This is a genomic window from Brucella sp. NBRC 113783, from assembly GCF_040372265.1.
Classification (GTDB): domain Bacteria; phylum Pseudomonadota; class Alphaproteobacteria; order Rhizobiales; family Rhizobiaceae; genus Brucella; species Brucella teleogrylli.
Window position 1 is genome coordinate 1 of the sequence record NZ_BAABRX010000004.1, and the last position, 224,025, is coordinate 224,025.

Genomic DNA, 224,025 nt, shown 5'->3' on the forward strand with positions numbered 1-224,025 from the left:
CAGGCTACGCCTGACTGCGCTCCCGGGCCATTGAGGTCTGCACTTAATAACGCGGGGTGGAGCAGCCCGGTAGCTCGTCAGGCTCATAACCTGAAGGCCGCAGGTTCAAATCCTGCCCCCGCAACCACTGATAACGACACTCCCGTGAGATCACCTCCGGGAGTGTTTGTTTTTGTAGCCTTTCCAATGGCTTGACGCTCCGTCCAATTGAGGATCGTGCCCAGTTCGCCGTGCAGCGTTGCGTAAATCTCGCCGCGTTCCGGCCCCGGTGTGAGCGAAATCTTCTCGATCAGGCCGCGCAATGTCTCCGCCGCTTCCTGGCGCTCTTCCTTGCGATTGAGCGCCTTGGTCAGGGCGGAGACCTTCTTCGCATAGATCGCCGAGGCGCTCGGCAGAATGTCCGGCGTGTCCTCTGGCGCGTCGGCCAGCAAAGTGTTCAGTTCGGTCTTGCGCGCTTCCAGCGTGTCCATCTCTGCCTTCATGCTCTCGTGGAACATGCCGGCCTTGATTGCCTCGATGATGCCGCGGATCTGCTTCTCGATCTTCACCAATTCTGCTTTCCAGGCATCGCCGCTGGAGCGGCGTTCCCGGTTCAGCCGATTGGTTTCCTCGGCATAGGCGCGCATCGCCTCCTCGACGATCTCAGGCGCCATCATGCGGTCCTTCAGGCCGGAGAGCACGCGGGCTTCCAGACACTCACGCGGGATCGTGCGGCTGTTCGAACAGGCGCCCTTGCTAATGTGGTTCGAGCAGGCGAACCGATCAGCGCCGCGAAGCGAGTAGGGGCCTCCGCAGCAGCCGCAGAACACCAGGCCGGACAGGAGTGACTTCGGCCGACGTGTGCCGTTCAGGCGATTCTTTTTGTGGTGTTTGCGTACGGCTTCGGTGACGTTGGCAAACTTTTCGGCGATCTCGCCCTGTCGGACACGAACTGAATGCCAGAGTTCGTCATCGACAATACGCAGTTCCGGGACATCCTTGATGATCCAGTCCGATTCCGGATTCAGGCGCGAGACGCGCTTTCCGGTCGATGGATCCTTGATGTAACGAAGGCGGTTCCAGATGAGGCGGCCGATATAGAGTTCATTGTTGACCAGCCCCGTACCGCGCTTCACATGGCCACGGATCGTGGTGTCGCTCCAGAGCTTACCAGCCGGACCCGGGACACCTTCCTCGTTCAATGTGCGGGCGATGGTGCGGGGGCCGACGCCGGCGGCGAACTCGCGGAAGATGCGCCGGACAACATTCGCCTCCGCTTCGTTGATTTCCCGGTCGCCGCGAATGGGATCACCGCGCGCATCGAGCTGTTTGACGACATTGTAGCCAAAGCACAAACCGCCACCCGATTTGCCGTCCTCAACGCGGCCACGAATGCCCCGATGGGTTTTGGCGGCAAGGTCTTTCAGGAACAGCGCGTTCATCGTGCCCTTGAGGCCGACATGGAGCTCGCTGATCTCGCCCTCGGACAGCGTGACAATCGGAACGCCTGCGAATTTGAGATGCTTGTAAAAGGTGGCCACATCAGCCTGGTCACGACTGATGCGATCCAGAGCCTCTGCCAGTACGATGTCGAACTGGCCTGCCTGGGCGTCCTGCAGGAGTGCCTGAATGCCGGGGCGCAGGATCATACTCGCGCCGGAGATGCCAGCATCCTTGTAGGTTCCGACGATCTTCCACTTCTCGCGCTTCGCCTGTTCGCGGCAGATACGGAGCTGGTCCTCGATCGACGCTTCGCGCTGATTGTCGGAAGAATATCGGGCATAAAGCGCCACGCGGGTCATATCGGCAGTCCTTTCAGGCTCCGTGTCGGGGGAGGGATCTTAATGACGTTCGGGTTCGGTGGCGGCTTCAGCGGCCTTGCCGCTGCGCTGCGCGGCTGACAGTAGCTCGTCATATTGGGCGGCCGACATCAGTACAAACTCGCGCCGTCCATGTCGCGTGATCTCCACCGGCTCACGGTGAGACTCGTTCAGATACTGTCCGAACTTGCGCTGGAATTCGAGGGAAGTTGTGGTTGGCATCGCAGACTCCACGAGAATAGGTCTGCTTATATAATACGTATTACACGTATAAATGCAAGGAGATTTGCAGTCAGCTTCGCAGGTGGCGTTGAGCTTTGCGCTCCGCTGTCAGTTTACGCTCAAACTGCTCGCGGGCGATCTGGCGACCAATCAGGCGAGCAAGCGGCATCACGGCAGCGTCTTTGCGCGCAGGATCATTCCGGTCCGTTTCCGGTTCGGTCGAGGGCGTAACCTCGATATTGATCCTGTTCCGCTTGACCGCCATCGTCTCCAATATCCCATGCCCGGAAAGGGGCAGGGGCAATGGAACCGCGGAATTTCAGCGTAGGGAAGGTCTCGGGAAACGCTGTGCGGCGAATGGGATGCCTTGGCGTAGAAAAGGGATGGGTCGGTTGGTGGCGATGTACTCCACTATCGCTCTGTTAGTCGGTTCGGGGCATTATTTGTGCTAGTTCATCGGTGGGACTCGTCTTGTAAGCATCGCAAAGATGGAAAAGCTGCAGCCCGACCGACTTCCGCAGCGTCGCTAGCGCATCTCTAAACCGCAACCAACTGGGGTTTCGGCTGTCGCAACGTAGCGTCACTAAGTCGATTTCCTCGACTTGAACGAAGAACGTCAGGATCGTTTTCGTCAATGATTGGAGTACCTGATCCAGTTCGCCACCTCGGGGTAGCCCCCTTCGTAAATCAAGTAACCTGAACCGCAGACGGTCCAGCGATTGGCGAACCCGGTCGGGAAACTCTGCGTCAAACGACTCCCAGAGTGCGCGATGGTCCTCAAATTCTGAGACTATGTCCTTCGCAAGCTGGGGCGCCTGTTGCCGTGTCTGCAGAAGCACGAGGCTTTGCGCATAGCCTTTCGTGCGAACCTCCGCGATCAGCGCCTCATGGTCAAGTTTCCACTGACGGAGAAGTTCGGGCTTGTGAGGCGAAGCATCCTTATCAACGATGTCACCGCATTCCCTACAAAGCCACAAGCCGTTTGAGATGTGCTTGCGCTGTTCAGGAGTTTGGTTCTTATCGTAGCGCGGCCCGTTGCTTGCGGCGGCCCTTATGTGAGCGGCATGACCGGTTCTCAGGCTCTTCTCCTGATCCGAATGTGGCCCCGCAGTCAACTTCAGGCAGTCAGGATTCGAACAGAAGTGCGCAGCTCGTTCTGCAAGTGTTTGTTTGGTTCTGGGTGAGAACTCATCTCGCGCGCCCATAGTCTTCTCCTTCGGCCGCTCCGTGGCAGCTAGTTTTCTTTAGGACTCTCTCCACCGCTCTCCGCAGCGCATCAATGGTGTATCGGGCCAAGTTACCTTGAGCCGACTATTAACGCTCGTTATTGTCGTCTTCGTAGTCGGACCAATCGTCAGCGGGAGCATAGTATTCTGCTGCATCGTAGGTCTGAGTCTTCTTGTATCGATCGCTGAGCCCCACTGCGGCGAGTTTGGAGAGGCCAGCAATCTTGAGGCCGCAGGCTACGCATTCAAAATGCGTCGGGAGATACTCCTGTGTCTCGATGATTTCGTCGTCGTCGAGCTTCTGCGTTGGGGCCGAAACCGGCTCTCCCAGCACAAGTGCGGTCGACGCACATGACGGACAGTCGACTCTATGACCGCTTTGACGGGTGGCCCACACTGACGCCTGCGTTTGCAGCGTCGCGCGCTCGTGTTCTGGCTTGGCGTTCCAGACCTTCTTGTGCGCCTCAACGTCCCCCCTCACGGCTTTCGCACTCTCATCTGCAGCTGCATCGATCAGCTTCCTAGCAACCTCCGCTTCGTCTTCGCCAAGAAGCTCATCGAGTGGGATGCCCATTGACGTCAGAAGGATTTGGCAAGTCTGATAGAATCTTGGTTGCCAGGTCGATCCCCTAATTCCCTCGAATGCGAGTTCGCCAGTATGAAGCTCGGCATTGCGCTTGCCGGTATGCACGACACCGAAGCTCTCATGCTCCTTGGTGAACTCCGGCAGTATCCCTGAAAGGCGTTTGAACACCTCGCTGATTGCGATGGATCTCGGCGAGAACCTCTCTTCGAACGGAGTGAAGCCAAGCGAAAAATAGAGATTCGACCCATTTTTATCGGCTTCTGCAAGCAGCGCGGGGCTTACATTTGCCAGAGCGGCGCGGGCAAGAAATTCTAGAGCGAGGCTCGACCAGAGGGCGTATTCCCATTTATCGCTGTCATATTCATCCATGTTCTGGATGTAGCGCACAGCCTTCGCGTAGAGTGCCTCCGGGTCGAAGGTTGCCGGCGTTGCGCCCGGCTTGATTGTCGTCTTCATTTTAGCCCTCCCAAATATACCCTCTCAATAGAACGATCCTCTCGTCCTGGCGGTATCGGCGAACGGGCATGCAGCATGCGCCAGTTGTCGATTATCAGGGTATCCCCCGGACGAATGAGGGCAATCGACAAAGGGTCACGTTTCGCAAGCCAATCACGAATCTGGGCGTCGGCGGTGTCGCCAACTTTGCTCGCTGGCCGAAGAAATATTTCATCCCATCGTAGGAGGTCGGTGCCATCTGACGTACGTTCGAGCAGGCGAAGAAGCACAAGGGCTCCATGGCGGGGCCGGCGTGGCTTGAAGACTGCGCGTGCGAGAGTGTGTCGAGAAACGGAGTTGACGAGCTCGCGGCCATCGATCAGCAATGTGGGAACGTCATCATATCCAATCAGGCATCGTAGGAGTAAGTAGCGCGGTGGTGTCCGCCAATGGGCAAGATCGGTATGAAACGGAAAACGGCCCAGACCAAAGTTCCCGCTATATGTATTCGGAGCCGATTCTTCGCGAGGAATTAAAGTTTGGACAAGACCGCCTTCCCAAGGCGTGAGTGGATCACCGAGTTCGTTAGCGACTTCGACGATGTCAGCATTAGGGCGATGCTGGGAGATTAGGGCGTAGCCGCTTTCGGTAATTTTTTGTCTCAGATCGAACCCCATCATTTCTCAGTCATTCAAGTTGCCTTCTGGGCTATCGGCAGGGCGCCGACTCGATATCGAGCGACGGCATGATGTAGATTGCCCCGCGATCCATGCTGTCGAGGAAATGCGTCTTGCTTGAAATCGCGGGCCACTCGTACGTTTGATCATGTGAGACAACGGGCTCTGGTTGTGACGATAGTCTCCATGTGCTTCTTGAAGTGGGCTCAGAATTGCTCTCATGTTACGACCGGATCAGGAGGCAGGGCTACGAGATTGTTCTCACCAAACAGCTCTGTGAGCTTTGCCATCGCTGCGGGACTAACGAGTTGCGTGAACAGCAAAGCTAGGCGCACCTTGGGGCGTGAACATGCAACATAGAACAAATTCCGATTGTTCTCGAAGAAATCCTGTTTGTCAGCAGGAGGCGCTGCATCCATCCATTCTAGGGTCTGTACAAAGTTGTATTTGTTCCAGCCACGTCCCACGATCACCATAACATTCTCGAACTCCGCGCCCTTCACGCCGTGCTTCGTAGCAAATGGCGTGTGCCCGTCGATGAAACGATCCAACGCTATCAATTCCGTATAGTGAACCGTCCGTAGCTTTCTAAGCTGTGTAATCCGGCGGGGTTCCCCTTCTACGGGTTCATCTCCGACCTCAGCGAGCTTCGCTTCGCGTTGTTCCACAGCGGCAGGCAGCCGCATGTGCGGCTGGGCGGCGATGAAGTCGATTATCTCGCCAATCGTTCCAGTCTGCCGCAACGCAATGAGGACGTTCATGCCATTGGTCCAGGCGATCTTGTCTTCATGACGACGGATGCGCGGCATGCCCGACCCGAACGCCTCGAACATTTCCCCATACCGGTTGGCCTCGAACGCAGCGCAGGCGGGTTCAAGCTGGTCCGCAAGAAACTTGATGTGAGGATCATCCTTCTTCAACCAAGGATCGTTGAACTGGCCATAGATGCTCCGAATGTTATCGTATCCTTGCTCCCGAGCAAGTATACTGTGGCTGAGCATCAGTATTTTTGTTTTCTCTACCGATAGATCCCAGCCCTCGGCTGCCAGCCGATCCTTCATATGCTGAAAGTAAGCACGAGCTGCCTCGGGACTGGTATCATCTTTCCAGTGGCCGCCTCCCTGTCCGGTTCGTCGCTGCCCCGGCCAGTTGTTTGTATGAAATACACGGGTCTCACCCTGTGCAGCGGGATCGCTAACCATCTGCGGCAAGTCTGGACGCATACGGTTGAGGACCTGCACAATCGGATCAACGGACCGGAAGTTCGCTTGCTTGTCTATAACCTCCAGTGCCTGGTGTTCCACCAGCCCACATCCCTCGCCGTAAATCTTCTGCCAGTGGTCTCCGAAAAGACCGATCAAGGGGCCTTCACCTCGATCAAGAAACCACTCTTTCAACGCATCAACGAAACCGGCATCCGTGTCCTGATATTCGTCGATAAGCAGAATGGGATATCGTGAAGTCAGAACCCGACGAAATTTGGGGCGACTCATCGCCTGAATCATCAGCGACAATACATCTTCATGGCGAAGTGACACCTGATCGTCTGTCACGCCGGGGTAGCCAAGTTCATAATGAATACGACGATGACCGACGCCGCCGGTTTCCGCAAGCCGCTCCTCCCATGTCGGCAACCCGGGAACCAGTTCACGCAGCGTAGGCTGAAAATCCTGAAGGACTGACCAGCAAAAACCGTGCACGGTTTCGGGTCTCACCGCAGGGTGCGCGTTCGTTCTGGCAATGATCTCGTCCTTGGCGACGTTGGTGTAGGTGATGCAGCCGATCTGTTGGCGCTGCCGCAGCAACGCGGAGCCTTGCTTTTCAATCAATCTGCGAAGTGCTCTCTCAAGAGAATAGGTTTTCCCAGCTCCGGCGCCCGCCTCTAGACGAAAGCTGCGTCCTTCATCCAGGCAAGCGAACATGCGTTCCAGAGCAATGCGACCAGCGGCATCTGCGGGGCTTTCTTGTCCCTCAGCCATGTTCGCCTCCCTGGATAGGGGCGATCTCGACCCCGGCAGCTTCGGCGAGGATTTCGACCGCTACGGCCACTGGGGGAGGCACAGGGGCCGGATTACCCTGTGCCAACCATCTCAAACCTTCAGAGATGTAACGGGGAACAATCCACTCGGTGTTTGTGATCGCGTATTGCAGAGCAAAGGCGGACTTTTTTTGTTCCGCAGCGAGTTCATACGCCGCCGTTGCAACATCTTCCTCTCCAAGCGCGAAAAGGCCAGGGTTCGCGATTATGAACGCATCTTCGAAGCTCCGCCCGCACGCTCCACCATCCTGCTCTGGAATCTGGTACGCGATGCGCCTGCCATTTGTAATCTTCTCGTCTGGTGTTTTGATGAGCAAGGCAGCCGGAGATATATCGGCACCATACAATGCCTTTAGACAACCGTTACTCGTGAATTGCCCTTGGGCGACAGGTACGGCCTCGCGCTTGTTGTTTGCATTGGGACGAACCGCATCTATGTCCGTAATAATCAATGTGCGGAGTTCGAGGAACGTCAGCAAATCGAAGAAGCGGTGAGCATAGGCTCCGCCTACTTCCATGACGGTGAGGTATTGACTGCCGAGCTGCGGTGCTCCAGGTGCCGCATTGTCCGTTTTTCGAATCATTGTCGGAAGGAGGAGGCGTTCCGACGTTCCCTCGATCAGGACGGCCTTATCGGCAAAGAACAGATCGCAACGGGTGAGAGTCAGATACTGATGTAGAAACTCCCGATCAGGCTCGGGCGCAGTTCCCATGCCCCGGCGAAGGTCTTTGATGATGGTCCGCCGGACGCCATTTTCGTCCGCTTTCGACAGGAAATAGCGCATGGATTCAAAGCGGGCCTCGTTAGCCATGTGCGGCGAATGCGTCGTAACGACAAACTGGACGGGCCAAGGGTGATTATCGTTCAATTGAGTGACGAAAGCATTCGTGATCTGATCAAGTTGCCGAATGAATACCTCCTGCATCTGGGGATGAAGGTGCGCTTCCGGCTCTTCGATGAATATTAGATGCACTCCAGCCGCCGTCGGTGTTGCCTGATACTCACGAAAGAAGCGCAAGAGTTGCAGCAGCATGAAGACGAGATTACGCACGCCGAGACCATTGTAGGTTTCTGGAAGTGTTATCCCGTTCTTCCCGACATAACGGACCTTGGTGTGATCGCTTAGCAACCTCTCAACGTCAAAGCTCGTCTCAGTGATGAGTCCTGGATCAGCCAGTCCGGGGTAGCCGAACAGTTCGAAGGTGGGCAGCAGCGATGTAAGCTTGACATTGAAGTCGCTGTGCAGATCGCTTTGAATGTCTTCGACAGCGCTTTTCAACTGTTCGGCGGTAGTCCGTTTTTCAGGGTCGGTCGGATCGCTTAGTGCCGACTGAAAAAGTATTTCTACGACTTTTCCGAGAACATCTCGTTCGCGTTTCGTGTCGTCACCCAATCCACGTTGCGCATTGATGAAGCCGCCTTGTATTATAGCAGTGAGCACTTTCGTTTCGAGCGGCTTCCTATTCGTGGGATCGTTGGGATCAATCGCTTCTAAAATCGATATGTAGGTGGCAGAAACCCGCGCTCCCAGAGCACGGAAAAGCGCACTTCTGGCATTCTCTGCATCTTCTTCTGGTGCAGGGAGATCGGCGAAGAGAAATGTAGTTGCGTCGGGTCGAGGGCCAAAAGTCAGGACAAGACGCCCATATGTACAATCTGGATTTAGGTCGATGATGCAGTCGCCCAAAGCTCCAAGGTCCGGCATGTCAACGTCGTACGAAACATCAATTGTTATACGAATGACGGGAAGTGTATCCAGTACGTCTGAAACCTCCGCTCCGGCGCTGAACGCCTCAAATGCGTTCCAGAACTTCTCGTGACAGCCGAGAGAAAAATCTTCGAGACGGAAGGTGAGAGTCTTTTCTGAGAGGAGTCGGCGGAAAAGCTCTGCAATCGATGTTTTGCCGCTATTGTTTCGTCCCACGATCAGCGTGGTTCTATCTTCGAACCCAATCTCGACGTCCTGCAGCAATCGGAAGTTTTCAATCTTCACATTGTGTAGCTTCAATTTTCACGCCCCCAAATATAATGCCATCGTCTAGTCGTTAGTTCTGTAATTATACATCGCGAGATGTCCGATTCGGATCGGCGCAACGAGTATTTTTGCATGGCCCTAACTGCTTATGAAGCCACGATTTTTCATTTCCTTTCTATTTCTCTCAAATATTGCGCGGGCCGCCTGCAGGATCATCACTAAACTACTCTCGTCAGAAGAATATCTGCCCGAGGAGGAACGCCGTTTTCCTTATAATGGATCATGGCATAAGTGATGATCTCCCAATCCTTTCTTTGTTGGACTTGAGCCAAATCGACTTGCCAGATTTCCACTCTGCGGTCTGTGGCGGTATAGTGCCATGTCGTTGGTGGCGTGTGCTTCCGTCCTGGATATAGAAGTATGACGCGGCTGGCGTTGTAGACCGCCCCATAGGACGCGAGTTGGTAAAGATCGGCTTGGCTCACATTTGGCGTAGAGCCGGGCTGTTTGCCGAGATCCTTCCATTTCGTATCAATGACCAGTGGACCTTCAGGCGTGTCAATGACGATGTCGGGGATTAGAGGGTAGGCGCCATGTTGCAACAGGGTGTGCTGTCGACGCTGAATCGACACTGATCCGGGCGGAAGAACCCGTTGCAGCCAGCGGGCAACATACCGTTCAAACAGCATGTTCATCGGAAAGAGCAACGAAATGCCCGTGCCGTGTCCGGAACTCGTGTTTTGCCACTCTGCTTCCATCAGCATGCGCGCAAGCATTTGGGCCTGACGAAACCGCTCATTCATCCGGTTCCAGACGATCCGCTCCCTCAGGGGGGCGGGGCTGGTGGGGATGTCGGCGAAGCGGGCTGTCAGATTAGCGATCCGGCGACGCAGAGGCTCGGAGCGCACAAAGGGGATGATGCGCAACAGGCTGGCCTTGAACAGCCGGTTGAGCGGCGTGTTTTCGGAAAACTCGTCAAACCGGCAATGCAGGCGGGAAGGATCAACCGAACGGCGAACGATCTGCTGCCGCACATCGAGCGCTCCCCGCAGCTTAGGCAAAATATCCTCCTCTGGCACATAGTCGCGCGTCAGACCGGATTTCGCTTGTTCTGCAAGGCGTGTGACAAACAGTTTGATAAAGACTTCGAGAAGGTCGCTCTCCTGTGCGCCCATTTGCGCGATCTGCCCTTCTGAAAGCGGTATGTCGAAGGCGACCGCAATCATCCGCACAAGGGTTGCTCGCAAGGCACCGTCCTCGTCGGTGAGCTTGGGCAGGATTTCCAAACTGATCCCCGGAACGGAAATAATGCCGCAAACCTGCTTGGTTTCCAGCTTCCGAAAGCCGCGCGCCAGTACGCCGTTCTCCGCCACGCCAAGCCTGCGGGCAGCCGTGATAGCGGCAAGATGCAGTTGCTCGGCTTGTCCTTCGCTGATTCCGTCGGGGCCAATGGGCAGAGAGGACCATTCCGGCAGAGAGTAATGGCTTTTCTGCTTGGGCATTATTCCCGTCCCAGAAGAGCCATGTAAGCTGCTTCAGGATATCCGCCTTCTTCCCGAAAAACATCGGAATAGCGATACCGATCCTCAGCAAATCCCTCAGCCCCCTTGGGAACCGGAATAGGGGATCGATTCAGGAAGCCGTCGCCGCCACCCAGAACAATGCGAACCCGTTCAATGTCGTCATGGAAATACTCACGCAGCAGCGGGATGACCTTGAACGCCATGACCCGATCGAGGTCGGCTTTCGTCTTGACGCCCATAAACCAGGCGTGGCCGATCTGGGCATCCTCTCCAAGAAAATAGACAAGGCGCAGATTGAGGTTGTCCAGAATGGCTGCAAGATCGAGCGCACTATCGTCGAGCTCGATGCCTGCGAGTTCTGCGGAATCGGGTGGCAGTTCCTCAAACACGAAACGCCGCCGCAGTGCTGTATCCAGCAGCGAGATGGATCTGTCGGCCGTGTTCATCGTGCCAAGGATGTACAGATTGGCCGGAAGAGAGAATGCGGTCTTGGAATAAGGAAGTGTGACGGTGATCGCCGCAGGCGCTCCCCGTCTCTTGTCTGCCTCCAGAAGCGTGATGAGTTCGCCCAGAACCTTCGAGATGTTGGCGCGATTGATCTCGTCAATGATGAGGACATGGTTGCCGGCCTGCTTCGAAGCCCGCTCTGCCATCACTTTCAGCACACCTGCTTCCGGTTCGAGCGTGAAGCCTGCGCCCGATGCCATCGGCTTGGGTCGCAGTCCCTCGACGAAATCTTCGTAGGTATAGCTTTGGTGGAAGGTGACGAAGCCGATGCGCCCGTCCTTGAACAGTTGCTCATAGGACGCGCGCACTGCACCCAGATCGGACGCCACCTGGCCTAGACATATCTCGACGGCGCGTTGTGCGGTGCTGAACGTCTTGCCCGTACCCGGAGGGCCATAGAAGATCGTATTCAGTTCAAAACCGGATGGAGCTGGGACGACGGCTTCTTCATCCAGTTTATCTGTCGAGTGCGCCTTCTTTTCTTTCGGCTTCTGCCAGACAGGCCTGAAGTCACCCTCGTAGAAATCGACGTGTGAACCATGCTTGGCTTCAAGGCTCTTGCGCAAAGTCAGAAGTGCGTCATCGAGCTTGGCTATGCTCATAGCACCGACATCGGCTGGGGTTGTGGCCCCGAAGCCAGCCAGAATATCCCGTTTATGCTGGCCGGCGCTGATGCGCTCGAAGCTGTCAGGAAAAAGCAGGAAGGGCAGGATATGACGCAATTGTCGATTCTCGCCGTTCACCTGTATCTCGAACCAACTGGCAAATGCGCCGCCGTCTCCGAGCAGGCGTCGACGTTCATCAACAGGCCGGGATTTGAGATCCTGCATGGCGGTAATCAACAGAACGAGCTCGCGCCATTTATTGTTGTTATATCCTTGGCCAGCCCGACCGACACCGTAAAGAACCTGTTCGGTCAGGGCCGCCACGTCTTGCGGCAAATCCTGGCCTGACCAGGACCAAACCTCGCGGACTTTCCGATCCTTGGTCGGGGGAGAGACATCGCGGCGCTGGAAGGCATAAAGTAGCCAGATCAGCTCGGCCATCAGGCAGTGCGCTTCAGCGGTTGCGTCAGACAGCTGGACTTTCAGCTTTTCGAAGAACTTGCCTTCGCCCTCATCGAGGTTCTGCACGTAGGTACGCTGCAACTCCGCAAAGTGTTCACCGGTCCAGAGTGAGCGTCCAGGTGAAAGCAGGGAACCATCGCCGATCAGGCAATCAGTGCGAAGACGATCCATCGTCTCGTAAAGGGGAGAAAGATCAGCATCTGGGTTATAACGGGCCACGAAAATTCCTCGGAAATACTTGGATAACCATTGCAGCATGCAATATTCGTCTTCCGACTGGCGCGAGTCGGGTCAGCCTGCATAAGAAAACAGCAAAGCTCTTTTTGTCCAGTATACAGAGGCATTTGGGGGAAAGCCTTCCCCCTGGCCGGCACTGGCGTTGCCGACGCACCCCCATCAGCGGGGAGACCCCGCAACACCCCCTTCAGAGTGAGAGTGCGGATGGGTTTTCCGTGACGGGTTGAGGGCTGGAAGAGAGGCTTCCGGCGCCCGTCGCGGAGATCATCCCGATGGCCAGACACGATCGCAGCGCCGCCGAAGGCGGCGCGCGCAGCAATCTTTACGACGACATCACCAACAAGATCATCGCCGAGCTGGAGCAAGGTCGGCTCCCTTGGGTCCAGCCATGGGGCGCGTCGCCGGATACCGCCCCGCTCGGCCTGCCGAGAAATGCTTCAACCGGCAGGACCTATTCCGACATCAATATTCTCATCCTCTGGGGCGCTGTCATCCAGCACGGCTTCCCCGGTCAGGCGTGGCTGACTTTCCGTCAGGCCCTTTCGCTTGGCGGCAATGTCAGAAAGGGCGAGCGTGGCACCACCGTTGTCTATGCCGACCGTTTCACTCCCGAGGACGAGAAACGCCGTGCCCACGAGACGGGTGAGGATGCGCATGCCATACCGTTCCTGAAGCGGTTCACGGTCTTCAATGCCGCACAATGCGACGGCCTGCCCGATGACATCACGGCAGTTGCGCCGCCACCGCCGCCGGGCCTGATCGAACCTCTGGTCGAGGCGCTGATCCGGGCCACCGGCATTGACTTCCGTATCGGTGGTAATCGCGCCTTCTATATGCCGTCCCTCGACTATGTGCAGGTGCCGCCTCCGCAAGCCTATTTCGAGCCGATCAACTGGCACCGGACGGCCCTGCACGAGCTGGATCACGCCAGCGGCCATCACAGCCGTCTCAACCGCGATCTGACCGGTTCGTTCGGCTCGAAGAAATACGCTTTCGAGGAGATGATTGCCGAACAGGCCGCAGCTTTCAGTTGCGCCGCGCTCGGGATCGTGCCGACCGTCCGCCATGCCGATTATATCGGGTCGTGGCTGGAGGTCATGCGCGAGGATTCCCGCGCCATTGTCCGCGCGGCCTCGCAGGCCAGCAAGGCGGCGGACTGGCTGCTGTCGCATCTGCCTGCCGAGGGCACCGGGGAGCCGGATGCGAGCGAAACCGACCGGAGGGCTGCGGCATGATCCTCCTGACCGGCGCACAGCGAGACCGCCTGCTGGCGAATGGTCGCCAGCGCGATCAGGATCACATCCCGGTCGTGAAGTTCTTCAATCCCCTCGGTGAAGGCGTCTGGCTCGCTACCGAACTGGATGAGGATGACGGCATCATGTTCGGTCTGGCGGATCTCGGCCATCCCGAACTGGGTTCGTGGAGCCTGAGCGAGATGCAGTCAGTTCGGCTGCCCTTCGGCATGGGCATCGAGCGCGATCTGCTGTTCACCGGGGATTTCCCAATCTCGGTCTGGGCCGAGGCCGCCCGTGAGACCGGCAGCATCCGCGCCGCCGAGCGTTTGCTCTACCGCGTCGGCGCGAGCTTTTCCCGTACATCCGCCGATACAGAAAACCGGAGTGCCTGATTTCCGGGTTTCAGGTTCTGCGGCTGGCGTCGCTCTCTTCAGAGGAAGAGGGCGGCGCTTCGCTTCGTGACGGGCTGATAGCCGGAGAGAGAGGCTCACCGGCGTCCGTCATGGAGTAACTGACATGGCCACTTCCGTTCAGAAGATCACCCTGTCGTCCTCGCGCGACATTCCATTCAACAAGTTGGTGCTCAGCCAGTCCAATGTCCGGCGCGTCAAGGCCGGGATCTCGGTCGAGGAACTGGCCGAGTCCATCGCCCGGCGCGGCCTGATCCAGTCTCTGCATGTCCGCCCGGTCGTGGATGCTGACGGCAAGGAAACCGGCATGTTCGAGGTGCCCGCCGGCGGTCGCCGCTTCCGGGCGCTGGAACTGCTGGTCAAGCAGAAGCGCCTCGCCAAGATCGCGCCGGTCCCCTGCGTCGTGTCGGAGGCCAGCGCCGATGTGCTGATCGACGAGGTTTCGCTCGCCGAGAACATCGAGCGCGCACCGCTGCATCCCCTCGACCAGTTCCGCGCCTTCCAGGCCATGCGCGAAAAGGGCATGACCGAGGAAGCCATCGCCGCCGCCTTCTTCGTGGATGCCAAAGTGGTGAAACAGCGCCTGCGTCTGGTTTCCGTTTCGCCGGCCCTGCTCGACGTCTATGCCGAGGACGGCATGACGCTGGAGCAGCTGATGGCCTTCAGCGTCAGCTCTGACCATGCCCGTCAGGAGCAGGTCTGGGAGGCAATCAAGGATGGCTGGCAGAAAGAACCCTACCACATCCGGCGCCTGCTGACCGAAACCACGGTCCGCGCCGCCGACAAGCGGGCGGTTTTTGTCGGCATTGCAGCCTATGAAGAGGCTGGCGGTTGCGTGCTGCGCGATCTCTTTCAGCAGGACGATGGTGGCTGGTTGCAAGATCCGGTGCTGCTCGACCGGCTCGTGGGCGAAAAGCTGAAAGCCGAGGTCGAAGCCATCGCTGCCGAGGGCTGGAAGTGGATCGAGGTCGCCATCACCTTTCCCTACGGTCACGATCATGGCCTTCGCCAGATTGTCGGCACCACGGTCGATCTGACCGAAGAGGAACGCGCCACCCGCGAAGCATTGCGCGACGAATATGACCGGCTTGAAGCCGAATATGGCGAGGCTGACGAACTGCCTGACGAGATCGACGCCCGCCTCGGTGAGATCGAACAGGCGCTGGAAACCTTCGATCGCCGTCCGATGACCTTCGAGCCGGATCAGATCGGCATGGCGGGTGTCTTCGTCAGCATCGACGCCGATGGCGAATTGCTGATCGAACGGGGCTATGTTCGCGCCGAGGATGAAACACCTGCGGAACCGGAGGCTGAGATCATTGACCCGGAAACCGGCGAGGTGATCCAGCGCGCCGAACCGGAGGTGAGCCGCATGCATGCGGTTATCACGTTGGGCGGCCAGGCGGTCGAAACAGAGGAGGAAGACGAGGCCGACACCATCAAGCCGCTGCCCGATCGCCTTGTCAGCGAACTGACTGCGCATCGCACGCTGGCGCTGCGGGATGCAGTCGCAGTGAACCCGCATGTCGCCATGACGGCACTGCTCCACCGCCTGGTCATGGATTGCTTCATGCCGCATTCTAGTCGCGGTTGCCTGGAAGCACAGGTCCGGGAGGTCCATCTGCCCGCACAGGCTGAAGATCTGCGCGATAGCGCGTCGGCCAAGGCCATTGCAGACCGGCACGAACGCTGGGGCGATCATGTCCCGGCAGACGATGCTGCCCTCTGGGATTGGCTGGCCGATCTGGACGATGGTTCGCGCATGGATCTGCTCGCCCATTGCGTCAGCTTCGGTGTCAACGCGCTCTATGAAAAACCCAACCCTTACAGCGGCTCGGGCGTCAGCCAGCATGGGCTGGACGTCCGCCTGTCGCAGGCTGACCGGCTGGCCCGTTCAACTGGCCTCGACATGGTGGCCGTGGGCTGGCGGCCGACGGTTGGCAATTATCTCGGCCGCGTGACCAAACCGCGTATCTTGGAAGCCGTGCGCGAAGGGGCCGGAGATCGGGCTGCCGATCTGATCGGACACCTCAAGAAGGGCGACATGGCCAAGGAGGCCGAACGCCTGCTGGCCGAGACCGGCTGGCTGCCCGAGCCGCTGCGCATGGTGGACGATGGTATCGAAGTCGATCCGGCATCGGGCGCTGCGGCGGAAGCCGACGATCTGCCCGATTTCCTCACCGGCGATGGCGAGGACGATCCGGCTGACGACGAGGAAGATCAGCATATGGTCGCTGCTGAATAGCACTCATGCGGGGCGGCTTCGGTCGCCCCGTTTATCACCCTCCGTTTCCGCAACTCGCCCGGTCCTCGTGATCGGGCTTTTCTTTGGAGAGCCGCCATGCCTGCCATGATCGACGTTGACGAAATCTTCGCCCAGGACCGTGAGAATCCTCCGGCTGAGCGCACGTTGCCCTGGGAGGAAAGCCGCGATGGCATCACCGTCGTCGTGGAACCGAAACCGCATTGGGCCGAAGATATGCGGGTGTTCCGTCTCGATGCCCGCGAGCATTGCCGCTACGCCGAATGGACTACCCATGGCGGCCGAGCGCGCTTCTATGGTCATATCGACACATCGGGCGACGATCTGATGATGAAAGCACGCGCGATGATCGTCCGCGAAATTGCCGATGGGCTTTGGGGCTGAAGACCCGATCGCAGGGTGCCGGGCCGTGAGGATGAGAGGTGTTCACCTCCCACAGTTCCAGCTCCAGCTTCACCATAACCCAGGTCATCCCTGCACATGGGCAAGCGGCAAACATCTCCGGCCTGAAGGGAACACGATCCTGATGCCAGCATGGTGGCAAGGCTGGCGTAGCAGAGCATCTGCGACGGGTATCCGGCATCCTGTCAGATGCGAAGCACCACCCCCGCTTCCATTCGCAAACCTTGGTCCGATCCGTCTCTTTGACATTCAACCCCAAAGGGGTCGGCTTACGCGCGCGTGCCGCCCTCGGGGATTCGGAAAAAGTCCGAACGCCCTCGGGTGATTGCAGATCCGGTCAGACACTTCGGGCGCCTGTCGCGCGGGGGATGGTCCCCCGCCTCCAAAGACAGGAGCCGGAACCCATGTCCTATGCAGATGCCACCGCCTTCGCCGCCAGCCTCGCCGCCACGCTGATGGTCTCGATCGTCGTGTTCCAGGCCGGAGACGGCACCCACGCCGCTTGCCCCGCCGCCGAGTTCGACGGCGACGACGACATGGTGAAGCTGGAGCTGGACCCGTGGGAGTAAGGCGCGAAAGCGCCTCATCCCCGACGGCCCGAGCGCGGAAAACCGCGTTTCGGGCCTTCATTGCCTTACGATGGTCCCCCATCGTTGGCAGCGGAACCGGGGACAAACCCCGGTCAGAGAGGAAGAGTGCGGGCCGTTCGGCCGTGACGGGTTGAGGGTCGGAGAGAGAGGCTTTCCGGCGCCCGTCATGGAGTAATCCCGATGGCCTTTGCCCGTTCCGAAACCTTCCGCTCCATCGGCCAGATTCTGGCTGCCGATGTTCTGCCCGCGCTTTATCGGTCGCAGAAGCTGCCGCTGTGCATCTCCTGCCTGGGCGTGGCCAGTTATGACGCCAGTGACGTGGCGAACAGCTTTGACCGCGTGATCCCGCTTGGGGAATGCCCGTCACCGGAAGAAGCCATCCAGTCCGCAGCCTTGCGCCTGTCGCGCGATGATATTTGCACGGGGCCGGACAGCTTCCCATATTTTCAGCCGCGCATCATGCTCATTCAGGACCGCGGTCAGCGCCTGGTCCTCGCTGGCGAAATCCGCGCCGGCATTATCCTCTGGCAACAGCCGGTCGCTTCCGATGCCGCGGCACGCAGGATCGTGACAGAGGCAAGCCGCCTGCGCGGCATGGCGTTTCGGACATCAGATTCCGGTGATGCGAGACAGCTGCGTTACCGCGCCGCTGCGCTGGAGGCCCGTCTGGTCGATCCCTTCTGGCGCGAAACCTCGGCCGATCTGCTCCGCCTGCCGCAGGCTGCCTGAGCTTCACCCATTTCCCTCCCCTTCGGCCCAGCCATACGCCGGGCCATGTCATGTCTGGAGACCGCCATGGCCGATTATTACACGCACTTTTCCTGCCTGCTTGACGTGGGCACCCCCGAAAACGCCGCCCGCGCGCTCGATCTCTACAACGCTCTGGCGGATGACAATGGCGCTGAGGATCCGCCCTCAGATGGCTTCCTGCTCTCCATCCAGCCAGAGCATGGCGGCACGCAGCTCTGGATGCGCGATGACATCACCGGCGATCCCGAGCATGTCGTCCAGTTTGTCAAACGCTGCGCAGCCGAATTTGGCCTCAGCGGATTATGGGGTTTCCAGTACGCAAACAGCTGCTCGAAACCGCGCATCGACGGATTTGGTGGCGGCGCGCATGTCCTCGATCTTGCCACCGGTGAAACGGTGGACTGGATCTACACCGATGGTTGGCTTTCCTCGGTTCTGGAAGGGAGAGATCCCTATGCCTGAGATCATCCAAACCACAGTTTATCGCCTGGGCGAATTGTCCGATGCGGCGAAGGACAAGGCCCGCGCCTGGTATCGTGAGGGCGGCTTCGACTATGACTGGTACGATGCCGTCTATGAAGATTTCCAGCGCATCGCGGAAATCCTCGGGCTGAACCTCAACACCCGCACCGTCCGGTTGATGGGCGGCGGTACACGGCAGGACCCCTGCATCTGGTTCCGGGGCTTCTGCTCGCAGGGCGACGGTGCGTGCTTCGAGACCTTCTATTCCTACCGGAAGCATGCGCCGCGCCTGATCCGGGAATACGCCCCGCAGGACACCGAACTGCACCGCATCGCCGACGCCCTTCAGGCGGTCCAGCGCCGCAACTTCTATCAGCTTCGTGCCGATGCCAGCCATCGCGGCCATTATTATCACGAATACTGCATGTCGATCTCGGTCGAGCGAAACAGCCCGATCTGGCAGGACATGACCGCCGATGCCGAGGAGACGATCATCGAGGCGCTGCGCGATTTGGCCCGCTGGCTCTACCGCCAGCTTGAACGCGAATATGATTTTCTGTCCTCGGACGAAGTGGTCGATGAAACGATCGCCGCCAATGAATACACCTTCACCGAAGCCGGTCGCCGCTTCGGATGATCCTGAGAAGACACTGACAAGCGCCCCGCCGTCCGGTCGAGGCGCTTTTTTCATGCTGCGGTTTGAGAGACAGAGGCTGGCCGGAAGGGGTCAGGTCCGGGCGGTCGAGAGAGCGCTGTCCGGGCTTGTCCTTCCCGCTCTCCTGAGGTTCCCGACATGAACATGGTTTTCCCCGTGACCGATCCGGTCACGCCGCTGGCGGCTGCGCCCGCAATTCTGGCTGCGGCCAATCTTCTGCTCCCCCATCTCGAACGCGGTGAGCGCGTCGATGCCGCCACCTTGCGCGGGGCGATGGAAACGGCCTTCGGTGCGTCCGACGCTACCGGCGTCTGGGATTGGAAGCTGGCCTATGAGGCGTGCGAAGTCGCCACCGTCCTTTTCCTGCGCAAATACGGAAAAGCGCTTTTCCGTAAAGCCGCTTCTCCGGCTGCACGGCTTTCCGTGCTGGCAAAGATCGTGGGGCTGTTACCCACACAGACCCGGCGTTCCGAGGAAAGCCAGAACTTCCAGCAGTTTTCGACGCCGATCCCCCTCGGCCTTGCCGCTCTGACAGCCGCCGCGATCACACCTGATGACAGGGTGCTGGAACCGTCCGCTGGCACCGGCCTTCTGGCGATCCTGGCGCAGACCATCGGCGGCTCGCTGATCCTCAACGAGCTGGCCGATACCCGCGCTGAACTGCTTGCCGAGCTCTTTCCGGCCTTTGCCGTCAACCGGTTCGACGCCGCCCAGATCGACGATCATCTGGCCCCGCATGCCGTACCGTCCGTGGTGCTGATGAACCCGCCATTTTCGGTCATGGCCAATGTCAGCGGGCGCGCCGCTGATGCGGCCTACCGCCATGTTGCCTCGGCACTGGCCCGCCTTGCTCCCCGCGGCCGGTTGGTGACGATCACCGGCGCAGGCTTTGGCCCCGAGGCTCCGGCATGGCGTGATGCCTTCATCCGCTTGCAGGCGCGTGGTCGTGTGGTGTTCACCGCCGCCGTCGATGGCGCGGTCTACGCAAAGCACGGCACCACGATCGACACGCGGCTGACCGTGATCGACAAACTGCCCGCCGTCGATCCGGCCAGTTTCCCGGCCTCACCGGGTATCGCGCCCGATGTTGCCACGCTGATCGGATGGATCGAGGCGCATGTCCCGCAGCGTTCGCCGGTATTATTGCCGAAGATCGCGGTGCCCGCTTCAACCGCCGCGCCGAAGACCGTGCGCGGCTATCTGGCCCGCGCGACAGCATCGCGGCCTGCCGCTGCTCCGGCCAACGATCCCGAGGGCGTCGAACTCGTCTATGAGACCGTGGACTGGACGCCACCGGAAGGTGCTCGCCTGTCCGATGCCATCTATGAGGAATATGCACTGCAATCGCTGCGCATTGCTGGCGCGCAGCCGCATCCGACCAAACTGGTGCAATCCGCCGCCATGGCCTCGGTCGCACCGCCGAAACCCTCCTACCGGCCCATGCTGCCCGCTGACATCTTAGCGCGTCTGTCGGACGCCCAGCTTGAAACGGTGATCTATGCCGGTGAAGCTCATGCCGATCATCTCGCCGGCGCATGGACCGTGGACGAGCATTTCGACAATGTGAGCGCCGCGCCCGAAGATGCTGCGGGATCGATCCGCTTTCGGCGGGGCTTCATGCTCGGTGATGGAACCGGCGCTGGCAAAGGCCGCCAGTCCGCGGCCATCATTCTCGACAACTGGCTGCGCGGTCGGCGCAAGGCGATCTGGATCTCCAAATCCGACAAGCTGATCGAGGACGCGCAGCGCGACTGGTCGGCGCTCGGCATGGAACGACTGCTTGTCACGCCTCTGTCACGCTTCCCTCAAGGTGCAAAGATCACGCTGTCGGAAGGCATCCTTTTTACCACCTATGCCACGCTACGTTCCGACGATCGGGGCGAGAAGGTTTCCCGCGTCAAACAGATCGTCGAATGGTTGGGGTCCGATTTCGATGGAGCCATTATCTTCGACGAGAGCCATTCCATGCAGAATGCCGGTGGCGGAAAAGGCGAACGCGGTGATGTCGCCGCTTCTCAGCAGGGACGTGCAGGCCTGCGGCTCCAGCACGCGCTGCCCGACGCCCGCGTGGTTTACGTCTCGGCGACCGGCGCCACTACCGTCCACAATCTCGCCTATGCGCAGCGCCTTGGCCTCTGGGGTGGTGAGGATTTTCCGTTCCAGACCCGCGCCGAGTTCGTCGAGGCGATCGAGGCCGGTGGAGTTGCGGCCATGGAAGTGTTGGCACGCGACCTGCGGTCTCTCGGCCTCTATACCGCGCGCTCGCTGTCCTATGATGGCGTCGAATATGAACTGATCGAGCATCAGCTCACGGATGAACAACGGCATATCTACGATTCATATGCTGCCGCCTTCGCGGTGATTCATGGGAACCTGGACGCGGCCATGGAGGCCGCCAACATCACCGGCAGCGAGGGAACGCTGAACCGGCAGGCGAAGTCCGCCGCCCGCTCGGCCTTTGAAAGCACCAAGCAGCGCTTCTTCGGCCATCTGCTGACCTCCATGAAAACCCCGACCCTGATCCGGTCCATCGAGGCCGATCTGGAAGCGAGCCACGCGGCCGTCATCCAGATCGTCTCGACTGGCGAAGCCCTGATGGAACGGCGGCTGTCCGAGATCCCGACCGAGGAGTGGAATGATATTTCCGTCGATGTGACGCCCAGGGAGTATGTCGGCTCGTATTTGCAGCATTCCTTCCCGGTGCAGCTCTATGAACCCTTCACCGACGGCGAGGGAAACCTCTCGTCACGCCCCGTCTTCCGCGACGGTCAGCCGGTGGAATGCCGCGAAGCCGTAGCTCGGCGCGACGAGATGCTGGAGCAGCTGGGTTCGCTTCCACCTGTCCCGGGTGCGCTCGACCAGATCGTGCAGCGCTTCGGCACGGATATGGTGGCGGAGGTTACAGGCCGGTCGCGGCGGATCGTGCGCAAGGGCAACGGGGCATCGGTCCGCCTTGCGGTCGAGAACCGAGCGCCTTCCGCCAACCTTGCCGAGACTTCGGCCTTCATGGATGACCAGAAGCGTATCCTGATCTTCTCGGATGCCGGTGGCACGGGACGCAGCTATCACGCCGAACTCTCGGCGAAAAACCAGCGACTGCGCGTGCATTACCTGCTGGAGCCGGGCTGGAAGGCTGATGCCGCCATTCAGGGGCTGGGCCGCACCAACCGGACCAATCAGGCGCAGCCACCGCTGTTCCGGCCAATCGCCACGGACGTCAAAGCCGAGAAGCGCTTCCTCTCAACCATCGCCCGCCGCCTCGACACGCTGGGCGCGATCACCCGCGGCCAGCGCCAGACCGGCGGTCAGGGCCTGTTCCGTCCCGAGGACAATCTGGAATCCGCCTATGCCCGCGATGCGTTGCGCCAGCTCTATCTGCTGATCGTGCGCGGCAAGGTCGAGGGATGTTCGCTCGAACGGTTTGAATCCGCCACCGGCCTGAAGCTGATGGACAGCAACGGTGTGAAGGACGACCTGCCGCCGATCACGACCTTCCTCAACCGCCTGCTGGCGCTGACCATCGAGTTGCAGGGCATCCTGTTCTCGGCCTTCGAGCAGCTTCTGCAGGCGCGTATCGACGGGGCGATTGCATCCGGCACCTATGACATGGGGCTGGAAACGCTGAAGGCCGAAAGCTTCATCGTCACAGACCGGCAGGTGATCCACACCCATCCGGGCACCGGCGCGGAAACCCGGCTCCTGACGCTCACCGAGCGCAAATGCAATCGGCCGGTCACGCTCGATGCCGCCTTGGCGGAACTGGATGATCCCCGCGCAAGATTGCTCATCAACGAGCGATCCGGTCGTGCCGCGGTGCAGATCCCGACCACCAGCGTCATGCTGGATGATGGCGAGATAGAACGGCGCGTGCGGTTGATCCGGCCCATGGAGGCGATGAACATTCCGGTGCGGACGATGGGTGAGACCCATTGGCTTGAGGCCGACCGTGCCGCCTTCACCGTGGCCTGGAAGGCGGAACTGGCCGAGGTGCCCGCGTTCACCGACAGCATCCTGCATATGGTGACGGGGTTGCTGCTGCCAATCTGGAAGCGTCTGCCGCAGGACTCCTCCCGCGTCTATCGGCTCCAGACCGACGAGGGCGAACGCATCATCGGTCGCCGTGTGTCGCCGGCCTGGGCGGCGAATGCCTCGACCAGTGGCGTTACCAGCAGCCTGACACCGGATGCCGCCTATGCCGCGCTGATCGAAGGCCGCACGATCCTGGATCTCGCCGAGGGGCTGCAACTGCGCCGCGTCCGTGTCATGGGCGCCAACCGGATCGAGCTGACCGGCTTTACTGACGCGATGCGCGACCGGCTGCGGGCCTATGGCCTCTTCAGCGAGATCATCTCGTGGAATCTGCGCTTCTTCGTGCCCATCGCTGCAACGGGACCGGAGATCATCGGCAAATTGCTTGACCGCTTCCCGGCCCTGCGCATCGGTGAGCGGGAGGCCGCATAATGGCGCGTCTCAACGCTTCCGAACTGGCGCAGCGTCTCGGCCGACAGGCCGAGGCGGTGTGCCGTCACTATCTGTCGAATGGTCGCAAACAGGGCAATTACTGGCAGGTTGGTGATGTCCGAAACACCGCTGGTCGCTCCATGTTCGTCCGGCTGCATGACAGCGTGAAAGGCATTGCCGGTAAATGGCAGGACTCGGCGACGGGTGAGTATGGCGATCTGCTGGACGTGATCCGGCACTCGCTCGGTCTGCTCGACTTCGCAGACGTTGCCGAAGAAGCCCGGCGCTTCCTCAACCTGCCGCATCCTGAACCGCAGCCGCCAGCCCGTCAGTCCCGAACGCCAGCACCATCGGGATCATCCGAGGCCGCACGTCGCCTCTGGCGCATGACGCAGCCGCTGATCGGCAGTACCGCAGAAGCGTATTTACGCGGACGCGGCATTATGGATTTACGCCGGACCGCAAATCTGCGCTTTCACCCCGACTGTTACTGGCGGCCTGAGGACGATGGGCCGACGCAAGTCTGGCCCGCCATGATCGCCGCCGTCACCGACCTTGATGGCAGGATTACCGGCGCACACCGCACATGGCTGGCCCCGGACGGTTCCGGCAAGGCGCCTGTCGATCCGCCGAGGAAGGCAATGGGCGACCTGCTCGGACATGCGGTTCGTTTCGGGTGCGTGAGGGACGTCATGGCAGCGGGGGAAGGCATCGAAACCATCCTGTCGCTGCGCCAGGCTCTGCGCAACATGCCGATGGTTTCCGCACTCTCGGCCGGACACCTCGCGGCCATCCTGTTCCCACCGCACCTGCGCAGGCTCTATATCGTCCGTGATAACGATCCGGCAGGTGATAGCGCCCGCGATAGCCTGGTGGACCGGGCGCACGAGGCCGGAATCGAGGCTATCACGCTCTCGCCCATGATGGGGGACTTCAACGAAGATCTCGCAACTTACGGGCTGAATGCCGTTCGGGCAAAGATCCGGGTGCAAATCGCTCCCGAGGACGTCAGCCGCTTCATGGCTTCAAGTGCATAGCCGGTACGGGGCCGTGATCGGGGCGTACCGATCCTGTCATGCGCACAGGCTGCATCCTGTCATCAGCAGAGGACCGCGCCTTGGCCTTCCGAGAGGGCGATCGGCCCACAAACGCTCCGGTCAGGCAATGGCGGCGCCCGACTGATTTCCGTCGGCGGGCAAGCCCGCCTTTACAGCGCGAAACAAATCAGCCGGGCTTTGCCATCAAGGCCCTCGCCAGAGGCTCGCGCTGCCAGACCGGAGCGCCCGTGGGCGTGTCTCGCCATGAAGGCCGCGACGGTCGCGGTCCAACTGACGGAAGCATCCCATGTACGCGCACGACGATTTCGAACCCGATCACAGCACGTCCCCGACCGGCCATGCCATCGAAGAACTCGAACTCTACGGCTACCGTCCCTCCGAAGACGAGGCCGATCCCCGAATTACACCCGAAGATCACGTCATCCAGGGCGCAGTCTCCGACATCTTCGACGCCCTGATTTCCACCATGGCCGACACCAGCCTCGATTTCGACCTCGACGAGATCCTCTGGTCCACCGTCAACACCTTTCACCGCGCTGTCGAGCGGATCGAGACCAAACTCGACGATAACGAGCAGGCACAGAAGCGCCTTCAGCGCGAACAGGATGGCAGCGAGGTCAAATCCGTCCAGCTCGAAACCCTGATCGGCGCGGGCCAAAGTCTGATCGAGCGCCGCGACAGCATGGAAACCTTCCGCGATACCGCCGCCGACATCTATCTGCGCACCACCGGTACGCCCTGGTCGCAACGCTCCGGCTCACGGGTCAACCATCGCCAGATGACCTCGGCCATGATCGACAGCCGCGACTTCATCGCCGCAAAACGTCGGGCCGACAACGAGGTACTACTGCCCGCCGGACCAAAGATTGCCTTCTCGGGCGGTGACACCACCGATCACCGGACGATCTGGTCCAAGCTCGATCAGGTCCATGCCAAGCACCCGGACATGGTGCTGATGCATGGCGGGTCGCCCAAGGGCGCGGAACGTATCGCGGCAACCTGGGCCAATAACCGCAAGGTCGCACAGGTCGCGTTCAAACCCGACTGGGCGAAACATGCCAAGGCAGCACCGTTCAAGCGCAACGACCAGATGCTCTCCACGATGCCGATCGGGGTCATCATCTTCCCCGGCACAGGTATTCAGGACAACCTGGCCGACAAGGCCCGCAAGATGGGCATCCCGGTCTATCGTTTCGGGACCGGCAGCGCGTGAGCGCTGCCGGTTCGGCATAATGCCATTGCGCACTACTGCAAGAGCGCCAGGTCCTCCCAGCGAATCCGGAGATAACGGCCTGAGCGCTTTGGCAATTGCTTGCGGCTGACCATTCGCCCGGAGACCTGGAACTCCGCATTTATTTTGACCACGAGCAACTTGTTGAAATGCCTCGATGTATCCACCATCACTACGTCCTTGGTCTTGAAAGGTGTGATGGTTTTGATTTCGACATGATCGTTTTCGAGCCTGCCGTCCGAACCCTGTGCGTAGGTCTTGTTCAACTTAATGCCGTAGGTGATGGCCCCGAACAATTCGCCGATGTCGCCATACACGGACAAATGCAGGCCAGTCTCCAGATGGTAGCTCTCAGCGAGTGAGATCAGGTCCTCAAAATACGGGATCATTGATCGGATGGCGTTAGGATACTTCGCTCCCCATTCCTTGTGGCGAAGCTGTTCGTCAATGTCTGACCAGCTTACCCATTCGCCGTCATCATAAAATGCCCGATCTGACCAATCGACTTCTGCCATAAACTTTAACCCGCATCCTTCCGCCCAACGATATGGTCATCGTAGAGGTGCAGCAGATACTGGTCCACCAGACGCATAAGCTTTCTCATTCAAACTGCTAGTTTTCGGACAGGCCTCGCCTCGAAAGCCATCTCATCTCGCCCGGTGAGAGAAACGCTGCTATTCTGTGGCTGCGCCGTGGTGGTGGTGGAAGGCGCAACCGTCCAACCTTTTGCACGGAGACACCACCATGATCGTTCTCGGAATCCTGGTTTCCATCGCAGCCATCGGCACCATATGCTGGCTGCTGTTCAATCTCGCCGTATTCGCTTTGCCGTTCTTTATTGGCCTGAATGCAGGCGCTTGGGCCTATGATACTGGGGCTGGCTGGCTCGGCGGCATCGTCGTTGGTCTTCTCGCCGCCGGTCTGACGCTGGCTGTTGGTCAGGGCCTGCTCATGCTGATCCGCCCGATCTGGGCGCGTCTGCTGATTGCTCTGGCCTTCGTCGCTCCGGCGGGAATGGCCGGGTTTTACGCCACGCTCGGTATTGTCAAGCACATGATGCCCTCGGAGACATGGCAACTCATCTTCTCGGTGATCGGAGCGGTTGCGGTGGGCGTGACGGCGTTCCTGCGCGTTGCGGGCATGGCGGCGACCGACCACGCGGACGGCGGCTTTGCACGAACCTGAACCGCAATGATCCGTTGATGGCGACCAGAAGCGGATGCGGATCGTCTTCCGTCTTCGTCAGGAAAATGGTGACAGACAGCGGCCAATCACCGGATCAACCTGGGGCACAGACGCGGCCCATAGGAGCGCAGGACGGTCGGCACCAGCGCGTGCAGACTGATGGGAACCCGCGGGTGGTGGCATGCCGGTGGAACAGGCCGGAAGCAAAGATGCGCATGATCTGAGACGCAGGGTGACAGGAAAGGCCGGTGTTGCCGGTCAGGTCATCCTGATGGAGCCTCAAGGTTGCCACATCTCCGTTCAGCCCCCGTGTCTCGACCGCTCAAAACGGCCTCTTCAATGGCCTGATCTGGCCGAAGAGCAGCGCGATGCGCTTCGACCGCTTTAGCGCAACAGCGTCGTCACAACTTTCTTCCCCTGACGGCAGAGCCGCCATTCCGCGCGGAACAAGAAAGTTCCTCCTGTGCTGTCTAGCCCCCGAGGGGGTGCGCCAGCGTTCGTCTCCGGCCGGTCGATCGCCATAGAGGCCGCAATGGTGCGGGCTCGGAAACGGAAAACGGAGACTTAAAATGGCAACCATCGGCACCTTCAAGAAGACCGGCTCGAACGACTTCACCGGCGAAATCGTCACCCTCAGCGTCCAGGCTAAGGGCGTGCGCATCATCCCCGACCTGCGCGCCACCGGCGAAAACGCACCCAGCCACCGGGTTTTAGTCGGCCGCGCTGAAATCGGCGCCGCCTGGTCCAAGCGCTCCAACGAGGGCCGCGACTATCTGAGCCTCAAGCTGGACGATCCGAGCTTCAACGCCCCGATCTACGCCAACCTCTTCGATGACGAAGAAGGCGACACCTTCTCCCTCATCTGGTCCCGCCCCAACGGTCGCCGCGGCGACTGAGGCGCGGCACAAAGGCCCCGACCACAATGTCGGGGCCTTTCTCATACCCGCAGGAAAGCCGTCACGCCCACCGCAACCGCTACACCCAGTTCTCCACGCGCACGCCGGGCATGCGGATGAACTCCTTCATATTGTTCGTCACCACGATCAGCCCCTCGCTGCGGGCGTGTGCGCCGATCTGCATGTCGTGCGGCCCGCAAGGCGTTCCCGCGCGTTCCAGTTCGGCGCGAACCTGCCCGTAATGGGCCGCTGCCTTGTCGCCGAAAGGCAGAACGTCCAGCCGCGCCACAAAATGTTCGATAGCGACCAGGTTCTCGCTGCGTCGTGCGGATTTTTCCGCGCCATAGTGCAGTTCGCCAAGCGTGATGCTCGATATGCAAAGCTGATCCGCCAGAGCGTTGAACTTCTCTCGCACGGCAGGCGGATAGGTCTTCATCACATAGATGCAGATATTGGTATCGAGCATGTAGGTGAGCATCAGAAGGATTCGCGCTCTTCTGCCGCTGGCTGCTCGCGCTCGGTCAGGAAGTCATCGCTGACACGAGGGCCGTTCAGGAACAGATCATCCCATCGTTTACCCAGCGGTACGATCACCCGGCTGCGGCCGATCTTCAGGATGTCTACCTGATGCACATCCTCGGGAAAGGCTACAGCCTTGGGCAGGCGCACGGCCTGACTGCGGTTGCTGGTGAACACGGTTGAACTGGTCATGGCGGCCTCCTGCTTTCGGGATATTCAACGGGGATATACCTAGCTCAGATGGCGTCAAAAATCAAGGTGTCGCCCTGCGGCCGCGCTCTCGGCTGCGCCGGAACCACGCAATCGCGCATTTCCGCCATTCGGCTTCGATCACTGACACGGGAATGTCGTCAGGGAGCCTCCTATGCGATGCGCAACATTGCTAACGAGATTCTTTAATGGATTGATCGGGTTAGGCGATCCACTTATCGCGTTACACACGCTACCGCAAAACCATTCAATACCGCAGCCTTTTCAAGTCGGACGTAGCCTTGTGCCGTCCGGCTTTGGGAGCACGCGCCATGCAGAGCATAGATTGGCGTACTCCGGCGGCCTATAAACGTATTAAAGACCTTCCGCCCGCCGGTTTCGCCTGGGAATATCTTCGTCGCAACGAAGACTATCGCCGTGACGTCGAGAGACTCACGCAGAGGAGAGAACCCGCGGGAGATGAGGTTGACGCCTTTGCTTCCCGCTGGGGGGTGCGATTTCGCACACGACCCCGACGCGCAGCCTGACGGCGCACCGCCTTTCTGGTCGCCGCATTTCAACCCGCAAGCCATTATTCTGTCTCCGGTCGAGCAGAACGACGCCGATGGCGGACGGCTTGTCGCTCTTGCACATCTCCATGGCCTGATCCTGCGCCGCGCGCCGGATGGCTGGCACGCAATCTGGCGTATCGATGGGATGGAGCATCAATTCTGGCTGCCGCAGGGCGCGATCGATGCGGCGGCTTTCTATGCTGCAATCCTGCCTATGGACGAGTTCATGGAATTACGCGCCGATGCGGCCCGCCGCCTCTGGCGGTGCCTGACAGGCCGCTCTCCGGGGCCGAGTATTCGCGTCATGCCAGCGCAGCTTCGGCAATGGCACCTTCTGTCGCTACGGGCGCTGGACGCACGGCTGTACGGTGAAAGCTATCGCGCCATTGCCGAAGTCCTGCTCGGCTTCCGTGGCAACAAGGAAGATTTCGAGACTGATCCGCGCAAGAACAAGGCACGTCGTCTTGTTGCCCACGGCATCAGGATGATGCGCGGGGGCTATCGGCTGCTTTTGCATTATCCGGTCAAGCCGATTCCACGATCAAAAGGCAAATGAGGCAATCTCAACGATTCCTGTTTGCCGCAGCCTGTTCCAGTAATTGCCTGTAACCTTCTCGCGACAGCCATTGAGCGCGTTCCAGATGGCTCTGCCAGCATCGCCGGGTGCGCATCTCATCTGATGCCGGATCGCGGTGCAGAACTATTCGCGCCACTTCCTTCCAGTCGGCTTCCTCGGACTTGGCGTCCAGAATACGCAGATAGGTCACAAAGTGCTGCTCATCATAGGCAGTGATGATATGGCCGGACGGGGCCAGATCATCCACATCGGGGTCAAGTTCGACGGGTGCTTTCACGGTCATTCCCCTTCTTTCAGAAGAGTTTCTGCGGTTCGCCCCCGCAATAAAACTCTCTGACTCCTGGTGATCGGGGAGTTAGTAACCGTGTTGAACGGCCCCATGGCCTTTAGCTGGAAAGCCTGTTGCATACGCCACAGGCTCCCCGACCATAGGGTCAAGGAGTGTGGTGCCGTCACGGCCGACACCAACCGTCAACAGGGGTTACTAAGCCCCGGAGCAGTGCGTCTGCTCCATCTGCATTCATAGCCGAACTGCGCGCGGATGTCTTGAGCGAATCCGCATCGGTCTCCCTGAGCTGCTGAAATCTCACGTCTTTTCGCGCTGACATAGCCCCCTTCGGGGGTGCCGTCTGCGTATGCACACAAATGCGGCACGCTACACGCCGCCGATCACTTCCCATGGTTCGCCATAGCGCGCCGCCGTCTCCGGCAGCCGCATCAACCTGACGAACCGGAGGTGATCTCATGGCCGAGCGCCGCAACACGGAAATGCCGCCACGCATGCTGCGCACTCAGGAAGCTGCACGTTTCCTCGGAATTTCTCTTCGCACGCTGGAAAAACACCGGACCTACGGGACTGGTCCGACCTATCGCAAAATCGGCGGCCGCGTCCTCTATACCGTCGAGGATCTTCAGTCCTGGGCCGACATCGGCACGCGCAAATCCACCAGTGACGAGGGCGCAGGCACGGTTTTTCCGGCGCGCCCCCTGACGCCAGAAGAGCGGAGCAAGCTCTGAATGCGGCGCGTCGATCACCCTGACGCCTTCCGGAGAGAAGGCGGTAGCGAGCGCAGCCACCTCGATCCTTTCGTGGTCGCAACCGGCGATGCCAGTCCGCGCGACCAGCGCGATCTGATGGAACGGCCTTTCTTCTCGCTGGCGAAGACGCCGCGCACGAAGCCCATCCTCTACAAGACCGCCGATGTCGAGGTGCAGGTGTTCGGGATGCCCGAACATGGAATGGCGACGATCTGGGATGCTGATGTGCTGATCTGGGCTGCAAGCCAGATCGTCGCCGCCGAAAACAGCGGCCTCAAGACATCCCGCTTCTTCCGCTTCACTCCATATCATCTGCTGCGCGCCATCGGGCGCGACACCGGAAACCGGCAATACATGCTGCTGAAGGCAGCGCTTGCCCGGCTGCAATCCACGGTCGTCGCCACGACGATCCGTAACGGCAAGCATTGGCGCCGCCGCCAGTTCTCCTGGATCAACGAATGGGAAGAGATGACCACGCGCGACGGTCGCGTCGAGGGCATGGAGTTTGTCCTGCCCGAGTGGTTCTACAACAGCGTCCTTGACCGTTCGCTGGTCCTGACCATCGACCCGGATTATTTCCGGCTGACCGGCGGTATCGAGCGCTGGCTCTACCGTGTCGCCCGTAAACATGCCGGACATCAGCCGCATGGCTGGCTGTTCGAGGTTGCGCACCTCCACCAGAAATCCGGCAGCATGGCCCGGCCATCGGACTTTGCGCTGGACCTGCGCCGCATTGCGGCCCGCCAGCCGCTGCCCGGATACCAGCTCAAGATCCTGCGCGAAGATCGCCGTGAACTACTGCGAATCCGCCCTGAAAATCCATCCACAGTGCCTGTGGATAAAATTGTGGATGCCGTCGGTACATCAGGCGCAAAGGGTATCGGTACATCAGGCGCAGCACTATCGGCACATCAGGCGCACGAACCACAGTTAAGTCTCTGGAATGAAAAGAAGAATCCGGCTGCTAACTTAGAATCTAACATAGAATCTAACTTTTCTTCTTTGATGCGCGCGCATGAAAGGCACGGTGCCAGTGCCACTTCCCGCCGACCAGGGCGGGGTAAGCCATGATCGTCGCGCTCCTCAATCAGAAAGGCGGCGTGGGCAAGACCACGCTGGCGCTGCATCTTGCCGGAGCCTGGGCTGTGCAAGGCAAGCGGGTCATCCTGATCGATGCCGATCCGCAAGGCTCCGCACTCGATTGGTCGGAGCGGCGCAGCCATGAAGGGCTGCCAAGGCTGTTCAGTGTCATCGGCCTGGCCCGCGATACGCTGCACCGGGAAGCGCCGGAGCTGGCGCGTGACGCCGATCATGTCGTCATCGATGGCCCGCCTCGTGTCGCCGGTCTGATGCGCTCTGCGCTGCTTGCAGCCGATCTGGTGCTGATCCCGGTGCAGCCATCGCCCTTCGACGGCTGGGCCTCGGCCGAGATGCTGGCGCTTCTGAACGAAGCCCGCATCTATCGCCCGGAGCTGTCCGCCCGTTTTCTGCTGAACCGATGCGGTGCGCGCACCGTCATCGCCCGCGAAACGGCAGAGACACTGGCCGAACATGATCCGCCCTTGCTGGCCACGACGGTCGGCCAGCGTGTCGCCTTCGCCGAAGCCGCACAGACCGGACGGCTGGTCTTGGAGACAGATGGCGGCGAACGGGCCGCACAGGAGGTCACAGCGCTGGCGGCCGAAATCAATGGCCTCGGTGTCGGGAGGATCGTGCCATGACACGTCCGCCCGTCAAATCCGGCTTCGCATCGCGTCCGGGCAATCCCGATAGCTGGGTCAGAGCCGCCGATGCGCCGGCAACCGGCAAGACGGCTACGGAGGCGTTCACCGCCCGCCTGACCATCGACATCGCGCCCGAACTGCGCGGGCGCATCAAGGTTGCCGCTTTCCGGCGTGGCGTCACCGTCGCCGTGATGCTGCGCGAGCTGCTGGTCCGCGAGTTTCCACCCATCGAAGGAGATCAGCCATGACCGGCAAAACCGTGCGCGCTGCGCATGAACATCCGCAGGCGGACGGGCCTGCACCGTTCACCACATTGGTCGAACTGACCTTCCAGAAGAAGAAGGTCGAGCGATGGATACGCTTCGGTCACAAGAGCTTTGAGCAGATCATCGACCGCCGCCGCAGTTTGATCGGTTTTGCGCCCGAAAGCATCTTCGCCTTCGTCCGCTGGGCCTCCAACGATTACGGCACCATCGTCTCGCGGCTCGACATCCTGCGCGCTGTCGGACGTGGCGAACCGTTCCAGACCGTGCCCTTCGTTCGTCCTGGCGGCGAGATCCTGCTGCGTATCGACGGCTGGCGACAAGTCCAGCGGGTGCTGGCCCTGATTGATGCCGTGGACGCGCTTGGCGTCGATCCGGCGGATGTTGCGCCGGACCATTGGCGGCACGTCCACAACCGTTTGAGTGCCGGTCAGGAACCCAACCCCTACACCCCCGAGCGCCATGCCGCGTGGATCAGCCGCCGGAGGATCGCACTATGAGCCGCCGTCATATCCTTGCCGTGTCCATGCTGGCCGTCGGCACGCTTGTCGCCACGGCTGTTGCCGATCTGCCAACCCGGCTGATCTGGAATGCGACTGCCAGCGCGCCCATCGGCTTCTACACAGTTGCTCCCGCCGATGCGCTCGAAGTTCCCGATCTGGTCGTCATCATGCCGCCTGAACCGCTGGAACGGTTCATGGTCGAACGCGGCTATATCGGACGTGGCGTGCCGCTGCTGAAGCGTGTCCTCGGCCTGCCGGGACAGCGCGTCTGCCGCCACGGTGCGACTATTGCCGTCGATAATGTCGAGATGGGGGACGCGCTGGAGCGCGACCGCATGGGCCGCGATCTGCCAGTCCGGCAGGGCTGCCGCATCATCGGCGACGGTGAACTCTTCCTCATGAATTGGGACATTGGGGACAGCCTCGACGGCCGTTACTTCGGACCTGTTCCCGCCAGTTCCATCATCGGCCGGGCGCTTCCGCTCTGGACCGATGAGGAAGGCGATGGCCGCTACGAATGGCGGGCGGTCACGCATTGAACTCACGCCAAATCCACCAACACAGGAGACATACCATGCCACAGATCGGTCAATTCGCGCGTGACGCATCCGGCTTCGCCGGTCAGCTCGTCACGCTCACCATGAAGCGCGATCTCGTCATCGTGCCCGCCGAACATTCCGATGCGGAGAATGCGCCGGACTATCGCGTCCATTTCATTGAACATGACGGGCCGGAGGTCGGTGCTGCATGGAAACGCACCGGCGAAAAGGCTGGCGAATATCTCTCGGTACTGCTTGACGATCCCGCCTTGCCGCAGCCGATCCGCGCCAACCTGTTCCGCGATGACGATGCAGGCTCGTCATGGTCGCTACACTGGAGCCGTCCAAAGCCCCGCGAAGATCGGGACTGAGATCATGCGATCCTGCGCCCTCCTTCTCTTCACGGCCCTGCTGTCGGCTGGCAGCGGCTCGATGCCGGCCATCGCGCAGATCACGCCGCAACCCGCGCCTGTCACCGTGCATACCCATGCTGCTTTCATTGCCGAGGCGTCACAGCGCTTCGGCATTCCAGAGCACTGGATTCGGGCCGTGCTGCGCGTGGAGAGTGCGGGCGATGTGCGCGCAATTTCCTCGGCGGGCGCGATGGGACTGATGCAGGTCATGCCCGATACCTGGGCGGGCCTGCGCCGCCGCCATGGTCTCGGGCGCGACCCTTACGATCCGCGCGATAACATCCTCGCAGGCACGGCGTATCTGCGCGAGATGTGGAACCGCTACGGCAATGTTGCGGCCATGCTTGCCGCCTACAATGCCGGTCCCGGTCGCTATGACGAGCATCTGGCGACGGGCCGCGTTTTGCCCGCAGAAACGCGCGCCTATGTCGCCGCGCTCGCGCCGCTTCTTGGGCATGCGACTGCGCCTGATGTGCCGACGATTGTGCCGCCGCCACCGCCGGATTGGCGCGAAGCTCCGCTCTTCGTTGCGCAATCCAGCGGCAATTCGGCGGCGGCCAATCAGCCGTCGAGCGATGTCCGCGCAACCGTTCCTCTGCGCGATTCCGTCGATCAGGAGCCGCAGGACGGCAGCATATTCGTGGCCCGTGCGAGCAATGGAGATGCGCTATGAGCATGGCGTCTCCACGCGCTTTCGGTCCGCTCCCGGTATGCAGTCAGGCAAGGGGTCACCTGGCTGAGTTCCCGGCTGGAAGGGCAAAAAGGGAAAGAAAGGCGGAGGGCAAGATAAAGCAAACCGGCACCATGCGGTGGCGGTTTCGGGGCAAGCCCTTGTCTGCACACTGTTTGGGGGCGGCGCTGGCGGCACCTTCATTTTCGAGCCCGCGTGCCGCGGTCGTTCACAATCCCTTGGATTTGCGGGGTTTTGACCGGCACTCTAGCCGGAAATCGAGCGGTTTTCCGCATTTGTGGCCGGTGGTCTGTCCATGACTGGCGACGACGAATTCCGCTTCAGGCCGAAACCCGGCCGCATCCGCGCCGACACGCCAAAGGTGGGCAAGGCCAAGAGCTTTCTCACGCAGGCGAAGAAGATCGCCCGCCAACATAGCAATGCTCCATCGCGTTCGGCGGCGTCATCGTTGCCGCGCTCTAGATCGGCAGCGACCGCCAAGGGCGGCAAGGCTTCGCGGACCAATGGCGGGCCGGGCCTGAAGCACGGACGCGGCGCGGCCTTCGTGCGCGCCCGCACCTTGTCGGGCGGCTGGAAGCACAGCACGCGTGGCCAGCGCCGTGTCATCGTCAAGACCCGCTACGTTCAGGGCGCCGGCAAGAACGGGAAATCCGCTGCGCATCTGCGCTACATCCAGCGCGACGGCACCTCGCGCGACGGCGAGCGCGGCCAGCTCTATTCCGCCACCGAGGATCGCGCCGATGGCGCTGCCTTCGTCGAGCGCGGCGCGGACGATCGCCACCAGTTCCGCTTCATCGTTTCGCCCGAGGACGGCGCGGACCTCTCCGACCTCACGGCCTATACCCGCGATCTCATGGCCCAGGTCGAAACCGATCTCGGCACGAAGCTCGATTGGGTCGCGGTCAATCACCACAACACCGGCCACCCGCATGTCCATCTCATCGTGCGCGGTAAGGATGATCTCGGCGAAAACCTCGTCATTAACGGTGACTATCTCGCCAACGGTATCCGCGAGCGGGCGAGCGATCTGGCGCTGCTCGAACTCGGTCCCGTCACCGAGATCGAGCAGAGCCGCAAGCTCTCGGCCGAAGTCGATCAGGACCGCTTCACCCGCATCGACCGCGCCATGACCGAGGAAGCCGAGGACCGCTTCCTCGACCTGCGCCGCCTCGCCAAGCTGGAAAAGATGGACTTCGCTGTCGAGCACGGCGACATCATCCGCAACATGCACAAAGCGCTGAAGGCCGATGGGCTGGAGCGCGACCCCATGACCTTCCAGATTCACGACGCAGCGCCCGAAGTCCCGATCGTCGGCCGTGTCGTCGACAAATATCTGACCGACGAGCTGGGCGAGAACCTGACCGTCGTGGTCGACGGCATCGACGGCCGCACGCACCATGTCGCCGGCATCGACCCGGCCCGTGTCGTCGACGCCCGGATCGGCAGCGTCATCGAGATCGGCCCGCCCGACACCGCGAGCCGTCCGTCCGACCGCACCATTGCGACGATCGCCGAAGGCGGCATCTATCGGCCGAGCCGGCATCTCGAACAGGCGAAGTTCGAGGGCCGCGTGCCGGGCGGTGACTATGACGGCTATGTCGATGCGCATGTGCGCCGGCTGGAGGCGCTGCGCCGCGCCGGGATCGCCGAGCGGATCGACGCCGACCAATGGCGCATCCCGCAAGACTATGAGGCCCGCGCCGCCGCCTATGACGCAGGCCGCAACCGGCAGGCCAATATCCGCATCCTCGCGACCGCGCGCCTCGAACAGCAGATCGGCGCGGACGGCGCGACCTGGCTCGACCGGCGGCTGGTCTCGGCCGAGACATCGGATCTCGCCCCGTCCGGCTTTGGTCAACAGGTGCGCAATGCGATGGACCGCCGCCGGGAGCATCACATCGCCCAGGGCGATGCCGTTCGCCAGCCGAATGGCGGCATCGCCTATCGGCGCAATCTGCTGGCCACGCTGCGCGAGCGCGAGGTCGCCCGTGTCGGTGGCGAGCTGGCCGCGACGAAGTGCTTGCCGTTCCGCGCCGCCGCCGATGGCGAGACCGTCTCCGGCAAGTTCACCGGGACGGTCCAGCTATCAAGCGGCAAGTTCGCGCTGGTCGAGCAGAGCCATGAGTTCACGATGGTCCCGTGGCGGCCGGTCATAGATCGCCAGCTCGGCCGCGAAGTCGCAGGCGTCGTGCAGGGTGGATCGGTGTCGTGGCAGTTGGGGCGGCAACGGGGATTGGGGATTTGACAAGGTGGATTGGCCGCGCCCTCGCTCGGACGGAGGGCGCGTGGCAGTTCGTCACGCGTTCAGGGAGAGTGGAATTGTCGCCCGTATCAGCAAAGCGACGAGGTCCGCCTGCCGATGCGTGTGGGTTTTCTGGAACAGGTTTTGCAGATGATAGGTGATGGTGGTCGGCTTCACGCCGAACTCCTCACCGATTTCCTCAAGCCGTTTGCCAGCCACCAAGGCAGCAGCGAGTCTTGCCTCAGCCGACGTGCATCCGAACAGCGAAGCCAACACCTCAGCAGAGATATCGGCCTGCCTGTCGGGGTCCACTACAAGCGCTACCGCATGGCGAGCGTTGCTGCCGGGAAGACCGAGTGACGAAATCTGCAAGACAAGAGGATGGCCTTCATGTCTTTCGACGGCAATCGTGTGGCTGTTTCCAACCTCTCGTAGAGCGGTCGCAAGAGCTGACTTCAAGGGCTGCGAGGATTTTGCGGTGCGGGCCACCAGTCCCGTCGCCGTCAGAGACAGGCCGTCGCCCTTTCCGATCAGGTGACGACCCGCTTCATTCGTCATGCGCACTTCGCCGGATTCTTCGATGATAAATATGCCAATCGAAAGGCGGTCCAGAGCCGCCGCAAGGGCGGCGAGAGTGATTTCACCGTCCTTGACCGCCTGCTCGATCAATCGCTGCTGTTCGAGCTGTAGATCAGCCAGAAGCGATCCGCGAACGCGATCGACTAAACGGAGCCGTGATTTGATCGTTGCGAGCAGGTCATCGAAGTCGACGGGTTTTACCAGATAGTCGTCCGCGCCGGCATTTTTGCCGTTCAATACCTCGGCTCTGTCAGCCAACGCCGTCAGAAAGACGAAGGGTACTTCGGCGAGGTCCGGACGATCAGCCCTGATTTGGGCCATCAATTCGTAACCGCCAAGCTCGGGCATGGTGATATCACACAAAATCAGGTCAGGACGCACCGCCTCAAGCTCAAGAAGGGCTTCCCGTCCGTTACCGGCTTCGACCACGCGATAGCCCGCCGAAACGAGCTCTTCGACAATATCGGAGCGAAGTTCGGCTTCATCTTCCACGCACAGGACAGTTCTTTGGCAACCGGATTCCGGATCCGGGGTGGGAAGTTGATCCGCGTTCATGCTGCTAGCACTTCCTCTCTGGGTATGGTGAGAACAAAGGTTGAGCCGCCGCCCTCTCGCTCGAAAGCATCCACGTCGCCACCATGCATGCGGGCAATGGTGCGTGCGACGTGCAGGCCAATGCCCGTCCCTTCAACGCCGACGGCCGTTTTTGCGCGAAAGAAGCGTTCAAACAGTTTGTCGCGCTCTTCCTCGGGAATACCGACGCCCCGGTCGCTGACCCGTATGCGTACCAACTGGTGATCCACCTCTGCCGAGACATCGATCGGGTGGGGCGGCGACGAATACTTGACGGCGTTGGAAAGCAGGTTGGCGACCACCTGGTCGATCAGGAGCGGATCGCACGAGGTCCATGCCGGCAATTGATCCAGTTCGACTCGGAAAATCCGGTTGGGCGATGTCTCCTTCTGACGCTCACAAGCTTCGACGATGAGTTTCGCGAGGTCGCAACGCCGAATATCGACATCGATCTGTCCGGCGTCCACCTTCGCGGCATTGAGCGTGCTCGATACAAGTCGGGTGAGCCGCAGCACCGCCGAGCGGATCTTGCCCGCGCGCTCATGGATTTCCTCTTCCGTCATTTGCCTGCCGCGGCGGATGATCCGCTGGGCGCTGGCATCGATGATCGACAAAGGGGTTCGGAATTGATGCGATACCATCGACACGAAGCCCTTGTAGAGCTCACGCAGGCCGGTTTCCCGTGCAAGGGATTCTTCGAGATCGCGCGTTCGTTCCGCAACGATGCTTTCGAGCTGGTCCCGGTGCTTGACGAGTTCGAGCTGGGCACCGAACGCGTCGGTCACGTCCCGAAAGAAAAGGATTCCGCCGACGATCTTGTCTTCCGATCTGATCGGATAGGAGAATTTCTCAATGTAGCGGCTGCTGTTGGGAACCGCATGTGCAGGCATGTGCAGGCTCTCGCCCGCGAGCGTCTGGCGCATCAGTTTCATGATCGTGTGATCGTCAGGAAACGAGTAGGCTTTCTGAATGGACTGGCCGACGATCTCTTTGCCGCCGGGAACGGGAAACATCGCGCTCATGGCGGAGTTCCAGTGTGTGCACCGAAGCTCCAGATCGAAGGCCGCCACTCCGTCTCCGCTGGACTCGAGCAGGAGTCGCGAGAAGTCGCGGTCGCGCCGGAGTTTGTTTTCAGCAAGGGCAACGGAACGCAGGCTTGCCACCAGACGCATGACGATAAATATCCCGAAGCCGAAAATCAGAACGACGGCGATGCTGGCTTCCAGAAGAATGCCCCTGTATTTCTCTCGCTGTCCTGCGACGGCGTTACGTTCGGCAATCATGATGTCGTTGGCCGCGCTTCTGAACATGGCGGCATCGCTCAAGAGGTTATCGAGAACCGATTGTGGAATAGCGGTTCTGGAAGGGGTTGCTGCCTTCAGCGCCTGTTCAAAAGCCTTCAGGTGGGCCGTTGCTGTCTCGATTGGCTCATTTCCCAGATTTCGGGCGATCACCTTTCCCAGCATCCCTTCGGAGAGAAGCGCAAGACGGCTGACGGCCATATCGAGATGAAGGTGAAGTTGCTCGACGTCCGTATCGGCTCGCTTGCCTCGGTTCCAGGCCTCGATGGCCAGTGCAAGCCGATGGTCCTCATAATGGACCTGGGAAATAAGCCACAAAACGTTTTCGCCGACGGAGTTAGCCAAATCCTTTTCGGCTTCCATCAATCGGTGCAGGGCCAGGCCCAGCAGTATTGCGCAGGCGACGACGACCCCTATGGTTAACCGCGTGACAGTTCGCTTGCTGACCAGAATATTCATCGAACCTCTATTGTACTGAGCTGCCATACCCATCGGGAATCATAGCGCTCGTCACGAATTTCGGCGATATCGTCTCGCGGATAAACGATCCACAGCGGTCCTTTGTCGCGTCGAGATAACGTCCTCCCGTCCATGCGCATTGCAAGCAGTACGCCGTATTCCTCGGCATCGGAGATCGGAAACGCGATCCTGTAGCCGTTGATAGCTTGCGCGAAGAGTATATCGCCTCTCGCTCCAACCGCTGCCAGCACGTCCTTCAGCAGAATGCCGTCAAAACGGGCTATCCCATCAGTCCAAGGCGTATGCGTTTCAATTCGGTGCGCCGGAAACGTCGATAGCATGTCCTGATCGAAAAGTGCGGCGCCGGCGCCATTCGTCTTTTCGATCTTTCCCGTCACCGAAAGCAGCACCTGTCCGCTCAGCGGCGCTAGGTCTTTCGAAAACGCCGGCTGCGCAAGAAGCAGGGCAAGCGCCACTAATGACTGTAACCAGAATATGCGGCCATCCGAAATATTCATCTGAGCGATCTTTCACAAGCGAAGCAATTTGAGCTTTCGGCGGTGTAAGTGATCGCTTTTTTCTGCGCCCCCTATGAACATACGGGGCGCACCCCGATTTCTCCCCTTAAGTAGATTAGGCAAGTCTACTGCTCCAGGGATTTTAGTACATCCGCTGGAGCACGGGTTCAACCAAATATAAAGCAATCAGGAATAATCATGAAGTTCGTCATTATCGGACTGCTTTGTCTTGCCGTTGGCGGATGCAGTCAAACCTCTTCACAAACGGAAGCAACGACCTCGGCGCGCGGAAAAACGGCGGTGGCCACAGCCGGAATGCAGAAGAAGCGGCCCACGACGAAGAGAGATGCTTGCGCGCAAGCGGTCCAGCAGCAATCGAATGCTGCGATGCTGGGTGGTGCGCTCGGTATGGTCGGAGGTTTCGGCGGTTTCGGTGGGCGCGGCGGTATGATTGCCAGCCAGGTCGCTTCGACCGCAGGCAACATGGTCGCCAGCAGTCAGTCGGCCAAGGCGCAGGCAGGGGTCATGCAAGAATGCTACTGAGAAACACTGGACACGCGGGGGCGGCCAGCCCATGCGAAAGTCGCCTTCAGAGACTGATCAGGCTGCTGTTGGTGGTAGGCATGGCAACGTATGCTTTGCCCGCCGCCGCTCTCGATAGTCGGGAGGCGGGGCAGGTTGTCACCATACTGGAGAAGCTCGTCACCGAAACCGGTAGCACCGTCTATTACGACGCGGAGGCCGCAGAAGAATGGTTTCAGATCGATGACGAAGCCACCGGCTTGATCGCTGCCGCCGGTTTCACCCGTCAGAGTTGGAAAACGGCATTCGACCAGACGATGACCGGCTTCATTGCTTCAATTCCGCCGTCCGAACTGGAGCAGTTGATGGCGGATTTTATCAATCAGTTCGGTGAAGCCGCGAAGATGACGCCGGAACAGAAGGCGCAAGCAGCCAGCCTGATGGGGGCGGAGATGGGCCATTTCGACGGCATCCGTGCGAGGGGCGCCAAGTATCAGGAATTCGTCAGCCCGTACACTCCCCGACTGAGGAAGATCACGTTTCAGCGGTAAGGGGTAGTTTCGGATCTGCCATTCGGCAGATCGGAATAATGCGGCAGAAGAAACTCGATATTCTTTCCAAAGATAAGCCGCTCATCTCAACAGTGAAGTTCGAAAACTGTGACGGCACGGGAGACCCGTTCTCCCGCCTCTTTATTCTACGTGGAGTCTCGCGCTCTAGTGAAAGAATTTTTGGTCGCCCCCTCTGACCATATGGGGCGGCCTGGAAATCAGCCTGCTACGCCATTCGAAATTTGAACGGAGGTTTGCAGGCGATGTCGATCACAAGCGCGCAATCGAGGTGAGGTCACCGGCCACAGGTCGGTCGGCGTGCTTCCTTTTGAACCCGTGCGCGCGGTTTCGAGAGCCGCCTGCCTATACGCGCCTCGCTTGATCCGAATCCACTGAAGACACCACACATTACGAGAGTAGCACCATGGTATTGACCCGCGACGCGACGCATTCCATTTCATTGAACCGTAAAAGCCGCCTCCTTTGCGCCACGGCGCTCATGAGCGCACTGCTGCCGCTTGCGACCGTGCAGGCCCAGCAAGCGCACTACCGCTATACGCAAAGCGGCATCTATGACGAAGACATCGCGATCAATACGGTGGTTACCATGTCGACCGCCGCGGGCACCATCGCGACCTACGGCGGCAACCTGAGTTTCCAGACGTCTGGTTCGACTTTGGATTTGGGATCGGGAGGTGGCGATCACGGCACGATCATCTTCTCGCCTGAAACAGTAACCGGCATTCAAACCTCGCCAGGATCATACGCTGGATTATTGCGACTGTGGGATGGGCGTTTCCAGTTTGGTGAGGACTCCGCAGCACGCGAATATTTCGCGCAACATGGCACCCGCGTTGCCCTGGTTGGCGACGGCGTTCTGGATCTCGCCGGCAGCGATCTCAGTTTTTACAATTTTCAGCGGGGAAGTCGCGGTTTTGTGCTCAATGACAGCGCGGGAACCACTGCGACGTTCAGCGTCACAACCGGCGTAATAAACGGAGGCCTTCGCGACGGTGCGGGAACGTTGCGCTTGAGGAAAACCGGCGCTGGGGGGCTCGTCCTCACGGGTGTCAGCGACTACTCCGGCGGCACCGAGGTTGCTTATGGGACTCTAATTGTTGATAGCGCCGCAGCTGTTGGAACGGGTGCGATCGAATTCACTTCTAACGGTTCGTCAGCCTCCGGTTTGGATTTTCGCACCGACGGGCAGAACCTAGCCAACGACATTCTCATTTCGGGCACAGCCGGAGCGGCTATCGATGTTGATCCGGGGAGATCGGCGACGTTGGCAGGCACGATCACCGGTGGAGGCCGTTTGACGAAGTACGGTAACGGGACCCTCACTCTGACTGGGCAAAATACCTATACGGGCGATACCAGCATCCAATACGGCACACTCGTGCTCGACAGCGGCGATGCGATCGCCGACACCAATCTACTGAGTATCAGCGACTACGGCACGCTGCGTCTAGCGCAGAGCGAAACGATCGATCGTCTCGATGGCTTTGGGGGATCAGTTGTTCTCGGTGATGGCACAACACTTTCCGTCGGTGCTTTCAATGGAAATTCGCGCGTATCGAGCGTGATCAGCGGCGCTGGCGGACTGCGCAAACTCGGCACTGGCACACTCGAACTGCTTCGCGAAAACACCTACACGGGCGAAACTGTGATCGAAGGCGGCCGGGTTCTGGCAGGCCGGAACAATGCCTTCGGTCTTGGCGATCAGGTGACCTTCAAAAGAACGGCGGAAGGCCGCAACACCCTCGAACTGTCGAACGGCGTCACTATCGCCCAGAATATGCTGCTCGAAGACAGCATCAATCTCGACAATAACGATCTCAGCACCCTGTCCGGCGTCATTTCCGGTCACAATCACCTCATCCACAAGGTCGGCCAAGGAACCGTTCGCCTTACCGGCGAGAGCCTTGATGCCCCAGGTGCGATCGTCCGCGGAGGCGGGTTGTCCTTTGACGGCAACTATAGCGGCAGTGTCGATGTGGAGTTCGGCGGCACCGTCACCGGCTCGGGTCGCATTGGCGGCGACGTCGAGGTTGCTGATGGCGGTCGTCTTTACGGCCGACACGACCGCACGCTAACGATGGGCAGCCTGACGCTCAACGAAAATTCCGACGTCGAGATTCTGGTCGGTGCACCGAACACAACGGCATTCTTCGAGGTGGAAGGCGATCTCACGCTCGACGGGCGGCTCACCATTGCCGACGGTACCGGCGAATTCGGTCAAGGCGTCTACCGTCTCTTCAACTATGGCGGCGTCCTGACCGACAACGGGATGGAAGTCGTCGGCGTGCCCGATGGCAGCCAGTACGGCATCGGCGATATCGAGATTCAGACCGCCATCGACAAGCAGGTGAACGTCGTCGTGGGCGGCGATCCCGGCCCAGGGCCTGACCCGCGTCCGGATATACTGTTCTGGGACGGTCCGAACCTGATTGCGGATGGTGTAATCTCTGGCGGAAGCGGCACCTGGACCAACGGAACAGAGAACTGGACGACCACGAATGGTGATGCGAACCATGACTGGGGCAGCCGTTTTGCCGTGTTTCAGGGCGATGCAGGCACGGTCCTCGTCAACGGTGCCAATGGCCAAATCTCGGTTACCGGCATGCAGTTCGCCGTCGACGGTTACCGTGTCGAAGGTGATGCCATCACCCTCGCGGCGGCGGAATCCGTCATCCGCGTCGGCGATGGCTCGCAGGCGGGCGCCAACTATGTCGCGACGATTGCCTCCGACCTGCGCGGCGACGGCGCGCTGGTCAAGGACGATCTCGGCACCTTGGTGCTCACCGGCAACAACAGCTACCGCGGCGACACCATCGTGCGGGCCGGCACGCTCGTGGGCGATACCGACAGCATCCGCAACAACATCGGTAACAACGGCCATGTCGTGTTCGATCAGTGGAGCGACGCCGTCTTCGAGGGCAATATCTATGGTCGCGGCACCATGGAGAAGTCCGGCTCGGGAACACTTACCCTTGCCGGGCGCAGCGATCTCGACTGGGTGATCGACGCAGGCCGTCTGGTGTCCAGAACCGATCTGTTCGGCGGCAACGTTTCGATTGCTGACAGCAGCTTCATGCAGTTCGAGCAGGACGGCAGCGGCACCTATCGTGGCACGATCTCAGGTAGTGGAGGTCTGCGGGTCACCGTCGGCAACGGAAACCTGCTTCGTCTGACAGGTGACAGTTCGGCATTTGAGGGCGACACTGCTGTGTTCACCGGTGGACTGCAGGTTGATGGAAAACTCGGCGGCCATCTGGCCTTGTACGATGGCACCGTCCTTATGGGCGACGGTACTGTCGGTACAACCGCCGTCAATTCCGGTGCCACCGTAGCACCGGGCAGTTCGCTCGGTACGCTCAGCGTCAACGGCAACATCCGTTTCTACGGCGGGTCGACCTATCTCGTCGACGTCAACAATGAAGGCCAGTCGGACCTGATCGACGTCTCGGGAACCGCTACGATCGATGGCGGCGCCGTTCGGGTCATTGCCGGAACGGGCAACTATGCTGCCGCCACGCAGTATACGATCCTGACTGCCGACGGTGGCGTGACCGGGACCTTCACCGAGGGTATCACTTCGAACCTCGCCTTCCTCGACCCTTCGCTCAGCTACGACGACAACAACGTCTATCTGACGATGACGCGTAACGGCACCACGTTCGAGAATGTGGGCGTCACCCGCAACCAGATCGCCACCGGCGGCGGCGTCGAGAGCCTGAGCGAGGGTAATGCAGTCTATGATGCCGTCCTGAACCTTTCGGCTGAACAGGCACGCTATGCTTTCGAGCAGCTTTCGGGCGAGATCCACGCTTCCGCCAAGACAGCTTTGATCGAAGACAGCCGCTTCCTTCGCAACGCTGTGAACGATCGTCTCCGCGCGGCCTTCGACGGCGTGGGTGCGTCGGGCGCAGCGGTGACCTATGAAAACGGTGTGCCGCAGCCGGTTGCAGCCAATTCGGATCGCTTCGCGGTCTGGGGCCAGGGTTTCGGTTCCTGGGGGCATACGGAGGGCGACGGGAATGCTGCGCGTCTCAACCGCAAAACCGGCGGCTTCTTCTTCGGCGCCGACGCTCCGGTGTTTGACACCTGGCGCTTCGGCGCGGTCGCAGGCTATAGCAGCACCAGCTTCGATGCGAAGGACCGCCACTCGTCGGGTTCGAGCGACAATTACCATGTCGGCCTCTACGGCGGAACGGCTTGGGGCGATCTCGCCTTCCGGTCTGGCGCGGCCTATACCTGGCACGATATCTCGACCAGTCGTAGCGTTGCCTTCCCCGGCTTCAGCGAAAGCCTGAAGGGAGACTACAACGCCGGCACGGCGCAGGTCTTCGGCGAACTGGCCTATGGCTTCAGCATGGGCGCTGCCCGCTTCGAGCCCTTCGCCAACCTCGCCTTTGTGAACCTGCACACCGACAGCTTCCGCGAGACTGGTGGGGCTGCGGCGCTTACCAGCGGATCTGCCAGCACCGATACGACCTTCACGACGCTCGGCCTGCGTGGCTCGACGACCTTTGATCTGAACGGCGCCTCGGTTACGGCGAAGGGCATGGTCGGCTGGCGCCATGCCTTCGACGATGTGACGCCGACCTCGACCATGCGCTTCGCCGGCGGCGGCGATGCCTTCACCGTCGCAGGCGTGCCGATCGCGCGCGATGCTGCCGTGGTGGAAGCAGGTCTCGACTTCGCGCTGACGCCATCCGCCGTGATCGGCGTCACCTATGGCGGACAGTTTGGGTCCGGCATTGTCGACCAATCGTTCAAAGCCAATTTCAGCGCGAAGTTCTGATTGGTCTTTCGCAAATCAGTAATTCGCTGTTGGCGCCGAAGCTGGTGCCAACAGCCGATGAATTAGCCGCGAAGGAGTTTGATGCGTGGCAAAATTACTCGACTATCCTCCGCATGACGATGAAGAAGAAATTGATGAAGAAGATATCGCCGTCATTCTGCCGTTCTTCCTTGCGTCGATCGCTGCACTTTGGGTCGTGGCCAGTATCTACATCGATCGATCGTTCGGAATTTTGGACATTGTCTCGGCAGCGGGACTCCTCGCCACAATAATCGCTATGTACGTGTCGCTTAATAGGCGATTGCAGCTCGTTGAGCAGCAGGTGACAGATATTCGCGCAGCGGACGATGAATATCCATCTGATGAGCACTCCGGACTGAGCGTCATTGATCATCGATCCTTCAAAGCCAACCGGTTATGAGGTAAAATGGATGGAAGAACACTCCGTGTCCCAGATTCTGGAGAGCCTGTCGAAGTTGATTCCGGCAACGGAGCGGGTGGACAATTTGTTCAATTCGCGCCTTCTTGAGGCGTATCCCGATATTTACCGTGTCTTTGCCGCAGACATCGATCCGGCCGAACGCAGCCTTATGCAGACTCTAACGGTCATGCTTTGCGAGGTCCGGCATTTCGGATCGATACGGGTTACTGTCCGGGCTCTGACCGGTACGCATAAGATCTGTCGGCTGATCGACACGTATTATGAGGCGCTGGCGGAAACATTGGTATGGACGCTTCGCCGAAGTCTCGGCGACTGTTTTACAGCCGAAATGGAGCGCATCTGGTGGGAAGCGCTCTACACAACACATCAAGCCGATTGTGGAAAACCTGTCGTGGAAGCGAGACACTTCCAACGACCTTTGTCGGCGGCAGACGAGCCTTCAATATTTGTGGCGCCACGCGCCGGGTGGTTTCAAAGTGAAAGCAGATAACACTCCTATTCCCGAGAAGCGGGACAACGGGCCTCTTCCTCTCTTCTATAAGGAGCCGGTACTTCTTCGTTTCGAGGAGCACGGCGAAGCTGCCCTGTTGCCGGCCCGAAACTTCGATTTCGCGCGCGAAGCCGTTGCTGTTCCGCTCTGCATTAGCGAGTTTGCTGTTGCGATGCGGCACTATCCGATTGTCTTCGCCATGGAAGACAACGCACCGCCAATCGCATTGGTCGGTATCCGGCGGCACGACAATCTCTTCGTCGCGCTTGACGGCACCTGGCGTCCGGGCACCTATATCCCGGCTTATCTGCGCCGCTATCCTTTCATCGTTACCGAGACCCAGGACAGGACGCGGCAATTTCTGAGCGTCGATCGGAGGAGCGAACGCTTCGTCGCGTGCGCGTCCACGCACAAAAATGCCGAGCGCCTGTTCGATGCCGATGGCAATGCAACCACGACCGCCAAATCGGCAATGGCCTTTTGCCATGCCTATCACATGGACCACGCAGCCACGGTCGCCTTCTGCCAGGCACTGATCGCCGCCAAGCTGCTCACGCCCTATCACGCGGACTTCCAGCTTCCTGACGCTTCGCGGCATCAGGTCAACGGCTTCCAGTCCGTGGACGAGAAAGCATTCCGCGCGTTGCCCGCAAAGACCGTCGCTGATTGGCATGTAAAGGGCTGGCTCGACCTGGTGACTCTCCACCTCCTGTCACAGCGCAGTTTCCAGAACCTCCTTGATCTCAATGCGCTGCGCGCGAACGAACGAAAGGCGCTCGCATGATGAGCAAGAAGTTTCTCGGCATTTCCTCCCTTGCTGCGACAGCGATCATTGCTGCCGCAGCCATCTACGCGATCCCGAGCGGGGCGCAGTCTTCGTCCGGACCGGATTCCCTGTTCACCTCGTCGGATGCCGATCCTGCCCCGCAGCGCTTCGAGCTGGCACAGGCACAGACGAACAGCCAGGTCGGCGGCGTAGCGGCATCGACCCTGCCGGGCGGTGCATCCTCACTTAATGAGACCTACAAGGACTGGCGGGTCGCTTGCCAGATCATCAACAACGCCAAGCGCTGTGTGTTTTCGCAGGCCCAGGCACAGCAGAATGGACAGCGTGTCCTCGCGATTGAGCTTTCCGCTCCGGTAGGCAACGTCGTCACTGGAACGCTCGTGCTTCCATTCGGTCTCGCGCTCGGTTCCGGCGTCACCTTCCAGATCGATGAAAAGCCGGCAATGCAGCCGTTGCGCTTCCGCACCTGTGTCCCAGGTGGATGCCTCGTCAACGTCAATTTTGACGCGGCGACGATTGTAGCCCTTCGTGCTGGTGCGGCCCTCAAGATCAAGGCCACGGCGGATGGCGGCGCGGCAGCGCCGTTCTCCATTTCGCTCCAGGGATTCGGCACGGCTCTTGATCGCGTGGCGGCGCTTTCGCGTTGAGGGCGGGAGCACTCGCGATAGGGGAGGTCGATGATTGCGCTTCCTCACGGAACGGTCCCGCGGCCAGCACTTTTGGCTGGCATTGCAGGCACGCGAGGGGTTGGCAATTGAGCCGACCATCCGGGTAGCCAGACCATGCGCCGGCTTCAAAAGCTCTCCGAAACTTGGCAGTCGCCATCACGGCTCGGCACCCGCATTCCGATGATCTCGCTGATCCAGACGCTTGCCGTTGCCGAATATCTGAACTTCCGTCACGCGGCGAACTTTCTCGGCGTCAGCCCGTCGAGCGTCAGCGAACGCATCAAGGCGCTGGAAGAAGACCTTGGCATCCTCCTCTTCGAGCGCCATGCGCGTGGCGTCCGGTTGACCGAAGCCGGACGGCATTTCGTCGAGGGCGTCGCCGCCGGAATCGATAGGCTCGAACATGCCGTTAAAACCGCTGGGGCTTTTGCGCGCGGCGATCTCGGCTGCATCAGAGTCGGCGTCTATGCGCTCACACCCGGCAGCTTCCTCGACCAGCTCCTTGCGCAGTATCGCAAGAACCATCCGCACGTCGCCATAGAAATCAGCGAAGGCACCGCGCGCGACATCATCGTCCAGCTTCGCGCGGACCGGGTCGATATCGCCTTCGTAGCCGGAGCTCCCGATCTTCCCGACTGCCATTCGCGGCGCATCTGGCATGAACCGTTGGTTGCGGTTCTCCCTTCCAGCCATCCGCTTGCCGATACCGAGAGTATTGCCTGGGACGAGTTGGCGGGAGAAGCCTTTCTCGTCCGGCATAACGGTACGGGCCCGCAAGCCTATGACCACATCATCCAGCGTATGGCCGGCCGTTGGGTAGATGCGCCCGCGATCCTGCGCTGCGATGTCGAGCGTTGCACGCTGATGCAGATGATCGCGCAGGGATTCGGCGTGTCGATAGCCGGACAGGCCGCGGGTCTGGTCGATATTCCCGGCGTCGTCTTCCGCCCGTTCCGCGACGAGCCCGAACCGATACCATTCTCCGTAGTCTGGTCGCCCTACAATCAGAGCGCGACGCTTCGCAACCTGCTGGACCTTGCCGGCAGGATGGGACGGTCAGCCCGGCTCAACTGATTGTTTCAGCAGCTCGCCAGGATCGACTTCGAGCGCATTGGCGATCTGGCCCAGCACGGTAACGCTGGCGGATACATCTCCGCGCTCGATTGCGCCGACATAACGCATGCTCAGGCCGGCACGGTCAGCCAGTTCCTCTTGCGTCAGTTTTTTCGCATGACGTATCCGACGCAGATTCCTCGCCATGATCTCCTTGAGATCCATGGCAAAAGCGAAACCAGCATAGGAACGATCATTCTAGGAATGATCGTTCCTATTCGTATGCTATAGTGCTGTCTGGCTATATTTCCGGGGGCTTAAACACATTGCCCCGGTCTGAAAGGATGACGATCATGCGCGTTCAGCCGGATCTCGACCCCAACGTAGAGGACGAAGCGCCGACCGGGCCGGACATCACCCTTTACGACGAGGTGCATTTCGTCACTTACATGCGCCTGCTCGACGCCGAGGCCGAGGGCGCGGACTGGCAGGAAGTGGCCCGTATCGTTCTTCACCGCGATCCCGCAAATGACGAAGCGGGAACCCGACGATGCTGGGCTAGTCATCTGGCCCGCGCCCAATGGATGACAAAGAACGGCTATCGCCGCATCCTCGAACAGGATGCCGAAGAACGCTGGCGCAGAAGCCTGCACTGAACCGTCCTATTCGCCGCCGCTGCTATCCGGCTCTCCTCCGGCCCCGTCTTCTCTATTGCACCTCGCGAAACCGTCTATTCTCTGATCGGCTCCACCCATTTTGCCGATTGGAGCCTGTATGCGCGGCGGCCGAATATTATGGGGTCAGATCACCGTCGTTCTGACCATCGCTCTGGTGACGACCTGGGCGGCGACCCAATGGACCGCATGGCGGCTCGGCTTTCAGGCGCAGCTTGGGAACCCTTGGTTCGAGCTGGCGGGCTGGCCGGTCTATTATCCACCTGCGTTCTTCTGGTGGTGGTTCTCCTTCGACGCTTATGCGCCCACGATCTTCACCGAGGGCGGCATCATCGCCGTGTCCGGCGGCTTCCTCGCCATCGTCGCCGCGATCATGATGTCGATCATCCGCTCGCGCGAGGCTCGGAACGTTGCGACCTATGGTTCGGCGCGCTGGGCCGAGGACAGGGAAATCCGCGCCGCCGGCCTGCTCGGTTCCGATGGCGTCGTGCTCGGCCGCTACGATCGCGACTATCTGCGCCATGACGGCCCCGAGCATGTCCTGTGCTTCGCGCCGACCCGCTCCGGCAAGGGCGTCGGCCTCGTCGTGCCGACGCTGCTGACCTGGCCGGGAAGCTGTATTGTTCACGATATCAAAGGGGAAAACTGGACGCTGACGGCGGGTTTTCGCGCCAGGCATGGCCGCGTCCTGCTGTTCGATCCGACCAATGCGAAGTCGTCGGCCTACAATCCGCTGCTGGAGGTCCGGCAGGGCGAATGGGAAGTCCGCGACGTGCAGAATATCGCTGATATTCTGGTCGACCCGGAAGGTAGCCTCGACAAGCGCAACCATTGGGAAAAGACCAGCCATTCGCTTCTGGTCGGCGCGATCCTGCATGTCCTCTATGCGGAGCCCGACAAGACACTGGCGGGCGTCGCCAATTTCCTCTCCGATCCGCGCCGCCCGGTGGAAGCCACCCTGCGCGCGATGATGGACACGCCGCATCTCGGCGAAGCCGGCGTGCATCCCGTCATTGCATCGTCGGCCCGCGAGTTGCTGAACAAATCCGACAACGAGCGCTCGGGCGTGCTCTCCACCGCCATGAGCTTTCTCGGCCTCTACCGCGATCCCATCGTGGCGCGGGTGACGGCGCGCTGCGACTGGCGCATCGCCGATCTTGTGGGAAGCAAGAAGCCTGTCAGCCTCTACCTCGTGGTGCCTCCCTCCGACATCAACCGTACCAAGCCGCTCATTCGCCTGATCCTCAACCAGATCGGCCGCAGGCTTACCGAGGAGCTGACCGCATCGGGCAAGCGCCATCGCCTGCTGCTGATGCTGGACGAATTTCCGGCGCTGGGCCGGCTCGACTTCTTCGAATCCGCGCTCGCCTTCATGGCCGGCTACGGTCTCAAAGGTTTTCTGATCGCGCAGAGCCTCAACCAGATCGAGCGCGCCTACGGGCCGAACAACGCCATCCTCGACAATTGCCATGTGCGCGTGAGCTTCGCGACGAACGACGAGCGCACCGCCAAACGCGTATCAGACGCGCTCGGCACGGCGACGGAGATGCGCGACTCCACCAACTATGCCGGCCACCGGCTTTCGCCCTGGCTCGGCCACCTCATGGTGTCGCGGCAGGAGACGGCTCGGCCTCTGCTGACGCCCGGCGAAATCATGCAGCTTCCGCCATCCGAGGAAATCGTCATGGTCGCGGGCACGCCGCCGATCCGCGCGACCAAGGCCCGCTATTTCGAGGACGCGCGCTTGCAGGAGCGCATCGTCAATCCGCCAGCGCTGACGGCCGCGCCCGCGAATGCCGCGGCAACCGATGACTGGTCCGGCCGCGTCGTCGTGGCGGGAGGAGCATCGGGTATCGCCGCTGGCGGCTCCGATGGCGATCCCGCCAATGCCGGCATCCGCCGCGAGCCGGAATTACCCGAGCATGAAGAGATCGTTCCGCCACCAACACCGGCAGCGCAGGAATTCGAGCTGCTGGACGACGAACCCGATGTGGATGCCGCCAAGGCCAACGCCATGCGCGCCCGGATGCGCATGGTCGCGCGGCAAGCGTCTTTGGACCCCGGCGATGGCATAGAGCTTTGAGGACCGCGCCATGACAACCCGCACCCGCATGAACGTCTATTTCGACCCGGCCTTGCTCAAACAGCTCGACGCGCTGTCGATGCGCCGCAAGGTCTCCAAATCCGCCATCGTCGAGGCCGCCGTCGCGTCCTTCCTGTCGGGCGATACAAGCGAGAAGCTGGAGGCGGCCATGTCGCGAAGGCTGGACAGGCTCGGCCGTCAGGTCGACACGCTCGACGAAGATCTCGCCGTGCTGGGCGAAACCATCTCGCTCTTCATCAATATCTGGCTCTCTTCAACGCTGCCGTTGCCGGAGAGCGCGCAAGCCTCCGCCCGTGCGAAAGGGGCCGAACGGTTCGAGCGTTTCATGCAAACGCTGGGGAAGCGTCTGGCGACGGGAGACAGATTCCTGAAAGAGCTGTCGCGGGACATCGAGCCCTCCGAGGCAGAAGCAGAGCCTCAAAACCCTGGCGTCACCGCATCAACCAATAGGCCAGCGCTGTGATCGAAACCAACCAGATCACGATGATTGCGCTGGCAGCGGCCATGCTTTTCGGCTTTCCATCTCGTTCCAACGCCTGCCGCCGGAAGTCTGCCATCAGAGGTTCCGGGATTAGACGAATGGCGATGAGGATTCCCAGCGGGGCGATCAGCAGGTCATCGAGATAGCCGAGCACAGGGATGAAATCCGGGATCAGGTCGATGGGGCTCAGCGCATATGCCGCGACTGCTCCCGCTACGAGCTTGGCGCTGAACGGCGTGCGTGGATCGCGCGCGGCAATCCATAGCGCGACGATATCGCGCTTCAGGTTTCGCGCCCACGCCTTTGCCTTCTCCAACAGCATTCCGGTCCCATTTCCAAGTGTCGAAGCAGATATCATGCCTGGATACAGTGGAGTCGTATCACGTTTGTAACCGGCTTTAGATTTGGTGCGTGCTGCTCATTCTCCAGCAGGCACCCGTCCTATTCGCCGCCGATGGCCGCCGACCGCCGCACGACCTTCGATACTTGTTGAACTGGCCTGATTTCAGGCTCTTTTAATCGACCCCGATCCGGGGACCGTCTGTCGCGCCTCGTGGAGAAACGGGGCCGATATGAATGCAAGCCATCAAAAACCCGAAGCCATTGCACGCGGCGCGCGGATGCTACGCACCGCGCTTGGCCCGGCCATTTCGCGGCTACTGGAAGAACCATCCGTCGTCGAAGTGATGCTGAACCCGGATGGTCGTATCTGGGTGGACCGGCTGTCCGAGGGGCTTGCCGATACCGGCGAGATGCTGTCAGCCGCCGATGGCGAGCGCATCGTGCGCCTGGTCGCCCATCACGTCGGCGCGGAAGTTCACGCCCGATCCCCGCGCGTCTCCGCTGAACTCCCCGAGACCGGCGAGCGGTTCGAGGGCCTGTTGCCGCCTGTCGTCGCGGCACCCGCCTTCGCCATCCGCAAGCCCGCCGTCGCCGTCTTCACTCTCGACGATTACATCGCCGCCCGGATCATGGACGCCGACCAGGCCGCGACCTTGCGCGCGGCCGTCGCGTCTCGCGCCAACATTCTCGTTGCGGGCGGCACGAGCACCGGCAAGACCACGCTGACCAATGCGCTGCTCGCCGAGGTGGCGAAGACGGCCGATCGCGTCGTCATCATCGAGGACACGCGCGAGCTGCAATGTGCGGCGCCCAACCTCGTCTCGATGCGGACGAAGGAAGGCGTCGCCACGCTCTCCGATCTCGTCCGCTCTTCGCTGCGCCTGCGCCCGGATCGCATTCCCATCGGCGAGGTGCGCGGCGCGGAAGCGCTCGACCTGCTCAAAGCCTGGGGCACCGGCCATCCCGGCGGCATCGGCACAATCCATGCCGGAACTGGCATCGGCGCGCTGCGCCGGCTCGAACAGCTCATTCAGGAAGCCGTCGTCACTGTCCCGCGCGCCCTGATCGCCGAGACCATCGACCTCGTTGCCGTCCTCTCCGGCCGCGGCTCCGCGCGCCGGCTCGCCGAACTCGCCCGCGTCGAAGGGCTCGGCCCGGACGGCGATTACCACGTCACCCAAGCCATCCCTTTGGCCATCCCCACCAGCACAGGAGACCCCGCATGAAGCCACCGATCAACTTGTCCAAGCCGTCCAAACCCTCGGTCCTGCGCGGTGCCTATGATCGCCTCGCAGCCTCGACCGCGCTTGTCACCATCATGGTGATGGCGGCCACGCCGCCCGCCTATGCCTCCGGCTCCTCCATGCCGTGGGAAGAACCGCTCCAGAAAATCCTACAGTCGATCGAGGGGCCGGTCGCCAAGATCGTCGCAGTCATCATCATCATCGCCACCGGCCTCGCGCTGGCCTTCGGCGACACCTCGGGCGGTTTCCGTCGCCTGATCCAGATCGTCTTCGGCCTGTCGATCGCCTTCGCGGCGTCGAGCTTCTTCCTGTCGTTCTTCTCGTTCGGCGGCGGAGCGCTGGTCTGATGGCGGGCGCTTTCGAGCAACTGGACGTGCCGGGCTTCACCGTGCCGGTCCACCGGGCGCTAACCGAGCACATCCTGCTCGGCGGCGCACCGCGTTCCATCGCGATCCTCAACGGAACGCTGGCCGGGGCCGTCGGCCTCGGCCTGCGCCTCTGGCTGGTCGGCCTCCTCATCTGGGCCATCGGGCATTTCGCGGCGGTCTGGGCCGCCAAGCGCGATCCGCTCTTCGTCGAGGTCGGGCGCAGGCACCTGCGTATCCCGGCTTTCCTCGCGGTCTGAGGGAGGCGCCCGCCATGATGAACCTCTCCGAATATCGCCGCACTGCGGCCCGGCTTGCCGATTTCCTGCCATGGGCCGCTTTGGTCGGTCCCGGCGTCGTCGTGAACAAGGACGGCTCTTTCCAGCGCACGGCGCGCTTTCGCGGCCCCGATCTCGATTCCGCCGTCGCGGCCGAGCTGGTCGGCGTCGCCGGCCGCATCAACAACGCCTTCCGTCGCCTCGGCTCCGGCTGGAGCATCTTCGTTGAGGCGCAGCGCTCCGAGGCCGCGACCTATCCCGACAACCAATTCCCCGATCCGGCCTCCGGCCTGGTCGACGCCGAGCGCAAGGCCGATTTCGAGGAAGAAGGCGTTCACTTCGTCTCCGGCTACTATCTGACCTTCCTCTATCTGCCGCCGGCCGAGGAAGCCGCCCGCGCCGAGACCTGGCTATACGAGGGCCGCGAGCGCAGCGGCGTCGATCCGCATGAGATCCTGCGCGCCTTCACCGACCGTACTGACCGCGTGCTGGCGCTGCTCGACGGCTTCATGCCCGAATGCGACTGGCTCGATGACGGCGAGACGCTGACCTATCTCCATTCGACTGTCTCGACCAACCGGCATCGCGTCCGCGTGCCGGAAACGCCGGTCTATCTCGATGCGCTCCTCGCCGATCAGCCGCTGACCGGTGGGCTGGAGCCGCGCCTCGGCAATGAGCATCTGCGCGTCCTCACCATCATCGGCTTCCCGACGGCGACCACGCCGGGCTTGCTCGACGATCTGAACCGGCTGGCGTTCCCGTACCGCTGGTCCACCCGCGCGATCCTGCTCGACAAGACCGACGCGACGAAGCTGCTGATCAAAATCAGGCGGCAGTGGTTCGCCAAGCGAAAGTCGATCGCCGCGATCCTCAAGGAGGTGATGACCAACGAGGCGTCGGCGCTGGTCGATACCGATGCCGCCAACAAGGCCGCCGACGCCGACATGGCCTTGCAGGAGCTGGGCGCCGATGTCGTCGGCATGGCCTATGTCACCGCGTCGATCGTGGTGTGGGACGCCGATCCGCGTCTAGCCGACGAGAAGCTCCGTCTCATCGAGAAGGTCATTCAGGGCCGCGACTTCACGGCCATGGTCGAAACCGTCAATGCCGTCGATGCCTGGCTCGGCTCGCTCCCCGGACATGCCTACGCCAATGTCCGCCAGCCGCCGGTCTCGACGCTCAATCTCGCCCACATGATCCCCCTCTCTGCCGTGTGGGCGGGGCCGGAACGGGACGAGCATTTCGGTGCGCCCCCCTTGCTTTATGGCAAGACCGAAGGCTCGACCCCGTTCCGGTTATCCCTACATGTCGGCGACGTCGGCCATACGCTCGTCGTCGGCCCGACCGGCGCGGGCAAGTCCGTCCTGCTCGCGCTGATGGCGCTCCAATTTCGTCGCTATGAAAACAGCCAAGTCTTCGCCTTCGACTTCGGCGGTTCGATCCGCGCCGCCGCGCTCGCCATGGGCGGCGATTGGCACGATCTCGGCGGCGGGCTGACCGAGGGGGACGAGTTCTCCGTCGCGCTCCAGCCGCTCGCGCGCATCCACGACACCTATGAACGCGCCTGGGCCGCCGACTGGATCGTGGCGATCTTGATGCGCGAAGGCATTCCGATCACGCCGGAGGCCAAGGAGCATATCTGGACGACGCTGACCTCGCTCGCTTCCGCGCCGGTTGAAGAACGCACCATCACCGGCCTTTCCGTCCTGCTCCAGTCCAACGACTTGAAGCAGGCATTGCGCCCGTACTGCGTCGGTGGAGCCTATGGCCGGCTGCTCGACGCCGAGGCCGAACATCTGGGCAGCGCCGCTGTGCAGGCGTTCGAGATCGAGGGGCTTGTCGGAACCGGGGCGGCTCCGGCCGTCCTGTCCTATCTCTTCCACCGCATCGGCGACCGGCTCGACGGCCGCCCGACGCTGCTCATCATTGACGAAGGGTGGCTGGCGCTGGACGACGAAGGCTTCGCCGGCCAGCTTCGCGAATGGCTGAAGACGCTGCGCAAGAAGAATGCCTCCGTCATCTTCGCCACGCAGTCGCTCAGCGACATCGACGGCAGCAATATCGCCCCGGCCATCATCGAGAGCTGCCCGACGCGGCTGCTCCTGCCGAACGAGCGCGCGATCGAACCGCAGATCACGGCAATCTATCGGCGCTTCGGCCTCAATGATCGGCAGATCGAGATCCTCGCGCGGGCGACACCCAAGCGCGACTACTACTGCCAGTCCCGGCGCGGCAACCGCTTGTTCGAGCTGGGCCTTAGCGAAGTCGGCCTCGCGCTCTGCGCCGCTTCCTCCAAATCCGACCAAACCCTGATCGCGAATCTCGTCGCCGAACACGGCCGCGACGGGTTCCTCGCCGCGTGGCTCGCCGCCCGCGACGCGAGCTGGGCGGTCGATCTCATCCCGACTTTTCCCACCGCAGCAAAGGAGACCCTGCCATGAAGACTCGTTCTATCCGCACGCGCGCTGCCATCCTGGCCGCAACGATGCTTGCTGTTTCGCCCATGCTGGCGACGCAGCAGGCCCATGCCTTCGGCTTCGGCCGCATCGTCTATGACCCGACCAACTATGCGCAAAACGTCCTGACGGCGGCGCGCACGCTGGAGCAGATCACGCATCAGATCACCTCGCTTCAGAACGAAGCGCAGATGCTCATCAATCAGGCGAAGAACCTCGCCAGCCTGCCGTTCTCTGCGCTCCAGACCTTGCAGCAGAACGTCCAGAAGACCCAGCAGCTTCTCGGACAGGCGCAGAACATCGCGTTCGACGTCCAGCAGATCGACCAGATGTTCAGCCAGAAATACGGCAACGTCTCGATGTCGGCCACCGACCAGCAACTCGTCGCCAATGCGCGCTCGCGCTGGCAGAACACGGTCGGCGGCTTGCAGGACGCGATGCGCGTGCAAGCCGGTGTCGTGGGCAATATCGACAGCAACCGCGCGCAGATGTCGGCGCTGATCGGCCAGAGCCAGGGCGCGACCGGCGCGTTGCAGGCGACGCAGGCGGGCAACCAGCTTCTCGCCCTCCAGTCGCAGCAGCTTTCCGATCTTGTCGCGCTCCTTGCCGCGAACGGGCGCGCGGGCGCGCTGACCGAAGCAGAGCGAGCCGCCGCCGCTGAACAGGGACGCGAGCAGCGCCGCCGCTTCCTGACGCCGGGCTCCGGCTATCAGCCGGGCAACGCGCAGGTGTTCAACAACGGCAACTGATCGCCAGAAGGGGAGCACCGTCATGGACGGCAGGATGCTGGCCCGGCTGGGCGCAATCATATTTGTCGCGGTGGCCATCACGGCGACCGCAATCGAGATGACCCGCAAGGACGAGGCTCCGGCATCCGCGCCGGTCAGCCTTCAACAGCCCGCGCGCGATCCGCTGCGCGAGAGCCAGCGCCGGTGCCAGCAACTTGGCCAGAAGGCGGCCGAGGACAGCGAATGCCTGCGCGTCTGGGCGGAGACGCGCGACCGCTTTCTCGGCCGCTCGTCCGCACCATCCTCACCAACTCAGATCGAAGGGCGCTGATCCATGGGCGGTGCAGGCGTCATCGACAATTTCCTGGGTGTCTTCACCCGCTATATTGATTCCGGCTTCGGGCTTCTGTCCGGCGAGGTCGCATTTGTGGCGACCACGCTCATCGTCATCGACGTGACGCTGGCGGCGCTCTTCTGGTCATGGGGAGCTGACGACGACATCATGGCGCGGCTGGTGAGGAAGACACTGTTCGTCGGCGTCTTCGCCTACCTCATCGGCAACTGGAACAACCTTGCGAAGATCGTCTTCGACAGCTTCGCCGGCCTCGGCCTGAAGGCCAGTGGCACCGGGTTTTCGGCCGCTGATCTCATGCGGCCCGGCAAGGTCGCACAGACCGGCCTCGACGCGGCCCGGCCGCTGCTCGAATCCATTTCCGATCTCATGGGCTGGATCGCCTTCTTCGAGAACTTCATCCAGATCGCCTGCCTGCTCTTTGCCTGGGCGCTGGTCATCCTCGCCTTCTTCATCCTTGCCATCCAGCTCTTCGTCACGCTGATCGAGTTCAAGCTATCGACGCTGGTCGGCTTCGTCCTGATCCCGTTCGGTCTCTTCGGGAAAACCGCCTTCATGGCCGAGCGCGTGCTTGGCAACGTCATTTCCTCCGGCATCAAGGTTCTAGTGCTCGCCGTCATCATCGGCATCGGCTCGACGCTGTTCGCGCAATTCACCCAGGGGTTCGGAGGCGCGACCCCCAGCATCGACGACGCCATGGCCGTCGTCCTTGCCGCCCTGTCGCTGCTCGGTCTCGGCATTGTCGGTCCCGGTATCGCGTCCGGCCTGGTGAGCGGCGGTCCCCAGCTTGGCGCAGGCGCTGCCGTTGGAACCGGCCTTGCCGCTGGCGGCATGGTCATGGCCGGTGCTGGCGCTGCCGGCCTCGCTGCGAAAGGTGGTGCCGCCGCATTTTCGACCGGCGCGGCCGCCGTGCGTGGCGGCGCAACCGCGGCGGGTGCAGCTTCCGCCGCCTATAGCCTTGGCTCGCTCGGCCAGTCCGGCGCGGCGGGCGTGGCTTCAGGCATGGGAGGCGTCGGACGCGCCGCAGGCAGCGCCGCCATGTCGCCGCTGCGCCGCGCCACGGCCAGCGTCAAATCCAGCTTCTCCGATGGCGTCAAATCCGGCTTCGGCGTGACCGGCGGCACCTCGACCATGGGAACAGTCGGCGGCGAGGAAGAAACCGCGTCCGCCTCGGCCCGGCCCACCGGCTCAATGCCCGGCTGGGCACAGCGGATGCGCCAGTCCGGTCACACCATCCAGACAACCGCCCATGCCGTCCGTTCGGGCGACAGCCACGGCTCCGGCTCTTCCGTCAACCTCTCTGAAAGTGACCGCTCATGAACCTCTTCAAGCGTCCTGCCGCGCATTACGGCAAAACCCCGCAACCCGAAACGCCCTACCAACGCGCCGCCCAGGTCTGGGACGATCGGATCGGCTCGGCCCGCGTACAGGCGAAGAACTGGCGCTACATGGCCTTCGGCTCGCTGGTCCTCTCGGCCGGCTTTGCTTCCGCCCTTGTCTGGCAATCCGTTCAGGGGACTGTCGTGCCGTGGGTGGTGCAGGTCGACAATCTCGGCCAGGCGCAAACCGTCGCACCGGCCGTCGCGGATTTTCGCCCGACCGATCCGCAGATCGCATGGCATCTCGGCCGTTTCATTGAACAGGTGCGCAGCATCCCGGCCGATCCGATCATCGTCCGGCAGAACTGGCTTCGCGCCTATGAATGGACCACCGATCGCGGCGCGGGCGCGCTCAATGACTATGCCCGCACCAACGACCCCTTCACCAAGGTCGGCAAGCAGCAGATCGCCGTCGACGTCTCCAGCGTCATCCGGGCATCTCCCGATAGCTTCCGCGTCGCCTGGACCGAACGGCATTTCGAGAGCGGCCAGCTCACCGGCACGCAGCGATGGACCGCGATCCTCACCATTGCCGTCCAGCCGCCGCGCGATGCCGAACGACTGAAAGCCAATCCGCTCGGCATCTATGTCAACGCCATCAACTGGTCGCGGGAGATGGGCCAATGAACCGGGCTGTTCGCAAGCCCGCAGTCGCGGCCGTTCTCCTCTCGGCGACCATGCTCGCCGGCTGCGCCTCCACCAAGCCGCCGCAGATCAGCTACGACAACAGCGTGCCGCCGCTGCCGGCCATTCCCGCCGCCGTGACGGACGAGCGCTTGAAGCCGCTACATGTTCCTCCGGCCTGGACGGTCGCACGCGGCGGCCAGACTGCCAGCACGGCGACCGGCCGCGTCGAGAACGCCAATGCCGCCGCCCGCGTCCAGCCGCGCCGTGAGGGTTACTACAATGCCATTCAGGTCTATCCGTGGAGCGACGGCGCGTTGTTTCAGGTTTATGCCGCTCCCGGCCAGATCACCAATATCGCGCTCGAACCCGGTGAGAGCCTGACCGGCGCGGGTCCGATCGCGGCGGGCGATACCGCCCGCTGGATCATCGGCGACACCGAATCCGGCTCTGGCGTCAGCCGCCGTGTCCATGTGCTGGTGAAGCCGACACGCACCGACATCACCACGAACCTCGTCATCACCACCGACCGGCGCACCTACATGCTGGAGCTTCGCTCCGGCGAGAAGCCCTATATGCCGGCCGTGTCCTGGGCCTATCCGCAACAGCCCGGAAGCGGACGGCAGGCCGTTCCGGCAACGCCGGTCATTCCCGCCGTCGCCGCGCGCATCTATCGCTATGGCCTCACCGGCAGCAATCCGCCGTGGAAGCCGCTCGCCGTTTATGACGATGGCCGCCACGTCTATGTCGAATTCCCGCGCGGCATCGTTCAGGGCGAGATGCCGCCGATCTTCGTACTCGGCCCGGATGGCGAAGCGCAGATCGTCAACAGCCGCATCTATCACCACATCCTGATCGTCGATCGTCTGTTCGGCGCGGCCGAACTTCGCCTCGGCAGCGGCGACAAGCAGCAGACCGTCAGGATCGTCCGCACCGACGGGAGGCCGCAGTCATGACCGATTCCGAAACCAACGCCGCTCCCATGCGCCTGCGTGCCGAAGCGCCCCGCGTCACGCGCCTGTCACGCAAGATGCTCGCCAGCGTCGCCGCCATCGCCCTGGTTGGCATCGGCGGGGCGCTGATCTATGCGCTCCAGACACGCGGTCCCGGCGATGGCGGGGAAGAACTCTATTCGACCGCCAATCGCCAGACCGCCGATGGTCTCGCCGGTCTGCCGCGCGACTATACCGGCCCGGTCCTCGGTCCGGCGCTGCCGGGCGATCTCGGTGGTCCGATCCTGTCCGCGCAGAATGCCGGCCAGCCTGTCGTGCCGCCCGTCGTTCCGACGCCCGGCGTTGACGAGGCCGAGCAGCGCCGCCGCGCCGAGGAAGAGGCCGCGCGCCTCAGCACCGTCTTCTTCCAGTCGAGACAGGGAGCGACGGCCGCGACGCCGGGGGCTATGCCGGGTCTTGCCGGTTTTGATCCAGCCAGCGCGGCGGGGCAGCCGACCGCGCAGGACAAGCAGCTTGCGTTCATCAACGCGGCGGCCGACCGCCGCACCGTCACGCCCGATCGCGTCACGCCGCCGGCGTCGCCCTTCGTGCTTCAGGCCGGCGCCGTCATCTCGGCCGCGCTCATCACCGGCATCCGTTCCGATCTTCCCGGCCAGATCATCGCGCAGGTCACGGAGAACATCTACGACAGCCCGACCGGCAGCGTCCTGCTCGTGCCGCAGGGAACGCGGCTCATCGGCCAGTACGACAACAGCGTCCAGTTCGGGCAACGCCGCGTCCTGCTCGTCTGGAACCGGCTCATCATGCCGAATGGTCGCTCGATCGTTCTCGAGCGCCAGCCGGGCTCGGACACGCAGGGCTATGCCGGCATTGAGGATGGCGTCGATTATCACTGGTGGGATCTCGCCAAGGTCGCCGCGCTCTCGACCTTGCTCGGCATCGGCGCGGAACTCGCCACCGACGACAATGACCGCCTGATCCGCGCCATCCGCGACGGCGCGCAGGACACCATCAATCAGGCCGGTCAGCAGATCGTCCAGCGCCAGTTGCAGGTCGCGCCAACGCTGACCATCCGACCTGGCTTCCCGGTCCGCGTCATCGTCACGAAGGATTTGATACTCGAACCATACAGAGGATGACCATGACCAAGCTGAAACTCGGCCCCATCGCCAATGACAAACCCGTCAAGATCACGGTGGAGCTGCCCGCAGCGCTTCACCGTGATCTCACCGAATACGGCCGTCTTCTCGCCGAGGGCGGCACGCCGATTGAGCCTGCCAAGCTGATCGTACCGATGCTGGAGCGCTTCGTCGCGACCGATCGCGGATTCGCCAAGGCAAAACGGACGACAAGCTGATTGCTGTCATCACGGCACCCCCTTTCCCCGTAGGGGTGCCGTCAGCGCGTAGGCGCAAATGCGGCACGCTACTGGCCGCCGATCTCCCTCCATGATTCGCATAATTCCGGCTTCTCGATGCTCGGATTTTGTCTGCGCACCAAGGAGGGTTCCGCGCCTATTGCACCAGTGGCACATGAAATGCCGGTAGCGTCGTTCAGGAGGTATCTTTGTTGTTGACGTGCGTAGCCTGATAACTGCTCTGAAAAGCAAACACCAAATCTGCTCCGGACAAAACTGCTTGCCTCGATCCATATAAACGTCATTCTTGCGCCGAAAAAGGAATACCGGAAACTGGTTTCGTTGTTGGCAATAGCTTTGTTCCCGAGCAATTGCCGCTTGCGTCTCTTTGTGTTACAGACCTCATCATGAAGAACGGATTGCCCCTAGTCGCCTGATTTGCCCCGCTGAAGCGGGGCGTCTCGGATTGATCTCTGTCCTGGACCCCTGAGGCCTTTTGGCCGCAGCCTTTTGTGCAATCCAGACGCCGCTCAAAAGCACTCTGCTGTGCTTTCCAAATAGTGCGGTGAAGACGAGACAATCAATATGAATTCGGATCAATCGAGCGCGCGCCGTCGCGCGGCATTCACTATTATAGTGGCCAGCACCCTAATCGGTATTGCGGGTACCGATCTTATTCTGCCAGCGGTTCCCTCCTTGCCGTCAGCACTAAATACGACCGCTGAACGCGCTCAATATGTACTAGCTGCTTTTGTGCTTGGGTCAGCTTTTGGGCTGATCGCTTTTGGGACTCTCGGCGCGCGCTACAATCAGCGCATACTACTCGTGGGGTCGCTTCTTCTTTATGCGATGACGTCTGCAATTGGAGCGTGCAGTTCAACTCTAGAATTCCTAGTTACCACGCGTTTTTTTCAAGGTGCAGCCGGATCGGCCGCGGCTGTATTCGCGCCGGGGATGATCCGCAAGCTTTACGGCGACGAAAACAGTGTGTCCGCTCTGGGCTTGCTAAGCTCTATTGAAGCCCTCGCGCCGGCCTTGGCGCCGATCGTAGGATTGTGGCTACTTAATTTCGGCGGTTGGCCCATCTCCTTCGTGGCGATAGCGGCAGTGGCGCTACTGCTTGCATTATGCGCCGCGTGCTTTGGGAGAGATTTGGCCGTACAACAAAGGGCGCAACAGTCAGGTAGCTATCTACTACTGCTGCGCAATCGAGAGTTCATCCGCTATGCTTTGTCGCATGCGCTCACTCTCGGTGGCCTTTTGGTCATCGTATTTGCGTCGCCATCGGTATTTGTCGGCGCTCTTGGCGCCAGCCTGACAGACTTCATCATTATGCAGGCAGCCGGCATCGCTGCCTTCATGATAGCCGCCAATCTCTCAAGTCGTGCGCTCGCAAAATGGGGTACAGAAACCGTGTTATGGGCCGGAAGCTGGCTCGCCCTGGGAAGCGCGGTCGGTATTCTTGGCCTTGCGTTCATCGGCAGAACTGAACCATGGACAGTGACGCTTCTGTTCATCCCGTTCAACATCGGGCTCGGTCTACGAGGCCCCGCTGGCTTCTACCGCGCAGTCATTGCGGCCCATGGCGATGATGCCCGTGGAGCTGCGATTGTCGTGGTGGCCATCCTTGTCTCCGCTGCTGCAGGCACAGGCTTGGTAGCCCCGTTCATTACCGAGGGTCTCCTTCCTGTGGGAGCCACGGCGGTTGCGATGGTCTTGGTAGCAATGCTGCTGCTTCGGGCCGCTGCCTTGACGCCTAGCAAATGACGTGTCGCAAGCGTTGCGGATGCAATAGATCTTTGTAATCGCAGCGCTTGAAGGCCACTTGGCGACTCGCGCAAGCGGCGCAGTTGTAGCGTTAACGGAACGCGAGGAATTCGAGCTGTACTTCAGCGTCGTGCTGCCGGCCTGACGCCAATTTCAAATAGGGACGGCGAGCGAGTGTAAGTATCGGGGGTTGCGTGCCCCCGCAACCATCTTTAATTGCGATCCACCCCGCTCTCCGGCGGGGTTTTTCGTTTGTGCGGAAATCATAAGGATTCCAGCGAGATCGCCCTGAACGTCGATCTCCACCTTCCCATCCACCGGCGTCAGCACGATCTTGTCCACCAGCGAGCGCAGGATGTCCGCCGCCTCGATCCGCTGCGCCTCGTCGTCACCTTGAAGTGCCTCATAAAGCTGCTGCACCCGAGCCCGGTATTGCAGCGCCATTGACGGATGCAGGAGGGGAGGCGGTTCTTCCGCTTCGGCCAGGAACAGCGCCAATTCCTTCTTGCGCTGTTCCAGCCGCACCATCTTTGCGTTGATCGCGTCGGCTGCGCCGCCCTTGAGGATCAGGTTGAGCAGTGTGTCGAGTTCCCGGTCGATCCGTGCGATCTCGGCTTCGGCTGAGGCGATCCCCGCGCGTCCTTCCATACGCAGTCGGTTCATCTCCTTCGTGAATACCTCGCAGAAGCGGGCGAACAGTTCAGGATCGACAAGCCGGGTGCGAAGCGCGTTCAGCACGCGGGATTCCAGTTCATCGCGGCGGATGTTGACCCGGTTGTCGCAGGTGCCCTTGTTGCGCGCCGTCGAGCAGCCAATGAGAGTTGCAGAAATCGCGGAATAGCCACCACCGCAGCAGGCACATCTCGTTAGGCCGGAGAACAGATACTTCGGTCGGCGCCGATAGTTCATCTTGCTGACGTCGGCTGCGCCGCTCTCGTCCCGTTCGGTCCGCATTTCGCCCTGACGGGCTTTCACGGCGTTCCAGAGGTCGTCATCGAGGATGCGCAGCTCGGGCGCTTCCTGAATGACCCATTCCGATTCCGGGTTGGGCCGTGCTTGACGCTTGCCGGTATCGGGGTCTTTGATGAAGCGCTGGCGGTTCCAGACGATCTTGCCGACATACATCTCGTTGTTGAGGATGCCGTTCCCGCGTTTCGGATTACCGTTGATGGTGCTGAAGCCCCAGTCGCCGCCTGATGGCGCGGGGATATGGTCCCTGTTCAGGGCGAAGGCGATGGTCTTGGCTGACTTGCCAGCCGCATAGTCTCGGAAGATGCGGCGCACGACCGCGGCCTGCGCTTCGTTGATGGTGCGGTCGCCCCGGATCGGCTCACCGTTGGCATCGAATTTCTTCACCACGTCATAGCCGTAGGAATTGCCGCCGCCGGACTTGCCGGCCTCGACGCGGCCGCGTTGTCCACGTCGGGTCTTGTCGGCCAGATCTTTCAAGAACAGCGCATTCATCGTGCCCTTGAGCCCGACATGTAGCTCGCTGATCTCACCCTCGGACAGGGTGAACATCTTCACGTCCGCATAGCGCATGCGCTTGTAGATGCCGGCGATGTCCTCCTGGTCACGGCTGATCCGGTCCAGTGCCTCGGCCAGGATCATGTCGAACCGGCCTCGCGTGGAATCCACGATCAGCGCCTGGATGCCGGGACGCTGGATCATGCTGGAGCCGGAGATGGCGTGGTCGGAATATTCCTCGACCACCGTCCAGCCTTCCTTCTCGGCCCGCAGGCGGCACATGCGGAACTGGTCGGCGATGGACGCCTCGCGCTGGTTGTCGGACGAATAGCGGGCGTAAATCGCGACCTTCAATGCACTTCTCCCCGAAGCATCAGGAGGTGCGCTTCCTCCGCCGCTTCATGATGTGAACTTCCTCGGCGTAGCACTCCCGCGCCGCCTGACGAGCCAGGAAATCGACCAGACGCAGAAGACGTGGATCGGGATCGCCCCGCGATGTGAACGTCAGCTCCGGCTCTTCCAGCAACAGAGATTCGAGCAGCGCTTCGCGCTCGCTTCCAGTCATCTTGGATTTGTTTCCGGGGGCTCGCAAGGTCATAACTTGCAGCATCCCCGTCGTTTCTGACGTAAGCAACTGAAATCAAAGCCGTATAATTGGCGGCGGCCGGGGCGACAACGGCGGCGTTGTCGCGCTCGGGCGAAGCATGGCGTGCCGCAGCATATGGAAAATACTGGCGGGAACGCGCAGTATTCTTCTGCACAATTGGCCTGTGGTGCGAGTCTCGCGGCATCGCTGACATCCCTTGTTTACAAGGCCAACATCGGCTATATGTCAGGATATATAACACGGAGGCCGGCCATGAGCAATGCCGCACAGAAGAGAGCGATCGAGAATTACCGGACACGCCTGACGCAGCGTGGCTTCAAGCGCTTTGAGGTCTTGGCATTGGAATCCGACCGCGAACTGATCCGGTCGCTTGCCCGGCATCTGGCCGAGGAGGGGCCGGAAGCGGAAGAAGCCCGGCAGACCGTCAAGGCTCTGGTTGCCGGCGAGCCGCCGAAATCTGGGGACATCCTGTCGGCCTTGCGCCGCTCGCCTCTGGTCGGCGCCGATCTCGATCTGTCGCGCCCGCGCGAGGAAGGGCGCCGGGTCGACCTGTGACGCGCTACCTCCTCGATACGAACATCCTCAGCAACATCGTCAAGCCGCAGCCGTCGGAATCGCTACTGGCGTGGTGGGCGGAGCAACGCGACGAAAACCTGTTCGTCGCCTCGTTGACCATCGCAGAAATTCGGCGTGGCGTTCTCGAAAAGCCACGCGGCAAGAAGCGCGATGCTCTCGATGCCTGGTTTTCGGGACCGGAGGGGCCGCAGGAACTGTTCGCTGGCCGCATTCTCTCGTTCGACGACAGGGCCGGTCTGATCTGGGCGCGGTTGATGGCGGACGGCAAGGCCGCTGGTCGCCCGCGCAGCGCTCTCGACATGATCATCGCGTCTGTCGCAGGTGCAAACGACTGCATTGTGGTTACGGACAACGAGAAGGACTTTGCCGGGCTGGAGTTCGTCAATCCGCTGCGTCCGGGGGAATGATCCCCGGCAGGCCGGGATCAAGAACGGGTTCGTCCCATTTGCGTGCGACGCCGAGCCAGCGGTCCACGAACGCCTGAAACTCAGGCTCCCCGAAACAGATTTGGAACGTATAGAGTCGATTGACCACCTGCGCATGAGATCGCGCATCTCGTCGTCGTCGAGCCGCGATACCTCTGCCCAGGGGATGTGCTGGCCGTCCGCGTCAACGACGAAAACATCGGAGAAGTCTCCTGTCCTCGTTACCGGCACCCGCCCTGCATGGAGGTTTTCCAGCATGGTGTTGCGAACGCAGATCATGGCCATCGCCTTGGCGAGTTGGGCCGCAATCCTCTCCTCGTCCCGCCGCTTCATCCGGCCACTCCCGTTCGGTTTCCACAGGCCCGGCAGTCCCCAGGCTGAGTTGCCGGACGACATCTTCGCCCCTTTCTGCCTCCAGTGAGGATAGCGTCACGCCAAGAAGTCGCACACCTTTTTCGACCGGGAACAGCGGCTCCAGAAGCCGGTAGTGTTGATAGGCTATCGGCGGCTAACAACAACCTGGCAAGCGACCGGAACTGTCACATATCTTCGGGCCCGATCGACCATCCGGCGATTTCCCTGTCGATCAATTGCCATTGATCTGCGAGATCGGCCAGATCACTGGTATCAACAACAGCATGATCGAGGCCGTCAAACTGGTCGCCGAGATATGTAGCGAGCCCCGCTCCGCCTTCATTTGCGAACCAGACTCCGACCAGATCAGCGACTTCCTTTAGCCGTTTGAGTGTTTCTTGCGCGTCGCGGATGTCGAAATCACCAAGCTCCTTGTTCTGCCGGCTTTGCTTGTTCCCGGCGTGAGCAACGTGCGAACTCACATGCTCGGCTATCCGGTCGAGGTCGGTAAGCCGGGCTTCGATCTTGGCGAGAACCGTGGGCGAGATCAGATCGCCGGGGCTGCGCTCTGATGGCGAAACGCCGCTCAAGGCATCGAAATGCCGATGCGCGGCCTCGCTCTTCATAAGTTCAGGATCGCCCCAGACGGGACGGCCCTTGGCGGCGGCGAGACTGTCGTGTTGCTCCTGAAGCAGGCGATCAAGATCGTAATGCGCGTTGAGCACGTTCTCGACGTAGATTTGCCGGTTCAGCCAGCCTCGGCTCGCTCCCACGTCGCTGACGACGGACCGGATCGAGTAAACCCCCTTGGGGCCATTTATCGGGGCTTTGTCCAGAAGGCGGCGGGTGCCAAGAAGCAAGCCTGACCAGAAGCCCTCGGAAACAAGGTTGAAAATCATCTGATTCAGCGGCGGTCTGGCACCTCTTTTATCATTTGCGAGACGAACGATACGGACCGTCGTGCGAAAGGCGGCGTAGTTCCAGAGAAGATCCTGAATGGTTCGGTGGATGCCCGTTGTTTCATCCTGAAAGGCATCCCGCCATGCGGCGATGCGTTGGTCATACTGCGTCAGCAATCTTCCAGCCCCACGTCCCAGATCCGCTTCATCAATCATATCCCCAGATTCATTTCCGAAAAGCCAGCACCGAAGGCGGTTTGCGCCTCTGGATCAATGTTTGAAGCAGCTTGCGTCATCGTTCCTGCCGTCAAACGCTCGTCACCAATATGATCCGGGTGGGGGAAAGCCTTCCCCCTGGCCGGCACTGCGTTGCCGGCGCACCCTCTTCTGCGGGGAGACCCCGCAACGCCCCCTTTAGAGTGAGAGTGCGGATGGGGTTTGCCGTGACGGGTTGAGGGCTGGAGAAGGGTCTCCGGCGCCCGTCGCGGAGAACCGCGATGTCGAGACATGACCGCACCCCCCGTTCCGGCTCGGACCGGACGAACCTCTATGACGAAATCACCGGCAAGATCATCGCCGAGCTGGAGGCCGGGCAGTTCCCCTGGGTCCAACCCTGGGGCTCGTCCACGGTGCAGGCGCCGCTCGGCCTGCCGAAGAACGCCAGCACCGGCCGGGCCTATAGCGGGATCAACATCCTGATCCTCTGGGGCGCGGTGATCCAGCATGGATTCCCCGGTCAGGGCTGGCTCACCTATCGGCAGGCGGCGGCCCTCGGCGGCAATGTCCGCAAGGGTGAGCGCGGCACCACCGTCGTCTATGCCGACCGCTTCACCCCCGAGGACGAGAAGCGCCGTGCCCGCGAGAGCGGCGAGGAACCGGGGAAAATCCCGTTCCTGAAGCGGTTCACCGTCTTCAACGCGGCCCAGTGCGAGGGACTGCCCGAGGAGATCGCGGCTGTCGCACCGCCGCCTCCGCCGGGCCTGATCGAGCCCCAGGTCGAGGCGTTGATCCGGGCCACCGGCATCGACTTCCGGATCGGGGGCAATCGCGCCTTCTACGTCCCGTCGCAGGACTTCGTGATGGTACCGCCGCCGCAAGCCTATTTCGAGCCGATCAACTGGCACCGGACGGCGCTGCACGAGATGGGGCACGCGACAGGCCATCCGTCGCGCCTCGCCCGCGATTTCTCCGGTTCCTTCGGCACGAAGAAATACGCTTTCGAGGAGTTGGTGGCCGAGATCACCGCGGCCTTCTGCTGCGCGACGCTCGGCATCGTGCCGACCGTGCGCCACGCGGATTACATCGGTTCCTGGCTGGAAGTGCTGCGCGAGGACAACCGCGCCATCGTCCGCGCCGCCTCGCAGGCGAGCAAGGCCGCCGACTGGCTGCTCGGCTTCCTGCCGGACACCGGCGGTCTAGGTGCGACTGGCGACGAGCGGGAGGCAGCGTGATGAACGCGCTCGCTTTCCCCGGCTTCGCGCCCGATCCTGCGCAGGCGGCCTCCATCCGGTTGCGCGTCCTCAGCCTTGGCGCCGGCGTCCAGTCCACCATGCTCGCCCTGATGGCCGCGCACGGTGAGATCGGTCCCATGCCCGATTGCGCGATCTTCGCCGACACGGGCTGGGAGCCGAAGGCCGTCTATGAGCACCTCGCCTGGTTGAGATCGCCCATCCGCACCGGCTTCAGGGGCATTCTCGGCGAGGTCTATCTTCATCGCTCCGCCGTTCCGCTCGATCAGGCCGATCTTTCGACGGCAGCCGATCATGGCCAGCTCGATCTCTGGCCGAATGAATGCGAGGGCATGTGCGGGGTCTAGGCCGCCTGAAACCCGCCGACATGCGGAGCCGGATTTGCGGCTTCATGACTTTCCGGCTCGTAGCGCCGTCTCTCTGAAGGCAGAGGGCGGCGCCTCGGGTCGTGACGGGTTTGATGCCGGGAGAATGGCTCGCGGCGGCCTGTCACGGAGAAAGCCTCATGACCACGGCGCGATCGCGAAGCTACCTGAAAATATTCCTCGTCTGCTACGGCTCCAAAACGAGTCCTGGGTTTGCGATGCCGAGGACCGCGACCATGCCGTCGAGCAATTCGAGAACGCTGGGATGGACGGTGAGATCAACGAAGTGTTCGAGTGCATCCCCGCCACCAACCGCTACTTCGTTCGCCAGCGGCGGGCGATGTGGGTCTGCTTCGTCCAGGAGGTCGAAGCCGAAGATGCGGAGGCCGCGATCGATGCCTTCTATGAGCAGTTCGACCCGCAGCATTCGTTCGTGGAAGGCGCCCTTCAACATGCGGATCACGGCCCGGCAACGGTCTTCGACTGGCGGGACTACCCATCCGCGCAGGAGGTCGCCGAGGCAGACTGATCGGAAGCGGGTTTGCGGTTCCGCGATAATGCGGCGTCGGTTCGGTGGCGCTGCCCTCTAGAGTAAGAGGGCGGCGCTTCGCTTCGTGACGGGTTGGAGGTCGAGAGAGAGGCTCTCGGCGCCCGTCGCGGAGATACCACGATGGCAAAAGCCGCCAAGAAGAAGTCCACCCCTGCAATGATCGTCTTTTCACGAGCGCGGGACATTCCGTTCAACCGGATCAGCCTCTCGGACAGCAATGCTCGCGAGATCGACGTCGAGGCCGGTCTGGACGAACTTACCCACGACATCGACCGGCGCGAGGATCTCGTGCAGGGCCTCAATGTCCGCGCCATTCTCGATGAGGACGGCGTTGAGACCGGCGATTTCGAGACCCCGGCCGGCGGTCGCCGCTACAGATCCATCGCGCGCCTCGTCGAGGCCGGCCGCTTCCCGGCAGACGGTCTCGTCCCCTGCATCGTCAAGAAGGCCGACGCCAGGACCTCGGCCGTTGACGACTCGCTGGCGGAGAACCTGCTGCGCCTCGCCCTGCATCCGCTCGACCAGTTCAAGGCGTTCAAGCGGATGTTCGACATGGGCATGTCGAAAGAGGAGATCGCCGACGCATGGAGGACCACGCCGCACTACATCATGCAGCGCCTTCGCCTCGCGACGGTCGCGCCGTCCCTGCACGATGCCTATGCGCGCAACGAAATGACGCTGGCGATGCTGGAAGCCTTCACCGTCAATCCCGACCACGAACGCCAGCAACAGGTCTGGGAGCGCGTGAGTAGCTCCTGGCAGAAAGAACCCTGGCAGATCCGTAACATGCTGACCGAGACCACGGTTCCGGCGGCCGACAAGCGCGCCCTTTTCATCGGCGTTGACGCCTATGAAGCGGCGGGCGGTCCGGTGCTGCGCGATCTCTTCTCCGACGAGAACGGCGGCTGGTTGCAGGACGTCACGCTCCTCGACCGCCTGGTCGACGAGAAGCTGCGCGCCGTCGCCGACGAGATCGCCGGTCAGGGCTGGAAGTGGATCGACGCGGCGGTCGAGCTTCCCTACGGCCACACCAACGGCCTGCGCAGGCTGGTCGGCGTGACCCGGGACCTGACCGACGAGGAGCGCGCCACTCGCGAGGCTTTGCGCGATGAGTTTGATGAACTCGAAGCGCAGTATGCCGAAGCCGATGACCTGCCCGATGAGGTCGATCAGCGGCTCGGGGAAATCGAAGCCGAACTGGAAGCCTTCGAGAACCGGCCCGTCACCTTCGCGCCGGAAGACATCGCCCGTGCCGGTGTTTTCGTCAGCATCGGCCGCGAGGGCGAGTTGATCGTCAGCAGCGGCTACGTCCGCTCCGAGGACGAGCAACCCGAAGCCGTCGATGGCGAGGATGCCGGAGAAGGTGCCGACCCGTCCGATCCTGATGCCGTTCAGCGTGCCGTCATCACCGTCGGCGGCGAGCCGGTCCCGGAGGGCGACGACGAGGAGGAGGACGATGCCGTCAAGCCGCTGCCCGAGCGGTTGGTGACAGACCTGACCGCCTGGCGGACGCTGGCGCTGCGCAATGCGCTCGCCGAGAATCCGCACGTCGCCATGACGGCCCTGCTGCACAAGCTCGTTCTCGATACCTTCGAGCGCACTTCCACTGCGGGAACGAGCCTCTATGCCGCCGTGCGTCATGTCTATCTCCCGGCCGACGCGACCGGGCTCGCGGACAGTGAAGCCGCGAAGATGATCGACGAGCGCGCGGACGCCTGGCGGGGTGACATTCCCTCCGGTGATGACGACCGGCTCTGGGGATGGATCAACGGCCTCGACCATGCCAGCCGCCTGGCCCTGCTCGCCCATTGCATCAGCTTCGGCGTCAACGCGCTCTACGAGCGGCCCAACCCCTATTCGGGGAACGGCATCTCGCAGCACGGTCTCGACCGTCGTATGGCCGAGGCCGAACGGCTGGCCCAGGCCACGGGCCTCGATCTTGTCGAAGCGGGCTGGAGGCCCACGGTCGAGAACTACCTGGGTCGCGTGACCAAGGCCCGCATCCTTGACGCGGTGCGCGAGGGCGCCGGCGATCGCGCCGCCGATCTCATCGCGCATCTCAAGAAGGGCGACATGGCGAAGGAGGCCGAACGGCTTCTGGCCGATACCGGCTGGCTGCCCGAACCGCTGCGCCCCGCCATGGACGCGGCGGCCATGGACGGCGGGGGCGATCAGGACGAGGACGGCGTGGCGCTGCCCGACTTCCTCGCCGGTGACGACGAGGATGCGGCCGAGACCGACGACGACCCGGTGGCCTTGGTCGCCGCCGAGTGACGCGCACCGGCGGGGCGGCGTCAGTCTCCCCGCTTTCCATCCCCTTCCACCCTACGGCCCGGCATCTCGCCGGACCGCTTTCGTTTCAGGAGGCAAAATGACTGTTTCTTCAGACACCAGGGCCGCGTCAGGCTGCCCCATTCTGTTGGTTTCCACGCAGAACTGAGCCAGTTAGGCAGATAATTTCCATTGAGAACTGAGCCATGTGAACCTTCCCCCCAACGCGGTGAGCGACGGGGGCAGCGGAGTGATCCACATGGGACTTTTAAACATCATCCGGCGCATGGCGCTGCGAGAGAAGCAGTCGATCCGCGAGATCAGCCGGCGCACCGGTCTGTCGCGCAACACGATCGCGAAGTATTTGAGCGCGGGTACGATAGAGCCGACGTTCACGGTACCGGAACGACCGAGCAAGCTTGATCCTTTTGCCGACAAACTCGCGGCCTGGCTGAAGACCGAGACCGGAAAGTCGCGCAAGCAGCGCCGAACACTGAAGCAGCTTCATTCCGATCTGGTGGTTCTCGGCTTTACCGGCTCCTATGGTCGGGTCGCCGCATTCGCTCGTGATTGGCGGGCTGATCGGCAACGTGAGCAGCAGACGACGGGCCGCGGCATATTCGTTCCGCTGTCTTTCCGACCAGGCGAAGCATTCCAGTTCGATTGGAGTGAGGACTATGCCGTGATAGGCGGCGAGCGCACGAAGCTTCAGGTCGCGCATATCAAGCTATCGCACAGTCGCGCGTTTTTTGTCAGGGCCTACCTGTTGCAGACGCATGAGATGCTGTTTGACGCCCATTGGCACGGCTTCCGCGTGTTTGGCGGCGTGCCTGGTCGTGGCATCTACGATAACATGAAGACAGCGGTCGATCGTGTGGGCCGCGGCAAGGAGCGACAGGTCAACATCCGTTTCCTTGCGATGACGAACCATTACGTCTTTGCGCCAGAGTTCTGCAATCCCGCCGCGGGCTGGGAGAAGGGGCAGGTCGAGAAGAACGTCCAGGATGCCCGACCGCGGCTGTGGCAACAGATGCCCGACTTTCCAGATTTGGGGGCATTGAATATCTGGCTGGAACAGCATTGCCAGGACCTGTGGCGGGAGACAGCGCATGGCACCTTGTCCGGCTCGATCGCGGATGTTTGGGCTGATGAGCGGGCAGCATTGATGGCGCTCCCCGCCATGTTTGACGGCTTCGTCGAGCAGAGCAAGCGCGTCTCGCCGACATGCCTGATCACCTTCGAGCGCAATCGTTACAGCGTGCCTGCGTCTTTTGCGAACCGGCCCGTCAGCCTGAGGATTTATCCCGAGCGACTGGTCGTTGCGGCCGAGGGCAATATCCTTTGCGAACATCCGCGGATCATAGAACGCAGCCACGACAAACCGCCGAGGACGATTTACGACTGGCGCCATTACCTTGCGGTCATCCAGCGCAAGCCTGGAGCACTGCGCAATGGCGCACCCTTCCTGGAATTGCCGCTGGCCTTTCGACAGCTGCAGGAGCAGATGCTGCGCCGCCCTGGTGGTGATCGTGAGATGGCCGATATTCTTGCCCTCGTCCTTCATCACAACGAACAGGCCGTCATCAGTGCTGTGGAATTGGCTTTGGATCAAGGCGTGGCAACCAAAATGCATGTGCTAAACCTGCTGCATATGCTGATCGACGATAAGACGACTGACGGTCCCGACGTCGATACGCCACAGGCACTGACTTTGCTGCGCGAACCCAAGGCCAATGTCGAACGCTATGATGGCCTGCGTGTCCGGATCGTTGGAGGTCGCCATGCGTCATGATCCAGCCAGTGCCGCCGTCGTCATCATGCTGCGAAGCCTGAAGATGTATGGCATGTCCCAAGCCGTCAGTGACCTGATCGAGCAAGGTGCTCCAGCCTTTGATGCAGCCGTGCCGATCCTGTCCCAGTTGCTGAAAGCCGAGATGGCCGAGCGCGAGGTCCGGTCCATCGCCTATCACATGAAGGCTGCCCGCTTCCCAGCCTACAAGGACCTCTCCGGATACGACTTCGCCGCCAGCGAAATCAACGAAGCGACGGTGCGCCAATTGCATAGATGCGAGTTCATCGACGGCGCGCAGAATATCGTGCTTGTCGGCGGACCGGGCACAGGAAAAACACATGTCGCCACCGCCCTCGGCATCCAGGCGATCGAGCATCACCGTCGAAAGGTCCGATTCTTCTCGACCATCGAATTGGTCAACGCGCTTGAGCAGGAGAAGGCTAAAGGCAAGGCGGGGCAGATCGCAGAGACCTTGGTCCGCCTTGATCTGCTCATCCTCGACGAGTTGGGATACCTGCCGTTCAGCGCCTCAGGGGGAGCACTGCTCTTCCACCTTCTGAGCAAGCTCTATGAACGGACGAGCGTTGTGATTACCACCAACCTCAGCTTCAGCGAATGGGCAACCGTCTTCGGCGACGCCAAGATGACAACCGCATTGCTCGATCGTTTGACCCATCGCTGCCATATCCTGGAAACAGGGAACGACAGCTTCCGCTTCAAGGCCAGCTCGGCAGCCGCAGCACAGAAGAGAGGACAAAACGCCAATCCCTTGACTAAACCCTGATCAGAAAACCATACTTAGAGGTGGCTCACTTCTCGGTGGAAAAACTGGCTCAGTTCCGCGTGCAAACCAACACCCGCGCGTTCGGAAGTGGGTGGCGCCCATCCAGCCTTTTATGGTGCCGAAGACGTGCTCGACCGTGCAGCGTCGTACCGCCATTGCTTCGGGCATCGCTTGGAGCCTTCGCTCCATCTGATCGAGTACTGCTTCGTTCGTGCTCCCATCTTCGGATGCGCTTCTCCTTGCCGGCGGTGCACAGGGGACGAGATGAGCACGCACCGCAGGCTTTCTGGTTGAAGTAAACACCGATGAGCTTGCCGCCCTCCACCCTGGCGAAGCGCTTCTGCAGCTGCTCGCCAACTGGGCAGCGGTAGGTGTCGGTCTCAGGCTCATGCACGAACATAGCCTTGCCCCAAAAGCCACGCGCCTGAGCCGGTGACGTATTGGGCTTGGGTACCATCGGGATGATGCCTGCTTCAGCGCAGGAGCGGATCTGCTCGCCCTCATAGTATCCACGATCGGCAAGCGCGATCATGTCGGAAGCGCCAGCCTCGGCCTGTGCGGCTTTGGCCATCTCAAGCAGATGCGAGCGGTCATGGCCGCGGTTGCTCACCGCATTGGCGACGACGATATGGTGCTTGGTATCGACGGCGGCCTGGACGTTGTAACCGACTACACCGCGATGATCGCTTCCGGTTGCCATGGCGCGGGCGTCCGGGTCGGTGAGCGAGATCTGCTCATCTGGAGCGGCTTGCAGTTGTCGACCAATCTCCTCGAGCTCGCCGAGCCGACCGCGCAGCGACGCCAGTCGCTCGGTCAGGTGCTCGATGCGCGGCGTAGCCGGGCCGGCTTCCGCACTGTCGGCTTCCTCAAGCTCGGCAAGATAGCGCGCGATGCTCTCCTCGACATGGGCCCTCCGGCGCGCCAGCTTGCCCTTGGTGTAGTTCTTCTCGTGCGTGTTCACCGCTGGAGCGCCCGCAAGCGTGACCCATCGATCGCGACCATGCCGCCACCCACCAGACCAAGAGCGCGGCAGATAGCAACAAAGCGCTGACATGCGATCTGGATCGCACCGGCATTGTCGCGGCGGAAGTCGGCGATGGTCTTGAAGTCCGGCACCAGCTTGCCGGTCAGCCACATCAGCTCGATGTTGCGACCTGCCTCGCGCTCGAGTTTCCGGCTCGAGGTCAGCTGATACAGGTATCCATAGACATAGAGCTTGAGCATTGTGCCGGGCGCGTAGCCGGGCCTGCCAGTCGCTGCCGGCTGCACACGAGCGAAACCGAGTTCGGCCAGATCGAGTTCATCGACAAATGCGTCGATGATGCGAACCGGGTTGTCAGCATCCACATAGTCTTCGACACACGCCGGCAAAAAGCTCGCCTGGTGACGGTCAGCAGCTTCAACGAAACGTCCCATACGGCACCCCCGAAGCAGTGCCAGATCATAGCATCATCAGGGGTTTTCACACAGCCTCGGCCCCATCCCGGTCGTTCCTGTTGTCGGTCATCACTCCTAAAACCAGACGTAGGTCGGGGCTGTCGTCATACCTATAACACCTACTGCAGAACGGTCATTTGTCTGGGATCACCGCGACAATGGCCGTGCAGGGTTCGTCATCCCCGTATGCGGCAACGTCACCCCCCATTAGCGGACGGAGCAGGATTTCAAGCATTCCGCGACAACTAGGAAAGCATCTTCGCCGACACCCATGACGAGGGCTGAAGCACGATTTCGCTGCCATGGGCGACCTAAGTGAAAAAGACCTGGTACGGGAGACAGCCCGCCTGCCTGCAGAAAGCTTCCGTTGGAACGGGTACTGCCTGGAATCTGGAGCCATGCGCTCTCATCTCGATATCCAATGCACCAGATGACGGAATCGACCACCCGGTTCGATCCATCGGCAAAGAATGCGAAGCGGTCTTGTGAAGAGACCAAGCGTTTTGCGACGCCTACGCCCCTTCGTTCCAAGTCGTCAAGGCTGCGATCCCTGTCAGGAAAGGGGTCCGCGCGCCGCATCAGGCGTCCTATCGCGGATTCGGGCCTTGCTCTCATCAAGCCCAATGTGTGCAGCCACCACCATGTACTCTTGCCCAGAATGCGCTCGGGAAACAGACCGCGGCTGCGTCCAGCGGCAAGCACCACTTCATGGGTCAAAGCCAGCCCAGCTGCGATGTCGCGCCCGCTTGCTCCATCCCCGACAACAAGGACCGTGCCAGGCGGGAGATCACCGGGATTGTGATAACTTTCCGGTGTCAGTTGAGCGACCGCATTGTTGAAGCCGGCAGCAATCGTTGGGATTATTGGTTTCTGAAACGCACCCGTCGCGACGATTGCCGCCTTGGCTACCACGTGTCTGCCATCATCGAGTTGCGCGGTGAACCGCCCATCGGGCCGGCGTTCGAGCCGAGTCGCGCCATTTTCAGAATGCACCCGTAGGTCGAAGTGGCTGGCGTAGGTTTCGAGATAGTTCGCAAACTCGTCTCGCGTTGGGTAGCCGTCCGGGCCCCCGTCGAGCGCAAGACCAGGCAGCGAACTGAATGCGCGCGGGGTAAACAACGTCATGGAATCGTAGCGACGGCGCCAACTGTCGCCGATGCGGGCGTGGCGATCAACGATCAGGAATGAAAGCTCTGTTCTGGCAAGGTAATAACCGGCTGCGAGACCCGCTTGACCCGCGCCGATCACCAGAACGTCTATTTCCCCCGAACCATGGCTCTCGAATAGCTGGCGAGGACTTCTGTTCATGTAGTTTTTGCTTCACCTCGTGCCAGAACGCTCTCCACGAGCAAAAGCCCTACGCCGCAAACAATCGCTACGTCGGCAACGTTAAAGGTGGGCCAATGATAGCTGCCAACGTAAAAATCCAGAAAATCCGTCACGGCACCCTGGCGCAGCCGATCGAGCAGATTGCCGAGCGCACCTCCGACGATGAGCCCAAGGGCGCAGGCCGTTAGTCTGCTGTCGGTTCGCTTGATCCAGACCAGGAGCCCCGCAACTATGGTAAGCGTGAACGCTACCAGGGTCCAAGCCGGAGCCTGGCCGAACAATCCGAAGCTCACGCCGGTATTGAAGCCGAGCACGAGATTGAAGAAGCCGGTAACGGGGATGACCTGAGGCGGATTCATAGCATGGTTCAGCACCCACCACTTCGTCGCCTGATCGAAGAAAAATCCGCCAAAGGCAATGGGAAGGCCGAGCCTGAGCATGTCGAGATTTCCTTTAACTTCGGTTTAGCCGATGCGGCCGAGGGCCGGGAAGGTCTGGAGCAGCCATATCGCAAAGCTGGAGAGATGGCCGGTGATCATGGCGATGCCCATCACCACCATCACCCCACCAGCGACGATTTTGAGCACGCGGCCAGTGCGGCGCATCGACATCATCCGAGCCATGAACCCGCGCATGAACAAAGCGGCCAAGATGAAAGGGAGGCCAAGACCAAGGGAGTAGACGGCGAGCAGCGTCGTTCCGCTTGCCACCGTGGCGTTCGCGGCGGACAGGGTCAAAATCACTCCCAGCACTGGTCCGATGCAGGGAGTCCAGCCGAACGCGAAAGCGAGACCAAGGAGATAAGCGGCCCCGGCGCTTCCGCTGCCCGGGTTGGCATGGAACCGGGCTTCACGATTGAGCCAGGGCATGGGTACAAGGCCGGTCGTGAACAGGCCGAAAACGATGACGATCCCCCCGCCAATCAGATTAGCTTCGAAAAGATACATGCGCAGGAGCCGGCTCAACACGGTGGCGCTGGCCCCAAGGATGACGAACACGGTCGTGAAGCCGAGGACGAAGCAGAGGCTGAGGCCGAGAGTTCGGCCCGCTGCCCTGAATTCTGTATCGGCCGCAATTCCGTCTGGGCTAATCGTCCGGCCTGCGACGTAGGAAATATAGCCCGGCACCAGCGGCAGAACGCAGGGCGACAGGAAGGATACGACGCCAGCGGCGAAAGCCGTCGCTATTCCGATGCTGGAGAACTCCATCAGCCAATCTCGCCCGCCAGGCGGCGGAGCTTCTGCAATCGAATCTCTCGCGGCTCGTGCATGTCGAGCGTGCCGACGAATTGGCTCTCGGCATCCATCATGTAGACGCCTGCGGTGTGATCCATCGTGTATTCGCCCCCCTCCAGAGGCACTTTTCGCGCGTAGGCCGCAAAGGCCTTCACCACGGCGTCCGTTTCCTGTCGATTTCCCCGCAATGCGAGGATGCGATCATCAAAGGCTGTCATGTATTGAGACAGCAGTTCTTGGGTGTCCCGTTCGGGATCGACGGTGAAGAACAGTACGTTGAACTGGTCGGCTGCCGGCCCGAGCTCGTTCATGAGATCGCTGAGTTCGTAGAGCGTGGTCGGACACACATCGGGACAATGGGTGAAGCCGAAGAAGGCGAGATAAGGCTTTCCAGCCAGCGCGGCATTGCCGATTGTCTCGCCTTGATGAGATGTGAGCTGGAACGGGCCGCCGATAGCTGCGATGCCTGTCGAAGACGCGACCGCCGCAGTTTGCTGCTGCCAAGGCTTGGATACTGACAAGCCGATGAAAAGCCCGCCGACAACGGCGACGGCAACCCATGCAACGAGGCGGAAAAGTTTGACGCCGCTCATTGGACAGCCTCTCCGTGCCCGTCATGTTCGTTCGCAGATTCCGGACGAGCACCCATGTTCTGCACAGCGAACTCAACGTCAATGGTACCGGCTAGCTCGAACACCAGCGTTGCCGCAAACCGCTCCCCTTCCTTCAAAGGACGCGATGGCTTCAAAAACATGATGTGCATACGGCCAGGTTGAAGTTCGATCTTCTCGCCAGCCCCAATTTCGATGCCATTTTGCACAGGCCTCATGCTGGCAACCCCGTCGCTCACGGTCGACGCGTGGATCTCCACCCGTTCTGACAGAGGTGATGAGATTGAGACCAGACGGTCGGCAATGTCGCCATCGTTCGTCAGCGTCAGATAGCCACCGGCTACCGGGGCGATCGGCGGAGTCGCGCGTGACCACGGATGATCGATGGTGATCGAACCACCCTGGAAGTCGTGCCCCACAGCAGGAGAGATCGATACTGCAAGGGCAAGGAAGGCGGCGGATAGAGCTCGCATGTTGGCCATGTTATTTTCCTTTGTTTCCAGCTTCTCCGGCCTTTTCAAGGATTTCCAAGCCGCTTCTGACAACGACAACAACCACACCCAGGCCAATGATCAGATCCGGATAGGGCGAGCTGAAAAGAATTACGGCGAGACCAGAAACAGCGATCGCCGAGTTCACGAGCATGTCGTTTGTCGTGAAAATCCATGAGGCTTGCAGATGCACGCCGTTTTCCCGATGTGATTTTAAAATCCACATACAGACCGTATTCGTAAGGGCGCTCGCTATCGCCACGGCGATCATGACCGGCCCTATTGGATCAGAGCCAGTAATGAAGCGTCGACCGACCTCAAACAGAAGCAGACCGGCGAATATAATCAGTAGGATACCTGACAACCGGGCAACGCGAACCTTCGCCGCCAATCCGCGCCCTACGACGAAAAGACTGATGGCGTAGACACCGGCATCGCCAAGATTATCGAGTGCAGAGCCCATCAATCCTGTTGACTGAGCCCACCACCCTAATCCTCCCACAATGGCTGCCTGGGCCGTATTGATCGCAAGCACCCATGCGAGCGCCCATTGTTCGCTCTTCTCGGATGAAGTGGCACTGCCCTTGGACTGATTATTCATAAACTACACCTCGGCTTTCTTGGCGAGAAGTGGAAGCCGCGACCTGCCTTCGCGCACTGCTTAAGCTCATTTGTCGCGGGTGCCGCGCCAGGTCAGCAGGCGCAGCGCACTGGCCGTAACGAGGACCGTAGCGCCCGTATCGGCGAGGATCGCCATCCAGAGCGTGGTAATGCCGAATAGAGTCGTCACGAGGAAGACGGCCTTCAGACCAAGCGCTATGGCGATATTTTGCCAAATATTGCCGAGTGTCGCCTGTGACAACCCGATGAGATCGGCAACACCCGTCACCCGGTTTCTGAGCAGCGCGGCATCTGCGGTCTCCAGAGCAACGTCGGTGCCTGCACCCATGGCAACGCCAACGGAAGCGGCTGCGAGCGCCGGCGCGTCATTGATACCGTCTCCCACCATGGCGATCGGGCCATTTGCTTTGAGGCGACCGATCTCGGCGAGCTTGGCGTCGGGCAACAATTCGGCGCTTGCCTCAAGGCCAAGATGGGCCGCAATGGCGTCGGCCGTGCGCTTGTTGTCGCCGGTCAGCATCAGAGGGCGCACACCTCGATCTGTCAGTCGCTTCACACCTTCGATAGCGTCGTCGCGCGGTTCGTCGCGCAACGCGATCAATCCCTCGATGCTCTTGCCCTTTATAAGCACGACGACCGTCTTGCCCTGGCTCTCCAGTGTGGTGATCGCCTCGGCGATGTTCTCTTCGAGTGCAGTCTGTTCGGCGGCATGACGGGGAGACCCGACCGAAGCGAAGCCGTCCTTCAACCGCGCTGTGACCGCTTTGCCGGGTGTGGCAACGCCGCCCCCGAAGGTGACGGGCAGTTCGAGCCCCCGCACCTTTGCCGCCTCCACGATTGCAACCCCGAGAGGATGGCTGGTGCTGCGCTCGACGGCCGCTGCAATGGCAAGGACGGAATTCTCGTCCCCAATGATCGGCACAATGTCCGTCACCTGGGGATGGCCACGCGTCAGCGTTCCTGTCTTGTCGAAGGCAACAGTTACGACCTTACCGAGTATTTCCAGCGCCGCACCGCTCTTGATCAGCAATCCCTGACGCGCGCCGGCGGCAAGACCTGAGGCGATGGCCGCCGGCGTGGAAATAACGAGTGCGCAGGGGCAAGCAATGAGCAGCGTGGCAAGGCCCCGATACACCCATGTCATCCAGTCTCCGCCGAAGGCGAGCGGGGGCACGACAACGATCAGAGCTGCGACGACCATCGCGCCCGGCGTATACCAACGGCTGAAACGGTCGATCATACGCGCCGTCGGGGCCTTTGATTCCTGAGCTTCCTCGACCATGTGGATGATGCGGGCAATGGTATTGTCGGCCGCGACATGGCTGATCGACACCCGCAACTCGCCATTTGCATTGATGCTGCCGGCATAGACGTTTGCGCCGGCTTCTTTCAGCACGGGCATGGATTCGCCTGTCACGGGCGCCTCATCGACCTCAGATGCACCATCAATCACCGTGCCGTCAGACGGCACACGGTCCCCAGGCCGAACAACGACGACATCACCAATGGCCAGCTCTTCGGCAGCGACCTGCTCAATGACACCATCACGCTCGCGGAACGCGACCCGGGGCACGAGATCGATCAGCGCTTCAATGCCTGCCCGCGCACGGCCTGCCGCCACGGTTTCAAGCAGTTCGCCCACTGCGAACAGGAAGATCACGACAGCAGCTTCTTCGGCCTCGCCGATGGCGACCGCGCCGAGTGCCGCGACCGTCATCAACGTCTCGATAGTGAAGGGTGAGCCGGACATCGCACCGGCGACCGCCCGCCTCGCGAACGGGATGACGCTGATCAATGCAGCGCCCGAATAGAGCCATTGCTCCCATTCGGGCAGGACACGCGCGAGGGCGAAGGCAAGGATGAACAACGCGCCGGTAAGGAGCACAAGCCGACCCTTGTTGCCTTTCCACCATGCCTCTGCGATGCGCTTCCGAGGTGGGCTCGCCTTTGCCTCGGTCTGCTCGAGCACTGGTGTGTAGCCGAGCGCTCGGATCTTTTGCTCAATGGTGCCGAGGACCGTCCGGTCTTCATCGAGTTGCAATGCAAGCGTCTCGTTGGCGTAGCTGACATTGATGTCGCTAACGCCCGGCAGGCGTTGCACCGCCGTCTCGATTTTCAACGCGCAAGAGGCGCAGTCCATGCCTTCGACACGTAGTCTGTAATTGCTCGCAGCCGCCATGGTATCACCTCGCCAATTAGATGTGACACCGCAGATAGACCCTGTAGCAACTACAGGGTCAAGGGCCGGTTTTCTATGATTACCTTTGTGCGGCGATCCGTGTGCGAATTCGTCGCACAGCTTCAACAAAAGAGACTTGACCTTGTAGCTGGTACAGGGTGCAACGATGCGTGAAATACAAAGCTTGATGGAACGAAAGAAACGCTGCGAAAGGGAGTGCTATGACCGCCGGAGCAGGCACAACTGCAAATGCTTGGGCGGTCGTGTTCCTGGCGTGGTTCATCGCGCTTGCTGCCTCGCTCGGCGCTCTCTTCATTGGTGAGATCATGGGACAGACGCCGTGCAATCTGTGCTGGTATCAGCGCGCTTTCATGTTTCCGCTGGCGGTCATTCTGGCTGTCGCTAGCTTTCGGGGCGAGACCAGCGTTTCCTGGTACGGGCTTCCATTGACCACCCTCGGCGCCGCCATCGCGGCGTTCCACTCCCTGCTTTATGCGGGCATCATTCCCGCCGCCATCGAGCCCTGTGGTCAAGACGGCCCATCCTGTTCGAGCGCCGATATGACGATCCTTGGCGTTTTGCCGCTCCCCTACCTGTCGCTCGTTGCCTTCTTGAGCATTGCCCTTCTTCTCATTCTCGCGCGCCGGAGGCGTCCAGCATGACCAGACGGTCCGTCGTACTTTTCACTGGCCTCGTCGCACTGATCGTCTTTGCCGGCGGAGCCTTTCTCTACGACCGCTACGGCAGCACCTCGGCACAGCCCGTTCCAGCACCGCAAGGTGATGCGATGACCAGGGCGCATTCACCAATCATTGGCCCTGCGGATGCGCCGGTGACGATCGTGGAATTCTTCGATCCTTCTTGCGAGGCGTGCCGAGCTTTTTATCCAGCCGTTAAGCAGATCATGGCGAATTTCCCTGGCGAGACGCGCCTTGTCATCCGATACGCGCCCTTCCATGAGGGATCGGACGAAGCCGTCAGGATTTTGGAAGCGGCTCGTCTTCAGGACCGCTACGAACCGGTGCTGGAGGCCCTGCTGGCGCGACAGCCGGAATGGGCCGTGCATGGTGCACCCGACCTTGCGAAAGCCTGGGAGATCGCAGCGGCGGCCGGGCTTAATGCCGAACAGGCACGGCGCGAAATGTCCTCGGCCGAGATCGATGCGGTTCTTGAGCTGGATCTGGCCGATGTTCAGAGCAATAATATCCGTCAGACACCAACCTTTTTTGTGAATAGTAGGCCGCTGGGATCCATCGGACCGCAGCAACTCTACGATCTGGTGCGTGAAGAAGTGGAGAGCGCCAGAGCGGCGCAATAGGCTACCCATCGAGATCGACAAACGTCCAGATCCGGCCTACATTAACCCTGTATTCGCTACAGGGTAGTTCAATGAACTCTTCCATTCTGACGATCGGTCATCTTGCAAGGCAAACCAGTACCAAGGTCGAAACAATCCGGTTTTACGAGAAGAAGGGTCTACTGCCCGAGCCGTCACGCACCGACGGTAACTACCGGGCCTATGAGCCGGATCATCTGAATCGCCTAAGCTTCATCCGGCGCGCGCGTGATCTCGGTTTTTCGCTCGACCAGATCAGGGCACTTCTCGCGCTCTCCGACAATCGCGGGCAATCCTGCGCGGCTGTTGATGCCATCGCCAGTGAACATCGTGCAGAGGTCGAAAAGAAGATCACTGATCTGATGGCGCTAAAGGCCGAACTCGACAGGATGATCGACCAGTGTGGGTGCGGCGTGGTCGCCGATTGCAGGATTATTGAAACCCTGTCGCCGAAATGATTGGCGGGGTGGAAGTGCAGAACATTGACGTGCGCGCCCACCAAATATAATTGTCATTTCGATAAAACGTGAAATGTTAAAATGTTATGGAAGAGAATGACGCGCTTGTGGGCTTCGCCGCGCTGGCTCACGAGGATCGCTTACGGATAATCCGCATGTTGGTGGTCGCTGGCGCTGACGGGATGGCCGCTGGTGCCATCGCCCTCGCGCTCGATGATTCGCCGCCATCGCGCATTTCCTTCCATCTCAAGGAACTGGAACACGCCGGACTCGTGCGGGGGCGACGAGATGGGAAGTCGATTATCTATAGTGCCTGTTGGCCGGCGCTTTCCGATCTAGTCGCCTTTCTCATGCACGACTGCTGCGAGGGCCACTGTAAATATTGCGATCAAGCGATTGCCTTATTCGCAAAATGCGAAGGCCGCCCAACAGGGTCGATCCGCAGCGACTAGGACTGGCCGTGCAAAAAATCCTCCCCTTAGTTGAAAACAACCTCCTGCTGCTGGCCGTCGCGACGGCCGCGCTCGGCCTGCTGGTGCCTTCTGTCGGGGTCATCCTTGAAAGCGGCATAAGCCCGCTTCTGGCCATGCTGATGCTGGTTATCAGCCTGACCTTTGACGTTCATGCCGTGAAGTTGGTTTTCAAAAAGCCGAGTCGGCAGCTATGGACGCTCGGACTCGTCTATGGCCCTATGTCGCTCGCCGGCTGGCTTACAGGACGCCTGTTTTTCGGTTCGGGGCCGCTGGCCGCAGGTCAAACCCTTGTGGGAACCCTGCCGACTGACGTTTCCGCGCCGCTGTTGGTCCTACTCGCGCGCGGCAATGTAGCCCTCGCGGCCGTCCTCAATGCCGTCAACACGGTCCTTTCGCCATTCATCGTGCCGATCTTGTTCCTACTTCTCACCGGCATCGAGCTGCAAGTGCCGATCGGGGCGGTCATCATGGAATTGGTGCTGATCGTGGTGCTACCGACTGTGATCGGGGTTCTATCTGCGTACACGATACCCGGAAGCTATCGGCCGACACGATGGCCTCTATCCGTGCTTCATGTCATAGCAGCTTTGGCGACGATCAACGTCTTGATCGCCGGCATGCTTTGGCAGGTCGTTCAACAACGTCCGCTTGGAGGTGTTGACTGCTGAAAGCTGCCTTTCAGCATTCCCTGAAGGTTTTTCGATGCGGGCCGCAGCGCGGCGTTGGCCGCCGGAGTTGGCGGCAGAAGCAAACGGGCTGATCTGAGGGGCGCGCGATGACATGATCGGAAGCAGGTCTGACCGTCTCCTTCCTGTCGTGTTCGATGGTCTTGCGGTGTTCAGCGTTACGTGGCGCAAACCGATGCCTCAAAAACCCGGCGAAACCCTTGATGGCCCGAGTATGGGCCTCCTGAGCCTTGTCGCCCATTCCACGGATACGCATGTCTTCGATCATGCGCGCGCGCAGTGGGGTGGTCCCCTCCTTCTTCATGGGAACCTCCTGTCTGATGATTGAGATGACCCCAATCGTCAGGCCAGGAACCCGAGTCACAAAGAACCCTGGTCGATCAGCAGGCGCACCGCTTGTCACGAGCGCCATTGCCGCGCGAGCGGCTTAGTCCTTCCACCCCATTTCTGCTTTCGGACGGATCGCCGATTCGCCGCAGACATTGTCGTGGTGAACAACCGCCGTTCTCCTGTATTTGCACGCTACGCTACTACTACGACCGAAACTTGTTGAAAGGACCGGTTTTGAGTCTCTTTTAGTGATCCCCATCCGGGGATCGCATCTCGCCTCCTCGGCGGAACGGGGACGAGATGGCAGGCATCAACCACAAACAGGCAACCGTGGACCGCGGCGCGCGCATGCTCCGGACGGCGCTCGGGCCTGCCATCTCAGCCCTGCTGCAAGACCCGTCCGTTGTCGAGGTCATGCTGAACCCCGACGGACGCATCTGGGTCGACCGGCTGTCCGAAGGACTGGCCGACACCGGCGAGATGCTGCCCGCCGCCGATGGCGAGCGAATCGTGCGGCTGGTTGCCCACCATGTCGGCGTCGAAGTTCACACCCGCAGCCCCCGCGTCTCGGCGGAACTTCCGGAAACAGGTGAGCGGTTCGAGGGATTGCTGCCGCCGGTCGTCGCCGCACCGGCCTTCGCCATCCGCAAACCAGCCGTCGCGGTCTTCACGTTGGACGACTATGTGGCGGCCGAAATCATGTCCGCAGATCAGGCGGAAACGCTCCGCGCCGCCGTCCAGTCGCGAGCGAACATCCTCGTCGCGGGCGGCACGTCCACTGGCAAGACCACGCTGACCAATGCGCTTCTGGCCGAAGTCGCAAAGGGCGCCGATCGTGTCGTCATCATCGAGGACACCCGCGAGTTGCAATGCGCAGCGCCCAATCTCGTGGCGATGCGCACCAAGGATGGCGTCGCCAGCTTGTCCGATCTGGTGCGGTCTTCGCTACGCCTGCGTCCGGACCGCATTCCGATCGGTGAGGTGCGCGGCGCCGAGGCGCTCGATCTCCTCAAAGCCTGGGGCACCGGCCATCCGGGCGGCATCGGCACCATCCATGCCGGGTCCGGCATCGGCGCCCTGCGCCGCCTCGAACAATTGATCCAGGAAGCCGTCGTCACCGTCCCGCGCGCCATGATCGCCGAGACCATCGACCTCGTGGCCGTCCTCGCCGGTCGTGGTTCCGCACGGCGGCTTGTCGAACTCGCCCGCGTAGAAGGTCTCGGTCCCGACGGCGACTACCGGATTTCCCCCGCTTTCCCCGAACCCACCAGCACTCACGATTCAGGAGATCCCGCATGATCCGTCGCGCCTTCCGTATCCGCCATCATATCGCAACCGCCTCTGCCTTCGCCTGGGTAAGCCTGATGACGTCCCCGGCCTTTGCCTCGGGCTCTTCCATGCCCTGGGAGGCGCCGCTGCAATCCATCCTCGAATCCGTCGAAGGGCCGGTGGCGAAAATCGTGGCGGTGATTATCATCATCGTCACCGGCCTGACGCTCGCCTTCGGCGATACCGGCGGCGGCTTCCGGCGCCTGATCCAGATCGTCTTCGGCATCTCTATCGCCTTCGCGGCCAGTTCCTTCTTCCTGAGCTTCTTCAGCTTCGGCGGCGGGGCGCTGGTCTGATGGCGGTGAGTTTCGAGGCCCTCGACACGGTGCCGGGCTTTTCCGTTCCAGTCCATCGCGCCCTGACCGAGCCGATCCTGCTCGGCGGGGCGCCGCGCTCCGTCGCGATCCTCAATGGCACGCTGGCCGGAGCCGTGGGCCTCGGCCTTCAGCTCTGGCTGGCTGGCATCCTGATTTGGACGGTGGGCCATATCGCCGCCGTCTGGGCCGCCAAACGCGATCCGCTCTTCGTCGAGGTCGCGCGCCGCCATTTGCGCATCCCCGGCCATCTTTCGGTGTGAGGCACGGCCATGATGAATCTCTCGGAATACCGCCGCACCGCCTCCCGCCTCGCCGATTACCTTCCCTGGGTCGCGCTGGTCGGCTCCGGCGTCGTGCTGAACAAGGATGGCTCGTTCCAAAGGACCGCGAAGTTTCGTGGGCCGGATCTCGATTCCGCCGTCGCGGCCGAGTTGGTCGCGGTCGCCGGACGGCTGAACAACGCCTTCCGCCGCCTCGGCTCCGGCTGGGCCATCTTCGTCGAGGCGCAGCGCTCGGAAGCCGCGACCTATCCTGCGAGCCGCTTCCCCGAGCCGGCCTCCGCGCTGGTCGATGCCGAGCGGAAGGCCGATTTCGAGGAGGAAGGCAGCCATTTCGTGTCGGGCTACTTCCTGACCTTCCTGTGGCTTCCGCCCGCCGAGGATGCCGCCCGCTCTGAGTCTTGGCTCTACGAGGGCCGCGAGACCACGGGCGTGAACCCCTGGGAACTGGTGCGCGGCTTCATCGACCGCACCGACCGCGTGCTGGCGCTGCTCGACGGATTCATGCCGGAATGCCGCTGGCTCGATGACGCCGGGACGCTGACCTACCTGCATTCGACGATTTCGACCAACCGGCATCGCGTCTGCGTGCCGGAAACCCCGATCTATCTGGATGCGCTGCTGGCCGATCAGCCGCTGACCGGCGGGCTGGAGCCGCGCCTGGGTAATCAGCATCTCCGGATTCTGACGATCACAGGCTTCCCGAGCACGACTACCCCCGGCCTGCTCGACGAGATGAACCGGCTGGCCTTTCCCTATCGCTGGTCCACCCGCGCCATCCTCATGGACAAGACCGACGCGACCCGGCTGCTGACAAAGATCAGGCGGCAGTGGTTCGCCAAGCGCAAGAGCATCGCGGCGATCATCAAGGAGGTGATGACCAACGAGCAATCGGCGCTCGTGGACACCGATGCAGCAAACAAGGCCGCCGACGCGGACATGGCGTTGCAGGAACTCGGCGCCGACATGGCCGGCATGGCCTATGTCACGGCGACCGTCACCGTCTGGGACGAGGACGCCCGTCGCGCCGACGAAAAGCTGCGACTGGTCGAGAAGATCATCCAGTCCCGCGATTTCAGCGTCATGGTGGAGACGGTCAACGCCGTCGACGCCTGGCTCGGCAGCTTGCCCGGACATGCCTATGCCAATGTCCGGCAGCCTCCGGTCTCGACGCTCAACCTTGCCCACATGGTTCCCTCAAGCGCCGTGTGGGCGGGGGCGGAACGGGACGATCACTTCGGCTCGCCCCCGCTGCTGTATGGCAGGACCGAAGGATCGACGCCGTTCCGGCTCTCCCTTCATGTCGGCGACGTGGGCCATACCCTCGTCGTCGGTCCGACCGGCGCGGGCAAGTCCGTGCTGCTGGCGCTGATGGCCTTGCAGTTCCGCCGCTATGCAGGATCGCAGGTTTTTGCCTTCGATTTCGGTGGCAGCATCCGCGCCTCCGCTCTCGCCATGCAGGGTGACTGGCACGATCTCGGCGGTGAACTGACCGACGCGGCGGAGGCTTCCGTCTCGCTGCAACCGCTGGCCCGCATCCACGAGACGGCCGAACGCGCCTGGGCCGCCGACTGGATCGTGGCGATCCTGATGCGCGAGAACATCCAGATCACGCCCGAGGTGAAGGAACATCTCTGGACGGCGCTGACCTCGCTCGCTTCCGCCCCGGTCGGCGAACGCACGATCACCGGCCTTGCCGTGCTGCTGCAATCCAATGACCTGAAACAGGCACTGCGCTCCTATTGTGTCGGTGGACCCTATGGACGCCTTCTCGATGCAGAGGCTGAGCATCTCGGCTCGGCCGATGTGCAGGCGTTCGAGATCGAGGGCCTGGTTGGGACCGGTGCCGCGCCCACCGTCCTGTCCTACCTGTTTCATCGCATCGGCGACCGCCTCGATGGCCGTCCGACGCTGCTCATCATCGACGAGGGATGGCTGGCGCTGGACGACAAGGGGTTCGCGGACCAGTTGCGGGAATGGCTCAAGACCCTGCGCAAGAAAAACGCCAGCGTCATCTTCGCCACGCAGTCGCTGTCCGATATCGACAATTCCGCCATCGCACCGGCCATCATCGAGAGCTGCCCGACGCGGCTGCTCCTGCCGAACGAGCGCGCCATCGAGCCGCAGATCACGGAGATCTATCGCCGGTTCGGCTTGAACGACAGGCAAATAGAAATCTTGGCCAGGGCTGCGCCCAAGCGGGACTATTACTGCCAAAGCCGCAGAGGCAATCGCCTGTTCGAGCTGGGCCTTTCCGAAGTCGGCCTCGCCCTCTGCGCCGCATCGGCCAAGTCCGATCAAGCCCTGATCGCAGAAATCCTCGCCGAGCATGGCCGCGATGGCTTCCTCGCCGCCTGGCTGCGCGCCCGCGGCGTCGATTGGGCCGCCGACCTGATCCCGGACCTCACCAATCTCGCGACTGAAAGCGAGACCCTGCCGCTCGGCGTCCCCGACGGCGGCGACATCGAACTCACCCTGGAAGAAGAGGAGATCATCCCATGACGCGCAGAATGCCCCGGATCACCCGCATGGCCAGTGTCTCGGCGCTGGCCCTTGCCCTTGCCGCACCGCTGGCACTGGCACCGGTCTTCACGACACCGGCCCATGCCTTCTTCGGCGGGTTTGGCCGGATCGTCTATGACCCGACCAACCATGCCGAGAACCTGCTGACCGCCGCCCGCACGCTGGAGCAGATCAACAACCAGATCACCTCGCTCCAGAACGAGGCGCAGATGCTGATCAACCAGGCCCGCAATCTCGCGAGCCTGCCTCATAGCTCGCTTCAGGCCCTTCAACAGAACGTCCAGCGGACCCAGCAGCTTCTCGGCCAGGCCCAGAACATCGCCTTCGACGTGCAGAACATCGACCAGATGTTCCAGCAGGACTACGGCAACCTGTCCCTCACAGCGACCGATCAGCAGCTCATCGCGACTGCCCGGTCCCGCTGGGAAAACACGGTCGGCGGCTTGCAGGACGCCATGCGGGTGCAGGCAGGTGTCGTCGGCAATATCGACAGCAACCGCGCCGAGATGTCCGCGCTCGTTGGCGAAAGCCAGAATGCTGTCGGCGCGCTTCAGGCCACACAGGCTGGCAATCAGCTTCTTGCTCTCCAGTCGCAGCAGCTCTCCGACCTGATCGCGGTGATCTCAGCCAATGGCCGAGCGGACGCCTTGTCGGAGGCAGAGCGTGCCACGGCAGCCGAACAGGGCCGCATCCAGCGTGAGCGCTTCCTGTCGCCGGGCTCGGGCTACCAGCCCGGCAACGCGCAGATGTTCAACTGAGGCCGGGGAGGGGAGATTATGGAAGGGAAGGTGCTGGCCCGGATCGCGGCCATCGTGTTCGTCGCCGTTGCCATCACGGCGGCGATCATCGAGATAACCCGTGAGAACGTCTCCGGCCCGGCGCCTTCCGCCCCGGCCCTCCAGCCATCGGCCGATCCTCTGCGCGAAGGTCAGCGCCGCTGCCAGGAAATGGGTGAGGCCGCTGCCAATGATGCGGAATGCCTCGCCATCTGGGCCGAGACCCGTGACCGTTTCCTTGGTCGGTCCCCCGCGCAGACGGCTCCCGGCCCGAACCGGGAGCGATGAGCCATGGGCGGAACGGGGGTCATCGACAACTTTCTCGGCATCTTCACCAGCTACATCGACTCTGGTTTCGGTCTGCTCGGCGGTGAGGTTGCCTTCATTGCGACGACGCTGATCGTCATTGACGTCACGCTCGCCGCCCTCTTCTGGGCCTGGGGCGCGGATGACGACATCATCGCGCGTCTGGTCAAGAAGACCATCTTCATCGGGGTGTTTGCCTATATCATCAGCAATTGGAACAACCTCTCGCGCATCGTCTTCGAGAGCTTCGCCGGGCTCGGGCTCATGGCCTCTGGCACCGGGTTTTCCGCCGCCGATCTCCTGCGACCCGGCCGCGTTGCCCAGATCGGACTCGACGCCGGCCGGCCGCTCTTGGAATCCATCTCGGACCTGATGGGCTGGATCGCCGTCTTCGAGAACCTGGTGCAGATCCTCTGCCTGTTCTTCGCCTGGGCGCTGGTCATCCTCGCCTTCTTCATTCTGGCGATCCAGCTTTTCGTCACCCTGATCGAGTTCAAGTTGACCACCTTGGCCGGGTTCGTGCTCATCCCCTTCGGTCTTTTCGGCAAGACCGCCTTCATGGCCGAGCGCGTGCTGGGCAATGTCGTCTCCAGCGGCATCAAGGTGTTGGTCCTCGCCGTCATCATCGGGATCGGCTCGACGCTCTTCGGCCAGTTCACCGCCGGCTTCGGCGGCGCGACCCCGACCATCGACGACGCCATGGCGATCGTGCTGGCCGCGCTCTCTCTTCTCGGCCTCGGCATCTTCGGCCCCGGCATCGCCACCGGCCTCGTCTCCGGCGGACCGCAACTCAGTGCCGGCGCTGCCGTGGGCACCGGCCTGGCTGTCGGTGGTGCCGCGATTGCAGCAGGCGGCGCGACCATGCTCGCGGCGCGGGGCGGCGGCGCCGCACTCTCAGGAGGCGCCGCGCTCGCGCGCGGGGGAGCCGCAGCCGCCGGTGCGGCCTCGTCCGCCTATACCCTCGGCTCCATGGGCGGGTCCGGCGCCGCCGGGGTCGCTTCCGGCCTTGGCGGTGTGGCGCGCGCCGGAGCGTCCGCAACCATATCGCCACTCAAGCGTGCCGCCTCCCGCACCGCCGACAGCCTCAAATCCAGCTATTCCGACGGCGCAAGAGCCGGCTTCGCAGCGTCCGGCGGCAGTTCGACGATGGGTACGGTCGACGGAAACCCTTCGCCTGAGCCATCAACCCCTTCAGCCGCTGATGGTCCGCCGGCCTGGGCGCAGCAGATGCGCCGCAGCCGGGCCATGAGTCACGGCGTCACCGCTGCCGCCCATGCCGTCCGGTCCGGCGACAGCCACGGTGGCGGCTCCTCAGTCAGCCTTTCCGAAAGTGACCGCACATGAACATTTTCAAACGACCGACGACCCATTACGGCAAAGTGCCGGAACCCGAAACGCCCTATCAGCGCGCCGCGCAGGTCTGGGACGAGCGCATTGGCTCGGCCCGCGTGCAGGCGAGGAACTGGCGGTATATGGCCTTCGGTTGGCTGATCCTTTCGGTGGGTTTCGCCGGCGCTCTTGTCTGGCAATCGGCGCGCGGAACCGTCGTACCCTGGGTGGTCCAAGTTGATAATCTCGGTCACGCCCAGACCGTCGCGCCCGCTACGGCCGACTATCGGCCGACCGATCCGCAGATCGCATTCCATCTCGGCCGTTTCATCGAACAGGTCCGCTCGCTTCCCGCTGACCCGATCATTGTCCGTCAGAACTGGCTCAGGGCCTATGACTGGACCACGGATCGCGGCGCCGTGGCGCTCAACGACTACGCCCGCGCCAACGATCCCTTCACCCGTGTCGGCCGTCAGCAGGTTGCCGTCGAGGTGTCGAGCATCATCCGGGCGTCGCCGGACAGTTTCCGCGTGGCCTGGACCGAACGGCACTACGAGAACGGCCAGCTCTCTACCACCGAGCGATGGACGGCGATCCTGACCATCGTGATCCAGCCCCCGCGTGACGCCGAGCGGCTGCGCGCCAATCCTCTTGGAATCTATGTCAACGCGATCAACTGGTCGCGGGAGATGAGCCAATGACCCGCACGTCTATGAGTAAAGCCGGGCTTCCGGTTTTCCGTAAACCCACCTTCGCGGCTTTGCTGCTTTCCGCAACCATTTTGGCTGGCTGCGCAACCAACCGGACACCACAGTTCAGCTATGACGCCGATGTGCCGCTGTTGCCGACCGTGCAGACGGCCATCACGGACGACCGGCCCCGGCCATTGCACACGCCGCCGGCCTGGACTGTCGCGCGAGGCGGTGAGGCTGCCGGCACGGCGACCGCCCGCGTCGAGAATGCCAATGCCGCCGCTCGCGTCGAGCCGCGCCGCGAAGGCTATTACAACGCCATCCAGATTTATCCGTGGAGCGAAGGCGCTCTCTATCAGGTCTATGCCGCAGTCGGGCAGATCACCACCATCGCGCTGGAGCCCGGCGAGAGTCTGACCGGCGCGGGACCAATTGCCGCCGGCGATACGGCCAGGTGGGTGATCGGTGACACCGAAAGCGGATCGGGCGCGACCCGGCGGGTGCATGTGCTGGTCAAGCCGACGCGGCTGGACATCTCGACCAATCTCGTCATCACCACCGACCGGCGCATCTACATGATCGAACTGCGCGCGCGGGAAGCGCTCTACATGCCCGCCGTCGCCTGGGCCTATCCCGCCTCACCGCCGGGAAGCCGCGTCACGACGCCATCGGCCCCTATCATTCCAGCCGAGGCGGCGCGCAATTATCGTTACGGCTTGCAGGTGCAGGGTAGCACCCCGCCATGGCGTCCGGTTTCCGTCTTCGACGATGGCCGGCGTGTCTATGTCGTGTTCCCGCGCGGCATCGTGCAGGGTGAGATGCCACCTCTGTTCGTCCTTGGATCGGATGGCGAACCGCAGATCGTCAACAGCCGCATCCATCAAAACGTCCTGATCGTCGACAGGTTGTTCGGCGCGGCCGAACTGCGCCTCGGCGGCGGCGATCGTCAGCAGGTGGTCAGGATCGTCCGCACCAACCCGACGCAGGCCGCAGCCCATCCGACTGGCGCGACGACAGGAGGATCGTCTTCATGAGCGATACCGAAACCGCCGCGCCTATGCGGCTTCGCGCCGAACCACCCCGCGTCACCCGCCTGTCTCGCAAGGTGCTGGCAGGCGTCGGAGCCGTCGCTTTGCTCGGCATCGGGGGGGCGCTGATCTATGCCCTCCAGACCCGTGACGCAGGACCGGGAGGCGGAGAACTCTATTCGACCGAGAACCGGCCCACGGCGGACGGTTTGTCCGGCTTGCCGCGCGACTATACCGGCCCGGTCCTGGGACCGGCATTGCCGGGCGACCTCGGCCGCCCGATCCTCGAGGCGCAGAACCGCGGACTGCCGGTCGTGCCACCGGCTATCGCCACACCCGCCGTCGATCCAGATGAACAGCGTCGTCTCGCCGAGGAAGAAGCCGCACGCCTCAGCAATGTGTTCTTCCAGGCCGGCCCGCGCACTGGAGCAACGCCGGGAACGGCCATGCCCGGCCTGGCCGGCCTTGGCCTCGGCGGACAGCCCGCCACGCAGGACCGGCACACGGCTTTCCTCAACGGACCCGTGGACCGGCAGACCGCCGCCCCGGATCGCGTCACCCCGCCGGCCTCGCCCTGGATACTACAGGCCGGGGCCGTCATTCCGGCCGCGCTCATCACCGGCATCCGTTCGGACCTTCCGGGGCAAATCACGGCGCAGGTGACGGAGAACGTCTATGACAGCCCGACCGGCAGCCTGCTCCTGATCCCGCAGGGCACGCGCATCATCGGCCAATATGATGACGGCGTGACCTTCGGCCAGCGCCGCGTCCTGTTGGTATGGAACCGCCTGATCCTGCCGGGCGGCCGCTCCATCGTCCTGGAGCGTCTGCCGGGCGCGGATGCCAGCGGTTACGCCGGCCTTGAGGATGGCGTCGATTATCATTGGTGGGATCTGATGAAGGCCGCCGGGCTCTCCACGCTGCTCGCGGTCGGCGCGGAGCTGGCGACCAGCGACGAAGACCGGCTGGTCAGGGCCATCCGCGACGGCGCGCAGGACACCATCAATCAGGCGGGCCAGCAGATCGTGCAGCGCCAGTTGCAGGTCGCGCCCACGCTCACCATCCGGCCGGGCTTTCCGGTCAGGATAATTGTTACCCGAGATTTGGTATTCGAGGCCGCAGGAGGTTGACCATGGCGAAACTGAAACTCGGCCCCATCGTCGAGGACAAGCCTGTAAAGGTCACGGTCGAACTGCCTGGGCCGCTTCACCGCGACCTGGTTGCCTATGCCGAGGTGCTGGCCCGCGAGTCCGGTCAACCCGCCGCTGATCCCGTGAAGCTCATCGTTCCTATGCTGGAGCGGTTCATCGCGACGGATCGCGGCTTCGCCAAGGCGCGGCGCTCGACTCAATCTAAGATGCCGACGGTCTGATCTTCGTGGCGTTCGCTGATGCCCCCCTGGCCATGGAGAGCAGCCTTCGGAAGGCGGGATTGTCGTTGTTCGGCGACCAGACGGCGGAGAAGGGGAGTATCTCGCCTGCGATGGGCCTATAGGTGATGCCGGGAAGCAGGGCGACGGTCATGGCCTCGCTCACCAGCGTCAGGCCGCGGCCGATCGCCACCAGCGGCAGCAGGTTGTCGCGGCTGACCGACTGCACCTGGATCTCCGGGTGACGACCGAGCGCCGCCAGCTCCCGCACCAGATGATCGTGGATCTCCTGGCCCGGTGCGGCCTCGCTGACGATGAAGGGTTCCTCGGCCAGGTCCGGCCATGTCAGCTCGGCGCGGGCGGCGAGGGGATGCTGATCGGGCAGCACCACGAAGACCCGCTCGCACCACAGATGCGCCCGGTCACAACCGGGCCAGTCCCGCTCTCCGGTCAGGAAGGCGACGTCGAGGCGGAACTGCCGGATGGCGGCGATATGCTCGTCGGGATTGCCGTCGACCAGCTCGATCCTGACATCGCCATGCCGAAGGCCGTAGCTGTGCAGCAACTCGGCAAGGAAGCCGGAGGCGATGGATGAGTAGATGCCGATCCTGACGCTGCCGTTCTCGCCCCGACCAACCGCGGCGATGTCGTGCGCGCCTTCGCCGAGGTTGCGGATGATCTGGCGGGCGCGCCGGAGGAAGCGCCTGCCTGCGTGTGTGAGGCAGACGCCGGCGCTGTGACGATGGAAGAGGGAGGCGCCGAGACGGTCTTCGAGATCGCGGATGCGTCGGCTGATGGCGGATTCCTGAACCCCGATGGCAGCCCCCGCCTTGCGGAAGCTGCCATGTTCGGCTGCGGCAATGAAATACCGGAGATGGCGAAACTCGATTGATTTGGAATGTTTCGCCATCCGCTGCATCACTATACAACGACGGCGAGCGTCTGGACAAAGAATGCCAAGAGATTGACTATCAGCATCATCCAGAAGGCCGTCGCAGCCAAGGCCAGCAGCAGGATCCCGCGCTGGCATGGTTTGGCAACGTAGATCAGGCTGCCTCGCAACTGTCTGTTGACAAACGGGTTCTCTATTGTTCGGCAGATGGGCAGAAAGCCTCGATCACTTGTCCGCATTGAATTATCTTGGCCTTTGGATACAGACGCGTAGGTGGGAGACCGTTGACCTTAATTGGCGCCGGAGCTGCCCCCAGCGCCAATGGTTCATCGGGTCGGGCCACCGTAGACGATGCCATTCGGCCGATCACCGACCGGCACCGTCCTCACCACTTCCTGCTTCTCGACATCGATGATCGAGACGCTGTCATCGGCGATATTGGTCACGAACACGTAAGCCCCGTCCGCCGATGCCGACACGCCGTGGGCGCCGCCGCCGGTGGTGATCGTCTTCACAATCTGTCCTGTCGCCGTATCGATTACAGACACGGTGTCGTTCGGCTCCGCGTCAGTGCCTTGGTTGGCCACATAAACGTAGGCCCCGTCAGGAGTCGCGAACATCTGGATCGGATTCCGTCCGACATCGATCCTGTTCGTCACTTGGCGGGAAGAGGTATCAATGACGGCCACGCGGTTCTCATCGCGCAGCGAGACATAAACCTGATCGCCGGAGGGCGTGAACCCGACCTGGACTGGTGCGGTTCCGACCGGAATACGCGCCACCTCGGACAGAGCCTGCGTGTCGATGACGGACATGGACCCGTCCTCGACATTGGCGACATATAATTGGGTCTCGTCCGGGCTGAGCCGCAGGCCGTGGGGGTAATCCCCGGTCGCGATACGCCCGATGACTTCGGCCCGTGCGAGGTCGATCACGGCGATCTCGTCTCCGCCGGCCAGTGAGACATAGGCGCGGCCAAGCCGATCAGCGACAACGTGGGCCGGGTGGGAGCCAACTGCCACAGTCGCCTTGGGCGCTGTGATGTTCTGCGGATCGAGAATGACCAGCAGACCCTCCTCCGCGCCGTGCCCGTGCCCGTCCGACCCGTGATCCCCCTCGGTGGCAGGATTTCCGACCGCCAGCAACAGCTTACCATCCGGCGTCAGATCGACGTTGTGGGGGGCGACCGGGATCGAAGCGGTGTCGACCGCTCCCGTGCCGAGATCGATGGTGCTGATGGAATTGCCGCCTTCATTGGCGGAATAGACGATCCCGCCGGTCTGACCCAGCGCTGCCGGTGCCTCGCCAGCGTTCGCCTCTAGCCATACTTTCATTTCGGCGATCTCGCCTTCCTGCGCCGCGATGATCTGGCCCGCCCATGCCCTGGTCTGCGAATCGTCCCCGTATTGCTGGACGATCCTGGCCATGTCGATCGCACCCTGATGATGCGGGATCATGCCCCGGACGAAGGCGACATCGGCATCGTCGGCCATGACGCCGTCCATCATCGGTCCGTGCATCTCATTCATTGATTCGACATAGGCCCGGGTGAAATCGGGCAGGCTTTCGTCCGCATGGGGGGCCTGCTCGTTTGGCGACGTCATCATCCCCTGCATCATCTGGTGCATCGCACCGATGCATTCCGGGGTCATCGCCTGCATCATGACCCGGCACTGCTCGGGCATCATCCCTTGCATGCCAGGCATCTGGCGCGCAGGAGAGGTGGGCGATGGAGCCTGTTCCGCTTGCGCGGGCGGGGTCCCCGGATGGTGGGCGTCATGCCCGGCCTGAGCGAGGGCAGCGCCCGGCAGGCCTGCCAGGATGCCGACGGAAAGAGCGATTGCGGTTCGGTTCATTGATTTCATCCTTTGGTTCCGGAGCGCTGGCCCGGGTTACCGGTCGCGACTCTCCGTTCTATTCGCTGGTCTTTCGGGTTTGCACCGGAGCGGCCGGAGACATCTTGTTCTCGCGGCATCCCTGCGCATTACGCAGCGATGAGACGTGGAGGCCTCAGGATGCCTTCCGGTGATCTGTCGTGCGGATCAGGGCGCACAACCGTGAAAACCTTACCGTTCACAGGTGGGCCGACCACCGGCGGCGCGACGAGAACCGCGGCCGTCAGACAGGTCTGGCAGCAATCCGCCAGATTTGGACTTCCGTCCCCATTCACGCGGCCTGTCGAATGATCTGCGCCGTGGTCGTCCGGCATATGATGCTGGGTACAGTGGCTTGCCGTGGCGGCGGTCTGTTGCTGGTGGACGGAGTGTCCGCCGGGACTGGCATGTACCGGGACCTGCAGAACCAGGGCGCCAATGGCAAGCAGAAAGATGCAGACCGCAAACTGGCGCAATCGGCCGCATCTCGCCCGGAAGACAGCTCGTGCCCGCCTGCTCATGCGCCACCGTCCTTCCCGGCGGCACGCCGGGTCAGTGTGATGTCACGTTCATGTTGCGCGCCACCCGACGCCGCGAGACAGCCCCGCTGACGCCGGCAAGCCGCCTCGGCCAGGTGCTGTTTCGGATCGTTCACAAGCCAGGCGGTCATGTCGGCAACCCCGTGTCAGATTTCCCGCGGACCGAGAAAGCGCCCGAAGCTTCGGGTGGTCGGGCCGAACAGGAACGCTTCATAGGGCTCGGGATCGACGCCCGGAAAATCCATGCCGGGCGAGCCGGCAGGCATGCCGGGGACAGCAAGCCCCGTCGCGTCAGGCCGCTCGGCCAGCAGGCGGCGGATCGCCGCGGCAGGTACATGGCCCTCGACCACATAGCCGCCCACTTCGGCGGTGTGGCACGATGCCAGTTCGGCTGGCACGCCAAGCCGCTGCTTGAGGCGGTCCATGTCGGTGGATTCCACCACCCGCACCGGGAAGCCTGCGGCCTCGATATGCGCGACCCAGCCATCGCAGCAGCCGCAGGACGGATCCTTGGTGACATTCACCAGGGGCAGCGTTTCGGCAATTCCCGACCCTGCCATTGATATCAGCAGCGGAAGCGCGCCGGCAGCGGCCAGAACGGCGCGCCGGCTGATGCGGTGATCGTTTCTCATCGTCAAACCTCGTTTCATGGATTCATTGTCGCCGTCACGGTCCGCATGCGGCGCACAAAGGGATGAGCAGCAAATCGAAGCCTGCGGCACCCTGTCGTCACAGCTTCACCCTCCGCAAACGCGCAGCATTGGCGATGACGCTGACCGATGACAGCGCCATGGCGGCGGCGGCGATGATCGGCGACAGCAGGATGCCGAAGAACGGAAATAGCACCCCGGCCGCGACCGGCACGCCCAGAGCGTTGTAGATGAAAGCGAAGAACAGGTTCTGGCGGATGTTCCCCATGACCGCTTCCGAAAGCCGGCGGGCGCGGACGATGCCGGTCAGATCGCCCTTGAGCAACGTGACACCCGCGCTTTCCATCGCCACATCGGTGCCGGTGCCCATGGCGATGCCGACATCGGCAGCGGCCAGGGCCGGCGCGTCGTTGACGCCGTCGCCCGCCATCGCGACAACCTCGCCCGCCGCCTTGTGCCGCTGCACGACGGCGCTTTTCTGATCGGGCAGGACCTCGGCCTCGACCTCGTCAATGCCGAGCTGGCGGGCGACCGCCTTGGCCGTGGTCCAGTTGTCACCCGTAAGCATGACAACGCGGATTCCCTGCGCCTTCAGCGCGGCAAGCGCCTCGGGCGTCGAGGGCTTGACCGGATCGGCGATGGCGAAGATGGCAGCGATGCGGCCATCGACCCCCATGAAGATCGCGGTGGCCCCGTCCTCGCGCAGCCGGTCGGCCTCATCGGCCAGCGGCGCGACATCAACGCCTTGCTCGGCCAGGAACTTGGCATTTCCAAGGGGAATACGCTTGCCGTCGACCGTGCCGTAGGCGCCTTTGCCGGTCGGCGAGTCGAAATCCGCGACTGGTGCGGTCGCGATCCCGCGCTCCTCGGCCGCGCGAACGATGGCCAATGCCAGCGGATGCTCGCTGGCCCGCTCCACGCTGGCGGCAAGCCGCAGAGCCTCGTCCTCGGTGAAGCCAGGCGCTGGCACGATAGCGATGACGGCGGGCCTCCCCTCGGTCAGCGTACCGGTCTTGTCGACAATGATAGTATCGACCTTCTCCATATGCTCCAGCGCCTCGGCGTTCTTTATCAGCACGCCCGCCTGTGCGCCCCGACCGACGCCGACCATGATCGACATCGGCGTTGCCAGGCCGAGCGCACAAGGACAGGCGATGATCAGGACCGAAACCGCCGCGATCAGACCGAAGGAGAAGCGCGGCTCCGGTCCCCAGATCGACCAAGCGATGAAGGCGAGGACTGCGACGACGATCACCGCCGGCACGAACCAGCCCGACACCTGATCGGCGAGGCGCTGGATCGGAGCGCGGCTGCGCTGCGCCTCGGCGACAAGTTGGACGATCTGCGACAGCATGGTGTCGCGCCCGACCTTCTTCGCCTCGATCACCAGCGCGCCCGACTGGTTCATGGTGCCGCCGATGGCTTTGGAGCCGATTTGCTTGGTGACCGGCATCGACTCGCCGGTCACCATCGATTCATCGACAGCGCTGCGCCCTTCCAGAACTTCGCCATCGACGGGCACCTTCTCGCCGGGACGCACCCGCAGACGGTCGCCGACATGAACGGTGTCGAGTTGAACCTCTTCCTCAGTGCCGTCATCACGAATGATCCGGGCAGTCTTGGGGGCGAGGTCGAGCAGCGCCCGGATCGCGCCGCTGGTGCTCTCGCGCGCCCGCAGCTCCAGTACCTGTCCCAGCAGCACCAGCACGGTTATGACCGCCGCCGCCTCGAAATAGACCGCGACCGAGCCGTCGTGCTGGCGGAATGCATCCGGAAAAATGCTTGGCGCCAGGGTGGCGACGACGCTGTAAATCCACGCCGTCCCGGTGCCCATGGCGATCAGTGTGAACATGTTGAGGCTGCGGTTGACGAGCGACTGCCAGCCACGCTGGAAGAACGGCCAGCCCGCCCAGAGAACGACCGGCGTTGCAAGAATCAGTTGCAGCCAGTTCGAGACCTGCTGGCCGATGACGTGGGTCAGCCCGAACAGATGCCCGCCCATCTCGAGAATGAACACCGGGATCGCCAGAACAAGGCCGATCCAGAAGCGGCGCGTCATGTCGATCAGCTCGACATTGGGTTCGGCCTCAAGGCTGACCAGCACCGGCTCCAGCGCCATGCCGCAAATCGGGCATGATCCGGGGCCGACCTGCCTGATCTCGGGATGCATCGGGCAGGTATAGACCGTTCCCTCGGGAACAGGTTCTGCCTTCGCCGCCGCCGCTGCCGGATCAAGATAGCGTTCGGGCTCGGCCAGGAACTTCGCATGGCACCCGGCAGAGCAGAAGTAATAGGGCCGACCGGCATGCTCGGCCTTGTGCTGGGTCGTATGGGGATCGACCATCATGCCGCAAACCGGGTCCTTGACCTTGTGCGTGTCGTCCTGCGCGACGGCCGCGTGATCATGCGCATGACCTTGGGCGGAATGAGCGTGTCTCTTGTTCTGATGATCGTGTTCGGTCTTGCTGGCCATTTTCACGCCTCCTCGGCGTCTTATCCTAAGCTTGCGTTTCGCCTGTTCTGCGCCTTCCAACCGTTGGAAGGTCAAGAGGTGATCGAAATCCGGAATTCCTGCCCGTCAGTGATTGCGATGCATTTTTCCGACGCTGGTCCGTTCTGGCCCCGTCTGAGACTGCATGATGTCAATCTCGGCCGCAGAGTCCTCGCCATCGAGGCAGTATTCCTCGATCTGTAACGTCGAGAAGTAGATGTTGAAACGCTCGCGCAGGAGATTGTTTGCCTGTCGTAGCACCCGTTCGCCCTCCTGCCAGTCCCCAACGCAGATGTGGCTTGAGAATACATTGCGCCCGGATGTCAGACTCCAGGCATGGACGTGATGCACGTCGGTAACCCCTTCCAATTGTCGGATGGCCTCGATGGCGTCCTCCAGGTCGAGATCTTCGGGCGTGCCTTGCAGCAGGATGTGCAATGCCTCGCGCAGGATACCCCAGGATGCCCAGAGCAGCACCAGCCCGAAGGCCATGCCAAGCAGCGGGTCGATGGCCACAAAGCCCGTGAATCGGATAACCAGCGCCGAGACGATGATTAGGAGGCTGCCAACGAACGTCTGCAGAATGTGCCAGTACGCGCCCCGCATGTTCAGGTTGCCCTTCTGGCGTTCGTATATGAGCCAAAGCGCGGCAAGCTCGGTGGCGATGCCGCCCGCTGCGGCGATCAACATCGGCGTCGTGGCCAGTTCGACGGGCTCCATAAGACGCATCGCGCCCATCCACAGCACGTAAAGGGCCATGACGACGAGGAAGAGGCCGTTGAAGAGGGCTCCCAGGATCTCCGCCCGAATGTAGCCGAAAGTGCGCGCGGGGCTGGACTTCCGCTCTCCCAGACGCATGGCGACCAGCGCAATGAGAACGCCGCCCACGGCCGAGAAAGTGTGGAAGGCATCCGACATGACGGCGACCGAGCCCGTCCAGATGCCGATCCCGAGTTCCACGATGAAGTAAAGGCCGGTGAGCCAGCCCGAAATGACGAGCGCTTTGCGATCACCACTCGCGGGCATGTGGCCGGCATGGCCGCCGTGAGACATTGACATGGATTTCACCTCCTTGTTGCCACAAGAGGACGCCGGCAGCGGCGTCCTCTGACAGCACGCCGCCTATGCGTTGACCGTGAATTCGGTCATCATGCCTGTTTCAAGATGCGGCATGTGATGGCAATGCAGCATCCAGCGCGCGGCTTCTCCGGCATCGAGTGCCACGTCGACCATCGACATCGGCGGCACATACACCGTGTCCCGCCGCGCGCCCGTGACCGCACGTCCATTCAGCGCGACGACCTGGAACACATGCCCGTGCAGATGCATCGGGTGACCCATCATCGACATATTGTGGAAGGACAGCACGATCCGCTCGCCGCGCCTCGCGGTAACCGGGCGATGCTGGCCCCAGACGGCACCGTTGATCGTCCACACATAGGGCTGCATCGAGCCGCCCAGCATCACCATGTGGCTGCGGTCCACCGGCCGATCCGGCAAGGTTTCGGAGGCGATCAGGCGCGTCTCCTGCGCAAGGTCGGTGTCAAAGGCCGGTGCTTCCGTCTCTGCCAAAGCATCAATGTGCCGTATCTCGGCGCCCGGAGTGGCAAGGATCAGACCGGTGCGCTCCCGCGCGCCTTCTCGCAGCGCGAGGATCGGCCAGGCACCGTCCTCCGAAGGCAGATCGATCTCAAGGTCGAGCCGTTGGCCCATGGCCAGACCGAACCTCGTGCCAGAGAGCGGCTGAACGGCATGGCCATCAACCGCGACGAGCCGGGCCTGCGCTTCGCCGGTGTCGAGCCAGAACACAGTCGCCGCAGCGGCGTTGATAACCCGCAGGCGGATACGCCCGCCGCGCTCGACCTGCACCACTTCCGGGTCCGAGAGCGTGCGATCGTTGGCAAGATAGGCGTCCCAGTCGTAGTCGTTGAGGTCCATTGCCATGCCGTCCATGGACCCCATTCCCATCATGCCACCCATGGCGCCGTGGTCCATACCCGACATTCCGCTCGTACCTGCGCCGTGGCCACCGCCATGACCAGCCGCAGCACCATGGCCGGACTTGATCTCCGCCATCACCTCCTCGGGCGCCTTGAACGAGAGATCATGCAGAAACAGCACCACCTCCTGCCGGTCAGCCGCGACATCCTCGGCGCTCCGCACGATCAGTGGCGCGGCCAGAAGGCGCATCTCGTGCAGCGGAACATGCGCGTGCATCCAATAGGTGCCGGGCAGCGGTGCGAAGTCATAGGCGCGTGTCTCGCCGGGGGCGAGCATCGGCAAGGGCATGTCGGGCACGCCATCCTGCGCATTGGGCGGGATCTGGCCGTGCCAGTGGATCAGTGTGGCGGTGTCGAGTTCGTTCGTTAGATTCACCCGGAACGGCATGCCGGGATCGAGTGTCAGGCCCTGTCCGGATGGCCCTGCTAGGCCCCAGACAGTGGCGGCGCGTCCGTCGATGTCGAGCGTGCGGCTGGCGGCGCGAAGCGACAGCGGCGTGGCGTTCTGCGCTGCCGCCATCCGGGGCACATGAGCGTAGGCCAGCATGGCCGCGCCAGCGGCGAGAAAGCCGCGTCGTGAAAGGGTATTCATGGTCGTCTCCTCGGGACCGCAGTCCCGTTCCTCAAAGCTGTCGGAACGCCGCGGACCGAAGCCCGGGCGCGATCAGAGGAGACGGATCTTCGGAGGGCGTTCGTTCAGTCCAGGCGCCCGACCGGCAATGCTGGCATCAGGCGGCAGGACATAGGCGGTTGGCGTGTATTGGTTTCCAGAACCACCGCTCGGTGATACGAGAAAGATTGAAAAACCTGCACAAACCAGTTCACAGGTTCCCGCATCCATGTCTGCCGATCCGCAGTGTTCGCTGCTGCATGCAGGCTCGATGCCGGCCGCGGAGTCCATCATCTCGCTCACATGAACAGCCTGATCTGGCGTTATGCTCATGCGTGCAGCGTGCGCGGAGAGCACCATCGTCATGACGGCGACCGCGACTATGGCAAGCATGGAGACAACACGCGCAAACATACTGGAAAGATAGGCGCTGCTCACCGGAATGTCTATTGCAGATGGCGTCGCACCTCTGGCAACTCTTCTTGACCCTCTCGTGAGTTGCAATTCCTCGCTACTGAACATGCGCGCCATGCGAAAGAAGCTCCAAATTACTTTCTGGTCAGGTTCGCTCCTCGGAGGTGCGATCGTGGCAACATTGGCTGGATGGCATTACGCCCGTTCCGGGTCCACCGTTGCGACATCAGCGGAGGTGGTCGAGCAGGGCCGACAAGTCTATGCGGATCAATGCGCGTCTTGCCATGGCGCGAATCTGGAAGGGCAGCCGGACTGGCGCTCGCCGCTTCCCTCTGGTCGGTTGCCCGCACCGCCGCACGACGAGAGCGGCCACACCTGGCACCATGCCGATGAGGTGCTGTTCCGCATCGTCAAGGAGGGTACAGCCGCGATCGTCGGGGGGAGCTATGAGAGCGACATGCCTGGTTTTGCCGACTCCCTAAACGACGCCGAGATCCGGGCTGTCCTCGCTTTTATCAAGAGTACCTGGCCGGAACGAGAGCGCGGATACCAGGAGGAGGTTTCCCGCCGCCGCTGAGTTTCGGAGGCCGCCGCCTCCACATCGTTGATCCGCCGTCTGCGCGAGCAGTTATTGACCTGCGAAGTCGGCATTGGCCCCTCCCGTTTCTGGCTCATCCGGCCTTGGGTCGCACGCAACAGATGATGTCTTAATGAGGCCGCTGACATTTTTTCGGAGGCAGGGGAAGCTCGCCGATAGCCAGATAAGCTTGAGACAGCGGCTTGTGGGAAGATGCGGCGCCGAGCCCTCGTGCATCGATCAGTTCAAGGGCCTGCAAAAGCTTCTCGGCAACTTCCATGTCGCCGTCCGAACAGGCCCGTTTGAACAGATGCAGGATTTCGCCGGAAAGCGTCATGGCTATTGCTCCCTGGCGCCATTGTCGCTCAGTTTAGCCTGCGTCGACACAACGGGCCTTGTATGCTCGAACCTGTTCCCTGCCGCGCTGGAACGATGGCGGGTCCGCGTGGGGCTGGTTTCAGGGCCATCAGTCGCCGACAGCTCATCGATGATCGGACAGTCCGGCCGGGCATTGCCCCGGCAGTTCTCGGCCAGATGCTTGAGCGTCATGCTCATTTCCCTAAGTTCGCGCGCCTTCCGTTCAAGTTCCTCGACATGCTCCAGCGCCACACGCTTGACGTCCGCACTCGCCCGGCCTCGGTCTCGCCACAGGGCAAGCAGTTCCGTCATTTTCTCGACCGAGAAGCCGAGATCACGCGCGCGCCTGATAAAGCGCAACGTATGCACGTCCTTGTCGGAGTAATCCCGGTATCCGCTATCCGTTCGCGATGCTTCCGCGATCAATCCGATCGATTCGTAGTAACGGATCATCTTCGCCGAGACGCCCGATGCCGCCGCTGCTTTTCCGATGTTCATCGCTGGTTCCTTTCTTCGACTTATGTAGGCGCTTCCTCGGGCGTAAAAAATACGTCCGCATGTATGTCCTCGCCACGCAAGCCCAACTCGCGAAGCATGATGCCGGAATCATCGATCATGGCAGGCGGTCCGGCCATATATGCCTTCCAGCCATCGAGGTCCTGCACGTCATTCACGATCGCATCCGTTACCAGACCAGTTCGGAAGTGATCGGATCGGCTCACTTCCGAAAGCACGGGTGTGAAGGTGAGATTGTCGTAGGCGCTCGCCAGAAAGCTGAAATGGTCGACGAGATAGAGATCGCGTTCCGTCCGTGCCCCGAAATAGAGATGGATCGGCTGCCGCAGGCCGCTTGCCAGCGCCGTTTCGACAATCGACTTGATCGGCGCCAGTCCCGACCCGCCGGCGACCGCCAGAATTGGGCCCGTATGCTGTTCGCGCAGAAACGAGCTGCCGAGAGGGCCGCGAACCGAAACCTCGTCACCGACCTTGAGCGACCTGGCGACGTGTTCGCTCGTCGCTCCGCCGGGCACATGCCTTATGTGGAATTCGAGACAGGATCGACCTGGCTGGTTCGCCATCGAATAGTCGCGCGCCGGAACGCCATCGAACGTCACCTGCGCATACTGGCCCGCCTTGAACGCGACGGCCTCTCCCGTTTCGACCTCCAGCCTGATTTGCCGGATGTCGTGGGTTGCGTCATCGATCGCGACGACCCGCGTCCGATAGGTGCGGACGGGAAGATCAAGCTGCTCTTCCTCCTCATCGAGCCATGCGACCGTGCAGTCCGTGAGCGGCTGCGCGCGGCATGCGAGGATCAATCCCTGAGCCCGTTCATCGTCCGTCAGGGAAAAGCGTGTGTGCGGCAGAAGATCGACCTCGCCGCTGACCAGTCGGGACTTGCAGGAGCCACAGCGACCCGAACGGCATCCATGAGGATATGCGATCCCTTCTTCGAGCGCTCTCTCCAGAATGGTTCGGCCATCCGGCACGTCGATGATGCGCCCCGCCTGCCGAATTTCGATTTGTCTTCCCATGACAATCTCCCTCAGGCGGTGCCCGATGACAGGGCTTCCGCCAGGCGAGGTTTCTGGTCGGCAAAGGTGCCGTAGAAGACCTGTTCATTGACGATCGTGATCGGGGCAACGCGCACGCCGGTCCGCGCTTTCGCCTCTTCGGCGATCTGCGGATCTGACAGGTCCCGCTCTTCGAATGAGACACCCTGATCTGCAAGCCATCGCTTGACGGCATGGCAATCGGGGCAGGTTGGTGTGGTATACAGCACCACCGACGGAGTTCCCGTATTGGTCATCACTTCATTCCTTTTCCAGCTGTGGCGAGCCTGCCGGAGCAGGCCCGCCTGTTCTCATTTCGCGGGCGCGAGTTCAGGCTGCGGGTGCCGGACTGCACCGCTTTCCGCCTGCGCGGGCGCGCGGAAGGTCTTGAGCCTCAGCGCATTGCCGAGCACGAAGACGCTCGACAGGGCCATCGCGCCGGCGGCGAAGACCGGCGACAGCAGGATGCCGTAGGCCGGATAGAGCAGACCGGCGGCAACGGGGATCAGCGCCGTGTTGTAGGCAAAGGCCCAGAACAGGTTCTGCCGGATGTTGCCGATCGTTGCCTTGGACAGTGCGATGGCGTTCGGAACACCTTGCAGGCTGCCCGACATCAGCACCACGTCGGCCGCCTCGATGGCAATGTCCGTCCCCGTGCCGATGGCAAGGCCCACATCCGCTTCGGCCAGAGCCGGAGCGTCGTTGATGCCGTCGCCGACGAACGCCACCTTGCCATGCTGGGCCTTGAGGCGGCGTACCGCGTCGACCTTGCCGTCCGGCAGCACTTCCGCCACCACCTCGTCGATCCCCAGACGCTTGGCGATAGCCTCGGCCGTGCGCTTGTTGTCGCCGGTGATCATCGCGACCTTGAGTCCAAGATCGTGCAGCGCCTTGATCGCCGCAGGCGTGGTCTCCTTGATCGGATCGGCCACGGCAATGATCGCCGCAAGCTTGCCGTCGATCGCGGCGTAGAGCGGTGACTTGCCCTCATTGCCAAGACGTTCGGCGATCTTGGAGAAGGCTACTACGTCATGGCCGAGTTCGGCCATGTAGCGGTCTGCGCCGATCTCGACTTGGCTGCCGCCGCTCACGGCCTTGACGCCGAAACCCGTCACCGATTCGAAGTCCGACACGGCCGGCAGCGAGATGTTCTCCCCGGCAGCCGCATCCACGATCGCACGGGCGATCGGATGCTCCGACTTCGCCTCAACTGCCGCCACCAGACCGAGGACATCTGCCCGGTCGAAACCGATGGCCAGTTCCAGATCGGTGAGCGCGGGCTTGCCTTCCGTCAGCGTGCCCGTCTTGTCGACGGCGACGACCCTGGCGTCCTTGAGCAGTTGCAGCGCTTCGCCCTTGCGGAAAAGCACGCCCAGCTCGGCGCCGCGGCCGGTGCCAACCATGATCGAGGTCGGCGTCGCCAGGCCCATGGCGCACGGGCAGGCGATGATCAGCACGGCGACGGCATTGACCAGCGCAAATGTGAGTGCCGGTGACGGCCCGAACCAGAGCCAGGCAGCAAAGGTCAGGGCCGCTACGGCAAAGACCGCCGGCACGAACCACATTGTCACCTTGTCGACCAGCGCCTGGATCGGCAGCTTGGACCCCTGGGCTTCCTCGACCATGCGGATGATCTGCGACAGCACGGTGTTGCCGCCGACCGCCGTCGCACGGATGGCGAAGGCGCCCTTCTGGTTCACCGTTCCGGCCACGACCTCGCTGCCGTGCTTCTTGGAGACCGGGATCGGTTCGCCCGTGATCATCGATTCGTCGACATAGCTCTGGCCTTCGATGACCTCGCCGTCCACCGGGATACGATCGCCAGGACGAACCTCGACAATGTCTCCCGACAGCACGGACTCGATCGGCAATTCGACCGTCTTGTCGTCCCTGCGCACGCGCGCCATCTTGGCCTGAAGGCCGACGAGACGCTTGATCGCCTCAGAGGTGCGGCCCTTGGCACGGGCCTCAAGCAAACGGCCGAGCAGGATTAACGTCACGATGACGGCGGCGGCCTCGAAATAGACATTCACCGTTCCGGCAGGCAGGAAGCCGGGCGCGAAGGTTGCGACCAGCGAATAGCCATAGGCAGCCAGCGTACCGACCGCGACCAGGGAGTTCATGTCGGGGGCGAGCCGCCACAGGGCGGGCAGCCCCTTGTCATAGAAGCGGATACCCGGAACGAACAGGACGATGGTCGTCAAAACGAACTGGATGTACCAGTTCATCTGCATGCCGATGGTCGAAGCGATCAGGTCATGCATGCCCGGGACGACGTGCGAGCCCATCTCCAGGATAAAGACAGGCACCGTCAGCACCGCCGCGATGGTGAAATCCCGGGTCAGTTCACGACGTTCCGCTTCCTTCTTCTCGGCACGATCATCCGTCTCGCTTTGGCTGGTTCCTGCCGCCGTGGCGATCACCCTGGCGTCGTATCCCGCGCCCTCAATGGCAGCCACCAAAACCGCCGCATCGGCGCTGCCCTGGATCGTGGCCTTCTCAGTCGCGAGGTTGACGACGGCATTGGTGACGCCGGGTACGGCCTTGAGCGCCTTTTCGACGCGACCCACGCAGGATGCGCAGGTCATGCCCTCGATCGCCACTTCAAGCGTGGCTGCCGTCGGCGCGGAGAAGCTTGCCGCAACCTCATAGCCTACATCCTCCACGGCCTTGATGAGCGTGGAGGGATCGATCGCAGCGTTCGTGGTGATGGTCGCCTTTTCGGTCGCCAGATTGACGACCGCATTGGTGACGCCAGGCACGGCCTTGAGGGCTCTTTCGACACGACCTACGCAGGATGCACAGGTCATCCCCTCAATGGGGAGTGATATCGTTCCAGACAAGTCTGTTGCTCGAACGGGGGCATTCATAGCCGCCTCCTTTTTGTCCCGAAATTCCAGTTCGGACAGAAGATGGGGCTTCCAACCATGGGAAGGTCAAGGGGACAAAAAGAGAAAAATCGCTATTGACCTTCCCATGGTTGGAAGCCCCACATTCGGCAACGTGAGACCGAAACAAGGAGAATTCTCATGGAACTCAGAATCGAGAACATGACCTGCGGTGGCTGCGCAAAATCCGTCACCAAGGCGATCCAGTCAGTCGACCCCACCGCCAAGGTGGAAACGAATCCGGAGGCCCGGAAGGTCAATGTCGAGACGACCGCCACAGCGGGGGCTATTCAGCAGGTTCTCGAAGAAGCCGGCTATCCTGCAACTGTAAACTGATTAGGAGCTGCGTCATGAACAAGCTCACCCCGATCTTCATTGCCGGCGCGTTCGTCATTGCCGGCGGACTCGCCTACGCACAGTCCCAGATGGACGAGCAAGGCCAAGGAGCGACCATGAATCACGGTGAACATGCCGGACACGGTGCCGGCACGCCTTCGGATAACCCTGTCATTCGGGCCTACAGGCAAGTCAACGACAAGATGCACGCCGATATGGCGGTCGAGTTTACCGGCGACGCCGACGTGGATTTCATGCGCGGCATGATCCCGCATCACCAGGGCGCCATCGAGATGGCTCGTGTCGTTCTCGAACACGGATCAGACCCCGAGGTGCGAGCGCTCGCCGAAGAGGTCATCTCAGCCCAGGAGGCGGAAATCGCGCAGATGCAGGAATGGCTGGCCAAGCGTGGCCAATGACACGGTGAAGGGCGGATCAATTCCGCCCTTTTCCTTTGCCGGTCATCAGCACGATGATGGTTGCCACCGCGAAGGCGACAAGCGCTCCGTCGGTGCGCCTTCGATCAAGGCAAACAGCTTGTGTGGACGCCGAACGACCTCCGGTACCTCGTTTCGATAGTGGTGATGCGTCCGCTGCCTCGACCAGGGATAACAGCGTATCGGCCAGATCCCTGACCGCAAGCAGCCCGGCCCGAAGCTCGCCAACAGCGTTGATTACGTTTTCCGCTCTGATCTTCATGTCCATCTCCTTCGCTTGGCCCTCTAAGATGAGGGTTCCAACCGTTGGAAGGTCAACCCGACACAAATAAACTCAAGATGATGATGTTTCGGGAATCACAACGATGGAAGAGTTCCTGGCGAACGAAGGGAACCAAGCCCACGCTGAAGTGTTTGATATACCCATATAGGGTATCGGTAGCTCATGGATCAGAAGAATACCAAAGCTCTCCGCTCGAGGCTCAGTCGGATCGAAGGTCAGGTGCGCGGCGTCGGCCAGATGGTCACGGACGGCCGCTATTGCATCGACATCCTGCATCAGATCCACGCGATCAAGGCCGCGCTGGCCATCGTTGAAACCGAAATCCTGAAATCCCACGCCGCCTGCTGCGTCGAAGACGCGATTGCGTCCGGCGATGCCGCCGAGCAGCGCAAGAAGTTCAACGAGCTGGTCGAGATCTTCGCCAAGGCCAAGCTTTGAATCTGGAGGAAACCGCAATGGCTGCCGCCACCGCGAAACATGCCGAACTCCATCGAATGGTCATGACCGAACATACTTGTCCCTGGGGGCTCAAATCGCTCGACCTTCTGCAACGGGAGGGCTACCAGGTCGAGGACCACAAGCTGACGTCTCGCGCCGAGGTTGATGCTTTCAAGAAAAAGCACGGCGTCGACACCACACCGCAGACCTTCATTGGCGGCAAGCGCATCGGCGGCTACGACGATCTTCTCGCCTTCTTCGGCAAGGAGGTAAAGGACAACGACGCCACCACCTATACGCCGGTGATCGCACTGTTCGCGATGGCGGCGCTGATGGCGCTGGCGGCGAGTTGGGCCGCGTTCGGGAACCTTCTCACCATCGCGACGGCGGAATGGTTCATCGCCATTGCGATGTGCCTCCTTGCCCTGCAAAAGCTCAAGGACGTGGAGGGCTTCGCCACCATGTTCCTGAACTACGATCTCCTGGCACAACGTTGGGTGCGTTATTCCTACATCTATCCATTCGGCGAAGCGCTGGCGGGCGTCCTGATGATGGCCGGCGCGCTCATGTGGCTGTCGATCCCCGTCGCGCTCTTCATCGGCACCATCGGAGCCATATCGGTCTTCAAGGCCGTCTATATCGACAAGCGCGAACTCAAATGCGCCTGCGTGGGCGGTGACAGCAATGTGCCGCTCGGCTTCGTCTCGCTGACGGAGAACCTGATGATGGTCGGAATGGCGATCTGGATGCTACTCAAGCCCATGGGTATCGGCCTCGGACATTAAGCGAAAACCAAGGAGCCACGAGATGACCCAATCGTCCCATACCGGCAAGCACGAACACGCCGACCACGGCGCAGGACGTCCCTATGTGATGTTCTGGATCAACATGGCGCTCGGTCTGATCGTTATGTACGTTGTCATGTTCTCAATGATCGACGGATTTCAAGACTTCCGAAACAATCTCAACATGTTCTACATGGCCGTGACCATGTGGGCGCCGATGGGCATCTTCATGCTGGCAACGATGCCCGGCATGTTTCCTCGACGGGGTTTGAATGTTGCTCTCTATGCCGTGTTCATCGTCCTGACAGTCGCCTCGTTCGCAGCCACACGCAGCCAAACCCTGATCGGTGACGGGCAGTTCATCGATTCGATGATCCCGCACCACTCGGGCGCGATCCTCATGTGTCGGGAAGCAGATCTGCGCGATGCTGAATTGCTGACGCTTTGCGAAGAAATCATCGCAGCCCAGCGCAGCGAGATCGAGAAGATGGAGACAATCAAGGCTCGCCTCGAACCTTAAGATCTGCGGCCTCGTTGTTCGCGCGTCAAGAACGAAGCCAGCGGGCGCGGGCAACGGAGCGACCCATAAATGGGCGTAGATACTGCTCTTTGAACCAAAGTGTTGGTTTCCACGCAGAACTGAGCCAGTTAGGCAGATAATTTCCATTGAGAACTGAGCCATGTGAACCTTCCCCCCAACGCGGTGAGCGACGGGGGCAGCGGAGTGATCCACATGGGACTTTTAAACATCATCCGGCGCATGGCGCTGCGAGAGAAGCAGTCGATCCGCGAGATCAGCCGGCGCACCGGTCTGTCGCGCAACACGATCGCGAAGTATTTGAGCGCGGGTACGATAGAGCCGACGTTCACGGTACCGGAACGACCGAGCAAGCTTGATCCTTTTGCCGACAAACTCGCGGCCTGGCTGAAGACCGAGACCGGAAAGTCGCGCAAGCAGCGCCGAACACTGAAGCAGCTTCATTCCGATCTGGTGGTTCTCGGCTTTACCGGCTCCTATGGTCGGGTCGCCGCATTCGCTCGTGATTGGCGGGCTGATCGGCAACGTGAGCAGCAGACGACGGGCCGCGGCATATTCGTTCCGCTGTCTTTCCGACCAGGCGAAGCATTCCAGTTCGATTGGAGTGAGGACTATGCCGTGATAGGCGGCGAGCGCACGAAGCTTCAGGTCGCGCATATCAAGCTATCGCACAGTCGCGCGTTTTTTGTCAGGGCCTACCTGTTGCAGACGCATGAGATGCTGTTTGACGCCCATTGGCACGGCTTCCGCGTGTTTGGCGGCGTGCCTGGTCGTGGCATCTACGATAACATGAAGACAGCGGTCGATCGTGTGGGCCGCGGCAAGGAGCGACAGGTCAACATCCGTTTCCTTGCGATGACGAACCATTACGTCTTTGCGCCAGAGTTCTGCAATCCCGCCGCGGGCTGGGAGAAGGGGCAGGTCGAGAAGAACGTCCAGGATGCCCGACCGCGGCTGTGGCAACAGATGCCCGACTTTCCAGATTTGGGGGCATTGAATATCTGGCTGGAACAGCATTGCCAGGACCTGTGGCGGGAGACAGCGCATGGCACCTTGTCCGGCTCGATCGCGGATGTTTGGGCTGATGAGCGGGCAGCATTGATGGCGCTCCCCGCCATGTTTGACGGCTTCGTCGAGCAGAGCAAGCGCGTCTCGCCGACATGCCTGATCACCTTCGAGCGCAATCGTTACAGCGTGCCTGCGTCTTTTGCGAACCGGCCCGTCAGCCTGAGGATTTATCCCGAGCGACTGGTCGTTGCGGCCGAGGGCAATATCCTTTGCGAACATCCGCGGATCATAGAACGCAGCCACGACAAACCGCCGAGGACGATTTACGACTGGCGCCATTACCTTGCGGTCATCCAGCGCAAGCCTGGAGCACTGCGCAATGGCGCACCCTTCCTGGAATTGCCGCTGGCCTTTCGACAGCTGCAGGAGCAGATGCTGCGCCGCCCTGGTGGTGATCGTGAGATGGCCGATATTCTTGCCCTCGTCCTTCATCACAACGAACAGGCCGTCATCAGTGCTGTGGAATTGGCTTTGGATCAAGGCGTGGCAACCAAAATGCATGTGCTAAACCTGCTGCATATGCTGATCGACGATAAGACGACTGACGGTCCCGACGTCGATACGCCACAGGCACTGACTTTGCTGCGCGAACCCAAGGCCAATGTCGAACGCTATGATGGCCTGCGTGTCCGGATCGTTGGAGGTCGCCATGCGTCATGATCCAGCCAGTGCCGCCGTCGTCATCATGCTGCGAAGCCTGAAGATGTATGGCATGTCCCAAGCCGTCAGTGACCTGATCGAGCAAGGTGCTCCAGCCTTTGATGCAGCCGTGCCGATCCTGTCCCAGTTGCTGAAAGCCGAGATGGCCGAGCGCGAGGTCCGGTCCATCGCCTATCACATGAAGGCTGCCCGCTTCCCAGCCTACAAGGACCTCTCCGGATACGACTTCGCCGCCAGCGAAATCAACGAAGCGACGGTGCGCCAATTGCATAGATGCGAGTTCATCGACGGCGCGCAGAATATCGTGCTTGTCGGCGGACCGGGCACAGGAAAAACACATGTCGCCACCGCCCTCGGCATCCAGGCGATCGAGCATCACCGTCGAAAGGTCCGATTCTTCTCGACCATCGAATTGGTCAACGCGCTTGAGCAGGAGAAGGCTAAAGGCAAGGCGGGGCAGATCGCAGAGACCTTGGTCCGCCTTGATCTGCTCATCCTCGACGAGTTGGGATACCTGCCGTTCAGCGCCTCAGGGGGAGCACTGCTCTTCCACCTTCTGAGCAAGCTCTATGAACGGACGAGCGTTGTGATTACCACCAACCTCAGCTTCAGCGAATGGGCAACCGTCTTCGGCGACGCCAAGATGACAACCGCATTGCTCGATCGTTTGACCCATCGCTGCCATATCCTGGAAACAGGGAACGACAGCTTCCGCTTCAAGGCCAGCTCGGCAGCCGCAGCACAGAAGAGAGGACAAAACGCCAATCCCTTGACTAAACCCTGATCAGAAAACCATACTTAGAGGTGGCTCACTTCTCGGTGGAAAAACTGGCTCAGTTCCGCGTGCAAACCAACATGTAGTGGGGCGGTCGGCCAAGGTGCGCACTCCCCAGACAAGATAGACGCTGGTGAGCATCACGTAGGCCGCTCCGAACACCGCCCCGCCGAGGAGTACCATTGCAGGCGTCCCAACCCCGCAACCAAAGCTCAGGATGCCGGACCATCGTGTGACAGGTGAACTATGCGATGGTCCGACTTGGTCGGCATACTGGCTTGGGTATTCCGTCCCAAAGCCTTGTTATCCGCTGACAAACGCCAGAATATCCTCATTCAACACATCGGCGTTGACCGTTAACATGCCGTGCGAGAAGCCGGGATAGGTCTTCAATGAGCCATTCGGCAGCAATTTGACTGCCTTCAAAGCCGCAGCGGCGATTGGGACGACTTGATCGTCCTCGCCGTGCAGCACCAGCGTCGGCACGGTGATTGCTTTCAAATCCTCGGTCTGGTCCGTTTCCGAGAAGGCCTTGATACCGTCATAGTGTGCCTTGGCACTCCCCATCATGCCTTGCCGCCACCAGTTCTGGATCACGCCTTCATGGACCGTCGCGCCTTCGCGGTTGAAGCCATAGAAAGGACCTGACGGAACGTCGCGGAAAAACTGTGCACGGTTGCTGGCCAGTGCCGACCGAAAGCCGTCGAAGACCTCCATCGGTGTGCCCTCGGGGTTGTCGTCGGTTTTCAGCATCAGCGGCGGAATGGCGGCAACGAGGACGGCCTTGGCCACCCGGCCCGCAGGCTCGCCATGTCGCGCGACGTACCGCGCCACTTCGCCGCCACCAGTCGAATGGCCGATGTGAACCGCGTTCTTCAGGTCCAGCGCTTTGGCTACGGCAAAGGCGTCGGCTGCGTAATGGTCGATGTCGTGCCCTTCGGCAACCTGTTCCGATCGTCCATGCCCGCGCCGGTCATGCGCGACGACGCGATAGCCCTTCGACAGGAAGAACAGCATCTGCGCATCCCAGTCGTCGGAACTGAGCGGCCAGCCATGGTGAAAAACGATGGGCTGGGCGTCCTTGGGGCCCCAGTCCTTGTAGAAAATCTGAACGTCGTCGTCGGTCGTGACAAAGCCCATGGTGAGTTCTCCTTCTGGGGTGTTGATTGTGACAGGTTCCGTGGCACGCGCGGTGCCTGGCAGTAATGTGAAGCTCGCAGCAAGTGCCGCGGCCGAGATCAGAGCATCGCGGCGGCTGAGCGGCAGGCCGGGGGTGTAGAATGGAGGCATAGAGACGTTCCGTGAGTTAATCAAAATGTGGCGGTAGGGTCATGCGCGGCGGTCTCTTAAGAGAGTTCTTCCGAGCATTTCCCACGACAGTCTGGACACGGCCCAGAAAGCGGAGTTGCTGGAAAGAGGGTCTGAGTGTGTCCTTGGCCGCTGCTCTAGTTCGGATAGGTTATGCGGGCAGGCGCGCGCTCAAATAGACGTTGCCCGAGGTATTGATGTCATCTGAATAAGCGGCGCGATAGTATGCTTTGACGCAATACTGTGTCGCTAAACGGGGAACACCGAACGGATTGGGCGCGTGCATCTTCAGATCGCAAGATCTTAAATCGGCCCCCTGATGATGTTCTTCAGCCAGTCTATCCTCTAAGAGCTTCTGATTGAATCACTTGAAGAAAATTTACCTTTATGGAGGGGGGAGATGAAGTTGGAAATCAAACCAGACTGGCCGCGACACAGGTGGCCTTGCTGAAGAGCCTTCGTTTGTCCCAGTTTGTTCAGCCTGATTACGCTGCGATAAAACTGTCAGACAACGCGTTTGAGCATATGTGCAAACTCTGTTTTTTCGACATTGCTGCGCCCGTTGGCATGAAAATCCGCAATATGCGGACCATGCTCGTGGTGTCGATTACGGGTTTCCACGGATGCCCATTCCTCAACGAACACAAAGCGTCCCAGTTCGTTCTGATCCTCGAACAGATCGTAACGGATATTACCTTCCTCGTTTCGAGAAGGTTCGACGAGGACCGACAGGTCACGACGCAGTTCGTCTTCCTTGCCTGCCTTGGCCTTCAGCCCGACGACGATGAATAGCTCGCTCATTTGCTTTCTCCTTGCAAAATGCGGCGACAGCAGCCGAGCCGCCATCGCCATGGATCTTGGTTGTTGCTTGTCGGCTAAAGGTTATTTGGCGGCTTTTTCGACGTTGAAACCATCGTAATTGTCGAACACGCCCATGAAGCCCGGAACCGTCGCCTCGCGTGCCCAGTCGCGCTGGAGTTCGCAATACATCTGAACGCGGCTGATCAGCTTTCCCCCAGCCTGTTCGATGCGGCGTAGTGCTGCCTCATGGGCGGCAAGAGAAGTGCCGCCGACGGCATCGATCGGCACATAGACTTCATAACCTTCCTGAATGGCATCGAGCGCGGGGAAGGTTAGGCATGCCTCGGTCCACAACGCGGTCATGATGAGTTTGCGGCGGCCAATGGCCTTGACGGCCTGTTTGAACGCCACATCCTCCCAGCTGTTGATAGAGGTACGGTCATAGGTCGGCAGATGGCCGAGCACGTCCTGAAGTTCGGCGATCGGCGGCTTGTTGCGGCCGGTTGCAACATTGACGGTCGAATGGATGATCGGCAGATCGTAGTTGACCGCCGCCTTGGCGACGCTTGTGATGTTGAAGACCAGTTCGTCGCGCGGCATCGAGCGGATCGACGATACCTGTATCGGCTGGTAGTCGATGACGATGAGGGCAGAGTTTTGCGGCGTGAGAAGCTGGTCGGTATGGGGATTGCGGATTTGTTCGCTTGCCATTGGCAGGTTTCTTTCATCGATTGGAATTTTGCGCTGGCGCGGGCCGAAGCCCTCGATCAAGTGGACGAGCGAGCGCGGACCCTTCCACAGGAAAGAGGAGCCGGATGCGGTATGCTTCCGGCTCTCCCGATCATGCTGCGGCGATGCCGAAGCGTCCGCTGTCAACGTCTTCGATTGCCTGTCTGATTTCAGCCTCGTTGTTCATAACAAACGGCCCGTAGCCCACGATGGGTTCATCGATCGGCTCTCCCGTCAGGACCAACAACTGCGCTTCACCATCGCTATGAATGCGAGCCTCGCGGCCTGCCGGATCGAGCAGTACCATCTCCGCTTCACCTGCCTCATGGTTGTTATCGATGGCGACGCGACCGCTTAGCACCACGATCATCGCGGTATGTCTCTCGGGCAGATCGAGCGTCAGTACTGCGTCGGTCTTGAGGGTCAAGTCCCACAGGTTGATGGGGGTGAAGGTTTTTGCCGGCCCTTTTATTGCGCGATACTGACCGGCTATGATCCGTGCCTTCCCGGCGTTTCCGGGCAAAGAGACCTGGGGAATGTCCGCCTTCAGGATGCTCTGATAGCCGCCCGATGTCATCTTGTCCTTGGCGGGCAGGTTCAGCCAGAGCTGAACCATGCGCAATGTCCCTCCCGCCTTTGCGAAGGCGGCCGAATGGTATTCCTCATGAATGATGCCGCCAGCCGCCGTCATCCACTGGACGTCACCCGGCCCGATTATACCGCCATTGCCTGCCGAATCGTGATGTTCGACCTCGCCGTCATAGACGATGGTGACGGTCTCGAAGCCGCGGTGCGGATGCTTGCCGACGCCACGCCGCTGCGTAGTTGGTTGAAAGTCATATGGCCCGGCGTAATCGAGCAGGAGGAACGGGCTGATGTGGGCGCCGAGGGTATTATAGGAGAAAAGCGAGCGAACGGGAAAACCGTCGCCGACCCAATGTTGCCGATCATTCCCGTAGCGGCCAATGACTTTCTTACCCATATTTTTTCCTCCATCAACGCTGCAGTTGAGCTTGATGAAGGCAGGACTAGCATCGCAACGATGATGAAAAAAGATTGCAAACAGCGACGCAGCGTCCTACAAAAAGGACGATGCAGGACCTTAACGATTTTTATTATTTTGTGGCCGTTGTCGACCATGGTGGCTTCTCGCCAGCCGGGCGTGCGCTTGGCATTCAGAAGTCAAGACTGAGCCGTCGTATTCTTCATCTGGAAGAACGTCTGGGCGTGCGCCTTCTCAACCGTTCCTCTCGCCGATTTTCGGTGACGGAGATCGGTCGCGAGTTCTACGAGCGTTGCGTGGCAATGCTTGTCGAGGCTGAGGCTGCCGAACAGGTTATCGCCAGGGTGAGGACGGAGCCGCGCGGTGTTGTACGCATGAGCTGTCCGACGGCATTGCTGTCGTTTCAGTTCGGTGAGCTGATTTCGCGTTTCATGATGCAGAATCCGGGCATCGAAATTCATCTGGAAAGTACGAACCGCCGCGTTGACGTCATTTCGGAAGGGATCGATCTGGCCATTCGGGTACGGTTCCCGCCGCTTGATTCGACTGATCTTGTCATGCGCTGGCTCGATGAAAGCAGCCAGTGCCTGGTTTCCGCGCCCGGCCTGATTTCAGGTTCCGTAAAAACGCCTGCCGATCTGAGGGGACTGCCGAGCCTTGATTGGAAGCGGCCTCACAGGGATTATGCCTGGGAGCTGCATCACGCCGACGGGCAAGTCGCGACCGTTCCGCATTCGCCCCGCCTGATTACCGATGACATGAAGGTGCTTCGCGATGCGGCAATTGCCGGCGCGGGTGCGGTACAATTGCCGACCATTTTTATTTGGGATGATATCAGAGCGGGTCGGCTCATTCATGTTCTTCCCGACTGGCGACCTGTGGCAGGCATTGTACACGCGGTTTTTCCCACCCGCCGCGGGCTGCTGCCATCGGTGCGGGCGCTGGTCGATTTTCTTGCCCATGAATGTGCGATCCAGCGCTCGCAGGTAAATAAGATCGTGCCGCCCATCGATCTTTCGAATACCTTGCCAGAAAGCTGATATTTCACTCAGCGCTCAGCCTACGGCCTGATCTTGACGGGCATCATAGCTATATTGTCAGTCCTGAATTACATTGATGTTTTCAAGCGTCCGGTTGAGCAGGATCAAGAACGACTCCTGCAGTGAGTGCCCAAGCGGTGACAGCACATATTCGACGCCGAGCACGCGTCCATCCAGAACCCTGCGCGTCACTATACCGTTGCGTTCGAGCTTGCGTAGCGTCTGGTGAGCACGCGCTGGGTGACGCCATCAGTCATCATCAAGACCTATGAGATCGTCGAGACGATCGGCACCAGCGGATCTCGCGCCCTCCTCGCGATGGATAGCCGTTCTCCACGAAAGCTGTTGCCGAGCGCGCCACCGCGACGTGCAACGAGCCAGGCGCGGTCGAGGGTGGTGAAGAGCATCGGAGAAAACCGTGGAACTGGTCGGCGATCACCACAATCGATGCAAAGGCCGCCTGACGGCGACAGTCACATACGTCCGTACGATTAAATTTGTTGCCGAAATTCTCGAAGAGGACCCGGAGCTTCTTCATGCAATCGTCGCCAACGATGATTATCTGAGCTAAGGCAGCATCATCTCCGTGTACACCGGAGACGACGAATCTGTGACCGCACTGACAGACGACGGCATGGACGAATTGGAGCAGATGCTCAAAGACGCCTGCCGCTCGCCCCAGGAATGGAACGACTGTCCTCGACAGCATTGTCGACGACGAACTGCTCGTCGCTCGCAATCTCCGCGGTAGCAATGGGGTGGTTATCTTCTTCTTCTCGGATGATCGAGTCAATATCACGCATGTCCGCAGAGCGAGCGTCGATCTCCATAATGATTCCCATTACGATATCTCCCAAAACGGCATCAGAAGAACGTGCCTGGCACCTTTGTCGGGCGCATCAGCATCCCCGCTATGGCAGCAAGGAGCGTTATCAGCGCGAGAGCTGATAGTGCGTCGGCATAGGCGAGGACATAGGCTTCACGCTGTACAAGCTTTGCGAGCTGCCCCATTGCCGCGGTGGGTCCCTTGCCATCAAGCGTCGAACCCATGGACGAGGCGAGTGTGTCCAGCCATGTTTGCACAACGTGATCGCCTTGCTGTACCTGCGTTCCAAGCAGGTTCGAGCGCACCTGCTCGTCGACGCGCACGAAGGTCGTGATTGCCGCTGTTGCGATTGTGGTTCCAACAGTTCGAACGATATGAACCCACATCGCAATCCAGGGGATTTGCGGGAAGGTGATGTCTTCCGTGATGATCAGCATGACCGGAACAGCCAGAAACGGGCTTGCGATGCTTTGGATAAGCATGGACGACATAAACTGATCGCCGTTCCAGACATGTGTTGGAACGGCAGCCAGCGACACGCCTACCGAGAACAGCATCGCACCGAATACGATAAGATTACGCGGCGCGAACCGATAACAAAGCCATGCTACCAAAGGGGCGAGCACAAGTTGCGGCAACCCGGTCAGAAGAAAGTAGTTGCCGATCTCCAGGGACCTGTAGCCCTGGATGCGTATGAGGAACTGGGGGATTATGGAGGCTGTCGCCATTGTGGCAAAGCGCGTCGTGAAGAGTACCGACAGGGCCAGCCCGGCATTTCTCTGAAGGACAATCCGTAGATCCAGCATCGGAACCGGGTGTCGTATGGTGTTCACGACGAACGCAAGCAGCAAGACCGCCGCCGCGCCGCTCAAGCCGGTGATCAGACCGGAATTGTACCAGTCGAGGCGATTGCCTTGATCCAGCGCGGCGACGAGGGACGCCAGCCCGAGGGACAAGGTAAGAAGCCCGAACAGGTCCGGCCGGCGAAACCGGTGCAGTTTTGCCGTATCCCATTGCTTGGCGAAATAAGCGCCAAAGACCGCCAGAGAGCCGGGTATCACGTTGGCCCAGAACAGATACTCCCATGAGAGATGGTCGATGATCCATGCTTCGGCGAAGATCGCCAAATTGGGTGTGAAGCCGGAAATCAGCGCGTAGATGGAAAGGACATAGAGGCGTCGCTGCTGGGAGATGTTGCGCATGACGACCGCGAAGGTCATCGGTATCAGCATTCCAGCGGCAAGACCACGCAATGCCTGCAGGGCCAACAATATGGGCAGTGAGGGGCTGAACGGAGCAAGGAATGAGAAAACCGAAAACAGAGCAGCGCCGACCATCACGCCGATAGCCGGCGAGAGGTGAGTCCGTAACCAGACTGTCGCGGCAATCGCCGCCACTTCAGCTGTGATGTACGCGGTTGTCAGCCACGACGCCTCGTCGAAGCCAAGCCCGAAAGCACCGCGAAGGTCTGCCAGGCCGATATCGGTCAGCCTCGAATTCAGAATGGACGTGAATGTACCAAGCATGACAGCCGATACAGCAATCAAAGGCGGTAACCTGGCTCCAGGCAGAAACGCCGAAGGTCTCGGAATGGCGGGAAGTGTCATCGTCTGTCACTCCTGTTCTCTACCGGCAAATTCGTCGCTATGAATCGTCGGCACCACCGACATGCCAGGGCGTAGGAACTTGCCAACTTCGCCTGTGTCATCGAGTTCTATGCGGACAGGCACACGCTGTGTGACTTTTGTGAAGTTACCGGTGGCGTTATCCGGCGTAAGCAGGGCAAACTCGGATCCGCTGGCTGGGGAGATCTTTGCAACATGCCCCCGCAGCAATTTGCCGGGCAACATATCGACGGTCATTGTTACGCGCTGGCCCACGCTGACCTTTCCAAGTTGCGTTTCCTTGAAATTGGCGATCACGTAGAGGTGTGGGAGTGGAACCACGGATATGATCTTCGTTCCAACGTTTACATATTGTCCTTGGCGCACATTGCTGGCGCTTGCGACGCCGTCGAAAGGTGCTCTGATCGATGTCCGTTCCAGGGTGATCCTTGCAAGTTCGACGGCGGCACGCTGTGCGTCCAATGTGGCCTGAGCTTCCGAAAGTTGCGCGCTAAGCACAGCGACTTTCTGCTTCTCGACGTCCACTGCCGTCTGCCGTTCCTCGACCTGAGCGCTATAGCGCTTCATTTCGGCAGTTGCCGCTTCGCGTTTTTGCGCTGTCGACCAGCCAATTCGCGAAGCCTCCTGTTGCCGAAGATACTCACTTTCGGCCCTTTCCATGTCCGCCTTGACAGCCTTCACGCTCGCTTCGGCCTGCGCTATGACGCTGGCTTGCAGATTGATCTGGCTTTCAAGAATAGCAACGGACGCTGCGGCCGCCTTTCGTGTGGCGTAGGCACGGCCGAACTGGGCACGATAGTCTCGATCATCGATCTGCGCGAGAAGTTCTCCGGCTTTCACATGCTGGAAGTCGGCGACCAGCACCTTTCTCACGCGGCCGGAAACTTCTGTCCCCACAGACGCGGTATCGGCTTTGAGATAGGCGTCGTCTGTAGACTGGTCGGTCATGCCCGCGACCCAATGTCCCCAGCCCATCGGCACGACGACTGCCATTCCGATCGCGGCGACGATGACGGTGCTCCGTGCGAGCGCCTGAAAGGTTCTGCGCCGCTTTTTTTTGGAAGCAGCAGTGAGCGCCTCATCCGCGTTCCCTTTAATCTGTTCTGCCCCTCCGTGGAGGTTTGTGACAGCCATGTTCATTTCCCTGTCTCCCGTCGAGTGTCGTAACTGACGAAGAGATAGGCTTTCAGTGCTAATGAATGAAATGAATATAATGCACTTGTTAAATGCATTATATTCATTCTACTCTGTTTCTCATATTGACGAGAAATAGAGCTTGAGTCGGTTTTGAGATAGGCAGGACGCGCTATGGATCTCAATCTTATCAGGGTGCTCGACGCTTTGGCGGAGGAGGGGAACGTTACAAAGGCAGGCGCACGGCTTGGGCTTAGCCAGTCTGCGGTAAGCCATGCGCTCAACAAGATGAGATTGCTTTTCGATGATCAGCTCTTCCTGCGAGGCCCGGACGGTATGCATCCGACTCCGAGAGCGATGGAGCTGTCGCGAGCCTTCGGCTCTGCACTTCGTCAGATAGACGCGGCGGTGGGCCAGCCAGCATTTGATCCCGCCACAGCAGATTTCGAGATCGTGATTGCGACGTCCGACTATGTGACGAGCACTATCATACCGTCACTGTTGCAGGCTGTCGCAAAAAGCGCTCCAGGTGTCCGGCTTTGGATCCGGCCGATGAACGATGTGAACATCGTCGAAGAATTGGACCGCGGTGCGGTCCACCTGGCGGCCGGGGCATTTGGAACGGTGCCAGCCCGTTTCGTGAAGACGGATCTCTTCAGCGATCCCAATGTCTGGATGTTTCGGGCGGACCACCCTGCGGCCGACGACGCAATGTCCCTCGAGACGCTCGGCAAGTATCCGCATATAGACATCCTCATTTCGCGTCGCGATTCCGCCGTGGCAAGTGCCGTCATCGACCAGAGTGGGCTTGAGCGAGCGTATGTCACGAGCAACCCTCAGTACCTTGACGGCCTTCTGAGGGACAAAGGCCTTGAGAGGCGTGTGGGTGCCACCCTCTCTCACATACTGGCGGTGCCGCCCCTGCTTGCGACGACCGACATGGTTGCTTATGTCCCTTTGCGTTTTGCGCGTTTTGCTGAAAAAACTTTCAGGTTGACTTGGCGAGAGGCTCCATACGTTGCCCCACCTATGACAATCTCTACCCTTACCCACCGTGCCTTGGGTCGCCACCCCTCGATCACCTGGTTTGAGAAGCTCCTTCAAGTGGGTGCACATCACGAAAGTGGCGTTCTCCCGTATCTTCCTTGATCGATTGTCGAGTTGCAATGCCGGAAGGGAAGTCGCATATTTCCAGCCGCCCACCGCGACACGAGAGGCTCGGCTTTGTGATGATGGCGACCTTAGGCGCATTCTAATAAATTTTTATGCTTGCGCCACAAACAGTCCGTCATGGGGGGTGGACGGCAATCGCTGGGTTGCCCCAGTTGTCGTTGATAGATTAGAGAAAAACTCCTGCGTCAAACCTGCAACCATCATTGCTTGCTTTGTGCGCAAGTAATGATGAAAGCTGGCCCCCGCAACCAAACTCCCATGAAAATACCAAAAGCTTCGATCCATGCACCATCCCGGTCGTGCGGTAGGGCTTGTGCACGCTTCATGGAGCAACCCGTTCGACCTGCAATCGATTCACGGGATCTATTTTTTGAGGTCTCACCTCTTCAGGATGCGGATTGACGAGCAGTCGATCAACTGTATATCGCCGTCGTAAGCATCTAATATCGCGTTGAGAATGCGTGCCCGGTGCCCTGAATGGCGCCATCTGTTGAAGCGATTTACAGTCGTACAGACCGGAGCGGGCTGGAATATCTGCCCATGGCGCACCTGTTCTCAGCCGCCAGAATATACGGTTCAAAACACGTCGAGCGTCAACGTGGGCCTTACCATGCACTTTGGTCGGATGAAGCGGTTCAATTGCGGACCATTCGAAATCAGTTAAATCAAAACGAGCCATCATTGCCTTCAAATGAATGGAGACAGTGAATCACAAACCACTCAAACCGAAAACTATTTCATGGGTATATGACCCGGCGCTTGGTTCCAAAGCAGCCAATTTGCGACTTCTGGTCTGAAACGATCTAAAAGCAAGGCGCCTCTTATGAGCAACATGGGTTACCGATAGAGCTGTTTCGTTTATTGTTCGATTTCGGTGATAGCCAGTTCACGAGAATGAAATAGACGGCATTTTCCTGCCCCGATAGAAAGCGGAAGGCGATTGACGCACCGAACGCCGGGTTCTTAAAAATTGCAGGAATAACATGCCGATCTATGAGCTGGCTGCGGCGGGGGCAGCAACGTGCTGGGCACTGACGGGTCTCATTTCCGCCTGGCCAGCCGGTCATTTGGGCGCGCTTGCCTTCAATCGCGTGCGCCAGGTGTTCGTGACGAGCCTGCTCGCCATCTACGTGATTGCCACCGGAAAATGGCAGCAATTGACCGGCGATGTCGTTCTGCCGTTGCTGCTTTCAGGTTTCATCGGCATTTTTCTGGGCGATACCCTGCTTTTCATCACGCTCAACAGGCTTGGGCCCCGCCGCTCCGGCATTTTGTTCGCCATGAATGCGCCAATGACCGCATTGCTGGGCTGGCTGGTGCTGGGTGAAACGCTTTCCCTGACCGCCGTGCTCGGTATTGTCATCACGGTTTTCGGTGTTTCGCTGGCGATCTTCTTTGGCAAGCGCGCCAATCAGCAGCATCCATGGGAAACGATCAAAGGGTCGCTGTGGGCCGGTGTCGGCCTCGGGCTTTTGTCGGCGCTTGGTCAGGCCATCGGCTCGATCATCGCACGTCCGGTGATGGAAACGGGCATCGACCCGTTTGTCGGCTCCATGTTGCGCGTCGGTATTGCCGCCACCTGTCTGTCGGTTTTGATGCAGCTGCCCTTCGCAGCCGTCAAGCCCCGCAATCCGCTCAACTGGCGGGTTGGAGCGATGACGGCCCTGACCGGCTTCCTGTCGCTTGGCGTCGGCATGACCTTGCTGCTTTTTGCCTTGTCGGGCGGGAAAGCGGGCATTGTCTCGACCATTTCGGCTACAACACCCGTCATCATATTGCCGCTGCTTTGGCTTCGAACAGGCGAGCGCCCGGCAGCGGGCGCATGGCTCGGGGCCGCCTTTGCCGTGGTCGGCATGGCGCTGATCTTTATGCGTTAGGACGCTGCGCGTCCTTGCTGCGCGCCATCCAGCGCTCGCGGAAAGCCCTGCGCCGTGAACGCCAACGCGGGCGCGGAAGCGTCTGCGCGGATGTCTTGCTGCGCATTGCCGGGGGCGGCGACAGCAGGCGGATGAAGAACAGGATGCAGACACCGATGGTGAACAGCCAGAACATTTCGTCGGTAAGATCGTTGATCATAGTCTCATTCCAGCGGTTCGCCTGGCGTTCAAAAACTTGAGTATGCGGCGTCCATCAATGATTAGGAAATTAAAATAGAACACCGTTCCGACGGAATCGGATCGGTGCATTTCAGTAGAGATAGCTTCTGGCGAAACTAAGTCCAAGTCACGATAGTGTGCTTGTTTGCCAAGCTGATTATTGTGTCACGACCTTGGGTTTCAGGCGCAGGATCAGCGGCACAAGCACCAGCGCGACAGCGGGGAAAACCAGCCAGTTGATGGTTTCCCAACCGGAAGCGTGCAGCAGCGATCCCGCGAAGAACGACGCGCAGGCAACCGTTCCGAACATGATGAAATCGTTGGCGCCTTGTGCCTTGCCGCGTTCGGCGGGCGTGTGGCAGTCGGTGACCATCGCGGTGGCACCGATGAAGCCGAAATTCCAGCCGATGCCAAGCAAGATCAGTGCAAACCAGAAATGGCCGACATCGAAGCCGCCGAGCGCGACGGCTGCGGCCCCGGCGATCAGGATAAGCCCGAGCGCGGTGATCTTCTCCTTGCCATAGCGGGCGATCAGTTTGCCGGTGAAGAAGCTCGGTCCAAACATAGCCAGCACGTGCCACTGAATGCCAAGCGCCGCGTGGTCCACCGAATGGCCATGGCCGACCATGGCGATAGGTGCTGCCGTCATCACGAAGGTCATCAGGGCATAGGAGCAGACGCCAGCCGCCACCGACAGGATGAAGCGTGGCATTTTCAGAATCTCAATCAGGGGTCTGCCGGTATCGTTGTTGGCATTGGCTGCTTTGACGGCCTTGGGCGCGCGCAGCATGAACAGCACCGGCAATGCCAGGAGGCCAAGCACCGCCTGGCTCAGAAAACTGCCCGCGAACATGGCGTCGGGGATGGTATCGCGCGTCCAGATCACCAATTGCGGGCCGACGATTGCGGCGATAAGACCGCCGACCATCACATAGGAAATTGCTTTGGCCTTCATGTCGCCGCTGGCGGCGTCTGCGGCGGCAAAGCGATAGCTTTGCACATAGGCGGCGTAGAGACCCGCCGTCAGCGTGCCAAGGCAGAAGATCAGGAACGATGCCGAGAAAATGCCTGCGGCTGCGATCAACCCCGCCGCCACGCCGACAAGTGCGCCGAGCATATAGGCATTGCGCCGTCCGAGTTGGCGCATGAAAAATGCGGCAGGCAATGTGCCAAGCGCGAGCCCCAGATTGAACAGGCTGACGGGCAGGGTGACAAGGGCTGGATCAGACGACAATTTCTGCCCGACAAGACCGCCAAGCGAGATGACGATGGGCGGGCTCGACGCGCCGAGCGCCTGTGCCATCGTCAGGATAAGAATATTGCGGCGAACGGACGAATTTTCGGTCATATTTTCCCTCATGCAGCGACGCAGGAAATTAACGTCATAGTTGCCCGCCGAATAGAGGAAAAATATTCCATACTGACGAAGTTGGTTTTTCCTCTCGTCGGCACGGAAGTCTTCAAAGCTTCATTGGACAGTCAAGCACGTGTCACGAAGCTTGCTTACCCATGCGCATTGCTCAATCGGAACGGGGACATTCCATGCATCGCTCTTTAGGCACTTCGACCCTTCTCGCTAGCCTGCTGGCTTTCACCATCGCACCGGCCTCGGCTGATGAAAAAGCCTTTCCGGCAACGCTCAAGGCTCACGCGATCCTGCCAGCCAACACGGTTATCGCGGCACCGGATGATGCGGCAGACCATTTGAAGACCTCCGGCAAATTCACCACCGCCGACCGCAAACGCGCCGAGGGCATCGGCACGATCGAGGGCAAGGATGGCGTGCGCAAAACCGGCCTTTCGCTTCCTTTCGACGGCCAGCCGGTGCAGGGCTTTTCCGGCATCAAGACCATGGAAGACGGCAGCTTCTGGACGCTGTCGGACAATGGTTTTGGGTCGAAGCTCAACTCGCCCGATGCCATGCTGATGCTGCACAATGTGAAATTCGACTGGGACAATGGCAAGGTCGAGCGGGTAAAAACCCTGTTCCTCTCCGATCCGAACAAGAAGGCGCCGTTTCCGATTGTCATGGAAGGCGCGGAAAAGCGCTATCTGACCGGGGCCGATTTCGACGTGGAATCGATCCAGCCGGTGGCGGATGGTTTCTGGGTGGGCGAGGAATTTGGTCCCTTCCTTTTGAAATTCGATACTGAAGGCAAACTGACCGACGTATTCGCGACGCAGGTGGGTGAAACGCCGGTCGTTTCGCCGGACAATCCGAAGCTCGCTTTGCCTGCCAATCCGAGCCTCAAACTTCCGACCTACAATCTGAAGCGTTCGGGTGGCTTCGAAGGCCTTGCCATGTCGAAGGATGGTTCGAAGCTTTATGGTCTTCTCGAAGGCCCGCTTTTCGTCGATGGCGCGCCGGAAAAGACCGAAAGCGGCAAGACCGGCCTGCGTATCATCGAGTTCAGCGTGGCCGACAAGAAATGGACGGGTCGTTCGTGGCTCTATCCTCTGGCCGATGGCGGCGAAGCAATTGGCGATTTCAACATGCTGGACGCCAGCACGGGTCTGGTGATCGAACGTGACAACGGCGTTGGTGTTGCGGAAAAGGCCTGTGCTGATCCGAAGAACCCGCAAGCCGATTGCTTCGACGCGCCGTCCAAGGTGAAGCGCATTTACAAGATTTCCTTCGACGACAGCAATGTCGGCAAGGAAGTGCGCAAGATCGGCTATATCGACCTGCTGGCCATTGCCGACCCGGACAACAAGCGCCGTCAGGGCGGTCATGACGCCATTTACGACATGCCCTTCCTGACCATCGAAAATGTCGATCGCGTAGACGATACCCATATCATCGTCGGCAACGACAACAATCTGCCGTTCTCGGCTGGCCGTTCGCTCGACAAGGTGGACGACAATGAATTCGTGCTGCTGGAAGTCGGCGATTTCCTGAAAGCCGAATAAGCCGCTTGTGCCATGATTGAAGAAAAGCCGCGGGATCGTCTCGCGGCTTTTCTGTCTGTGCACGACAGAACTGCCGACATGGAAGTTTTCTTCGCTCTATCTATTTGTTTTTGCGCATTATCCTACGCAAAACCGCTTCGCACTTTTGCTGGAAATGCTCTATGGTGCCCTAAAGTTCTATGGAGGAAGCCGTTGAAGATTTTTATTTTCGGCAGTGTGAATGTGGATGTCAGCGCCCGCATGGCGGCGCTGCCTCGTCCGGGGCAGACGGTGAATGCATCGGGCTATGGCATCGGTCTCGGCGGCAAGGGCGCCAATCAGGCTGTGGCTGTCGCCAAGCTTGGCGGCGATGTGCGTTTTGTCGGCGCGGTGGGCAATGATGCCTTCGGTGATCTGGCCGTCAAGCAGATGCAGGAATTCGGGCTCAATACGGATGGCGTGCGTGTGACCGATGGTGTCGATACGGGCATGGCGATCATTCAGGTTGACGAGGCCGGGCAGAACACGATTGCGGTTTGTGCGGGTGCCAATGCGCATTGGTCGGCAGCCGATATCGACGCTTATGCTGCCGATATTGCCAAGGCGAAGATCACCCTTTTGCAGCGCGAAGTGCCGCATGAGGTTAATCTGGCTGTTGCACGGGCGGTAAGGGCTTCCGGCGGTCAGGTGCTGTTCGATCCGGCGCCGGTTGGCGATGCCAGCCGCATGGCGGACCTGATCGCACTTTGCGATATCATCTCACCAAACGAGACGGAAGCCGCCGAAATCACTGGCATTGAGCCAACCGATCTGGCCTCGGCAGAAGCGGCGGGCCGCAACCTTCTGGAACGCGGCCCCAGGACCGTTATTCTCAAGCTCGGCAGCCGTGGGGCGCTGCTGGTCACGGCGGATGAGGTCCGGCATTTCGAGCCGTTCAAGGTCAAGGTCGTGGATACGGTCGCTGCCGGGGACAGTTTCAATGGTGGCTTTGCGGTCGCCTATGCGGACGGAAAATCGCTGCATGATTGCGTGCGTTTCGCGTCCGCCTCGGGTGCGATTGCGGTCACGCGGGCAGGTGCTGGTGCGGCAGCACCGACCGCGCGCGAAGTGGAAGCGCTGATCGCCAGCGCCTGAGTTTCAGTCGTCATACAGAAAGCCGCGCTGGCTGGACCAGCGCGGCTTTTTTCGTTTTGACGAGGATCAGAGCGTCGCCAGACGTTCCGTCAGCAGCGTGAAGAAACCGTCCGCGTCGACATCCTTGATGAAGAGCGCGTTCTTCGGGCGGTCGGTCACTTCCCACCAGTCGACGACGGTTTCGCCGATGGTCAGCTCCGAATTGATCTCGATTTCCACATTGCAATGGCGACCGGAATAAAGCTCAGGCTTCAACAGATAGGCGATCACGTTCGGATCATGCAGCGGGCCGCCGTCGGTGCCGTATTTGGCTTCGTCATAGCGCTCGAAGAATTCGAGCCATGCTGCGACCACCTCGCCGACTTTTGTGCCGATGCCGCGAATGGCGGCGATACGCTTTTCGGTGGTCAGCACTTTGTGCGTCACATCGAGCGGCAGCATGGTGATCTGGATGCCGGATTTGAACACGACTGCAGCGGCATGCGGATCGACATAGATGTTAAATTCCGCCGAAGGGGTGATGTTGCCGCCTTCGAAATAGCCGCCGCCCATCAGCACGATTTCCTTGACGCGTTCGGCGATCTTCGGTTCGCGGATCAGCGCGGAGGCGATGTTGGTCAGCGGTCCAAGCGGGCAAAGCGTGACAGTGCCCGGTTCCTCTTTCATCAGCGTTTCGATGATGAAATCGACGCCGTGCTGCGCCTGAAGTGGCATGGTCGGCTTGGGCAGATCATAGCCGTCGAGACCGGTCTTGCCATGGACGTTTTCAGCCGTCACAAGCGGGCGTACCAGCGGGCGGATGGAACCTGCAAACACCTTGGTGTCCGGCTTCTTCGCCACTTCGCAGATGGTGCGCGCATTGATTTCCGTGCGTGCCAGCGGGCCGTTGCCCGCAACAGCGGTAATGCCGAGAATGTCCAGCTCCGGGCTTGCGAGCGCCAGCAGAATGGCAACGGCGTCGTCCTGACCGGGATCGGTATCGATAATGATTTTACGGGCCATGTTAGGGTTCCTAATAGGGGAATTAAAGAGCGTTGCGCGCTGCATCGACCGTCTGGTCGACAAGTGCTTCGAAAGAGATTTTCGCCGGGCGGCGCATATAGGTGACGATGTCGTCGGCCAAAAGCGGCTTCGACCAACGTTCCGCGATGATACCGGAGCCGTGCTGGATGGCGATCATGCTCAGGATCTGCGCGGCGTTGCAGTCGACGTCATGACCAATGCCGCACACGATTTCGAGCGTGCGGTCGAAATCGCCTTCGCCGAACCACAAGGCGATAACCTGAGCCGCCGCATTCGGATAGACGTGGATCCAGTTATATTCGGCATATTCCGCATCGCATTTCGCCCATGCATCCTGCCAGTTGCGTGCGGAATGGCAGGCATCAAGCGCGAAGGCCAGAACAGCGCCATATTCCGTTTCGGTTGAAAACAGCCCAATCGTTGAGACAAGCAGTTCGCGCGTGTCTCTCTCCGCAAAAGCGCGGGCGGCCATGACGGCGTTGAACACCTCGCCCAGAATGCCGTTACCGGCATGGGAGATTTCGGCGTCCATCCATGCAAGCCGTGCCGCTTCGCGGGCGCGACCGGGCACAACCATGCCGCAAATGGTGCCACGCATCTGCGCGCCGATCCATTCATCGAATGGATTGTCTGATGTGCCGGTTTCCGGCGGCGTCAGGCCACGGCGCATATTGGAAAGCGCGATGGCTTCCGCCGACCAGCCAAGCGGGATCAGCGCAGTCCAGCGCTCGGCAATGTCGCGGCTGGTGACAGCGGAACCCTTGTCGCCAAAGGCTTCCAGAAAGGCGATTTCGAAGGTGATATCGTCATTATAGGTGTTGGGCTCACGCACATAATCGCGGATCGGGCCGAAAACCTCCATGATGTTTTCAGCCGTATAGCCTTCCAGTGCGGTTCCAGCTGCTGCGCCCACCAGTTGCGCCATCCATGCGGCTGCGGTGCGGTCGCGGAAATCGTCTGAATGCACAGCGTAGAGCACATCATCCGGCCATTGGACGGCGGCGTCGAACTCCTCCCACGACCCATATCGCACTGTCTTCTGCGAAATGTGGTTCGGGTCGGGCGTTGCTGCCCGCATCAGCACGCGCAGGCGCATGTCGATCCGGTAGAGCGTTTCGAAATCGCCGCGCTCAAGCGCTGCCAGCCCATCGCTGAGAAGCTCTGCATAGGGTTCCAGCACATAGCCCTTGTTTTCGAGCGATTGCAGCGCGCCTGCCATCAGGCATTCGGGTGCTGCCGATCCGGGCACATTGCTTTTCCAGAACATGGCCATGAGATCGTCCTGCGCCTTCATGACGGCGCTCGCATCCCATGTCTGTTCTTCCGCCGTCCGCACCACGGGTTTGGTGTCGCGCAGCAGATCGCGGGTCAGTTCCCAAGCCTTCATGTTCTTCTCATTTTCATGCATGTCAGGAGTTCTTCAATTGCCGTGCGCGCCGCTGCTTGCGGGCGGCATGGATCGTCAGCACGACCACCGGAACGAGATAGGGGATCATCTGCATCAGTTCGAACGGCAGTCCGAGACTTTGCAGCGTGATGGCAAGCGATTCCGCAGCCGCCAGTACAAGGCTCGCGACAAGCGTGCCCCATGCCGTTCCCTGTCCCATCACTTCGGCTGCAATCGCGATAAAGCCGCGACCGGCAGTCATGTTCTGGGCAAACCAGGTCACATAGCCCAGTGAAAGATAGGCGCCCGCCGCACCGCCGAAGAGGCCGGACAGGACAAGCGCCTGCATCTGCACGCGCCGGACCTGAATGCCTGCGGCGCGCGCCGATTTGGGATCGACGCCGGTGGCGCGCAGATGCAGGCCGAAACGGGTGCGCATCATCAGCAGGCTGACCGCGGGGACGGCCAGAAGGGCGGCGAAGGTCAGCACATGAATATTGCCGATGAAAGGCACCGGCAGGCTTGGCAATGCGCCGCTTTTCAGCGCGCCCGACATGCCCTTGTCGCCGGTCGCCAGATAAAGGCCGAGCGTGGTTGCCGCCGCCGCCGCAATGTTGAGCGCAATGCCGGTCATGATGAGGTCGGTGCCGAGACGGTTGACCGAAACCGACATGATCCAGCCGAGAAGCGCGCCTGCAATCAGCGCGGCCAAAAGGCCGATGGCCGGGCTTCCCGTTGCGGCACTGGCCAGAACGGCGATGAGCGCCGCCGCAAGCATCATGCCTTCCATGCCGATGTTCAGAACACCGGCGCGGTCGGAAATCATCACGCCAAGCGCTGCCAGCAGAAGCGGCGTCGCCACACGCAGGATCGTGCCGATGAAGGACGGATCGAGAATTTGTGCGAGAACGGTGCTCATGGCTGCACTCCGGCTTGTTCGCCTTCACGATTGCGCAGGCTTCGGATCAGCCGCAGCACGGTCGGATGGTTATGGATGACGCTGGCCGTGGCACCCACCATGATGGCCGCTGTTACCAGTCCCACCACCTCGGTCGGAATATTCATGTTGCGGGCGAGAAGATCGCCGCCCACCTGAACGAAACCGAGGAACAGGGCAGCCGGGATGAGCATGAACGGGTTTTCCCGCGCCAGAATGGCGACGACAAGGCCGGTCCAGCCATAGCCGGGCAGGTCCAGCCAGGAAAAGCGCGCATGGAGGCCCAGCACTTCGAGCGCCCCTGCCATGCCCGCCACCAGACCGCCGACAATCTGCGCCCGCATGATGATACGTTTCAGCGGTAGGCCGAGATGATTGGCGAAGCCGGGGCTGGAGCCCGCAATGCGGATATTAAGGCCGGAGCGCGTCCAGTAAAGCCAGATGCCGCCCGCGATACAGGCCAGAATGGCGATGATCGAGCCGCTGTTGAGGCGCGTGCCCGCCAGCAGCCGGTCGAGCTTGGCCTCGGGCGGAATTCTGTAGGACATCATACCGCCCGCAGCCGGATCGCGGATGACATAATTGAGCACATAGAGGCCGAGGAACAGGAAGGCATAGTTCAACACCAGCGAGGTCACCATTTCCGATGCGCCGTAGCGCAGGCGCAAAGCCGCCGGAATGGTGCAGGCAAAGCTGCCCGCAACCGCGCCGCACAGAATGGCGACAGGCAGCGAGAACCAGCCGAGCGACGGGATCAGCACGGCACCGGTCACCGCGCCGAGCGCGCCCAGAAAGAAGCCGCTTTCGGCACCGAGATTGAACAGGCCGGAGCGAAACATGATCGTGATGGCAAGGCCGGTCAGCATGATCGGCGTTGCCGCTTCCACCATATTGCCCATATGGCGAATGCTGCCGAAGGGCCCGAGGAAAAACGTCTTCAGAATCGCCGCCGGGTCATCCTGCATCAGCGCCAGCGGCACCAGCAGCACGGCCATAATGACGGCAATGACCAGCACGGTCAGGAAGAACGGAACGAGGGAAGCCAGAATTTTGCGCATCAGGCAGCCACCTTGGTTCCGAGCATATAGGGGCCGAGCGTCGCGGGCGTGATGTCGGGCCCGTTTTCAAGATGGGCAACGATGCGCCCGTTGAAAAGCACAACGACACGGTCGCTGAGACGCAGCAATTCATCGAGATCGGCGCTGACCAGCAGCACCGCGCAGCCGCCCTGCGCCACTTCATCGATGCGGCGATGCAGGAAGGCTGCCGCCGAAACGTCGATGCCGCGCGTCGGCTGATCGGCGATGAGAAATTTCGGATTGGTTGCCAGCTCGCGCGCTGCAATCAGCTTTTGCGCATTGCCGCCGGAAAGGGAATCGAGCCGCTCCGTAATCGCGCCCGCGCGCACCGAATAGCGCTTGATCATATCCTGTACGCGCGTCTTGATCGCATTCCAGCGCAGGAAGGGTCCGCGATCCGTATCGGAGTTGCGGTCGGTTCCGGCGATGGCATTTTCCGCCAGCGACAGGCCGGGCGCGCCGCCTTGCGAAAAACGGTCGGCAGGAAGATAGGCAAGGCCCTTTTTGCGCCAGCTGGCCGTGTCGGCGCGAAGCATGTTTGCGTCGTTGAGACTGATCGTGCCGCTGGATGCTTCCGCCAGACCGGACAGGACGGAGACGAGGCCGCGCTGGCCGCTGCCATCCACACCCGCAACGCCGACGATTTCGCCTGCACCAATGGTGAGGTTGATATCGTTGATGCGGTCGGCAGGATCGGGCGCCTTGGTCGTCACGCCATTCATGGCGAGAACGGTTCTGGTCGGGCCGGTCTTGTGGGCGCGTTTTGGAATGTCGACGGCATGGCCCATCACCATCTGCATGATGGCATCGTCGGGCACATCGGCAAGCTTTTCCGTGCCGGTTACAGCACCGGCGCGCAGCACGGTGACGCTTTCCGCCAGTTCGCGCACTTCGTTCAGCTTGTGCGAAATGAAAAGAATGGTGATGCCGTCGTCGCGCAGGCTTTTCAGCCGTCGCATCAGTTCCTCGATCTCCGGCGGAGAGAGAACGGCAGTCGGTTCGTCGAGGATCAGCAGGCGTGTGCGGCGCGCCAGCGCCTTCAGGATTTCGACCTTCTGCTGGGCTGCGACGGATAGTGTGCCCGTGATCGCATCCGGGTCGGCATGCAGGTCATATTGCTGCATCAGTTCATCGACCATTTTGCGCGCGGCAACGCGGTCGATCAGTCCGGCCTTTACCGGTTCATGGCCGAGAATGATGTTTTCCGTAACGGTCAATGTCGGCACCAGTGAGAAATGCTGATGCACCATGCCGATGCCCTTCGCGGCGGCATCTTCCGGCGACCATGATGCGATATGCTGGCCATCCACGACGATTTCTCCCGCCGTGGCATTTTCAATGCCGAACAGGATTTTCATGAGCGTGGATTTGCCAGCGCCGTTCTCGCCGCAAATGGCGTGGATCGATCCGGCGCGGATCGAAAACGACACGTCGCGCAGCGCAACCGTGCCGTTCGGATAGACCTTGCTCACATCGCGGAAGGCGACGATAGCATCGCCGCCTTCATGTGTTTCAGCTTGATTTGCCACGATCAGGGACGAACCTTGTTGCGCATGGCATTGAGGTCTTCAGTGCTGAGCCCAAAGCCGGTCGGAACCGTGATCTTTCCTTCGGAAATCTCGTCGGAGGCCTTCTTGATGGCATCCTTGGTTTCCTGGCTGGCCATGGTCGCCATGTTGCCATCCATCACGATGCCAACTGCGCCTTCCTTCAGGCCAAGCGCTTCCGCCTTGCCGAAAGGCAGGTCGCCTGCCTTGAAGCGATCATAGGCCTGCAAGAGGCTGACATCGACGTTTTTCAGCACGGAGCTGACAACCTGCTTGGCAATGGCCGGGTCGCTGTCCTTGAAGATCGCTTCCTGATCGGAATCGACGCCGAGTACATATTTGCCGGTTTCCTTGGCAGCCGAAAGCTGGCCGAGGCCGGTCTGCGACGCGACCACAAAGCCAAGCGCCACATCGGAGCGATATTGCGCGAGGCCGAGTTCCTTGCCCTTGGCGGCATCCATGAATGAACCGGCATAGGAAATGGCGATCTTCACATCCGGCGTGACCGACTGTGCGCCTGCAATATAGCCAGCGAGGAAATCGTTGATGACCGGAATATCCATGCCGCCGAGGAAGCCGAGATTCTTGCCCGTATCGCCAAGCTTGCCGTCTTTCAGCAGCGAAGCCGCCAGCATGCCGCCGAGATAGGAACCCTCGTTCTGCTTGTACTGGATGGAATAGACGTTGTCATAGCCGCCTTCCTCATAAGGCACGCTCGCATCGTAAAGAACGTATTTCTTGTCCGGATACTGCTTGGCGACCGAACCGACGGTTTCCGACATTTGATAGGTGCCGCCGATGATCAGGTCCCAGTCCTGTTCGGACGCGTCGAGGAAGACCGGCTCCCACTTGGTCGGATCGTCGCCGATTTCGAGAATCTTGGTCTCTACCTCGTCGCCATATTTGTCCTTGATCATCTTCATGCCCTTGGCGGCGGAATCAAAGAATGATTTGTCGCCGAGGGCGCCGTTGATGATCAGGAGGATCTTGTCCTTGGCTTCCGCTGCGGTAGCGAAAGTGCCGATCGCCGTGGTGGCGGCAAGAGCTAAGGCAAGATGAATTATTCCCCGTCTGGTGGATTTGAGCACAACGCAACTCCATTTTCTTGTTTGAATGAGATGGTTTTTCCTTGCTCCGGCAAAAATGCCACCCCGCAGAACCCCCATGCATGATGCGATCAAACGATGATGGGTGGCGGGAGTCAATCTCCTTCGATTCCCGTCACTGTGGACAATAGTTTTCGGCAAACGAAAAGCATGGCTTCTGCAATGCAATCCGCTCCTGTAAGTTGCCCGGCATCTTGTTGTTGATGGGGTGGTCGTGAAGAAAATCGTTGGACTGGCAATTCTTGCACTGCTCGCGGCGGTGCCCGCTTATGCTGAAGACGACTGGAAGGCCGTCGAAGAGGTCAAGCCTTACGCCATTACCGGGCAGACCGGCATTGATCTCTATCGATCCATTGGCCAGCGTGGGCCGAAGATCGGGATTGGACGGGTGATCGCCCATACGAGCTATGTGCTGACCTGGGACCGCAAATTCGATAACAGCAACAATGGCTGCACGATTCTGTCGGCAAAACCGAAGCTGAAGATCACCTATACGCTGCCGAAGCCGTCACAAAAGCTGCCGTCGCCGGTGCGCGAAAACTGGGACGTCTTCATCGAAGGCATCCGCAAGCACGAGCTGGTGCATGGCGACAGCGCCAAGGACATGACGCGGGAAATCATGCGCCGTACGGTTGGACTTTCCGTGCCCAACGATCCGAAATGCCAGAAAATGCGCAAGGTGCTGATCAAGGAAATCACCGATCTGGTTGCCGTGCAACGCGCGCAAGGCCGCGATTTCGACCGGGTCGAAATGGGCAATGGCGGCAATGTGCAGCAGCTTGTGCTCGCGCTGGTCAACGGCGGCTGATCAGAGTTCCATCACGTCACGCCGGTCGTCGGCAATCAGCTTCCGGATCTGCTGTACGATCTGGTCGCCATGCGCCTTGCCAAGCCGGTCTGCTGTTTCGACATCCTGCTCTTCAATGGCGCGGATCATGTCTTCATGCTCCGTCACATATTGTTCCGGCAGCTGGTCCGAGAAGGACGAATAATAAAGGCGCAGCAAACGACGGCCTTCGTCAAGAAGGCGTGCGAAAAAACTCGTATAGAACGGGTTGCGCCCGGCCTCGGCAATCGCCGCATGAAAATCGCGATTGGTCGAAATCATGTCCAGCGCGTTTTGTGCGCGCACGGCCCTGGCAAAATCTTCCTGATGGGCGCGGATGATCTTGAGGTCCGCTTTGGTGCGGTGGCGTGCGGCAAGCCGCGTCGTGACGCGGTACATCAGGGTGATCGCGTCGAAAAAGGCAGGCAGGCTCAGAAAGTCGATATTCGAAACCACTGTCGAGCGGTTGGGGAGCGTCGTCACCAGCCCGTCGCTGGCAAGCCTCACAAGCGCCTCGCGGATCGGCGTGCGCGACATGGCAAAGCGCTCCGCAAGCTGGTTTTCATCAATGGGGCTACCGGGCGCGAGCGAAAGATCGATGATCTCGTCGCGCAGCACATCATAGACCATCTTGACGCCCGAGCCCTTCTTGCGGTCGGCAGATTGGCCCTCAGACCGGTTTGCCGATTGGCTGGATGGTGCTTTGCTCATGGCGTGTCCTTTATTGAAAGGGGCGGGCGGGAAGAGCCGGGAGGCATGCTTTCACGCCGTTATCCGCGATAACCTTTGTGATGGTGATTAGATCGTAGTTGCAATTGAAATTTTAGTCGACAAGAAAAATACATTGTGTATATTTGATTTCATACAAGGCTTGCTGAAGCCGGTTGTAGACTCTGGTTGATTGAAAAACGCGTTGAAGAGATTCAAGGACAGGACCATGACTTCTGATATTTTTTCCGGCTGCATTCCCGCACTCATGACGCCATGCAAGCCAGACCGTACGCCGGACTTCGATGCGCTGGTGCGTAAGGGCAAGGAACTGATCGCCGCTGGCATGTCTGCCGTCGTCTATTGCGGTTCGATGGGCGACTGGCCGCTTCTCACCGACGAACAGCGCATGGCGGGCGTTGAAGCGCTGGCCAAGGCTGGCGTGCCTGTCGTCGTCGGCACCGGCGCGGTCAACACGGCTTCCGCTGTCGCTCACGCTGCTCATGCCCAGAAAGTTGGCGCAAAGGGCCTGATGGTCATCCCGCGCGTTCTGTCGCGTGGTTCGTCGATTTCCGCCCAGAAGGCGCACTTCAAGGCCATTTTGGCGGCTGCGCCCGATCTTCCGGCGGTTATCTACAACAGCCCATATTATGGCTTTGCCACCCGCGCCGATCTTTTCTTCGCGCTGCGCGCTGAGCATCCGAACCTGATCGGCTTCAAGGAATTCGGCGGGGCGGAAGCCATGCGTTATGCGGCAGAAAACATCACCAGCGCCGATGACGATGTGACCCTGATGGTCGGTGTCGATACGGGCGTGTTCCACGGCTTCGTCAATTGCGGCGCAAAGGGTGCCATCACCGGCATCGGCAATGTGTTGCCGAAGGAAGTGCAGCATCTGGTATCGCTTTCCAAGGCTGCTGCCGCGGGCGATGTTGAGGCCCGCGTTGCCGCGCTTGAATTGGAAGCCGCACTTGGCGTGCTGTCCTCCTTCGATGAAGGCCCGGACCTCGTCCTGTTCTACAAGCACATGATGGTCGTGACCGGAAACCCGGAATATGAACTGCATTTCAACGAGACTGACAAGCTGTCCGATGCCCAGCGCGGTTATTGCGAAGCACAGCTGAAGCTGTTCCAGACCTGGTATGCAGAGTGGAACAAGCAGGGCGGCGCGGTCGCGAAATACGCAGCCTGAACGTTATAAAATTCGCAAATAAAAAACCCCGCCAATTGGCGGGGTTTTTGTTAGGTTGCGGTCCGAACTACGCGACGGCGTCGAGGCCCTTCTGGCGCAGCATTTCGAGCTGTTCCATTTCCGCCTGCGTCAGCGAAATGCCCTTGGAGAGCGATTCACGGCGGGCCGCGAAACGGCGTTGCGAAGGCAGGCGCGCACCCTGACCGGCAATGGCTTCCAGCAGGATTTCGCCGTGCTGGATCGGATTGAGACGCCCACCGGCCATGCGTGTCGGGTCGAAAGCGAGGATCAGTTCGCCGTGGCGCGGGGCAATCGTCGTGGTGCCAAGATACGCAAGCGCTTCCGGGCTGCTGAAATCGCCGATCATGGAACCGGCCAGAAGCTCGATCATGGTCGAAATGGCCGAACCCTTGTGCTGGCCGAAGGGCAGCATGGCGCCTGCGAGGGCTGCTTCCGGATCGGTGGTCGGATTGCCTTCGGCGTCAACCGCCCAGCCTTCCGGCAATTGCTTGCCGGCGCGGCGGTAAAGTTCCAGTTCGCCGCGTGCCGCGACACTGGTTGCAAAATCGAACACATAGGGGTTTTCGCCAGTGCGCGGCCAACCAAACGCAAATGGATTGGTGCCAAGAAGCGGCTTGCTGCCGCCCGCAGGCGCAACGGTCGCATAGCTCGGGCACATGGCCATGGCTGCGAGGCCTTCGTCGGCCAGCGCTTCCACTTCCGGCCAGAGGGCTGCGAAATGGGTGCAATCATTGATGACGAGGGCAGCCAGACCGAGCTTGCGCGCCCGTTCGATCAGCGCCGGTTTGCCGGTTTCGAATGCGAGATTGGCAAAGCCGCCATGGGCTTCGACGCGCACCACGGCGCTGTCATCCACGGTCAGCACGGGCACGGCATCGGTCGCCACCTTGCCGCTCTTCACGGTGCGCAGGCAGCCTTCGATGCGGTAAATGCCATGCGATTTGCAGCCGTCGCGTTCTGCGGCGACAATGGTGCGCGCGATTGCGGCTGCATGGTCATCGCTGAATGTGGCGTTGCGGAGTGTGTCCTTCACGAGTTCGAACAGTTCATCGACCGTAATCAGGATGGCGTCGCTCATCGTGATGTCCTTTCATGCAGCAAAACCGGGAAAATCGTTCTGCTGTGCATAAGGGCTGCATACACAGAAGTCATCCGAAATTGTGGTTTTGCCTCTCATGAAAGAGAACGACATTATGCAGGCAAGGCATCATCGTCCCCTGACGGATGATGCCGAGCCCGATCATTTCAGATCATTTGCGACCCAGTTCAAGATAAGTAATGCCGAACACGACAAGTGGCATGGCGGCAATCATTCCAAACGCGATCCAATGGAGCCACTGCATAGTGTGGTCCTCCGTTGTTGTGGTGTTGGAGAAAGTGGGCGGTGTTGGCCTCCGCCTCACATCAACCAGAGTGTGACTGCCGCAGCGATCACGAATGCGGCGGCAAAACTGCTTTCCAGTCGGTAGTACCAGAGCATGACAGCCTCCGTTATGGTTAACGAATGCTTAATAAACGCGGCTCTGGCGATTTGGTTCAATCGGCCCTGTAACATAATTGAGAGCGGCTTCGTGATGCGAAGCCGCTCTGCCGTGCCTTTACCAGTTGACGCGCAGGCCGACATTGCCCTTCAGCGTGTAGCTGTCGCCGAAATTATTCAGGCTTGTGTTGACCAGTCCTTCGCCGAACACGGAATAGCGCTGATTGTCGAAATCATAGCTGCCGCCGACGCCGAGACCGCCCCACAGACGATCCTGACGGCTTGCCAGGCTGACGCCTGCGAGATCGGCACGGGTGCCGTCGCGGAATTCGTAATAAAGGTTGGCGATGCCGTAGAGGCTGGCGCGGTCGGTTGTGCCCTTGGCGTTCTGCCAGGAAGATGCGTAATCGAGATTGAGGCCGAGACGGCCTTGCAGGCTCTCGCCACGATCAAACCGGACGGCGCTGCCGAAACCGTCGATGAAGTTGTCGGCGTCCACCGACGAATAGACGAGCTGGCCTTGTGGCGTGATTGACCAATGGTCGTCGATGGCGAGTTTCTGTCCGCTTTCCAGCGACAGCGCATAGCCGAATGCATGGCTTCCGGTGGCGAGCGCCGATGCACCTTCTGCCGATGTGGTCAGGTCGCTGTCATACCATGTCGCCTGCGCCAGCCCGTCTGCATAAAAGCCGTTCTCCCCATACCAGGTCAGGGTTCCACCGAGGCCATAACCATCCGTGGAAATATCGCCGGACACGAAGTCGCTGGACGATGTTCTGGTTTTGCCATGCATATATTGGCCGAAGATGCCGCCAACGAGGCGACCCTGCTCATTTTCCAGAAACGCGCCGTCAATACCCGCCTGCATCTTCAAGATGTTCTGACGGATTTGGGTTCCGGTGGTGCTGTAGTCGGCTTCAAGACGATTATGCGCGCCTTCAATGCGGCCCCAGACGCCATTGCCCATGGAGGTTGCGGTTTCCTTGTCGGAAGACGTGGTTTGCCCCACCCATACGCGGTTGCCCGTGCGCTGGCGCAGCGAAGAGACGCCGTTCATCCCAAGCAGATGCTGCGAATAGGCCTCATAGACCGGCGCACCGGCTTGCAGCTTGCCTTCCGGTTGTGGTTCCGGCTTCTCTGGAACTGGGTTTTCGGTGTTGGGGTTTTCCGGATTTGGGTCTGGATCTGGCGTGGGGATCACTGGCGTCTTCTTGGAAATCAGATACCAGTCATTGGTGTTCTGACCTTCAGCATTGCCTTTATAAAGGCCGTACTCATACGCGCCGATCACCACAGCGGGGCTGCCGCCTGCACGATATTGCGCGTCCAGTATGAAATCACCGTCAGAACTGCCGTTGACCTTGATGACTTCGATGCCCAGCGTCGTGCTGTCGCCCGTTCCACCGCGATTATTGACATGGAGGAAGCTGGTGCCCGACGTATTGCCATCGATCACGATCTTGTTCGTGTTCGACGTGTCGTCGCCAAGAACGGCATTGATCGTCAGCATGCCGTTCTTGCCGACATAATCGCCGGTAATATGAAGATTGTTGCTGGTCGATGTGCCGAAATTGACATTACCCGCATTGGCGAGCGTCACCAGTGTCTGATCCATGTCGTTGAGATCGAGCGTCGCGCCGGACGAAACTGTAAAAGCCGATGACGTGCTGAAGGCGTTGGTCGCACCCGCTTTCAGGGTTCCGGCTTCGATATTGGTGTCGCCGCTATAGGTGTTGTTGCCCGACAGGGTGGTCGTGCCTGTTCCGCTCTGGAATACGGTGCCGTTTCCAGAAATGTTGGCGCTGAAATCAAACGCATTGTCGCGGTTGAACGCCAGTTCGCCCTCATTGGAGATTTGCTGGCTGGCCAGACTGCCCGTCGCGCCGCCCGCACCGAGCTGAAGGCGCGCACCAGCTGCAATCGATGTTGCGCCGCTATAGCTGGTCGCGCCAGCCAGAGTGAGAATACCGCTGCTGATCGTGACGCCGCCCGTGCCGCTGATATCGCCCGCATATGTTGTGCTTGCGTTTGTGATCTCTAGCGTCTTGGTTCCAAGCCGAACCTCGCCCGTGCCAGTCAAGGTCTGGATCGATGTAGAAGCGGCGTTGATGGCCGTAACGTCAAACAATCCATCTACGTTGATGAGGCTGGATGTTTTCAGGCTTCCCGCGGCACGGAGCTCAATCGTGCCCGATTGAATATCCGTTATGCCGGTATAGCTGTGGGTTCCTGCGCCCGTCCATAGCAGACCGTCGCCCGTTTTGACTATGCCGCCCGTTCCGGATACGGTCCCGCTGATGACGACCGTATTATTTGCATGGGTCGCGTTGATAGTGAGTGTCTTGTCGGTCAAGCCAATAGCGCCGAAATATGCAAGTGTGACAGTGCTGCCATTCGGATTGTCGACAACGAACGCTACATCATTGGCAAGTTGAAATCTTCTGGGGCCTTGACCACCCGACCCGCTGGCGGAGGAATGGAAGCCAATCCCGTCGACGCCGTAAATAACTAACGTACCGCCAGAGTTCGAGCCTCCAATACCGTTGCCATTTAGAGTGGAGCCGTCAAGAACGTCGATCCTGCCGACTGAGTAGGTTTGTCCAGGGCTGATTGATATGCTTTGGGTGCCCGGGTTGATGATCACAGTGTCAGCCGCTGTTGGCACAGCATTGTTGCTCCAGTTGCCTGCTGTGCTCCAAAGGCCGCCAGCTGATGGGCCTATGTATTCGACGTCCGCTGCATTTGCGGTAAGAGGAAATGCAAGCAGCGCCGTGCTCGCAGAAAGGACGGCTGCCAGTTTGTGCAATGGGTAGGTCCGCATCAAATTATCCTGCATAGTTCAAGGGACAACCAACGTCGGTTGTCTTGGCCCGCCGACTTTCGTGGGGGCACGGTCGGCTGTGTCTGTTCAGATTGTTTGGGAGCTTGCGTCGTGCTGGGGCTTCAACGCTGATCCTGCGACGCAGGGTGCTATGGGGTGAAGTGCCTTGCGCAAGACTGCATGTTTAAGTGTGTCATGGCCGCGCAATCGTAAGTTGCGCTGAGGCGGATAAAGGCATAGCGGTTCTTTCGGTAGGTATAGAATCGCTTATTAGGATAAATTATATAAATTATATTTGAAACAGTAAAAGAAGTTTCCGAGAGTGTTTTCTTTAATTAAGTCGTCATCAAATTATATATTTCTAATATAATCGGATAGTAAATATTAACAACATTTTAACATCCTGATCCATTCACGCTGGGCTTTCGACGTGACCAAATTGCCGGGTCATTTGCTCACGTAAAGCGGAACCGAAAGCGTAAGAAACGCTGCGGTGCCCTCGACCCGGTTTTCGGTGTGAAACTCGCGCAGCAATTTCACCCGCGCCTGAACCGGTGTTTTATCGAATTCGAAATTGTAGCTCGCGGTTACACCGAGTGCCGCCACGCGCCCGCGATAGCCACCGAGCACGGCTCCGCTGCCGCTGTCGTCGCTGATCTGCTGGTAATAATAGCCGATGGCACCGAGCGAGAACTGTTTCGAGAAATATTGCGAAACCGCGCCTTCCACATGGAATTCGGTTCCGGTGCGGTAATCGGTTTCGTGGTTTTTTCCGTTGAAGGTGAAACCGATCACGCCGGATATGTCGAGGCCGCGCGCCGGGTCGAACCAGGTTCCCGCAGCGGAAAGATCGCCACCCCAACGGTGGAAGGCAATATTGGCGAGCGAGTCCTTCTGGTAGTCCCCAATGGGAACATTGACCATACCATTGAGGCTCCAATGGAAGTCGCCGCTGTTCCAGCCGATTGTGGTGGTGACAACCGGATCACCGATCCTGGTAACGCTGTTGTCGATATCGCCCGAATAGGGTCCATAGACCAGATCAGCATCGACACTCTGATGGCCGAAGGGTGTGGTCAAGCCAAAGGCCAGCCGCCCTCCCAGAAGTTCATAGGGCGTGGACCATATGAAGGTTGGGAGGTCGACAACGGCCTTGGCATCGACACCGAAACCAACCACGCCGCCCAGCGGCAGCGGCGCGGACGCACCGGCACTTGCGCGATAGAAATAGGTGTCGTTCTGCAGATAGAGCCCGGGCGCGGGTAGGATCGCAGCCATCGGCCCCTTGGACCCCAGCAGGTAGAAGCCGAGACCGTTTTCTGCGGCCTGTGCGCCAAAGCAGAGGAGCGTCGCCGGAACGGACCAGAGGATAGGCTTTAGGGTTTGGACTAGTGGTTTCATGAGCCTGCTCTGATCCAGAGGTTCAGTGATGTTGGTTTTACAGTGGCAATCAGTGGGTGTTGTAACCTTCGATAGCGACAACCGGCTTCTGCCCGTTGATCTGTGCCTTTGAGACTGCCGCGGTGATTTCGCGCGTCTCGCGGGGATAGACCGTGACGTAATTGTCGTCATAGGTGATGGGCAGAATTTCACCGGAACTATCGTCTTGCCGAAGCTCCGCCCGGACAAAGAAAGCGATGTGGTCGGTCGGGTTGTTCAGCGAAATCTTGAAGCGGCGGAAGTCGTCTTGGGAGGCGATTTCTTCAAGTGTGGTTTTGAGTTCCACCTTCGGCATCGTGTTGAGCGGGGTGAAGTCAGCCCATTGCTTTTGTTTGAGTATCATGGCGTCCATCATGGAGTCTGGACTCATGTTTTCAGGAATGTCGTCCTTTGCCGATTGCCAATATGTGTTCTCCGCAAGCACTTCGTTCTTGGCATCGCGGAGTTGCAGGCGGACGAAATAAACCTTGCCCATGTCGCCATAACGCGGAAGCGTCATGGCGACTGTCGAGGTGGTAGGACTGGTGGTTTTGACGGTCACATTCTTCTCGTGCTTGAGCTTGCCGTTTATGTCGTAGAGCCGGGCGTTGACTGTTAGGTTTTTCAAGCCCCCCAGAGTCTGGTTGACGAGATAAATTTTGGCTTTGGAATGGTTGCCGGTCGCATAGCCGTCAAACACAACGCTTAAAGGCTGCAGGGCTTTCTTGGCTCCGAAATAGCCGCCGCCCTGTTTCATATAGTAATCGAAGAGATGACCGAAGAAGGATGGCCAATGGCTGTTAAGCATCCAGAAAATCGTCATCTTGTGGGCGTCCCCACCCAGCGCGCCATAGGCTTCGTTCTGCGCGCGGACATTTTCATAGGTCGTGAGCTGAGCCTTGCGCGCAAGATCTTCAACGCTGTCTGCAGGCCCATATCGATTGGCAATGGCCGCCTTGGCGCTTTCAAGCGTGCTGTTGCCGGGTGCGGAACCGGCGCGCATATACCAGAAATCATTGATGGGCCAGAGCTTGTCCGCTGGCAGGAATTTTTTCAAGCTCTCCAGCGGCAGAATAGTCTCGTCATTGCCCGATTCAGCGATGGAGCCCATCGCGCCGATGATGTCGCCCTTGAACCAGAAGGCGGGCGCGCGCCATGAATAGGGCGCCGCCATATGGATACCGCTCCAGTCGCTGTTGCGGGCGGACACCGTATCGACCACCGCATTTTGCCAATGCATCTTTTTCAGAATGGCGTGGTATTCCTGAAGGACGGGAGCCGGGGGCAGTCCATCGCTGCCATTCGCCCAGATGAAGGCCGAGGCATGCGAGCGAAAATCCGCGATCATGTCCTGAACTGTGGCATAAGCGACGGCGTAGTCTTCCTTGTCCCAATGGCTCCACAGTTCCCACGATCCGCAACACATGAGGCCGCGCATGACCGGGATGCCTTCCTTGTCGGCCAGCTCCAGCATGTCATCATCGGCGAACTTGCCCTCCCAGCGCAGCATGTTGACGCCAAGGTCTTTCGCATAACGAATGATGTCGCGATCGCGCTGCGGATTGTTGTCGAACAACAGGTCGGGCGTATAGGCCGCGCCACGGATCAGATAATCACGGCCATTGACCTTGATATAGAAGCTGCCGGGGTTCTTGAACTTCGGAAACAGCTTGGAGTTGTCGATGTGCTGCGTGATCTTGCGTATCCCGAAATCCGTCGTTGCTGTATCGGAAACCTTGTCGCCGATGCTAAAGGTGAGTTTCAGATTGTAGAGGTTTGGCTTGCCCCAGATATAGGGCCACCAGACATCAGGCTTATTCACCGTCAGCGTCTTGACCTGTTCCGGGGTAAAGCTTTCTTCGCGAGTTTCGTTGGCTTTGAGCGTAACGGGCTTTTCAAGGTGAATGCTGGGCTTATCCTCCCGGGTGATCTCGCCGCGCAGCACCCCCGTAACGGGCTCTGAAGAGCGGTTGATCAGATTGGCATAGACATCGAGCTTCGCCGTCTTCAGATCTGGCACCGACAGGTCGGCTTTGACATAAGGATTGCGCAAGGCAACATCGCCGCCATAGGTGAGATAGACCTTGCGCCAGATACCTGCGCCCTTATCGGGGATAAAGGAGGTTTTTGTCGCGTAGTCGCCCAGATATTTCAAGTTGATCCAGTCCATCCATGTGTCGGTCAGATCGACACCTTCGCCTTTCCCCGGATTAAGGCTGTCACCCAATGTCAGGCTTGGGGTGCGCTGCTCCGGGGTGATTTTAACCGCCAGCAAATTATTTGCGCCGGGATGGACCAGCTTCGTGACGTCAAACTCGTACTTGCGGCTCATGCCGACAACGGTGTCGGGTCCTGCGATCTTTTGGCCGTTCAGCCAGATTTCACCACGATAGTTTAGCCCGTTGAAGATGAGCGTGTAACGGTCGTGCCCTTCTGGAACATCGAGCTTGGTCTGATACCACCATTGGTGTTTCCACAGGGTGTTGTCTACCTTGGTAAGATTGTCCCCATAGTAGATGTCTTTATAGACCCCTGCCTTGCTGAGCGCGTTCAAAACGGTGGAGGGCATCGTCTGGATAGCATAGCCTGCGTCGCCAAGCGGCGCATTCGGCACGTCGATCTGTGCTGCTTTCGCGTCGTCGTCCCGGATGAGACGCCATCCATGCTGCAGCTCGATTTTGCCGCTGGTAGCTTCGGCGCACGCTTCGAAAGTCAAAGACGAAGCAAGGATTGCTACGGCAACCAGAAAATACCCCACGCGAGCCATTTGCCCTCCAATGTATAAAGGTCGGAACGCTAACGCTTGTGCCCGCAGATTGAATTCGTTGTTTGATTTTAGGCTGGCCGACAGCGTTATGCTGGATGAAAACGCAACACTATTCTTTCGAAGAAAGCCGGTAGTTTGATCCCGGCATTCGCTGTTCAACAACATTGTTGTGGGCGAGTGTCGGGACCGCTCTCAAAGGGAGGGCGCTTAAACAATGCTATTGGTTTTGCAGCATTTTCCGAAATATTCGAGGCTACGCTTCGGCCATCTCTTCTCTGTTGTGGGGTCAACCTTTATCAGGCCGAAGTTCTTTGCAAATCCTTCGTTCCATTCCCAATTGTCCGTGGAAGACCAGTAGACCAGCCCCTTCAGGTTGACGCCCTTCTGCATCGCCTTATAGGCTTCCTCAACATAGCCCTTGATAAAATGAATTCGCGTTGTGTCCTCGACGACGCCATTGACGACTGTATTGGGTTCGTCAACCGGGAAGCCAAATTCAGTAACGTAAATGTCGGGTGCGCCATAACCATTGTGGACCCGCAGCAGGGTTTCAGAAAACCCATCCGGTTCGTAGGGCAGATATTTGGTGAGCTCGAGATTATCTGGAGGCGTGTCCTGCACGAAGCCGAGTGGCGTGTGCGGCTCGGCCTTGACGTAAAAGCGTGAGTAATAATTCACGCCGAGAAAATCAGGTTTCGCGGCGATGATTTCCATGTCGCCGGGCTGGACGACTGGAGCGACCAGTGCGTGCACCTCTGCTGGATATTCCTGCCCGAACAGCGGATCGAGATAGGCCGTGTTCCAGTAAGCATCCATGGTTCGGACGATTTTTTCATCTTCCGGGTAGTTGGATTTGGATCGGACAGTCTGGAGATTGAGCGTGGTGCCGACCTTCGCGTCTTTCGGCAGATTCGCCCGGGCGGCCGCGATGATAAGGCCCTGCGCGACATTTTGATGATGGATCGCATCCCCCATTGCCCTCAAGGATATGTAACCTGGCGCGAAGCGTCCCGAACCATAGCCGAAGGTGGAAACGGTGCCAGGCTCGTTCATGGCAATCCAAAGCTTGATACGGTCGCCAAACCTGCGCGTTATAATTTCGGTATAGTCGGTTGCATATTGGATGATTTCACGATTGCGGAAATCACCGGCCCAAATGGGGTTTTCGAAATGCAGGATGGTGGCCATGGGATCAAGACCGAGCCGAAGCATCTCGTCGATCATACGGTCATATAAGTCCAACGCAGCGGCGCTTGGCGCACCCGGTCCTTCGGGCTGGATGCGTGACCAGTAGAAAGAAAAGCGAAAAGTGTTCAAACCGGCTTGAGACAACAGGGCAAACTCTTCGCCGTAACGCGTCTCGAATTGCGTGTTTTTCACGTTGGTTGAGCCGTCGCGAATTCGACCTGAAATATCGGCAAAAACGTCCCAGTTGCTGCGCCCGCGCCCGGCGCGGCTCTCTGCCTGCGCGGCGGCGGAAGCGACGCCCCACTTGAAACCGGCTGGAAAAGTCTTGTCTTCAGCGAAGGCAATTTCTGGCGCAAGGGCAGTTGCCGCCGAAGCTGCCGCCACCTTAAGAAACGAACGTCGTGAGAAGCTAAGCCGGCTTGTCAGTTCGTGGTCCATTCGCGAGATCCTGTGTTTGAAAGGATTGAGTGACCAGTTCTCAAGAGGCAAATATCTGCCGTCTCGGAAAGAACGAACTTTCCCGTTGTTGCGATAACTGGCCTTAGAAGAACTTGATCTTATGCATAACTATGGGGGCGGACCTGTTTCATAATGAAACAGAGTGTTTTATTCTCCTCGGAATGAGCTATATGTAAAAATCAAAGTCGAGCAATACGCTTTTATCCCATATTCAGTGCAATATTATCTCAAGCTAATAAATATCGATAGATATTAGATTTTATTTGGAAATATAAAAATGTCGGTCTATATTTAAAAAGAAATATAAAAAGATGGTCTGCTTGTGAGCGGGTCACTACTTAAATTGTGGCAGTTGTTGTGCATAAAAACCTTAAAGCCTGCTGGGTTGGCGAGGTTCAGGAAGAATACGGGTCGATCTCCAGATAGTCTCAGGAAATAATTTTTGCCCACAATATTCTGCGTGGCTAGACGAAAGGCTGGTAAATAGTGTCGGAATTTTTTCTCTCAACCGACATGGTGGATGAAAAATATCGCACTGCCTTCTGGCAGGAAGTATCGAAGCTTATATACGAAGTCTCTCCGGTGGACGAGGATGGTCATGCTGAACTGATCGGCACCATTCGCTCACGGATTTTTGACAGCATGGTGCTGGGCGACACAACATTCAACGAGCAGATTTGCCGGCGAACGCCGGAGATCATTGCGCGCTCGAATTTGGATATCTGCCTGCTGCAGCTTGTCCTGTCGGGGGAATATACCGGTGACTTCGATGGCACCTATGTTCAGGTGCAGCCGGGTGATATGTTTTTCGTGGACCTGACGAAAGTTCTGGACAGCCACAAGGAAGCCGGTGCGCGAGTGACCCTGGCGATCCCGCGGTTCGAGATCAATAAGTGGTTTCCTGCGAATGACCTGCATGGGTTGGTTCTGCCGCGGAATGTGAACATCAATCAGGTGTTGTTCGATTTCATCTTGAGTCTGGATGGCGCGCTGGATTTCATTCAGGAGAGTGAAATACCGGCGATCAAGGAGGCGCTTGTGCTGTTGCTGGTGGCGGCGGTGAATGGCGTTGCGCTCTCGCCGGCACAATCGAGCGCCATTGACCAGACGATGCGGCAAAGGGTGATCGACTATATCGATCTGAATATTCGCGACCGGCGTTTGAGCCCCAAGACGATCATGGCGCATTTCAAACTCTCCCACTCGCATCTGTACCGGCAGTTCGAGCAGGATGACGGCATCACCAAATTGATTCGGCAAAAGCGTCTGGATTTGGCCTATCGCTATCTGATCCATAGCAAAGGTAAGGCGGAAACGCTGAAAGAGGTCGCCTATAAATGCGGCTTTTCAGATCGCGCGCAGTTTACCCGGTTGTTCAAGGAACGGTACGATGTTTCACCGCAGGATTTACGCGAATTGAAGCGATTGCCGGGGCACGATCCGATGTCGGCTTCCAATCTGCACCAGCATATTGAGGATCACCTGACGCGCATACAGCCCGCCAAACCGTGAAGGATCAGACCACAGCCTTTTGGTGGGCACGATCTTGTTCCGCGATCAGCACGGTAATGATGCCAGCCACGAGAACGGCGTGGTCGCTGACCTGCGGCAATCCCATCAGTTCGCCGAACGTCCCACGCGCCAGCGGTCCGGCAATCAGCAATGTCTCGTCGGCGAAGCCCGACGTGGAGATTGCATGACTTTGCCAGTCGCAGAGAAGGCCAAGCCCCGTCGGGCAAAGCGCCAGATGGCCTGCTTCGGCAAGCGCCGCCAGCAAGGGTTGCGATCCGAGAATGCCGCCATGGCCGGGACCGGTGGTGACAACCACCTTGTCCACGTCGAGGATATCGAGTTGGCCTGTCCGGCGATCCTTGAGGCTGATGCGCAAAGTGTCGCCGGAGGATTCCGCGCTACGGACGGAGGCAGCGCGCACCGAAAGGGTGCCCTCGGCGATGGCGCGGTCCAGCGCATTTTCCACCTGAGGCGCGATGCGGAAACGATGCACGTCCCAGAATGGACGCACATGCCGCGCCATGCGTCTGCGCTCCGAAACAGGCAAAGCCCGCCAGATGTTCTGCCCCTGAAGGCGGACCGCATCAAGAACCGGATGCCAGCTCAACCCCTCTGCGACTGCGGCTTTGACGGTTTCACGGACCCGTTGCAGCAATTGTGAAGCGCTGAGCGAGGGCGGGTTGAGAAAATCGCCATAAGGCTCGTGGGTGACATGGGGATGCCCGCGCGAGCGGAGACCACGGCGCGAAATCGAAACAATCTGCCCCCTGTGGCCATGCGCTTTCAGCGTGGCGATGACGTCGGCGGCGGTCAGTCCGTTGCCGACCACCAGCACGCGGTCGTCCGGCTGGACATTATCCAACGCGCCGGGGCTGGTTGCGTCGGCAATCAGACCGGCATGGTCCCTGATCGGCGCGAGTACGCCGGGCAGCGAAGGGGCGGGATGGCTGACCGCCAGGACGGCGATATCGGCAATGACCGGCTCACCATCTTCGGTGTCGATGGTCCAGAGGCCACTGTTTTTCGTTGCCTTCACGGCGCGGGTGCGGCGGTGTTCCACACGTCCGGCTTCAATCAGCGGCGCCAGTCTCGATGAGGCATAAAGCCCGAAAACCGTGCGGGCGGGGAAGGGCGCACCGTCTATGCTGAACGCATCCGGGTCGCCTTCCAATATTCCGGTTTCCGCAAGCCAGTTGCTGAAATCTTGTGGTTCGTCGGGCAGGATGGACATCCGGTCGGCAGGCACGTTGATGCGGTGCACGGGTTCGAGCGTATCATAGGCCAGACCGCGCCCAAGCTTTTCGCGCGGTTCAATCACCACGATCCGCCAGTTGGCGTCATGCCCTTGTTGGGACAGCTGGCGCATCAGATGCAGCGCAACAGCCGCGCCTGTAAAACCGCCGCCGATAATGGCGACGGTGCTGCTGTGGGCGTTCATCGGCATTTCAAATCTCACGAGCCGGAAGCGACCTTTACATTACCCCCATGTCCGCCGCCGCCAAAGACCTGTTTTTTGCCGAAGGACGAGCGGATCTGGTTGCGCGGTCCTTCCAGCCCCAATTCGGGGAACAGCAGCTCGGAAACGCGATAGGCTTCTTCCAGGTGCGGATAGCCGGAGGCGATCACCGTATCGATGCCCAGTTCCTGATATTCGCGCAGGCGGGCGGCAACGGTCTTGGGCGAACCGACCAGCGCGGTCCCGGCGCCGGAGCGCACAAGGCCGATGCCCGCCCAGAGATTGGGCGAGACTTCCAGCTTGTCGCGGCGACCATTGTGCAAGGCGACCATACGAGCCTGACCGACAGAATCGGAATTCTTCAGGAAAACCTGCTGGGCGGCGGCGATGGTTTCGTCGTCGAGATGCGCAATGAGGCGGTCGGCGGCTTCCCACGCTTCCTCGTCGGTTTCGCGCACGATGAAGTGCAGGCGGATGCCGAACGAAATCTGGTCGTCGCGGCCCTTGGCTCTTGCGGCCTTGCGAACGGCGGCGATCTTTTCGCCGACTTGTGCCGGGGGTTCGCCCCAGGTCAGGTATTTATCGACGAGACCGACAGAAAAATCGATGCCTGCCTGCGACGAACCGCCGAAATAGATCGGCGGGCGGGCCTGCACGGGCGGCAGGCCAAGGGCAGCGTCATGGGCTTTGATGTATTTGCCGTCGAGATTGCCATGGCCCGTTTCGATCAGATCGTTGAACACCTGGAAGAATTCGTCGGCATGGTCGTAGCGTTCGTCATGCGGCAGGAAAATGCCATCGCCAGCCAGTTCCTGCTGACTGCCGCCAACGACGATATTGAGAAGCAGCCTGCCCTGAGACACGCGGTCGAGCGTCGAGGCAAGGCGGGCATAATAGGCGGGCGAAGCCACGCCGGGCCGGATTGCGACAAGGAATTTCAGCTTTTCCGTGTAAGCGGCAAGATTGGCGGCCAGAACGAAGGATTCCTCGCAAGCGACCCCTGTCGGGATCAGAACGCCGGAATAGCCGAGGCGGTCTGCCGCCTGCGCGATTTCCCGGAAATAGGCGGGATCGGAAGGGCGGCTCAGCGCTTCGGTTCCCAGATAGGTGCCGTCACCCGAAGACGGGATGAACCAGAGAAAATCGAGCGGCTTTCCATTGGCGGACATGAGAGACCTTTCTTCCTGTGTTCCGTATGCCCGCGCATTGCCCGATTGATGCCATCGGGCGCTTGCAGCAGCGGAGCGTGTTCGGGGAATATTGTACCTGAGCAGATCGCCCGCTTAAGGAATGCGATGCTAAAAACTGCGCCCTGCGTGAAGTTTATCGGTGCGCTTGACCGCTTTATTGCGAAACTTGATTGCTGTTGTCTCCGGTGGGCTGGGATAAACAGCAAAGCGTCAACTCTGTGGGTGTTGCGCCAGCAATCGGAGAAACGTGTTCCAGTTTCTGCTTCTGAGCGCTATTTCTATACAGTCAAAAGAAGGAGCCAGAATGCGCCGCGACAAGAAGAAGGCGACGATATACGACCTTTCCGTTCTGTCGGGCAGCTCGCCTTCCACGGTCAGCGCAGTGCTGAATGGCACGTGGCGCAAGCGCAGGATCAGTCAGGCGACTGCGGAATCCATTCTGGGTCTGGCAGAACAGCACCAATATACTGCCAACCGTCAGGCGCAGGGGCTGCGCCATTCCCGCTCCGGCCTTGTCGGGTTGCTTTTGCCTTTGCATGACAACCGCTTTTTCTCGTCCATGGCGCAGACATTCGAAGCGCATGTGCGCGCACGTGGTCTTTGCCCGGTCGTGGTCAGTGCGGGGCGCGATCCGGCTGAGGAACGCGAAACGGCGGAAACGCTGATTTCCTATTCCATCGATGAGTTGTTCATCTGCGGTGCGACAGACCCGGACAGCCTGCATGAACTCTGCGAACAGGCAGCACTCCCGCATGTGAATATCGATCTGCCGGGAGCGAAGGCTCCATCGGTGACTACCGATAATTTCGCCGGTGGCCGCATGTTGACGGAAGCAATCATCGCGCATTTTGCCGATCGTGAACCGTTGCAGCCGATGGAGCTTTGTCTGTTTGGTGGTCGCAATGACGAATCCACGCGCCAGCGTATTCGCGGCTTTCATGACGCCAAGCAGGCGGTTCTCGGGTCTGATCCGGAAGATTGCGTCTTCCGCACCGGCTATTCGCCGTCAAATACTGTGCGGGCGCTGGATGAATATCGCGAGCGTCACGGTCGGTTGCCGCGCGGTCTGTTCGTCAATTCGTCGATCAATCTTGAGGGCCTGCTGCGCTATATGGTCGAGCACCCGCACGAGCAGCTCGATGATCTTGTGGTCGGCTGTTACGACTATGACCCCTTTGCCTCTTTCCTGTCGTTTCCGGTGATTTCAATCCAGCAGGATGTGGAAGGCATGATCGCCAAAGCCTTCGAACTGATGGAAAAGCACGTCACGGCGCCGGAACTACACCTCGTTATGCCCAGATTAATCGCGCCGCGTTCAGCGATCCCGCTGCCGGTGGATAGTCTTAAAGATATCAAATAATTGAGCGATCTCGGCTCTGCACTAACCGGAGCGATGTCCGGGGACTTTGTTCCCGATTTGTCGAAGTCTTACAGACGCCAGCAACCCATCCCTCGCTGAATCGTGTTGACAGATTTCAGGGGCTGGCGCATTATCACTTTGCACAATCGATTGTGCAAATTGTTGTGCAGAGTTACAGCATCTCCAACCGGGAAGAGGCCCGGGACGAGATGCCGCCGCCTGATGGGAGATGGCGGCGCTGGCAGGTGGAGGCAATACGAAGCGCGTTTCTGAAAATGGCTGGTTGGCGTGTGTTCCGATCTGTTTGAATCGGATCGGCGCTCTAGTTGGTCATGCGAGGATACTTCGTCCGAAAGGCGTTTCACGCTTTCGGCATGTAACCTTGGAGGTGAGCCCTTGGCTTCAGCGCATGTAAAGCCGTCTCTTGCGGGCAAATTCCCGGTCGAATGCCAGAAGAACAGACAATCAGGAGGAGAGTGTCATGAAGGTATCGAAGATGACAGGCGCGCTGGCTGGCGTGCTGATGATGGCCGCTACGACGGCGCATGCGGAAGTCAAGGACGCGGTGGTCGGATTTTTGATGCCGGATCAGGCATCCACGCGCTATGAAGAGCGCGATTTCCCAGGTTTTGCAGCAGAAATGAAGAAGCTCTGCGAAAGCTGCAAGGTGCTCTATCTCAACGCCGATGGCGATGCGACCAAGCAGCAGCAGCAGTTCAATTCGGTCATTTCGCAGGGCGCCAAGGTGATCGTTCTCGATGCCGTGGATACTGCAGCCGCAGCCTCGCTGGTGAAGCTCGCCCAGTCGCAGGACATCAAAGTCATCGCCTATGACCGCCCGATCCCGGATGCGACGTCGGATTTCTATGTCTCGTTCGACAATGAAGCCATCGGCAAGTCGATTGCCGAATCGCTCGTCAAGCAGCTGAAGGCCAAGAACGTTCCGGCCGACAAGGGCGGCGTTCTCCAGATCAACGGTTCGCCGACCGATGCGGCTGCTGGTCTCATCAAGAACGGTATTCATGCCGGTCTGAAGGACAGCGGCTACAAGACGCTGGCCGAATATGACACGCCGGAATGGGCGCCAAGCAAGGCGCAGCAATGGGCGAGCGGTCAGATTACCCGCTTCAACGACCAGATCGTCGGCATCGTGGCTGCCAATGACGGCACCGCAGGCGGTGCGATTGCTGCCATGAAGGCTGCCGGTATCGATCCGCTGCCGCCGATTACCGGCAATGACGCGACCATTGCGGCGCTTCAGCTCATCATTTCCGGCGATCAGTACAACACCATCAACAAGCCATCGGAAATCGTTGCTTCGGAAGCTGCGCGCGTTGCCGCCCAGCTGCTGAACGGCGAAACGCCGAAGGCTGAAACCACGCTTTACAACACGCCATCGAAGCTCTTCGTCCCGGCGGTTGTGACGGCCGAAAACCTCAAGGCTGAAATCATCGACAAGAACATCGTGCCCGCAGCAACGCTGTGCGTCGATCGCTATGCCGATGGCTGCAAGAAGCTTGGCATCACGCAGTAAATCAACGATGCGCCCGGCCGGTTTTTCCGGTCGGGCGTCCTGTTTACGCACATCCAATCCGAAAGCCATTTCACATTTTTCGGGATGTGCTGTGTTTCGTGCGCAAAGGCATATCGTGAGATGTGCCGGGGAAAGTGAAAAATGTCCCAGGAAAACAAAGCGGCGACGTCATCGTCGCAGCCCGTGCTGCGTCTCAGCGGCATTTCCAAGAATTTCGGCGCGGTGTCCGCGCTGACCGATATCGATCTGGAAGTCTATCCGGGTGAAGTCGTGGCGCTGGTTGGCGACAATGGCGCCGGAAAATCGACGCTCATCAAGACACTCGCCGGTGTGCATCAGCCGAGTTCGGGTACGATGGAATTCAATGGCGAGAAGGTTGTGCTGTCCTCGCCGGGCGATGCGCTCGACCTTGGCATAGCGACGGTCTTTCAGGATCTGGCGCTGTGCGAAAATCTCGATGTCGTCGCCAATATTTTCCTTGGTCGGGAGCTTAGCCCCTATCGCCTCGATGAAGTGTCGATGGAAATCAAGGCATGGAAGCTTTTGAACGAGCTTTCCGCCCGTATCCCCAGCGTCCGCGAGCCGGTCGCCTCGCTGTCCGGCGGCCAGCGGCAGACTGTTGCGATTTCGCGCTCGCTGCTGCTCGATCCAAAGCTCATCATGCTCGATGAACCGACCGCAGCGCTTGGTGTCGCGCAAACGGCGGAAGTGCTCGATCTGATCGAGCGCGTGCGTGATCGCGGTCTGGGCGTGCTGATGATCAGCCATAATATGGAAGATGTGCGCGCTGTCGCAGACCGCATCGTTGTGCTGCGTCTTGGTCGCAATAACGGTGTTTTCTATCCGGATTCATCGAATGAGGAACTGGTCGCCGCCATCACTGGCGCAACCAGCAATTCCGTTTCCCGCCGTGCCGAACGACGTCAGGCACAGCACGATGACGCTCATGACCGGGGAGAAGCACGATGAACCAGACAACCGGAAATACCCCGCTCGACCGGCAGGATGCCCGCGTGCGCCATGATGAAGGCGTTTCGGGCGCGCTGCGTGGTTTCTTCGACCGCGTTCGCTCGGGCGATCTTGGCTCGCTGCCGGTTATTGTCGGCCTCGTCATCATCTGGACCGTGTTCCAGACGCTGAACCCGGTTTTCCTGTCGAGCAACAACCTCGTGAACCTGTTGTTCGATTGCTCGACCATCGGCGTCATTTCGCTTGGCATCGTCTGCATTTTGATGCTTGGCGAAATCGATCTTTCAGTCGGCTCCGTCAGCGGTCTAGCCTCCGCCATCGTCGGCGTGCTGTGGGTCAACAATGGCTGGCCGGTGGCGTTGGCGATTGTCGCAGCCCTTTGCGCGGGAGCGCTGATCGGCCTGCTCTACGCCTTCCTTTATAACCGCTTCAGCATGCCAAGCTTCGTTTCGACGCTGGCGGGCCTGCTCGCGGCACTTGGTCTCCAGCTTTATCTCCTCGGCAATACCGGCTCGATCAACCTGCCCTATGGCTCGTGGCTTGTCAGCTTCGGCCAGCTTCTGGTGATGCCGCGTCCGCTTTCTTATGCGCTGGCGCTGATTGCCGGTCTTGCGATCTTCTTCACGGGTTTCCGCTCGGCGCAGCGTCGTCGCGAGGCTGGGCTTTCGGCACCTTCCGTCGCTGGTATCGCGCTGAAGGCCATTGTCATCACGCTGATCGTCGGCGGTGCCGTGTTCTATCTCAACCAGTCGCGTGGCGTGCCGTGGATGTTCGGCTTGTTTGTGGCGCTGGTGGTTGCCATGAACTATGCGCTGACCCGCACCCGCTGGGGCCGCGCCATGCAGGCTGTCGGCGGCAATCGTGAAGCTGCGCGCCGTGCCGGTATCAACGTCACCTTCATCTATATTTCCGCCTTCGTCACCTGTTCGGTATTGGCTGCGGCGGGCGGTATTCTGGCCGCTTCGCGTCTGGCATCGTCCAGCCAGCAAGCCGGTACGGGCGACGTCAACCTCAACGCCATTGCGGCAGCGGTCATCGGTGGCACAAGTCTGTTCGGCGGTCGCGGCAGCGCCTGGTCCGCCTTGCTTGGCATTATCGTCATCCAGTCGATTGCCAGCGGTCTGACCTTGCTCGATCTGTCGTCGTCGCTTCGCTACATGATCACCGGTGCCGTGCTGGCAATTGCCGTGATTGTCGATTCTCTTGCACGCCGCTCGCGCCAGTCGCACGGTCGCGCTTAACATAAAAGGATTCTCCAAATGGCTCAGGATCTCAAAGGACAAGTTGCAGCGGTCACTGGTGCTGCCTCCGGCATCGGCTTCGAATGTGCAAAGCACATGGTCGAAGCAGGTATGACGGTGTTTCTCGTTGATCGCGACGAGAACGCGCTGGCCGAAAAATGCGCCGAACTTGGCGACAAGGCAAAGCCGCTGGTCATCGACCTGCTCAGCCCGGAATCGGTTGCCACCATGGTGCCGCAGATTCTCGAACAGGCCGGTCAGCTCGACGTGTTTCATGCCAATGCGGGCGCTTATATCGGCGGTCCGCTCTGGGAAGGTAATCCGGATGCCTGGGATCGCATGTTGAACCTCAACATCAATGCAGCGTTCCGCACGGTTCATGCCGTGCTGCCGCATATGATGGGACGCAAGACAGGCGACATCATCATGACCAGCTCGGTGGCGGGCGTTGTGCCGGTGATCTGGGAGCCGATCTATACGGCGTCCAAACATGCCGTGCAGGCTTTCGTGCATACGGTTCGCCGTCAGGTTGCGCCGCATGGCATTCGCGTCGGCGGTGTTCTGCCCGGCCCGGTCGTGACTGCGCTCATCAGCGACTGGCCAAAGGCCAAGCTAGAGGAAGCGCTGGCCAATGGCAGCTTGATGGAGCCGAAGGAAGTGGCGGAATCGGTGATGTTCATGCTGACACGTCCGCGCAACATCACCATTCGGGATCTGGTGATCGTGCCGCAGAGCCTCGATCTGTAATCCCTTCAAGAACGGGTCGGAGACCATGATTCACTATTATTTGGGCGTCGATGTCGGCACCGGAAGCGCACGCGCCGGTGTGTTCGACACCAGAGGTTCAATGCTTGCTTCCGCCAAGCGCGACATTACCATTTGGCGCGAGGCTGGCAGCATTGTTGAACAGTCGAGCGCCAATATCTGGCAGGCCGTCTGCGAAAGCGTGCGCGAGGCGGTGAAGATCGCCGGGATCGATCCAGCCAGCGTTGCCGGTATCGGATATGACGCCACCTGTTCGCTGGTGGTGCTGGGCGAGGGGGGCAAGCCGCTCGCCGTTGGCCCGTCGAATGATCCGGCGCGTGACATCATCGTCTGGATGGATCATCGCGCGGTCGAACAGGCTGAGCGTATCAATGCCACCAAGGCCAAGGTGCTGGATTATGTCGGTGGCACCATTTCGCCGGAAATGGAAACGCCGAAGCTCCTCTGGCTGAAAGAAAACAAGCCGGAAAGTTTTGCGTCTGCGTGGCAGTTTTTCGACCTTACCGATTTTCTCACCTGGAAATCTTGCGGTAGCCTTGCGCGCTCGGCCTGCACGGTCACCTGCAAATGGACCTATCTCAGCCATGAAAATCGCTGGGACGATGCCTATTTCCGCGAAGTTGGCCTCGGCGAACTAGCCGATGAGGGTTTTGTGCGCATCGGCACGGAGGTTCGTGCGGGTGGCGAGAAGCTCGGTGTTCTGAGCGAGGAAGCCGCAGCGGAACTTGGCCTCAAGCCGGGCATCGCGATTGCCGCCGGTCTGATCGACGCGCACGCAGGCGGTATTGGCACGGTGGGCGCGCGTGGCGAGGCGGGCAAGGTTTTGTCGCGCATGGCCTATGTGTTCGGCACATCCGCCTGCACAATGACCACCACGGAACAGCCGGTTTTCGTGGATGGCGTCTGGGGCCCGTATTATTCGGCCATGGTGCCGGGGCTGTGGTTGAATGAGGGCGGTCAGTCGGCGGCAGGTGCCGCCATCGATCATCTCATCCACATGCACCCCTTTGCCGCCGAGGCGGAAAAGCAGGCGGCGGCTGAGGGCAAGGGCCTCGCGGACCGTCTTGCATTGGAAGTGGACGCACGCGGCGGCGCTGCAAAGACAGCTGAGATCATCGGCGACATTCACGTCGTGCCGGAGTTTCTCGGCAATCGCGCACCTTTCGCAGACCCCGACGCCCGGGCGATCATTGCCGGGCTTGATCTCGATGCAGGTATCGACAGCCTGACAGCGCTTTATCTGGCCGGTCTTTGCGGGCTTGGCTATGGCGCGCGCCAGATCGTCGAAGCGCAGAAAGCAAAGGGTATAACGACGGATACCATCGTCGTCAGCGGCGGTGCGGCCCGTTCGCATCTCGTGCGTCAGGTGCTGGCCGATACGACGGGTCTCGTTATTGCGGCCTCCACATCGCCGGAACCGGTTCTGCTCGGCTCGGCTATGCTCGGCGCGGTTGCGGGCGGAGCTTATCCGGACCTCGCAATGGCGATGGCTGCCATGTCGGAGCTTGGCGAGGTCAATCAGCCTGATCCCGACCGGGCAAAATGGCATGATCGCCGTTTTGAGGCATTCACGCTGTTGCAGGACACGGCGCGCAAGCTGCGCGATTTCTGATCGCGATCAGCAGCGATGAAAATAAAAACAGCCCCGACTCGTCACCGAACCGGGGCTGTTTTTATCGATAGAGCATTTCCAGCAAAAGTGCGAAGCGGTTTTGCGTGGGATAATGCGTAAAAACAAATAGATAGAGCGGTTCCGACGATTCCGTCAAAACAGGGACCGCTCTAGCGATGGTCTTACATCACCGGCGCATCGGGTTCCGGTTCATATTCGCGGGCGCCGTCGTCCTTGGCGAACAGCACACACGGACCGTGCGAGCCGCGCGGGTCGTAGGCAAAGCCCTTTTCGGCCAGCGCATGGGTAATGTCACGAATGCCGGCCAGACCATAAAGATGGTCGTGCAGCTCGAGGAAAATACGTTCCACACCCGGCAGCTCGGCCTGCTTGAGCAGATCGCGCTCCGCGCCTTCGATATCCATCACCAGCACATTGATGCCGTGGTCGGCGATGAACTGGTCGATATTGGTCGAGGTGATCGAAATGGTGCTTTCATAAGGCCCCTGATTTTCGTCCATGGACGACATCCAGAGATCCTTGCGCACATAAAAACGGAAGGTGCCGGTTTCACCGGCGCTCAAAATGCCCTGTGACAGAACCACATTGTCATGGCCGTTGGCGTCAAGCACACGCCGCGCCAGCGAGGCGGTTGCCGGATTGGCTTCGAAGGCCCAGACGGCCACGTCGCTGATTCGAGCGATCAGCGAGGTAATAATGCCGATGCCGGACCCCAGTTCCAGAACCCGGTCGCTGGCCTTTACGGCCTTTTTGATCGTACGCGCTTCCTTGGCTTCATAGCTGCCGCTGCTCAGCGCCTGCCAGATGACGGGCGAAACCTCTCCCGGCTCGATGGGTACGACGACCCCATGCACATTCAACACTTCCACACCCAATTGATTGCTACCACGGGTGTATTCGTATCAGTTAGCTCCGACCGGAAACAGTCCTTCCCCGCCCTTTTTTGGTATGCAGATAAGCGAGCTCTGTTGCAGGCATCGGCCTGCCGATCAGATAGCCCTGCACCTGATCGCAGCCCAGCCCCTTAAGGCATTCATATTGCTCTTCCGTCTCGATGCCTTCGGCGATGGTGGTCATGCGCAGGCTGCGGCCAACGCCGGTGACCAGCTCGACAATGGCAAGCGCATCGCTGCGCGTCGTGACATCACTGACAAAGGAACGGTCGATCTTGATCTTGTCGAACGGAAAGCCGCTCAGGCTGCCGAGCGACGAATAGCCCGTGCCGAAATCATCCATGGCGATCTGGATGCCGAGCGCTTTCAGGCCGCGCAGTGTTTCCAGCGTCTGCTCGTTCTTGTCGAGCAGCACGGATTCGGTGATTTCAAGCTCCAGCCTGCGAGGGTCAAGTCCGGATTCTTCCAGCGCCGCCATCACTGACTGGACGAGGTCTTTGTCGCGGAACTGCACCGGTGAAAGATTGACTGCAATTCGCAGCGGCTTGTTCCAGCGCACGGCTTCCTGACAGGCCGTCTTCAGCACCCATTCGCCAAGCGGCATGATCGTGCCGATCTTCTCGGCCACCGGAATGAATTCCATCGGCGAGACTGGTCCACGCACCGGATGGGTCCAGCGCAGCAGCGCTTCGTAACCGCAGATTTCCCGCGTTTCAGTCGTTGCCTGCGGCTGGTAATAGACTTCCATTTCGTTGTTCTGAAGCGCGGTTTGCAAATCCGCTTCGAAGGATTTCTTCTCGCGCAGCCGCGTCAGCATGTCCGATTTGAAGACGCTGACATGGCCATGGCCAACAGCCTTGGCTTCATAAAGCGCCAGATCGGCATGTTTGAACATTTCTTCCGTGTCGGGCTCGCCTTCCGAAATGGCAACGCCGACGCAGGTTCCGATCTTGATTTCCAATTCGCCCACCCGGTAGGGGCGGCTGATCTCATCCATCAAACGCGCGGCGAATTCGAGCGACTCTTCCTCGGTCATGCCGGTTGACAGCACGGCAAATTCGTCGCCGCCAAGGCGGCAGACAATATCACCCTTCCGACTCAGCCGCGTCAGCCGCCGCGAAACGCCCTGCAGCAATATATCGCCGACATCGTGTCCGAGCGTATCGTTCACATCCTTGAAGCCGTCGAGGTCGAGCAGAAGAATGACGGCAGACGGCCCGCCGGACAGCGCCGCCGTTAGCCGCGTTTCCAGATCCTGCCGGAACAGGACCCGGTTCGGGAGGCCGGTCAGCGCATCGTGATGCGCGTCATGTTCGAGACGAAAGTTTTGCGATTGCAGTTCTGCCGTGGCCTCGCGCAGATCCGCGGTAAGGCGCTGCATGCGACCATGGGCGCGATCCAGAAGATTGTTATGGCGAATAAGCAGGATAACCAGAACGACGCCGCAGAGAATAAGGCCTGCGGCAAGCGCCGTATAGATGAAATGGAGCTGCTTGACGTCACTCTGGGCGGCGTCAATCAGATCGACATCGTGTTCGACTGATGTGGATGCGAGTGAGGTCAGCGGTGCATCCAGCTCGCTCATCGCGACGAGCATGGCTTTCATGTCGTCCGTGCTCATCGTGTCGAGCTTCATATCCATCTCGTGGATGATGTTGCTCAACTTCATATAGAGCTGGCGGCGTCCCGGATCGTCCTGAATGAAGGCGCGCAGATTGCCCTGCTGGAACATTTCAAGGCGTCCGACCATGAAGTCCAGCCGCAGCCGCACTTCATCGCGATCAACATCAGGCAGGCCAAGCGCCAGCGCGCTCAGCCGATGTTCAAGCCGCAAATATTCAGAAACAGTCTGCCCGATGGACCAGGAGTCATTATACCGGGAAAATTTTTGCAAAGCCGTCTGACGCTCTGCGATGACATAGGCGATATAGCCCGTTGCCACCACAAAGCAGCAGATAATGACACCCAGTATGCGTCTCAAGCGCGCCTCTATTCAACGATCAGCTTGGCAACCTGCCAGGCGGAGCGCGTGTAATATGTTTGATTCTGGAGTTGAGGGTCGCTGTCATACGGGTAGATAATAAACAACGGTCCTTTGTCCCGCACCGCCATGTACTTTCCGTCCCGCTTTAAAGCAAGAATTACGTTGAACTTCTTGAAATCCTCAAGCGGAATGGTGGTTACATAGTCGTTCAGCGCCACCGCCGTGACGGTTTTGCCTTCGGCGCCGACCAGTTTCATCAGCTGGTCGATGGACACGCCTTCGAAGCGGACCTTGCCGTCATACCATGGATTGGCGGTTTCCACGGTTTTGAGGCCAAGGGCTTCCAGACCCGCGCGGTCGAACTGCGCGGTGTCCCCGTTGTTCTTATTCTGGATATTGCCCGATATTGTGAGAATGGGCTTGTCCTGCGGTTTGGGCAGCGAAGCGGCAAATGCGCCGGAAATCGCTGTCACACAAACGGCCAGACAGACAAAAAGACGACCGAGGTTCATTGCATTTCTCCCTGATATAGCCGGTCAATAAAGCAAATTACCTAAATCGGCGTGAATACAAGGAACATATGCGGATTTAATCGGATTCACGCCTGTGATCTTTCGTCTGCGCTTATAACAAATGAAAACAATAGCATAGTAGACGCTTGCCCATGGAATTCGTCAAGTGCCGAGCACCATGTCGCGTATAATATTTTCATTATTTCCAGTTTTTCAGCTTTCTTATACCACCTGTGCGGCGGAAAAACGGCATTGTTAAGTAATGAATAATGCGAACTGCGGATCGTTGGGTAGATCGCAGAATAAAACAACTTATGATTGTCGAGGCCGCACACGGTGTGCAGTCTTGGCTGGCCAACAATATGGAAGCTTATAGTATCGATACGCTTGGCCCGTTGCGAGGTGTCGAACCCGCTTAGAAGACGGCAATAATCCGGACCCTTGGCTGGTTCAGCTGTGCTTCGACAGGAGATATCCGACGGTTTCAGGCAGGTGTTCTTACGTTACGATATACGACATCTGCCGTATTGTTTCCGGTCGGACGCAAAGGATAACTATCCTGATGACATAATATTGGGTTGGTATGCTGGGATGCCAGCCAATTGGAGGATAAAATGAAGCTCATTCTCATTGCAGCGGCAGCATCGGCTGCTTTCGTAACCGGTGCCGCAGCATCGGTGCCGGTGACGATCAAGGAACCTGTCGAGACGTCGGCCTCAAAGCCCCATACAAACTCGACTATCATCGCAGTCGGAGGCAAGCGCACCAATGGGCGCGTCTTGTTGGGCGGGCGCAACACTTTCGGTGGATAAGCAGACCCACCTTTGCGCGGTTTGCCAGTTGACGCGGGGGCGTCCGGCGGGTGAGGGAACGTGCTGTCTCTTTCACTCGCCGGTTTTATTGCGGCGCCTTGGTTGCGCGCTATTATGCCGAGGCAAGCGCCTCAGCGATTGTATCTTTTATCGCCAGACGCTGCTTGCGCAAAAGCGTCTCTTCTTCCTGACTTAAGGGCGTGATCTTTGTTTCCGCCAGATGAATGCGATCATTGATTGCGTCATATTCTTCCAGAATACGCGCAAAGCGGGCATCTTTCGCCTTGAGGGCGTGAATAGCTTCGATCTGGCCGGGGAATTCTTCTCCAAGCGTGTGCGGTGTGTTCGACATGACGTTTCCTTCCTTTGCTTTGGCTGAGCTTCGCAGAGCCCGCCGGACCCAGCATTGATCGCGATCAAATCCAAGCACCTGCTTAACAATACGGGATGTTGGATGGTTCCCCATGGTGTGATCGGTCACGTGTGCGCTGTGCACCGGTGATGGATCATTTTGTAAAGACGGTTGGCTTCCATCCGCGGGCAAAGCCCATGGACATTGCGAGGCTCGCATATTCGATTTCCTTCACCAGAAAATCGCGATCTTTCAGCAAGGCTTCGATAGCAGCTCGCACATCGCCATCGTGGTAAGCGAGAACCAGATCAATCTCGTCCTCATAACCTTCTTTTTGCACAAGCGCATTCATTTGCCGTGCTCCTCATAAGCAGACATCACATTTCCAGCCATTTCGGATTCCATCGGCTTTTCGCCGTCGATGTTCCTATTTTGTTCGCTGCTTATTTAAGAGTCAAGCATGTTGCGTTTCATGCGGTGTGGATTTTCCGCTAGTCTGGTTAAACGACTGAATCTATCGGGAATCCGCTTAGGAAGAATGCAAAAAGACCAGCCTGTGGAAGTACCGTCTTGATATTTATCAGTTTGATTTCTTTGAAGAAAATAATGGCTGGGGAACCTGGATTCGAACCAAGACTAACGGAGTCAGAGTCCCTGTCAATGTATTGAAAAGATTACAAATAATATCAAAACGGAACAAAAAAACACCGTAATGAATCAATGACTTACACGATAAATGCAAAGTAGGAAATTGCGATTGCGGCCCGCATATATTTTGTGTTTTCATTATAATCATACGCGAATATTCGGGTAAGCCGGGGTGCCCGATTGGCTTTCTTCGCGCTTGCGATCGAGCTAAATAGCTGCACTGGGGGGATGAAATGATCAATCGGCACGAGAGACGCCTGCAGAAGTTGGCCAAGAAGGGGAACATTTCCGGTTACCTAGTCGATCAGAAAAACAAAACGGTCATGATCCTCACGAAGGACATACTAACTAATCAAATCTACCGTGAAGGACCCAATATCGCGGGGTCCTTCGACGAGCTTGGTCGGGGCGATATCAATGATTGCAGCGAGGTCTTTTCGCGAACCCTAACGATGTTGGTTCGTCATCTACCGAACGTTGATGATAAGGGCTCAGAAGCGACCTGTGCTAGGTTACTCAACAGTGCAGCTCAGACATACGTTGCAGCCCTTGAAGTAGCCCGACGAGGTTATCCGCGCGAGCACGGAGCACTTTCGAGGGGGATCATTGAAACAATCTCTACAGTATTAGCCATTGTAATGGATGGGGGAAGAACACTCGATAAGTTTCATAAAGGAACGCTAGAAACAACTAAAACTATTGGATTAGCAAAGAAGGCTCTGCCTTTCATTGGGAAATTGAACGGAAGTCTCAGCAACGATTTTGTACATATAGGATCTCTTCATGATAGCGTAGATGGCCCGAAGCGTTATCAAAAAGGTGATGAACGCTTTGATTTCGTAATTACCTTAAGCCGTTTGACCGTCTTATTACTCGACATAGTCACCGAACTTATATTTTCACATGAGATGGAAAGCTTGCGTTACTGGCGTAGGAAAGGTGAAGGATGGGTTTTTGAGCCGGGCGAGGAGACCGAGAAATGGATGCAATCGTTTGTACCGGAGGAAAAGGCTTCGAAGTCTGATGGTGTCACCGTTCAGGATATTATTGGAGCCTCTCCTGCGACCAAAACATCATAGAGCGTCCGGATATTGTCGGAGTTTGTGACCCCTACGATGTCAACGCAATCGGGAAACTTCAGAACCGCGTTATAACGCGGTTTACTAAGCCTGTTCATGGTCAAACGTTTGTAGAACGCTAACCGAACAAAAGCGGATTTGCACCCAATACGCACCCAAATCAAAAACCAGCGTATCTGACACTGAGGCCGCACAATTTATTTGATACCACCTCTTTTAGAGGAACCTGACAACGATCAGTCCTGAATCAACGAGTTTGAAGAAATATGCAAAAAGAATTCGGGTTTGAAAACGGATTCCGCACACTTTAGATTGCAGTGAGTGAATCGATCTTGGGTGTGGGGAAATGTCTGAACTTACGGAAGCTACTGCTGAGATACTGCAGGCCAATAGCGGCGCGCCATTTCTTTTTGTAGGGTCCGGCTTTTCCCGCCGATATCTGGGTTTGGAAGATTGGAGCGGACTGTTGCGTCGCTTTTGCGGGGATGTAAGGGAATTCGACTATTATTCCGCATCTGCCAATGGAAATTTACCTGAAGCGGCGCACTTACTGGCCTCGGACTTTCATCACGTATGGTGGGAGAATGAGAAGTATGCCTCCTCCCGCGAGCAATACAAAGCCAGCGTAAAGAGTGTGGATGATGCATTGAAGAACGAAATTGCGTCCTACCTTCGTGCCGTACCGCTTGAAGGGCTAATGGATGAACAAGTCCAGAAGGAAATTACTGCATTACGTGATCTTAACGTTGACGGTATAATAACCACGAATTGGGATTTACTTATAGAAGAGCTGTTTCCTGAATACAGGACCTTTGTGGGGCAAGAAGAGCTTCTTTTCTCTAATCCTCAGGCCATTGCTGAAATATATAAAATTCATGGGTGCTCGACAAAGCCCTCGTCTCTTGTTTTGACCACTTCCGACTATGCGGAGTTTGAAAAGAAGAATCCGTATTTAGCAGCGAAGCTGATAACCCTTTTCATCGAGCATCCGATTTTTTTTATAGGCTATTCTGTTAATGATCCTCACATTCGAAAGATAATATTCTCAATTGCTTCATGTCTCAGTAGCGAAAAGCTGGATCAGTTTAGCCAGAACCTGATTTTCCTTCGCAGAGCCAACGGTAAAAAAAGCTCTGTGCAAAAACTGGCGTTTAGCGGCGAAGGGAAAAGTTTCACAGCCACCGTATTGGAAACCGATGATTTTTGCGAGGTATATGCCGCTATTGATGCCAATAAGAGAAAGATACCGGCTAGAGTTCTTCGCTATTGTAAAGAACAAATGTACGAGCTGGTGAAGTCGGCTGAACCGGGTCAGAAATTAGCAGTCATTGATATCGATGAGCTTGATGATTTTACGAATATAGAATTTGTGGTTGGCATTGGTGTGGCCGCAGAGCATCAGAATAATCAGGACAAGATAGCAATTGAAGGCGAACAACTTCTAGCCGAACATGGCTATGTCGGTATTAGGGCTGCAGATCTTTTCTTCGACATCCTTCAAGATCAATCCCGATTCGATCCAGATAGCTTGCTGACATTCGCTTTTCCTACTTTTGCCAAATCAAACTCTACGTTCGTACCCGTCTATCGCTATTTGCGAGAGGTCGGGATTACAAACGCTCAAGAATTGGCTGCGAGCAAGTATCAAGCGGCTGCTATCATAGTTCAGAAACAAGAGTCTCGCGGGTATAAAGTGGCTAGCTATAAAAATACGTACGATGCGAACTGGGCAGATAAGACGACTGTAGACATTATTTCTAATCTCGAACCTCAGAAAGTAGCGCTCTATGTCGCATTTCAACACCGAGATACAGTTGATCGGGCCGCGCTCAAGGAGTTTCTTGTAGCCCACGTGAACAGTGTTTTTCGAGATACCTATCAAACGTTTTTCCGCAAGCTAGTTTGTTACTACGATTGGCTGGAATACGGATTTTAGTGCGCGCCCCTCGTTCGGGACGAGGGGGTCGGAGTTTCGAATCCTCTCACTCCGACCATTGTAAAAACAAATGCTTAGACCCTACTTTGCAGTCCGGGCCATGCGCCCACCCCACAGATTTCCCCACAGATTGGCGCTTTGCCATGCGGTTGCGCTTGCAGCGGTTCTGGCCTCGACGGCAAGTGCCGGTGCATCAGCTTGCCTTACGGCTCGGCAGAATATCTGCGTTATTGACGGCGACACGCTGTCCATGGACGGCGAGCGAATCAGGATCGCAAATATTGATGCTCCAGAAATCGGGCACCCGAAATGTGATGCTGAAAAACGTCTTGGCCTAGTTGCCAAACGGAGGCTCGCCGCGTTGTTGAGTAGAGGGACGATTGAATTAACACGCGGCGATCCCGGCAGCGGGCGTCTGATCGACAGATATGGACGCACGCTGGGTGTTATAGCCGTAGACGGCATCGACGTCGGTGACACACTGGTCGATGAGTTACTCGCGCGCCCGTGGGGAGGGAAGCGTCGCAACTGGTGTGATTGAGCTAGGGCTAAAATCTATGGAAGATTCGCCACAGCCGGTTCTTTTTGGTCCATGATGATCACCTCGGAAACGGGCTTACCTTCGCCACCGGCTATCGTGTAAGTCAGCGGCACATCGCAGATTCGGAACGCACCGAATATCTCGCGTACTTCCGGCCTGTCGTTTAACGATAAGATGAACCGCCCTTTGATCGTTTGCAGTCGAGCAGCGATCCGGTCGAAGTCCGGGCGCGAAAACAGTTCCTTGCCGTAGTCTGTCTCGCAGCCGTAATATGGCGGATCGAGGTAGAACAGCGTGGAAGGGGTATCGTATCGATCGATGAAACTATCCCACGGCAACCGCTCGATCACGACGCCAGCAAGGCGTTCATGTACATCTTCAAGCACAGGCCCCAGCCGGTTGATGTTAAACCGGGCCGGGCCGGTCGTATCGACACCGAACGTTCGTCCTCTGATTTTCCCGCCAAATGCCAGGCGCTGGAGATAGAGAAAACGCGCTGCGCGCTCCAAATCGGTCAAAGTGTCGGGGTCGGAGGATGACAATCGTTCGAATTCCTTCCGCGAAGTGATTTGGAATTTCATCGTCTCCATTAATTGCGGATAATGGCGCTGGAGAATCCGAAACAATGTCACCACGTCGCCGGAAATATCGTTGATCGCTTCAGCCTTGGGAATGAGGCGCCGACGGAAGAAGACGCCACCCATGCCGACGAACGGCTCGGCATAAAGATTGTGTGGGATTTGTTCGATAATCGAGGCGAGCCGCTGCGCGAGTTGCCTTTTGCCGCCCAGATAACTTGCCGGCGGCGAAACCGGTTGAACGGCTGTGAACGAAAAACCTTCTTGCATTTTTATTAACCTGTTGAGGCCAGTATCCGCCCGCCCGCAAGGGTCGGGGTGTGGCATTTGACCTACCGTCATGCCGGGCGGAACTGGACGCCAATCAAGCCCGCCGCTTTTCGGTGTTTGGGCACCGATAGCCGCCCCGGTCGGAGCGGATTTTCCACAACCGACAAATGCCGATTGACTCTGTTTCAAAATGAGAACATTTTAGGAACATACTCCCACTGAGAGGAATATGTTCCTGAGTGCCCCTGTACTCGGGCGCGGTTCCGCGCATTCTGATTTTGGAGCGTGTCTTGCGCCTTCCTGAGACTATCGAGCGTCTGTACCTCGACTTCGACGGCTTTTTCGCGAGCGTCGAACAGCAATGCGACCGCCGCCTACGCGGTCGGCCAATCGGCGTTGTTCCCTTCGAAGGGACAGACCGCACGGCAGTCATCGCCTGCTCAAAAGAGGCGAAGGATTTCGGCGTAAAAAACGTTATGCCGATCAAGGAAGCGAAACGGCTCTGCCCAGACCTTATCCTGGTCCCCCAGAAACCCGACCTTTACAGGCGCGCTCATAACGCGCTGCTCTGCGAGATCGAGACCGTCATCGCCATCGACACGGCGAAGAGCATCGATGAACTGACGTGCGTGCTGGACGACAGCGGCAAGCGAGATCCTGAGCTACTGGCAGCACGAATCAAAGCAGCGATTTCGGAGAACATCGGCCCCTTCATCACCTGCTCGATCGGGTTCGCGGCCAACAGGCAGCTGGCGAAAATCGCCTGCAAAGCAGGGAAGGAAGAGACAAAGCGCCGAGGCGCTTACGGAAACGGCCTCGCCATTTGGTGGCCAGCGATCATGCCGGACCCGCTGTTCCGCGTCGAGCTGGAGGACATACCCGGCGTTGGATCCAATATGGCGAAGCGGCTTTATCGCAATGGCGTGTTCACAACGACACAGCTTTACGCCCTGCAGCCGAAACACATGCGCAAGATCTGGAACAGCGTCAACGGTGAGCGACTATGGTATGCCCTGCACGGCTACGATATCCAGGCGCCCGCACAGCAGCGGGGCATGTTCGGTCATGGCCGTGTTCTGCCGCCGGAAGCCCGCTCGATGACAGGCGCTTATGAAATATCCCGATTGCTGCTGACCAAAGCTGCCCGTCGCCTTCGCCGCGAAAACTTCTATGCAGCAGGCCTGTGGCTTTGGCTGTCTGTGCGCGATGGCTCATGGTTCGGCAAGCACTATCTGCCGGTCGTGAACGATGATCAGGCTATTTTGTCAGCGCTGCGCTTGCTCTGGCAGCGCGTGCGAGACGATCATCCACGAGGCATAACTATCTTCCGGGTCGGCGTGACGCTCTATGATCTGTCACCAGCTGGCGAGCGGCAGATGGACATGCTGAATAATGACGATGCCGTGCGCCAGAAATGGGAAAAGGCAAACAACGCGGTCGATATGCTCAATATGAAATATTCCGGCACCATCGTCAGCATGGGCGAATGGAAGCCACCTGCAGGCGGCCATGTCGGTGGCAAGATCAGCTACACGCGCATCCCAAGTGCGGAAGATTTTTGGTGACGCTATGGGCAACTGGAAATCGACAATCAAGGTCCGCGATCTGGACGACGAGCAACGGCTCGAACTGACCTGCAAAAAATGCGGACGCGTGACCTATGCGACAAAACAGTTGCTCTGCGAGCGAACCGATCGTTCGCAGAAATATCTGGACGAGATCGAGGCGAAGGTCCGCTGCAAGGCGCGCGGCTGCAACGGCCATATGCGTATGGCGATGGTCAGACTTCAGGAAATGAGCGGGTTTGTCGGGGGACTGGCATGAGCGGATATAAGAGCGAAAAAGCCGTTGCAACCAAGGGCGGCAAGCTTTTTGAGCATTATTGTGATGCCAAGGGCTGCAAGGCTTGGGGCACGTACGGCTATATAACTAGACATGGCGACCTTTATTTCTGCCGCGAGCATAAGCAGGAAGGCGAAGAAGCACTTACTGGACACAACAAATAAGCGCCCTACCTAATTCCGAAGCATCTAAGGAGGATCGAATGTTCGGACCAAAACAACCAGGCGATTATCCAGATCGAGAAATCGATTGTCAGGAGGCCATTTCGCAGGGCCTCGCTGACCTTGTGGAGCAACAGGTTATTTCCGGCGCGACGGAAGCGGAAGCCACAGCGGCTCTTTCGGGCGCAAATGTTGTGGGCGTCCGAGAGCTTATTCAGGATGCGGTGGATGCCGGCTGGTCAGAAGAAGAAGCGGCTACAGCCATCCGCGTTGTATCAGAAGGCTTGCACCGCGGAGCGACGGGCACCGAGCTCGACGAATGATCAGCCTTTAAATGCAAAGGAACGGGGTAGGCTAACCAAATATCAGGGCTACGAGTTTCTTCCAGAATGAGGCCAATACCGCGCCAAATGTTGCCGCGAAAAAACTGACAAGCATAATGGCGCCCACACCCCTTTCCCTCCAGCGGTTGAAGTCGGCGACCGGTTCCTCGACCTTTTCCAGCCGTGTGTCGATGCTTTCGATCATCCGCTTAACGTCATCAAGCGCCCTGTCTGTTTTCTCCTGTTTTTCATACTGCTGCTTTCGATCTTGCCGCGCCTTTTCCTGATCCGAGATGATCAGGTCAAGTTTCCCCTCGATCCGTCCTATCGCTCGCTCCTGCCCAGCTTCTGTCATGGCTTCCACCCGCACAATCTCGCGCCCCGTTCATTATGAGCCAGCATTGCTGATACCTCCCGATCAGTCATAGCAGCCAGAGCGGCATAGGACGGCCGCAAAGGACTCGCGACCAAACAAAACGAGCCTTGCGGGCTGGCGCATGCCGAGAGCGCGCAGAGAGCGGCCAGTGCAATCACCTTGACCATTTTGACAGCCTTTCCCGGTTCGTCTCTGCGTCTCGGCCTGCAACCGCTGCGTCAATTTCGTCGGCAACGGATCGTGCGGCAGAGCTTTCATCGTTCTGCCGCGTCTTTTCTGCGCCCTTGCCGTCCGCCCGGCCCTTCAGGTACAGGCCGAGCGCCCCGGCGATGGCAAGGCCGATATAAGCCACCCATCCATTGGATGAGGAAATTAGCATGATGATTGCGTCAAGCATGATCGGCCTCGCCTACTTTATATCGAAGTGCGCGGGCCTTCTTATTGATCCGGTGGCGGTCGTACAGCCACCAGACAAACACGATGCCATTTACAATAACGCCGGTAAGCGCATCGGCAGAACCGCTATCCAGCCAACCGCGAGCAATAAGCATACCGCCGACCACCTGAAGGATTTGTCGAATAATTGGTATAAGTAGAGCGATATCCATTACTTGTCCTTCCCAAAGAACGAGAGAATGGCTTTCAACAAATCCGCCCAGAATCCGGTGGAAGCTGATGGGCTCGTGGATGTATCTGGAGAGATGGGAAGCTGCTCCTCTTGTTCCGGAGCCGTAGGAGGTGGCGACATGGCTACGCCTAGTGCTTTCACCTTGTCGAGCAGCGCTTCGACAGCCTCTGGCTTGATCAATGCCTTATTCAGTTCATCACCAGCATAATAAGTTTCGCCCCGCTGCACCTTACGATGCGCACCCTGTACGGCGATAAGGACCGGGAAAGATGCCCATTCTTGAGCAAGCCGTTTGCCGAATTCGGTGCGGCTGATCTTCCCAGCCATGAAGTCTTCATAACCCCGACGCTTCAGGAGATGGAAGGCGAGCCGATCCTGAAAATTCGGATCGAAAATCTGCGTTCCTTTTAGGCCAAGCTCCTTTGCCAGATCTTGAAGAGTGGCGCGCATGAACTGCGCTGCCCCGGCTGCAGAAGAGGCCGTCGCAAATCCCCAATTAGCTTTTACCCAAGCCTTGCTCGACCAGTTCTTTTGAGCGTCGATTAGATCGCCCAACGTCATTTGCGTTATAGGCTGGGCCAGACGATTCTGACGATTCCCGAAAATGATCTGATAACAATCGGGCGGCGCTTTTCCTGCATCGGTTCGATAAATGAAGTCGAGCAAAAGCGCTGCACCGGCGGGCACAGTTTTATCCATTTGATTTCCTTTGCATAAAAAAGCCGCCCTATGGCGGCTGGAGAGTCGTTGAAATGCGGTCTATCTATGCGTCAGTTGTAGGAACCGAGGTCGCGTTCCGTTGCTTGGGAGCTTGGCGACGAGGATGCGGGTTTTTTTCTTGTGTCCTTACCGGCTGTTCCGCCCGGCTGTTTAATTTCCAACGAGGTTGTCGAGCCACCATTACGACTTGCACGGTGTCGAACGGACGTAATTCGGTATTGGCCGTCGACTCCAGCCCGCGCCCCGGACAAGATGAACGTGCATTCGGCCTGCGCTTCAACCGTCAGATCCATCTCAACGCTTCCCTCGCCACCTTCCCGTTCCGCCTCACGTCTGCGAGCGTCACCGATTTCCCCAGCCTGATCTTCGTCAGCAGCCATTGATCGGACTACGTTAGTAGATTCAGGGGAATCCCGGTCGAGGTCGAATTCAACCTCTTTGCTTTTGAACGCCGCGCCCTTGCGGTCAAAAAACCGGACTCTCGCCTTAGTGAAGGTTCTCCGGCCCTTGAATGGGGCTATATCCCACGAAATTATGTTCTGGCCGACAACGCCCATGATGACTGGCAACGCTGCGCCCGTGGCGGATTTTCCTTCACCGCGGCGCGCCAAGACTGATTGCTCCCCCCTGAACTTGAAAGTTCCGCCAAGCTCTCGTGCGATCCGCTCACCAATGTGGGCATAGCTTTCGCCATCTGCCGCCCAATAATCGCGGTGGATATTCGCGAATTCTGGGGCCACCTTGATGCTTGTTATCCCTGCTCGCTTAGCGGCTTCTTCGAGAAATTCTTGCAGGGTCGCATCGTCTTTATGGAAGGTGAGGGGTTGCTTGATTTTACCACGGCTATCAAACCCCTTTGCGGTGACACGCAACGTACGCCCTCCACCGCGAGAACCAGAAGAGCGAGCGCTGTCGAGTGTGCCCTTGAACTTGGAAACCCCCTGCAGATAGATCTCGATCGCAGCACCATCGCGGGGCAACTCGATCTGCCCGCCATTGTCATCGAAGGTTAAAGAGCATGTGTCGGAGGATTTCCCCTCGTTATCTACGATTTCAACATCGATGAGGAACGGGCGCATTTTTGCTGTCATATCGATATTGTCGACCAGCACTTTCCATTCAACTTTCCAAGCCATGGCGCTATCCAAACAATGAGATAACTTCGCGAGACTGCCCCACATCCTCGGCGGGTAGGTCTGGCAGGATTACCTCCGTTCCCATCGGAATAGGGGCCCCTAAACGGCCTACACCAACATTCTGCGCCAAGGTGTTTTCCAACAAACTTCGACCTCGGACGCCATACGCTCGCCAAAGAAGGAGGTCGAGGGTAATACCCTCGCCTTTGACCGTAACCTTTTGCATTTGATTTCCCTCAAAACAGGCCGAAGAGCGAAAGCAAGCCGGAAATAACCTGTTGTCCGGCCCCTGAATCTGGCTGCACCCGGGTCATTGTGATGGTGTGTTTGACGACGAAACCAACACCACTCCGGGTCAGATCAGAGTGGCTTTCCGAAACGCTCGTGATTGCGTACCAACCCAACCGCGTTCCATCACCTCGATGAAGTGGAAAGCGGGTTCCGTTACGCCGCATTTCGTGAACTGTTTCCAGCTCCACCAGCCCGCCAATCTTAGCCGGCAGCAACTGACCTGAAAGCGTAACCTCATCATCACCCTCGCCGGTGAATTCTTTGCCGGGCGCAGCATTGATAAGCGGCTTTGTTGCAATCTCAGCGGAAGCGCTACGTTGCATTTCATCAATGCTGAAAGGACGGGTATCGATCGTAAGAGTTCCAAGCATGTAAAGCATCACGACACCGCATATTCCATGTCCGCCTGGATGCCGTCGCTTTCCATGCGGAACCGCCTTTCGATTTCTGAAATGACACGTTGTGCAAGCGTCTGTTCGTCCATGCCTGGCGCGGCATGGACGTGCAGTTGACCGATCCGGAACCCACCGCCATTATTGCCGAACGGAGCCCTGCCACCATTAGGAATGATTGTGCCAGATCGATCTGCAGTAAAAAGCTCAGGTCCTTTTTCGCCGACGAGATAGGTTCTTCCGCCAACGACGGGACCGCCAGACGCCCTTGCTCCCGATAGCGCGGGAATGCCCTGCGCCCATGTAGGAACGTTTGGGTTAGACGGTAAACCACCGCCACCCCTTGCCGTTATTTTGAGTGCATCGCTATTCGTAAAGCTGGCGACCGCGTTCTTTAATTGCACCGCTTTTTCGTAAGCTGACTGAAACAAGCCGATGATGGTGCTGATGCCTGATGCGACGGAGTTAACGCCGGATGCTACAGCACCGCCGATCACTTCGCCCCATGCTCGCCAATCGGCGGTCGATGCCCGGAGTGGCCCGACAAGTCCCGAAATACTATCCCAAAGGCGCTTTGCAAGATCGACGACCGGTTGCAGGATAGGTTGTACGGGCGCAAGGCCGGCGCGGAAGCCTTCCCCTATACCCGACATCAATTCCTTGATGCCCTGCCAATTGTTGTAGATCCATGTGCCCGCCATCGCGATGCCGACAACTATGGCGCCGATCCCGCTGCCGATCAGTGCGAATTTGAGGGCGCGGAAGGCAACGGAAACAAGTCGCAAAGGGTTAAGCAAGCCGATCAGTGAGCGCCCCATGATCGAAAGTGCGGCTCCGTTTCCGGCAATTGAAGCTGCTGCAACATACCCGACGATGGCCGTTCGCAATGCGCGAAACGCTGCCGCGACCGGCGCGAATACTAGGGAAAGCCCCGCCAGAACACCGCGGAAAACCTTGAGCGACAAGATAGCACTCGATATCAATCCGCCTCGCAACCACAATAGGCTGAATTGCGCAGCGATCGCTGCAATTCGCAAGCCAACGAGTGCCGCCGATGTCGCGACTATGGCGACCGTCAATTTCGGGTGGGCCTCCGCAAATTCGGCCATTCTGTTGACGATAGGCACAATAACATCTGCGAGACTGTTCATGGCAGGAAGCAGAGCCGAACCTATGGATAGCGCTATGTTCTCCATTGATATACGGAAGCGCTTTGCTGCTGCGGCGCTCGTTTTGAGGCGTCGCTCGTAGTCCTGTTGGACCACGCCCTGCGCCTTCATCGCGCTCTCGCGAATACGCCGATATTCTTCGATATTCTGGATCAGTGGCCGCAAGCCTTGCTGGACTTGCGCATCCTGAAACAGATCGCCAAGCTTACCGAGGTCGCCTTTTAGAGTTCTGTTGGTGATTTCAGCAATTGCCTCGATCGGCGTGAGCCCGGCTTTAGCCGCCTTCTTCATCTCCTTCTCAAGATTGACACCCATTTTCTGGAACGACTTGCGGGTGAGTGGAGCGTTGATCTTTTGGAGTACATTCGAGAGGTTAGTAGCCGCTGATGAACTGTCTCCAGTACCCTTCCGCACGATTTGAAGCGCCGCCGACAGATCCGCTACGGCGGGGACACCTTTCTGCCCAAGCGCCTGATAACCTGCACCGAGCATCGGGAAGTACTTCGCCATATCCTTTAGTTCGAAAGCGCCATCCTTACCTGCTTGCGCCATTGCATCGAGCGCGCCTGAAAGCTGGCTGGCAGGCACTCTCAAATTGCTGAGCGCGGCATACCCGGCCTGAGACAGGTCCGCTATTTCTGCATTATATGCTGTCGCTGTTCTGCCTATTGCGGGCAACATCCCGAGTGCGTCCTCACGGTTCGCACCCATGCCCGCCAGAACATCCATGCCATCTGCCATTGCGGAGGCCGATTGGTAGGTATCACGCGCAACCTGCCTAATTTCTCTCCCGAGCTGGGGGAGGGTAGAAATCGGAGCCTCAATTTTCTGTGCGATGTCTTCGAGCTTGGTTTCGAATTCAGTCGCAGCCTCGACGGGTGCTTTAAGCGCCCGAAAGAGGCCATAAGCCACGACCGTTGCTTCCGCCATGCGCCCGCGCATTTCATCGAGGCGCCGGTTATTATTCGCCTGCACGTTCTGCAGACGGGACAGCGTCCCAGCTATGGCACGCGACGGCGCTGTCACGCGATCAAGCAAGCTCAAAATCAGCGTGGAAGTTACTGTACCCATCGTGGCACCTTATCGAACTGGTTGCTTATTCTCAGACCTCACAACACGAGCAAGGCTGCCCGAATAATCGAGCAGCTTGTCAATGTCCCATTCTTCGATCTGGTCTACAGGAGTGTGCAGATTCCGTGCGACAGACGTTAGGACGTCTCGCCAAGCGACGGTGCGATCACCGGACTGAGCTTGGCGGTCGCGGACTTTCCCATAAGAGGGGCAATCCTCTCCCCGATGGCTTCCATGTCTTCGACATCGAGTTCCTTAATCAGTTCGACATCAACACTGGCGAGCGCGGCAAAGAGCAGATATCCCGCGAGGACTTCGCTCTCGACGCCTTCAGCAACAAGAGCGTCTTTCGCTTTCATGCGGCGAAACGTGAGTTCCCTTACTTCACCGCCTTTGTAGGACACGGGGTATTCGAGTGGGACGGTTACAGAAGTGACCTTGGCCATTTTTCAATCCAGTTTAACAGGGGTTATGCACCAAGGGCGGTGCGAACATCGGCAAAACGGTCCACGCCGCCGGTGCGCAGGATGCGCTCCCAGAAGTCGACATAGAAAAGCTCTTCGCCGTTAAGGGTGAATTCATAGTGGGTGACTTCCTTGAAGGCGTGGTTGCAGCCCATAAAGTCTTCGGGGGAGCCTTCATCCGGTGTCCACTCGGTGATTGCACCTTCGATAATGGCCCGTGATGGAACGAGCTTTCCGGTTTTCTTATCCTTGGCCGCGCCTGCAAATATCCAACGGCTGACTTCGCCAAGATCTCGGAAAATATCGGTATCGAAACCCTTGACCTCCATGGCCGGTTCCGGCGCCTCAATACGGGTTTGAGAGAAGTCGACACTCATCACACCGCCACCTGGGTTGTGGGTCGAGGTAATGAATTTCAATGGCGGGATTGTGAGTTTGGAAACGAGATTGGCACGGGACGAGCCAGCCTCTTCGGCGCGGCGAACATCGACAGCCACCATCTGGTAAAGCGTTTGCATAGGGTTCCCTTTCGGAAATCAGGAATTGTTGGACATCAGGCGAGGGAATTCAGACGGGCAACGATTTCAGCAACGAGCCCTTCGACGGCTGGCCGATAGCGGCGCACTTCATGATTGGCGAGTTTGAATGCTGGTGCTGGCTCGATACCGATGTTGACAGTGAGGTGCCCGAGGCGAATTTGTTCGGGGCTGTTCTTCTCAGGAACGAACTTCACTTCAGAGCCAAGGATATCGTCATCAATCTTGTGGTCACGGAGCATGAACCTCAGCGAATTGAGCCAAGCTTCTGCCGAATCTGCAGTGATTTTCGGTCCGAGGAATTGTCGGGTAATCTGCGCCATTTTTACCGTGAGATAGTCAGCGCCACGAACCTGGTGGATTTGCTTCCAAAGGTCGCCGGTTTCGGTGTTGTCCGTACCGATGAATACGAAGCCGCCGTCTGCAATCGCCCCGTCAACGCCGGTTTCACCGCGCGCAACGATGGAGACATTGCTTTCGAGCAGCATCTGCCCTTCAGTAGAACCATCAAACAGTGAAAATGGAATGTTGCGCGAAAGTCCCGCCAGCCCCTGAATCGGCTGGTTCGCAATCGGATCGAACGGTCGACCTCTATGAGCGTTGTCTACGGCCGCAAAAAGACCAGCAACGCGTGGCCCCATCGGACGCGTCACGAGATTGGTACCCTCGAAAACGCGGGCAGCCACACCGATAGGCATAAGGCGTTGCGAGTTCATGGTCTCTCGGGCTGAGATCGCCGCTTCCTTGCTGGTATCATCGACATCCACGGGGGCAACAGCCAGGAGCCGCTCACATGCTGCAGGCAATGCCGCGATGACAGGATTCACTGTATTTTCATCGGGGCGCCACGCAGTTCGCCCAGCCCACACAATGCGAGGGGTTGCGTTGACCGCTGATGGTATGTGCGCAACTTCTCCCAGTGCTGCAGCAATCGCTGCGGCAGTAGCTGCCGGGGTCTCCCCCTCAGTGACGCGTATAACGGTAACGTCGGCTCCGGAGTTCAATCCAGAGACCTGAGCATTGATGCCCCGGACAGCATCGGCCAGGTACCCCGTGCCGATATCCGCAAGCGCAGCACTGTCACTTGTGGAAATACGAACGGGATCGCCTATCGGATAAGATGAGTCAGAGGCATCTGCGGAGGTTTCGATCAAGAGAATTTTGGAGAAATCCGCACCAAGAACAGGCAACGGTTCATCATTAGGACGTGTAAAAGTCATGCCGAAAGTCGGTGCCGACATCGGTTTTTCTCCTATGAGTATGCCCATTGGTTAGGGCCGAATGTTGAGAATGAAAAAGCCCGGCGTAAGGGCCGGGCTCGGTGGTATTTGTACGCCGCTGTTAAGCGGTACGCCGTCAAAATATTTCGGAACGTTTCCAAATGGCTCGTGCATGTGATAAGGGCGAGCTACTTGGGCAATTGACGAATTTTATTCCGATTGGGGGAACTATGCGGACTTTGCGCGCCGCCTCAAACTATTTGCGCTCCTTTTTGAAAAGTGACGAACATTACGAGGCATATAATCCCCGTGCGGGCATGGCCGATTGGTCAACTTTTTCTCGCTGGCTGATAATCGGCTCTTGCGGGTCAGTTGCGGCCATCTTTCTTGCTGTTGTCGTACTAAATCCTTTCGGCAATTTTCCGATAACACGGTTCTCACAAGTCTTCGCTGACAACAATCAACGGTATTCCTATCCGTCGATCGCCCGATCCGGTCGGCACCAATCCGCAATTTTCGGCACATCTTCGTCGCGTCTGCTTACGCCGCAGGACTTAGAAAATGAGTTTGGCGGTAGGTTTGCAAACCTGTCGATGGACGCTGCTACCGCGTGGGAACAGACGCAAATTGCTCGTTTATTCTTGCGGCAAGTAGAGAAGCCGGAAACTGTTATTCTGTCGCTCGACTGGATGGTTTGGTGCAACCAAGCGGCAGACGAACAACGCGTGACTTTCCGGCTCTTTCCGAAGTCTTTCTATGACGAAAACCCTTTCAACGATTTCGCCGATATTCTCAATCTTGAGCTTTGGGACGCCCTTCGCAAATCAGTGAAAGTCGCGACAGGATCGCGCCAACCCTACCAAGACGCGGACGGCTTCGGCGACTTTACACCGGGTGAAGATAACTACGACGCGGAGCGCGCTTCCTACCATATTCACGAGAAGCCCTTACCGCAGCCGGACTTGACGCCACTAACGCCCGAAGAATTGGCAAATCTAAAATTCCCTGCACTCGACTGGCTTGCCGAAACCCTTTCCGAAATTCCGAGTGACACAAAGACGTTAATCGTTCGGATGCCTGTCAATGCTACGGCGCTTGCCGTGCCCGGAACACGAAACGCACAAGCTGAAAAAGAATGCTTTCGCCGGACTAAGGAGTTAGCCAAGTCGCGGGGTGTTCCGATATTCGACATGGCCTTTGCTTCGCCATTTACGACCAACGACCTCAACTATTGGGACCCGATGCATTATCGCCTTCCGTTAGGGCCGCAAATCGTTAGGGCGATCGGTCAGGCTTACCGCGACGGAAAATCGACGGACATACTTCACGTTACGGCGGCGCGGAACTAACCATATGCTATTCCAGACACAGCTATTCCTCCTGATCTTCCTCCCGTTGACGCTCGCCTTTTACTTCTTGGCTGCGCGCAAAACGGAAGTTCGTATTGGCGTCTTGATCGTAGCGTCGCTGATTTTTTACGGTTGGTGGGACGCTCGTTTCGTTCCGCTTTTGCTCGGCCAAGCCGTTCTCACTTGGACCTGCGCGGAGATTTATTTCCGCATCAAACTGCGCGCGTTGCTCTGGATTGGCATAGCCATAAACCTCGCTGTGCTCTGCCTGTTCAAGTACTCTGATTTCCTTATCGCCAACGTTGAAGCCGTTATCGGCTTCACGTTACCACATTCGTCGTGGGTTCTGCCGATAGGCATATCGTTCTTTACGTTCGAATTGGTTTCCTATCTCGCAGACCAGATGCGCGGGCATCAGAAGCACTATCGGTTCAGCCGATTTATGCTGTTTGTCCTTTTCTTCCCCCGCCTTATCGCCGGGCCTATCGTTCGACACGATGAAATCGTAGAGCAATTCGAGAAAGACCCGCTAAGACAGGGAGCAGATGAAAGGCTCGGACGCGGCTTTGTTCTGCTCACGCTTGGCCTTGCAAAAAAGCTTCTGATCGCCGACCCGCTGGCGACCATTGCCGATCCGATGTTCGCGGCGTCAGCAATAGCGCCGCAACCCCTTTTTGATAGTTGGATGGGCGTTCTGGCCTTCACGCTGCAATTGTATTTCGACTTCTCGGCCTATACCGACATGGCGATAGGTATGTCGCTAATGATGGGCTTGCGGCTTCCGATCAATTTCAACGTACCTTACCGCGCCACTTCGCTTCGGGATTTCTGGCGACGCTGGCACATGACGCTTTCGCGATATATCCGCGATTATCTTTATATCCCCTTGGGCGGCTCAAGAGCCGGACAGGCGAGATTTGTCTTTGCCACACTTGTTTCAATGACACTTTGCGGCCTATGGCACGGCGCGGGTTGGACCTTCGTAGTGTGGGGAGCAATGCACGGCGTCGGCTTGATCGTCTGCCGATACTGGCAAGGAAGATCATTCCAGATGCCAGCAGTAGTGGGCTGGCTGCTGACGATGCTTTTTGTCATGGCCGGTTGGGTACTATTTCGTTCGCCTGATTTCACGACCGCAATTTCGGTGTTTAGCGGGCTTGCGGGTTCGGGCGGTCTAGGCGGTTTCGATAAAGCTGACTGGATAATCGCTGCCGGTGCCATCGCCGCAGTTGTCGGGCCTACAAGCCTTGCCTTTGTAGAACGCTTTTTGCTGCCTTGGCGGTCAGGAGCGGTCTTGTGGGTTGGCCTTTGGGTTTACTGCCTGATGGTTATCGGTGGCGAAAATCCAGTCAGTTTTATTTATTTTCAATTCTGACGGTCTTTCGCGTTCAAAGCGGCGGGGCCAACAATTCGCGACTGCGTTCCACCCCAAATAACTGCGTAGCGATTTGTTCAAGCAAGGGCCAAAGCTCGTGATCAGAACGAAAAGTGTTTGCAGTTTCGAAGATTTTGCGGGTGCGAAACGACTGCGTTGCCATAACGCCATTGACTTGCTCCGCTTCGTTGTCGGTCATGCGTTCCCAAAGAGTGACAGAGGGAATGATGACCACAACAGGTTCCGGCTCTGGCTCAATAATCGCCGCCCCATTCCACAACTTGCCGTAGACAGTGCCGCCGTGTCCGCGAGTATATCCATAATCACTATCAATGCCGATTAGATGACCGGCGAGTTGACACGCTTGGAAGTCGGTTTCCATGGAGTAAATGCGGCTATTGTCGTCAATGGCGATATAAAATGGGTGCGGGAACTGCTTTGCCAGATCAAACCAGTCCACCCCGTCGCTGTCGCGGAAGATTAGCACCGGCAACTCGCGAGGTTCGTTGAAAACAGCCTCCCCGTCCTCATCAATCCCTATCTGGATCGATGGGACGGTGACAATTTTCTCGCTAGAGGTGAATTTGCCGAAGTCTTTCATTACCAACCTCCTAATGCACGCCAGCCAGCGTTCGGGATGTACATCTGGGGCTGTCTCAACCCCACATCTGCGACCGCAACGCCAGCACGTTTGGTGACGTGTGTGACAACGTACCCGGACGACCCCCCGCCTCCAGAAGTGCCGCCCCCATCAAGCAGTACTTCCTGCGTGATATATCCAGCGAAACGATGATCAGTTACGCGCCAGTTAAGCTGGTCTTGTACTGTGGCCAGCGTCCATCCACCTGGACCCAGCCTATCAGCATATGTTGCGCCATCAGCCCAATTTGCGCCGCCATTTGCTCGGCCCGATATGCTCATTGGCCACGTTGCGCCGAATGTAGTGTTGTCGACATGGAGTTGGATGGATCCGGCATTCCAGCCAATATGTACCGTACTTCCTGAAAAGCCCTGCCGGACAGGGGTGAAGCCCAAAGCTTTCTCATAAAACGGGTCCAAATATGCTTTGATCCACGCTTTGATGTTGCCCCACGTCCAGCGCCGCAGAGTAGATGTGCCAGACAGCACGCCCGTCAAGGTATCACCGTCCGCGATACTGCTTCCGCCGTTGGCACCCGCTACGGCAGCGCCAACCGTTTCGGTGGTCGTAAGCCCCGGCAGTTGCGCGGATGGAACCTTACCCGTGCTATCCAGCGAAGCGACGCCGTTGGCGACGCCTTTATCCACGGTGCCAAGAGCGTCAAGGTTTACTCGCCCTTGCGCCTTTTGCGCGAGGCTGAAACCATTTGCAGCGTCGACCCGAACGCGAAGGCCAAGAGCGTTGCTCATAGTCGTTGCGAAGTTCGGATCGTTGTCGAGAGCGTCGGCAAGTTCCTTCAGGGTGTCGAGCGCAGCGCCAGAGCCGTTGACGAGATCGTCTTTCAACTTCTGAATTGCTGTTGCGATCTCGTCTGCCGTCATCCCGTCAGCGATGCCGTAACCGGCAAGCGTGGTGGGCTTGCCGGTCAGGCTGTCGAAGGCATGGGTATGGGCAAGGAACGCCGTTTCGAACGCCTTGAGTTGGATATCAATGGCGCTGATTGTCGTGGCAACTCGCCCTATTTCGACAATCTGAATACCGTAGGGGCTTGGCAAGTCCCACTGGTAACTTGACGATTTTGCCATCTGTTACACCTTTGACAATATCATGCGCAGAGCAGCTATTTCCGGACGCGCTGCTGGCGTGCCGGAAATCGTGATTTTCGTACGCGCGTCCAGATTTTCCGCCGGATAGGCGGGGCGGGTAAAAGTTTGCTCGACGACGCCGTCACCAAGCGGGACGGCGCTCGAAACGGACACCGGGACATAGTTCCCCGGCACCCCAATTTCGACGACCGCCGCGGAACCGGCGGGCAGGAAGGCGTCAAACGTCGTCAGCACGTTGCTGACGTCGGTGGCGTCGATCGCGCGAGAGACGTAATCACCGGTCGGCTGTAGCTCGCCCTCGACGATTTGCACGTCGGGGAAAACAAACGGCGTCACGAATTCCGTTCCCTTGAGCACCGCCTCGACGAGAATGTCCTCGTTTTGAATGTACTCGTCGAAGCGTATCGTCTGCGATGGAGCGGAGACAATGACTTCGTTTCGCGCCAACCGCGTAAGGCGGATGTTCACGTCGACCGAAGGATCGGGGATTTCGACGCCAACCCGAACAATGACGTCCGACATTTTGGTCGTCTTAAACGTTCCGATCGTGATCGCCTTTTCGACAGGGGCAAACTCGCAGTCGATCAATTGGAACCACAAGTCGGCGTCGTTGTGTGCCGTCCACGTCGAAGCGTTCGACGAGGATAAGAGCACGCCAATCGTGAACGGCTGTTCGGTGATTATCGCGTTCGTATCCATGTCGATTTCACCGATCTTCGCCACGAAAAGCGAATGCTCGGCGTCGTCGGTCAGCGCAACGAACGCATACTCGCGACCAGCTTCCAAGTAGACCGGATAGCGGAAGCGGGCATCAAACGTTGCCCCCTTTACCAAGTCTCCGCCCGGCACGAAGGCTTCGGCGAGAACGACTTCGGTGGGCATACCGACTTCAACCGTTCGAACCTGTACGGCGATCGCATTTGAGGGATCGCCAACCTCCGCACACATCAACCGAATGGCACTGAGGCAACGTGGTCGATCTCGCGTGAAGGTTTGCGCCAACGGATCGATACGTCCGGAACTTGTGGTTCCGCCGTTTACGTTCGTGACGTTGTTAATCACGGTCGTATTGTTGATAACCGTATTGTTCACGATCGGGGCGGGCATGCTTTCCGTCGTCGTTTGCAGAGACGAGGCGAGGCGATATTCCTCGACAGTGATCTCGCCGCGCCCGACATAGGTGCATGCCGCGATGGTGCCGACCGAGCCTTCAAACCGGGCGGTTTTCGATCCGGTGGTTACATTGGCGGGGATCGTGAACTTGCCGGTTATAACGCCAAGCTCGTCGGCGGGGCCGTTCGTCGTTGGAACGACGGTAAGGCCGTCAAACTCCAACTTTGCAAGCGTTTCCGTTCGGATAAAGCCTTCCAATCGGAAATTGACGTCCCGTTGCCGAAGGAACTGCGCCGCGACAACTGTCTCGCCGATTTTCTCGACCTGCTGTTCAAGCGAAATCCCACTAATATACTCGCCTTCATTCGCAGAGAATTCTTGCGTTTCAGGCGACGTCCATACGGTTTGCTTGTCCGTCCAGATATCGGTTGAAGGCTCAAGGCTTGCTCGCCCTGGCATCGGTGTGAAGGTCTGATACGGGTTGATCTTCATTTCGGCGCTGCGGCGCGTCTGCGAGAGGCCGATCTTTTCCGTAAAGTCCAAGAACCGAATGCCGGTGAATGCCGGAAACTCGCGGAGTGTGGGTTTGATCGGCAACGAAAGCTTGCCCCCAAAAACCGCACCGGTTTGAGCGATGCCCTGATCTCGCATTGCGTCATTGTTGAAGTTGTCAACAAAGACACCACGCTTTGCGCCCACGCTGCGGGCGGTAACATCGTTCTTCAAACGCTCCTGCGCGACAAGATCGTATATGTCGAGCACCATCGTTCGAAGGTCGAGAATTTCCTCGTAAGGAACATTCCGCAGGCCAGAAGGCGTAATTTTTGGCTTCTGCCCCCAATCGTTTTCGACGACCGCAAGCACAATCATAGTTGACGGCACCACGGGACGACGCGGTCGGGAAACCGCCGAGACGCCCTTCAAGTATTCGATCCCGCCGGACGTATCCATGCAAATGGCGTCGAGACGCGGGAGCTTGTACGAATAATCGAGAAGGACGTTTGTATCCTTGGCCGCTCCGGAAACCGTTATGGTTTCTCGCGTCACCCCATCAGGGAGCACGTTCTCATTGTAGCGGTATTTGACCGTGTACGAGCTTCCCGGTGCCGGTTCGGCTCCGGACGGCGACCAGTCAATTTGGCCTTGCGAGAGCAACCAGCTTGCAGGGGAGGTATAGAGAGTGCTGCCCTGTTTAATTTCGAGGATCGCCGTTACCGAAGGATGCTGCAACGGGTCAACCGCTCCGCTGAAAGGCCCATGAACAACCGTTTCGGTCACTTCCTTTTCGACCAGAACGCGATTGACCGACTGAATTGGTACCTTCGAAACGGTAAAAGTTTGTGTGCCGCCGGTCGCGACCGTGAAAGCGTGCGGTTCGGCGTCGACATTGCGCAAGTCCGGAACTTCTTCGACAAAATGCCGAATGGATTGTTGCCGCGTGATACGGCGACCATTCACATAGGCCACGCCTTCGGAAATTGAATAGACTTGCCTACCGTCTGCGCCGGGGCCGAGTGCCGTCACCTGAAAACCGGTATTGACGAACGAACCGTTGCTCTCACGCGAATAGTTTTCCAAGCTTTTGTAAATCTCGGAAAAATCGGTGTTCGTTGCCGTTGTCAGGATGACGCCGTCGCGCACCTGAAAGACAAATTGCAATGGCCGATCGTCGCCGTCCTGCGAGTGACCCCACGTAACGACGATTTCAACCCGGCATGGTCCTTCTTCCATATAGGCTTCGGTACCGGGGATGGAGCCTTTCAAGTCGCTAAGAACAACGTCGCTTATCAGCGTCATGGTGGACCGAACACCGATCGTCAGGTCGCCGGTATTCGGCAGAATGAATTCTGCGGCTTCAACGTCATGGACAAGCCCGTCAATATAAATCGGACACGCCGGGAGACGCACAAGATTGTGGTCGTCGTCAACGACCTCGACGACTGGCGTTTGACCGTCCGTGATGCGGCCTGACTGCAAAATGTAATCGCCGACGCGCCGAACCTGATCGGCGTGTCTAGACTGCATTTCGTTAAGGTCAGGCGACTGCAAGTAAAGGCCTTGTCCGTCGCGGCCCAAGTTCTGGAAAGCGATCGCATGCTGACGACGCTTGCGATCGTACCGGTCTTGGAAACCGGGCCGATTGATGATGCTCGACATGGAACCTCGCTTTACATTGTCAGGACGGTGCTAAAGGTCTGCGACAAGGAACCGTCGCGAACGATCGCCGGATAGCGGTCGGCTTGAATGATCCGCCCCATGCTGACGACGTCGGCAAGGGGGATATACATTTGTCCCGCTGGAACGCTTTCGGCGATTTGAGAGCCGACAAAAATGCCGCTCTCGCGCAGCGTGACGTTGGCATCGGCGAGATCGAGTTGAAACCGCGCGTAGACCATGGACGTCGGTACAGCACTTTGCGCATACACTGACCCGTCAGACATTGGGATCGTCCCGTTCGGGTCTGGCGTGACGAAGAACTTGTCGCGAACTCGCGTGAGGCCGACAGTTTCAGTAAGGTCCGTCAATCCGGAGAGCATCGCGTCGCGGATTGCCTGTTCTTCCGGCGTCGAGGGTGGCGCTTCGTTGTCCCAAGCGGGATCGCCAATGCCGACCGCAAGAAACATATCCATTCCGAGCAAAGCTTCGGCGAGCACAATCCGCCCAATTTGGGTAAATGCAGCCATTATTCTGATCCTGTTTGAACGCGTGGCACCGGAGCGCCGAACGGTTGGCTGACAAACGGCGCGTTCTGGAACTGCACCGTCGATTTGTTCCGATAGTCCGTTCGCGTGGCCGGGAAGGCTGCGAGCCGGAACGTCGGGTTTGATGTAGGGATCGCCACTGAAACGGGCTTATGCGAATGAAGGTTTTGCGTTTCCAGAACGTTCACGGCGCCGTTGGTCGGGATGACAACGACGCGGCGGATATTCACGCGCAGCGATAGAACCGGTTCGTCGGGGGTTCGTTTGATCCCCGACCAGTTGTTCAGACCGGCGGTGCCGTTCAAGCGGTGCTTGTTAAAACGAAAAGCCCGGACGTCATGCCCGGCGGTAACGCGGGCAAATTCCGATCGAAGCGGCTTTGATGCCTTCACAAGATGCGTCAGGGGCCGAACGAAATTCGTATTCCGAACTTCAAAAGGAAGATGGATTTGAAACCACCACCACTTTGTTGCTTTTGCAGCGAATTCTTCAATGTCGCCATCGTGGTTTATCCACTGCAACGCTTTGTGGATCGCCGCAGGGGTTCCGATAATGCGTTGCCACTGAATCCCTTCGTGAATGAGATCGCGGAGGTTGGGCATATACTCAGCGATTTCGTTCAAGCCATACTCAGCGACGAGATAGGGAACGATGGAATCAGGCGGGTTGAACTTGAAACCCCGAAGAGATTCCACTCCAGGGATCAAGTCAGGAAGTTTGTCGAGAGATTCCGACAGCACACGCTCCAATGGCGTCGGGGCGGCATCATCGCCAAAGAGGTGCTGCCGTTCCATCAATAGTCCCGTCCAATGTAATTGAGTTTTATTGTTCCGGGCGTCAAAGCCACGCCTGGCGCCGCGATAACAGAAGCAGATGGGTGGCGGACCTGGACCTTTTTTACTCCAGAAACATGCAATCGCGCCTCGATCCAAGAGGGCTCTAGGTCAAATCCGATTGCGGCTTCGGTTTGCCACGCCTGACGCAATAGATCTGGCAAAACGTCCATCAGGCCGAAGGCAGCGTCAGGGAGCAACCATATATCGGCTTCGATATCTGTGCCTGATGCGACAGCAGGTTCGATTACTACCGTGTCATTGAGCAATCGAACTCGGTCACTCATAACCTCAGTAGTGACCGCGTCGAGCATAGCTTGATCGGGGATGCCGCCATTCTCACTCGACAGAACGGCAATGTGAATAATCGGCCAGAATTCTTCGCGATAAGGTTTGACGCTACGAATTCGCACATCAGCACGCCTCGCTGCAGCCGCATACCACCATTCCGATCCACCTGGAGAACGGGCTTTGATTTCGAGCACTGTACGTTCGCGCAGCGCTTCGTCTGTCTCGCCTTCCAACCGCTCGACATCATAAAAAAATGCAAGATGTTCCAGATCGCCACCCAACGCGAAGGCAAGCAAGTTCGCCATTGCGGCATCATTGATTGCAGCTCGTAGCATGACTTCGCGCATACTATCCGCGAGGTGGACTACTTTGAGAATATCAGTCTCAAGATGACCGATATCATAATCAATTCCGGCAGCGAGTAGGCGCTGTCGCAAGTCATTCATGCGCTCCGAGAGGATCGTTTCGTAATAAAATGTCTTTATGACCTCTGGAGCGGGCAGCGTGGAAAAATCGAATGTGCTCATAACGGTTTCACCACAACTGTGCCGGAGGAAATGCCAAGTCCGAAGGTGACGACGCGCTCGACGGTCATGTCGCCAAGATGGCCACGTGGCCTGTAATCAACTCGAATCTGGAAACCCGCGTGACCGACGCGGATCTGTTCAACCGTTCCTGTCACTATGACCTGACGGACCAGAAAGCGTGGTTCCCAAAGGTCTATCGCGGTAGCGATGAGCGACTGAAAGGCCGCAAACAGGTTTGGTGTCATTTTGCGCCCGAGCAGTTCCACGATACCCGCGCCGAATTCTCTGCGACCAACGAGCGAACCGATGCGGCGCATAAGAATCACTTCGACTGACTGGTAGGCCGATTCCAGATTGGAAATCGGCAGTCCGGTAAAACGGCTAATCCCCACCATTGGATTCGGCCTCGCCGCGTTCGGTCAGTTTCGATTTTGCTGCTGCAGGAACGATACGCCCATGATCGAGGTCATAACGCGCTTCGGTTTCGGTCAAGCTCACTCTCCCGCTGGACGGTACGCGTGCGCCGTTGATCCAGACCACGCCGGGTCTGACCCGATAGATATTCTTTGTCATGATGAGTTCTTTCAGTTCGAAGGTTCGTCGGTATTCTCGCCGCCGCGTTCGACGCCGCCATGAATATGCGAGTCGCCAATGTTGGCGTCGTTGTGCTTGACGTGCTTGCCTATGAAATCGGCGTTGCCCTTGACGACAAGGTCGCCATCAATGGTGACGGTCCCATCCTTGACTGTGACGGTGACACCAAACGCCTTCAGTACGTTTGCGAGCAGGTCAGCACTCGGCGGCTGGTTAACATCCGAAAAACCACCACGAAGCAAAATTCCCTGCCGCGCATCGCCTGTGGGGTTGATCATCCCCACAATCTGGCCTTTCGATAGGGGCGCCCATGTGCTGGTTGCCCCGCCCGATTCCGGATGCGGATACCATGGCGAGAGAAACGGCTCGCCGTTTTCATCCTCGCCAAGTTTAATGCGGTAGCCTTTCTTCGCATCGATCTGTTCAATGGGACCGACTTTCAGAGATTTGCCGAAGGCCGTCTTCAGCATCTCTATGTCAATCTTCATGGCCAGCAGGTCGCGATACATCAGGGCACCTCTGCTGTTGGCGACATACGGTCAAATGCGATCGTGCTGCCGGACCATTCCGGCGTTTCCCGGTTCAAGTCCGACGCGAGCGGGCCAAGCCCCAGCGCAAGCAATTCCTGCGCGGTCATCCCGTGAACCTGCTGCAGTCGTTCCCACGGCTCGCGGTTTCCGGTGATGATGGCCTCCATAAATGTGGCCTTCTTCTGCAGGCTCTCATCCTCGCTCGCGAGCGCAAGAGCGATGAAGCGCGCAAATGGCGCGTCGGGGTCGAGCGGGCATTTTGGTTCCGGATCATCGATCAGGTCGACAACGATTTTCGTCTGATGTGCTGCGAGGCGCACACCATCGGCAATATTGCCGACGCGGGTTCGCTCTGTCGAAATGGTGCGGTAGACGAAGCTAAGGAACAACTGCCCCCAGGCATTGTCCGGGTCAGTCAGTGCTTGCACGATTTCCCGCGAAATCAGATCGAGCGTGAATTCAAAGTTGCCGTCAGTATCGGGAATTCCAATTTCAGGAAGTCTGTTCTCACCAGTTTCCGGATCGGCAACGCCCATACTGGCCGTTACACCTGTTTCGAACATGATTTCCGTTCGCCCGTTCAACAGCAAAGAGCGCAATTCATTATCGCCCACCTGCGTTTTCCCGGCATCGGTATAGATTGCGATGAAATACTGATCGGATTCTATGGTAACAGTGCCGCCATTATCGCTGTCGATAATGCCGATTTCGCTGTCCAACACATTCTTCAAGGCGCGGGTGCGACCCTTGAGCGCCTCGACCGCAGTGATGCGCAGTGCGATGCGAGCAAGACTCATGATCAGACATCCTTTGGTTTCAGCGACGCGGATTCGCCCAAAATTGCATAGAGGCGCCGGTGGGAGCGGGCATCCACGAATTGCACCTCGAACATCGCCTGACCCTTGCGGGAAAGTGCGCAGACGCGGAAGCCTTTGGCGAGTTCAATTTCAGGATAGGTCGCGCGGTCAATCGCAAGGGTCGCCTTGCCGGCGGCAAGTTTGATATTCCAATCGGCATTGTTGCCGCCATCGGGTTGGAACGCATCCCGGCCCGCCGTTCGCAGGACGGCATTAATGTCGGCAGCTTCGCGCCCCAAAATCGTCTGCCCCTTTTCGAGGAAGAAGATGCGCAGCGGTTCGGCGAACTCCGCATCCACTTCTTCGTATAGCGCGTCCCGGTGTTCTTCGAAGGGCGACGGGCTCATTTCGATTTGCCGCTGTCGCCGTCCATTTTCAGGGATTCTTGCGTCTGGACGGGAGGCTTCGTGGCTTCGGCCAGTTGCTCGGTCAGCAAGACGACGTTATTGCGTTCCGCATCCAGTTCTTTGCCAAGCCTGTCGCGTTCATCGGCAAGAGCCTTGTCTGCATCCTTCAGATCAGCCTGTAGAGAGCCGATCTCGCCGGAAAGCTTGACCTTGTCGGATTCCAGTGCGGAAATCTTCTTGTCGGCCTCCGACAAATCGGCGGCCAGCTTTTCGTTCCCGGAGGTGAGCCGGGCGATTTGCTCATTGAGCGCAACCAACGTTTCCGCATCAGCGCGCGCGGTTTCTGCATCCCTTGCTGCCGATGCAGCGTCCGCCTTCTTCCGCTTCTCTGCCTCGACAAAATCATAGGCGATGCGATCGGAAATAAGATGCTCGCCGTAAAATTTCGGCACTTCGATCGGCTCATGAGGGAGAACGGAAACGTTGGCGGGCTTTTCCAGAACCCCGGCAGGGATAATGCCGCCGTGCGGAAATGCGACGACGATAGTGGGTTTCTTCGACATGGGAGAACCTCGTGCATGAACACTGCGGCCCGCTTTGATAGACGCGGGCCTGTGTTCCTGATGCTGGTTAGAGGGTGATCCTGCGCAGGGCGCCAGGCTTGGTGCAAAGCGAGATTGGATTCGATTGCACTTCGATATCGATACCTTTGTCGTTGCGCATCGGAATCTGTTTCATGTACCGCGGCAACCCTTTGGTATTGACCGTTTCCATGTAATCAGCCGGAGCGAAGCGGGTGATAAAGAGGCCTGGCGCACCCATCGGTGTGACGCGACCCTCGTTATGGTCGATATAAGCTGCGCCCAGATTTGCCGTGGCGCGTGAGCCGGTTTTGTACCGCTCGAAAACAAATTTGCCGACTGTGAACTTGTCGGGGATCGCTTCGCGAAGCTGAATCGCACCATTTGTGGCGAGGAAGGTTTCGCGGATGCGCTTATGTCCCCAAAGCTTGAGATGGAGGTTGCGCCCGGTCCATACATGGAAATGGTCGTAGAAGCCGTCGAGGTCATCTTCGATGGACCATGCAACATCCCGTTCCAGAATTTCGTCGACCTTGGCCGCATCGTTCCCTAGATCAAGCGATACGGGTGCCGGAACGGCAATTCCGAAGCGGCTGTATAGATCGTGCAGAACGCGTCCCGATTTCGATGTTACGATACCCTTGATCGCGCCGACGCGCTGATGTTCGAGCGTCATGTCAAGGTCGAGCAAATGTCGATCGGCTTTGCTCATGACGCGATCGGTTACCTGTTCGACTTCGTTTTCAGTGCCGAAAGCACGAATATTCTGAACTTCGTCCGCTTTAACAGAGTCGTTTCGCTCGTAGTGATCCACATTGAACGGAATCAGATTCCGACCTTCGCCCGACGAAGTTTCACCGGGACCGCCGCGCTCGGTTGGTTCGACGAGGCTGAGGGTGCCGTCACGCTCCTCGACAGATACAATCGTGGTGGTGACGCCGTCTTCCTCGAACATTCCGGAAGCACCGATCTGGCCGGGGCGGTAGGGCTGGTTGTTGACGGCTGCGGTAAGTGTCTGCACCGAAAACGCGTCATCGTTGAAAATATCAAGTCCTGGCATGTGGGAATCTCCTTAGCGGGCCTTGATATGAACGGCGCGCAACTGTTCGAGTTTTGCCGCCTGCTTGGCAGCATCGTTGACGGAAGCGTCGAACACCAGCCGCGAAGTTTTCACCTCGGCGTGCACATTGATGATGACGGCTTCTTCATCGTTGTCGGTGGCATCGACGGCATAACAAAGGATGGCCTTTGCGGTTTCCGCTCCTTCCTTCCCGGCAACTTCGGCAACGGGAGAGGGAACGAAACTGCCCTTGGTGGCGGTCAGTTCGCCGAGAACGGTTCCGGGCTTGAGCTTGCCGGTGCCAGCGGGGATTGTCGCGACATCGCGCGAGATATGACCGTCGCCTTCATGCAAGATGAATTCGAGCGGGCGTGGGCCCATAACCTTGTTTTCCATGGGGGGTGTCTCCTACTTGGCCGCTTGACGGCGCGAGGCGTAAATCTCGCCGGTGTTAATCTTGGCAGTCGGTGTGCCCGGCTTGCGAGGTGGCTGCGGCTGCGACTGACCCGACGCCAACATGCGGCGCTGCTCATAGTCATCAGCTGGGTCAGGTTCGCGCTGGCCTGCGGCTTCTGCCTTCGGCGCCACGGTCAGTGCCTTGATGGCATCTTCTGCTGACATGGTGGTGTCATAGGCGAAGTGGTTGGCCAGATCTTCACGTCCCGATGCTTCGGGGCTGGTCATGATCGCCTTGATCCGCTCCTTGGTCGCCTTCTCGGCATTGGCGGTTGCGGTGGCGATATCGACGGGAGGCTGTCCCGCCGGCTTCTTGTCAGTCATGTCATCATCCTCTTGACTGGTGGGCGCGGCGGCGGGTGCAGCCGCGGTCATCTCACGGTCGATAGACCATGAATTCATCTGCGCTAGGCGTTTGAGCCTGTCGGGCGCGTTGGCGTAAACCCGGTAATCGAAGGCTGAAAATGCAACGGCTTTGGCTTGTTCAGTTCCCGTGGCAAAACCTCGTTTGACCGCTTCATCGCCGGTCAGCCAGATTTCTTCGCGCATGTCGGCACGGATGGCTTGGGCATCTTCGCCCGTATGGTCGGCGTAAATGTCGGCCATCAAATCACCGAGCTTATCGAGCCGGGCACGCGCTGCTTCATGCTCGTCTGCATTGCCATAGGTCACGGACGCCGGATCGTGGATCATGATGAGCGAACCGGTACGCATGATGCGCTCATCCCCGGCCATAGCGATGACCGAAGCGGCGGATGCGGCCAGCGCGTCGACGTAGACGGTGACCTTGCCCTTGTGGGCCTTCAGCGCGTTGTAAATGGCCACACCGTCATCGACGTATCCACCCGATGAGTTGATGCGCACAGGAATATCGGTGGTGTGGCCGACTTCGGCGAGGGCGTTGAGCACATCCCGTGCCGTGAAGCCCTCATCCCAAAAGTTATCGCCGACGAACCCATAAAGTATGAGTTCGCCGTTCTGGAGAACGGTCATGTTGGAAACTCCTGTTAGGTCAGCAGAAGCGCATTCGCTTCGCGAACCGGCGGCGTGGGCCGCCGCTGATCTTCTGACATTCTGCCGTCAGACGTTCGATTTCCTGATCAAGCGCCGCGATGTTGGTTTTGCCGTACCGGACTTCATCATCACCGAAGCGTACAACTTCGGTTTGTCCGCCAGCGGCGATCTGGATGCGGAGACCGCGAAGCTTCTTGGCTGCGGCGCACGGATCGTCGAGATCGATTTCCGTTTTTCTTATGCGGATGGTGTTCATGCCCCAGCCTTCTTCTTGTTGCGTTCATCCGGCGGGTCATCAACCGGAAAAGGAGGTTGGTTCGGACGCTCGTAAGGTGAACGCATGCCATTCGCTATATAACGCTGATGCTCGCGTAGCTGCTGGTTGAACAGTTCATCGGTATCGATACCCTTCAGTCCGCCTTCTATTGCAATGCTCGATGTTCCGTTCGCCAACCGCTCAGAAACGGCCCGTTCACTTTTGTAATCATCTGCAGTCGGCGCCGCCGGTCCCTGCCACTGTGCCCAGGTGAACTTTTCCCGGTTGGCGGCAAAAACGTCGTAAGTGACCTTGAGCTTGATGCGACCTTCGCCGATCATCTCGTCAAACCAGCTTTCGTAAACAGCTTGCAACATCGGTGCCGCGAGACGCTCTCGGCGGCGAACAGCAATCGGCCATATGGTGGCGTTTTCCATACGGACCGAGGAATAGGTCGCATCAGAATGGTCCATGGCGTAACTGCTGTAGGTGATGCCTATGGCGCGGGCGGTTTCTCGGTCAAGGCTGCTGGCAAATGGAAGATATTCCTTGCCGGGTGTAGCAGATGACCGGAACTGCAGATCTTCTCCCGGCCCCAGCTGCGCTACAGTCGGTGTGCCGTTGATGCCGATACTGCTTTCTTTCGCCTTGTCCATCTTGGCCTGCAAAAAGCCAACGAACTCGTCGCGAAGTTCCTCATCCTCAAGGGCTTCGAGCGCCTCGAAAGCGTCCTTCGACGGATTCTCGCTCGTCAGCACCGCGGCAAAGATGGTTTGCAGGATCGCGGTTTGCAAGGTTGCCTCGTCCAGTACCTCTTTCTGTGCGTGCTTTCGAATCGCAGACGAAAGAACAGAAATGCCGCGAACGTCTGTTGCGTCGGTTGGGTCGAACAGATGCAGGACAATTGGACGCCCCTCAGCGTCATAGGCCGGATACCTGACCTTCTGGATAACGCCGTTGACTTTTTCCTCGAACAAATATGCGATCGGGCGTCCATCCTCATCGTGATAGACCCCCTGATACAGATTCTCGAACTCGTTGGTATCCTGTACCAGCTTGCTCGGAGGGACCAGGCAGACTTTTAGTCCAGACTTAATGCCTAGCTTCCTACGTTTGGCACGCGGCATATAATCGAGGATGCCGGTGATTTCGCCAAAGGCCATAAACCAGCGCAGTTCAATGTCCACCAATTGCGGCAGCGTGAACTTTCCCCGCATGTCGCATTCACGCGGATCCCACGCGTAACGCTTCCATTCCCGCTTGATCTGCGCGACGAGAGCGGCAACTTCGTCCGACGAATAACCGAGTTCTGCGAGTTCCGGCTGTGGCTGCAAGACAAGCTCGACGCCGACAGTATCCACCAGAACCTGATCGCAAGCCCCTTTGAGCTTGCCGGAATTCTGGATGAAATCCAGAGCATAAGCCGCTGCGCGCTGCCAGCTTCGGCGGATTTCCTCGCGGTTGTCGACGATGGATACGCGCTGTGCGGCCAGAACTCCACTTTTGGAATCCCTAAGCATACGTGCGGTCGGTCGCGCTGAAACGCCCGACAGCACTGTGCCGGAGCGCAGCGCACGGCCTACCCCTTTAATGCGGTCGAGCAGCTTCATCGATTTTTCCATGCATTGCGCCGCGCTTCGGTATCGCGTGGCTTTTTCGGTTTCTGAGGCTTGTCGAAGACAGATTGCTCCGCATGGCCGAACAAATCATTCTCGGCTGGCACGCCATGAACTTTGACCAGCAGGTCGGCCCACCGCTCGGCGGTTAGGCGGAGTTTGCGTTCAAGGTGCCAGCCGAGTGCGAAGGCGTAAACGGTGGTATCAAACCAGTCGTTTTGGCGCCCTACGATCTTTTTCCAGATGCGTCCCGCCTTTGACGGGATCAGTTTTCGCTTGCCACGTGATGGCTTGAGCAGCGCCTCTTCATCCGGATCAACGAGACTTTCGGCGGTCAACTCCTTGGCGAACTCTTCGTCGCAAATGTCGTTGGCGATGTGCAGCGTGTTGCGCGGCCATTGCCCGCTTTCATCGGCACCCAGCACCAGATTGGCGAGGCCCGCGACAACAGCGGTTTTCACATCGTACAAACCGACCGGATAGAGAAGGACCTTTGCAATGATGCGCCGGTGCTTGTCTTTGATGTCCCGCTTGACTGGTGTTCCGAGCCAGGGGAGCCCCTGCGGTTCGCGGCCATCGAGCGCATAAACGTTCGCGCGTGGTGCGCAAAAACGATAAACGCGGTCGGTCGCGAAACCGGAGTCGACGCCGGAAAGGTCGATGCCTTTCATGCCGCCGCCGGCGGTTGGATATTCTCGCCCGAAAGCATCGGACAATTTGATCCACGGTTCGTCGCTTTGGTCAGGGGCTCCCTCGAAAATCTCCCGGTCGATGATCTGGTATTGGCCGCGCGGGCCAATGGCGATGACCATCCACTTGATGCCATAGCCCTGGACGTCGGCAGTGGAAACCACGAGACCAGCCCATGAGGGGATGACCCGAGAAGGTTGCAATTCCTTGCGCACCGCCTCGACGATTTTCTCATGCTCGACTGCGACGCCGGCAGGGTCATATGGCAGCGCCAAGTCCTGCTGGAAGAAGGTTCGCAGCTTGGTGACGTTGCCTTGTGCGTCCGTCCACCGGGACCAGATATCGGCCCAACGCTCACGTGGGGCATATGCCGCCCAAAGGTGCCAGGAAGGTTGCCAGTCCCGGCAACGACCCTCGCAGGGATTGCAACGCCAGAGATCGATATCGGCTTCGGGGATCGCAAGAGGAATGGGCGGCTCGCCTTCACGGATTCGGCGGGGGATCCATTTTCCTTGCGGCAGCATTTCATGTTTGTGGCCGTCAAGGATGACCTCGTTGCAGGAAATGCAGCGGAAGTGCACCGGCAGACCTCTTTCGGGGTCTGCTGGCGACATGTTGTCGAATTCCAGCGCCTGATAAGTGCGGCAGTGCGGGCAGGGCAGGTAATAATAGCGCTGATCGCCAGCCTCGAAATCGTCGGTGATCGCACAAGCACCTGCAATTCCGGGCGTCGAACCTTGCCACTCCTTCGCTGTGTCACCATGCATTTTCTGTCGGGCGCGGGCCTGATCGCGAGGACTGCCGCGGCCGTCAACATCGCTCTGGTAGCCGGTGATCTCGTCCATGGCGAGATACTTGATCGAAACCATCTGCAGGCCCTTGGATGAACCTGCATTGACGATCTGGCAGAAGCCGCCGGCGAACCGTTTGAATGCCGTGGTTGAGCCTTGTTCGTCGCGGCTGTTGACCGGAAGCACCTTGTGCTTGATGCGGGGTGTCGCCTCAATGGTCGGATGAAGCTTGATGCGGTTGAACTTCGTCGCTTCCTCCAAGGTCGGCAGCACGATCATCATCGAGCCGGGGGCTTGGTCAACGATGAAGCAAAACCAGTTCTCGATTGCGGTCGACTTGCCAAGCTGCGCGGCCCAGCGGGCAGTACAGCGGCGCGCCGGATGATCCGGATGCAGGCAATCTTGCGGCTCGCGCAGGTAAGGCACACGGTCAGTGCGGAAGTCGCCCGGCCAAGGTGAGCCGGATTCGGGCGAAACCTTGCGATAGCGATCCGCATGCTCGGAAATTGTCAGATTCTCGATAGGGCGGCTGGCAGCTTCCAGCCCCCGAAGCAACACCAGTTCGCCACGGGGCAATTCCATGAATTGCTCACGCGGCTGCGGGGCGTTCATATCTGTTCGCTTTCCTCTTTTGGTTCGTCGGTCGTGTCGGCCTCATCCCGCTGACGCATGGCATCGATCCGTCCGAGAATTGTCTGATTGAAAACTTCCAGTCCCTTGCGCACGAACGCCTTGAGAACCATTCGCGTGGCGCGTTCGTCGAAACCGTATTTCACCGAGGCGTTTGCGGCCTCCGTTTCCAGTGCGCGTTCAAACGCGCTCTGCATCAGTGCGACTGCATCGCGTCCGGCCCGATCCACTTCTGACACCTTGGTAAGGGTCTTGCGCCGTTCTGCCAGATCCATTTCACGCAGTTCGGCGTCAGCCTGCGCCTTACGGGCTGCGCCATCTGACTGGCTCCCTGAAAAGCGCGGCGCAGGAGTAAAATTCCCCTGCGCCGCAGCCGTCCGCGCTGTGGGACTTGTCGCGCGGATTCGTATGTTCTCGCCACGGTGCGCGAGCAAAGCGTTGAATTCGACCAAGCGGGCCTTGCCGTCGTCGCGAAGTTCGATCGCTTCGGAGTGCTGTTTCAGATATCGCGAAAGGGTCGAGCGCTCGACCAGATCGCCCATCGCGGTCAGCCGCGCGGCGGCTTCCGAAATTGAAATCCAATCACCGTCCGACATGGTGTCCCGTTTTTCATCGTGTGCATACACACGTGCAAGCACGTGTATCTGTGTATCGCTTTCAAAACGACCTACTGGCGAAAACCGGCAGTCGAGCACGCCCGTCCGGTAGATCAGACGGGGATACGGTCCCTAAAAAGGGGGGGGAGGGGTCAGGCGAGGAGCTTGCGAATGACCGCCTCGATCCGAGGAGGCATGGTCACGGTTGCCTCGCGCTCGAATGCATCGCGGGTCTCGCCCCGCACCATCTCATCGGGGATGCGAACGTCCGACTTCACCTGCGTTACGCGTCGTTGCGAAGCGCGGCCAATGCGTCGGTAAACATGCCCCTCCAAATTCCAGCGCTTCACGTGGCGGTAGGGGAACTGGCCGCCCATGATGAAGGTTCCGGGGAATACGCGGCGCTTTCCAAATGGCTGCGCGGCTACACCCTGCCGGGTTTCCCTTGCCCTGAAATACTTTAGACGGATGAACCCGCCGCGCGATTGCAGCGAATAGAACAGTTTCCCCGGCTTTGCGGTATCGACGTTCTTTACCGCCCGGACGATGACCTGCCGTTCCAGTCCTGTTTGCTTCGTGAGATTGCGCACAACGCGGGTACGAGCACGCCGCCCAATCTGATTGACGATACGCGGCAGAGCATTCGGAAATTCTGTTTGCAGTCGCTTGATGCCGCCGGCGTATCGGCGCAGCCCTTCGATGTTTTCCCATCGATAGACAAGCATCGCGAATTCCGCCTCATGTAACGAAAAACCCCGGTCGCGGGTGCGCCGGGGTTCTGTCTAATCTTTTTTAGCATCCAAGGTGTAAGTCAAGTTTCTGCAGCAGGTCAACACATATTTTTGGGTTCCACACGTTTGGCATTCCCAAAAGCCCGGCAAAGCTGGATCCCGACCATATCGCGATCCTCCAACCATGGCGTTGCCGAGCGGTGCGAGAATGTTAACTTGTGGCCTACGAGCCGATCAATGAGAGCTGATTCCAGCTTCGCAAGGGCCGCTACCCAAATCTGATAATCGATCCGGCCCAAGATATCGGCAGTCGGGTCAGGCGTCAGAACAAACTTGCGATAAGCGCCCGGATAGGGCCGGTGGGCGCGGCGATTAAATCCGTCAACCTCAACCGAATATTCTCGCCCAAAGGCATCAACGGCTGGCCTACGGACGAACCATGACGGGGTGCCCCCGCGGCGTGCGAACACAACACATTCCGGTTCAGGCGCGCTGTAATCTGGTACGCGGCCCAAAACGGCAGTGGAAATCACGAGCGAGGCAATGCCAGCGCTGCGTGACCGGGCGGGGCGCAGCATCAAGCGTTCCATTGCCCGCGCCACCGCATCTGCCGTCAAACCGTCGAAATCCTGCCAATCGGCCACTGGGTTCCAGCCTTTCGGGAAGGAAATATCAAATCGAGTAAGTTCAGCAACCGCTCTGCCGACCTCAAGCGCATCCTCATGAGGCGCGCCCTGTTCGATCCACATGCCGGGATCGGCCCGGTCGCGGTCGACAAGCGTCATGAGCTCTGCAAAGCCCAAAACTTTTCCCCAAGACGAAGCCTCCAATTGCCGCCATGCGGAATGAATGCTATCCAACCCGTCAGCGCCGCCACCTTTTGGCAGTTCGTGAACGAAAGCCCAGACCAGAAGTTCATCAATCTTTATGGTTTTCATCGTTTACACCACTTTCGATAGTTCGCGACAGTTTGCGATAGTTTGAAAGTTTCAATTATCTTAATTAATTCAAATGGTTGCGATAGTTGCGACAGTTTAAGCTCGCCTATAGATAAGCAAATCCCCCATACCCCCTTTTTTCTCTACATATATGCGTCAAAAACTGGTGCAAACTATCGCAACGCTTTGATTTCATTTCATTATTTCCGCTGTTTTAACTGTCGCAAAGTATCGCAAACTGGTGCAAACTATCGCGATAGAGAGTTGTAACAATATCAATGGGTTGCCAGTTTCATGTGTGAAAACCAAGCCAGAGGAGGGGTTGCGGGGAAGTCGGGCGCGCGTCATCGCATGTGCGCCTCATAATCGTCTGAACCAGACCGCTCGGAAGGTTTCGGCACGTCCGCAAGCTTCAATCCGTGATACTTGACGATGCGTCCGTCTTCCTTCCGGTACTTCTTTTTCATGATCAAACCGAAGCGAGTCAGCGAGATGGGCCGCCCGCCCTGATCGGTCGTAAAGTCCACATACGCCTGATAAAATTCTTTGGCAGCGACCTCACCGTGCTCATCGGGTTCCACACAGCGAGCGCAAAAGGCTGACGTGGGGTCCATCTCATCGCGATATTCCTGCGTCTTGGCCTCCACAGATTCGGGGATAATCAATCCTTCGCGCAGGAAGATACGCACGCCTTCGATCAGCCAATTCAAAATGCCTGAATACTCAGGCTTGAACTCCGACACGACTTCCTCAAATTCGCGCTGTTCCTCCTTTTTCAGCGTGACAGGCCAGTGCACCACGACCATGCGGCGCCAGATGCCGTTATCCGTGCCGGTGATGCGGGGATAGCCATTGCCGGACATATGCCCGGTGAAGATAGGCTTGAAGTCGAAATAGCCCTGAAACAGGTCGCGGACGGTGAAGTCCTCACCACCGGTCAAGTCCTTAACCAGATTTTCGCGCAAGTCCTCGCCTTCAGGCAATTCCTTGACGCGCAGGAAGCGCCGGCCATAGAGCCGGGCCATATCGGGCGAGGCAGCGCCACCGGAATTGCCTTCACCGATGAAGGACTCCGAAGGCAGGGTAACGGCCACGTCGCCCAGCAGGCGGCAGAGCGTTTCCATATAGACGGATTTGCCGTTTGCGCCGAAACCATAATGGAAGAACAGTTTCTGCACGGTGATGCCAACGAGGCCCAATCCGGACGCCACCTGCACCATGCGCCGCACGTCTTCATTCGGCAGCATCCGGTTCAAAAACGCGTCCCATTTGGGGCATTTGGCTTTTTTGTCATAGGACACCGGCACAATCTGGGTCATCAAATCGGTGCGCCGGTGCCCCTTGATGACTTCCACCTTTGCCACGCGCTGCTCAATAAAATCCGGAATATCGTCCCGATTGTCGTCCGGATCGTCAAAGGCCGGGTTGCGTACAGTGTCGGTCGCGCGCGAGAATATTAGCGTGTGGTCGAGCAGGGCGACTTTCAGCGGGTCGGAATTGAAATCGTCCGGCGCGCGCATGACGTGCGGCGCAAGGCAGGTGAGCATAGCTTCCAGACGGGCCTTGTTCTTTGACGTGACGGCGTGGTCCATGCGCCGTTTCTTGCGTTTGCCTAAGTTTTCCTTGGCGTGCAATGCCGCGTTCGCGAGCTTCTTTTCCAACGGTGTCCGCTCATGTTCCTCCTTTTCCAAAGCCTCTTTTGCAGCTTTCACGACTTCGGCTTCTTCTGGTGAATATTCCAGAAATTCCGTTTCGAGCGCGATGCGCCCTCCAAGCTGCTGCGCAACCGCAAGCGAACGCGGGTCGCCCGTGTCGATATCCCAATGGGTGCCGTCCCAAATGGCATAGGTCGCCTTGCGGGCCTTGCTCTGGGCCAGTACGAGCATATCCTCGCCGAAATGGCGTTGCAGGCGCTCGGCGTTGTCAGTGTCGGAATGGTCGAGCTTTGCGCAAATCTTCACCACCGAACGGTCAACCTTGCTGCTATCGCGCAATGTGGCATGTGGCTCGCCATCGGATGTGGAGTCTGCATCATCATGACCATCGGTCGCGGGGTTGCGGGGATCGAGCGCAGCCGCTTCGGCCTGTCTGGATGCTTCATTGAGAATCGCACGCACGGCAGATGGAATGTCCTTGGTATTCTTGGTCACGCGGCACCTGCCATCATTTCGGAAAAGTCTGTGCCCGCCGGAGGCCAGGCGATTGCAATGCGGCGTCCCTGCCGCAGAAGTCGGGCTTTGGCGCGGGCCATCGCGGCGGCAGTGGCGATGCGTTCGGAATCCCCGTCGCCGAGCAGAACCACGTCATTGACATAATCGGGCATCCAGAAAGCGTCGTCAGGCGACTGGTCCGCACGAGGCACCGGCCCGCTCACCATGACAGCGCGGGTCCGCCCGCGTTTGTCGGTCTGCGTGGCGGTAGGGTGCGCGAAGCGTGAAGACGGATCGGCAGGCCCCGCCAGATTGCCGAGGTCGCCGGCGGCGAAATAGAAGGTGTCTGGGCGAAAACCTTCCGCCCGACCGACAGCGGCCACATTCTCAATGCCTTCGCCGCCCACCCATCGCAAAGCGTCCGGCGTGCCGCAGATCGGGATAAGCCCGCCTTTTTTGGAACCGCGCATCTTTTTGGAATTGAGCAGTTCGCCCGTGGCGGGGTCGGTCAGTTCAGGACGGAATTTCGGGCGGCGGTCGAGATCGATCCACGTAATATGACAACCAACGATCGCCATATCAGGTCCGACAAACGGCGCGACCATGGCCGGTCCGTTATGAAGAATGGCATCGCCGTGCCAATAGGGCACGGAAGGCGAAACGCGAAGCCACCTCGCATCTGGCACGCCAGCCCCGCGCCCCTCAAGATAGAACCTGCCATGCGGCTGGCTTGCGTCGCACAGCACCGCAGCGCGCCCATAAATCCCGCGCGCCTTGTTGCGTTCCTTCTCGCGAAAATCGTTTTGCTGGGCCTGCTGTTGCGCCTGCGCTTGCTCATTCTTGCGGCGCTGCTCATCCAGGCGCGTAAGGCGCGCCTCGCGTTCTTCCTCGGATTCGCGCTCGCCCCCTTCGGGGATAGGCTCGCCCAGCAGGATGGAACAGGCTTCGAGCAGCCCGTCACGGGAGCGCACATTCAGTCCATGAATATGGGCCGCCATGCCGATGGCATCGTTGCCACCATGCCCGCCCTGCCGGCAATTCCATTTGTTCTTTACCGTGTTGAAGGCGAATGTGTCGGTGCCGCCGCAAGCGGGACAGGGTTGGGGGTGCTCATTGCCACTGGCACGGAATTTTAAGTTTAGACGCTGGGCCCCATCGGCAATAGTGATGGCGCGCGCCGTTTCTACGAATGTTTGTAGTTTAGCGTTCATAGCGCCGCTCCCAGATAGGACAAATTGCCAGTTTCCGGGCCGTAAAACTCTGCTAGATGTGTGTCGTGCAGCGGTTTGGGGGAATTATGAACGACGGACGCGAAGAGACGCGGGGCTCTGCGCCAACATTTCCGAAGATTGACGAACGAGAATGGTACGCGCTCGCCATCGCTAGTGCCTGTGTTACCGCAGTGCTGGCAGGATTCCTTTTGTTTTGGGTCTTCTACGGAATATTTCCGACGCAAGTGAGTGAACGAATCTCGATTGCTGGAGCAATTATTGCATTTGGAGGCGCAGCAACGACGTTTTTTACCGTCGCATGGCGAGGGCTGATTAATGCTCGACAGGCGGATACCGCCAACGCCCAGATTCGAGAAGCTGTTGAACAGGGGCGCAGGGTAGATAAGCAACTCGTCGCAACCGATACCAACAATTTGACATCGCAATTTGCCCAAGCCGCGGAAATGCTCGCTGATAGCTCCAAAGCTAAGCAGAGGGCGGCTATCGGGCTGCTGAGACATGTCGGACTGTCTCCCGCTGGAGACTTCCGCCAAGAAGCGCTGGACTTGCTTCTCGATTATCTGCGCAATGATGATTTTACCCCACACACAGGCAGAGCCCCATTGACCGCGCTTCAGTACGCAGACGAAATAGCGCTGTCCATTCGTACTAAACCTTTTTGCAGGGCGGTCTTTGATGATGCAGAGATAACATATCTTCCAAAGATTATTAGGGGAGCCGTCTTCAAGAATTCGCAGATTATGACCATCAATGTAGGACCTCTCTCTAGGTTTGATAACTGTAAGTTTTATGGTTGCACAGTCGATGCATCCCGAAACTTTATCGGAAGAACCTTCTTTCACGATTGTAGAATTCAAAAAATTAATGTTCGTCCAGAAGATACTGTCACCTTCGTTAACTGTGACTTCTCGGATTGTGAACGAGCCGCAGGAGTGACACCAGAAATGCTTGACGAATGTTATTATCGGGAAGGCGCTCCGCCCGTGAAAAGAGTTTATGCCGTTCTTGGCGATACGCTTTGGGAATCGGACGCCGAAGGTTGAGTCAGTCCTAAGTTTAGAACCGCTAATCATTCTGCCGCCTCCCTCTGCAAGGCCAGATGACCGCAGTTTCCACTGACGAGTGCGGCAGGGACGGGCGGCGAAACGCTGTTGCCGCAGCAGAGCACCTGCAGCGATTGTGAGAAAATCTCGCTATTGTTACCGCGCTCGATTTCGTAATTTTCGGGGAATCCTTGCGCGCGATAAAGCTCGCGCGGCACCAGCATGCGCATACCGATATCGACGATAAAGGGAAAGCTCATTGCGCTGCTGCCCCCACCTGTTCGCGACCCATCACGCCCCAGCAGTCATCGAGACGCCAGCGGTTGCAAGTCATCTTGAGATAAGACTGGATTTGCTGTTCCGACATGCCGGAGGCTTTTGCCATCTGTCGGCGGGGCATCCCCATTTCGCGCAGGAGCAAAAGCCCTTCAATGACCATGACGGTCGGCAGTTCAGGGGGGAAGCTTGCAGGCGTTATGCTGCCGGGCTGGCCGAATGTCTTCATGGGAAAACCTCTCGTCGGGTTGCGAGCGAATGCGTGTCGAAAAATGAGGGAGCGCGATCCAGCCAATCGCAGAGCGCGTGCAGGGAATCTGGACCGATGGACCTGCCACGAATGGCGCGGTTCACATCGTCGGGCGGGATGCTGCATATGCGGGCAACTTCGCCCACAGACAGCCGCGCTAGGATGCGCTTGCGGTCCACATACATGCCCAGAATCGTGAAATCGGTAGAACTGGCACCGGTCATGACTGCACCCGGCACATTAAAAATATCGGACAAAAATATCCGAAACGCCTTGACGTTCGGACAAAAATATCCGATATTGTTTTTGTGAATACGGAGAACCCGATGGACAAGCGAGACCGCTTCATCGCCGAGTTAAAGGATGAAGCAAAAGCGCTGGGGCTGGCCTTCAGGGCCAGCAAAAGCAAAGGAAAAGGCGGGCACGCAACAGTATGGGTGGGGGATCGCTTCACCACACTGCCGAGCCGGGAAATCGATCCCAAGACCGCCGCGAAGATCAAGAAAGGGTTGGGGCTTGCATGAGCCCCAACCCACCACCTGCCAACGGGGCCGAATGAATGGAGATTGATTGAATGAGGACATACGCTTACGCAGCCGTCTTCGAACCTACCGAGCGAGAAGGCGGTTTCGTTGTTACATTTCCGGATGTTCCGGAGGCCATCACCGAGGGTGACGACATGGCAGACGCACGCGAGCAGGCTTCGGACGCGCTCGGCGTTGCCCTGCTGACCTACCTGGAGATGGGACGAGAATTGCCCGAAGCGAAAACCGGGGGAGATTTGATCTGGCCGGATGCCGAAGTGGCAACCAAGATCGCCGTGATCGAGACTTTCCGCGCTTCGGGCATATCGAGAACCGAACTCGCCAGACGGCTTGGAAAGGATGAAAAGGAGGCTCGCCGCCTGCTTGATCCAGACACAGCAACCAAGCTGCCGCTCATGACTGCCGCGCTGGCTGCCATGGGACAAAGGCTGGTTATTGGGCTGGAGGCTGCTTGATAGATTAAATATCACCCGACTATCTCCGTATTGAACAGAGGGCCGAGATCGGCTTGAGAGAGTGGCGCGTCATCACCGACGCGCCACTCTTTTTCTATGCGGCGCTTGGCGATGTCGGCATATTCCGGGTTGAGCTCGATCAGGATGGCACGGCGGTTGCGGCGCGCTGCGACAAGGGCAGTTGTGCCAGCACCACCGAAAGGATCGAGGACAATCCCATCCTTGGGGCAACCAGCCAGAATGCAGCGTTCGGCCAGTTCCGGCGGGAACGTAGCAAAATGTGCATCGGAAAATCCGCGCGTCGCAATATTCCAGACGGTAACAGGCGCTGGCTCATAGTTACGCAGGTTGCGGCTCTCTACCCTTATGGATAAAGCGGCTTCCCTGCTGGCCTTCTGGCCAATCATCGCCTGATTTTCTGCGGCCAGTTTTCGAGCACTACCTTCAACGACTGCGCGCATTGGGCCATTCGTTTTGCCGCCGCCATTGGCGCGGTGCGAACCTTCCTGACGTGCCAAGTCCTGCGAAACTCGCGGGTTGGTGTTCGGGCTGACGGGCTGCTTCACAGCTTCTCGGTCGAAGAAATATCGAGGCGACTTGGTCAGCATGAAAATCTTTTCATGCGCGGTCGCAGGCCGGTCGCGGATACTTTCCGGCATGGGGTTCGGCTTGGCCCAGATGATTTCCGAACGCACCCACCAACCATCTTCCTGCAGGGCGATTGCAAGTCGGTTCGGTATCATCGCCAAGTCTTTGGCCTTCAGGACACCGCCGATAGTCGAGAACGGCTTATCCCGAAACGTCCTGTCGTCGGTGCCTTCCGCCTTGTATTCGGCAGCTGACTTGCCATTCGGGGTAGTGGCGTAGCAATCGCCATAATTGATCCAGCATGTGCCCGTGGACTTCAGGACGCGGCGCACCTCGGCAAACACCTGCACCATAACGGCCAGATGATCGGCGAATGTTGGTTCCAATCCCATCTGGCCTCTCACGCCATAATCGCGCAGGCCCCAATAGGGTGGGGAAGTCACAACGCAATCGACGCTGTCGCTTGGCATTTGCGCCAGTACGTCGAGACAATCACCAATCTGGATTTGCACACGTTCGTCGAGGATTGAAATCATGGTCACGACGCTGCCCTCATAAGGACAACGAAGATGCCTATCCATGCGCCGACCAAAGCCGCGCCGACAGAAAGCGAAGCAATAAGCAGCGCTACGCTCACAAAATGGGGATCGTTGGGGCGCGCCATCACTTTTCACCAATCACATAAAGCGCAGGGTCGCCCCTGCGTGCATTGGCAACGTGGCTCGAAAGCTCCCGGCGAAAACTGGTCAGGTTGCGTTCGGCGTTGTCTGCGGCCTTGTCGAGTTGCAGCGCTTCTGTGCCCGTCACCTTGCCATCAGCAAACACGCGCGCACCAACGCTCATGATCTCGCCGACGCTGACAACAACATCGGAATGGGCCGCCAGAAGGTTGCCGGCGGCTTGCATGACCTCGTCAGGCTCTGCGAGACGACGATTGTTGAGAGAAGCCATGACCGATGTGACACAAAGCACGCCGCATTCATTTTCCAGCTTGAACACCGCATTGAGCGGCATCAGGTCCGTTTCGGTGGAGAGATTCCACCGCCCGACCTGGCTTTTTGAAAAGCCCGAAAGTTCGACGACACGTTCGATACCGCCGCAATATTTAATGAGGTCGCGCTGTGCCGCTTTGATGCGCTGGAACCATGCGTCTGTCAGATGCGTCATGGGGAAGTCCTCGAAAGACAAAGTTTTCCCGTGGCGGGAAAATCCGCAGTTTTTTCCCGTTAAGGGAATGAAGTTTTGCTGTCAGTTTGCCGGGGTCAGGTCATCACGGCGGACCGCTTACCTTCAGGCGTTGCGCAGGACGCACTAGCCACCTGAAAAACGGAGATATTCGAATATGCCAATGCCAAATACGGAAACCGCTCTCGTCATGGAACGGATCAAAAATGTGGCGGTCACCAAGGCCCTCGAAGAGCTTGCCGTACTGCTCGCCGGCAGGATCGATTACCGGCATTACCGGGCACTGAATACGCGCCTTGTTGAAATCGTCGAGCGAATGCCAGTAGTCCCACTGAAATTTGCGGCGGGCGTGCAGATTGACGCGCTCGATATGGAGATGATCCAACAAAACACGGTAAGCATCACCATCAATGCGATTGACGACGCTTTCAAGATGGCTCGCAAGAGACTGCGCTAAGACCCGGCAGGAGGTGGCACGAAATGAAAAGTAATCATGTTCACTCTCTTCCCGATGCAAACGGGAAATTTCACGCCGAACAAGGATTTCCAACCGACGCAAACGGGCTCTGTCAAAATCACGGCGGGAATGGCCGTAGCAGAATGCCGAGAAAGCGTCTGAAAGGCGATGCCGAAGTTTGGTCATGGATTAACTCCGTTTGATTGCATCGGTCCATAAATGTCGGGCCGAAGATCATGTCTGGACACGCCAGTGAAAGCTTCAACAGCGAGGACACGTTTGTACGGCACCATGTCCCACTGAAGCACCGCTGCCGGCGTCACATGGAGATGCCTAGCTAACGCACTAGCGCTGCCTGCCTTTTCAATCGCGAGCTTCAAAGCGTCGGTGGGTGCCGGGTTCGTTTTCATAACGCGATATAAGCATAACTTAAAAACAGATGCAAGAAACTCTTAAATGGACGGGAACCATGTTAAAGCTTCACATGCAGCCTATGGGAAAGAACGAATTAGCGATCAAGGTCGGAGCTGCAATCCGTACCGCTCGGAAACAGCGTGGGCTGGTAATGCGCGAAATAGCGGCGCATTTGAACACGCAAACGGCTGCGGTGGGTAATTGGGAAATTGGCAAAAATCTGCCATCGACTGAGAATCTGATTAAGACGGCTGCGTTGTTGCGAGTAGACGCGGCGGCTTTAGGGCGCGGGGAGGTTCTCTATTTAGATGATCAGCCGGTGAACGAGGCTGAGATCGTTTCTGATTCCCACGAGATACAGAAGGGGCCGCTCGATGTTGAAGTGCGCGGCGTCGCAGTTGGTGGAGATGACGGTGATTTTTCGTTAAATGGAGAAATTACCGGATACGTTCGCCGTCCACCTGGTATCGCAAGTGTGCGCAAAGTGTTTGCATTGCATGTGATAAGCGACAGTATGTGGCCTCGATATGATCAGGGTGAACTGATTTATTGTGGCGGGCGAGAGGCTGTCCCCGGTGATGACGTGGTCATTGAGATGTTTCCAAAAGAGGATGGTGCCGTCGGCCACGCTTATATCAAGCGCCTTTTAAGGCGCTCGAAGAACGAGATTGTCTGTCTGCAATTTAATCCGCAGAAAGAAATCGTGTTTGATCCATATGAAATCAAGGATATGTGGCGCGTAATCCCCTTGCGCGAACTTCTGGGATACTGAGGCGCGAAGCATTCGCGCGCTCCCGATCGAGATCGGTCCTGAAAGCCGCGCTAACCACTACATTTTTGCCAGAATCACCAATCTCACGGCATGGGTTGCAATACAGCTTTAGCCCCAAATTATTGAGCGTCGTTCCATATTTGAAGCCGAGTTTATAAAACTCTTCTGGCTTCCTCCATCTCACATGTCCGCAGTCTCCACATTCGATGGATATCGAAATTGTCTGCCCTATCGTCGGTTCTTTCGGGAACATGACATACCCCTGTACGCTCGTTTGTTCTCACTTCGTTCTCATAATTGATTCTTTTTTCAGCGTTGTCGAATTGATTTTTCGGTCTGTTCATATAAGAACCGCTTGAACGAAAATATAAGTTATGCTTACATTGCTGTACAACATTCAAGTTGGAGGCAATGATGACTCTAGCATATTCCGCCGCTTCTCCTCGTGAGAGTGCGACCCCGAAACTAAACTCTTCGCTTTGCAGCCTATCCAATAATTCGATCGAGCATACTCCACATCTTCGCGCCATAGAGATGGCGAAGACCATGCAGGACATTACGGCATCGTCAGGAGCGGCAACATTCAAGGATCTGATCCGTGCGGGTTTCACCTCTGCGGAAATCATTGAGTTCGGCGTTCAAGCGCAGAACCTTGCTGCTGAATGGAAGTCCGAGAGCCGGAAAGCGCCTCACGACAATTTGGCTGACATGATGATGAAGGTTAGGCAGCCGCTTCCAAATCGTCCGCCAATGACCGAGCACTTCGTGACCTCACCGGATTATTTTGAAGCGTGGGGGCGATATTGCGCCAGCCGGGCAGCGCTGTTGCTTGACCCGTGGGCGCCACAACGCGAACGCTGCATCTGTGTACTGCAAGCGTTTCTCAATTTCCTTCCGCTTTTACCCGCAGAGCGCGCAAGGCTCACACTTGCTGCCGACCAAACCTTGCCGAAAATCCCAGTGCGGAATGGGAGGGCGTTGTCATGACTGCAACCGACGCCATTGCGGCATGCATTATTGCCATTGCCGTTCCATTTTTCTCCCTCGTATTCGGTATTCCGCTATGACTTCGGTAATCCATTCATTCCGCCCTGACGGGTCGGTCATGGATCTCGCCAATCCTCTGGTGAGCGATATTCAGTGGCCAACGATCGCCAGCGCCCTTTCGAAGCTGGCGCGTTTCAATGGCATCAATCCGGGTCCTATGCTTTCAGTGGCGCAACACAGCGTCATGGGCGCGGATGCTTTTGCCAACGAAACTGGCGATCCCATGCTGTCGGCCTATTTTCTACTGCATGACGCGCATGAAGCCCTGATTGGCGATTGGTCGCGACCATCGGTCCTGATTCTTGCCGATGCGCTCAATCACATGCACGGCACACCGGTTCAATTTGTCCGCAATGCTGTTGAGGCGGTCAAGGCGAGGCTCGATCAGGCGATCTATCATGCTGCGGGGCTTCCATCCGCCGTGCCTTTTCTTGTCAAGGAAATGGACGAGCGGATGTTGCGCGCGGAGACCTTGGCGCTTTTCGGCAAAAAGGGTCTGGCTAATCTTGCTGGGCGCGAAATGCCCATGCCGAAACTCACGGGCGCAATCAAACCTTGGGCACCGATGAAGGCTGAGGAAGCGTGGCTCGACCGTCTCACCCGCTATCTGGGCATTGATTGGAGGGCAGCGGCATGACGTACAATCGTCATGAAATTATCGGCCGTCTTGGTGCTGATCCAGAGGTTCGCAACGCCAACAGTGGTGATCTCATCGTCACTATGCGCGTGGTCACATCCGATTATTGGCGTGACAAACAAACCGGCGAACGGAAAGAAAAGGCCGAGTGGCATACGGTCGTCATCTTTAATCAGGCCCTCGCCAAGACTGCGGAACAATACCTGTCGAAGGGAAACATTGTTTTCATCGCGGGCAAGAGCCGCACACGCAAGTGGGAAGATCAGCAGGGCAACACCCGCTATTCCACGGAACTTGTGTTGGAGAATTTCAGCGGTGAGTTGAAGCTTATGCCGCAGGGCAATGGCGGTGGGCGAGGCCCAGCAAGCCAGGACGATTATGGCGATGAACGCTCGCGCGATTCCGCAGGCCAGACCGCGAACCAGCAGGGCGGCGGCTACAACCCAGCTTTGGATGACGAAATCCCTTTCGCGCCTGAATGGCGCGGATAACGGGCGAACTCGCCCTTCAACCAGCAGAGGAAACCATGCAACGCATCCGCGATTCCAACACCATCATCGGCCTTTTGGAGAACGGCGAACTGGCGCAGCGCCTGACCACCGAAATGATGGAAACACTTGCAGCCCTTCAGGAACACACCGGCGGTCGGCCCAAGGTCAAGGCCAAAGGTTCCGTTTCGCTCAAGCTGAATATCGAAGTGGTCGACGGCACAGTCACCATTGAAGCGGAAACCAGTTCCAAGCGTCCGAAGCCGGTCCACGGCTCATCTTTCTACTGGCTTCTGGATGACGGATCTCTGTCCACCCAGCACCCCAAGCAAATCGACATGTTCGGTGGCCCTCGCGATGCCTCGCGCGGTGTAACCGACGTGATCCACGGCTAACCCCTCTAATAATCAGGAGCTAAAATGTCCGAGAACACTGCAACTTCCGAACTTCTGCCGATGCCCCTCAAAAGCTTCGATATCCGGGCTGCTGCCGAACTTGGCGCACGGGCAGATGGTGCGGAACTGGTCACCATAGAAACCAATGACCAGATGACTGGTTTGCCGAAATCAGTGCCCGCATTGCTGACGCGGGGCGAGACACCCGGCATCGGCAGCGTTTCCAAGCTTCTGGAAGAACATCGCCTGCACCCTAAGCGAAAGCAGGGCACGGCAACCGTCCAGACGCTGGAATCGCTGATTAATCTTGCCAACCGGCACAAGACGGAAAATTCCGCCGTGTTTGTTGATCTCAACTGGCGCAAGCCTTCAATGACCACAGTCATCGACTATCATGAAGCCCAGAACGGTGGCATTGCCGACTTCTTGTCTCATCGCATCCACTACGAATTCCCGCTGTCCGAAGAATGGAAAGTCTGGGTCAGCAAGGATGGCGAGTTCATGGATCAGGAAAAGTTTGCCTATTTCCTTGAAGATCGCATTCCCGATCTCGCGTCACCGTCCGATGCTGATGTGGCCAACATCGAGCGAGACTTTGCCTGCACTGTTGCCAACCCGAACCAGTTGGTTGAGCTTTCCCGCAAGATGCAGGTTAATGTGGAGTCCAAGGTCAAGGTCAACCATACCCTGCAATCCGGCGAAAGACAGCTGCAGTGGGAAGAAAACCACGTTGGTGCGGACGGCAAGGCCATTACTGTGCCTGGCATGTTTATCCTGTCGATCCCGGTATTCTTCATGGGCGATGCCGTGCGCATTCCGGTTCGTCTGCGTTATCGCGTTAGCGGCGGCAGTGTACATTGGTGCTATCAGATCTATCGCCCGGACCAGATTATCACCCAGCATCTGGAGCATTCGGTTTCCGACGTAAAGGCGGCGACAGAACTGCCATGCTTCGCTGGCAAGCCGGAGGCAGCGGCGTGACGAAGGTCAGCTTTAGCATAGAAAGGGGAGCTTTGCTCCCCGCCCTTGCGGCTGTTAACCGCGCAGTCGAAAAGCGCAACACGATCCCGATTCTTGGTAACGTGTTGCTGACCGTCGAGAATGGCGAACTGTGCGTTACCGGCACGAACCTCGACATTGAGGTCAAGTCGGTGGCAAAGCAGGATGGTTTGCCCGATATCGGACCATTCACAGTACAATCCGGCCTCTTGCATGACGCGGTCAGCAAGTTCGCTGACGGTAGTGTGGTCATGTTCGAAGGCGACGAGACGCATGTGAACATCAAGTCGGGGCGATCCCGCTTTCGCTTGCAGGTATTGCCAGCGACGGACTTCCCGGAAATGTCGGCAGGTGAGTTCACGCACGAATTCGCCCTGCCAGGCAACGTGCTTGCGCGCGTCCTTTCCACAGTGGCGTTCGCAATCTCGACCGAAGAAACGCGCTATTATTTGAATGGCGTTTTCATGCACAACGACGGGGAGCATCTGGCCTTCGTGGCGACAGATGGCCATCGCCTTGCTCACATGAAACTCGAAGCCCCGGCAGGCAGTGCAGGAATGCCGCCAATCATCGTGCCGCGCCGAACCGTTGCGTTGCTCCAGCATTTTGCGAAGGGCGATGAGGATATCGTTCTAAAGATATCCGACCGCAAAATTCGCATCATCCTGTCTGATGGAACGGCCATCACGTCGAAGCTGATTGACGGCACATATCCAGAATATCAGCGAGTAATTCCTGCCAACAATGACAAGGCTTACATTGTCGAGCGTGAGGGCCTTGCAGGCGCCATCAATCGAGTCAGCACGGTTTCAAGCGAGCGCGGCAGGGCTGTGAAATTCAATTTCGGCCCGAGCGAATTGAAGATGGAAGTCACCAATCCGGATAGCGGGCAGGCCGAGGACAGCATTGTTGTATCCGAAGGTCACGACGACGAAGTGACAATCGGCTTCAATCACAAGTACTGCCTCGACGTTCTGGGCGCTGTTTCTGCCAAGGAAATGCGGTTTGAACTCAGCGACCCCGGCGCACCCTGCAAGGTTTCGCCCGTCGGTGCCGATGATGGCGACGTGCCACCGCTTTTCGTCATCATGCCGATGCGGGTTTAGGGGGGGGCGATTATGAAATTCATTCTTCCAGAAGACCTACCACAACTGGCCCTATCAGTGCGTCAGCCGTGGGTTCACTGTATCTTTCATCTTGGAAAGCCGGTCGAGAACCGCATCTGGAACACAAGCGTTCGCGGAACGATTTGCATCCACGCCTCCAAGGGAATGACGCAGGACGAGTATGAGGACTGCCGGACCTTGGCTTATCAGATTGGGCAGATTGATGACGCAACGCGCGAAATGTTGCGCTTGAACCCCGTGCCTCCGCTTCGATCGATCCCGCGTGGAGCCATCATCGGCACGGTCGATATCGTCGATGTGGTTCGCCGGTCAAACGACCATTGGTTTTTTGGCCCGTATGGTTTCGTTCTCGACAATCCGCGACTGCTAGAAAAACCAATAGCCTGCAATGGCGCGCTCCGTTTTTTCGATTGGCGGAAGAATTGTTCTGCGGAGGTGCGCGATCATGGCTGACAAGACCCACATCGAATGGACCGACGCGACATGGAACCCGATAACCGGCTGCAGTGTCGTTTCGCCCGGATGCACGAATTGCTACGCCATGAAGCTCGCCGGCACGCGCCTGCAACATCACCCGTCGCGAGCAGGACTGACAAATCCTTCAAAGTCCGGGCCGGTTTGGAATGGCAAAGTTCGGCTTAACCGCGAGTGGCTCTACCAGCCGCTTGAATGGAAAAAGCCGCGCATGGTGTTCGTCTGCGCCCATGGCGACCTTTTCCACGACGACGTGCCGGACGATTGGATTCTCGATGTTTTCACCATCATGGCGATCGCCAAACAGCACACTTTTCAGGTTCTAACCAAGCGCGCCGACAGGATGCGCGAATTTCTATCGCGTCCCGAAGATGACCTGCTCGAAGCGATCTATACCAACTGGTACAGCTTCGACGGGGGCGCACGCGAGGTCTGGTCATGGCCGCTACCCAATGTCTGGCTTGGCGTGTCGGTTGAAGACCAGAAGCGCGCTGCTGATCGTATTCCGAAACTGTTGGAAACGCCCGCTGCTGTCAGGTTTTTATCGGCAGAGCCGCTTTTGGGTCCGCTTGATCTTACCCGTCTTGATACAGGGTCCGGATGGGTTGACGCGCTTCAAAGCTACATTTGTTATCCGACAACGACGCAGGGCATTTATCGACACGAGCCAGTCGATTATCCGTCTATAAATTGGGTCATTGCGGGTGGTGAAAGCGGGAAGGGTGCACGTCCTATGCATCCGGATTGGGCACGCTCGCTTCGCGACCAGTGTGCATCTGCCGACGTGCCATTTTTCTTCAAACAATGGGGAAACTATGCCCCACTGAAGAGTGCGGCTCAGCCCGATACCATGTTCCGCGCCACGAAGAGCATTGCGGGTCGTTCGCTCGACGGCGTTGAACACAATGCCATGCCGGAGGTCTGGAAGCATGTCTGATCGTCGCCAGAAAATCCGCCCCGGCAGTCGCCTGACCCATCGTGAGACAGGCAAAAACGCCCGCGTGATGACGATATCCGAAGGTTGGGTCATGGTTCGCCCAAGTGGCGCCAAACCCGTGCTTGTCAACGCGCGTGAACTCTACCTCCATTACGAGGTGACGAAATGGTGAGCATCGGTCAGCCGGTAATGATTTTGGGCGCATCGCTGGCGGTGCTTGTCACCGTCATCGTGTCATTTGAGATTCATGCCCCAATATGGGAGATCATTCGATGAAGCTCGTTGACCGCATATCGAAGCTAAAAGCACCGAGCAACAATACGGACGTGCTTATCGAAGTCGCACTCTTTGAACCAGACAATGATTATGTCTCTGCAAGACCAAACGCAGCGGGAACGAAGGTTGTTTACATGCGCAGGAGCGGGAAAGCAGATACCTTCTGGGCTGCTGATCACACTCTCACGCCAGAGAGTCGCGCCAAAGCCATTGCCCTTTTACGCGCTAAGGAGGTGGTCTGATGAAAAGACAGGTCGCCTTTAAGCAAGCCGATGTGACCAGAGCTATCAAAGGCGCTATTGCGGCAGGGATGAAAGTTGCGCGAGCAGAAATAGACCTGTCGGGGAGAATAGTTGTCGTCTCTCCATCGGAAGACACGGCAAAACCGGCAAACGATTTGGACAAATGGTTGGCGGAAAATGCGCGTTAATCTCAAGGGTATTAATAAGGCGAAGGTGAAGCTCGCTAACGGCGACACAGTAACCTATTGGTACGCATGGCGCGGTGGGCCCCGACTAAAAGGACAGCCGGGCGATGATGAGTTCATTGTCTCCTACAACGAGGCCATTGCAAAAAAGGCGAAGCCGAAAGCAGGTACGCTGCAATCTATCCTGAACGGCTTTCAAGAGACCACGATCTGGGATGATCTGTCGAAACGGACAAAGAGCGACTACGTCAAACAGATCAAGGTTATTGAGGCGAAATTCAGCAACTTTCCCCTGTCTGCACTCGCCGACGCGAGAACTAAATCCGTGTTCATGCAGTGGCGCGATCAACGCGCGAAGCAATCCCGGCGGCAGGCTGACTATGCCTGGCAAGTGCTGGCGCGAATATTGTCATGGGCACACGGCCAAGGCTTGGTGCTGGCAAACCCGTGCGAAAAAGGCGGACGCGTCTATCGTGGGAATCGCTCGGAGAACGTCTGGTCCGATCAGGACGAGAAGCAATTCTTGGAGCACGCTCCCAAACACCTTCATCTCCCGCTGATTCTTGCGCTTTGGACGGGACAGCGGCAGGGGGACCTTTTGAAGCTTAACTGGCGCGCCTATGATGGGGAGCGCATTCGATTGCGGCAATCCAAAACTGGCGCTCGCGTGATTATTCCAGTCGGCACTCCGTTGAAATCTGCGCTTGATGCAATCAGTGTCAAGGAAGGGGCGATTCTGAAAAACAGCGAAGACAAAGCTTGGACGGCAGATGGTTTCCGCTCTTCATGGCGCAAAGCATGCGTTGCCGCAAAAGTAACAGGCGTCACGTTTAACGACCTTCGCGGCACTGCCGTGACAAGACTCGCGCTGGCCGAATGTACGGAGGCGGAAATTGCAACAATTACGGGGCACAGCCTCCGTGATGTGCGTTCGATCTTGGATGCGCATTATCTGCACCGCGATCCAAAGCTCGGGGAATCAGCTATTCGAAAGCTCGAAGCCAGAACAAAATCTGCAAAATGAATTGCAAAATGGTCCACGCT

234 protein-coding genes, 1 tRNA gene and 4 pseudogenes are annotated in these 224,025 nt (G+C 59.1%); 122 read left to right on the top strand and 117 right to left on the bottom strand.

The features are described 5' to 3' along the window. The first annotated feature begins 50 nt into the window (after positions 1–50). Positions 51–127 (top strand) — tRNA-Met (locus ABWW11_RS14215). On the opposite strand, the gene ABWW11_RS14220 is transcribed toward ABWW11_RS14215, so the two are convergent. The 10 genes from ABWW11_RS14220 to ABWW11_RS14265 all read right to left on the bottom strand — a co-directional run bounded on the left by ABWW11_RS14220 (position 84) and on the right by ABWW11_RS14265 (position 12,275). Beyond that, positions 84–1,781, bottom strand: coding sequence for a recombinase family protein (locus tag ABWW11_RS14220; RefSeq protein WP_353410860.1), 1,698 nt, complete (start codon positions 1,779–1,781; stop codon positions 84–86). The two genes, ABWW11_RS14215 and ABWW11_RS14220, sit on opposite strands and share 44 nt — an antisense overlap. 39 nt (positions 1,782–1,820) lie before the next feature. Then, on the bottom strand, positions 1,821–2,021 hold the full coding sequence (locus tag ABWW11_RS14225; protein ID WP_014538221.1) for a type II toxin-antitoxin system prevent-host-death family antitoxin: 201 nt from the start codon (positions 2,019–2,021) through the stop codon (positions 1,821–1,823). A gap of 70 nt (positions 2,022–2,091) precedes the next feature. Then, positions 2,092–2,286, bottom strand: coding sequence for a hypothetical protein (locus tag ABWW11_RS14230; protein ID WP_044008229.1), 195 nt, complete (start codon positions 2,284–2,286; stop codon positions 2,092–2,094). A gap of 157 nt (positions 2,287–2,443) precedes the next feature. Then, complete coding sequence (locus ABWW11_RS14235) at positions 2,444–3,226, bottom strand: DUF6650 family protein (RefSeq protein WP_013368613.1); 783 nt, start codon at positions 3,224–3,226, stop codon at positions 2,444–2,446. A gap of 109 nt (positions 3,227–3,335) precedes the next feature. Next, positions 3,336–4,289 carry a hypothetical protein gene (locus ABWW11_RS14240; protein ID WP_013368614.1) on the bottom strand — a complete coding sequence of 318 codons (954 nt, stop codon included), beginning with the start codon at positions 4,287–4,289 and terminating at the stop codon, positions 3,336–3,338. Continuing rightward, positions 4,286–4,948 carry a TauD/TfdA family dioxygenase gene (locus tag ABWW11_RS14245; RefSeq protein WP_319080667.1) on the bottom strand — a complete coding sequence of 221 codons (663 nt, stop codon included), beginning with the start codon at positions 4,946–4,948 and terminating at the stop codon, positions 4,286–4,288. Before ABWW11_RS14245 ends, ABWW11_RS14240 begins: the two co-directional genes overlap by 4 nt. 215 nt (positions 4,949–5,163) lie before the next feature. Beyond that, on the bottom strand, positions 5,164–6,924 hold the full coding sequence (locus ABWW11_RS14250; protein WP_319080666.1) for a UvrD-helicase domain-containing protein: 1,761 nt from the start codon (positions 6,922–6,924) through the stop codon (positions 5,164–5,166). Further along, positions 6,917–8,992 (bottom strand): ATP-dependent nuclease, encoded by a 2,076-nt coding sequence (locus ABWW11_RS14255; protein WP_122066915.1) that lies wholly within the window; start codon positions 8,990–8,992, stop codon positions 6,917–6,919. The genes ABWW11_RS14250 and ABWW11_RS14255 overlap by 8 nt, the downstream gene beginning before the upstream one ends. 185 nt (positions 8,993–9,177) lie before the next feature. Next, complete coding sequence (locus ABWW11_RS14260; RefSeq protein ID WP_319080665.1) at positions 9,178–10,461, bottom strand: McrC family protein; 1,284 nt, start codon at positions 10,459–10,461, stop codon at positions 9,178–9,180. Then, a complete protein-coding gene (locus ABWW11_RS14265; protein WP_319080664.1) occupies positions 10,461–12,275 on the bottom strand; it encodes an McrB family protein in 1,815 nt (604 codons plus the stop codon). The genes ABWW11_RS14260 and ABWW11_RS14265 overlap by 1 nt, the downstream gene beginning before the upstream one ends. 290 nt (positions 12,276–12,565) lie before the next feature. On the opposite strand from ABWW11_RS14265, the gene ABWW11_RS14270 reads away from it, so the two are divergent. From ABWW11_RS14270 to ABWW11_RS14320, 11 genes are all read left to right on the top strand, one after another. Continuing rightward, positions 12,566–13,528, top strand: coding sequence for an ArdC family protein (locus tag ABWW11_RS14270; protein WP_319080663.1), 963 nt, complete (start codon positions 12,566–12,568; stop codon positions 13,526–13,528). After that, complete coding sequence (locus ABWW11_RS14275) at positions 13,525–13,920, top strand: DUF2958 domain-containing protein (protein ID WP_319080662.1); 396 nt, start codon at positions 13,525–13,527, stop codon at positions 13,918–13,920. The genes ABWW11_RS14270 and ABWW11_RS14275 overlap by 4 nt, the downstream gene beginning before the upstream one ends. Before the next feature lie 124 nt (positions 13,921–14,044). Further along, positions 14,045–16,183 carry a ParB/RepB/Spo0J family partition protein gene (locus ABWW11_RS14280; protein WP_319080661.1) on the top strand — a complete coding sequence of 713 codons (2,139 nt, stop codon included), beginning with the start codon at positions 14,045–14,047 and terminating at the stop codon, positions 16,181–16,183. Positions 16,184–16,279: 96 nt separating this feature from the next. Further along, positions 16,280–16,585, top strand: a complete 306-nt coding sequence (locus ABWW11_RS14285; protein ID WP_075657501.1) for a hypothetical protein — start codon at positions 16,280–16,282, stop codon at positions 16,583–16,585. A gap of 422 nt (positions 16,586–17,007) precedes the next feature. Then, positions 17,008–17,172: a hypothetical protein gene (locus ABWW11_RS14290; protein ID WP_009450567.1), complete on the top strand. Its 165-nt coding sequence runs from the start codon at positions 17,008–17,010 to the stop codon at positions 17,170–17,172. Positions 17,173–17,373: 201 nt separating this feature from the next. Next, entirely contained in the window at positions 17,374–17,922 is a 549-nt protein-coding gene (locus ABWW11_RS14295) for a hypothetical protein (RefSeq protein WP_319080660.1), read from the top strand. Positions 17,923–17,988: 66 nt separating this feature from the next. Next, on the top strand, positions 17,989–18,405 hold the full coding sequence (locus tag ABWW11_RS14300; RefSeq protein WP_319080659.1) for a hypothetical protein: 417 nt from the start codon (positions 17,989–17,991) through the stop codon (positions 18,403–18,405). After that, positions 18,398–19,042, top strand: a complete 645-nt coding sequence (locus tag ABWW11_RS14305; protein WP_319080658.1) for a DUF8835 domain-containing pootine — start codon at positions 18,398–18,400, stop codon at positions 19,040–19,042. Before ABWW11_RS14300 ends, ABWW11_RS14305 begins: the two co-directional genes overlap by 8 nt. Before the next feature lie 156 nt (positions 19,043–19,198). Further along, positions 19,199–23,521: a strawberry notch-like NTP hydrolase domain-containing protein gene (locus ABWW11_RS14310; RefSeq protein ID WP_319080657.1), complete on the top strand. Its 4,323-nt coding sequence runs from the start codon at positions 19,199–19,201 to the stop codon at positions 23,519–23,521. Continuing rightward, positions 23,521–24,558: a DUF7146 domain-containing protein gene (locus tag ABWW11_RS14315; RefSeq protein WP_075657506.1), complete on the top strand. Its 1,038-nt coding sequence runs from the start codon at positions 23,521–23,523 to the stop codon at positions 24,556–24,558. Before ABWW11_RS14310 ends, ABWW11_RS14315 begins: the two co-directional genes overlap by 1 nt. Positions 24,559–24,865: 307 nt before the next feature. Beyond that, complete coding sequence (locus ABWW11_RS14320; RefSeq protein ID WP_319080656.1) at positions 24,866–25,792, top strand: DUF2493 domain-containing protein; 927 nt, start codon at positions 24,866–24,868, stop codon at positions 25,790–25,792. 32 nt (positions 25,793–25,824) lie between these two features. On the opposite strand, the gene ABWW11_RS14325 is transcribed toward ABWW11_RS14320, so the two are convergent. After that, positions 25,825–26,325 carry a hypothetical protein gene (locus tag ABWW11_RS14325; protein ID WP_009450560.1) on the bottom strand — a complete coding sequence of 167 codons (501 nt, stop codon included), beginning with the start codon at positions 26,323–26,325 and terminating at the stop codon, positions 25,825–25,827. Positions 26,326–26,554: 229 nt separating this feature from the next. Here ABWW11_RS14325 and ABWW11_RS14330 point away from each other — a divergent pair, with 229 nt between their 5' ends. The 3 genes from ABWW11_RS14330 to ABWW11_RS14340 all read left to right on the top strand — a co-directional run bounded on the left by ABWW11_RS14330 (position 26,555) and on the right by ABWW11_RS14340 (position 27,891). Next, positions 26,555–26,995 (top strand): hypothetical protein, encoded by a 441-nt coding sequence (locus ABWW11_RS14330; RefSeq protein ID WP_319080655.1) that lies wholly within the window; start codon positions 26,555–26,557, stop codon positions 26,993–26,995. Positions 26,996–27,176: 181 nt separating this feature from the next. Next, positions 27,177–27,383 (top strand): hypothetical protein, encoded by a 207-nt coding sequence (locus tag ABWW11_RS14335; RefSeq protein ID WP_319080654.1) that lies wholly within the window; start codon positions 27,177–27,179, stop codon positions 27,381–27,383. A gap of 181 nt (positions 27,384–27,564) precedes the next feature. Continuing rightward, positions 27,565–27,891, top strand: a complete 327-nt coding sequence (locus ABWW11_RS14340; protein ID WP_319080653.1) for a DUF736 domain-containing protein — start codon at positions 27,565–27,567, stop codon at positions 27,889–27,891. Between the two features lie 79 nt (positions 27,892–27,970). Here the strand turns inward: ABWW11_RS14340 and vapC are convergent, their stop codons facing one another. Beyond that, the gene (gene vapC, locus ABWW11_RS14345; protein ID WP_319080652.1) at positions 27,971–28,369 is read right to left on the bottom strand and encodes a type II toxin-antitoxin system tRNA(fMet)-specific endonuclease VapC; all 399 of its coding nucleotides are present in this window, start codon (positions 28,367–28,369) and stop codon (positions 27,971–27,973) included. Next, on the bottom strand, positions 28,369–28,602 hold the full coding sequence (vapB, locus tag ABWW11_RS14350) for a type II toxin-antitoxin system VapB family antitoxin (RefSeq protein WP_258125091.1): 234 nt from the start codon (positions 28,600–28,602) through the stop codon (positions 28,369–28,371). The genes vapC and vapB overlap by 1 nt, the downstream gene beginning before the upstream one ends. A gap of 329 nt (positions 28,603–28,931) precedes the next feature. Here vapB and ABWW11_RS14355 point away from each other — a divergent pair, with 329 nt between their 5' ends. Together ABWW11_RS14355 and ABWW11_RS14360 are read left to right on the top strand one after the other, a co-directional pair. Beyond that, positions 28,932–29,147, top strand: a complete 216-nt coding sequence (locus ABWW11_RS14355; protein WP_082006073.1) for a transcriptional regulator domain-containing protein — start codon at positions 28,932–28,934, stop codon at positions 29,145–29,147. Then, entirely contained in the window at positions 29,080–29,727 is a 648-nt protein-coding gene (locus ABWW11_RS14360; RefSeq protein ID WP_502904874.1) for a DUF2285 domain-containing protein, read from the top strand. The genes ABWW11_RS14355 and ABWW11_RS14360 overlap by 68 nt, the downstream gene beginning before the upstream one ends. A gap of 7 nt (positions 29,728–29,734) precedes the next feature. Here the strand turns inward: ABWW11_RS14360 and ABWW11_RS14365 are convergent, their stop codons facing one another. Beyond that, positions 29,735–30,025 carry a DNA -binding domain-containing protein gene (locus tag ABWW11_RS14365; RefSeq protein ID WP_319080669.1) on the bottom strand — a complete coding sequence of 97 codons (291 nt, stop codon included), beginning with the start codon at positions 30,023–30,025 and terminating at the stop codon, positions 29,735–29,737. A gap of 467 nt (positions 30,026–30,492) precedes the next feature. Between ABWW11_RS14365 and ABWW11_RS14370 the strand changes: the two genes are divergently transcribed. The 9 genes from ABWW11_RS14370 to ABWW11_RS14410 all read left to right on the top strand — a co-directional run bounded on the left by ABWW11_RS14370 (position 30,493) and on the right by ABWW11_RS14410 (position 37,164). Then, on the top strand, positions 30,493–30,765 hold the full coding sequence (locus tag ABWW11_RS14370; RefSeq protein ID WP_204157982.1) for a helix-turn-helix transcriptional regulator: 273 nt from the start codon (positions 30,493–30,495) through the stop codon (positions 30,763–30,765). After that, positions 30,766–31,857 carry a replication initiator protein A gene (locus tag ABWW11_RS14375; RefSeq protein WP_319080650.1) on the top strand — a complete coding sequence of 364 codons (1,092 nt, stop codon included), beginning with the start codon at positions 30,766–30,768 and terminating at the stop codon, positions 31,855–31,857. Continuing rightward, positions 31,854–32,507, top strand: a complete 654-nt coding sequence (gene parA / locus ABWW11_RS14380) for a ParA family partition ATPase (protein WP_319080649.1) — start codon at positions 31,854–31,856, stop codon at positions 32,505–32,507. Before ABWW11_RS14375 ends, parA begins: the two co-directional genes overlap by 4 nt. After that, on the top strand, positions 32,504–32,758 hold the full coding sequence (locus ABWW11_RS14385; protein ID WP_066478912.1) for a hypothetical protein: 255 nt from the start codon (positions 32,504–32,506) through the stop codon (positions 32,756–32,758). The genes parA and ABWW11_RS14385 overlap by 4 nt, the downstream gene beginning before the upstream one ends. Beyond that, complete coding sequence (locus ABWW11_RS14390) at positions 32,755–33,273, top strand: DUF2840 domain-containing protein (RefSeq protein ID WP_319080648.1); 519 nt, start codon at positions 32,755–32,757, stop codon at positions 33,271–33,273. The genes ABWW11_RS14385 and ABWW11_RS14390 overlap by 4 nt, the downstream gene beginning before the upstream one ends. Next, entirely contained in the window at positions 33,270–33,815 is a 546-nt protein-coding gene (locus tag ABWW11_RS14395; RefSeq protein ID WP_319080646.1) for a S26 family signal peptidase, read from the top strand. The genes ABWW11_RS14390 and ABWW11_RS14395 overlap by 4 nt, the downstream gene beginning before the upstream one ends. 35 nt (positions 33,816–33,850) lie before the next feature. Next, on the top strand, positions 33,851–34,186 hold the full coding sequence (locus ABWW11_RS14400) for a DUF736 domain-containing protein (RefSeq protein ID WP_066478904.1): 336 nt from the start codon (positions 33,851–33,853) through the stop codon (positions 34,184–34,186). 4 nt (positions 34,187–34,190) lie between these two features. Further along, complete coding sequence (locus tag ABWW11_RS14405) at positions 34,191–34,901, top strand: lytic transglycosylase domain-containing protein (protein WP_319080645.1); 711 nt, start codon at positions 34,191–34,193, stop codon at positions 34,899–34,901. Between the two features lie 871 nt (positions 34,902–35,772). Beyond that, a complete protein-coding gene (locus tag ABWW11_RS14410) occupies positions 35,773–37,164 on the top strand; it encodes a DUF3363 domain-containing protein (protein ID WP_502904876.1) in 1,392 nt (463 codons plus the stop codon). 51 nt (positions 37,165–37,215) lie between these two features. Here ABWW11_RS14410 and ABWW11_RS14415 read toward each other — a convergent pair whose 3' ends face one another. From ABWW11_RS14415 to ABWW11_RS14425, 3 genes are read right to left on the bottom strand one after another with little or no spacing between them, the layout of a single operon-like run. Then, on the bottom strand, positions 37,216–38,295 hold the full coding sequence (locus tag ABWW11_RS14415; protein WP_319080643.1) for a response regulator: 1,080 nt from the start codon (positions 38,293–38,295) through the stop codon (positions 37,216–37,218). Next, a complete protein-coding gene (locus tag ABWW11_RS14420; RefSeq protein WP_313665906.1) occupies positions 38,292–40,073 on the bottom strand; it encodes a sensor histidine kinase in 1,782 nt (593 codons plus the stop codon). Before ABWW11_RS14420 ends, ABWW11_RS14415 begins: the two co-directional genes overlap by 4 nt. Further along, positions 40,070–40,591 (bottom strand): putative pterin-binding protein, encoded by a 522-nt coding sequence (locus ABWW11_RS14425; RefSeq protein WP_319080642.1) that lies wholly within the window; start codon positions 40,589–40,591, stop codon positions 40,070–40,072. Before ABWW11_RS14425 ends, ABWW11_RS14420 begins: the two co-directional genes overlap by 4 nt. 198 nt (positions 40,592–40,789) lie before the next feature. On the opposite strand from ABWW11_RS14425, the gene ABWW11_RS14430 reads away from it, so the two are divergent. From ABWW11_RS14430 to ABWW11_RS14465, 8 genes are all read left to right on the top strand, one after another. Next, positions 40,790–41,134: a hypothetical protein gene (locus ABWW11_RS14430; protein ID WP_313665908.1), complete on the top strand. Its 345-nt coding sequence runs from the start codon at positions 40,790–40,792 to the stop codon at positions 41,132–41,134. Between the two features lie 80 nt (positions 41,135–41,214). Then, positions 41,215–41,664: a hypothetical protein gene (locus tag ABWW11_RS14435; protein ID WP_313665909.1), complete on the top strand. Its 450-nt coding sequence runs from the start codon at positions 41,215–41,217 to the stop codon at positions 41,662–41,664. A gap of 424 nt (positions 41,665–42,088) precedes the next feature. Next, the gene (locus tag ABWW11_RS14440) at positions 42,089–46,471 is read left to right on the top strand and encodes an autotransporter domain-containing protein (RefSeq protein WP_319080641.1); all 4,383 of its coding nucleotides are present in this window, start codon (positions 42,089–42,091) and stop codon (positions 46,469–46,471) included. Between the two features lie 85 nt (positions 46,472–46,556). Beyond that, positions 46,557–46,892: a hypothetical protein gene (locus ABWW11_RS14445; RefSeq protein WP_313665911.1), complete on the top strand. Its 336-nt coding sequence runs from the start codon at positions 46,557–46,559 to the stop codon at positions 46,890–46,892. Positions 46,893–46,917: 25 nt separating this feature from the next. Further along, positions 46,918–47,403 (top strand): globin family protein, encoded by a 486-nt coding sequence (locus ABWW11_RS14450; protein ID WP_313665913.1) that lies wholly within the window; start codon positions 46,918–46,920, stop codon positions 47,401–47,403. Next, positions 47,390–48,187 (top strand): SapC family protein, encoded by a 798-nt coding sequence (locus ABWW11_RS14455; RefSeq protein WP_313665915.1) that lies wholly within the window; start codon positions 47,390–47,392, stop codon positions 48,185–48,187. Before ABWW11_RS14450 ends, ABWW11_RS14455 begins: the two co-directional genes overlap by 14 nt. Further along, positions 48,184–48,837 (top strand): invasion associated locus B family protein, encoded by a 654-nt coding sequence (locus ABWW11_RS14460; RefSeq protein ID WP_319080640.1) that lies wholly within the window; start codon positions 48,184–48,186, stop codon positions 48,835–48,837. Before ABWW11_RS14455 ends, ABWW11_RS14460 begins: the two co-directional genes overlap by 4 nt. A gap of 135 nt (positions 48,838–48,972) precedes the next feature. Then, on the top strand, positions 48,973–49,932 hold the full coding sequence (locus tag ABWW11_RS14465) for a LysR family transcriptional regulator (RefSeq protein ID WP_313665919.1): 960 nt from the start codon (positions 48,973–48,975) through the stop codon (positions 49,930–49,932). Here the strand turns inward: ABWW11_RS14465 and ABWW11_RS14470 are convergent. Beyond that, on the bottom strand, positions 49,915–50,136 hold the full coding sequence (locus ABWW11_RS14470) for a helix-turn-helix domain-containing protein (RefSeq protein ID WP_313665921.1): 222 nt from the start codon (positions 50,134–50,136) through the stop codon (positions 49,915–49,917). The two genes, ABWW11_RS14465 and ABWW11_RS14470, sit on opposite strands and share 18 nt — an antisense overlap. 128 nt (positions 50,137–50,264) lie before the next feature. Between ABWW11_RS14470 and ABWW11_RS14475 the strand changes: the two genes are divergently transcribed. The 3 genes from ABWW11_RS14475 to ABWW11_RS14485 all read left to right on the top strand — a co-directional run bounded on the left by ABWW11_RS14475 (position 50,265) and on the right by ABWW11_RS14485 (position 53,152). Further along, positions 50,265–50,567, top strand: coding sequence for a DNA -binding domain-containing protein (locus ABWW11_RS14475; RefSeq protein ID WP_319080639.1), 303 nt, complete (start codon positions 50,265–50,267; stop codon positions 50,565–50,567). 118 nt (positions 50,568–50,685) lie between these two features. Beyond that, entirely contained in the window at positions 50,686–52,668 is a 1,983-nt protein-coding gene (locus ABWW11_RS14480; RefSeq protein WP_319080638.1) for a conjugal transfer protein TraG, read from the top strand. A gap of 10 nt (positions 52,669–52,678) precedes the next feature. Further along, positions 52,679–53,152, top strand: coding sequence for a ribbon-helix-helix domain-containing protein (locus tag ABWW11_RS14485; RefSeq protein WP_313665926.1), 474 nt, complete (start codon positions 52,679–52,681; stop codon positions 53,150–53,152). On the opposite strand, the gene ABWW11_RS14490 is transcribed toward ABWW11_RS14485, so the two are convergent. Further along, a complete protein-coding gene (locus tag ABWW11_RS14490; protein WP_319080637.1) occupies positions 53,121–53,492 on the bottom strand; it encodes a YkvA family protein in 372 nt (123 codons plus the stop codon). The two genes, ABWW11_RS14485 and ABWW11_RS14490, sit on opposite strands and share 32 nt — an antisense overlap. Before the next feature lie 250 nt (positions 53,493–53,742). Between ABWW11_RS14490 and trbB (ABWW11_RS14495) the strand changes: the two genes are divergently transcribed. From trbB (ABWW11_RS14495) to ABWW11_RS14550, 12 genes are all read left to right on the top strand, one after another. Continuing rightward, a complete protein-coding gene (gene trbB, locus ABWW11_RS14495) occupies positions 53,743–54,738 on the top strand; it encodes a P-type conjugative transfer ATPase TrbB (RefSeq protein WP_319080636.1) in 996 nt (331 codons plus the stop codon). Between the two features lie 92 nt (positions 54,739–54,830). Beyond that, positions 54,831–55,103 carry a TrbC/VirB2 family type IV secretion system protein gene (locus tag ABWW11_RS14500; RefSeq protein WP_052152754.1) on the top strand — a complete coding sequence of 91 codons (273 nt, stop codon included), beginning with the start codon at positions 54,831–54,833 and terminating at the stop codon, positions 55,101–55,103. Then, entirely contained in the window at positions 55,103–55,381 is a 279-nt protein-coding gene (locus ABWW11_RS14505) for a VirB3 family type IV secretion system protein (RefSeq protein ID WP_319080635.1), read from the top strand. Before ABWW11_RS14500 ends, ABWW11_RS14505 begins: the two co-directional genes overlap by 1 nt. A 14-nt stretch (positions 55,382–55,395) precedes the next feature. Further along, positions 55,396–57,840, top strand: coding sequence for a conjugal transfer protein TrbE (trbE, locus tag ABWW11_RS14510; protein WP_353410666.1), 2,445 nt, complete (start codon positions 55,396–55,398; stop codon positions 57,838–57,840). Continuing rightward, complete coding sequence (trbJ, locus tag ABWW11_RS14515) at positions 57,837–58,604, top strand: P-type conjugative transfer protein TrbJ (RefSeq protein WP_319081167.1); 768 nt, start codon at positions 57,837–57,839, stop codon at positions 58,602–58,604. The genes trbE (ABWW11_RS14510) and trbJ (ABWW11_RS14515) overlap by 4 nt, the downstream gene beginning before the upstream one ends. Positions 58,605–58,626: 22 nt before the next feature. Then, a complete protein-coding gene (gene trbK-alt / locus ABWW11_RS14520) occupies positions 58,627–58,914 on the top strand; it encodes a putative entry exclusion protein TrbK-alt (protein ID WP_319081166.1) in 288 nt (95 codons plus the stop codon). 3 nt (positions 58,915–58,917) lie between these two features. Continuing rightward, positions 58,918–60,255 (top strand): P-type conjugative transfer protein TrbL, encoded by a 1,338-nt coding sequence (gene trbL / locus ABWW11_RS14525; protein WP_319081165.1) that lies wholly within the window; start codon positions 58,918–58,920, stop codon positions 60,253–60,255. Next, entirely contained in the window at positions 60,252–60,941 is a 690-nt protein-coding gene (gene trbF / locus ABWW11_RS14530) for a conjugal transfer protein TrbF (RefSeq protein WP_313665390.1), read from the top strand. The genes trbL (ABWW11_RS14525) and trbF (ABWW11_RS14530) overlap by 4 nt, the downstream gene beginning before the upstream one ends. Then, the gene (gene trbG, locus ABWW11_RS14535; protein ID WP_319081164.1) at positions 60,938–61,894 is read left to right on the top strand and encodes a P-type conjugative transfer protein TrbG; all 957 of its coding nucleotides are present in this window, start codon (positions 60,938–60,940) and stop codon (positions 61,892–61,894) included. The genes trbF (ABWW11_RS14530) and trbG (ABWW11_RS14535) overlap by 4 nt, the downstream gene beginning before the upstream one ends. Beyond that, positions 61,891–63,030, top strand: a complete 1,140-nt coding sequence (locus tag ABWW11_RS14540) for a TraB/TrbI/VirB10 family type IV secretion system protein (protein ID WP_313665385.1) — start codon at positions 61,891–61,893, stop codon at positions 63,028–63,030. The genes trbG (ABWW11_RS14535) and ABWW11_RS14540 overlap by 4 nt, the downstream gene beginning before the upstream one ends. A 2-nt stretch (positions 63,031–63,032) precedes the next feature. Next, positions 63,033–63,248, top strand: a complete 216-nt coding sequence (locus ABWW11_RS14545) for a DUF2274 domain-containing protein (RefSeq protein WP_319081163.1) — start codon at positions 63,033–63,035, stop codon at positions 63,246–63,248. A gap of 585 nt (positions 63,249–63,833) precedes the next feature. Then, positions 63,834–65,015 carry an MFS transporter gene (locus ABWW11_RS14550; RefSeq protein ID WP_313665380.1) on the top strand — a complete coding sequence of 394 codons (1,182 nt, stop codon included), beginning with the start codon at positions 63,834–63,836 and terminating at the stop codon, positions 65,013–65,015. A 153-nt stretch (positions 65,016–65,168) separates the two neighbouring features. Here ABWW11_RS14550 and ABWW11_RS14555 read toward each other — a convergent pair whose 3' ends face one another. After that, complete coding sequence (locus ABWW11_RS14555) at positions 65,169–66,836, bottom strand: recombinase family protein (protein ID WP_319081162.1); 1,668 nt, start codon at positions 66,834–66,836, stop codon at positions 65,169–65,171. A 19-nt stretch (positions 66,837–66,855) separates the two neighbouring features. Continuing rightward, positions 66,856–67,047 (bottom strand): hypothetical protein, encoded by a 192-nt coding sequence (locus tag ABWW11_RS14560; protein ID WP_235924422.1) that lies wholly within the window; start codon positions 67,045–67,047, stop codon positions 66,856–66,858. A 294-nt stretch (positions 67,048–67,341) separates the two neighbouring features. On the opposite strand from ABWW11_RS14560, the gene ABWW11_RS14565 reads away from it, so the two are divergent. Then, on the top strand, positions 67,342–67,644 hold the full coding sequence (locus ABWW11_RS14565) for a hypothetical protein (protein WP_100652683.1): 303 nt from the start codon (positions 67,342–67,344) through the stop codon (positions 67,642–67,644). After that, the gene (locus tag ABWW11_RS14570; protein WP_151577001.1) at positions 67,641–68,072 is read left to right on the top strand and encodes a PIN domain-containing protein; all 432 of its coding nucleotides are present in this window, start codon (positions 67,641–67,643) and stop codon (positions 68,070–68,072) included. Before ABWW11_RS14565 ends, ABWW11_RS14570 begins: the two co-directional genes overlap by 4 nt. Positions 68,073–68,629: 557 nt before the next feature. On the opposite strand, the gene ABWW11_RS14575 is transcribed toward ABWW11_RS14570, so the two are convergent. Next, positions 68,630–69,559: an AbiU2 domain-containing protein gene (locus ABWW11_RS14575; RefSeq protein WP_192800567.1), complete on the bottom strand. Its 930-nt coding sequence runs from the start codon at positions 69,557–69,559 to the stop codon at positions 68,630–68,632. Between the two features lie 281 nt (positions 69,560–69,840). On the opposite strand from ABWW11_RS14575, the gene ABWW11_RS14580 reads away from it, so the two are divergent. The 6 genes from ABWW11_RS14580 to istB (ABWW11_RS14605) all read left to right on the top strand — a co-directional run bounded on the left by ABWW11_RS14580 (position 69,841) and on the right by istB (ABWW11_RS14605) (position 76,574). After that, the gene (locus ABWW11_RS14580) at positions 69,841–70,794 is read left to right on the top strand and encodes an ArdC family protein (RefSeq protein ID WP_319081161.1); all 954 of its coding nucleotides are present in this window, start codon (positions 69,841–69,843) and stop codon (positions 70,792–70,794) included. Beyond that, the gene (locus tag ABWW11_RS14585) at positions 70,794–71,159 is read left to right on the top strand and encodes a hypothetical protein (protein ID WP_151576995.1); all 366 of its coding nucleotides are present in this window, start codon (positions 70,794–70,796) and stop codon (positions 71,157–71,159) included. The genes ABWW11_RS14580 and ABWW11_RS14585 overlap by 1 nt, the downstream gene beginning before the upstream one ends. Before the next feature lie 34 nt (positions 71,160–71,193). After that, a complete protein-coding gene (locus tag ABWW11_RS14590) occupies positions 71,194–71,706 on the top strand; it encodes a hypothetical protein (RefSeq protein ID WP_151576994.1) in 513 nt (170 codons plus the stop codon). A gap of 141 nt (positions 71,707–71,847) precedes the next feature. After that, positions 71,848–74,001, top strand: a complete 2,154-nt coding sequence (locus tag ABWW11_RS14595) for a ParB/RepB/Spo0J family partition protein (protein ID WP_319081160.1) — start codon at positions 71,848–71,850, stop codon at positions 73,999–74,001. A gap of 256 nt (positions 74,002–74,257) precedes the next feature. Beyond that, positions 74,258–75,790 carry an IS21 family transposase gene (gene istA, locus ABWW11_RS14600; RefSeq protein ID WP_032963552.1) on the top strand — a complete coding sequence of 511 codons (1,533 nt, stop codon included), beginning with the start codon at positions 74,258–74,260 and terminating at the stop codon, positions 75,788–75,790. After that, on the top strand, positions 75,780–76,574 hold the full coding sequence (gene istB / locus ABWW11_RS14605; protein WP_036589678.1) for an IS21-like element helper ATPase IstB: 795 nt from the start codon (positions 75,780–75,782) through the stop codon (positions 76,572–76,574). The genes istA (ABWW11_RS14600) and istB (ABWW11_RS14605) overlap by 11 nt, the downstream gene beginning before the upstream one ends. A 487-nt stretch (positions 76,575–77,061) precedes the next feature. Here the strand turns inward: istB (ABWW11_RS14605) and ABWW11_RS25275 are convergent. From ABWW11_RS25275 to ABWW11_RS14650, 8 genes and pseudogenes are all read right to left on the bottom strand, one after another. After that, positions 77,062–77,990: pseudogene (locus tag ABWW11_RS25275) on the bottom strand (transposase); the annotation flags it as partial. Positions 77,991–78,218: 228 nt separating this feature from the next. After that, positions 78,219–79,319, bottom strand: a complete 1,101-nt coding sequence (locus ABWW11_RS14620) for a flavin-containing monooxygenase (RefSeq protein ID WP_151576964.1) — start codon at positions 79,317–79,319, stop codon at positions 78,219–78,221. After that, complete coding sequence (gene lspA / locus ABWW11_RS14625; RefSeq protein ID WP_151576963.1) at positions 79,316–79,780, bottom strand: signal peptidase II; 465 nt, start codon at positions 79,778–79,780, stop codon at positions 79,316–79,318. Before lspA ends, ABWW11_RS14620 begins: the two co-directional genes overlap by 4 nt. Positions 79,781–79,804: 24 nt before the next feature. Then, on the bottom strand, positions 79,805–80,548 hold the full coding sequence (locus tag ABWW11_RS14630; protein WP_151576962.1) for a cytochrome c biogenesis CcdA family protein: 744 nt from the start codon (positions 80,546–80,548) through the stop codon (positions 79,805–79,807). Further along, on the bottom strand, positions 80,548–81,168 hold the full coding sequence (locus ABWW11_RS14635) for an SCO family protein (RefSeq protein ID WP_151576961.1): 621 nt from the start codon (positions 81,166–81,168) through the stop codon (positions 80,548–80,550). Before ABWW11_RS14635 ends, ABWW11_RS14630 begins: the two co-directional genes overlap by 1 nt. Then, positions 81,165–81,668 (bottom strand): copper chaperone PCu(A)C, encoded by a 504-nt coding sequence (locus ABWW11_RS14640; protein WP_151576960.1) that lies wholly within the window; start codon positions 81,666–81,668, stop codon positions 81,165–81,167. Before ABWW11_RS14640 ends, ABWW11_RS14635 begins: the two co-directional genes overlap by 4 nt. A gap of 1 nt (position 81,669) precedes the next feature. Beyond that, positions 81,670–82,278: a cation efflux transmembrane domain-containing protein gene (locus tag ABWW11_RS14645; protein ID WP_010400587.1), complete on the bottom strand. Its 609-nt coding sequence runs from the start codon at positions 82,276–82,278 to the stop codon at positions 81,670–81,672. A gap of 66 nt (positions 82,279–82,344) precedes the next feature. Continuing rightward, positions 82,345–84,477, bottom strand: a complete 2,133-nt coding sequence (locus ABWW11_RS14650; protein WP_319081180.1) for a heavy metal translocating P-type ATPase — start codon at positions 84,475–84,477, stop codon at positions 82,345–82,347. Between the two features lie 221 nt (positions 84,478–84,698). Here ABWW11_RS14650 and ABWW11_RS14655 point away from each other — a divergent pair, with 221 nt between their 5' ends. From ABWW11_RS14655 to ABWW11_RS14675, 5 genes are all read left to right on the top strand, one after another. Further along, the gene (locus ABWW11_RS14655) at positions 84,699–85,139 is read left to right on the top strand and encodes a disulfide bond formation protein B (RefSeq protein ID WP_010400583.1); all 441 of its coding nucleotides are present in this window, start codon (positions 84,699–84,701) and stop codon (positions 85,137–85,139) included. Then, the gene (locus ABWW11_RS14660; protein ID WP_010400580.1) at positions 85,136–85,795 is read left to right on the top strand and encodes a DsbA family protein; all 660 of its coding nucleotides are present in this window, start codon (positions 85,136–85,138) and stop codon (positions 85,793–85,795) included. Before ABWW11_RS14655 ends, ABWW11_RS14660 begins: the two co-directional genes overlap by 4 nt. Before the next feature lie 71 nt (positions 85,796–85,866). Next, complete coding sequence (locus ABWW11_RS14665) at positions 85,867–86,271, top strand: MerR family transcriptional regulator (protein WP_010400577.1); 405 nt, start codon at positions 85,867–85,869, stop codon at positions 86,269–86,271. Between the two features lie 155 nt (positions 86,272–86,426). After that, entirely contained in the window at positions 86,427–86,723 is a 297-nt protein-coding gene (locus ABWW11_RS14670) for an ArsR/SmtB family transcription factor (RefSeq protein ID WP_502904877.1), read from the top strand. 8 nt (positions 86,724–86,731) lie between these two features. Continuing rightward, a complete protein-coding gene (locus ABWW11_RS14675) occupies positions 86,732–87,412 on the top strand; it encodes a bile acid:sodium symporter family protein (protein WP_319081177.1) in 681 nt (226 codons plus the stop codon). A gap of 10 nt (positions 87,413–87,422) precedes the next feature. Here ABWW11_RS14675 and ABWW11_RS14680 read toward each other — a convergent pair whose 3' ends face one another. Then, entirely contained in the window at positions 87,423–87,734 is a 312-nt protein-coding gene (locus ABWW11_RS14680) for a hypothetical protein (RefSeq protein ID WP_235924417.1), read from the bottom strand. A gap of 326 nt (positions 87,735–88,060) precedes the next feature. On the opposite strand from ABWW11_RS14680, the gene trbB (ABWW11_RS14685) reads away from it, so the two are divergent. The 11 genes from trbB (ABWW11_RS14685) to ABWW11_RS14735 are packed head-to-tail and all read left to right on the top strand — an operon-like array spanning position 88,061 to position 97,710. Further along, positions 88,061–89,059 (top strand): P-type conjugative transfer ATPase TrbB, encoded by a 999-nt coding sequence (gene trbB / locus ABWW11_RS14685; protein ID WP_151576957.1) that lies wholly within the window; start codon positions 88,061–88,063, stop codon positions 89,057–89,059. Continuing rightward, the gene (locus ABWW11_RS14690; protein WP_151576956.1) at positions 89,056–89,385 is read left to right on the top strand and encodes a TrbC/VirB2 family type IV secretion system protein; all 330 of its coding nucleotides are present in this window, start codon (positions 89,056–89,058) and stop codon (positions 89,383–89,385) included. The genes trbB (ABWW11_RS14685) and ABWW11_RS14690 overlap by 4 nt, the downstream gene beginning before the upstream one ends. Next, complete coding sequence (locus tag ABWW11_RS14695; protein WP_151576955.1) at positions 89,385–89,666, top strand: VirB3 family type IV secretion system protein; 282 nt, start codon at positions 89,385–89,387, stop codon at positions 89,664–89,666. The genes ABWW11_RS14690 and ABWW11_RS14695 overlap by 1 nt, the downstream gene beginning before the upstream one ends. Before the next feature lie 9 nt (positions 89,667–89,675). Then, on the top strand, positions 89,676–92,186 hold the full coding sequence (gene trbE, locus ABWW11_RS14700; RefSeq protein WP_353410696.1) for a conjugal transfer protein TrbE: 2,511 nt from the start codon (positions 89,676–89,678) through the stop codon (positions 92,184–92,186). Then, positions 92,183–92,965, top strand: coding sequence for a P-type conjugative transfer protein TrbJ (trbJ, locus tag ABWW11_RS14705; RefSeq protein ID WP_151576953.1), 783 nt, complete (start codon positions 92,183–92,185; stop codon positions 92,963–92,965). Before trbE (ABWW11_RS14700) ends, trbJ (ABWW11_RS14705) begins: the two co-directional genes overlap by 4 nt. 18 nt (positions 92,966–92,983) lie before the next feature. After that, complete coding sequence (gene trbK-alt, locus ABWW11_RS14710; RefSeq protein WP_319081099.1) at positions 92,984–93,271, top strand: putative entry exclusion protein TrbK-alt; 288 nt, start codon at positions 92,984–92,986, stop codon at positions 93,269–93,271. A gap of 3 nt (positions 93,272–93,274) precedes the next feature. Further along, positions 93,275–94,633 (top strand): P-type conjugative transfer protein TrbL, encoded by a 1,359-nt coding sequence (gene trbL, locus ABWW11_RS14715; protein WP_319081098.1) that lies wholly within the window; start codon positions 93,275–93,277, stop codon positions 94,631–94,633. Continuing rightward, positions 94,630–95,319 (top strand): conjugal transfer protein TrbF, encoded by a 690-nt coding sequence (trbF, locus tag ABWW11_RS14720; RefSeq protein WP_319081096.1) that lies wholly within the window; start codon positions 94,630–94,632, stop codon positions 95,317–95,319. Before trbL (ABWW11_RS14715) ends, trbF (ABWW11_RS14720) begins: the two co-directional genes overlap by 4 nt. Next, positions 95,316–96,344, top strand: a complete 1,029-nt coding sequence (gene trbG, locus ABWW11_RS14725; RefSeq protein WP_319081095.1) for a P-type conjugative transfer protein TrbG — start codon at positions 95,316–95,318, stop codon at positions 96,342–96,344. The genes trbF (ABWW11_RS14720) and trbG (ABWW11_RS14725) overlap by 4 nt, the downstream gene beginning before the upstream one ends. Continuing rightward, a complete protein-coding gene (locus ABWW11_RS14730) occupies positions 96,341–97,468 on the top strand; it encodes a TraB/TrbI/VirB10 family type IV secretion system protein (RefSeq protein WP_100653143.1) in 1,128 nt (375 codons plus the stop codon). Before trbG (ABWW11_RS14725) ends, ABWW11_RS14730 begins: the two co-directional genes overlap by 4 nt. Positions 97,469–97,470: 2 nt before the next feature. Beyond that, positions 97,471–97,710 (top strand): DUF2274 domain-containing protein, encoded by a 240-nt coding sequence (locus tag ABWW11_RS14735; protein WP_100653145.1) that lies wholly within the window; start codon positions 97,471–97,473, stop codon positions 97,708–97,710. Here the strand turns inward: ABWW11_RS14735 and ABWW11_RS14740 are convergent. The 8 genes from ABWW11_RS14740 to ABWW11_RS14775 form a co-directional block, all read right to left on the bottom strand. Then, complete coding sequence (locus ABWW11_RS14740) at positions 97,691–98,617, bottom strand: LysR family transcriptional regulator (RefSeq protein ID WP_502904875.1); 927 nt, start codon at positions 98,615–98,617, stop codon at positions 97,691–97,693. The two genes, ABWW11_RS14735 and ABWW11_RS14740, sit on opposite strands and share 20 nt — an antisense overlap. Positions 98,618–98,925: 308 nt before the next feature. Further along, on the bottom strand, positions 98,926–100,455 hold the full coding sequence (copM, locus tag ABWW11_RS14745) for a CopM family metallochaperone (protein WP_318264557.1): 1,530 nt from the start codon (positions 100,453–100,455) through the stop codon (positions 98,926–98,928). A gap of 128 nt (positions 100,456–100,583) precedes the next feature. Beyond that, complete coding sequence (locus tag ABWW11_RS14750) at positions 100,584–100,994, bottom strand: DUF2946 family protein (protein WP_151576946.1); 411 nt, start codon at positions 100,992–100,994, stop codon at positions 100,584–100,586. A 164-nt stretch (positions 100,995–101,158) separates the two neighbouring features. Beyond that, positions 101,159–101,644 (bottom strand): DUF411 domain-containing protein, encoded by a 486-nt coding sequence (locus ABWW11_RS14755; RefSeq protein WP_100653153.1) that lies wholly within the window; start codon positions 101,642–101,644, stop codon positions 101,159–101,161. A 97-nt stretch (positions 101,645–101,741) separates the two neighbouring features. Further along, positions 101,742–104,135 (bottom strand): heavy metal translocating P-type ATPase, encoded by a 2,394-nt coding sequence (locus ABWW11_RS14760; RefSeq protein WP_151576945.1) that lies wholly within the window; start codon positions 104,133–104,135, stop codon positions 101,742–101,744. Positions 104,136–104,240: 105 nt separating this feature from the next. Then, entirely contained in the window at positions 104,241–105,212 is a 972-nt protein-coding gene (locus ABWW11_RS14765; protein ID WP_196108376.1) for a cation diffusion facilitator family transporter, read from the bottom strand. A gap of 63 nt (positions 105,213–105,275) precedes the next feature. Continuing rightward, positions 105,276–106,745 (bottom strand): multicopper oxidase family protein, encoded by a 1,470-nt coding sequence (locus ABWW11_RS14770; protein WP_100653159.1) that lies wholly within the window; start codon positions 106,743–106,745, stop codon positions 105,276–105,278. Positions 106,746–106,817: 72 nt separating this feature from the next. Then, positions 106,818–107,294 (bottom strand): hypothetical protein, encoded by a 477-nt coding sequence (locus ABWW11_RS14775; protein ID WP_198427192.1) that lies wholly within the window; start codon positions 107,292–107,294, stop codon positions 106,818–106,820. Positions 107,295–107,349: 55 nt separating this feature from the next. Between ABWW11_RS14775 and ABWW11_RS14780 the strand changes: the two genes are divergently transcribed. Further along, entirely contained in the window at positions 107,350–107,754 is a 405-nt protein-coding gene (locus tag ABWW11_RS14780; protein ID WP_376787012.1) for a c-type cytochrome, read from the top strand. Positions 107,755–107,884: 130 nt separating this feature from the next. Here the strand turns inward: ABWW11_RS14780 and ABWW11_RS14785 are convergent, their stop codons facing one another. From ABWW11_RS14785 to ABWW11_RS14805, 5 genes are read right to left on the bottom strand one after another with little or no spacing between them, the layout of a single operon-like run. Next, complete coding sequence (locus tag ABWW11_RS14785) at positions 107,885–108,091, bottom strand: hypothetical protein (protein ID WP_100653163.1); 207 nt, start codon at positions 108,089–108,091, stop codon at positions 107,885–107,887. Positions 108,092–108,093: 2 nt separating this feature from the next. Beyond that, a complete protein-coding gene (gene cueR, locus ABWW11_RS14790) occupies positions 108,094–108,609 on the bottom strand; it encodes a Cu(I)-responsive transcriptional regulator (protein ID WP_100653165.1) in 516 nt (171 codons plus the stop codon). A gap of 20 nt (positions 108,610–108,629) precedes the next feature. Beyond that, positions 108,630–109,646 carry a 2Fe-2S iron-sulfur cluster-binding protein gene (locus tag ABWW11_RS14795; protein WP_319081090.1) on the bottom strand — a complete coding sequence of 339 codons (1,017 nt, stop codon included), beginning with the start codon at positions 109,644–109,646 and terminating at the stop codon, positions 108,630–108,632. Between the two features lie 11 nt (positions 109,647–109,657). Next, positions 109,658–109,921, bottom strand: coding sequence for a glutaredoxin family protein (locus tag ABWW11_RS14800; RefSeq protein WP_100653020.1), 264 nt, complete (start codon positions 109,919–109,921; stop codon positions 109,658–109,660). Positions 109,922–109,975: 54 nt separating this feature from the next. Continuing rightward, positions 109,976–112,534 (bottom strand): heavy metal translocating P-type ATPase, encoded by a 2,559-nt coding sequence (locus tag ABWW11_RS14805; protein ID WP_100653022.1) that lies wholly within the window; start codon positions 112,532–112,534, stop codon positions 109,976–109,978. Between the two features lie 159 nt (positions 112,535–112,693). Here ABWW11_RS14805 and ABWW11_RS14810 point away from each other — a divergent pair, with 159 nt between their 5' ends. Continuing rightward, complete coding sequence (locus ABWW11_RS14810; RefSeq protein WP_100653024.1) at positions 112,694–112,888, top strand: heavy-metal-associated domain-containing protein; 195 nt, start codon at positions 112,694–112,696, stop codon at positions 112,886–112,888. Between the two features lie 14 nt (positions 112,889–112,902). Further along, positions 112,903–113,307, top strand: a complete 405-nt coding sequence (gene copM, locus ABWW11_RS14815) for a CopM family metallochaperone (RefSeq protein ID WP_100653026.1) — start codon at positions 112,903–112,905, stop codon at positions 113,305–113,307. Between the two features lie 16 nt (positions 113,308–113,323). On the opposite strand, the gene ABWW11_RS14820 is transcribed toward copM (ABWW11_RS14815), so the two are convergent. After that, positions 113,324–113,587, bottom strand: a complete 264-nt coding sequence (locus tag ABWW11_RS14820; RefSeq protein WP_100653028.1) for a hypothetical protein — start codon at positions 113,585–113,587, stop codon at positions 113,324–113,326. Between the two features lie 183 nt (positions 113,588–113,770). Between ABWW11_RS14820 and ABWW11_RS14825 the strand changes: the two genes are divergently transcribed. The 5 genes from ABWW11_RS14825 to istB (ABWW11_RS14845) all read left to right on the top strand — a co-directional run bounded on the left by ABWW11_RS14825 (position 113,771) and on the right by istB (ABWW11_RS14845) (position 117,881). Continuing rightward, complete coding sequence (locus ABWW11_RS14825; protein ID WP_100653030.1) at positions 113,771–114,046, top strand: metal-sensitive transcriptional regulator; 276 nt, start codon at positions 113,771–113,773, stop codon at positions 114,044–114,046. A gap of 17 nt (positions 114,047–114,063) precedes the next feature. Continuing rightward, the gene (locus ABWW11_RS14830) at positions 114,064–114,831 is read left to right on the top strand and encodes a MauE/DoxX family redox-associated membrane protein (RefSeq protein WP_100653032.1); all 768 of its coding nucleotides are present in this window, start codon (positions 114,064–114,066) and stop codon (positions 114,829–114,831) included. Positions 114,832–114,853: 22 nt separating this feature from the next. Next, positions 114,854–115,351 (top strand): DUF305 domain-containing protein, encoded by a 498-nt coding sequence (locus ABWW11_RS14835; protein ID WP_100653034.1) that lies wholly within the window; start codon positions 114,854–114,856, stop codon positions 115,349–115,351. A gap of 213 nt (positions 115,352–115,564) precedes the next feature. Further along, positions 115,565–117,097, top strand: a complete 1,533-nt coding sequence (istA, locus tag ABWW11_RS14840) for an IS21 family transposase (protein WP_032963552.1) — start codon at positions 115,565–115,567, stop codon at positions 117,095–117,097. After that, positions 117,087–117,881 (top strand): IS21-like element helper ATPase IstB, encoded by a 795-nt coding sequence (gene istB, locus ABWW11_RS14845; protein ID WP_036589678.1) that lies wholly within the window; start codon positions 117,087–117,089, stop codon positions 117,879–117,881. Before istA (ABWW11_RS14840) ends, istB (ABWW11_RS14845) begins: the two co-directional genes overlap by 11 nt. 294 nt (positions 117,882–118,175) lie before the next feature. Here the strand turns inward: istB (ABWW11_RS14845) and ABWW11_RS14850 are convergent, their stop codons facing one another. The 4 genes from ABWW11_RS14850 to ABWW11_RS14865 form a co-directional block, all read right to left on the bottom strand. After that, positions 118,176–119,012 carry an alpha/beta fold hydrolase gene (locus ABWW11_RS14850; protein WP_233470230.1) on the bottom strand — a complete coding sequence of 279 codons (837 nt, stop codon included), beginning with the start codon at positions 119,010–119,012 and terminating at the stop codon, positions 118,176–118,178. A gap of 672 nt (positions 119,013–119,684) precedes the next feature. Next, a complete protein-coding gene (locus ABWW11_RS14855; protein ID WP_149148528.1) occupies positions 119,685–119,981 on the bottom strand; it encodes a putative quinol monooxygenase in 297 nt (98 codons plus the stop codon). An 81-nt stretch (positions 119,982–120,062) separates the two neighbouring features. Further along, positions 120,063–120,692, bottom strand: coding sequence for a hydrolase (locus ABWW11_RS14860; RefSeq protein ID WP_210055956.1), 630 nt, complete (start codon positions 120,690–120,692; stop codon positions 120,063–120,065). A gap of 130 nt (positions 120,693–120,822) precedes the next feature. Then, positions 120,823–121,692, bottom strand: a complete 870-nt coding sequence (locus ABWW11_RS14865; RefSeq protein ID WP_151615519.1) for a pirin family protein — start codon at positions 121,690–121,692, stop codon at positions 120,823–120,825. Between the two features lie 110 nt (positions 121,693–121,802). Here ABWW11_RS14865 and ABWW11_RS14870 point away from each other — a divergent pair, with 110 nt between their 5' ends. Further along, on the top strand, positions 121,803–122,753 hold the full coding sequence (locus tag ABWW11_RS14870) for a LysR substrate-binding domain-containing protein (protein WP_151615520.1): 951 nt from the start codon (positions 121,803–121,805) through the stop codon (positions 122,751–122,753). Positions 122,754–122,810: 57 nt separating this feature from the next. On the opposite strand, the gene ABWW11_RS14875 is transcribed toward ABWW11_RS14870, so the two are convergent. Then, positions 122,811–122,945 (bottom strand): hypothetical protein, encoded by a 135-nt coding sequence (locus ABWW11_RS14875; protein WP_235916949.1) that lies wholly within the window; start codon positions 122,943–122,945, stop codon positions 122,811–122,813. 74 nt (positions 122,946–123,019) lie between these two features. Beyond that, positions 123,020–123,160, bottom strand: a complete 141-nt coding sequence (locus ABWW11_RS14880) for a hypothetical protein (RefSeq protein ID WP_192799920.1) — start codon at positions 123,158–123,160, stop codon at positions 123,020–123,022. Between the two features lie 53 nt (positions 123,161–123,213). Between ABWW11_RS14880 and ABWW11_RS14885 the strand changes: the two are divergent. Next, positions 123,214–123,490: pseudogene (locus ABWW11_RS14885) on the top strand (hypothetical protein); the annotation flags it as partial. Between the two features lie 127 nt (positions 123,491–123,617). Here the strand turns inward: ABWW11_RS14885 and ABWW11_RS14890 are convergent. After that, positions 123,618–125,186 (bottom strand): MFS transporter, encoded by a 1,569-nt coding sequence (locus ABWW11_RS14890; RefSeq protein ID WP_151615521.1) that lies wholly within the window; start codon positions 125,184–125,186, stop codon positions 123,618–123,620. A gap of 6 nt (positions 125,187–125,192) precedes the next feature. After that, entirely contained in the window at positions 125,193–126,344 is a 1,152-nt protein-coding gene (locus ABWW11_RS14895; RefSeq protein ID WP_151615522.1) for an HlyD family secretion protein, read from the bottom strand. Between the two features lie 168 nt (positions 126,345–126,512). Here ABWW11_RS14895 and ABWW11_RS14900 point away from each other — a divergent pair, with 168 nt between their 5' ends. Then, positions 126,513–127,487, top strand: coding sequence for a LysR family transcriptional regulator (locus tag ABWW11_RS14900; protein ID WP_151615523.1), 975 nt, complete (start codon positions 126,513–126,515; stop codon positions 127,485–127,487). 414 nt (positions 127,488–127,901) lie between these two features. On the opposite strand, the pseudogene ABWW11_RS14905 reads toward ABWW11_RS14900, so the two are convergent. Beyond that, a pseudogene (locus ABWW11_RS14905) lies at positions 127,902–128,190 on the bottom strand (transposase); the annotation flags it as partial. A 304-nt stretch (positions 128,191–128,494) separates the two neighbouring features. On the opposite strand from ABWW11_RS14905, the gene ABWW11_RS14910 reads away from it, so the two are divergent. Further along, entirely contained in the window at positions 128,495–129,388 is an 894-nt protein-coding gene (locus ABWW11_RS14910) for a DMT family transporter (RefSeq protein ID WP_121538888.1), read from the top strand. Here the strand turns inward: ABWW11_RS14910 and ABWW11_RS14915 are convergent. Both ABWW11_RS14915 and ABWW11_RS14920 read right to left on the bottom strand, forming a co-directional pair. Further along, entirely contained in the window at positions 129,378–129,587 is a 210-nt protein-coding gene (locus tag ABWW11_RS14915) for a hypothetical protein (protein WP_109367858.1), read from the bottom strand. The genes ABWW11_RS14910 and ABWW11_RS14915 overlap by 11 nt on opposite strands. 177 nt (positions 129,588–129,764) lie before the next feature. Further along, positions 129,765–130,955 carry an MFS transporter gene (locus tag ABWW11_RS14920; protein WP_109367857.1) on the bottom strand — a complete coding sequence of 397 codons (1,191 nt, stop codon included), beginning with the start codon at positions 130,953–130,955 and terminating at the stop codon, positions 129,765–129,767. 194 nt (positions 130,956–131,149) lie between these two features. On the opposite strand from ABWW11_RS14920, the gene ABWW11_RS14925 reads away from it, so the two are divergent. Continuing rightward, on the top strand, positions 131,150–132,517 hold the full coding sequence (locus ABWW11_RS14925; RefSeq protein WP_283736243.1) for an esterase-like activity of phytase family protein: 1,368 nt from the start codon (positions 131,150–131,152) through the stop codon (positions 132,515–132,517). A 240-nt stretch (positions 132,518–132,757) separates the two neighbouring features. Next, on the top strand, positions 132,758–133,630 hold the full coding sequence (rbsK, locus tag ABWW11_RS14930) for a ribokinase (RefSeq protein ID WP_235942933.1): 873 nt from the start codon (positions 132,758–132,760) through the stop codon (positions 133,628–133,630). A 66-nt stretch (positions 133,631–133,696) separates the two neighbouring features. Here rbsK and ABWW11_RS14935 read toward each other — a convergent pair whose 3' ends face one another. The 6 genes from ABWW11_RS14935 to ABWW11_RS14960 are packed head-to-tail and all read right to left on the bottom strand — an operon-like array spanning position 133,697 to position 140,691. Next, a complete protein-coding gene (locus ABWW11_RS14935; protein WP_109367855.1) occupies positions 133,697–134,632 on the bottom strand; it encodes a nucleoside hydrolase in 936 nt (311 codons plus the stop codon). A 22-nt stretch (positions 134,633–134,654) separates the two neighbouring features. After that, positions 134,655–136,040: an ADP-ribosylglycohydrolase family protein gene (locus tag ABWW11_RS14940; RefSeq protein ID WP_235859001.1), complete on the bottom strand. Its 1,386-nt coding sequence runs from the start codon at positions 136,038–136,040 to the stop codon at positions 134,655–134,657. A 22-nt stretch (positions 136,041–136,062) separates the two neighbouring features. Continuing rightward, positions 136,063–136,959 carry an ABC transporter permease gene (locus tag ABWW11_RS14945; RefSeq protein WP_109367853.1) on the bottom strand — a complete coding sequence of 299 codons (897 nt, stop codon included), beginning with the start codon at positions 136,957–136,959 and terminating at the stop codon, positions 136,063–136,065. After that, on the bottom strand, positions 136,956–138,035 hold the full coding sequence (locus ABWW11_RS14950) for an ABC transporter permease (protein ID WP_109367852.1): 1,080 nt from the start codon (positions 138,033–138,035) through the stop codon (positions 136,956–136,958). The genes ABWW11_RS14945 and ABWW11_RS14950 overlap by 4 nt, the downstream gene beginning before the upstream one ends. Continuing rightward, the gene (locus ABWW11_RS14955; RefSeq protein WP_124915910.1) at positions 138,035–139,585 is read right to left on the bottom strand and encodes an ABC transporter ATP-binding protein; all 1,551 of its coding nucleotides are present in this window, start codon (positions 139,583–139,585) and stop codon (positions 138,035–138,037) included. Before ABWW11_RS14955 ends, ABWW11_RS14950 begins: the two co-directional genes overlap by 1 nt. 2 nt (positions 139,586–139,587) lie before the next feature. Beyond that, positions 139,588–140,691 (bottom strand): BMP family ABC transporter substrate-binding protein, encoded by a 1,104-nt coding sequence (locus ABWW11_RS14960; protein ID WP_109367850.1) that lies wholly within the window; start codon positions 140,689–140,691, stop codon positions 139,588–139,590. Between the two features lie 250 nt (positions 140,692–140,941). On the opposite strand from ABWW11_RS14960, the gene ABWW11_RS14965 reads away from it, so the two are divergent. Continuing rightward, positions 140,942–141,517, top strand: coding sequence for a DUF922 domain-containing Zn-dependent protease (locus ABWW11_RS14965; RefSeq protein WP_371831107.1), 576 nt, complete (start codon positions 140,942–140,944; stop codon positions 141,515–141,517). Here ABWW11_RS14965 and ABWW11_RS14970 read toward each other — a convergent pair whose 3' ends face one another. Continuing rightward, positions 141,518–142,246 carry a GntR family transcriptional regulator gene (locus ABWW11_RS14970; protein WP_109367849.1) on the bottom strand — a complete coding sequence of 243 codons (729 nt, stop codon included), beginning with the start codon at positions 142,244–142,246 and terminating at the stop codon, positions 141,518–141,520. 226 nt (positions 142,247–142,472) lie between these two features. Between ABWW11_RS14970 and ABWW11_RS14975 the strand changes: the two genes are divergently transcribed. Then, complete coding sequence (locus ABWW11_RS14975) at positions 142,473–143,435, top strand: dihydrodipicolinate synthase family protein (RefSeq protein WP_109367848.1); 963 nt, start codon at positions 142,473–142,475, stop codon at positions 143,433–143,435. A gap of 67 nt (positions 143,436–143,502) precedes the next feature. Here ABWW11_RS14975 and ABWW11_RS14980 read toward each other — a convergent pair whose 3' ends face one another. The 5 genes from ABWW11_RS14980 to ABWW11_RS15000 all read right to left on the bottom strand — a co-directional run bounded on the left by ABWW11_RS14980 (position 143,503) and on the right by ABWW11_RS15000 (position 153,569). After that, on the bottom strand, positions 143,503–144,534 hold the full coding sequence (locus tag ABWW11_RS14980) for an Ldh family oxidoreductase (RefSeq protein WP_109367847.1): 1,032 nt from the start codon (positions 144,532–144,534) through the stop codon (positions 143,503–143,505). A 520-nt stretch (positions 144,535–145,054) separates the two neighbouring features. Further along, complete coding sequence (locus ABWW11_RS14985) at positions 145,055–147,757, bottom strand: autotransporter family protein (protein ID WP_319080944.1); 2,703 nt, start codon at positions 147,755–147,757, stop codon at positions 145,055–145,057. A 447-nt stretch (positions 147,758–148,204) separates the two neighbouring features. After that, positions 148,205–149,158, bottom strand: a complete 954-nt coding sequence (locus ABWW11_RS14990) for a SphA family protein (RefSeq protein WP_109367844.1) — start codon at positions 149,156–149,158, stop codon at positions 148,205–148,207. Between the two features lie 49 nt (positions 149,159–149,207). After that, the gene (locus tag ABWW11_RS14995; protein WP_181376054.1) at positions 149,208–151,943 is read right to left on the bottom strand and encodes a glycoside hydrolase family 2 protein; all 2,736 of its coding nucleotides are present in this window, start codon (positions 151,941–151,943) and stop codon (positions 149,208–149,210) included. A 207-nt stretch (positions 151,944–152,150) separates the two neighbouring features. Further along, positions 152,151–153,569, bottom strand: coding sequence for a glycoside hydrolase family 1 protein (locus tag ABWW11_RS15000; RefSeq protein ID WP_109367842.1), 1,419 nt, complete (start codon positions 153,567–153,569; stop codon positions 152,151–152,153). Positions 153,570–154,076: 507 nt separating this feature from the next. On the opposite strand from ABWW11_RS15000, the gene ABWW11_RS15005 reads away from it, so the two are divergent. Further along, positions 154,077–155,102 carry a helix-turn-helix domain-containing protein gene (locus tag ABWW11_RS15005; protein ID WP_124915913.1) on the top strand — a complete coding sequence of 342 codons (1,026 nt, stop codon included), beginning with the start codon at positions 154,077–154,079 and terminating at the stop codon, positions 155,100–155,102. Positions 155,103–155,106: 4 nt separating this feature from the next. On the opposite strand, the gene ABWW11_RS15010 is transcribed toward ABWW11_RS15005, so the two are convergent. Further along, positions 155,107–156,546: an FAD/NAD(P)-binding protein gene (locus ABWW11_RS15010; RefSeq protein ID WP_283736248.1), complete on the bottom strand. Its 1,440-nt coding sequence runs from the start codon at positions 156,544–156,546 to the stop codon at positions 155,107–155,109. An 8-nt stretch (positions 156,547–156,554) separates the two neighbouring features. Next, complete coding sequence (ssuD, locus tag ABWW11_RS15015) at positions 156,555–157,727, bottom strand: FMNH2-dependent alkanesulfonate monooxygenase (protein WP_109367840.1); 1,173 nt, start codon at positions 157,725–157,727, stop codon at positions 156,555–156,557. Positions 157,728–158,052: 325 nt separating this feature from the next. Here ssuD and ABWW11_RS15020 point away from each other — a divergent pair, with 325 nt between their 5' ends. The 6 genes from ABWW11_RS15020 (at position 158,053) to ABWW11_RS15045 (ending at position 165,229) form a co-directional block, all read left to right on the top strand. After that, a complete protein-coding gene (locus tag ABWW11_RS15020) occupies positions 158,053–159,108 on the top strand; it encodes a LacI family DNA-binding transcriptional regulator (protein ID WP_109367839.1) in 1,056 nt (351 codons plus the stop codon). 481 nt (positions 159,109–159,589) lie between these two features. Further along, the gene (locus ABWW11_RS15025; RefSeq protein ID WP_109367838.1) at positions 159,590–160,642 is read left to right on the top strand and encodes an ABC transporter substrate-binding protein; all 1,053 of its coding nucleotides are present in this window, start codon (positions 159,590–159,592) and stop codon (positions 160,640–160,642) included. A gap of 141 nt (positions 160,643–160,783) precedes the next feature. Then, positions 160,784–161,611 carry an ATP-binding cassette domain-containing protein gene (locus ABWW11_RS15030; protein WP_109367837.1) on the top strand — a complete coding sequence of 276 codons (828 nt, stop codon included), beginning with the start codon at positions 160,784–160,786 and terminating at the stop codon, positions 161,609–161,611. Beyond that, the gene (locus tag ABWW11_RS15035; RefSeq protein ID WP_121538900.1) at positions 161,608–162,852 is read left to right on the top strand and encodes a sugar ABC transporter permease; all 1,245 of its coding nucleotides are present in this window, start codon (positions 161,608–161,610) and stop codon (positions 162,850–162,852) included. Before ABWW11_RS15030 ends, ABWW11_RS15035 begins: the two co-directional genes overlap by 4 nt. Positions 162,853–162,870: 18 nt before the next feature. After that, a complete protein-coding gene (locus tag ABWW11_RS15040; protein WP_319080941.1) occupies positions 162,871–163,599 on the top strand; it encodes an SDR family oxidoreductase in 729 nt (242 codons plus the stop codon). Positions 163,600–163,624: 25 nt separating this feature from the next. Continuing rightward, a complete protein-coding gene (locus ABWW11_RS15045) occupies positions 163,625–165,229 on the top strand; it encodes an FGGY-family carbohydrate kinase (RefSeq protein ID WP_109367834.1) in 1,605 nt (534 codons plus the stop codon). A 182-nt stretch (positions 165,230–165,411) separates the two neighbouring features. On the opposite strand, the gene ABWW11_RS15050 is transcribed toward ABWW11_RS15045, so the two are convergent. The 3 genes from ABWW11_RS15050 to ABWW11_RS15060 are packed head-to-tail and all read right to left on the bottom strand — an operon-like array spanning position 165,412 to position 168,639. Further along, positions 165,412–166,119, bottom strand: coding sequence for an FkbM family methyltransferase (locus ABWW11_RS15050; RefSeq protein WP_109368040.1), 708 nt, complete (start codon positions 166,117–166,119; stop codon positions 165,412–165,414). 37 nt (positions 166,120–166,156) lie between these two features. Then, positions 166,157–168,124, bottom strand: a complete 1,968-nt coding sequence (locus ABWW11_RS15055) for a putative bifunctional diguanylate cyclase/phosphodiesterase (RefSeq protein ID WP_121538901.1) — start codon at positions 168,122–168,124, stop codon at positions 166,157–166,159. An 8-nt stretch (positions 168,125–168,132) separates the two neighbouring features. Next, the gene (locus tag ABWW11_RS15060) at positions 168,133–168,639 is read right to left on the bottom strand and encodes a putative pterin-binding protein (RefSeq protein WP_109367833.1); all 507 of its coding nucleotides are present in this window, start codon (positions 168,637–168,639) and stop codon (positions 168,133–168,135) included. A 614-nt stretch (positions 168,640–169,253) separates the two neighbouring features. Between ABWW11_RS15060 and ABWW11_RS15065 the strand changes: the two genes are divergently transcribed. Then, positions 169,254–169,451: a hypothetical protein gene (locus ABWW11_RS15065; RefSeq protein WP_109367832.1), complete on the top strand. Its 198-nt coding sequence runs from the start codon at positions 169,254–169,256 to the stop codon at positions 169,449–169,451. Positions 169,452–169,563: 112 nt separating this feature from the next. Here the strand turns inward: ABWW11_RS15065 and ABWW11_RS15070 are convergent, their stop codons facing one another. Together ABWW11_RS15070 and ABWW11_RS15075 are read right to left on the bottom strand one after the other, a co-directional pair. Further along, positions 169,564–169,803 carry an HP1242/YdcH family protein gene (locus tag ABWW11_RS15070; protein WP_109367831.1) on the bottom strand — a complete coding sequence of 80 codons (240 nt, stop codon included), beginning with the start codon at positions 169,801–169,803 and terminating at the stop codon, positions 169,564–169,566. 154 nt (positions 169,804–169,957) lie between these two features. Further along, the gene (locus ABWW11_RS15075; protein WP_109367830.1) at positions 169,958–170,155 is read right to left on the bottom strand and encodes a CUE domain-containing protein; all 198 of its coding nucleotides are present in this window, start codon (positions 170,153–170,155) and stop codon (positions 169,958–169,960) included. A gap of 529 nt (positions 170,156–170,684) precedes the next feature. On the opposite strand from ABWW11_RS15075, the gene ABWW11_RS15080 reads away from it, so the two are divergent. The 3 genes from ABWW11_RS15080 (at position 170,685) to ABWW11_RS15090 (ending at position 174,007) form a co-directional block, all read left to right on the top strand. Beyond that, positions 170,685–171,530 carry a hypothetical protein gene (locus ABWW11_RS15080; protein ID WP_319081242.1) on the top strand — a complete coding sequence of 282 codons (846 nt, stop codon included), beginning with the start codon at positions 170,685–170,687 and terminating at the stop codon, positions 171,528–171,530. Between the two features lie 346 nt (positions 171,531–171,876). Further along, the gene (locus ABWW11_RS15085) at positions 171,877–173,466 is read left to right on the top strand and encodes an SIR2 family protein (RefSeq protein WP_319081243.1); all 1,590 of its coding nucleotides are present in this window, start codon (positions 171,877–171,879) and stop codon (positions 173,464–173,466) included. Between the two features lie 70 nt (positions 173,467–173,536). Further along, positions 173,537–174,007: a thermonuclease family protein gene (locus ABWW11_RS15090; RefSeq protein WP_319081244.1), complete on the top strand. Its 471-nt coding sequence runs from the start codon at positions 173,537–173,539 to the stop codon at positions 174,005–174,007. Between the two features lie 14 nt (positions 174,008–174,021). Here the strand turns inward: ABWW11_RS15090 and ABWW11_RS15095 are convergent, their stop codons facing one another. Next, positions 174,022–174,855 (bottom strand): DNA adenine methylase, encoded by an 834-nt coding sequence (locus ABWW11_RS15095; protein ID WP_319081245.1) that lies wholly within the window; start codon positions 174,853–174,855, stop codon positions 174,022–174,024. Positions 174,856–175,094: 239 nt separating this feature from the next. Here ABWW11_RS15095 and ABWW11_RS15100 point away from each other — a divergent pair, with 239 nt between their 5' ends. Genes ABWW11_RS15100 through ABWW11_RS15115 form a run of 4 tightly spaced genes read left to right on the top strand, consistent with a single transcriptional unit; the run spans position 175,095 to position 177,181 of the window. After that, a complete protein-coding gene (locus ABWW11_RS15100; RefSeq protein ID WP_353410748.1) occupies positions 175,095–176,420 on the top strand; it encodes a Y-family DNA polymerase in 1,326 nt (441 codons plus the stop codon). A gap of 4 nt (positions 176,421–176,424) precedes the next feature. Beyond that, complete coding sequence (locus ABWW11_RS15105) at positions 176,425–176,679, top strand: hypothetical protein (RefSeq protein WP_319080858.1); 255 nt, start codon at positions 176,425–176,427, stop codon at positions 176,677–176,679. Then, positions 176,676–176,861, top strand: coding sequence for a hypothetical protein (locus ABWW11_RS15110; protein ID WP_319080857.1), 186 nt, complete (start codon positions 176,676–176,678; stop codon positions 176,859–176,861). Before ABWW11_RS15105 ends, ABWW11_RS15110 begins: the two co-directional genes overlap by 4 nt. A 38-nt stretch (positions 176,862–176,899) precedes the next feature. After that, positions 176,900–177,181: a hypothetical protein gene (locus ABWW11_RS15115; protein WP_319080856.1), complete on the top strand. Its 282-nt coding sequence runs from the start codon at positions 176,900–176,902 to the stop codon at positions 177,179–177,181. 31 nt (positions 177,182–177,212) lie between these two features. On the opposite strand, the gene ABWW11_RS15120 is transcribed toward ABWW11_RS15115, so the two are convergent. From ABWW11_RS15120 to ABWW11_RS15170, 11 genes are all read right to left on the bottom strand, one after another. After that, positions 177,213–177,536 (bottom strand): hypothetical protein, encoded by a 324-nt coding sequence (locus ABWW11_RS15120; protein ID WP_319080855.1) that lies wholly within the window; start codon positions 177,534–177,536, stop codon positions 177,213–177,215. Between the two features lie 175 nt (positions 177,537–177,711). Continuing rightward, positions 177,712–177,954 (bottom strand): hypothetical protein, encoded by a 243-nt coding sequence (locus ABWW11_RS15125; protein WP_319080854.1) that lies wholly within the window; start codon positions 177,952–177,954, stop codon positions 177,712–177,714. Continuing rightward, complete coding sequence (locus ABWW11_RS15130; protein ID WP_283736254.1) at positions 177,947–178,165, bottom strand: Pam3-gp28 family putative phage holin; 219 nt, start codon at positions 178,163–178,165, stop codon at positions 177,947–177,949. The genes ABWW11_RS15125 and ABWW11_RS15130 overlap by 8 nt, the downstream gene beginning before the upstream one ends. Next, positions 178,165–178,884 (bottom strand): lysozyme family protein, encoded by a 720-nt coding sequence (locus ABWW11_RS15135; protein ID WP_319080853.1) that lies wholly within the window; start codon positions 178,882–178,884, stop codon positions 178,165–178,167. Before ABWW11_RS15135 ends, ABWW11_RS15130 begins: the two co-directional genes overlap by 1 nt. A 71-nt stretch (positions 178,885–178,955) precedes the next feature. Then, positions 178,956–180,041, bottom strand: a complete 1,086-nt coding sequence (locus ABWW11_RS15140) for a phage late control D family protein (RefSeq protein WP_319080852.1) — start codon at positions 180,039–180,041, stop codon at positions 178,956–178,958. A gap of 4 nt (positions 180,042–180,045) precedes the next feature. Continuing rightward, complete coding sequence (locus ABWW11_RS15145) at positions 180,046–180,267, bottom strand: tail protein X (protein WP_319080851.1); 222 nt, start codon at positions 180,265–180,267, stop codon at positions 180,046–180,048. 10 nt (positions 180,268–180,277) lie between these two features. Further along, a complete protein-coding gene (locus ABWW11_RS15150; protein WP_319080850.1) occupies positions 180,278–180,712 on the bottom strand; it encodes a phage tail protein in 435 nt (144 codons plus the stop codon). Further along, on the bottom strand, positions 180,712–182,964 hold the full coding sequence (locus tag ABWW11_RS15155; protein WP_319080849.1) for a phage tail tape measure protein: 2,253 nt from the start codon (positions 182,962–182,964) through the stop codon (positions 180,712–180,714). The genes ABWW11_RS15150 and ABWW11_RS15155 overlap by 1 nt, the downstream gene beginning before the upstream one ends. Before the next feature lie 137 nt (positions 182,965–183,101). Then, complete coding sequence (locus ABWW11_RS15160) at positions 183,102–183,410, bottom strand: phage tail assembly protein (RefSeq protein WP_319080848.1); 309 nt, start codon at positions 183,408–183,410, stop codon at positions 183,102–183,104. Positions 183,411–183,433: 23 nt separating this feature from the next. Beyond that, positions 183,434–183,946, bottom strand: a complete 513-nt coding sequence (locus ABWW11_RS15165; RefSeq protein WP_319080847.1) for a phage major tail tube protein — start codon at positions 183,944–183,946, stop codon at positions 183,434–183,436. Positions 183,947–183,981: 35 nt separating this feature from the next. Then, positions 183,982–185,205: a phage tail protein gene (locus ABWW11_RS15170; protein WP_319080846.1), complete on the bottom strand. Its 1,224-nt coding sequence runs from the start codon at positions 185,203–185,205 to the stop codon at positions 183,982–183,984. A 140-nt stretch (positions 185,206–185,345) separates the two neighbouring features. On the opposite strand from ABWW11_RS15170, the gene ABWW11_RS15175 reads away from it, so the two are divergent. Next, positions 185,346–186,533, top strand: a complete 1,188-nt coding sequence (locus ABWW11_RS15175) for a hypothetical protein (protein WP_319080845.1) — start codon at positions 185,346–185,348, stop codon at positions 186,531–186,533. Positions 186,534–186,537: 4 nt separating this feature from the next. Continuing rightward, on the top strand, positions 186,538–187,908 hold the full coding sequence (locus ABWW11_RS15180) for an MBOAT family O-acyltransferase (protein WP_319080844.1): 1,371 nt from the start codon (positions 186,538–186,540) through the stop codon (positions 187,906–187,908). Positions 187,909–187,921: 13 nt separating this feature from the next. Here ABWW11_RS15180 and ABWW11_RS15185 read toward each other — a convergent pair whose 3' ends face one another. The 23 genes from ABWW11_RS15185 to ABWW11_RS15295 form a co-directional block, all read right to left on the bottom strand. Further along, complete coding sequence (locus ABWW11_RS15185; protein WP_319080843.1) at positions 187,922–188,509, bottom strand: hypothetical protein; 588 nt, start codon at positions 188,507–188,509, stop codon at positions 187,922–187,924. Further along, positions 188,509–189,633, bottom strand: coding sequence for a hypothetical protein (locus ABWW11_RS15190; protein WP_319080842.1), 1,125 nt, complete (start codon positions 189,631–189,633; stop codon positions 188,509–188,511). The genes ABWW11_RS15185 and ABWW11_RS15190 overlap by 1 nt, the downstream gene beginning before the upstream one ends. 3 nt (positions 189,634–189,636) lie before the next feature. Beyond that, on the bottom strand, positions 189,637–192,924 hold the full coding sequence (locus ABWW11_RS15195) for a DUF4815 domain-containing protein (RefSeq protein WP_319080841.1): 3,288 nt from the start codon (positions 192,922–192,924) through the stop codon (positions 189,637–189,639). Positions 192,925–192,935: 11 nt separating this feature from the next. After that, positions 192,936–193,451 carry a BW3TFN family phage tail fiber component gene (locus ABWW11_RS15200; protein ID WP_319080840.1) on the bottom strand — a complete coding sequence of 172 codons (516 nt, stop codon included), beginning with the start codon at positions 193,449–193,451 and terminating at the stop codon, positions 192,936–192,938. Further along, positions 193,451–194,263, bottom strand: coding sequence for a phage tail protein (locus tag ABWW11_RS15205; protein WP_319080839.1), 813 nt, complete (start codon positions 194,261–194,263; stop codon positions 193,451–193,453). Before ABWW11_RS15205 ends, ABWW11_RS15200 begins: the two co-directional genes overlap by 1 nt. Next, the gene (locus ABWW11_RS15210; protein WP_319080838.1) at positions 194,263–195,120 is read right to left on the bottom strand and encodes a baseplate J/gp47 family protein; all 858 of its coding nucleotides are present in this window, start codon (positions 195,118–195,120) and stop codon (positions 194,263–194,265) included. The genes ABWW11_RS15205 and ABWW11_RS15210 overlap by 1 nt, the downstream gene beginning before the upstream one ends. Beyond that, a complete protein-coding gene (locus tag ABWW11_RS15215) occupies positions 195,117–195,515 on the bottom strand; it encodes a GPW/gp25 family protein (protein WP_151575221.1) in 399 nt (132 codons plus the stop codon). The genes ABWW11_RS15210 and ABWW11_RS15215 overlap by 4 nt, the downstream gene beginning before the upstream one ends. Then, positions 195,502–195,693, bottom strand: a complete 192-nt coding sequence (locus ABWW11_RS15220; RefSeq protein ID WP_319080837.1) for a hypothetical protein — start codon at positions 195,691–195,693, stop codon at positions 195,502–195,504. The genes ABWW11_RS15215 and ABWW11_RS15220 overlap by 14 nt, the downstream gene beginning before the upstream one ends. A gap of 11 nt (positions 195,694–195,704) precedes the next feature. Continuing rightward, on the bottom strand, positions 195,705–196,223 hold the full coding sequence (locus ABWW11_RS15225) for a baseplate assembly protein (RefSeq protein ID WP_319080836.1): 519 nt from the start codon (positions 196,221–196,223) through the stop codon (positions 195,705–195,707). Next, the gene (locus ABWW11_RS15230) at positions 196,223–197,041 is read right to left on the bottom strand and encodes a hypothetical protein (RefSeq protein WP_319080835.1); all 819 of its coding nucleotides are present in this window, start codon (positions 197,039–197,041) and stop codon (positions 196,223–196,225) included. Before ABWW11_RS15230 ends, ABWW11_RS15225 begins: the two co-directional genes overlap by 1 nt. A gap of 2 nt (positions 197,042–197,043) precedes the next feature. Beyond that, positions 197,044–197,448, bottom strand: a complete 405-nt coding sequence (locus ABWW11_RS15235; protein ID WP_319080834.1) for a hypothetical protein — start codon at positions 197,446–197,448, stop codon at positions 197,044–197,046. Continuing rightward, on the bottom strand, positions 197,445–198,011 hold the full coding sequence (locus tag ABWW11_RS15240) for a hypothetical protein (protein WP_319080833.1): 567 nt from the start codon (positions 198,009–198,011) through the stop codon (positions 197,445–197,447). The genes ABWW11_RS15235 and ABWW11_RS15240 overlap by 4 nt, the downstream gene beginning before the upstream one ends. A gap of 67 nt (positions 198,012–198,078) precedes the next feature. After that, the gene (locus tag ABWW11_RS15245) at positions 198,079–199,089 is read right to left on the bottom strand and encodes a major capsid protein (RefSeq protein ID WP_319080832.1); all 1,011 of its coding nucleotides are present in this window, start codon (positions 199,087–199,089) and stop codon (positions 198,079–198,081) included. 12 nt (positions 199,090–199,101) lie between these two features. After that, entirely contained in the window at positions 199,102–199,485 is a 384-nt protein-coding gene (locus ABWW11_RS15250) for a head decoration protein (protein WP_319080831.1), read from the bottom strand. A 12-nt stretch (positions 199,486–199,497) separates the two neighbouring features. Then, the gene (locus ABWW11_RS15255) at positions 199,498–200,538 is read right to left on the bottom strand and encodes a head maturation protease, ClpP-related (RefSeq protein ID WP_319080830.1); all 1,041 of its coding nucleotides are present in this window, start codon (positions 200,536–200,538) and stop codon (positions 199,498–199,500) included. A 19-nt stretch (positions 200,539–200,557) separates the two neighbouring features. Continuing rightward, a complete protein-coding gene (locus ABWW11_RS15260) occupies positions 200,558–200,815 on the bottom strand; it encodes a hypothetical protein (RefSeq protein ID WP_319080829.1) in 258 nt (85 codons plus the stop codon). Further along, on the bottom strand, positions 200,812–202,425 hold the full coding sequence (locus ABWW11_RS15265; protein WP_319080828.1) for a phage portal protein: 1,614 nt from the start codon (positions 202,423–202,425) through the stop codon (positions 200,812–200,814). Before ABWW11_RS15265 ends, ABWW11_RS15260 begins: the two co-directional genes overlap by 4 nt. Further along, entirely contained in the window at positions 202,422–204,524 is a 2,103-nt protein-coding gene (locus ABWW11_RS15270) for a terminase gpA endonuclease subunit (protein WP_353410770.1), read from the bottom strand. Before ABWW11_RS15270 ends, ABWW11_RS15265 begins: the two co-directional genes overlap by 4 nt. Further along, entirely contained in the window at positions 204,521–205,138 is a 618-nt protein-coding gene (locus tag ABWW11_RS15275) for a hypothetical protein (protein WP_319080826.1), read from the bottom strand. The genes ABWW11_RS15270 and ABWW11_RS15275 overlap by 4 nt, the downstream gene beginning before the upstream one ends. Positions 205,139–205,290: 152 nt before the next feature. Beyond that, positions 205,291–205,863: a hypothetical protein gene (locus ABWW11_RS15280; RefSeq protein WP_319080825.1), complete on the bottom strand. Its 573-nt coding sequence runs from the start codon at positions 205,861–205,863 to the stop codon at positions 205,291–205,293. A gap of 104 nt (positions 205,864–205,967) precedes the next feature. After that, entirely contained in the window at positions 205,968–206,807 is an 840-nt protein-coding gene (locus ABWW11_RS15285; protein ID WP_319080824.1) for a hypothetical protein, read from the bottom strand. Between the two features lie 344 nt (positions 206,808–207,151). Next, positions 207,152–208,957, bottom strand: coding sequence for a DNA primase family protein (locus ABWW11_RS15290; protein ID WP_319080823.1), 1,806 nt, complete (start codon positions 208,955–208,957; stop codon positions 207,152–207,154). Continuing rightward, positions 208,954–210,168: a DUF7146 domain-containing protein gene (locus tag ABWW11_RS15295; RefSeq protein ID WP_319080822.1), complete on the bottom strand. Its 1,215-nt coding sequence runs from the start codon at positions 210,166–210,168 to the stop codon at positions 208,954–208,956. The genes ABWW11_RS15290 and ABWW11_RS15295 overlap by 4 nt, the downstream gene beginning before the upstream one ends. Before the next feature lie 86 nt (positions 210,169–210,254). Here ABWW11_RS15295 and ABWW11_RS15300 point away from each other — a divergent pair, with 86 nt between their 5' ends. Continuing rightward, the gene (locus ABWW11_RS15300; RefSeq protein WP_319080821.1) at positions 210,255–211,232 is read left to right on the top strand and encodes a right-handed parallel beta-helix repeat-containing protein; all 978 of its coding nucleotides are present in this window, start codon (positions 210,255–210,257) and stop codon (positions 211,230–211,232) included. Positions 211,233–211,258: 26 nt separating this feature from the next. On the opposite strand, the pseudogene ABWW11_RS15305 reads toward ABWW11_RS15300, so the two are convergent. The 3 genes and pseudogenes from ABWW11_RS15305 to ABWW11_RS15315 form a co-directional block, all read right to left on the bottom strand. Beyond that, positions 211,259–211,477, bottom strand: a pseudogene (locus ABWW11_RS15305) (DNA cytosine methyltransferase); the annotation flags it as partial. Between the two features lie 11 nt (positions 211,478–211,488). Continuing rightward, entirely contained in the window at positions 211,489–211,737 is a 249-nt protein-coding gene (locus ABWW11_RS15310) for a helix-turn-helix domain-containing protein (protein WP_319080820.1), read from the bottom strand. Continuing rightward, positions 211,734–212,015 (bottom strand): hypothetical protein, encoded by a 282-nt coding sequence (locus tag ABWW11_RS15315; protein WP_319080819.1) that lies wholly within the window; start codon positions 212,013–212,015, stop codon positions 211,734–211,736. The genes ABWW11_RS15310 and ABWW11_RS15315 overlap by 4 nt, the downstream gene beginning before the upstream one ends. A 69-nt stretch (positions 212,016–212,084) precedes the next feature. On the opposite strand from ABWW11_RS15315, the gene ABWW11_RS15320 reads away from it, so the two are divergent. Further along, positions 212,085–212,282, top strand: a complete 198-nt coding sequence (locus tag ABWW11_RS15320) for a hypothetical protein (RefSeq protein WP_319080818.1) — start codon at positions 212,085–212,087, stop codon at positions 212,280–212,282. Positions 212,283–212,332: 50 nt separating this feature from the next. Next, entirely contained in the window at positions 212,333–212,758 is a 426-nt protein-coding gene (locus ABWW11_RS15325) for a type II toxin-antitoxin system HicB family antitoxin (protein ID WP_319080817.1), read from the top strand. A gap of 11 nt (positions 212,759–212,769) precedes the next feature. Here ABWW11_RS15325 and ABWW11_RS15330 read toward each other — a convergent pair whose 3' ends face one another. The 4 genes from ABWW11_RS15330 to ABWW11_RS15345 all read right to left on the bottom strand — a co-directional run bounded on the left by ABWW11_RS15330 (position 212,770) and on the right by ABWW11_RS15345 (position 215,398). Then, entirely contained in the window at positions 212,770–213,882 is a 1,113-nt protein-coding gene (locus ABWW11_RS15330) for a DNA-methyltransferase (RefSeq protein WP_319080860.1), read from the bottom strand. 127 nt (positions 213,883–214,009) lie between these two features. Further along, entirely contained in the window at positions 214,010–214,513 is a 504-nt protein-coding gene (locus tag ABWW11_RS15335; protein WP_319080816.1) for a phage regulatory CII family protein, read from the bottom strand. Positions 214,514–214,616: 103 nt separating this feature from the next. Next, on the bottom strand, positions 214,617–215,174 hold the full coding sequence (locus ABWW11_RS15340) for a hypothetical protein (RefSeq protein WP_319080815.1): 558 nt from the start codon (positions 215,172–215,174) through the stop codon (positions 214,617–214,619). Next, entirely contained in the window at positions 215,171–215,398 is a 228-nt protein-coding gene (locus tag ABWW11_RS15345) for a transcriptional regulator (protein WP_319080814.1), read from the bottom strand. Before ABWW11_RS15345 ends, ABWW11_RS15340 begins: the two co-directional genes overlap by 4 nt. Positions 215,399–215,472: 74 nt before the next feature. Here ABWW11_RS15345 and ABWW11_RS15350 point away from each other — a divergent pair, with 74 nt between their 5' ends. From ABWW11_RS15350 to ABWW11_RS15410, 13 genes are all read left to right on the top strand, one after another. After that, positions 215,473–216,174 carry an XRE family transcriptional regulator gene (locus tag ABWW11_RS15350; protein WP_319080859.1) on the top strand — a complete coding sequence of 234 codons (702 nt, stop codon included), beginning with the start codon at positions 215,473–215,475 and terminating at the stop codon, positions 216,172–216,174. A gap of 546 nt (positions 216,175–216,720) precedes the next feature. Then, positions 216,721–217,161 (top strand): hypothetical protein, encoded by a 441-nt coding sequence (locus tag ABWW11_RS15355; protein ID WP_319080813.1) that lies wholly within the window; start codon positions 216,721–216,723, stop codon positions 217,159–217,161. A gap of 76 nt (positions 217,162–217,237) precedes the next feature. Then, a complete protein-coding gene (locus ABWW11_RS15360) occupies positions 217,238–217,858 on the top strand; it encodes a hypothetical protein (RefSeq protein WP_319080812.1) in 621 nt (206 codons plus the stop codon). After that, on the top strand, positions 217,855–218,349 hold the full coding sequence (ssb, locus tag ABWW11_RS15365; RefSeq protein WP_319080811.1) for a single-stranded DNA-binding protein: 495 nt from the start codon (positions 217,855–217,857) through the stop codon (positions 218,347–218,349). Before ABWW11_RS15360 ends, ssb begins: the two co-directional genes overlap by 4 nt. 35 nt (positions 218,350–218,384) lie before the next feature. After that, positions 218,385–218,741, top strand: coding sequence for a YfdP family phage-associated protein (locus ABWW11_RS15370; protein ID WP_151575173.1), 357 nt, complete (start codon positions 218,385–218,387; stop codon positions 218,739–218,741). Positions 218,742–218,765: 24 nt separating this feature from the next. Further along, positions 218,766–219,722 carry a DUF2303 family protein gene (locus ABWW11_RS15375; RefSeq protein WP_319080810.1) on the top strand — a complete coding sequence of 319 codons (957 nt, stop codon included), beginning with the start codon at positions 218,766–218,768 and terminating at the stop codon, positions 219,720–219,722. Beyond that, positions 219,719–220,846 carry a DNA polymerase III subunit beta gene (gene dnaN, locus ABWW11_RS15380; RefSeq protein ID WP_319080809.1) on the top strand — a complete coding sequence of 376 codons (1,128 nt, stop codon included), beginning with the start codon at positions 219,719–219,721 and terminating at the stop codon, positions 220,844–220,846. Before ABWW11_RS15375 ends, dnaN begins: the two co-directional genes overlap by 4 nt. A 12-nt stretch (positions 220,847–220,858) precedes the next feature. Then, complete coding sequence (locus tag ABWW11_RS15385; RefSeq protein ID WP_319080808.1) at positions 220,859–221,320, top strand: ASCH domain-containing protein; 462 nt, start codon at positions 220,859–220,861, stop codon at positions 221,318–221,320. Continuing rightward, on the top strand, positions 221,313–222,278 hold the full coding sequence (locus ABWW11_RS15390) for a DUF5131 family protein (RefSeq protein WP_319080807.1): 966 nt from the start codon (positions 221,313–221,315) through the stop codon (positions 222,276–222,278). The genes ABWW11_RS15385 and ABWW11_RS15390 overlap by 8 nt, the downstream gene beginning before the upstream one ends. Continuing rightward, entirely contained in the window at positions 222,271–222,450 is a 180-nt protein-coding gene (locus tag ABWW11_RS15395) for a hypothetical protein (protein ID WP_319080806.1), read from the top strand. Before ABWW11_RS15390 ends, ABWW11_RS15395 begins: the two co-directional genes overlap by 8 nt. Before the next feature lie 100 nt (positions 222,451–222,550). Next, positions 222,551–222,796: a hypothetical protein gene (locus ABWW11_RS15400; RefSeq protein WP_319080805.1), complete on the top strand. Its 246-nt coding sequence runs from the start codon at positions 222,551–222,553 to the stop codon at positions 222,794–222,796. Beyond that, entirely contained in the window at positions 222,796–222,984 is a 189-nt protein-coding gene (locus ABWW11_RS15405) for a hypothetical protein (protein WP_194780121.1), read from the top strand. The genes ABWW11_RS15400 and ABWW11_RS15405 overlap by 1 nt, the downstream gene beginning before the upstream one ends. Next, a complete protein-coding gene (locus ABWW11_RS15410; protein ID WP_319080804.1) occupies positions 222,974–224,005 on the top strand; it encodes a tyrosine-type recombinase/integrase in 1,032 nt (343 codons plus the stop codon). Before ABWW11_RS15405 ends, ABWW11_RS15410 begins: the two co-directional genes overlap by 11 nt. The last annotated feature ends 20 nt before the right edge of the window (positions 224,006–224,025 follow it).

Bases quoted from the DNA above. Each gene is read 5' to 3' on its own strand.
- ABWW11_RS14220 (WP_353410860.1), bottom strand. From the start codon at position 1,781: ATGACCCGCGTGGCGCTTTATGCCCGATATTCTTCCGACAATCAGCGC.
- ABWW11_RS14225 (WP_014538221.1), bottom strand. From the start codon at position 2,021: ATGCCAACCACAACTTCCCTCGAATTCCAGCGCAAGTTCGGACAGTAT.
- ABWW11_RS14230 (WP_044008229.1), bottom strand. From the start codon at position 2,286: ATGGCGGTCAAGCGGAACAGGATCAATATCGAGGTTACGCCCTCGACC.
- ABWW11_RS14235 (WP_013368613.1), bottom strand. From the start codon at position 3,226: ATGGGCGCGCGAGATGAGTTCTCACCCAGAACCAAACAAACACTTGCA.
- ABWW11_RS14240 (WP_013368614.1), bottom strand. From the start codon at position 4,289: ATGAAGACGACAATCAAGCCGGGCGCAACGCCGGCAACCTTCGACCCG.
- ABWW11_RS14245 (WP_319080667.1), bottom strand. From the start codon at position 4,948: ATGATGGGGTTCGATCTGAGACAAAAAATTACCGAAAGCGGCTACGCC.
- ABWW11_RS14250 (WP_319080666.1), bottom strand. From the start codon at position 6,924: ATGGCTGAGGGACAAGAAAGCCCCGCAGATGCCGCTGGTCGCATTGCT.
- ABWW11_RS14260 (WP_319080665.1), bottom strand. From the start codon at position 10,461: ATGCCCAAGCAGAAAAGCCATTACTCTCTGCCGGAATGGTCCTCTCTG.
- ABWW11_RS14270 (WP_319080663.1), top strand. From the start codon at position 12,566: ATGGCCAGACACGATCGCAGCGCCGCCGAAGGCGGCGCGCGCAGCAAT.
- ABWW11_RS14275 (WP_319080662.1), top strand. From the start codon at position 13,525: ATGATCCTCCTGACCGGCGCACAGCGAGACCGCCTGCTGGCGAATGGT.
- ABWW11_RS14280 (WP_319080661.1), top strand. From the start codon at position 14,045: ATGGCCACTTCCGTTCAGAAGATCACCCTGTCGTCCTCGCGCGACATT.
- ABWW11_RS14285 (WP_075657501.1), top strand. From the start codon at position 16,280: ATGCCTGCCATGATCGACGTTGACGAAATCTTCGCCCAGGACCGTGAG.
- ABWW11_RS14290 (WP_009450567.1), top strand. From the start codon at position 17,008: ATGTCCTATGCAGATGCCACCGCCTTCGCCGCCAGCCTCGCCGCCACG.
- ABWW11_RS14295 (WP_319080660.1), top strand. From the start codon at position 17,374: ATGGCCTTTGCCCGTTCCGAAACCTTCCGCTCCATCGGCCAGATTCTG.
- ABWW11_RS14300 (WP_319080659.1), top strand. From the start codon at position 17,989: ATGGCCGATTATTACACGCACTTTTCCTGCCTGCTTGACGTGGGCACC.
- ABWW11_RS14305 (WP_319080658.1), top strand. From the start codon at position 18,398: ATGCCTGAGATCATCCAAACCACAGTTTATCGCCTGGGCGAATTGTCC.
- ABWW11_RS14310 (WP_319080657.1), top strand. From the start codon at position 19,199: ATGAACATGGTTTTCCCCGTGACCGATCCGGTCACGCCGCTGGCGGCT.
- ABWW11_RS14315 (WP_075657506.1), top strand. From the start codon at position 23,521: ATGGCGCGTCTCAACGCTTCCGAACTGGCGCAGCGTCTCGGCCGACAG.
- ABWW11_RS14320 (WP_319080656.1), top strand. From the start codon at position 24,866: ATGTACGCGCACGACGATTTCGAACCCGATCACAGCACGTCCCCGACC.
- ABWW11_RS14325 (WP_009450560.1), bottom strand. From the start codon at position 26,325: ATGGCAGAAGTCGATTGGTCAGATCGGGCATTTTATGATGACGGCGAA.
- ABWW11_RS14330 (WP_319080655.1), top strand. From the start codon at position 26,555: ATGATCGTTCTCGGAATCCTGGTTTCCATCGCAGCCATCGGCACCATA.
- ABWW11_RS14335 (WP_319080654.1), top strand. From the start codon at position 27,177: ATGCCGGTGGAACAGGCCGGAAGCAAAGATGCGCATGATCTGAGACGC.
- ABWW11_RS14340 (WP_319080653.1), top strand. From the start codon at position 27,565: ATGGCAACCATCGGCACCTTCAAGAAGACCGGCTCGAACGACTTCACC.
- vapC (WP_319080652.1), bottom strand. From the start codon at position 28,369: ATGCTCACCTACATGCTCGATACCAATATCTGCATCTATGTGATGAAG.
- vapB (WP_258125091.1), bottom strand. From the start codon at position 28,602: ATGACCAGTTCAACCGTGTTCACCAGCAACCGCAGTCAGGCCGTGCGC.
- ABWW11_RS14355 (WP_082006073.1), top strand. From the start codon at position 28,932: ATGCAGAGCATAGATTGGCGTACTCCGGCGGCCTATAAACGTATTAAA.
- ABWW11_RS14360 (WP_502904874.1), top strand. From the start codon at position 29,080: ATGAGGTTGACGCCTTTGCTTCCCGCTGGGGGGTGCGATTTCGCACAC.
- ABWW11_RS14370 (WP_204157982.1), top strand. From the start codon at position 30,493: ATGGCCGAGCGCCGCAACACGGAAATGCCGCCACGCATGCTGCGCACT.
- ABWW11_RS14375 (WP_319080650.1), top strand. From the start codon at position 30,766: ATGCGGCGCGTCGATCACCCTGACGCCTTCCGGAGAGAAGGCGGTAGC.
- parA (WP_319080649.1), top strand. From the start codon at position 31,854: ATGATCGTCGCGCTCCTCAATCAGAAAGGCGGCGTGGGCAAGACCACG.
- ABWW11_RS14385 (WP_066478912.1), top strand. From the start codon at position 32,504: ATGACACGTCCGCCCGTCAAATCCGGCTTCGCATCGCGTCCGGGCAAT.
- ABWW11_RS14390 (WP_319080648.1), top strand. From the start codon at position 32,755: ATGACCGGCAAAACCGTGCGCGCTGCGCATGAACATCCGCAGGCGGAC.
- ABWW11_RS14395 (WP_319080646.1), top strand. From the start codon at position 33,270: ATGAGCCGCCGTCATATCCTTGCCGTGTCCATGCTGGCCGTCGGCACG.
- ABWW11_RS14400 (WP_066478904.1), top strand. From the start codon at position 33,851: ATGCCACAGATCGGTCAATTCGCGCGTGACGCATCCGGCTTCGCCGGT.
- ABWW11_RS14405 (WP_319080645.1), top strand. From the start codon at position 34,191: ATGCGATCCTGCGCCCTCCTTCTCTTCACGGCCCTGCTGTCGGCTGGC.
- ABWW11_RS14410 (WP_502904876.1), top strand. From the start codon at position 35,773: ATGGCCCAGGTCGAAACCGATCTCGGCACGAAGCTCGATTGGGTCGCG.
- ABWW11_RS14415 (WP_319080643.1), bottom strand. From the start codon at position 38,295: ATGAACGCGGATCAACTTCCCACCCCGGATCCGGAATCCGGTTGCCAA.
- ABWW11_RS14420 (WP_313665906.1), bottom strand. From the start codon at position 40,073: ATGAATATTCTGGTCAGCAAGCGAACTGTCACGCGGTTAACCATAGGG.
- ABWW11_RS14425 (WP_319080642.1), bottom strand. From the start codon at position 40,591: ATGAATATTTCGGATGGCCGCATATTCTGGTTACAGTCATTAGTGGCG.
- ABWW11_RS14430 (WP_313665908.1), top strand. From the start codon at position 40,790: ATGAAGTTCGTCATTATCGGACTGCTTTGTCTTGCCGTTGGCGGATGC.
- ABWW11_RS14435 (WP_313665909.1), top strand. From the start codon at position 41,215: ATGGCAACGTATGCTTTGCCCGCCGCCGCTCTCGATAGTCGGGAGGCG.
- ABWW11_RS14440 (WP_319080641.1), top strand. From the start codon at position 42,089: ATGGTATTGACCCGCGACGCGACGCATTCCATTTCATTGAACCGTAAA.
- ABWW11_RS14460 (WP_319080640.1), top strand. From the start codon at position 48,184: ATGATGAGCAAGAAGTTTCTCGGCATTTCCTCCCTTGCTGCGACAGCG.
- ABWW11_RS14465 (WP_313665919.1), top strand. From the start codon at position 48,973: ATGCGCCGGCTTCAAAAGCTCTCCGAAACTTGGCAGTCGCCATCACGG.
- ABWW11_RS14470 (WP_313665921.1), bottom strand. From the start codon at position 50,136: ATGGATCTCAAGGAGATCATGGCGAGGAATCTGCGTCGGATACGTCAT.
- ABWW11_RS14475 (WP_319080639.1), top strand. From the start codon at position 50,265: ATGCGCGTTCAGCCGGATCTCGACCCCAACGTAGAGGACGAAGCGCCG.
- ABWW11_RS14480 (WP_319080638.1), top strand. From the start codon at position 50,686: ATGCGCGGCGGCCGAATATTATGGGGTCAGATCACCGTCGTTCTGACC.
- ABWW11_RS14485 (WP_313665926.1), top strand. From the start codon at position 52,679: ATGACAACCCGCACCCGCATGAACGTCTATTTCGACCCGGCCTTGCTC.
- ABWW11_RS14490 (WP_319080637.1), bottom strand. From the start codon at position 53,492: ATGCTGTTGGAGAAGGCAAAGGCGTGGGCGCGAAACCTGAAGCGCGAT.
- trbB (WP_319080636.1), top strand. From the start codon at position 53,743: ATGAATGCAAGCCATCAAAAACCCGAAGCCATTGCACGCGGCGCGCGG.
- ABWW11_RS14500 (WP_052152754.1), top strand. From the start codon at position 54,831: ATGGTGATGGCGGCCACGCCGCCCGCCTATGCCTCCGGCTCCTCCATG.
- ABWW11_RS14505 (WP_319080635.1), top strand. From the start codon at position 55,103: ATGGCGGGCGCTTTCGAGCAACTGGACGTGCCGGGCTTCACCGTGCCG.
- trbE (WP_353410666.1), top strand. From the start codon at position 55,396: ATGATGAACCTCTCCGAATATCGCCGCACTGCGGCCCGGCTTGCCGAT.
- trbJ (WP_319081167.1), top strand. From the start codon at position 57,837: ATGAAGACTCGTTCTATCCGCACGCGCGCTGCCATCCTGGCCGCAACG.
- trbK-alt (WP_319081166.1), top strand. From the start codon at position 58,627: ATGGACGGCAGGATGCTGGCCCGGCTGGGCGCAATCATATTTGTCGCG.
- trbL (WP_319081165.1), top strand. From the start codon at position 58,918: ATGGGCGGTGCAGGCGTCATCGACAATTTCCTGGGTGTCTTCACCCGC.
- trbF (WP_313665390.1), top strand. From the start codon at position 60,252: ATGAACCTCTTCAAGCGTCCTGCCGCGCATTACGGCAAAACCCCGCAA.
- trbG (WP_319081164.1), top strand. From the start codon at position 60,938: ATGAACCGGGCTGTTCGCAAGCCCGCAGTCGCGGCCGTTCTCCTCTCG.
- ABWW11_RS14540 (WP_313665385.1), top strand. From the start codon at position 61,891: ATGACCGATTCCGAAACCAACGCCGCTCCCATGCGCCTGCGTGCCGAA.
- ABWW11_RS14545 (WP_319081163.1), top strand. From the start codon at position 63,033: ATGACCAAGCTGAAACTCGGCCCCATCGCCAATGACAAACCCGTCAAG.
- ABWW11_RS14550 (WP_313665380.1), top strand. From the start codon at position 63,834: ATGAATTCGGATCAATCGAGCGCGCGCCGTCGCGCGGCATTCACTATT.
- ABWW11_RS14560 (WP_235924422.1), bottom strand. From the start codon at position 67,047: ATGACTGGAAGCGAGCGCGAAGCGCTGCTCGAATCTCTGTTGCTGGAA.
- ABWW11_RS14565 (WP_100652683.1), top strand. From the start codon at position 67,342: ATGAGCAATGCCGCACAGAAGAGAGCGATCGAGAATTACCGGACACGC.
- ABWW11_RS14575 (WP_192800567.1), bottom strand. From the start codon at position 69,559: ATGATTGATGAAGCGGATCTGGGACGTGGGGCTGGAAGATTGCTGACG.
- ABWW11_RS14580 (WP_319081161.1), top strand. From the start codon at position 69,841: ATGTCGAGACATGACCGCACCCCCCGTTCCGGCTCGGACCGGACGAAC.
- ABWW11_RS14585 (WP_151576995.1), top strand. From the start codon at position 70,794: ATGAACGCGCTCGCTTTCCCCGGCTTCGCGCCCGATCCTGCGCAGGCG.
- ABWW11_RS14595 (WP_319081160.1), top strand. From the start codon at position 71,848: ATGGCAAAAGCCGCCAAGAAGAAGTCCACCCCTGCAATGATCGTCTTT.
- istA (WP_032963552.1), top strand. From the start codon at position 74,258: ATGGGACTTTTAAACATCATCCGGCGCATGGCGCTGCGAGAGAAGCAG.
- istB (WP_036589678.1), top strand. From the start codon at position 75,780: ATGCGTCATGATCCAGCCAGTGCCGCCGTCGTCATCATGCTGCGAAGC.
- ABWW11_RS14620 (WP_151576964.1), bottom strand. From the start codon at position 79,319: ATGAACAGAAGTCCTCGCCAGCTATTCGAGAGCCATGGTTCGGGGGAA.
- lspA (WP_151576963.1), bottom strand. From the start codon at position 79,780: ATGCTCAGGCTCGGCCTTCCCATTGCCTTTGGCGGATTTTTCTTCGAT.
- ABWW11_RS14630 (WP_151576962.1), bottom strand. From the start codon at position 80,548: ATGGAGTTCTCCAGCATCGGAATAGCGACGGCTTTCGCCGCTGGCGTC.
- ABWW11_RS14635 (WP_151576961.1), bottom strand. From the start codon at position 81,168: ATGAGCGGCGTCAAACTTTTCCGCCTCGTTGCATGGGTTGCCGTCGCC.
- ABWW11_RS14640 (WP_151576960.1), bottom strand. From the start codon at position 81,668: ATGGCCAACATGCGAGCTCTATCCGCCGCCTTCCTTGCCCTTGCAGTA.
- ABWW11_RS14645 (WP_010400587.1), bottom strand. From the start codon at position 82,278: ATGAATAATCAGTCCAAGGGCAGTGCCACTTCATCCGAGAAGAGCGAA.
- ABWW11_RS14650 (WP_319081180.1), bottom strand. From the start codon at position 84,477: ATGGCGGCTGCGAGCAATTACAGACTACGTGTCGAAGGCATGGACTGC.
- ABWW11_RS14655 (WP_010400583.1), top strand. From the start codon at position 84,699: ATGACCGCCGGAGCAGGCACAACTGCAAATGCTTGGGCGGTCGTGTTC.
- ABWW11_RS14660 (WP_010400580.1), top strand. From the start codon at position 85,136: ATGACCAGACGGTCCGTCGTACTTTTCACTGGCCTCGTCGCACTGATC.
- ABWW11_RS14665 (WP_010400577.1), top strand. From the start codon at position 85,867: ATGAACTCTTCCATTCTGACGATCGGTCATCTTGCAAGGCAAACCAGT.
- ABWW11_RS14670 (WP_502904877.1), top strand. From the start codon at position 86,427: ATGTTGGTGGTCGCTGGCGCTGACGGGATGGCCGCTGGTGCCATCGCC.
- ABWW11_RS14680 (WP_235924417.1), bottom strand. From the start codon at position 87,734: ATGAAGAAGGAGGGGACCACCCCACTGCGCGCGCGCATGATCGAAGAC.
- trbB (WP_151576957.1), top strand. From the start codon at position 88,061: ATGGCAGGCATCAACCACAAACAGGCAACCGTGGACCGCGGCGCGCGC.
- ABWW11_RS14690 (WP_151576956.1), top strand. From the start codon at position 89,056: ATGATCCGTCGCGCCTTCCGTATCCGCCATCATATCGCAACCGCCTCT.
- ABWW11_RS14695 (WP_151576955.1), top strand. From the start codon at position 89,385: ATGGCGGTGAGTTTCGAGGCCCTCGACACGGTGCCGGGCTTTTCCGTT.
- trbE (WP_353410696.1), top strand. From the start codon at position 89,676: ATGATGAATCTCTCGGAATACCGCCGCACCGCCTCCCGCCTCGCCGAT.
- trbJ (WP_151576953.1), top strand. From the start codon at position 92,183: ATGACGCGCAGAATGCCCCGGATCACCCGCATGGCCAGTGTCTCGGCG.
- trbK-alt (WP_319081099.1), top strand. From the start codon at position 92,984: ATGGAAGGGAAGGTGCTGGCCCGGATCGCGGCCATCGTGTTCGTCGCC.
- trbL (WP_319081098.1), top strand. From the start codon at position 93,275: ATGGGCGGAACGGGGGTCATCGACAACTTTCTCGGCATCTTCACCAGC.
- trbF (WP_319081096.1), top strand. From the start codon at position 94,630: ATGAACATTTTCAAACGACCGACGACCCATTACGGCAAAGTGCCGGAA.
- trbG (WP_319081095.1), top strand. From the start codon at position 95,316: ATGACCCGCACGTCTATGAGTAAAGCCGGGCTTCCGGTTTTCCGTAAA.
- ABWW11_RS14730 (WP_100653143.1), top strand. From the start codon at position 96,341: ATGAGCGATACCGAAACCGCCGCGCCTATGCGGCTTCGCGCCGAACCA.
- ABWW11_RS14735 (WP_100653145.1), top strand. From the start codon at position 97,471: ATGGCGAAACTGAAACTCGGCCCCATCGTCGAGGACAAGCCTGTAAAG.
- ABWW11_RS14740 (WP_502904875.1), bottom strand. From the start codon at position 98,617: ATGGCGAAACATTCCAAATCAATCGAGTTTCGCCATCTCCGGTATTTC.
- copM (WP_318264557.1), bottom strand. From the start codon at position 100,455: ATGAACCGAACCGCAATCGCTCTTTCCGTCGGCATCCTGGCAGGCCTG.
- ABWW11_RS14750 (WP_151576946.1), bottom strand. From the start codon at position 100,994: ATGAGCAGGCGGGCACGAGCTGTCTTCCGGGCGAGATGCGGCCGATTG.
- ABWW11_RS14755 (WP_100653153.1), bottom strand. From the start codon at position 101,644: ATGAGAAACGATCACCGCATCAGCCGGCGCGCCGTTCTGGCCGCTGCC.
- ABWW11_RS14760 (WP_151576945.1), bottom strand. From the start codon at position 104,135: ATGGCCAGCAAGACCGAACACGATCATCAGAACAAGAGACACGCTCAT.
- ABWW11_RS14765 (WP_196108376.1), bottom strand. From the start codon at position 105,212: ATGTCAATGTCTCACGGCGGCCATGCCGGCCACATGCCCGCGAGTGGT.
- ABWW11_RS14770 (WP_100653159.1), bottom strand. From the start codon at position 106,745: ATGAATACCCTTTCACGACGCGGCTTTCTCGCCGCTGGCGCGGCCATG.
- ABWW11_RS14775 (WP_198427192.1), bottom strand. From the start codon at position 107,294: ATGGCGCGCATGTTCAGTAGCGAGGAATTGCAACTCACGAGAGGGTCA.
- ABWW11_RS14785 (WP_100653163.1), bottom strand. From the start codon at position 108,091: ATGACGCTTTCCGGCGAAATCCTGCATCTGTTCAAACGGGCCTGTTCG.
- cueR (WP_100653165.1), bottom strand. From the start codon at position 108,609: ATGAACATCGGAAAAGCAGCGGCGGCATCGGGCGTCTCGGCGAAGATG.
- ABWW11_RS14795 (WP_319081090.1), bottom strand. From the start codon at position 109,646: ATGGGAAGACAAATCGAAATTCGGCAGGCGGGGCGCATCATCGACGTG.
- ABWW11_RS14800 (WP_100653020.1), bottom strand. From the start codon at position 109,921: ATGACCAATACGGGAACTCCGTCGGTGGTGCTGTATACCACACCAACC.
- ABWW11_RS14805 (WP_100653022.1), bottom strand. From the start codon at position 112,534: ATGAATGCCCCCGTTCGAGCAACAGACTTGTCTGGAACGATATCACTC.
- ABWW11_RS14810 (WP_100653024.1), top strand. From the start codon at position 112,694: ATGGAACTCAGAATCGAGAACATGACCTGCGGTGGCTGCGCAAAATCC.
- copM (WP_100653026.1), top strand. From the start codon at position 112,903: ATGAACAAGCTCACCCCGATCTTCATTGCCGGCGCGTTCGTCATTGCC.
- ABWW11_RS14820 (WP_100653028.1), bottom strand. From the start codon at position 113,587: ATGAAGATCAGAGCGGAAAACGTAATCAACGCTGTTGGCGAGCTTCGG.
- ABWW11_RS14825 (WP_100653030.1), top strand. From the start codon at position 113,771: ATGGATCAGAAGAATACCAAAGCTCTCCGCTCGAGGCTCAGTCGGATC.
- ABWW11_RS14830 (WP_100653032.1), top strand. From the start codon at position 114,064: ATGGCTGCCGCCACCGCGAAACATGCCGAACTCCATCGAATGGTCATG.
- ABWW11_RS14835 (WP_100653034.1), top strand. From the start codon at position 114,854: ATGACCCAATCGTCCCATACCGGCAAGCACGAACACGCCGACCACGGC.
- istA (WP_032963552.1), top strand. From the start codon at position 115,565: ATGGGACTTTTAAACATCATCCGGCGCATGGCGCTGCGAGAGAAGCAG.
- istB (WP_036589678.1), top strand. From the start codon at position 117,087: ATGCGTCATGATCCAGCCAGTGCCGCCGTCGTCATCATGCTGCGAAGC.
- ABWW11_RS14850 (WP_233470230.1), bottom strand. From the start codon at position 119,012: ATGGGCTTTGTCACGACCGACGACGACGTTCAGATTTTCTACAAGGAC.
- ABWW11_RS14855 (WP_149148528.1), bottom strand. From the start codon at position 119,981: ATGAGCGAGCTATTCATCGTCGTCGGGCTGAAGGCCAAGGCAGGCAAG.
- ABWW11_RS14860 (WP_210055956.1), bottom strand. From the start codon at position 120,692: ATGGCAAGCGAACAAATCCGCAATCCCCATACCGACCAGCTTCTCACG.
- ABWW11_RS14865 (WP_151615519.1), bottom strand. From the start codon at position 121,692: ATGGGTAAGAAAGTCATTGGCCGCTACGGGAATGATCGGCAACATTGG.
- ABWW11_RS14870 (WP_151615520.1), top strand. From the start codon at position 121,803: ATGCAGGACCTTAACGATTTTTATTATTTTGTGGCCGTTGTCGACCAT.
- ABWW11_RS14880 (WP_192799920.1), bottom strand. From the start codon at position 123,160: ATGCTCTTCACCACCCTCGACCGCGCCTGGCTCGTTGCACGTCGCGGT.
- ABWW11_RS14890 (WP_151615521.1), bottom strand. From the start codon at position 125,186: ATGACACTTCCCGCCATTCCGAGACCTTCGGCGTTTCTGCCTGGAGCC.
- ABWW11_RS14895 (WP_151615522.1), bottom strand. From the start codon at position 126,344: ATGAACATGGCTGTCACAAACCTCCACGGAGGGGCAGAACAGATTAAA.
- ABWW11_RS14900 (WP_151615523.1), top strand. From the start codon at position 126,513: ATGGATCTCAATCTTATCAGGGTGCTCGACGCTTTGGCGGAGGAGGGG.
- ABWW11_RS14910 (WP_121538888.1), top strand. From the start codon at position 128,495: ATGCCGATCTATGAGCTGGCTGCGGCGGGGGCAGCAACGTGCTGGGCA.
- ABWW11_RS14915 (WP_109367858.1), bottom strand. From the start codon at position 129,587: ATGATCAACGATCTTACCGACGAAATGTTCTGGCTGTTCACCATCGGT.
- ABWW11_RS14920 (WP_109367857.1), bottom strand. From the start codon at position 130,955: ATGACCGAAAATTCGTCCGTTCGCCGCAATATTCTTATCCTGACGATG.
- ABWW11_RS14925 (WP_283736243.1), top strand. From the start codon at position 131,150: ATGCATCGCTCTTTAGGCACTTCGACCCTTCTCGCTAGCCTGCTGGCT.
- rbsK (WP_235942933.1), top strand. From the start codon at position 132,758: ATGGCGGCGCTGCCTCGTCCGGGGCAGACGGTGAATGCATCGGGCTAT.
- ABWW11_RS14935 (WP_109367855.1), bottom strand. From the start codon at position 134,632: ATGGCCCGTAAAATCATTATCGATACCGATCCCGGTCAGGACGACGCC.
- ABWW11_RS14940 (WP_235859001.1), bottom strand. From the start codon at position 136,040: ATGAAGGCTTGGGAACTGACCCGCGATCTGCTGCGCGACACCAAACCC.
- ABWW11_RS14945 (WP_109367853.1), bottom strand. From the start codon at position 136,959: ATGAGCACCGTTCTCGCACAAATTCTCGATCCGTCCTTCATCGGCACG.
- ABWW11_RS14950 (WP_109367852.1), bottom strand. From the start codon at position 138,035: ATGCGCAAAATTCTGGCTTCCCTCGTTCCGTTCTTCCTGACCGTGCTG.
- ABWW11_RS14970 (WP_109367849.1), bottom strand. From the start codon at position 142,246: ATGAGCAAAGCACCATCCAGCCAATCGGCAAACCGGTCTGAGGGCCAA.
- ABWW11_RS14975 (WP_109367848.1), top strand. From the start codon at position 142,473: ATGACTTCTGATATTTTTTCCGGCTGCATTCCCGCACTCATGACGCCA.
- ABWW11_RS14980 (WP_109367847.1), bottom strand. From the start codon at position 144,534: ATGAGCGACGCCATCCTGATTACGGTCGATGAACTGTTCGAACTCGTG.
- ABWW11_RS14985 (WP_319080944.1), bottom strand. From the start codon at position 147,757: ATGCGGACCTACCCATTGCACAAACTGGCAGCCGTCCTTTCTGCGAGC.
- ABWW11_RS14990 (WP_109367844.1), bottom strand. From the start codon at position 149,158: ATGAAACCACTAGTCCAAACCCTAAAGCCTATCCTCTGGTCCGTTCCG.
- ABWW11_RS14995 (WP_181376054.1), bottom strand. From the start codon at position 151,943: ATGGCTCGCGTGGGGTATTTTCTGGTTGCCGTAGCAATCCTTGCTTCG.
- ABWW11_RS15000 (WP_109367842.1), bottom strand. From the start codon at position 153,569: ATGGACCACGAACTGACAAGCCGGCTTAGCTTCTCACGACGTTCGTTT.
- ABWW11_RS15010 (WP_283736248.1), bottom strand. From the start codon at position 156,546: ATGCCGATGAACGCCCACAGCAGCACCGTCGCCATTATCGGCGGCGGT.
- ssuD (WP_109367840.1), bottom strand. From the start codon at position 157,727: ATGTCCGCCAATGGAAAGCCGCTCGATTTTCTCTGGTTCATCCCGTCT.
- ABWW11_RS15020 (WP_109367839.1), top strand. From the start codon at position 158,053: ATGCGCCGCGACAAGAAGAAGGCGACGATATACGACCTTTCCGTTCTG.
- ABWW11_RS15025 (WP_109367838.1), top strand. From the start codon at position 159,590: ATGAAGGTATCGAAGATGACAGGCGCGCTGGCTGGCGTGCTGATGATG.
- ABWW11_RS15030 (WP_109367837.1), top strand. From the start codon at position 160,784: ATGTCCCAGGAAAACAAAGCGGCGACGTCATCGTCGCAGCCCGTGCTG.
- ABWW11_RS15035 (WP_121538900.1), top strand. From the start codon at position 161,608: ATGAACCAGACAACCGGAAATACCCCGCTCGACCGGCAGGATGCCCGC.
- ABWW11_RS15040 (WP_319080941.1), top strand. From the start codon at position 162,871: ATGGCTCAGGATCTCAAAGGACAAGTTGCAGCGGTCACTGGTGCTGCC.
- ABWW11_RS15045 (WP_109367834.1), top strand. From the start codon at position 163,625: ATGATTCACTATTATTTGGGCGTCGATGTCGGCACCGGAAGCGCACGC.
- ABWW11_RS15060 (WP_109367833.1), bottom strand. From the start codon at position 168,639: ATGAACCTCGGTCGTCTTTTTGTCTGTCTGGCCGTTTGTGTGACAGCG.
- ABWW11_RS15065 (WP_109367832.1), top strand. From the start codon at position 169,254: ATGAAGCTCATTCTCATTGCAGCGGCAGCATCGGCTGCTTTCGTAACC.
- ABWW11_RS15070 (WP_109367831.1), bottom strand. From the start codon at position 169,803: ATGTCGAACACACCGCACACGCTTGGAGAAGAATTCCCCGGCCAGATC.
- ABWW11_RS15075 (WP_109367830.1), bottom strand. From the start codon at position 170,155: ATGAATGCGCTTGTGCAAAAAGAAGGTTATGAGGACGAGATTGATCTG.
- ABWW11_RS15080 (WP_319081242.1), top strand. From the start codon at position 170,685: ATGATCAATCGGCACGAGAGACGCCTGCAGAAGTTGGCCAAGAAGGGG.
- ABWW11_RS15085 (WP_319081243.1), top strand. From the start codon at position 171,877: ATGTCTGAACTTACGGAAGCTACTGCTGAGATACTGCAGGCCAATAGC.
- ABWW11_RS15090 (WP_319081244.1), top strand. From the start codon at position 173,537: ATGCTTAGACCCTACTTTGCAGTCCGGGCCATGCGCCCACCCCACAGA.
- ABWW11_RS15095 (WP_319081245.1), bottom strand. From the start codon at position 174,855: ATGCAAGAAGGTTTTTCGTTCACAGCCGTTCAACCGGTTTCGCCGCCG.
- ABWW11_RS15105 (WP_319080858.1), top strand. From the start codon at position 176,425: ATGGGCAACTGGAAATCGACAATCAAGGTCCGCGATCTGGACGACGAG.
- ABWW11_RS15110 (WP_319080857.1), top strand. From the start codon at position 176,676: ATGAGCGGATATAAGAGCGAAAAAGCCGTTGCAACCAAGGGCGGCAAG.
- ABWW11_RS15115 (WP_319080856.1), top strand. From the start codon at position 176,900: ATGTTCGGACCAAAACAACCAGGCGATTATCCAGATCGAGAAATCGAT.
- ABWW11_RS15120 (WP_319080855.1), bottom strand. From the start codon at position 177,536: ATGACAGAAGCTGGGCAGGAGCGAGCGATAGGACGGATCGAGGGGAAA.
- ABWW11_RS15125 (WP_319080854.1), bottom strand. From the start codon at position 177,954: ATGCTTGACGCAATCATCATGCTAATTTCCTCATCCAATGGATGGGTG.
- ABWW11_RS15130 (WP_283736254.1), bottom strand. From the start codon at position 178,165: ATGGATATCGCTCTACTTATACCAATTATTCGACAAATCCTTCAGGTG.
- ABWW11_RS15135 (WP_319080853.1), bottom strand. From the start codon at position 178,884: ATGGATAAAACTGTGCCCGCCGGTGCAGCGCTTTTGCTCGACTTCATT.
- ABWW11_RS15140 (WP_319080852.1), bottom strand. From the start codon at position 180,041: ATGGCTTGGAAAGTTGAATGGAAAGTGCTGGTCGACAATATCGATATG.
- ABWW11_RS15145 (WP_319080851.1), bottom strand. From the start codon at position 180,267: ATGCAAAAGGTTACGGTCAAAGGCGAGGGTATTACCCTCGACCTCCTT.
- ABWW11_RS15150 (WP_319080850.1), bottom strand. From the start codon at position 180,712: ATGCTTTACATGCTTGGAACTCTTACGATCGATACCCGTCCTTTCAGC.
- ABWW11_RS15155 (WP_319080849.1), bottom strand. From the start codon at position 182,964: ATGGGTACAGTAACTTCCACGCTGATTTTGAGCTTGCTTGATCGCGTG.
- ABWW11_RS15160 (WP_319080848.1), bottom strand. From the start codon at position 183,410: ATGGCCAAGGTCACTTCTGTAACCGTCCCACTCGAATACCCCGTGTCC.
- ABWW11_RS15165 (WP_319080847.1), bottom strand. From the start codon at position 183,946: ATGCAAACGCTTTACCAGATGGTGGCTGTCGATGTTCGCCGCGCCGAA.
- ABWW11_RS15170 (WP_319080846.1), bottom strand. From the start codon at position 185,205: ATGTCGGCACCGACTTTCGGCATGACTTTTACACGTCCTAATGATGAA.
- ABWW11_RS15175 (WP_319080845.1), top strand. From the start codon at position 185,346: ATGGCTCGTGCATGTGATAAGGGCGAGCTACTTGGGCAATTGACGAAT.
- ABWW11_RS15180 (WP_319080844.1), top strand. From the start codon at position 186,538: ATGCTATTCCAGACACAGCTATTCCTCCTGATCTTCCTCCCGTTGACG.
- ABWW11_RS15185 (WP_319080843.1), bottom strand. From the start codon at position 188,509: ATGAAAGACTTCGGCAAATTCACCTCTAGCGAGAAAATTGTCACCGTC.
- ABWW11_RS15190 (WP_319080842.1), bottom strand. From the start codon at position 189,633: ATGGCAAAATCGTCAAGTTACCAGTGGGACTTGCCAAGCCCCTACGGT.
- ABWW11_RS15195 (WP_319080841.1), bottom strand. From the start codon at position 192,924: ATGTCGAGCATCATCAATCGGCCCGGTTTCCAAGACCGGTACGATCGC.
- ABWW11_RS15200 (WP_319080840.1), bottom strand. From the start codon at position 193,451: ATGGCTGCATTTACCCAAATTGGGCGGATTGTGCTCGCCGAAGCTTTG.
- ABWW11_RS15205 (WP_319080839.1), bottom strand. From the start codon at position 194,263: ATGGAACGGCAGCACCTCTTTGGCGATGATGCCGCCCCGACGCCATTG.
- ABWW11_RS15210 (WP_319080838.1), bottom strand. From the start codon at position 195,120: ATGAGCACATTCGATTTTTCCACGCTGCCCGCTCCAGAGGTCATAAAG.
- ABWW11_RS15215 (WP_151575221.1), bottom strand. From the start codon at position 195,515: ATGGTGGGGATTAGCCGTTTTACCGGACTGCCGATTTCCAATCTGGAA.
- ABWW11_RS15220 (WP_319080837.1), bottom strand. From the start codon at position 195,693: ATGACAAAGAATATCTATCGGGTCAGACCCGGCGTGGTCTGGATCAAC.
- ABWW11_RS15225 (WP_319080836.1), bottom strand. From the start codon at position 196,223: ATGTATCGCGACCTGCTGGCCATGAAGATTGACATAGAGATGCTGAAG.
- ABWW11_RS15230 (WP_319080835.1), bottom strand. From the start codon at position 197,041: ATGAGTCTTGCTCGCATCGCACTGCGCATCACTGCGGTCGAGGCGCTC.
- ABWW11_RS15235 (WP_319080834.1), bottom strand. From the start codon at position 197,448: ATGAGCCCGTCGCCCTTCGAAGAACACCGGGACGCGCTATACGAAGAA.
- ABWW11_RS15240 (WP_319080833.1), bottom strand. From the start codon at position 198,011: ATGTCGAAGAAACCCACTATCGTCGTCGCATTTCCGCACGGCGGCATT.
- ABWW11_RS15245 (WP_319080832.1), bottom strand. From the start codon at position 199,089: ATGCCAGGACTTGATATTTTCAACGATGACGCGTTTTCGGTGCAGACA.
- ABWW11_RS15250 (WP_319080831.1), bottom strand. From the start codon at position 199,485: ATGGAAAACAAGGTTATGGGCCCACGCCCGCTCGAATTCATCTTGCAT.
- ABWW11_RS15255 (WP_319080830.1), bottom strand. From the start codon at position 200,538: ATGACCGTTCTCCAGAACGGCGAACTCATACTTTATGGGTTCGTCGGC.
- ABWW11_RS15260 (WP_319080829.1), bottom strand. From the start codon at position 200,815: ATGAACACCATCCGCATAAGAAAAACGGAAATCGATCTCGACGATCCG.
- ABWW11_RS15265 (WP_319080828.1), bottom strand. From the start codon at position 202,425: ATGAAGCTGCTCGACCGCATTAAAGGGGTAGGCCGTGCGCTGCGCTCC.
- ABWW11_RS15270 (WP_353410770.1), bottom strand. From the start codon at position 204,524: ATGAACGCCCCGCAGCCGCGTGAGCAATTCATGGAATTGCCCCGTGGC.
- ABWW11_RS15275 (WP_319080826.1), bottom strand. From the start codon at position 205,138: ATGTCGGACGGTGATTGGATTTCAATTTCGGAAGCCGCCGCGCGGCTG.
- ABWW11_RS15280 (WP_319080825.1), bottom strand. From the start codon at position 205,863: ATGCTTGTCTATCGATGGGAAAACATCGAAGGGCTGCGCCGATACGCC.
- ABWW11_RS15285 (WP_319080824.1), bottom strand. From the start codon at position 206,807: ATGAAAACCATAAAGATTGATGAACTTCTGGTCTGGGCTTTCGTTCAC.
- ABWW11_RS15295 (WP_319080822.1), bottom strand. From the start codon at position 210,168: ATGAACGCTAAACTACAAACATTCGTAGAAACGGCGCGCGCCATCACT.
- ABWW11_RS15300 (WP_319080821.1), top strand. From the start codon at position 210,255: ATGAACGACGGACGCGAAGAGACGCGGGGCTCTGCGCCAACATTTCCG.
- ABWW11_RS15310 (WP_319080820.1), bottom strand. From the start codon at position 211,737: ATGAAGACATTCGGCCAGCCCGGCAGCATAACGCCTGCAAGCTTCCCC.
- ABWW11_RS15320 (WP_319080818.1), top strand. From the start codon at position 212,085: ATGGACAAGCGAGACCGCTTCATCGCCGAGTTAAAGGATGAAGCAAAA.
- ABWW11_RS15325 (WP_319080817.1), top strand. From the start codon at position 212,333: ATGAGGACATACGCTTACGCAGCCGTCTTCGAACCTACCGAGCGAGAA.
- ABWW11_RS15330 (WP_319080860.1), bottom strand. From the start codon at position 213,882: ATGATTTCAATCCTCGACGAACGTGTGCAAATCCAGATTGGTGATTGT.
- ABWW11_RS15335 (WP_319080816.1), bottom strand. From the start codon at position 214,513: ATGACGCATCTGACAGACGCATGGTTCCAGCGCATCAAAGCGGCACAG.
- ABWW11_RS15340 (WP_319080815.1), bottom strand. From the start codon at position 215,174: ATGACCAAACTTCGGCATCGCCTTTCAGACGCTTTCTCGGCATTCTGC.
- ABWW11_RS15345 (WP_319080814.1), bottom strand. From the start codon at position 215,398: ATGAAAACGAACCCGGCACCCACCGACGCTTTGAAGCTCGCGATTGAA.
- ABWW11_RS15350 (WP_319080859.1), top strand. From the start codon at position 215,473: ATGCAGCCTATGGGAAAGAACGAATTAGCGATCAAGGTCGGAGCTGCA.
- ABWW11_RS15355 (WP_319080813.1), top strand. From the start codon at position 216,721: ATGCAGGACATTACGGCATCGTCAGGAGCGGCAACATTCAAGGATCTG.
- ABWW11_RS15360 (WP_319080812.1), top strand. From the start codon at position 217,238: ATGACTTCGGTAATCCATTCATTCCGCCCTGACGGGTCGGTCATGGAT.
- ssb (WP_319080811.1), top strand. From the start codon at position 217,855: ATGACGTACAATCGTCATGAAATTATCGGCCGTCTTGGTGCTGATCCA.
- ABWW11_RS15370 (WP_151575173.1), top strand. From the start codon at position 218,385: ATGCAACGCATCCGCGATTCCAACACCATCATCGGCCTTTTGGAGAAC.
- ABWW11_RS15375 (WP_319080810.1), top strand. From the start codon at position 218,766: ATGTCCGAGAACACTGCAACTTCCGAACTTCTGCCGATGCCCCTCAAA.
- ABWW11_RS15385 (WP_319080808.1), top strand. From the start codon at position 220,859: ATGAAATTCATTCTTCCAGAAGACCTACCACAACTGGCCCTATCAGTG.
- ABWW11_RS15390 (WP_319080807.1), top strand. From the start codon at position 221,313: ATGGCTGACAAGACCCACATCGAATGGACCGACGCGACATGGAACCCG.
- ABWW11_RS15395 (WP_319080806.1), top strand. From the start codon at position 222,271: ATGTCTGATCGTCGCCAGAAAATCCGCCCCGGCAGTCGCCTGACCCAT.
- ABWW11_RS15400 (WP_319080805.1), top strand. From the start codon at position 222,551: ATGAAGCTCGTTGACCGCATATCGAAGCTAAAAGCACCGAGCAACAAT.
- ABWW11_RS15405 (WP_194780121.1), top strand. From the start codon at position 222,796: ATGAAAAGACAGGTCGCCTTTAAGCAAGCCGATGTGACCAGAGCTATC.
- ABWW11_RS15410 (WP_319080804.1), top strand. From the start codon at position 222,974: ATGCGCGTTAATCTCAAGGGTATTAATAAGGCGAAGGTGAAGCTCGCT.